This window comes from Pelosinus sp. sgz500959 (genome assembly GCF_042610375.1).
GTDB lineage: Bacteria > Bacillota > Negativicutes > DSM-13327 > DSM-13327 > CTSoil-075.
The window spans coordinates 173,015-403,700 of record NZ_JBGJZL010000001.1; the positions used below are offsets into that span (position 1 = coordinate 173,015).

At 38.7% G+C, this 230,686-nt stretch carries 213 protein-coding genes (2 of these 213 cut by a window edge); 18 read left to right on the forward strand and 195 right to left on the reverse strand.

What is annotated here, in order from left to right:
- The 46 genes from ACAN52_RS00725 to ACAN52_RS00950 all read right to left on the reverse strand — a co-directional run.
- A protein-coding gene (locus tag ACAN52_RS00725; RefSeq protein ID WP_378950716.1) for a hypothetical protein crosses the window boundary here: on the reverse strand, positions 1-332 show its 5' portion. 145 nt of this gene lie to the left of the window's left edge; only the first 332 of its 477 coding nucleotides appear in the window; its start codon is at positions 330-332; its stop codon lies beyond the left edge, outside the window.
- Between the two features lie 63 nt (positions 333-395).
- On the reverse strand, positions 396-1,067 hold the full coding sequence (locus ACAN52_RS00730) for a response regulator (protein ID WP_378950719.1): 672 nt from the start codon (positions 1,065-1,067) through the stop codon (positions 396-398).
- 97 nt (positions 1,068-1,164) lie between these two features.
- Positions 1,165-2,637 carry a glucose-6-phosphate isomerase gene (locus tag ACAN52_RS00735; protein ID WP_378950722.1) on the reverse strand — a complete coding sequence of 491 codons (1,473 nt, stop codon included), beginning with the start codon at positions 2,635-2,637 and terminating at the stop codon, positions 1,165-1,167.
- A gap of 18 nt (positions 2,638-2,655) precedes the next feature.
- Complete coding sequence (gene galE / locus ACAN52_RS00740; RefSeq protein WP_378950725.1) at positions 2,656-3,645, reverse strand: UDP-glucose 4-epimerase GalE; 990 nt, start codon at positions 3,643-3,645, stop codon at positions 2,656-2,658.
- Between the two features lie 13 nt (positions 3,646-3,658).
- Entirely contained in the window at positions 3,659-4,576 is a 918-nt protein-coding gene (gene galU, locus ACAN52_RS00745) for a UTP--glucose-1-phosphate uridylyltransferase GalU (protein ID WP_378950728.1), read from the reverse strand.
- 169 nt (positions 4,577-4,745) lie between these two features.
- A complete protein-coding gene (locus ACAN52_RS00750; protein ID WP_378950731.1) occupies positions 4,746-5,972 on the reverse strand; it encodes a glycosyltransferase family 4 protein in 1,227 nt (408 codons plus the stop codon).
- Between the two features lie 3 nt (positions 5,973-5,975).
- Entirely contained in the window at positions 5,976-9,269 is a 3,294-nt protein-coding gene (locus ACAN52_RS00755; protein ID WP_378950733.1) for a glycosyltransferase, read from the reverse strand.
- Positions 9,270-9,298: 29 nt separating this feature from the next.
- Complete coding sequence (locus ACAN52_RS00760; protein WP_378950736.1) at positions 9,299-10,099, reverse strand: glycosyltransferase family 2 protein; 801 nt, start codon at positions 10,097-10,099, stop codon at positions 9,299-9,301.
- 224 nt (positions 10,100-10,323) lie between these two features.
- Positions 10,324-17,061: a hypothetical protein gene (locus tag ACAN52_RS00765; protein ID WP_378950738.1), complete on the reverse strand. Its 6,738-nt coding sequence runs from the start codon at positions 17,059-17,061 to the stop codon at positions 10,324-10,326.
- Between the two features lie 194 nt (positions 17,062-17,255).
- Positions 17,256-19,409, reverse strand: a complete 2,154-nt coding sequence (locus ACAN52_RS00770) for a peptidase domain-containing ABC transporter (protein ID WP_378950741.1) — start codon at positions 19,407-19,409, stop codon at positions 17,256-17,258.
- A 2-nt stretch (positions 19,410-19,411) separates the two neighbouring features.
- Complete coding sequence (locus ACAN52_RS00775) at positions 19,412-20,770, reverse strand: HlyD family type I secretion periplasmic adaptor subunit (RefSeq protein WP_378950744.1); 1,359 nt, start codon at positions 20,768-20,770, stop codon at positions 19,412-19,414.
- Between the two features lie 2 nt (positions 20,771-20,772).
- Complete coding sequence (locus tag ACAN52_RS00780; protein WP_378950747.1) at positions 20,773-22,932, reverse strand: peptidase domain-containing ABC transporter; 2,160 nt, start codon at positions 22,930-22,932, stop codon at positions 20,773-20,775.
- 171 nt (positions 22,933-23,103) lie between these two features.
- Positions 23,104-24,492 carry a phosphomannomutase gene (locus ACAN52_RS00785; RefSeq protein ID WP_378951789.1) on the reverse strand — a complete coding sequence of 463 codons (1,389 nt, stop codon included), beginning with the start codon at positions 24,490-24,492 and terminating at the stop codon, positions 23,104-23,106.
- 3 nt (positions 24,493-24,495) lie between these two features.
- Entirely contained in the window at positions 24,496-25,878 is a 1,383-nt protein-coding gene (locus ACAN52_RS00790) for a mannose-1-phosphate guanylyltransferase/mannose-6-phosphate isomerase (RefSeq protein ID WP_378950750.1), read from the reverse strand.
- Positions 25,879-25,895: 17 nt separating this feature from the next.
- Positions 25,896-26,825 (reverse strand): GDP-L-fucose synthase family protein, encoded by a 930-nt coding sequence (locus ACAN52_RS00795; RefSeq protein WP_378950753.1) that lies wholly within the window; start codon positions 26,823-26,825, stop codon positions 25,896-25,898.
- Between the two features lie 39 nt (positions 26,826-26,864).
- Complete coding sequence (gene gmd / locus ACAN52_RS00800) at positions 26,865-27,971, reverse strand: GDP-mannose 4,6-dehydratase (RefSeq protein WP_378950756.1); 1,107 nt, start codon at positions 27,969-27,971, stop codon at positions 26,865-26,867.
- A 49-nt stretch (positions 27,972-28,020) separates the two neighbouring features.
- A complete protein-coding gene (locus tag ACAN52_RS00805; RefSeq protein WP_378950759.1) occupies positions 28,021-29,187 on the reverse strand; it encodes a nucleotide sugar dehydrogenase in 1,167 nt (388 codons plus the stop codon).
- A 285-nt stretch (positions 29,188-29,472) separates the two neighbouring features.
- Positions 29,473-30,480 carry an acyltransferase family protein gene (locus tag ACAN52_RS00810; protein WP_378950762.1) on the reverse strand — a complete coding sequence of 336 codons (1,008 nt, stop codon included), beginning with the start codon at positions 30,478-30,480 and terminating at the stop codon, positions 29,473-29,475.
- An 84-nt stretch (positions 30,481-30,564) separates the two neighbouring features.
- On the reverse strand, positions 30,565-31,647 hold the full coding sequence (locus ACAN52_RS00815; RefSeq protein ID WP_378950765.1) for an acyltransferase family protein: 1,083 nt from the start codon (positions 31,645-31,647) through the stop codon (positions 30,565-30,567).
- A gap of 212 nt (positions 31,648-31,859) precedes the next feature.
- Positions 31,860-33,380 carry an oligosaccharide flippase family protein gene (locus ACAN52_RS00820; protein WP_378950768.1) on the reverse strand — a complete coding sequence of 507 codons (1,521 nt, stop codon included), beginning with the start codon at positions 33,378-33,380 and terminating at the stop codon, positions 31,860-31,862.
- Between the two features lie 267 nt (positions 33,381-33,647).
- Positions 33,648-34,178, reverse strand: coding sequence for a serine acetyltransferase (locus tag ACAN52_RS00825; RefSeq protein WP_378950771.1), 531 nt, complete (start codon positions 34,176-34,178; stop codon positions 33,648-33,650).
- Between the two features lie 452 nt (positions 34,179-34,630).
- A complete protein-coding gene (locus ACAN52_RS00830) occupies positions 34,631-35,509 on the reverse strand; it encodes a hypothetical protein (protein ID WP_378950774.1) in 879 nt (292 codons plus the stop codon).
- Between the two features lie 29 nt (positions 35,510-35,538).
- The gene (locus tag ACAN52_RS00835; RefSeq protein ID WP_378950777.1) at positions 35,539-36,432 is read right to left on the reverse strand and encodes an NAD-dependent epimerase/dehydratase family protein; all 894 of its coding nucleotides are present in this window, start codon (positions 36,430-36,432) and stop codon (positions 35,539-35,541) included.
- A 9-nt stretch (positions 36,433-36,441) separates the two neighbouring features.
- On the reverse strand, positions 36,442-37,479 hold the full coding sequence (gene rfbB, locus ACAN52_RS00840; protein ID WP_378950780.1) for a dTDP-glucose 4,6-dehydratase: 1,038 nt from the start codon (positions 37,477-37,479) through the stop codon (positions 36,442-36,444).
- Between the two features lie 30 nt (positions 37,480-37,509).
- The gene (gene rfbA, locus ACAN52_RS00845; protein ID WP_378950783.1) at positions 37,510-38,406 is read right to left on the reverse strand and encodes a glucose-1-phosphate thymidylyltransferase RfbA; all 897 of its coding nucleotides are present in this window, start codon (positions 38,404-38,406) and stop codon (positions 37,510-37,512) included.
- Positions 38,406-38,819 carry a sugar 3,4-ketoisomerase gene (locus ACAN52_RS00850; RefSeq protein ID WP_378950786.1) on the reverse strand — a complete coding sequence of 138 codons (414 nt, stop codon included), beginning with the start codon at positions 38,817-38,819 and terminating at the stop codon, positions 38,406-38,408. Before ACAN52_RS00850 ends, rfbA (ACAN52_RS00845) begins: the two co-directional genes overlap by 1 nt.
- 17 nt (positions 38,820-38,836) lie before the next feature.
- A complete protein-coding gene (locus ACAN52_RS00855) occupies positions 38,837-39,865 on the reverse strand; it encodes a Gfo/Idh/MocA family protein (RefSeq protein ID WP_378950789.1) in 1,029 nt (342 codons plus the stop codon).
- Positions 39,866-39,893: 28 nt separating this feature from the next.
- Positions 39,894-41,282, reverse strand: coding sequence for an NDP-hexose 2,3-dehydratase family protein (locus ACAN52_RS00860; RefSeq protein WP_378950792.1), 1,389 nt, complete (start codon positions 41,280-41,282; stop codon positions 39,894-39,896).
- A 31-nt stretch (positions 41,283-41,313) separates the two neighbouring features.
- Positions 41,314-42,375 carry a glycosyltransferase family 4 protein gene (locus tag ACAN52_RS00865; protein WP_378950795.1) on the reverse strand — a complete coding sequence of 354 codons (1,062 nt, stop codon included), beginning with the start codon at positions 42,373-42,375 and terminating at the stop codon, positions 41,314-41,316.
- Complete coding sequence (locus ACAN52_RS00870) at positions 42,372-43,628, reverse strand: hypothetical protein (protein ID WP_378950798.1); 1,257 nt, start codon at positions 43,626-43,628, stop codon at positions 42,372-42,374. Before ACAN52_RS00870 ends, ACAN52_RS00865 begins: the two co-directional genes overlap by 4 nt.
- Positions 43,629-44,073: 445 nt before the next feature.
- Positions 44,074-45,003, reverse strand: coding sequence for a hypothetical protein (locus tag ACAN52_RS00875; RefSeq protein ID WP_378950801.1), 930 nt, complete (start codon positions 45,001-45,003; stop codon positions 44,074-44,076).
- Between the two features lie 13 nt (positions 45,004-45,016).
- Positions 45,017-46,177, reverse strand: coding sequence for a glycosyltransferase (locus ACAN52_RS00880; RefSeq protein ID WP_378950804.1), 1,161 nt, complete (start codon positions 46,175-46,177; stop codon positions 45,017-45,019).
- A 1-nt stretch (position 46,178) separates the two neighbouring features.
- On the reverse strand, positions 46,179-47,396 hold the full coding sequence (locus tag ACAN52_RS00885) for a glycosyltransferase (RefSeq protein ID WP_378950807.1): 1,218 nt from the start codon (positions 47,394-47,396) through the stop codon (positions 46,179-46,181).
- A gap of 87 nt (positions 47,397-47,483) precedes the next feature.
- Complete coding sequence (locus tag ACAN52_RS00890) at positions 47,484-48,788, reverse strand: glycosyltransferase family 4 protein (protein ID WP_378950810.1); 1,305 nt, start codon at positions 48,786-48,788, stop codon at positions 47,484-47,486.
- 28 nt (positions 48,789-48,816) lie between these two features.
- Positions 48,817-50,301 carry an undecaprenyl-phosphate galactose phosphotransferase WbaP gene (gene wbaP / locus ACAN52_RS00895; protein ID WP_378950813.1) on the reverse strand — a complete coding sequence of 495 codons (1,485 nt, stop codon included), beginning with the start codon at positions 50,299-50,301 and terminating at the stop codon, positions 48,817-48,819.
- 14 nt (positions 50,302-50,315) lie between these two features.
- Positions 50,316-51,014: a CpsD/CapB family tyrosine-protein kinase gene (locus ACAN52_RS00900; protein WP_378950816.1), complete on the reverse strand. Its 699-nt coding sequence runs from the start codon at positions 51,012-51,014 to the stop codon at positions 50,316-50,318.
- Complete coding sequence (locus ACAN52_RS00905; RefSeq protein ID WP_378950819.1) at positions 51,011-52,474, reverse strand: GumC family protein; 1,464 nt, start codon at positions 52,472-52,474, stop codon at positions 51,011-51,013. Before ACAN52_RS00905 ends, ACAN52_RS00900 begins: the two co-directional genes overlap by 4 nt.
- 43 nt (positions 52,475-52,517) lie before the next feature.
- Positions 52,518-53,150: a polysaccharide biosynthesis/export family protein gene (locus ACAN52_RS00910; RefSeq protein WP_378950822.1), complete on the reverse strand. Its 633-nt coding sequence runs from the start codon at positions 53,148-53,150 to the stop codon at positions 52,518-52,520.
- 204 nt (positions 53,151-53,354) lie between these two features.
- Positions 53,355-54,149 carry a tyrosine-protein phosphatase gene (locus ACAN52_RS00915; protein ID WP_378950825.1) on the reverse strand — a complete coding sequence of 265 codons (795 nt, stop codon included), beginning with the start codon at positions 54,147-54,149 and terminating at the stop codon, positions 53,355-53,357.
- Positions 54,150-54,596 (reverse strand): VanZ family protein, encoded by a 447-nt coding sequence (locus ACAN52_RS00920; RefSeq protein ID WP_378950828.1) that lies wholly within the window; start codon positions 54,594-54,596, stop codon positions 54,150-54,152.
- 540 nt (positions 54,597-55,136) lie between these two features.
- Positions 55,137-55,970 carry a dTDP-4-dehydrorhamnose reductase gene (gene rfbD / locus ACAN52_RS00925; protein ID WP_378950831.1) on the reverse strand — a complete coding sequence of 278 codons (834 nt, stop codon included), beginning with the start codon at positions 55,968-55,970 and terminating at the stop codon, positions 55,137-55,139.
- A gap of 24 nt (positions 55,971-55,994) precedes the next feature.
- Positions 55,995-56,555, reverse strand: coding sequence for a dTDP-4-dehydrorhamnose 3,5-epimerase (rfbC, locus tag ACAN52_RS00930; RefSeq protein WP_378950834.1), 561 nt, complete (start codon positions 56,553-56,555; stop codon positions 55,995-55,997).
- A gap of 30 nt (positions 56,556-56,585) precedes the next feature.
- On the reverse strand, positions 56,586-57,464 hold the full coding sequence (gene rfbA / locus ACAN52_RS00935) for a glucose-1-phosphate thymidylyltransferase RfbA (RefSeq protein ID WP_378950837.1): 879 nt from the start codon (positions 57,462-57,464) through the stop codon (positions 56,586-56,588).
- Positions 57,465-57,477: 13 nt separating this feature from the next.
- Complete coding sequence (gene rfbB / locus ACAN52_RS00940) at positions 57,478-58,536, reverse strand: dTDP-glucose 4,6-dehydratase (protein ID WP_378950840.1); 1,059 nt, start codon at positions 58,534-58,536, stop codon at positions 57,478-57,480.
- Positions 58,537-58,574: 38 nt separating this feature from the next.
- On the reverse strand, positions 58,575-59,696 hold the full coding sequence (gene glf / locus ACAN52_RS00945) for a UDP-galactopyranose mutase (RefSeq protein WP_378950843.1): 1,122 nt from the start codon (positions 59,694-59,696) through the stop codon (positions 58,575-58,577).
- Between the two features lie 43 nt (positions 59,697-59,739).
- Entirely contained in the window at positions 59,740-60,555 is an 816-nt protein-coding gene (locus ACAN52_RS00950) for a DUF4422 domain-containing protein (RefSeq protein WP_378950846.1), read from the reverse strand.
- Between the two features lie 173 nt (positions 60,556-60,728).
- Here ACAN52_RS00950 and ACAN52_RS00955 point away from each other — a divergent pair, with 173 nt between their 5' ends.
- Positions 60,729-61,718 carry a glycosyltransferase family 8 protein gene (locus tag ACAN52_RS00955; RefSeq protein ID WP_378950849.1) on the forward strand — a complete coding sequence of 330 codons (990 nt, stop codon included), beginning with the start codon at positions 60,729-60,731 and terminating at the stop codon, positions 61,716-61,718.
- A 19-nt stretch (positions 61,719-61,737) separates the two neighbouring features.
- Here the strand turns inward: ACAN52_RS00955 and waaF (ACAN52_RS00960) are convergent, their stop codons facing one another.
- The 65 genes from waaF (ACAN52_RS00960) to ACAN52_RS01280 all read right to left on the reverse strand — a co-directional run bounded on the left by waaF (ACAN52_RS00960) (position 61,738) and on the right by ACAN52_RS01280 (position 134,918).
- Positions 61,738-62,811 carry a lipopolysaccharide heptosyltransferase II gene (gene waaF / locus ACAN52_RS00960; RefSeq protein ID WP_378950852.1) on the reverse strand — a complete coding sequence of 358 codons (1,074 nt, stop codon included), beginning with the start codon at positions 62,809-62,811 and terminating at the stop codon, positions 61,738-61,740.
- 91 nt (positions 62,812-62,902) lie between these two features.
- Complete coding sequence (locus tag ACAN52_RS00965) at positions 62,903-63,928, reverse strand: glycosyltransferase (protein ID WP_378950855.1); 1,026 nt, start codon at positions 63,926-63,928, stop codon at positions 62,903-62,905.
- Between the two features lie 24 nt (positions 63,929-63,952).
- Entirely contained in the window at positions 63,953-64,954 is a 1,002-nt protein-coding gene (locus tag ACAN52_RS00970; RefSeq protein WP_378950858.1) for a glycosyltransferase family 8 protein, read from the reverse strand.
- A gap of 25 nt (positions 64,955-64,979) precedes the next feature.
- The gene (locus tag ACAN52_RS00975; protein WP_378950861.1) at positions 64,980-65,957 is read right to left on the reverse strand and encodes a glycosyltransferase family 9 protein; all 978 of its coding nucleotides are present in this window, start codon (positions 65,955-65,957) and stop codon (positions 64,980-64,982) included.
- Positions 65,958-65,963: 6 nt separating this feature from the next.
- Positions 65,964-67,058, reverse strand: a complete 1,095-nt coding sequence (locus tag ACAN52_RS00980) for a glycosyltransferase family 4 protein (protein WP_378950864.1) — start codon at positions 67,056-67,058, stop codon at positions 65,964-65,966.
- 31 nt (positions 67,059-67,089) lie between these two features.
- The gene (gene waaF, locus ACAN52_RS00985) at positions 67,090-68,115 is read right to left on the reverse strand and encodes a lipopolysaccharide heptosyltransferase II (RefSeq protein ID WP_378950867.1); all 1,026 of its coding nucleotides are present in this window, start codon (positions 68,113-68,115) and stop codon (positions 67,090-67,092) included.
- A 19-nt stretch (positions 68,116-68,134) separates the two neighbouring features.
- On the reverse strand, positions 68,135-68,599 hold the full coding sequence (gene rfaE2, locus ACAN52_RS00990; RefSeq protein ID WP_378950870.1) for a D-glycero-beta-D-manno-heptose 1-phosphate adenylyltransferase: 465 nt from the start codon (positions 68,597-68,599) through the stop codon (positions 68,135-68,137).
- 39 nt (positions 68,600-68,638) lie between these two features.
- Complete coding sequence (locus ACAN52_RS00995) at positions 68,639-69,640, reverse strand: bifunctional heptose 7-phosphate kinase/heptose 1-phosphate adenyltransferase (RefSeq protein ID WP_378950872.1); 1,002 nt, start codon at positions 69,638-69,640, stop codon at positions 68,639-68,641.
- A 20-nt stretch (positions 69,641-69,660) separates the two neighbouring features.
- Complete coding sequence (locus tag ACAN52_RS01000) at positions 69,661-71,046, reverse strand: LPS-assembly protein LptD (RefSeq protein ID WP_378950875.1); 1,386 nt, start codon at positions 71,044-71,046, stop codon at positions 69,661-69,663.
- 141 nt (positions 71,047-71,187) lie between these two features.
- A complete protein-coding gene (locus ACAN52_RS01005) occupies positions 71,188-72,102 on the reverse strand; it encodes a hypothetical protein (RefSeq protein ID WP_378950878.1) in 915 nt (304 codons plus the stop codon).
- A 131-nt stretch (positions 72,103-72,233) separates the two neighbouring features.
- Positions 72,234-73,172, reverse strand: a complete 939-nt coding sequence (locus tag ACAN52_RS01010) for a hypothetical protein (protein ID WP_378950881.1) — start codon at positions 73,170-73,172, stop codon at positions 72,234-72,236.
- A 433-nt stretch (positions 73,173-73,605) separates the two neighbouring features.
- Positions 73,606-74,868, reverse strand: a complete 1,263-nt coding sequence (locus tag ACAN52_RS01015; protein ID WP_378950884.1) for an S-layer homology domain-containing protein — start codon at positions 74,866-74,868, stop codon at positions 73,606-73,608.
- Positions 74,869-75,142: 274 nt separating this feature from the next.
- Positions 75,143-76,453 carry an S-layer homology domain-containing protein gene (locus ACAN52_RS01020; protein WP_378950887.1) on the reverse strand — a complete coding sequence of 437 codons (1,311 nt, stop codon included), beginning with the start codon at positions 76,451-76,453 and terminating at the stop codon, positions 75,143-75,145.
- Positions 76,454-76,661: 208 nt separating this feature from the next.
- Entirely contained in the window at positions 76,662-77,078 is a 417-nt protein-coding gene (locus ACAN52_RS01025) for a pre-16S rRNA-processing nuclease YqgF (RefSeq protein WP_378950890.1), read from the reverse strand.
- Between the two features lie 105 nt (positions 77,079-77,183).
- Positions 77,184-78,344, reverse strand: coding sequence for an S-layer homology domain-containing protein (locus ACAN52_RS01030; protein WP_378950893.1), 1,161 nt, complete (start codon positions 78,342-78,344; stop codon positions 77,184-77,186).
- Between the two features lie 400 nt (positions 78,345-78,744).
- Complete coding sequence (locus ACAN52_RS01035; protein ID WP_378950896.1) at positions 78,745-79,995, reverse strand: DUF3084 domain-containing protein; 1,251 nt, start codon at positions 79,993-79,995, stop codon at positions 78,745-78,747.
- 53 nt (positions 79,996-80,048) lie between these two features.
- Positions 80,049-81,137: an LptF/LptG family permease gene (locus ACAN52_RS01040; RefSeq protein WP_378950899.1), complete on the reverse strand. Its 1,089-nt coding sequence runs from the start codon at positions 81,135-81,137 to the stop codon at positions 80,049-80,051.
- A gap of 14 nt (positions 81,138-81,151) precedes the next feature.
- Positions 81,152-81,871: an LPS export ABC transporter ATP-binding protein gene (gene lptB, locus ACAN52_RS01045; RefSeq protein WP_378950902.1), complete on the reverse strand. Its 720-nt coding sequence runs from the start codon at positions 81,869-81,871 to the stop codon at positions 81,152-81,154.
- A gap of 37 nt (positions 81,872-81,908) precedes the next feature.
- Positions 81,909-82,625: an LptA/OstA family protein gene (locus ACAN52_RS01050; protein WP_378950905.1), complete on the reverse strand. Its 717-nt coding sequence runs from the start codon at positions 82,623-82,625 to the stop codon at positions 81,909-81,911.
- The gene (gene lptC / locus ACAN52_RS01055; RefSeq protein WP_378950908.1) at positions 82,622-83,182 is read right to left on the reverse strand and encodes an LPS export ABC transporter periplasmic protein LptC; all 561 of its coding nucleotides are present in this window, start codon (positions 83,180-83,182) and stop codon (positions 82,622-82,624) included. The genes ACAN52_RS01050 and lptC overlap by 4 nt, the downstream gene beginning before the upstream one ends.
- A complete protein-coding gene (locus ACAN52_RS01060) occupies positions 83,179-84,078 on the reverse strand; it encodes a lysophospholipid acyltransferase family protein (RefSeq protein ID WP_378950911.1) in 900 nt (299 codons plus the stop codon). Before ACAN52_RS01060 ends, lptC begins: the two co-directional genes overlap by 4 nt.
- A gap of 13 nt (positions 84,079-84,091) precedes the next feature.
- Positions 84,092-84,637, reverse strand: coding sequence for a KdsC family phosphatase (locus ACAN52_RS01065; RefSeq protein ID WP_378950914.1), 546 nt, complete (start codon positions 84,635-84,637; stop codon positions 84,092-84,094).
- A 64-nt stretch (positions 84,638-84,701) separates the two neighbouring features.
- Complete coding sequence (gene kdsA / locus ACAN52_RS01070) at positions 84,702-85,526, reverse strand: 3-deoxy-8-phosphooctulonate synthase (RefSeq protein ID WP_378950917.1); 825 nt, start codon at positions 85,524-85,526, stop codon at positions 84,702-84,704.
- Between the two features lie 19 nt (positions 85,527-85,545).
- Positions 85,546-86,271, reverse strand: coding sequence for a 3-deoxy-manno-octulosonate cytidylyltransferase (kdsB, locus tag ACAN52_RS01075; RefSeq protein WP_378950920.1), 726 nt, complete (start codon positions 86,269-86,271; stop codon positions 85,546-85,548).
- A 17-nt stretch (positions 86,272-86,288) separates the two neighbouring features.
- Positions 86,289-87,443 carry a tetraacyldisaccharide 4'-kinase gene (gene lpxK, locus ACAN52_RS01080; protein ID WP_378950923.1) on the reverse strand — a complete coding sequence of 385 codons (1,155 nt, stop codon included), beginning with the start codon at positions 87,441-87,443 and terminating at the stop codon, positions 86,289-86,291.
- Positions 87,444-87,471: 28 nt separating this feature from the next.
- Positions 87,472-88,758 (reverse strand): 3-deoxy-D-manno-octulosonic acid transferase, encoded by a 1,287-nt coding sequence (locus tag ACAN52_RS01085; RefSeq protein ID WP_378950926.1) that lies wholly within the window; start codon positions 88,756-88,758, stop codon positions 87,472-87,474.
- Positions 88,759-88,787: 29 nt separating this feature from the next.
- On the reverse strand, positions 88,788-90,512 hold the full coding sequence (gene msbA, locus ACAN52_RS01090; protein WP_378950929.1) for a lipid A export permease/ATP-binding protein MsbA: 1,725 nt from the start codon (positions 90,510-90,512) through the stop codon (positions 88,788-88,790).
- Entirely contained in the window at positions 90,509-91,660 is a 1,152-nt protein-coding gene (gene lpxB / locus ACAN52_RS01095; protein WP_378950932.1) for a lipid-A-disaccharide synthase, read from the reverse strand. Before lpxB ends, msbA begins: the two co-directional genes overlap by 4 nt.
- A 21-nt stretch (positions 91,661-91,681) precedes the next feature.
- The gene (locus tag ACAN52_RS01100; protein WP_378950935.1) at positions 91,682-92,485 is read right to left on the reverse strand and encodes an LpxI family protein; all 804 of its coding nucleotides are present in this window, start codon (positions 92,483-92,485) and stop codon (positions 91,682-91,684) included.
- Positions 92,486-92,497: 12 nt separating this feature from the next.
- On the reverse strand, positions 92,498-93,316 hold the full coding sequence (lpxA, locus tag ACAN52_RS01105; RefSeq protein WP_378950938.1) for an acyl-ACP--UDP-N-acetylglucosamine O-acyltransferase: 819 nt from the start codon (positions 93,314-93,316) through the stop codon (positions 92,498-92,500).
- A gap of 182 nt (positions 93,317-93,498) precedes the next feature.
- Positions 93,499-93,927 (reverse strand): 3-hydroxyacyl-ACP dehydratase FabZ, encoded by a 429-nt coding sequence (fabZ, locus tag ACAN52_RS01110; protein WP_378950941.1) that lies wholly within the window; start codon positions 93,925-93,927, stop codon positions 93,499-93,501.
- Between the two features lie 75 nt (positions 93,928-94,002).
- Positions 94,003-94,827: a UDP-3-O-acyl-N-acetylglucosamine deacetylase gene (lpxC, locus tag ACAN52_RS01115; protein WP_378950943.1), complete on the reverse strand. Its 825-nt coding sequence runs from the start codon at positions 94,825-94,827 to the stop codon at positions 94,003-94,005.
- 116 nt (positions 94,828-94,943) lie between these two features.
- Entirely contained in the window at positions 94,944-95,717 is a 774-nt protein-coding gene (locus ACAN52_RS01120) for an amino acid ABC transporter ATP-binding protein (RefSeq protein WP_378950946.1), read from the reverse strand.
- A gap of 18 nt (positions 95,718-95,735) precedes the next feature.
- On the reverse strand, positions 95,736-98,066 hold the full coding sequence (locus ACAN52_RS01125) for a hypothetical protein (protein WP_378950949.1): 2,331 nt from the start codon (positions 98,064-98,066) through the stop codon (positions 95,736-95,738).
- A 211-nt stretch (positions 98,067-98,277) separates the two neighbouring features.
- Positions 98,278-99,144 carry a lysophospholipid acyltransferase family protein gene (locus ACAN52_RS01130; RefSeq protein ID WP_378950952.1) on the reverse strand — a complete coding sequence of 289 codons (867 nt, stop codon included), beginning with the start codon at positions 99,142-99,144 and terminating at the stop codon, positions 98,278-98,280.
- A gap of 69 nt (positions 99,145-99,213) precedes the next feature.
- The gene (locus ACAN52_RS01135) at positions 99,214-99,840 is read right to left on the reverse strand and encodes a YjbH domain-containing protein (protein ID WP_378950955.1); all 627 of its coding nucleotides are present in this window, start codon (positions 99,838-99,840) and stop codon (positions 99,214-99,216) included.
- A gap of 222 nt (positions 99,841-100,062) precedes the next feature.
- Positions 100,063-101,085, reverse strand: coding sequence for a UDP-3-O-(3-hydroxymyristoyl)glucosamine N-acyltransferase (gene lpxD, locus ACAN52_RS01140; protein ID WP_378950958.1), 1,023 nt, complete (start codon positions 101,083-101,085; stop codon positions 100,063-100,065).
- A 20-nt stretch (positions 101,086-101,105) separates the two neighbouring features.
- Positions 101,106-101,525, reverse strand: a complete 420-nt coding sequence (locus ACAN52_RS01145; RefSeq protein ID WP_378950961.1) for an OmpH family outer membrane protein — start codon at positions 101,523-101,525, stop codon at positions 101,106-101,108.
- A gap of 63 nt (positions 101,526-101,588) precedes the next feature.
- On the reverse strand, positions 101,589-102,497 hold the full coding sequence (locus tag ACAN52_RS01150) for a molecular chaperone Skp (RefSeq protein ID WP_378950964.1): 909 nt from the start codon (positions 102,495-102,497) through the stop codon (positions 101,589-101,591).
- An 84-nt stretch (positions 102,498-102,581) separates the two neighbouring features.
- Entirely contained in the window at positions 102,582-103,052 is a 471-nt protein-coding gene (locus tag ACAN52_RS01155; RefSeq protein WP_378950967.1) for an OmpH family outer membrane protein, read from the reverse strand.
- Positions 103,053-103,138: 86 nt separating this feature from the next.
- The gene (locus ACAN52_RS01160) at positions 103,139-104,428 is read right to left on the reverse strand and encodes a hypothetical protein (protein ID WP_378950970.1); all 1,290 of its coding nucleotides are present in this window, start codon (positions 104,426-104,428) and stop codon (positions 103,139-103,141) included.
- A 56-nt stretch (positions 104,429-104,484) separates the two neighbouring features.
- A complete protein-coding gene (locus tag ACAN52_RS01165; protein WP_378950972.1) occupies positions 104,485-106,245 on the reverse strand; it encodes an outer membrane protein assembly factor in 1,761 nt (586 codons plus the stop codon).
- A gap of 20 nt (positions 106,246-106,265) precedes the next feature.
- A complete protein-coding gene (locus tag ACAN52_RS01170) occupies positions 106,266-106,838 on the reverse strand; it encodes a hypothetical protein (RefSeq protein ID WP_378950974.1) in 573 nt (190 codons plus the stop codon).
- A gap of 156 nt (positions 106,839-106,994) precedes the next feature.
- The gene (locus ACAN52_RS01175) at positions 106,995-107,633 is read right to left on the reverse strand and encodes a sigma-70 family RNA polymerase sigma factor (RefSeq protein ID WP_378950976.1); all 639 of its coding nucleotides are present in this window, start codon (positions 107,631-107,633) and stop codon (positions 106,995-106,997) included.
- A gap of 46 nt (positions 107,634-107,679) precedes the next feature.
- Positions 107,680-111,984, reverse strand: coding sequence for a translocation/assembly module TamB domain-containing protein (locus ACAN52_RS01180; protein WP_378950978.1), 4,305 nt, complete (start codon positions 111,982-111,984; stop codon positions 107,680-107,682).
- 202 nt (positions 111,985-112,186) lie between these two features.
- Complete coding sequence (locus tag ACAN52_RS01185; protein WP_378950980.1) at positions 112,187-113,473, reverse strand: TolC family protein; 1,287 nt, start codon at positions 113,471-113,473, stop codon at positions 112,187-112,189.
- Positions 113,474-113,605: 132 nt separating this feature from the next.
- A complete protein-coding gene (locus tag ACAN52_RS01190; RefSeq protein WP_378950982.1) occupies positions 113,606-114,883 on the reverse strand; it encodes an MlaD family protein in 1,278 nt (425 codons plus the stop codon).
- A complete protein-coding gene (locus ACAN52_RS01195; protein ID WP_378950984.1) occupies positions 114,880-115,644 on the reverse strand; it encodes an ABC transporter ATP-binding protein in 765 nt (254 codons plus the stop codon). The genes ACAN52_RS01190 and ACAN52_RS01195 overlap by 4 nt, the downstream gene beginning before the upstream one ends.
- 126 nt (positions 115,645-115,770) lie before the next feature.
- Positions 115,771-116,544 carry an MlaE family ABC transporter permease gene (locus ACAN52_RS01200; RefSeq protein ID WP_378950986.1) on the reverse strand — a complete coding sequence of 258 codons (774 nt, stop codon included), beginning with the start codon at positions 116,542-116,544 and terminating at the stop codon, positions 115,771-115,773.
- A gap of 218 nt (positions 116,545-116,762) precedes the next feature.
- The gene (locus tag ACAN52_RS01205) at positions 116,763-119,822 is read right to left on the reverse strand and encodes an efflux RND transporter permease subunit (protein ID WP_378950988.1); all 3,060 of its coding nucleotides are present in this window, start codon (positions 119,820-119,822) and stop codon (positions 116,763-116,765) included.
- The gene (locus ACAN52_RS01210; RefSeq protein ID WP_378950990.1) at positions 119,819-120,928 is read right to left on the reverse strand and encodes an efflux RND transporter periplasmic adaptor subunit; all 1,110 of its coding nucleotides are present in this window, start codon (positions 120,926-120,928) and stop codon (positions 119,819-119,821) included. Before ACAN52_RS01210 ends, ACAN52_RS01205 begins: the two co-directional genes overlap by 4 nt.
- A gap of 66 nt (positions 120,929-120,994) precedes the next feature.
- On the reverse strand, positions 120,995-121,621 hold the full coding sequence (locus tag ACAN52_RS01215; protein ID WP_378950992.1) for a TetR family transcriptional regulator: 627 nt from the start codon (positions 121,619-121,621) through the stop codon (positions 120,995-120,997).
- Positions 121,622-121,734: 113 nt separating this feature from the next.
- A complete protein-coding gene (locus ACAN52_RS01220) occupies positions 121,735-123,501 on the reverse strand; it encodes a SpoIVB peptidase S55 domain-containing protein (RefSeq protein ID WP_378951792.1) in 1,767 nt (588 codons plus the stop codon).
- Between the two features lie 24 nt (positions 123,502-123,525).
- Positions 123,526-123,828, reverse strand: coding sequence for a biotin/lipoyl-containing protein (locus ACAN52_RS01225; RefSeq protein ID WP_378950994.1), 303 nt, complete (start codon positions 123,826-123,828; stop codon positions 123,526-123,528).
- A gap of 218 nt (positions 123,829-124,046) precedes the next feature.
- Positions 124,047-125,468 carry a phosphodiester glycosidase family protein gene (locus ACAN52_RS01230; protein WP_378950996.1) on the reverse strand — a complete coding sequence of 474 codons (1,422 nt, stop codon included), beginning with the start codon at positions 125,466-125,468 and terminating at the stop codon, positions 124,047-124,049.
- Positions 125,469-125,517: 49 nt separating this feature from the next.
- Complete coding sequence (locus ACAN52_RS01235; protein ID WP_378950998.1) at positions 125,518-125,892, reverse strand: rod-binding protein; 375 nt, start codon at positions 125,890-125,892, stop codon at positions 125,518-125,520.
- A gap of 12 nt (positions 125,893-125,904) precedes the next feature.
- Positions 125,905-127,017, reverse strand: a complete 1,113-nt coding sequence (locus ACAN52_RS01240; protein ID WP_378951001.1) for a flagellar basal body P-ring protein FlgI — start codon at positions 127,015-127,017, stop codon at positions 125,905-125,907.
- Between the two features lie 14 nt (positions 127,018-127,031).
- A complete protein-coding gene (locus ACAN52_RS01245; protein ID WP_378951004.1) occupies positions 127,032-127,634 on the reverse strand; it encodes a flagellar basal body L-ring protein FlgH in 603 nt (200 codons plus the stop codon).
- A 55-nt stretch (positions 127,635-127,689) separates the two neighbouring features.
- A complete protein-coding gene (gene flgA, locus ACAN52_RS01250) occupies positions 127,690-128,625 on the reverse strand; it encodes a flagellar basal body P-ring formation chaperone FlgA (RefSeq protein WP_378951007.1) in 936 nt (311 codons plus the stop codon).
- 57 nt (positions 128,626-128,682) lie between these two features.
- Positions 128,683-129,471: a flagellar basal-body rod protein FlgG gene (gene flgG, locus ACAN52_RS01255; RefSeq protein WP_378951010.1), complete on the reverse strand. Its 789-nt coding sequence runs from the start codon at positions 129,469-129,471 to the stop codon at positions 128,683-128,685.
- A 138-nt stretch (positions 129,472-129,609) separates the two neighbouring features.
- Complete coding sequence (gene flgF, locus ACAN52_RS01260) at positions 129,610-130,353, reverse strand: flagellar basal-body rod protein FlgF (RefSeq protein ID WP_378951013.1); 744 nt, start codon at positions 130,351-130,353, stop codon at positions 129,610-129,612.
- A 16-nt stretch (positions 130,354-130,369) separates the two neighbouring features.
- Complete coding sequence (locus tag ACAN52_RS01265; RefSeq protein ID WP_378951016.1) at positions 130,370-131,398, reverse strand: rod shape-determining protein; 1,029 nt, start codon at positions 131,396-131,398, stop codon at positions 130,370-130,372.
- A gap of 124 nt (positions 131,399-131,522) precedes the next feature.
- Positions 131,523-131,783 (reverse strand): sporulation transcriptional regulator SpoIIID, encoded by a 261-nt coding sequence (spoIIID, locus tag ACAN52_RS01270; RefSeq protein ID WP_378951019.1) that lies wholly within the window; start codon positions 131,781-131,783, stop codon positions 131,523-131,525.
- Between the two features lie 325 nt (positions 131,784-132,108).
- Positions 132,109-133,386: a methyl-accepting chemotaxis protein gene (locus tag ACAN52_RS01275; protein WP_378951022.1), complete on the reverse strand. Its 1,278-nt coding sequence runs from the start codon at positions 133,384-133,386 to the stop codon at positions 132,109-132,111.
- 347 nt (positions 133,387-133,733) lie between these two features.
- Positions 133,734-134,918 (reverse strand): MFS transporter, encoded by a 1,185-nt coding sequence (locus tag ACAN52_RS01280; RefSeq protein WP_378951025.1) that lies wholly within the window; start codon positions 134,916-134,918, stop codon positions 133,734-133,736.
- 391 nt (positions 134,919-135,309) lie between these two features.
- On the opposite strand from ACAN52_RS01280, the gene ACAN52_RS01285 reads away from it, so the two are divergent.
- From ACAN52_RS01285 to ACAN52_RS01300, 4 genes are all read left to right on the forward strand, one after another.
- Entirely contained in the window at positions 135,310-137,226 is a 1,917-nt protein-coding gene (locus ACAN52_RS01285; protein ID WP_378951028.1) for a TonB-dependent receptor plug domain-containing protein, read from the forward strand.
- Positions 137,227-137,395: 169 nt separating this feature from the next.
- Positions 137,396-138,496, forward strand: a complete 1,101-nt coding sequence (locus ACAN52_RS01290) for a FecCD family ABC transporter permease (protein WP_378951031.1) — start codon at positions 137,396-137,398, stop codon at positions 138,494-138,496.
- Positions 138,497-138,507: 11 nt separating this feature from the next.
- A complete protein-coding gene (locus ACAN52_RS01295; protein ID WP_378951034.1) occupies positions 138,508-139,542 on the forward strand; it encodes an ABC transporter substrate-binding protein in 1,035 nt (344 codons plus the stop codon).
- A gap of 127 nt (positions 139,543-139,669) precedes the next feature.
- The gene (locus ACAN52_RS01300) at positions 139,670-140,323 is read left to right on the forward strand and encodes a TetR/AcrR family transcriptional regulator (RefSeq protein ID WP_378951037.1); all 654 of its coding nucleotides are present in this window, start codon (positions 139,670-139,672) and stop codon (positions 140,321-140,323) included.
- Between the two features lie 105 nt (positions 140,324-140,428).
- Here the strand turns inward: ACAN52_RS01300 and ACAN52_RS01305 are convergent, their stop codons facing one another.
- From ACAN52_RS01305 to ACAN52_RS01390, 18 genes are all read right to left on the reverse strand, one after another.
- Entirely contained in the window at positions 140,429-142,471 is a 2,043-nt protein-coding gene (locus tag ACAN52_RS01305) for an ATP-binding protein (RefSeq protein ID WP_378951040.1), read from the reverse strand.
- A 336-nt stretch (positions 142,472-142,807) separates the two neighbouring features.
- A complete protein-coding gene (locus ACAN52_RS01310) occupies positions 142,808-143,500 on the reverse strand; it encodes a M23 family metallopeptidase (RefSeq protein ID WP_378951043.1) in 693 nt (230 codons plus the stop codon).
- Between the two features lie 87 nt (positions 143,501-143,587).
- Positions 143,588-144,604, reverse strand: a complete 1,017-nt coding sequence (spoIID, locus tag ACAN52_RS01315; RefSeq protein ID WP_378951045.1) for a stage II sporulation protein D — start codon at positions 144,602-144,604, stop codon at positions 143,588-143,590.
- Positions 144,605-144,771: 167 nt separating this feature from the next.
- On the reverse strand, positions 144,772-146,052 hold the full coding sequence (gene murA / locus ACAN52_RS01320) for a UDP-N-acetylglucosamine 1-carboxyvinyltransferase (RefSeq protein WP_378951048.1): 1,281 nt from the start codon (positions 146,050-146,052) through the stop codon (positions 144,772-144,774).
- Between the two features lie 67 nt (positions 146,053-146,119).
- The gene (locus tag ACAN52_RS01325; RefSeq protein ID WP_378951051.1) at positions 146,120-146,923 is read right to left on the reverse strand and encodes a YwmB family TATA-box binding protein; all 804 of its coding nucleotides are present in this window, start codon (positions 146,921-146,923) and stop codon (positions 146,120-146,122) included.
- A 126-nt stretch (positions 146,924-147,049) separates the two neighbouring features.
- Positions 147,050-147,460, reverse strand: coding sequence for a F0F1 ATP synthase subunit epsilon (locus ACAN52_RS01330; protein ID WP_378951054.1), 411 nt, complete (start codon positions 147,458-147,460; stop codon positions 147,050-147,052).
- Positions 147,461-147,463: 3 nt separating this feature from the next.
- Positions 147,464-148,873, reverse strand: a complete 1,410-nt coding sequence (gene atpD / locus ACAN52_RS01335) for a F0F1 ATP synthase subunit beta (protein ID WP_378951056.1) — start codon at positions 148,871-148,873, stop codon at positions 147,464-147,466.
- 27 nt (positions 148,874-148,900) lie between these two features.
- Positions 148,901-149,746 carry an ATP synthase F1 subunit gamma gene (gene atpG, locus ACAN52_RS01340; protein WP_378951059.1) on the reverse strand — a complete coding sequence of 282 codons (846 nt, stop codon included), beginning with the start codon at positions 149,744-149,746 and terminating at the stop codon, positions 148,901-148,903.
- Positions 149,747-149,751: 5 nt separating this feature from the next.
- On the reverse strand, positions 149,752-151,278 hold the full coding sequence (gene atpA / locus ACAN52_RS01345) for a F0F1 ATP synthase subunit alpha (RefSeq protein ID WP_378951062.1): 1,527 nt from the start codon (positions 151,276-151,278) through the stop codon (positions 149,752-149,754).
- Complete coding sequence (atpH, locus tag ACAN52_RS01350) at positions 151,275-151,847, reverse strand: ATP synthase F1 subunit delta (RefSeq protein WP_378951065.1); 573 nt, start codon at positions 151,845-151,847, stop codon at positions 151,275-151,277. Before atpH ends, atpA begins: the two co-directional genes overlap by 4 nt.
- Complete coding sequence (atpF, locus tag ACAN52_RS01355) at positions 151,841-152,344, reverse strand: F0F1 ATP synthase subunit B (protein WP_378951068.1); 504 nt, start codon at positions 152,342-152,344, stop codon at positions 151,841-151,843. The genes atpH and atpF overlap by 7 nt, the downstream gene beginning before the upstream one ends.
- A 73-nt stretch (positions 152,345-152,417) precedes the next feature.
- Positions 152,418-152,669, reverse strand: coding sequence for a F0F1 ATP synthase subunit C (gene atpE, locus ACAN52_RS01360; protein WP_378951071.1), 252 nt, complete (start codon positions 152,667-152,669; stop codon positions 152,418-152,420).
- 65 nt (positions 152,670-152,734) lie between these two features.
- Positions 152,735-153,415: a F0F1 ATP synthase subunit A gene (atpB, locus tag ACAN52_RS01365; RefSeq protein ID WP_378951074.1), complete on the reverse strand. Its 681-nt coding sequence runs from the start codon at positions 153,413-153,415 to the stop codon at positions 152,735-152,737.
- A 66-nt stretch (positions 153,416-153,481) separates the two neighbouring features.
- Positions 153,482-153,868, reverse strand: coding sequence for an ATP synthase subunit I (locus tag ACAN52_RS01370; RefSeq protein ID WP_378951077.1), 387 nt, complete (start codon positions 153,866-153,868; stop codon positions 153,482-153,484).
- A gap of 26 nt (positions 153,869-153,894) precedes the next feature.
- A complete protein-coding gene (locus ACAN52_RS01375; RefSeq protein ID WP_378951080.1) occupies positions 153,895-154,107 on the reverse strand; it encodes an AtpZ/AtpI family protein in 213 nt (70 codons plus the stop codon).
- A gap of 610 nt (positions 154,108-154,717) precedes the next feature.
- Positions 154,718-155,881 carry a non-hydrolyzing UDP-N-acetylglucosamine 2-epimerase gene (wecB, locus tag ACAN52_RS01380; protein WP_378951083.1) on the reverse strand — a complete coding sequence of 388 codons (1,164 nt, stop codon included), beginning with the start codon at positions 155,879-155,881 and terminating at the stop codon, positions 154,718-154,720.
- 109 nt (positions 155,882-155,990) lie between these two features.
- Positions 155,991-157,019 carry a glycosyltransferase family 4 protein gene (locus tag ACAN52_RS01385; protein WP_378951086.1) on the reverse strand — a complete coding sequence of 343 codons (1,029 nt, stop codon included), beginning with the start codon at positions 157,017-157,019 and terminating at the stop codon, positions 155,991-155,993.
- A 70-nt stretch (positions 157,020-157,089) separates the two neighbouring features.
- Positions 157,090-157,515: a deoxycytidylate deaminase gene (locus tag ACAN52_RS01390; protein ID WP_378951089.1), complete on the reverse strand. Its 426-nt coding sequence runs from the start codon at positions 157,513-157,515 to the stop codon at positions 157,090-157,092.
- A 150-nt stretch (positions 157,516-157,665) separates the two neighbouring features.
- On the opposite strand from ACAN52_RS01390, the gene ACAN52_RS01395 reads away from it, so the two are divergent.
- A complete protein-coding gene (locus ACAN52_RS01395; RefSeq protein WP_378951092.1) occupies positions 157,666-158,145 on the forward strand; it encodes an Lrp/AsnC family transcriptional regulator in 480 nt (159 codons plus the stop codon).
- Complete coding sequence (locus ACAN52_RS01400) at positions 158,142-159,314, forward strand: aminotransferase class I/II-fold pyridoxal phosphate-dependent enzyme (RefSeq protein ID WP_378951095.1); 1,173 nt, start codon at positions 158,142-158,144, stop codon at positions 159,312-159,314. Before ACAN52_RS01395 ends, ACAN52_RS01400 begins: the two co-directional genes overlap by 4 nt.
- 45 nt (positions 159,315-159,359) lie before the next feature.
- Here ACAN52_RS01400 and ilvB read toward each other — a convergent pair whose 3' ends face one another.
- From ilvB to rpmE, 14 genes are all read right to left on the reverse strand, one after another.
- Positions 159,360-161,027, reverse strand: a complete 1,668-nt coding sequence (gene ilvB, locus ACAN52_RS01405) for a biosynthetic-type acetolactate synthase large subunit (protein WP_378951098.1) — start codon at positions 161,025-161,027, stop codon at positions 159,360-159,362.
- 28 nt (positions 161,028-161,055) lie between these two features.
- The gene (gene leuB / locus ACAN52_RS01410) at positions 161,056-162,129 is read right to left on the reverse strand and encodes a 3-isopropylmalate dehydrogenase (protein ID WP_378951101.1); all 1,074 of its coding nucleotides are present in this window, start codon (positions 162,127-162,129) and stop codon (positions 161,056-161,058) included.
- Between the two features lie 251 nt (positions 162,130-162,380).
- Complete coding sequence (ilvC, locus tag ACAN52_RS01415; protein WP_378951104.1) at positions 162,381-163,373, reverse strand: ketol-acid reductoisomerase; 993 nt, start codon at positions 163,371-163,373, stop codon at positions 162,381-162,383.
- A gap of 140 nt (positions 163,374-163,513) precedes the next feature.
- Positions 163,514-164,056 (reverse strand): acetolactate synthase small subunit, encoded by a 543-nt coding sequence (ilvN, locus tag ACAN52_RS01420; RefSeq protein WP_378951107.1) that lies wholly within the window; start codon positions 164,054-164,056, stop codon positions 163,514-163,516.
- Between the two features lie 254 nt (positions 164,057-164,310).
- The gene (upp, locus tag ACAN52_RS01425; protein WP_378951110.1) at positions 164,311-164,937 is read right to left on the reverse strand and encodes a uracil phosphoribosyltransferase; all 627 of its coding nucleotides are present in this window, start codon (positions 164,935-164,937) and stop codon (positions 164,311-164,313) included.
- A 43-nt stretch (positions 164,938-164,980) separates the two neighbouring features.
- Positions 164,981-166,216 (reverse strand): serine hydroxymethyltransferase, encoded by a 1,236-nt coding sequence (gene glyA / locus ACAN52_RS01430; RefSeq protein ID WP_378951112.1) that lies wholly within the window; start codon positions 166,214-166,216, stop codon positions 164,981-164,983.
- A gap of 23 nt (positions 166,217-166,239) precedes the next feature.
- Entirely contained in the window at positions 166,240-166,791 is a 552-nt protein-coding gene (locus ACAN52_RS01435; RefSeq protein WP_378951115.1) for a TIGR01440 family protein, read from the reverse strand.
- Positions 166,792-166,803: 12 nt separating this feature from the next.
- A complete protein-coding gene (gene rpiB, locus ACAN52_RS01440; protein ID WP_378951118.1) occupies positions 166,804-167,241 on the reverse strand; it encodes a ribose 5-phosphate isomerase B in 438 nt (145 codons plus the stop codon).
- Between the two features lie 206 nt (positions 167,242-167,447).
- A complete protein-coding gene (locus ACAN52_RS01445; RefSeq protein WP_378951795.1) occupies positions 167,448-168,035 on the reverse strand; it encodes a manganese efflux pump MntP family protein in 588 nt (195 codons plus the stop codon).
- Between the two features lie 57 nt (positions 168,036-168,092).
- Entirely contained in the window at positions 168,093-169,142 is a 1,050-nt protein-coding gene (locus ACAN52_RS01450; RefSeq protein ID WP_378951121.1) for an L-threonylcarbamoyladenylate synthase, read from the reverse strand.
- Between the two features lie 60 nt (positions 169,143-169,202).
- Positions 169,203-170,069: a peptide chain release factor N(5)-glutamine methyltransferase gene (prmC, locus tag ACAN52_RS01455; protein ID WP_378951124.1), complete on the reverse strand. Its 867-nt coding sequence runs from the start codon at positions 170,067-170,069 to the stop codon at positions 169,203-169,205.
- A gap of 1 nt (position 170,070) precedes the next feature.
- Positions 170,071-171,138, reverse strand: a complete 1,068-nt coding sequence (gene prfA / locus ACAN52_RS01460; RefSeq protein ID WP_378951127.1) for a peptide chain release factor 1 — start codon at positions 171,136-171,138, stop codon at positions 170,071-170,073.
- A gap of 99 nt (positions 171,139-171,237) precedes the next feature.
- Positions 171,238-172,098: a DUF1385 domain-containing protein gene (locus tag ACAN52_RS01465; RefSeq protein WP_378951130.1), complete on the reverse strand. Its 861-nt coding sequence runs from the start codon at positions 172,096-172,098 to the stop codon at positions 171,238-171,240.
- A 122-nt stretch (positions 172,099-172,220) separates the two neighbouring features.
- Positions 172,221-172,424: a 50S ribosomal protein L31 gene (rpmE, locus tag ACAN52_RS01470; protein ID WP_378951133.1), complete on the reverse strand. Its 204-nt coding sequence runs from the start codon at positions 172,422-172,424 to the stop codon at positions 172,221-172,223.
- A 277-nt stretch (positions 172,425-172,701) separates the two neighbouring features.
- Between rpmE and ACAN52_RS01475 the strand changes: the two genes are divergently transcribed.
- The 4 genes from ACAN52_RS01475 to ACAN52_RS01490 are packed head-to-tail and all read left to right on the forward strand — an operon-like array spanning position 172,702 to position 176,281.
- On the forward strand, positions 172,702-173,457 hold the full coding sequence (locus ACAN52_RS01475) for a DeoR/GlpR family DNA-binding transcription regulator (RefSeq protein ID WP_378951136.1): 756 nt from the start codon (positions 172,702-172,704) through the stop codon (positions 173,455-173,457).
- Positions 173,458-173,478: 21 nt separating this feature from the next.
- Positions 173,479-174,432 (forward strand): 1-phosphofructokinase, encoded by a 954-nt coding sequence (gene pfkB / locus ACAN52_RS01480; protein ID WP_378951138.1) that lies wholly within the window; start codon positions 173,479-173,481, stop codon positions 174,430-174,432.
- A 7-nt stretch (positions 174,433-174,439) separates the two neighbouring features.
- Positions 174,440-174,883, forward strand: a complete 444-nt coding sequence (locus tag ACAN52_RS01485; protein WP_378951140.1) for a PTS sugar transporter subunit IIA — start codon at positions 174,440-174,442, stop codon at positions 174,881-174,883.
- A gap of 27 nt (positions 174,884-174,910) precedes the next feature.
- Complete coding sequence (locus tag ACAN52_RS01490) at positions 174,911-176,281, forward strand: PTS fructose transporter subunit IIC (RefSeq protein WP_378951143.1); 1,371 nt, start codon at positions 174,911-174,913, stop codon at positions 176,279-176,281.
- A gap of 82 nt (positions 176,282-176,363) precedes the next feature.
- On the opposite strand, the gene pth is transcribed toward ACAN52_RS01490, so the two are convergent.
- The 10 genes from pth to ACAN52_RS01540 form a co-directional block, all read right to left on the reverse strand.
- Positions 176,364-176,921 (reverse strand): aminoacyl-tRNA hydrolase, encoded by a 558-nt coding sequence (gene pth / locus ACAN52_RS01495; RefSeq protein WP_378951146.1) that lies wholly within the window; start codon positions 176,919-176,921, stop codon positions 176,364-176,366.
- A complete protein-coding gene (locus ACAN52_RS01500) occupies positions 176,918-177,745 on the reverse strand; it encodes a polysaccharide deacetylase family protein (protein ID WP_378951149.1) in 828 nt (275 codons plus the stop codon). Before ACAN52_RS01500 ends, pth begins: the two co-directional genes overlap by 4 nt.
- Entirely contained in the window at positions 177,738-178,409 is a 672-nt protein-coding gene (locus ACAN52_RS01505; RefSeq protein WP_378951152.1) for a GNAT family N-acetyltransferase, read from the reverse strand. Before ACAN52_RS01505 ends, ACAN52_RS01500 begins: the two co-directional genes overlap by 8 nt.
- A 108-nt stretch (positions 178,410-178,517) precedes the next feature.
- Positions 178,518-179,465 carry a ribose-phosphate diphosphokinase gene (locus tag ACAN52_RS01510; RefSeq protein ID WP_378951155.1) on the reverse strand — a complete coding sequence of 316 codons (948 nt, stop codon included), beginning with the start codon at positions 179,463-179,465 and terminating at the stop codon, positions 178,518-178,520.
- A 64-nt stretch (positions 179,466-179,529) separates the two neighbouring features.
- Positions 179,530-180,891 carry a bifunctional UDP-N-acetylglucosamine diphosphorylase/glucosamine-1-phosphate N-acetyltransferase GlmU gene (glmU, locus tag ACAN52_RS01515; protein WP_378951158.1) on the reverse strand — a complete coding sequence of 454 codons (1,362 nt, stop codon included), beginning with the start codon at positions 180,889-180,891 and terminating at the stop codon, positions 179,530-179,532.
- Between the two features lie 247 nt (positions 180,892-181,138).
- A complete protein-coding gene (purR, locus tag ACAN52_RS01520; protein WP_378951161.1) occupies positions 181,139-181,948 on the reverse strand; it encodes a pur operon repressor in 810 nt (269 codons plus the stop codon).
- A 167-nt stretch (positions 181,949-182,115) separates the two neighbouring features.
- The gene (locus tag ACAN52_RS01525; protein ID WP_378951164.1) at positions 182,116-182,904 is read right to left on the reverse strand and encodes a nucleotidyltransferase family protein; all 789 of its coding nucleotides are present in this window, start codon (positions 182,902-182,904) and stop codon (positions 182,116-182,118) included.
- Between the two features lie 79 nt (positions 182,905-182,983).
- Entirely contained in the window at positions 182,984-183,679 is a 696-nt protein-coding gene (locus tag ACAN52_RS01530; protein WP_378951798.1) for a GntR family transcriptional regulator, read from the reverse strand.
- A complete protein-coding gene (gene ispE, locus ACAN52_RS01535) occupies positions 183,654-184,547 on the reverse strand; it encodes a 4-(cytidine 5'-diphospho)-2-C-methyl-D-erythritol kinase (RefSeq protein WP_378951801.1) in 894 nt (297 codons plus the stop codon). The genes ACAN52_RS01530 and ispE overlap by 26 nt, the downstream gene beginning before the upstream one ends.
- Positions 184,548-184,553: 6 nt before the next feature.
- Positions 184,554-185,024, reverse strand: coding sequence for a chemotaxis protein CheW (locus tag ACAN52_RS01540; RefSeq protein WP_378951167.1), 471 nt, complete (start codon positions 185,022-185,024; stop codon positions 184,554-184,556).
- 172 nt (positions 185,025-185,196) lie between these two features.
- Here ACAN52_RS01540 and ACAN52_RS01545 point away from each other — a divergent pair, with 172 nt between their 5' ends.
- Positions 185,197-185,829, forward strand: coding sequence for a L,D-transpeptidase family protein (locus ACAN52_RS01545; protein WP_378951170.1), 633 nt, complete (start codon positions 185,197-185,199; stop codon positions 185,827-185,829).
- Here the strand turns inward: ACAN52_RS01545 and ACAN52_RS01550 are convergent.
- The 18 genes from ACAN52_RS01550 to ACAN52_RS01635 all read right to left on the reverse strand — a co-directional run bounded on the left by ACAN52_RS01550 (position 185,782) and on the right by ACAN52_RS01635 (position 202,481).
- Complete coding sequence (locus tag ACAN52_RS01550; RefSeq protein WP_378951173.1) at positions 185,782-186,582, reverse strand: HipA family kinase; 801 nt, start codon at positions 186,580-186,582, stop codon at positions 185,782-185,784. The genes ACAN52_RS01545 and ACAN52_RS01550 overlap by 48 nt on opposite strands.
- Before the next feature lie 142 nt (positions 186,583-186,724).
- Positions 186,725-187,687 carry an SPOCS domain-containing protein gene (locus tag ACAN52_RS01555; protein WP_378951176.1) on the reverse strand — a complete coding sequence of 321 codons (963 nt, stop codon included), beginning with the start codon at positions 187,685-187,687 and terminating at the stop codon, positions 186,725-186,727.
- A gap of 36 nt (positions 187,688-187,723) precedes the next feature.
- Positions 187,724-188,422 (reverse strand): DUF3794 domain-containing protein, encoded by a 699-nt coding sequence (locus ACAN52_RS01560; protein ID WP_378951179.1) that lies wholly within the window; start codon positions 188,420-188,422, stop codon positions 187,724-187,726.
- Positions 188,423-188,997: 575 nt separating this feature from the next.
- A complete protein-coding gene (locus ACAN52_RS01565) occupies positions 188,998-189,690 on the reverse strand; it encodes a CAP domain-containing protein (RefSeq protein WP_378951182.1) in 693 nt (230 codons plus the stop codon).
- Positions 189,691-190,006: 316 nt separating this feature from the next.
- Positions 190,007-190,267, reverse strand: coding sequence for a hypothetical protein (locus tag ACAN52_RS01570; protein WP_378951185.1), 261 nt, complete (start codon positions 190,265-190,267; stop codon positions 190,007-190,009).
- A gap of 114 nt (positions 190,268-190,381) precedes the next feature.
- Positions 190,382-191,221: an HAD family hydrolase gene (locus tag ACAN52_RS01575; RefSeq protein WP_378951188.1), complete on the reverse strand. Its 840-nt coding sequence runs from the start codon at positions 191,219-191,221 to the stop codon at positions 190,382-190,384.
- The gene (locus tag ACAN52_RS01580) at positions 191,218-193,722 is read right to left on the reverse strand and encodes a phosphoribosyltransferase (RefSeq protein ID WP_378951191.1); all 2,505 of its coding nucleotides are present in this window, start codon (positions 193,720-193,722) and stop codon (positions 191,218-191,220) included. The genes ACAN52_RS01575 and ACAN52_RS01580 overlap by 4 nt, the downstream gene beginning before the upstream one ends.
- The gene (locus ACAN52_RS01585) at positions 193,688-194,857 is read right to left on the reverse strand and encodes an HpcH/HpaI aldolase/citrate lyase family protein (protein WP_378951194.1); all 1,170 of its coding nucleotides are present in this window, start codon (positions 194,855-194,857) and stop codon (positions 193,688-193,690) included. Before ACAN52_RS01585 ends, ACAN52_RS01580 begins: the two co-directional genes overlap by 35 nt.
- Positions 194,857-195,579 (reverse strand): TerC family protein, encoded by a 723-nt coding sequence (locus ACAN52_RS01590; RefSeq protein ID WP_378951197.1) that lies wholly within the window; start codon positions 195,577-195,579, stop codon positions 194,857-194,859. Before ACAN52_RS01590 ends, ACAN52_RS01585 begins: the two co-directional genes overlap by 1 nt.
- A 24-nt stretch (positions 195,580-195,603) precedes the next feature.
- Positions 195,604-196,284, reverse strand: a complete 681-nt coding sequence (locus ACAN52_RS01595) for a TIGR00266 family protein (RefSeq protein WP_378951200.1) — start codon at positions 196,282-196,284, stop codon at positions 195,604-195,606.
- Between the two features lie 138 nt (positions 196,285-196,422).
- Positions 196,423-196,998, reverse strand: coding sequence for a TerD family protein (locus ACAN52_RS01600; RefSeq protein ID WP_378951203.1), 576 nt, complete (start codon positions 196,996-196,998; stop codon positions 196,423-196,425).
- Between the two features lie 37 nt (positions 196,999-197,035).
- Positions 197,036-197,617 (reverse strand): TerD family protein, encoded by a 582-nt coding sequence (locus ACAN52_RS01605; RefSeq protein WP_378951206.1) that lies wholly within the window; start codon positions 197,615-197,617, stop codon positions 197,036-197,038.
- A gap of 34 nt (positions 197,618-197,651) precedes the next feature.
- Positions 197,652-198,257, reverse strand: a complete 606-nt coding sequence (locus ACAN52_RS01610) for a TerD family protein (protein ID WP_378951209.1) — start codon at positions 198,255-198,257, stop codon at positions 197,652-197,654.
- A gap of 319 nt (positions 198,258-198,576) precedes the next feature.
- Entirely contained in the window at positions 198,577-199,008 is a 432-nt protein-coding gene (locus ACAN52_RS01615; protein ID WP_378951212.1) for a VOC family protein, read from the reverse strand.
- A 596-nt stretch (positions 199,009-199,604) separates the two neighbouring features.
- Entirely contained in the window at positions 199,605-199,781 is a 177-nt protein-coding gene (locus ACAN52_RS01620) for a sporulation peptidase YabG (protein ID WP_378951804.1), read from the reverse strand.
- A 927-nt stretch (positions 199,782-200,708) separates the two neighbouring features.
- Positions 200,709-201,146: a hypothetical protein gene (locus ACAN52_RS01625; protein WP_378951215.1), complete on the reverse strand. Its 438-nt coding sequence runs from the start codon at positions 201,144-201,146 to the stop codon at positions 200,709-200,711.
- Between the two features lie 413 nt (positions 201,147-201,559).
- Positions 201,560-202,015, reverse strand: coding sequence for a hypothetical protein (locus ACAN52_RS01630; protein ID WP_378951218.1), 456 nt, complete (start codon positions 202,013-202,015; stop codon positions 201,560-201,562).
- A gap of 226 nt (positions 202,016-202,241) precedes the next feature.
- Complete coding sequence (locus tag ACAN52_RS01635) at positions 202,242-202,481, reverse strand: hypothetical protein (protein WP_378951221.1); 240 nt, start codon at positions 202,479-202,481, stop codon at positions 202,242-202,244.
- Positions 202,482-202,559: 78 nt separating this feature from the next.
- On the opposite strand from ACAN52_RS01635, the gene ACAN52_RS01640 reads away from it, so the two are divergent.
- Entirely contained in the window at positions 202,560-202,913 is a 354-nt protein-coding gene (locus ACAN52_RS01640) for a transposase (protein WP_378951807.1), read from the forward strand.
- Positions 202,914-203,097: 184 nt separating this feature from the next.
- Here ACAN52_RS01640 and ACAN52_RS01645 read toward each other — a convergent pair whose 3' ends face one another.
- From ACAN52_RS01645 to ACAN52_RS01655, 3 genes are all read right to left on the reverse strand, one after another.
- Complete coding sequence (locus ACAN52_RS01645; RefSeq protein ID WP_378951223.1) at positions 203,098-204,678, reverse strand: type I restriction enzyme HsdR N-terminal domain-containing protein; 1,581 nt, start codon at positions 204,676-204,678, stop codon at positions 203,098-203,100.
- A 21-nt stretch (positions 204,679-204,699) separates the two neighbouring features.
- The gene (locus ACAN52_RS01650; RefSeq protein ID WP_378951226.1) at positions 204,700-205,038 is read right to left on the reverse strand and encodes a hypothetical protein; all 339 of its coding nucleotides are present in this window, start codon (positions 205,036-205,038) and stop codon (positions 204,700-204,702) included.
- 95 nt (positions 205,039-205,133) lie between these two features.
- Positions 205,134-205,628 (reverse strand): helix-turn-helix domain-containing protein, encoded by a 495-nt coding sequence (locus ACAN52_RS01655; RefSeq protein WP_378951229.1) that lies wholly within the window; start codon positions 205,626-205,628, stop codon positions 205,134-205,136.
- Positions 205,629-206,208: 580 nt separating this feature from the next.
- Here ACAN52_RS01655 and ACAN52_RS01660 point away from each other — a divergent pair.
- A complete protein-coding gene (locus ACAN52_RS01660; protein ID WP_378951810.1) occupies positions 206,209-206,508 on the forward strand; it encodes a transposase in 300 nt (99 codons plus the stop codon).
- A gap of 451 nt (positions 206,509-206,959) precedes the next feature.
- On the opposite strand, the gene yabG is transcribed toward ACAN52_RS01660, so the two are convergent.
- Positions 206,960-207,835 carry a sporulation peptidase YabG gene (gene yabG / locus ACAN52_RS01665; protein WP_378951232.1) on the reverse strand — a complete coding sequence of 292 codons (876 nt, stop codon included), beginning with the start codon at positions 207,833-207,835 and terminating at the stop codon, positions 206,960-206,962.
- Between the two features lie 212 nt (positions 207,836-208,047).
- On the opposite strand from yabG, the gene ACAN52_RS01670 reads away from it, so the two are divergent.
- A complete protein-coding gene (locus tag ACAN52_RS01670) occupies positions 208,048-208,848 on the forward strand; it encodes a glycosyltransferase family 2 protein (RefSeq protein ID WP_378951235.1) in 801 nt (266 codons plus the stop codon).
- Positions 208,849-208,872: 24 nt separating this feature from the next.
- Here ACAN52_RS01670 and rsmA read toward each other — a convergent pair whose 3' ends face one another.
- The 5 genes from rsmA to metG form a co-directional block, all read right to left on the reverse strand.
- Entirely contained in the window at positions 208,873-209,715 is an 843-nt protein-coding gene (gene rsmA / locus ACAN52_RS01675; RefSeq protein WP_378951238.1) for a 16S rRNA (adenine(1518)-N(6)/adenine(1519)-N(6))-dimethyltransferase RsmA, read from the reverse strand.
- 21 nt (positions 209,716-209,736) lie between these two features.
- Positions 209,737-210,279, reverse strand: coding sequence for a ribonuclease M5 (gene rnmV, locus ACAN52_RS01680; RefSeq protein ID WP_378951241.1), 543 nt, complete (start codon positions 210,277-210,279; stop codon positions 209,737-209,739).
- Positions 210,280-210,370: 91 nt separating this feature from the next.
- Positions 210,371-211,357, reverse strand: coding sequence for a 3D domain-containing protein (locus ACAN52_RS01685; protein ID WP_378951244.1), 987 nt, complete (start codon positions 211,355-211,357; stop codon positions 210,371-210,373).
- Between the two features lie 240 nt (positions 211,358-211,597).
- On the reverse strand, positions 211,598-212,365 hold the full coding sequence (locus tag ACAN52_RS01690) for a TatD family hydrolase (RefSeq protein ID WP_378951247.1): 768 nt from the start codon (positions 212,363-212,365) through the stop codon (positions 211,598-211,600).
- A gap of 1 nt (position 212,366) precedes the next feature.
- Positions 212,367-214,304 carry a methionine--tRNA ligase gene (metG, locus tag ACAN52_RS01695; RefSeq protein WP_378951250.1) on the reverse strand — a complete coding sequence of 646 codons (1,938 nt, stop codon included), beginning with the start codon at positions 214,302-214,304 and terminating at the stop codon, positions 212,367-212,369.
- A 289-nt stretch (positions 214,305-214,593) separates the two neighbouring features.
- Between metG and ACAN52_RS01700 the strand changes: the two genes are divergently transcribed.
- Entirely contained in the window at positions 214,594-214,848 is a 255-nt protein-coding gene (locus tag ACAN52_RS01700) for an AbrB/MazE/SpoVT family DNA-binding domain-containing protein (protein WP_378951253.1), read from the forward strand.
- Positions 214,849-214,887: 39 nt separating this feature from the next.
- Here the strand turns inward: ACAN52_RS01700 and rsmI are convergent, their stop codons facing one another.
- From rsmI to ACAN52_RS01730, 6 genes are all read right to left on the reverse strand, one after another.
- Positions 214,888-215,748 carry a 16S rRNA (cytidine(1402)-2'-O)-methyltransferase gene (gene rsmI / locus ACAN52_RS01705; RefSeq protein WP_378951256.1) on the reverse strand — a complete coding sequence of 287 codons (861 nt, stop codon included), beginning with the start codon at positions 215,746-215,748 and terminating at the stop codon, positions 214,888-214,890.
- A gap of 79 nt (positions 215,749-215,827) precedes the next feature.
- Complete coding sequence (locus tag ACAN52_RS01710) at positions 215,828-216,574, reverse strand: tRNA1(Val) (adenine(37)-N6)-methyltransferase (protein WP_378951259.1); 747 nt, start codon at positions 216,572-216,574, stop codon at positions 215,828-215,830.
- Entirely contained in the window at positions 216,567-217,382 is an 816-nt protein-coding gene (locus ACAN52_RS01715) for a stage 0 sporulation family protein (protein WP_378951262.1), read from the reverse strand. Before ACAN52_RS01715 ends, ACAN52_RS01710 begins: the two co-directional genes overlap by 8 nt.
- Before the next feature lie 2 nt (positions 217,383-217,384).
- Positions 217,385-218,374: a DNA polymerase III subunit delta' gene (holB, locus tag ACAN52_RS01720; protein ID WP_378951265.1), complete on the reverse strand. Its 990-nt coding sequence runs from the start codon at positions 218,372-218,374 to the stop codon at positions 217,385-217,387.
- A gap of 9 nt (positions 218,375-218,383) precedes the next feature.
- Positions 218,384-218,830, reverse strand: coding sequence for a YaaR family protein (locus tag ACAN52_RS01725; RefSeq protein ID WP_378951268.1), 447 nt, complete (start codon positions 218,828-218,830; stop codon positions 218,384-218,386).
- Between the two features lie 137 nt (positions 218,831-218,967).
- The gene (locus tag ACAN52_RS01730; RefSeq protein WP_378951271.1) at positions 218,968-220,311 is read right to left on the reverse strand and encodes an MATE family efflux transporter; all 1,344 of its coding nucleotides are present in this window, start codon (positions 220,309-220,311) and stop codon (positions 218,968-218,970) included.
- 283 nt (positions 220,312-220,594) lie between these two features.
- On the opposite strand from ACAN52_RS01730, the gene ACAN52_RS01735 reads away from it, so the two are divergent.
- The gene (locus tag ACAN52_RS01735) at positions 220,595-221,467 is read left to right on the forward strand and encodes a LysR family transcriptional regulator (RefSeq protein ID WP_378951273.1); all 873 of its coding nucleotides are present in this window, start codon (positions 220,595-220,597) and stop codon (positions 221,465-221,467) included.
- A 28-nt stretch (positions 221,468-221,495) separates the two neighbouring features.
- Positions 221,496-221,660: a hypothetical protein gene (locus ACAN52_RS01740; RefSeq protein WP_378951276.1), complete on the forward strand. Its 165-nt coding sequence runs from the start codon at positions 221,496-221,498 to the stop codon at positions 221,658-221,660.
- Between the two features lie 114 nt (positions 221,661-221,774).
- Here the strand turns inward: ACAN52_RS01740 and ACAN52_RS01745 are convergent, their stop codons facing one another.
- The 9 genes from ACAN52_RS01745 to ACAN52_RS01785 all read right to left on the reverse strand — a co-directional run.
- Positions 221,775-222,206 (reverse strand): RbsD/FucU family protein, encoded by a 432-nt coding sequence (locus tag ACAN52_RS01745; protein ID WP_378951279.1) that lies wholly within the window; start codon positions 222,204-222,206, stop codon positions 221,775-221,777.
- An 11-nt stretch (positions 222,207-222,217) separates the two neighbouring features.
- Positions 222,218-223,282, reverse strand: coding sequence for an ABC transporter permease (locus ACAN52_RS01750; protein ID WP_378951282.1), 1,065 nt, complete (start codon positions 223,280-223,282; stop codon positions 222,218-222,220).
- Positions 223,283-223,304: 22 nt separating this feature from the next.
- Entirely contained in the window at positions 223,305-224,843 is a 1,539-nt protein-coding gene (locus ACAN52_RS01755) for a sugar ABC transporter ATP-binding protein (RefSeq protein ID WP_378951285.1), read from the reverse strand.
- Positions 224,840-225,553, reverse strand: a complete 714-nt coding sequence (locus ACAN52_RS01760) for a DUF2291 family protein (RefSeq protein ID WP_378951288.1) — start codon at positions 225,551-225,553, stop codon at positions 224,840-224,842. The genes ACAN52_RS01755 and ACAN52_RS01760 overlap by 4 nt, the downstream gene beginning before the upstream one ends.
- A gap of 98 nt (positions 225,554-225,651) precedes the next feature.
- A complete protein-coding gene (locus ACAN52_RS01765; RefSeq protein ID WP_378951291.1) occupies positions 225,652-226,635 on the reverse strand; it encodes a D-ribose ABC transporter substrate-binding protein in 984 nt (327 codons plus the stop codon).
- Between the two features lie 67 nt (positions 226,636-226,702).
- Positions 226,703-228,199, reverse strand: coding sequence for a glycerol kinase GlpK (glpK, locus tag ACAN52_RS01770; protein ID WP_378951294.1), 1,497 nt, complete (start codon positions 228,197-228,199; stop codon positions 226,703-226,705).
- 15 nt (positions 228,200-228,214) lie between these two features.
- Positions 228,215-229,147: a transketolase family protein gene (locus ACAN52_RS01775; RefSeq protein WP_378951297.1), complete on the reverse strand. Its 933-nt coding sequence runs from the start codon at positions 229,145-229,147 to the stop codon at positions 228,215-228,217.
- The gene (locus tag ACAN52_RS01780) at positions 229,140-229,973 is read right to left on the reverse strand and encodes a transketolase (RefSeq protein WP_378951300.1); all 834 of its coding nucleotides are present in this window, start codon (positions 229,971-229,973) and stop codon (positions 229,140-229,142) included. Before ACAN52_RS01780 ends, ACAN52_RS01775 begins: the two co-directional genes overlap by 8 nt.
- 22 nt (positions 229,974-229,995) lie before the next feature.
- A protein-coding gene (locus ACAN52_RS01785; RefSeq protein ID WP_378951303.1) for an L-fucose/L-arabinose isomerase family protein crosses the window boundary here: on the reverse strand, positions 229,996-230,686 show its end. The gene runs 740 nt beyond the window's last position; 691 of the gene's 1,431 nt are visible here — the last part of the coding sequence; its start codon lies beyond the right edge, outside the window; it ends in the stop codon at positions 229,996-229,998.

Consider the following 230,686-nt stretch of genomic DNA (forward strand, 5'->3'; position numbering starts at 1 on the left):
AGTACCCGCTGCCCCGCAGGTACGACCACGACTGATAAAATATCACTTTCATTCGCTAAGCGTTCTAAAATAGCAGTTGTAAAATCATTGGAACTCATATCAAGAACCACAACATCACAATCAATGTCTGAATTTTCAATTTTCCATAGTAAATAACGAAATAAATCCTCAACATCTTCGTCTAAGTTGCGGACAACTACAAGAAAGCTACAGCTAGGCACAGGAACTAATCGAGGTTCTAGCCACCATTTCCAAGCATCATGAAGAAAACACCAAAAACCATACATGGAGAGTGATAATAAAATAACACTCATAGTATAGGAAAAAAACAAAATATCCTACCCCCTTTGTCATGGGATAGGATATTTTATGCAACATTCTATAAAATGTCACTCCTAATCAATTAATACAATCTTATTTTTTATCGCATACAATACAGCTTGCGTACGATCCGTCACACCAATTTTACGAAAAATATTCGTTAAATGATTTTTTACGGTTTTCTCACTTAAGAATAGGCTTTTGGCAACTTCTTGATTATTCATTCCTTTACATACCATTTCTAAAACTTCAAGCTCGCGATAACTCAATCGATCTTCTTTAGATCGTTCAATCACTTTTGCATTTTCTAAAGCCTTCATATGTTGGCGGTTAATCTCAAAAAACAATTTTTTTGCTAAAGAAGGATAAATAAAAGATTCGCCTTCATAAACCGTTCGAATGGCCTTCACTAATAACCCTGGTTCAATATCTTTTAAAAGATAACCAAGAGCTCCTGCTTTTACCACTTCAATTACATAATTTTCATCATCATGCATGGTGAGCACAATAATTTTAACCTGTTTTTGTTCTTCAGCCATTTTACGAATGACTTCTAGCCCATTCATTTTAGGCATATTTATATCCAATAAGAGAATATCTGGTGCTAGTTCTATCGCCAGCTCCACAGCTTGTTCCCCATCACCAGCTTCACCAATCACTTGCAAATCTTGTTCTAATTCTAACACATTTCGTATGCCTTGCCTCAATAGGACATGGTCATCAGCAATTATAATTTTAATCGGCACTACATCCACCTCAATGGTCTAATTCTACATAAAGTGACAAAATCCTGTTATAAAAAACAGGATTTTGTCAGATATTTTATGAACTTTTAAAAATTGACTACTTACTAAGTGCTGTTAATCGTGGTCCCATCAATCGTTTATAGGCTTCTACACCCGGTTGGTCAAAAGCATCTACATTAGCAAGTTCCCCTTCATAAGCAATGGATAAAGCTAACAAATAAAGCAACTCACCCAAATGATAAGCATTGAGTTTAGGTATAATGAAATTTGCATTAAAACGTTGATCACTCATGAGAGCATCTGCATTAGCAACTCGCGCCACTTCAAGAGCCTGGCTTAAATATAAGGAAGATATTTCCGCGAGCTTAGGCGCTGAAGGAAATACATTAGGAATGACAGCATCTTTCTCCCACTCTGCCACTTGTACAAACTGAACGACTTTATTGCGTTTACCATCTTGGTGTTGTTGAGTTTGAGCATGCATATCTGTCGTGCCTACAGCTACAATCGGAGTGCGACCATAAAATACCTCATTGCCTTCTCGATCAGTCCGTTTACCAAGAGATTCAGCAAGCAGTTGAACATACCATTCAGCCACTGATTTTAGATAATCGGCATAAGGCATAAAGACTTCAATATCGCGACCATATTTTTCCGCAGCAATAAATTTGAGCGTTGCATTCAGCATAGCTGGATTCTTATCCATATCAGGACTTTGGCATACAACATCCATATCCCGGGCACCAGCCAAAAAGCTATCAATATCCATTCCAACGCAAGCGGCTGTCACTAGGCCGACTTCAGAAAAAATACTGAACCGACCACCAACTCCATCAGGAACACTAAACGTTGGCCATCCTTGTTCATCAGCGAGTTTTTTCAGTAAGGTGGATTTTTCGCCCTCCGCTGGATCAGTCACAGCTACGACCTCGACTTCAAGAAGAGGCGCTTGTTTACGCAAAGCATCATAGATCACCATAAAAGTAGACATGGTATCAAGAGTACCACCTGATTTAGAAATAACAACCAAAGCCACTTTATAAGGTTCAGTTTGCCCATGAAGAGCTTTTAAACGTGCTTCAGCTAGCAAATGTTCTAACATGTCAGCAGTACGGCGCGCATCAATATTATTACCATTAAAATAAAGTTTAGGATATCCATCCCGCTCAGCTTGTGTCTTAGAATTCCAGAACTCACCACAATGAACATCAAAAAGTACTTTGTTACCTAAAAAAGAGCCACCAATGCCAAAAGATACGACCGTATCCACCCGGTTACGCAGCGACTGCCCAAAAGCTTTCAGCTTACCAATGGACTCTGGACTATTGAGATTACCTGCTTCTACATAAGGCAACTGACTAAAGAGGACTTTTTCGGGTGTACCATCTTTAGATAAATGTCCCCGAATTTCACCCGTAGAACGCATATGAACGACAGCCTTATGGGCTGCTGTGATCTGCTCACGTAAAGTTTCAATATCATGATCAGTCACTTTACCTTCACCGTAGAGATTGCCATATTCAAAACTAAAACCCGATGGAAGTGTAATGGAAGATTTGTTATTACTCATATCATCATACCCCTCTTTTCACTTATCATACCCATTAGGATGAGACTTATGCCACTGCCATGCACTGGCAATAATCCCTCTTAAGTCACTTTGCCTAGGTATCCAACCTAGCTCAGAGCGAATCTTAGCTGAAGATGCGATGAGTACACCTGGATCACCTGCTCGACGTCCATCCTCAACCACAGCAAAATCAACACCTGTGACATTCTTAGTCTCCTCAATAACCTGACGAACACTAAAACCATTCTCTGATCCTAAGTTGTAAACCCGCGACTGACCACCAGTAGTCAAATGTCCAAGAGCCTTCACATGAGCATCCGCCAAATCAATCACATGAATATAATCGCGAATGCAAGTACCATCTTCTGTATCATAATCAGTACCGTAAATACGAATGTCTGACCGCTGACCTAAGGCTGTTTGTAAAATCAATGGTAATAAATGACTTTCTGGTGCATGATCCTCACCGATCTGTCCTCCAACCAAAGCTCCTGCCGCATTGAAATAACGCAAAGACACGTACTTAAGGCCATAAGCCATCGAAAAGTCTGCTAACATACCTTCAATGACTAATTTTGTCCGTCCATACACATTAGTGGGCCTAGTCGGCATATCTTCACGAATGGGACACTCTTCAGGTTGGCCATATACAGCTGCCGTAGAGGAAAAGACAATTTTATCAACTTTGCATTCTCTCATGGTATCGAGAAGAGATAAAGTCGCCACCACATTATTATGATAATATTTGCTCGGCTGGGTCATAGATTCTCCGACTAAACTATCAGCAGCAAAATGTACAACAGCTTCAATATGATGACTTTGAAGTACCTCTGCTAGCAAAGTACCATCCCGTAAGTCCCCCTGAATAAACAAAGCCTGATCAGACACCGCTGCCCTATGCCCTTTGGATAAATTATCATACACCACCACATCATGTCCATCTTCAATGAGTTGGTGTACCGTATGAGATCCAATATAGCCTGCGCCACCAGTAACTAATATCTTCATGTTATTACTCCTTTTATTCACACTGTTTTTTTACGTCTTTACCATTAATCAAAGGTCGTAAAGTCTTTAACAGATAAGGTAAAAATTCATCGCGAAGTTCTGGGCGCTTTAAGGCAAACTCTACTGTGGCTTCTAGATACCCTTGTTTATCACCTACATCATAACGACGACCATGAAAATTATAAGCATAAACGGATTTTTTTTCTACAGCCAACGTCCGTATAGCATCCGTCAGCTGAATTTCCCCACCTTTTCCAGGTGAAGTATTTTCCAGTATGTCAAAAATGTCTGGTTGAAGAATATAACGTCCAAGAACAGCTAGACGTGAAGGAGCATCAGCAACAGTCGGCTTTTCTACCAAATCTATAGCCTGCCATAGATTATGTTTCACAGCCTTGGGATCAACAATACCATAGTTACACACTTTATCTTGAGCAACTTCTTGCACGCCCAAAATTGTTCCTGGAGAATCTTCATATACACTCATCATTTGCTTAAGACAAGGCACATCAGCATCAATAATATCATCACCGAGGAGTACAGCAAAAGGTTCATTACCGACAAACTGCTTAGCACAGAGTACAGCATGGCCTAGCCCTTTCGCTTCTTTTTGCCGTACATAATGAATGGTCACATCAGAGATTTCTTCTACTAAATTGAGAAGATCATATTTTCCTTGAGCCTTCAGGGATAGTTCGAGCTCTACAGCTCGATCAAAATGATCTTCAATAGCCCGTTTATTACGTCCTGTAATAATCAGAATTTCTTCAATCCCTGACTGAATGGCCTCTTCAATAATATATTGAATCGCCGGTTTATCTACAATCGGCAACATTTCTTTGGGTTGAGCCTTAGTGGCTGGCAAAAAACGGGTCCCGAGCCCGGCTGCTGGAATGACAGCTTTACGAACAGTGCGAATACTTTTGGGCATCTGAGTATCATCCTTTCTTCTTTAAACTCTTTTTATCTTACTATCTTTCGTCAATCTGTAAAATTAATCCTGCTAAACGGCAAAAGAAAAATGTCCTGCCAATTCAGACATGGCAAAAATATTAGAATACTCAATGATATAACATTGATAAAGATCTCGTAGCAATAGATTATCGATTGCAGTAACTCCTAGCCAATTTTGATAACATTTCTACTTGCTGAGACAACATTTTTTTTAAGTCATATCTCTCTATAATCGTTTTTCTAGCCATCGAACGTAGTGTAACCACATCCTTTGGATTATTAAGCACATCTTCAATCCGTCCAGCAATTTTTTCAGAATCAAAAAAATCTACCAATAGTCCATTCACACCATCTTCAATGACTTCTGTAACAGGTTGATTATTCGACCCTAACAGCAAGCATCCTACGGACATGGCTTCTAGCATAGACCAAGATAAAACAAACGGACGAGTAAGATAAACATGTACAGATGATGCCTGCAGAACTTGCAGATACTGATGATAAGGTAATAAACCAGTGAAATGCACTCGTGACATATCTAAAGTAAGTTTTTCCAACATGGCTTCTTTATAAGTTTGACCATTTGACAATGGACGGCCATAGGCAACCCGATCTGCCCCTACAATTACTACGTGACAATTAGGACGGCGCTCAAGAACCAAGGCCACAGCCTCCATAAATTGAGGAAAACCTCTATAGGGCTCCATTCCACGCGCTACGTAAGTAATCAACTCATCTACATGAGATAAATCAAGCTGTTGCTCTGGCAAAACTAATCGGCTACCAAGTTTAGGCTGAAAGTAGGACGTATCAATACCATCGTGTAAGACAGTAATTTTATTTCTATATTCTTTTGGAAACTGTTGATACTGCCAAAAAGTTGGTGTAATTCCCCAATCTGAACTATATAGATCAATGAGAATAGGCGCATTATTAATCCTCAACTTGGTTATATCATCTGAACTTGAAGGAGTTGATGTATCAAAGTCTGCATCCGATCCATGAGCGTTGTAAAACCACTCAAAATAGCCCATAAAAGGGGTCTTAGGAAATACATCTTTCATAAACAAAGTAGGGCCCCAACCAGAGTGTCCGAAAATGACATCAGGAGTAAATCCCTGTTGTTTAAGTTGATCTGCCATGCGATAAGCACCTTGCGCTTGAATAACAGCTCCTTCTAACGGTCGAACATACCGATGAGTATCATTACTGACGTCTCTGTGGGTAGTATACACCGCCTTCTGTACACCCTGCATATTGCCTTCCTGCTTCATCGTTCCAAAAATCACTTGATTTTCAGGATTACTAGCTAAATTAGCTGCCAAGTGCCTAAACTGTGCGGGAAAATTGGGGTGTAAAAATAATACGCGCATAATCTAGTCCTCCTCTGATTGCCCTATAATAGTATTGGTAATTTGAAATAATACTTGTTCATAGGCAAATTGAGCCTTACGTCCATCAAACAGTATCTCTTTTGCACGTTCTTTAATTTGTTGACTGACTTTGCACCGCAACTCCCCATCTTCAGCTAGCTGTACTGCCCAATCCACATAAGCATTCTCATCTTTAGCAATTCCTGCTTCAATTTCTAGTGCCCGTAACAAATGTGACCCCCAACGAGTACGAGCTTGGGAACCTTCTTGAGTAATAATAGGTAATCCAGCATATAATGCATCCATATTCGTTGTCCATCCCCCATAAGGATAGGTATCTAGCTGAATATCTGCTATTGTTAACAAACCAATGACATCACCAGTCTTGGCGAGTGGTGGCAAAATAATAAGCCGTTTCTCTACACCAGCTTTACGCGCTGCTAAGACGAGGCGGCGCGTTACACTATGATCGACTGTGATAGGATTTTGAAATGGTTTAAGAATAATCCATGCCTTTGAAGCTTTTTGTAAAATCTTCATCAACAATTGATCTCTGTCTGGACCATGTTTAATACCATTCGCACATGAAATAAATACTACCGCATCTTCCGGAATATTTAATTTTTTGCGAGTTGGAATATTCGTTGGATTTTCTGGTGGATATTGTGCTGCCCCTAAATTAGGTAACCGTATCAATTTTTCACGATAATGACTGTCTGCTTCTGGTGCTTCAAAGTCACCACTAATATAATATTGAATAGTTGGTAAGCCAGTGGTAGTACCATGACCGACTAAAGCACACTGAACAGGTGCTAATTGTAAACCTGCTAGCATGTAGGTGACTGAATCCATGCCAATATCCGTATATATTAATAAATCAAGTTCACTTTCCGAAACCTGCTGAGCAATAGCACCGATATCATTCAAATCAGGAATTGTATAAAAATGTTCACTATTTTCGATAATACTATCTGTCATTTCATCTTTTCGCTCACCAAGTGCAAAAATAAACAGTTCAAATTGATTACGGTCGTGATGAAGGATTCTATTGACCATATAATAACTTACTGCCTGACTACAAAAGTTGCGAGAAATATAACCAACACGGATTTTTTTAGAACTTCTACTCTTGTTGCGATGCCCTCTTATATTAGAAAAGTGAGGATAGATCTGCTGCATAGAATGGCTAATAAAATCACCAAAACTAGAAAGAGCCTGGACATGATTCCCACCTAAATAAGATACACGCCAAAATCCAGCCATAATATCTTCCGTTAACGTGTTAAAAAAGGCTTTTGGGAGGGGCTGTGGCAATGCAAGAGCTACTTTACTCAGTTTTTCTCCATAATATAAAAGTTTTAAGCGTTGTCTTTCTGTGCCATTAAAATAAGGAGTAGCGACCATCCAAAAAGCTAAACTGGCTTTTAGAGTACTCGGTATAGGAGCATGGAGAACTTTCTCAACATTGATCGGATATTTATCTGCTGAATAAGGCTGATACATACTGGCTAATAGCAGCTTAGGGTACCACCCTTCTGATTTTTCAAGAAATTCTTCTATCTCCTCACAGTTTTCTGGTTTTATATTAAAATTACCTGTCAAATGTAGCGGTGAAAAGGCATTTAAAAATACCTGCCGCCATAATTGCAATAAGATTATTTGCCCATTTCCTGGTATTTGAACAAAACTCTCTAAAGATGTTTTTATAAAATATTGACGTAATTTTTCACGTAAACATCTGCAAAAATATAATATAACTCGAAACTCGGTCTTAGGCATTCCCCCACAACGCGGTGGCATATTTCTACTCTTTAACCACAAATCAATCACTTCAATCAACAATAAGCTCTGGGTTTCCACATCAACGATTCGCAAACAATAACTTAAATATAAATCAACATATAGGCCTCGTTGAAATGTCTTATCTTCTCTACGACCATAAAGCTTATTCTTGAATTCCTTAAAGATATTACCCCAACCCCGACTCTTAGCAATTTCTATTGTCTGAGGAATTTGATATGTCTCTAGCAATTCCTGATACTCATCCGCTGGTTTTTCCTTAGGCATACTTTTGACACGTTGGCCAATTAACTCTTGATAGAGATTTAGATACTGGTCTGTCATCCGACTCGCATCAAACTGATCAACGATATACTTTCGTGCCAATTGACTAGTACGCAAAATAAGTTCCGGATTATCTAAATAATGTTGGATTCCTGCCGCTAAACTGCTACTACTGCCTCGTTGTGCAAGATAGCCAGTCTTTAAATGCTCAATAATCTCTCCATTTCCTCCAATGTCAAAAGCTACAACAGGCGTTCCACATGCCATTGCCTCACAAATCGCAAGACTTAAGTTCTCTACCGTTGATGACTGTACGAATAAATCGGCAGCTCCATAGTATTTTGCCATAATCTTCGGATCCCCAATATAAGAGATATTTTTAGTCTCTATCGGTAAGGAATCTATTATAGACTGATCATAAGTTCCAATATTAAGCAACAGTAAGTCGGGATACTGAATATGAAGTTGTTGCAGAGCTTCTATTAAGTAACTCCCACCTTTGATACGACTATTAAAACCACCATGGGCTGCAAACATAATAATTTTTCGTTGTAAGGGAAGCCCTAACTGATTTCGCAGTTGAATTGAATTACCAGGATGAAAGATATTTATATCAATCCCATTATAAATTAACCGCATATCATGTCCTTGCAAGATACTATTTTGCGCTTGTTGATGAATCCATTGAGAGGGGTTAACAACCACAAAATCTGCTACTTGATAAATATTTTCTTTTAACTGTTGCATGAATTGTCGATTCGGCCCCTTATGTGGTTGATCTAGAGAACAGTCGCTACATCCTTGTTTCCACCCATTGCATGTATCTGTCTGCAAACATCCTGCCGTAAATGCCAAGGGATCATGCATAGTCCAAACTAAAGGTTTCGCGGCTAAAAAAGGAAGAAGAAGATAAGAAAAATATCCTCCATTAATACAGTGCAGATGTACAACATCAGCTTCTATAAAGGCTGGGTGTTGAAAAACTCCAAGGAGTGCAGCTGAATATAAATCAAATATTCCTTGACTCTGCTGTTTCGCGAGCAACGTTCCTTGCCAGGAAATATTTGGAATAGAAATAGGAATAACTCTCACATCGTTAGTCACTTTGCGATGGGCAAAGATATGGTTCTGGTGCCCTAAAGCAGCCAGATTTTCCATGATCGTCCAAGCAATACGTGCAGCCCCTCCCTGATAATCAAATAAATTAATATGTACAATTTTAATTGTATTCATTTTTTCCTTCTCCACCTAGCCTTATATTGCTACCAAAAAATGTCTAACTCTTCTAATTGCTGTAGTTTCTGAATCGCCCTGTTATATTGCGCTCGTGCTTCCGTTATATATTTTTCTGAAATTTTTGCACTTACAGACCAATACAGAAAGTTTCGAAATAATACTTTTCGTTCTTCCCAAACACTCCGATTTACCAACCCTCTAACACTATGCTGAGCATCGTCTTGATAAATAACTAAAGGCTTAAAAACAAAAGCAATCTCCGTCTGCGTTGCAATACGAAGCCAAAAAGCATAATCTTCGCACACTTTTAAATCAGGTTCCTCTGGAAACCCAAGGACAATATCAAGTAAGGAATGATGTAAAAGTGCAGAGCTACATATAACCGAATTTTGATCGAGCATATCCTTAAAGGAAAGCTTCGCTCTCTCGATTCCAAGCATGGTTCCTACAATGCCTCTTTCTGGAAACAATCGATAGGCATTTGTCGATACGGCTTTACATCCTGTTTTTTTTGCCCTACTCAACTGCTGATCTAGCTTATTCGGCAACCATTCATCATCACTATCTAAAAAAGCCAACCATTGTCCCTGGCTTTCTCTAATGCCACGATTCCGCGGAATAGCAGGACGCCCACTTCGAACCCCAGGTATCCACTTTAGACGAGGATCAGGTATTGATTCCACAATTTGTTGGGTATAATCCGTCGAACCATCATCACATACCAGTACTTCCACTTTGGAATAAGTTTGATTAAGAGCACTCATAATAGCCTTTTGAATCACTTCACTCCGATTCCATGTCGGTATAATTACAGAAATTAACTCCACAAGATAGACTTCCTTTCACTGCGCTTTTACCGTAGCTTTTATCTTTAGACCTTGCATCACAATTTTTATATTTAATTTGCTAGTCATTTCTTTATCTCGACTTATAAAAATTCGCTATCCTTCCCCTATTTCCTGTTATTTTTAAGAATATACCTATTTTTAATAATAGATAAAAAAAGGCGGCAAAGTTAAAAAAATTTGCCGCCTTTTCTATATTATTTACCTCAAACTCCCCAAGTCGGATTTCCCGCGTTCCATTTCACAGTACTATAAGTGTCATTGGAATAGAAATGGAAATTTGGATCATAGCTGGTACTCACACCAAAATTATTAATGGTCAACGTATCACCAGTACCGTAACTAATCAATAAATTACTGCCACTGGCTGATAAAGTAGGCCGCGTTGCAAGATTTCCCGAAAAATTAATAGTGTCTTGACTATTATATATGTTACTACCAATTGTATCATTACCATCCCCTGGTGAGAACCAATATTGATCATTTCCGCTATCACCATATAATAAGTCATTCCCTGCATTGCTATATAAGACATCGTTACCATAATTGCCATAGAGGCTATCATTACCGATTCCACCATAGATTAAATCATTACTATATCCACCATTGATATAATCATCGCCGGAATCACCGTATAAGGTATAGTTGGCATTGTAAGATCCATAGATCATATCATTGTCATTACCACCATGAATGATAGCACTAAGGTTTGTGCCATAATAGTTATACCCAGCTTGCAGATAGTCGTTACCATTACCACCATCAATATAATCATTGCCGCCATTACCGTAAATCGTATCACTTCCTCCCAGGCCATATATGACATCGCCATAATAAGAGCCCGTAAGATTGTTGGCAATATCGTTTCCATACACATTGTGTATAAAAGTATTACCACTGATAGTAAATGGCGAACCAACCGTATCACCGAAATAGAAGTTCGATGGCCCATTATGAACCCAATCTTGAATGGTAACAGAATCATTATTATCACTGCGAATCACCAAATCATTACCAGATCTGACTGCTGTTAGGCTTGTAGGATTAATTCCAGAAAACAGTATGCTATCATTTACATTATCAGAATTTGTAGCAATAATATCATTGCCAAATCCACTAGAACTAAAGACATAAGTATCGTTACCTTGACCACCTGTGAGCAGATCATTCCCAGCTCCGCCATCCATATAGTCATTGCCAGCATCACTATACAAGGTATCGTTACCATAACTGCCATAGAGACTATCATTACCGATTCCACCATAAATTAAGTCATTGTTAAATCCGCCATTGATATAATCATTGCCAGCATCACCATATAAAGCATTATTGATATTGTACGCTCCATAGATCGTATCATTATCATTACCACCATGAATCGCCGTAGTAACATTTGTGCCATAATAGTCATAACCTGCTTGCAGATAGTCATTGCCATTACCACCATCAATGTAATCATTGCCACCATTACCATTAATGGTATCATTTCCGCCAAGGCCATATAGCATATCATCATAATAAGAACCGATCAGATTGTTGGCAGTTTCATTTCCATACACATTGTGTACGAACTTGTTACCACTGATAGTAAATGGTGAACCAACCGTATCACCAAAATAGAAGTTCGATGGCCCATTATGAACCCAATCTTGAATGGTAACAGAATCATTATTACCACTGCGGATCACCAAATCATTACCAGATCTGACTGCTGTTAGGCTTGTAGGATTAATTCCAGAAAACAGTATGCTATCATTTACATTATCAGAATTTGCAGCAATAATATCGTTACCAAATCCACTAGAACCAAAGACATAAGTATCGTTGCCTTGACCACCTGTGAGCAGATCATTCCCAACTCCGCCATCCATATAGTCATTACCAGCATCACTATACAAGGTATCGTTACCATAACTGCCATAGAGACTATCATTACCGATTCCACCATAAATTAAGTCATTGTTAGATCCGCCATTGATATAATCATTGCCAGCATCACCATATAAAGCATTATTGATATTGTACGCTCCATAGATCGTATCATTATCATTACCACCATGAATCGCCGTAGTAACATTTGTGCCATAATAGTCATAACCTGCTTGCAGATAGTCATTGCCATTACCGCCATCAATGTAGTCACTGCCGCCATTACCAGTAATGGTATCATTTCCGCCTAGACCATATATGATATCTCCATAATAAGAGCCCGCAAGATTGTTGGCAATATCGTTTCCATACACATTGTGTACAAAAGTATTACCGCTAATAGTAAATGGTGAACCAGTCGTATCACCAAAATAGAAGTTCGATGGCCCATTATGAACCCAGTCTTGAATGGTAATAGAATCATTATTACCACTGCGAATCACCAAATCATTACCAGACCTGACTGCTGTTAGATTCGTAGGGTTAAGTCCTAAAAACAATATGCTATCATTTACATTATCAGAATTTGCAGCAATAATATCGTTACCAAATCCACTAGAACTAAAGACATAAGTGTCGTTGCCCTGACCACCTATGAGCAGATCATTCCCAGCTCCGCCATCCATATAGTCATTACCAGCATCACTATACAAGGTATCGTTACCATAACTGCCATAGAGACTATCATTACCGATTCCACCATAAATTAAGTCATTGTTAGATCCGCCATTGATATAATCATTGCCAGCATCACCATATAAAGCATTATTGATACTGTACGCTCCATAGATCGTATCATTATCATTACCACCATGAATCGCCGTAGTAACATTTGTGCCATAATAGTTATAACCTGCTTGCAGATAGTCATTGCCATTACCACCATCAATGTAATCATTGCCACCATTACCAGTAATGGTATCATTTCCGCCAAGGCCATATAGCATATCATCATAATAAGAACCCATCAGATTGTTGGCAGTTTCATTTCCATATACATTGTGTACGAACTTTTTACCACTGATAGTAAAAGGTGAACCAATTGTATTACCAAAATAGAAGTTCGATGGCCCATTATGAACCCAATCTTGAATGGTGACGGAATCATGATTACTATTACGAATAATCAAATCATTACCAAGGGTTGAGATCGTTAGAGTACTTGGATCAATACCATTGAATAAAATACTATCCCCCATGTTACTGCTATTGGCTACAATACTATCATTACCAAATCCACCATAACTAAAGATATAAGTATCATTACCTAGGCCGCCATACAGCAAGTCATTACCAGAGTTACCGCTAATAACATCATTGCCAGCATCTCCATAAAGGGTATCATTTCCATATCCGCCAGTGATGGAGTCATTACCATTACCACCATTAATCAAAGTGGTCGCATACCCCATCAATGTATCATTGCCATCACCACCCGAAAGTGTGTCATAACCTCCTCCGCTCATAATGCTATCATTACCCGCTGAACCGAGTAAATTATCATTTCCATTTGAACCATAGATCTCTTTCCCTATCGTTGTAGTTCGTTCCAAATGATTGTTGACGATATTGTAAGACCCTTGTGTCGAAGCAAAATAGAATTTATTAATTTGAGATCCGCCACCAACATACCACTGTTTCAGAGTTACAGAATCACGAGCATTACTATAATAATATCCATACTGTATCACTAAATCATTCCCATTACGGGATAATGATAAATCTACAGGATAAATATCATTGCCAAACACAACTGTATCATTGCCATTATCAGTTGCCGCCGCAATGATATCTTGACCATAGGAGGTACCATCGGAAGAGAAAGGAGTATTACCACCAAACCAATATGTATCGTTGCCAGCTCCTCCAATGAGATAATCTGAACCAGCCCCACCATCTAGTAAGTCATTTCCGATACCACCATCAAGATAATCCATCCCACCATAACCACGTAAAGTATCGTTGCCACCAAGGCCAATTAATTGTTGTTGATTATCATTACCTTGTAGTAAATCACTAGCAATACCACCGTTCACCACTGATATGCGCACTAAATTATTGACTGCTGCCGCACTTAGACTAAAACCATCAGAAAAAGAGAAACTCGATACTTGTCGCTCAGTCCCATTAAACCAGCCAAGAATTCGCGTCACTTCTTGCCCACTTATGTAACTATTAGTATTATAAGTGCTTGTTACAACCAAATCATTACTACAGAAATCTTTAGAGAATGTAAAATTACTAACTGTGGCATTAAATTTGACAATGTCATTTCCATGGTCAGTGCCAGCCCCTGTATAGTTATCAATAATGGCGGAACCAGCGGAGCCAGAATAACCATATCCACTATCGAAGGAATAAGTGTCATTCCCCATACCGCCTATTAATTTACTAGATCCACTTTCTGCAATTAAAGAGTCATTACCAGAACCACCATCGGCAACCGTTAGAGGACTAGAACCCGAATTCCCATAGGAATAATAACCACCAACTTCAAGTACATCATTGCCAGCACCACCGAGTAATGTATCATTACCCCCACTATAGTCCTGAAGATAATCATTACCATTGCCGCCATCTAGTAAATTGCCACTGCCAACATAGATCTCTAAGGTATCATTATCATTACCACCATATAAATAACTTGCTCCTATACTGAATGAACTTGAACTAGAGTCATAACCACCATCTACGCAGAGGTTATCATTACCGTCACCGCCATACATAATGCTATTGCTATTTCGGTCACTGAGACTATCATTACCAGCATCACCATACATAACGTCATTACCGCTATCGCCTTCTATATCATCGTTACCAATACCACCGTAAATGGTATCATTACCAGCACCACCCCAAAGCATATCATCACCAGCATAGCCATAAAGTACATCATTCCCACTCAGTCCATCAAGAATTTCATTTACAACCTGAGTTTGATTTCCACGTAAAATTTCACTACCAGCAGTACCTGCTATATAGTCTTGAATGATCATAACATCATTGCTATTATCGCCAATAAAACGAGTTATTTTCCCACCAGCATTTCCATTGAACCAGCCTTGCAAAGTCAAATTATCGACAATTCCTGTAGCATTTCCAGTATATTCATCCATTTCGCTAAAAGACATTACCAAATCAGTACCTACTTTTCTGATTGTCGGATGTCCACCACTCGACAAATCAAAAACAATCGAATCGCCTCCATTAGCAGAGTCAGCAACAATGGTATCATTACCAAATCCAGCTCCGAAGTAATAAGTGTCATTCCCCGCTCCACCACTTAATAAATCATTACCAGCTTTACCTTTGAAAAAATCATTACCATCTCCACCATATAAAGTATCAGCACCTGCTCCCCCATTCAGAGTATCATTACCGCTATTTCCGTACAGCAGGTCATTACCATTACCACCATATAGCTTATCATTACCATTACCACCTTGAGCGCTATCGTTACCATCACCACCATATAACCAGTCACTGCCACTTCCGCCCATTATACTATCGTTGCCATTTAGTCCAAAATACAAAATATTATCTGAATTACCGCTATAGTTCACATTATCATTGGATAGATCACCAGCATACAAACTGAAATATGCATTATCATTGCCATATTTATTTCTATAACTATGAATTTGATTGTTCGTACCGTTGTACCAACCTTGAATAGTGAATGAAGATTGGGTAGAACTTGAATCATTACTAGCAACAAAGTATAATACTAAATCATTCCCAACCCGTTGAGCATGATCTGGAGTATCCCAATTACGGGCAAAAATAGAGTCGCCCACATTATCATTCATCGCCATAATGGTATCATTACCAAACTCTTGATTATAAACAGAGCCGCTACCAATGCGGTATACATCAGCCCCCGCTCCGCCGGATAGAATATCGTTCCCCATATCACCTTTCAGGTAATCGCTACCAGCATTACCGGCTAAGGAATCGTTACCCGAACCACCATACAATTCATCAGATCCATCTCCACCATATAACATATCATCGCTACCAGCCCCCTGAAGGATATCATTGCCGATTCCTCCATAGAGAGTATCTCGCCCTGAATTACTTCCGAATAAGAAATCTGAGCCCGACCCGCCAGTAATAAAATCATTACCATTGGCGCCCAAATATAGAATGTTATTCGTATTTCCAGTAAAGTTTCTTATATCATTGCCATAACTTCCTGTATATGGTTTATAAGTAACAGGTGAGCTATTAAAATAATAGTATTTAGAGCTATTACTCATAGTTATATTTCCAATTTGGGTACCAGCACCGTCTAACCACCCTTCAAGAGTTACATTAGACCAATGACCAGCACTATCCGAAACAGATAAAGAAAGATTACTCCCATTCAATTGATATTTATCAATATTGTCGACAATAAGAGTATCGCCGGCATTATTAGTATCATTCATGATCATATCATTACCAAATATTACATCTGAAAATTTATAGGTATCATTGCCAGATCCACCACAAAATTGATCATCGCCAGTTCCGCTAAAGAAAAGATCATTCCCTGCTAAACCATATATAACATTCCGATTTAGGCCGCTACTGGTAAGAGTATCATTGCCCGTTGTACCTACATTGAGAATAAAATTATCAGTCCCCTCTGAATCAATCACACTCACATGATTAGGCCGATATTGGCTCCCATCATACCACCCTTGTAATGTGAGCTTGTTCCCACCACCAAAATCAAGAACTAAATCATTACCAGTTTTAGAAAACGTAGGTCCATGATCATTGCTTCCAATATCGCCAATAAATTGTAAGGTATCGAGATAGTTATTAGCATCTTTCGTAATAAGGTCGGATCCCATTCCCGTTCTAAAGATATAGGTGTCAGCTCCAAGTCCCCCTGTTAACGTATCGTTGCCTGCACCACTGTCGATTAGGTCATTGCCTTCTCCACCATAAATACTATCTGTCCCAGCTCCTCCATTCAGCGTATCATTACCAGACCCGCCAATTTTCGTAACAATCGTAGATGACATTCTTATCCCTCCTTGATAAAATTAGGTAATTAAACTTATCCTCTTAACTAATATTTTTTGTTAGAAATTTATAGTTATTATTTATTTCTCCTTAATCTATATTTTACCTTTATTAAGGGTAAAGTAAATCTATATTTTACCTTTAATGGATAAAAAAGCAGCGATGAGCCCTAAGCTCATCGCTACTTTTCTCTTTACATTTCCGCTTGCTGACAATGTAAATTATAATAAAAACCCTGACGTTTGAGCAATTCATCATGATTACCCATTTCTACAATATTGCCACTCTCCATGACAATAATCATATCACATCTCCTAACCGTCGATAAACGGTGAGCAATCATAATCATTGTCCGTCCTTGAGCCATACTGTCGAGATTATCCATGATAATACGCTCCGATTCATAGTCTAAAGCACTCGTAGCCTCATCAAAAATCAATATACGTGGATCAGGCAAGAGAGCTCTAGCAATTGCAATCCGCTGACGTTGACCACCCGATAGAGATGTCCCTCTTTCTCCTACATTAGTATCATACCCTTTCGAAAGTTCTTTGATGAACTCATAAGCCCCAGATATATGAGCCATTTTTTGTATTTCCTCTAGGGTCGCTTCTGGGCGAGCTGTTGCAATATTTTGGCCAATAGTGCCATTAAATAGATAGTTCTCCTGTAGTACCACACCAATCTGGCGACGTAGCCAAGCTGGTTCCACCTGTACAAGATCGACGCCATCAATGAGAACTCGACCAGATTCTGGTACATACAGTCGTTGGATAATTTTGGTCAATGTACTTTTACCTGATCCAGAGCGTCCAACGATCCCCACCCGCATGCCAGGTTTTATGTGCAAACTAACTTGCCTAAGTACCTCGCTCGTATCACTCCGATAACGAAAAGTCACCTTATCAAAGAGAATCTCACCACGAATATAAGGCAATGTGGTACGGTTTGGATTAAATGTCGGTTCATTACTTTCATTAAGAATATCCCCTAGCCGATCTACAGAAACAAGGGTCTGTTGAAAATACTGCCACATATTTACCAACCTCAGTATCGGGGCAATAACTTGTCCTGCTAACATTTGAAAAGCAACTAATTCACCTACCGTCATTTTATTGTCCATCACAGCATGGGCCCCAATCCACAATATAGCCAAATTAAAAAGTTGTTGAATAAAGGAGCCGATATTCCCTGCAATATTTGCCAAGTTGGCAGTAGCAAAAGCTGCTTTAGCATAATGGGCTAATAGTTGATCCCATTTTTGTATAAATTGATATTCGACTGCCAAAGATTTTATTGTTTGAATACCAGTAACAGACTCAATTAGAAAGGCTTGATTTTCTGTACCAGCCTTAAATCTTTCATTTAAACGTTGACGAAAAATTGGCGTTACCGAAACATTGAGTAGAATATAAAGAGGTAAAGCGACCAATGCGATTAGACTCAATGTGTTACTATATATAAACATTACAGCAATATATACAACGGCAAATACAATATCCAACACAACGGTTAAAGACGAACCAGTAATAAATTGACGTACAGTTTCTAATTCCCGTACCCGTGAAATAACATCACCAACCTGCCAAGTTTCAAAATATTTAATTGGCAAAGCCGTAATATGACGAAAAAGTTTAGAACTTAATATTACATCCACTTTATTGCTGGTATTCGTAAAGAGATAACTGCGTACTGCTGTCATCCAAACCTGGAAAATAGCTACAACCACCATAGCAAGTACTAAAATATCTAAGGTGTTGAGACTACGATGTACTAGTACCTTATCAATAATGGTTTGGGTAAATAAAGGTGTTGCCAACCCAAATAGTTGCAATATAAATGATACAAGCAATACCTCGCCTAGGATTTTTTTATAGCGCAAAACAACGGGTATAAACCAACTCAGATTAAATTTTTTTACGGTTTCGACCAAGCCGACCCGTTTCGTAATCAAAATAACCTGCTGACTCCAAACATTAAATAGGTTGGTGATTGGAATACTAAAAGGCTTTGGATTATAGGGGTCACTCATAATTACTCGATCACCCTCTACTCGAACAACTACCGCATAATTACCACCTTTCAATCGAACTACGACTGGTAATGGCAACTGAAGAAATTTTTCTGGTTCAGCGATAATTAGCCTTGCTTTGATCCCTAAATCTCTGGCAGCCCGGATAAAAGTAATATCGTCCATACCACCCGTACCCACTACATAGGCACGGCGCATTTGTACAACATCTGCAGGAATCCCCAACATTTTTGCCACTGTAACTAGACAAAGCAGAGCCGTATCCATCTGACGTGGTTTTTGGCTTGTTTTTTCGTTATGTTCTTGTGTGCTCATTCTTACCTCTCCCTTAATGCCTCACTCTGATACCTACGGAAGGGATCAAGGAAGAATTCAATAATGTGTTTTTGTCTTATTTTAATCTCAGCACTCGCAGTCATGCCAGGTCCAAAAAATACTTGCTTATCACCTACTTGGATTTGATTCTTGCTCAATTTGAGCATCACACGATAAACCCGTCCTTTTTCTTTGTCCTCAATAGCATCAGGACTAACTTCGGACACAATCGCATCAACAGTACCATATTTTTGAAAACTAAAAGTTTCGATTTTCACTTCTGCCTCTTGGCCTTCATGAATAAAACCAATATCTTTATTTGCAACCCAAGACTCAACAGCCAAGGTAACATCTTCAGGTACAATCACCATAAGAGCTTGAGCAGCTGTAACCACTCCACCTATAGTATGGATTGCCGATTGAGTCACCCGACCATCTACTGGTGCTGTAATATGAGATAGGCGTTCTTTTTCTGCTGCTTTTTTTAATTCTTCACTATATGCCGCCACCTGTTTACGATCTTCTACGAGTTTGGTATCAATATCACGATCATGTTCAGCAACAACGCCAGCTAAGTTTTCTTGACTCTGAATTATAGCTGATTTTAGGCGATCAATATCAATGATTTGTGATGCTAAGTTTTGTTGCAATTCTAAACGTTTGGACCGATAATCCAATAATGTAAATTCAGCAACAGCATTTTCTTTCACCAATTTGTCAACCCGTTCTTCCCGATCTTTGGCAATATCATACATAGACTGCAACTTATCTTGATTCACTTGTGCAACCTCTAAACTCACTTGATTTTGCCGGACGCTAGCTTCCGCTGCTGCTAATTTAGCACGAAATTCACTTTGACGACTCTGATACACATTAAATTGAAAATTAACATCTTTCATATCAAGATCAGTCGTGATTTGCGGCGCAAAGGTTATACCAAGTTTTTCAGCTTGTAGTCGCTCCATCTCCAAATTATAATACATAAGCTGCTTCTTTATAGTCGCCAGGTCAGCAGCTGATACGGTAGTATCTAGTTCTAATAATATCTGTCCCTGAGTTACTTTCTCACCATCTTGTACACGTATGGCTTTGACAACCCCTTTATCTTCAGCCTGCACCACTTTGACAGCTCCTACTGGTATCAATTTGCCAGGTGCTACTGCCACTTCGTCTACATGACCTAGGATTGACCATAAGATGATTAAAACAATCAATATGAAAATTGTCCACATCACAATACGTCCAGCTGGTGATGGTGGTTTTTCTATCACTTCTAGCACCGCTGGCAAAAATTCTTTTTCGCTAGGTGACAAGCATCCTTTAACGTCTATATCAAAATATGTTTTTAATGTTTTTAGCATATTTATACCTCTTGTTGTAATGTATGTAGATTATAATACAATCCTTTTTTTACCAGGAGTTGATTATGTGTGCCCTGCTCAACGATATGTCCGTGATCAACAACTACTATCAAGTCGCACCGTCGCACTGTCGATAAACGATGGGCTATAATGAGCGCCGTACGTCCTGCTGCAATTTTATCCATATTTTTCATAATAATTCGTTCAGATTGATAATCAAGAGCACTCGTTGCTTCATCAAAAATCAAAATTCGCGGATTAGCAAGTATAGCTCTAGCAATAGCAATACGTTGTCGTTGGCCCCCTGACAGAGCCATCCCTCGTTCACCGACTCTAGTATCATAACCTTCTGATAACTCCAAAATAAATTCATGAGCTCCAGCAACCTCAGCTACCTGAATGACCTCTTCCATGGATGCCCCTGGACGAGCAGTAGCAATATTCTCTCGCACACTACCATTGAACAAAAAGTTTTCTTGTAATACCACACCAATCTGGCGTCGTAGCCAAGATGGATCCATGTGCGCCACATCTACTTTGTCAATAATAATACGACCGCTTTCAGGTAAATACAATCGTTGTACCAGTTTCGTCAGGGTACTTTTCCCTGAACCAGAACGACCAACAATACCAATCTTCATACCCGCTTTAACATGTAAATCAATGTGTTGTAATATAAGTGGTCCCTCGGGTGTATAGCGAAAGGCTACCTTTTCAAAAGTAATACTGCCTTCTAGGGCTTTTAAATCTACTTGTACCTCAGGCTTCGTAGAGGCTTTCTCCTGTGGGGTGGTGATAATATCTCCTAATCTTTCAACGGATAATGCTGCTTGTTGAAACTGTTGCCACATTCCCATCAATCTTTGCAATGGTTCTCCAGCTTGACCTGCCAACATTTGAAATGCAATCAACTGACCAATAGTCATTTGGCCTTCAATAACCATATGCCCACCAAACCATAATAATGCAAAACCGGATAAACGTTGAATCAAGGAAGTACTATTACCCAATATAATACCAAATATTGCACTGTCAAACGTTGTTTTAACATAACGCGACAACAACTGTTCCCAACGATGATTAAACTGCGGTTCAACAGCTAGGGACTTTATCGTGTGTATACCTGTCACTGTTTCGACCAAGAAGGCGTTGTTCTCTGCCCCAGCAGCCCATACAGCTTCTAATCGTCTTTGATAAATAGGAATAGAAATCAAATTTTGAAGGAATAATAATGGTATTGTTGCCAAGGAGATCCAAGTGAGAAAAGGACTATAATAAAACATCACAGCAATAAACACTACAGAAAAAAATGTGTCGATCATTGCTGTTAAGGCACTACCAGTCATAAATTCTCTAATACTATTTAAGGCTGATACACGCATCAGTGTATCACCAACCCGGCGCAATTCAAAATATCTAAGAGGCAGGGCTGTAATATGACGAAATAACTTAGATCCTAAAATCACATCTACTTTATTCGTTGTATGAGCAAATACATAGGTACGTAAAATACTCAAAACCATTTGTAATAATCCAGCTACCAATAATACAATTGCCAATACATCCAAGGTAGAAGTACCATTATAAGGCAAAACTTTATCCACAATGACCTGAGTGATTAATGGGGTCACAAGACCAAACAACTGTAGAAAAAACGTTGCCACCATGGTTTCAGCAAAAAATTTCTTATATAATAATAAAGCAGGTGCGAACCAATTAACATTAAAACGACGTCTAAGTTGTCCTAGACTCCAAGGCTGGCTCAGAATAATCAATTGTCCGCTCCACTGTTTTACGAACTCTTCAACTGCTGCAGTCTGACTAAGCCTCGCCTTAGGGTCAAATAGAATAATTTTCCTATCTTCACAACGTCCTATGACCATATAACTTCCATCTTGCATGAGAACAATTGCTGGTATTGGTTGATTGCTTAGCTCTTCCGGCTTTACAAATCGCTGATAAGCTTTTAATTTTAGAGATTTAGCTGTCTGTAGTAAATCCTTAGAGTCCATTATTTTATCACTATGATTATAAGTACGGCGCACAGTCTCTTCATCTACCATTACTCCTAAGGCCCGTGCGACAACTACCAAACATACTAGGCCAGTATCCACTGGCTGATGACCTATAACATATTCTTGTTGCTTTACCATTTCTGTCATAATTCTGTTATACCTCGACAAAATTGTTTATTCATTTAAAATGTCTAACTAGTTTTATTCGACAACGACTATAACTTACCTTTACAAAATTCACCTATTTTTACAACATAATAAAAAACTTAAAATTAAACAGCTGTAGCATGATGCTACAGCTGTAATTTATAAAAGCCCTCAAACCATCTTGTAGGATTCAATGACTGTGAGTAATTCTCGAGTCTTCTCTTCCATAACGATAATATCTCCCCGACTTTCTACATTGAGGCGAAGCAGTGGTTCGGTATTGGAAATGCGTACATTAAATCGCCAAGTTGAAAACTCTATACTGAGTCCATCAGTACGATCCACTACAGCACCATCAACTACAAATAATTCTTCGATTTTTGCTAAGATCTGTTTACCATCACTGACGGTGCGATTGATTTCTCCACTGACGGGAAACCTTTCAATTCTAGCTGCTACAAGTTCTGACAAAGGTTTGCCAGCGATGCTCATATTTTCTAGAACCAATAACCAAGGAATCATGCCACTATCACAATAAGCAAAGTCCCTAAAATAATGATGGGCTGACATTTCTCCACCATACACGGCATCTTCCTTACGCATACGTTCTTTAATAAAGGCATGACCGGTTTTACATAATATAGGAACTCCTCCAGCTTCATTGACCATTTCAATCGTATTCCACGTCAGACGAGGGTCATGAATAATTTTTGCGCCGGCGTAACGGCGCAAAAAAGCCTCTGCCAAAAAGCCTACGATATAATACCCTTCAATAAATTCCCCTTGTTCATCAAACAAGAAACAACGATCAAAATCACCATCCCAGGCAATACCAAAATCTGCACCATTTTCCCGTATAGCAGCAGAAGTGGCTGCTCGGTTTTCAACGAGTAAAGGATTGGGAATACCATGGGGAAAAGTACCATCAGGTTCATGATGAATCTTGATAAATTCAATAGGCAATACTTTTTCTAGGGCATCAATGGTTGGCCCTGCACAACCATTCCCAGCATTCACGACCACCTTGAGAGGCTTTATATTGGCAACATCCACATAAGTCAAAAGATGCTGAGTATACTCTGACATAATATCATAGTCTTCAACATTCCCTCTGGTGTTCTTCTCAGCTAGTTCAGTTGAGAAACTTCCTGTAACCACTAAATCCTCCAAGGCTCTCAGCCCACTGTCCCCACTAATCGGCCTTGCTCCTTTGCCCACCAATTTCATCCCATTGTAATCCATAGGATTATGACTGGCCGTCACCATAATACCGCCATCAACACCAAGATGAAATGTAGAAAAATAGATCATTTCCGTACCACATAAACCAATATCCACAACATCACAGCCCATATCCGTCAACCCGCGCACTAAAGCCTTAGTCAAACTCTCACTAGACAGTCGTATATCTCTACCAACTACGACACGACGCGCCGCAAAAAGTTCAACAAAACCTCGTCCAATGCGATATGCCACTTCTTCATTGAGTTCATCAGGCACGCGACCGCGAATATCATAGGCTTTAAAAGCCTCTCTTTTAAAAATCTCTTGTTGTCCCATCATTTATACTCTCCCATATACATCATCAAATCGTACGATATCATCTTCTTCTAGATATTTACCGTTCTGAACCTCGATAATTTCGAGAGGTATACGACCTGGATTTTCTAAACGATGTTTAGTGGATAGAGGAATAAAGATACTTTCATTTTCATGAACTAGCTTTACTTCATCACCAAGAGTTACTTGAGCTGTACCACCCGTCACAATCCAATGTTCACTGCGATGATAATGCATTTGCAGACTCAGCTGATGTCCTGGATTAACCATAATCTTCTTCATCTTGTAACCGGGACCTTCTCCAAGGACAGTATAACTCCCCCACGGTCGATACATAGTCGTATGCTCATCAGCCTCGCGCCGACCGCGTTTTTTTATTTCACCGACCAAGTCTTTCACCTTTTGGGATTCACCTTTCTTGGCTACTACAATAACGTCATCCGTTTCCACAACCAATAAATCCTCAAGACCAATGCCCGCAATTAAACGGCTACGACCGAGCATCAACGTATTAGTACAATCAATGGTCATGCAGTCACCTTTTACTGCATTGCCATCGGCATCTTTATCCAGTACATCATAAATGGCATCCCAAGAACCGATATCATTCCAGTAAGCTGTCAAAGGAATCATCACTACTTTTTTAGACTTTTCAGCAATGGCATAGTCGATGGAAATATTGGGCATAGTCTCAAAGTTCTCTAAAGCACTAGCATAACCACTGCCTACCAGTTCATAAATTTCAGGCTGATAGGTACTGAGTTCCTGCATGAAGTGACCAATAGTGAAAGCAAACATACCAGAGTTCCAAAAATAAGAACCCGATGCTACATACTGCTCAGCCGTCTCTTGGTCTGGTTTCTCCTTGAAAGACTGAACCGTATAACCTGCACCACAAGCAGTACCCGCTTCAATATAGCCATATCCAATTTCAGGCTTATCAGGCTTAATACCAAAAGTAACAACACTCTCTTGCCGCGCCATTGCTTCTGCTTGACGCACAGCATATATAAAAAGCTCTGATTGTTTGATAATATGGTCAGAAGGAGTAATAAAGAGAACGTCCTCCTTAGCCGCACCTAATTCATCTATACAATACTGAGTTGCTAAAGCAATAGCTGGCGCCGTATTACGTCCTACTGGCTCCAATACAACATGAGCGTCTTCCGCCCCACAAGCTGCCAGTTCAGCCTTGACATGATGAATGTATTCTTTATTGGTTACAATCACCATATCCGTAGCCTTGGCCACAGGCATAAATCGCAGTACCGTCTGAGCGAGTAGCGACTGATCGCCACCGATTTTCATAAATTGTTTAGGAAAACAAGTGCGAGATAACGGGAATAACCGAGTACCACCACCACCTGCTAGAATAATAATTTTCAAAGCGCCACTCCCTTTTCTTAGCAATAATGCTCTTTAAACCAATTATAAGTCTGCTCAATACCATTTTGAAGTGAAGTTTGAGCCTGCCAACCCAATCCACTCAGTTTACTCACATCAAGACGTTTTACTGGTGTACCATCTGGTTTACTCGCATCATATACAATTTCACCTTTGAATCCAGTAACATCAGCCATCATAGCTGACAATTCAGCAATCGTCACATCACTGCCTGTACCAATATTTACAATCTCACGATCACTATAATTCTTCATCAAGAAATAACATGCATCTGCCATATCATCTACATACAAGAACTCACGCCGTGGCTTACCACTACCCCACACAGTAACCGTCGTACTACCTGTTTCTTTTGCCTCATGAAACTTACGAAGTAGTGCAGGCAGAACATGTGAATTTGCCAAATCAAAATTATCATTAATACCATATAAATTAGTTGGCATAACAGAAATAAAATCATCACCATATTGTTGCCGGTAAGCCTGGCACATCTTAATCCCTGCAATCTTAGCAATAGCGTAGGATTCATTAGTCGGTTCTAGTTCACCAGTCAATAGATATTCTTCTTTTAATGGCTGCATGGCAAACTTTGGATAAATGCATGAACTACCCAAAAACATCAATTTACGTGCACCATACTGATGCGCTCCTTGGATAACATTATTTTGAATCAGCAGATTCTCATAAATAAACTCAGCAGGATACGTATTATTAGCATGAATCCCGCCCACTTTAGCTGCTGCTAAAAAAATATATTGTGGACGCTCTGTACGAAAAAACTCATCCACCAACACCTGATTCCGCAAGTCAAGTTCTTGACTTGTTCGCTGAAGAATATTACTATACCCTTCAGCTTGTAGCTTACGTACAATAGCAGAACCCACCAATCCTCGGCTACCTGCTACATAAATTTTAGCATTGATATCCATGACTATCCCTCCTAGCATTAAAAAATCAGATCCTTCACATTACTCATTAAAAGAATTTACACGATAACCATGATCTTGACACAATACATCGCGCTCAGCTGATTTTAAATCTTCCTCTACCATCATACTAACAAGTTCTTTTAATGTCGTCTTTGGAGCCCAACCTAATTTTTCTTTTGCCTTAGTCGGATCACCCAATAATAAATCCACTTCTGTCGGACGGAAATAACGAGGATCAACCTGTACTAACACATTACCTGTAGCCACGTCGATTCCCTTTTCATCAACCCCTGTCCCCTGCCATGTAACATCAATACCAGCATGCTTAAAGGCAAATTCCACAAATTCTCGTACTGTATGCATTTCACCTGTAGCAATTACAAAATCCTCTGCTTGTTCTTGTTGCAACATCAACCACATTGCTTTCACATAATCGCCAGCATAACCCCAGTCTCTTTTTGAGTCCAAATTGCCCAAATATAAATTTTTCTGTAAACCGAGCTTGATACGAGCTACTGCCCGAGTAATTTTGCGGGTAACAAAAGTTTCACCACGGATCGGTGACTCATGATTAAATAAAATACCATTACACGCATATATTCCATAAGCTTCACGATAGTTGACAGTAATCCAATATCCATACATTTTAGCTACTGCATATGGACTACGTGGATAAAAAGGAGTAGTTTCTTTTTGTGGTGTTTCTTGCACCAAACCATACAATTCGCTAGTTGATGCTTGATAAAACCTAGTCTTTTTCTCTAAACCTAAAATACGAATCGCTTCTAAAATCCGTAGCGTTCCGATACCGTCAGCATTCGCTGTATATTCAGGCGTATCAAAGGAAACCTGTACATGACTCATTGCAGCTAGATTATAAATTTCATCTGGTTGTACTTGCTGGATAATACGGATTAAATTTGTAGAGTCAGTAAGATCACCATAATGCAAGAAAAAATTAACATCCTTTTCATGTACGTCTTGATATAAATGATCAATCCTATTTGTATTAAAAAGAGAACTACGGCGTTTAATACCGTGTACAATATAACCTTTTTTTAATAAAAATTCTGCTAAATAGGCCCCATCCTGACCTGTAATACCGGTAATTAAGGCTACCTTGTTCACTCTATCATTGGATTTCATCGAATCTCACTCCTATTTTTATTTGATATATATATATTCTAGGATTTTATCAATCTCTACAATATAAATCTCTCGTATAGATTTTATCTACCACATCTTTCATATCATCTGACATCCTGTTTACGATAATCACATCTGATATTTTTTTGAATTCCACTAAATCTCTAATGACTCTTGAATTATAAAAATCATCCTCATTTAATGCGGGTTCATAAACGACGACTTCAATCCCTTTGGCCTTAATACGCTTCATGACTCCTTGAATGGATGATTGTCTAAAATTATCCGAATCTGTTTTCATGGTTAATCGATAAATGCCAACGATTTTTGGGGTCCTGGCTACTATCATATCTGCGATATGGTCTTTTCGCGTTCTATTGGCATCGACAATCGCAGCCATGATATTATTGGGCACATCCGCATAGTTTGCTAATAGTTGTTTCGTATCTTTTGGTAAGCAATATCCACCATAACCAAAGGATGGATTGTTATAATGGCTTCCAATACGAGGGTCCAGACATACTCCTTCTATGATTTGCTGCGCATTTAATCCCCTTACCTCTGCATAAGTATCCAGTTCATTAAAGTACGCCACTCTCATCGCTAGATAGGTATTAGCAAACAGTTTGATTGCTTCGGCTTCTGTGGAATTAGTAAATAATACAGGAATATCTTCTTTAATGGCTCCTTGCACTAACAAGTTCGCAAAAGTCTTTGCTCGTTCCGATTGTTCGCCTACAATAATGCGGGAAGGATATAAATTATCATATAAAGCCTTACCTTCTCTTAAGAACTCCGGTGAAAAAATAATGTTATCGGTTTCAAACATCTTTCTTACTTTCTCAGTATAACCTACTGGAACTGTTGATTTGATGACCATCACTGCGTCCGGATTAATTGATAATACATTGGCGATAACAGCTTCCACAGTCCTCGTATTAAAATAATTCTTATCTGCATCGTAATTGGTCGGAGTGGCGATAATAACATAATCTGCATCTTTATAAGCTGTATAAACATCCGTTGTTGCCGTTAAATTTAAATCCCTTGTTGCTAAATACTCTTCAAGTTCTTTGTCACAGATCGGTGATTTGCGTTTATTAATCATATCCACTTTTTCTTGAATAATATCAAGCGCTATCACTTCGTTATGTTGTGCTAATAATACAACATTGGATAAACCAACATAACCTGATCCAGCTATTGTAATTTTCATTCTACAGCCCCTTTCATGTCTGTTCTTTCTTGGGAAAAATAATTAACAACTGCTTACTGATTAAGTAATTTTAGCGTCTTTTTTCATGAAACTGTCTCATTTTTATTCATTATACTTCTGAACATCAAGGCCGTTGTCTTCGCAAAGGATCCCTCTCTTAGCATTCTGTAAATCCTCCTGTACCATCATGAGTTGAAGAAAAGTCGTGCCCCCCTGCCCTGACATCACTACAGTGTGGGATAGAGTACGGAGAATGCCAAGCTAGAATACGCCTTTACGCTTCCTTCATTCGAACTCCTTCGGTACTAGACGGTATTGCTTATTCATACCTAATAAGAATGGTATGTACATCGTCACATAATTTACCGTAGGCACCAATAGTGCAATAACTACACCAAGTTTTATACTCCAATTTGATATGCCAATAACTTGCAATGCCTTCCCAGCAAAATACAATATTTCCAAATGTATCGGAAAAATGGCTAATGAATTATTACCAAGCCAAAGGAAAAAAGATTTGAGCCCAGTACTTCTATACAATATTCTGTACAGAAAGTTTAATCCACAAAGTGCTGCAATAACTCCCGCAATTGCGCCCGTGATTGCCAACAGATAATTTCCGTATTGATCTATATACATATAAAATGGAATACTATTGAGTTTAGTACAAATACCTGTAATCGCCACTCCACTGACCATCACAACGAGTTTAACTATTATATTCTTTTCACTTATCATCCACTTTATCAGTCTAGCACCAAAATAGCCCAGACAAATAAATGCAGTTGCCATTATCGAGATATCCAAAGTGAATGGAAGTCTTTCAAATGATACCATACTATGCAGCCATGATAATATGAACAAAATAATTGATACACAAATGCCTAAAACTTCCTGATATTTGCCTGTTTCATCTATTAGTTTATTTATTCCATAAAAAAATATATTGCTGACAAACATACACGGCAAAAACCATAGCCGCAAGGATACTCCGGGATAATCAACAGTGTTAAGACATGTTAGAATGCTGACTATTGCTTTTGCTAAATCAATATGATTATGTTTCAACGGAATCACTGCATATGACAAGATTAGATTAACCATTTCAAAAGCAAAGTACGGCACAATTAATCGCACAAACCGTCCTTTTGAAAAGTCAGAAAAGTTCCTTTTTGATACTGATTGGTTTATGCTATACAAATAGCCTGATATCACAAAGAACAACGGCATATGAAATGCCAGTATGTAATTACCGCCCCCGTATCCACAATGATGCAAAAGTACTAATAGCACTGCCCCTCCTAGAACGAATTCAAGAACTTCAATGCGAGATTTGTGGGAGCTTGGAAACTAAGTATTTGTTTCAACCACGTCATGTCATCGACCTCCCAAAAACAACTTTCTTGTTATACTAAATTTTTCAATCAAAACAGTTACAAAAAAACTGACTGCAAGTATAACCACTGTTTCGGCAAGCGTGAACAAATAATTAAGCTCTAAACTCTTGGTAATTCTAGGTACTACATATGCAAACAAATATCCACTGAAAATATAGATTCCCAATGACTTTTGACCAATTTTAGCTATATATTCCCACATTTTTTCAAATTTTAACCATGACAGCAACTTCATAACGACAATGAAAATACTGGCACTTCCTGCCAATCCAATTATCCACCGGTACATATCTATAAGAAGTTGTCTTTCAATATTCTTGCCCCAAATTGTAATTCCAGTAGTATAGACATAGCTGTCTCGCTTATACAGAAGCAAAAGACCAACAAATATTAGTATGATAATATAAACTGCCACAGTTCTTTTCCTCTGCGCTATCATCTGGATCCGATCCCATAAGTTTTCGCTGTTCCATAAATAAGAAATGATAAAATAGGGAAACATATATTTATATAGATGCGCATTAAAATTGTCTGGAATCAACAATGATATGATACAAATGCCAACGTAAGCCATTATACTTCCTTTCAAAGTTCTTTCAACCACGACGACAACTACTGAACACCAGAATATTGCCCACAAAAACCATAACGAGTATAGGTACTGTTTCACAAGAATAATTAGTAGAGATGATAAGCTAGGAACAGATCCTATTATCAATTTCACTGTCAACAGCCCAACCTCAATTAAGGTCGTCCAGATAAATAATGGTAAAATTACTTTTGTTAACCTACTCTTCATCACTTCTTTTGCGGAATATTTTTTCATCGTATAATAGAATAAGTAACCACTTACCAGCATAAAAAGCGGCATATGAAAACTATAAATGATTTTAAATAATGGATTTTCAAAATACTGTGCGTTTAAGTAGTAATCTCCTCCACTTCCATATTGAATGCAGTGTCCCAAAACCATCAAGATTATCGTAATTCCTTTGATTGTGTCTATATACTGATTACGATTAGAGATTATTGACAATTCTCTGCCTTGTGAAGCCCCTCCCATACAACTACCTCCTTACTACCATCTCCAGCGAGTCGTTACAATTGGTTAAAAAAATATTTACAAAAATTCAAATGTTTCTGTTCAATTTGAATCGCAATATGCATCTTCAGTGCGGTACAAGACAGGAAAAACCACAGTAATCATGTCTATGTAGCACGATTGCAAAAAACTGCCGATTTTGCCTTTCAAGACTCATAAGTTCATAGCATTTGTCACCACCTTTTCAATATACTCAAGATTGTTTTAGGTCCAAACATTCCAATTGCAAAAACTATTAATGCTATCCCACCCGCTAAAATAGCAATCATAAAAAACGTAGTCCACAAATTAATTATAAAGTAGTTTTTAATTAAAATTGTACCAATAATAGAAAATATAGCACAAATGACAGCTCGCGCAATTGGCGGATAGAATGTGCTCCACTTTACCTCAAGGTTATGACATGCATACAACGGTATAAAAACGCCGACCCATATTATCTGCAATACTGAACTTATGATTGGTAGCGATACCAGATCTGGTTTAAACAGAAAATAAGTTATGACAGCGCATAATACATTTACTGTCCCAGTACACAAAATATATATAGATGGTATTTTTACTTTATTCATTGCGATATTCAGGTTAGATAATGACCACACGCATGCAATTATAAAATGCGGCATAATTGTTACGATTGACAATTTTTGCAGATATTGCGCATCTTCTCCAGGTATCCAAAGTGTAAAAAATTCTGTTCCCAAAGCTATAAACACGGATATCACAGCACAGGTAAACATCCCTATAATCTTCTGCGATTTTTTTATCTCTTCAATCAAGCTTTTTTTATCATTCTGTGCATATTTATATATAATGACTGGATAAAAGACTCCTGCAAGCATTGTGATTATCCCGCTAATTAAATTTGGAACAGTTTGTACAATTGAATACGAGCCCGATGCCTCAGCCCCATACAGCAAATTCGCTAACACAAGTGACATCCCCGCCAAAAGTATATTTCCCAATGTATTTATTGAATTCCATACACTTGATGAAATCAGTTCCTTTGTGTGTGAAAATGAAAAGTTCTTTCTTGAAATATGTATTTCAGGCAACAACATCTTCGTATATATTCTCTGAAATACAACGTTTATTAGCGCAATAATAAGAGTTACAACACCGACATATACAATCGAAGGGGAGAAAAACTTATAAAACACATAAAATAAAACAAGTTTAAGTATCCCAGTAATAAATTCCTGCATCGATCTTAAATCTATTCTATTTTTTGCGAAAGTTGCAATTCCGTAGACAGATGACATAATGTTAACCATCATTGCTGCAAACACCAACGCAAACAACTGCTTAATTGTTGCAACAGAGCTTAGTGGTATATCAAGGAATTTATCTAAGAATGCCACTATGATGACTACAGGTACAAATAGCAATGAGTCCATTATTGCGTTTGAGATAAACACTGAAGAGTAGTACTTGTTTGCGTTTTCTTCATCGCCTTTAACTAAGAATACAGTAATAAAACGACTTGCCATGGAACTCATACCATTCATCAGTACACTCATACAACCCACGAAAGTATTTGCCATAGGATAGAAACTATATGCCTCTTTGCTAAGTACAGTGATTAAGAATGGTGTCAATACAAATGCTATTATAATATTGGATGTATATGAAACAATATTTGCAATCATATTTAAGGCTACTCGCTTGTTGCTTGTCGCGTTTAATTTTTTCAATTTATATTTTTCTCCCCCCCCTACTAAATAGCCATATATCAGAATAGGCTGTTCTACCTGCGATAATAGGAATAATAACACTCGTCTTTGTAGAGGAGGCAGCAAAGGGCTGTGCTTGAAGGCAACCAACTAAGCTAAAAAACGGGGTTAAAATCACAAAAACAACTCCAACTTTGCACCTATCATATCAATAATAGTTGCATAAAGGGCTTAAGAAAGAAACAACTATTTTCAGGTATGGGTTATGATTATTTTTGATTATAGTAGCTATAAATAATCTTGAGAAGGGTTCTCTTTGTATCTTATTATTGCGGGATTTCCTATGACAATAGAATTGTCTGGAACATCAAAATTAATGAAAGCATTAGCAGCAATCAAAACATTGTTTCCTATACGAATTCCACCACATACAAATGCATTTGTACATATCGTCACATTATCTCCTATGGTTGGAACACCCGCTCTTTTTCCACTACGAATACTCCCAATTGTACATCCCTTAAATAACGTTGCATTTTTCCCTATTACTGAACCAGCATTAACTGTTATATTAAAAGGGTGTATTAAATTAATGCCTTCTCCAATATTAGTAAACTCAATTTCAAGCCCATATTTTTGCCCTAATTGTCTTTTGGCAATATTAAACAATATAGCTGTCGTCTTTACTTTACACCCCGATGCGATTCTTCCATAGAAGCAAAAGCGCAAATGAGGTCGAAACAAAAGACGTATTGCCCCCTCTATCCAATTCCAAGTCAACCCACTCATTCGTTTATAGTCCGCTTGCCATTTATTCATCTATAAACTCATTCCTCTCGTCTAGCTCGAAACTAAAACGCAATTTTTTTGTATGAGTAATATTTTGTATTCTACCCTGACAAAGATACTAGTTGCTTCAAATTACGCAAAGATTAGTATGCTACCTTAAGTACAAGTTGAGCGCATACATATACATGTATGTATGCGCCTTACTAAAGCAAAGGATAATTTTCAACGTTTTTACCAAAGTTTCAACTTCTGAAAAAAGCAAAATCTGCTACCGTAAAAGAAAAGTGCTAGTCAGTAGGAAGAACTGATGAAAAAAGTTCTCCCTGAAGTATCCGTCGAATACCATTTAAGCAAAAATTAGCAAGTATTTTCCGCATTTTTATGTCTTCTGAATCTTACGACATAATGCAGATTTCATCTTTTCTCGCTATGAATATTCAAATTCTAATATTGCCAGATTGTTTAATCCAGTCCAGCAATGATCACTGGCATTTATTACAACAACCATACGCTTCTTCATTTCTTTCCTTTCTGATTTGGTTTACTGGTTTAGACATCAAACCAACCAACCACAACGGAAGCCATGAACACAGCCATTGATTCAACACCACTTTTTTATCCACATTTTTGGTTCTATGAAGAATAATCAGCGTAGAATACTCTTTATTGTGTTCAGATTTATTAAATATACGGTATTTTGCATAATATTTTTCAGGAATACGCCCATATTGTGTTGGATCAAGATGTGGATGTAATCCATACTTTTTGCTTAAAAGACTGAGAATCGACTGATCAGATCTGTGTCCCATAAACTGAAATCCATCGACAGAAACGTTTTCTTCTGGCACTATGCAAGCAGGTTGTTTACAATAATTCAGCCACTCTTTTACAAACCTCATAGAAACTTCAGATTTTCGCACTGCAATAAAATTAGCTTGAATTTGGTTCGTTTCTTTATATTCATCGGAATCACAGTTCATAATCCGAAACAAAGACGGGTTCGTAAATTGCTTTTCAATCAGCGGAATATCCGATACCCAAATATCCTCGTTGCTCATGCTGTCAATAATATACTTTGAACTTTTAATAAAGAATGAGCCCGCATCGCAGTAAACCAAAACATCGCCATTTTCGATGGTGCATAGTATTTTGTGTATAAAATATGGTTTCCAAAGCCAAAGACCATTTCCGTTACGGACACTCAAAATCACACTATTTTCAGTTGTGAATTTCGGATCAATATCTTCAGGAGTGAAGCGAATGACTTCATCAAATCTACCCATTTTTCTCGCCATCTTCAAACAAAATTCACGTGTTTCACTATATAATTCGTTTGAGTATGTGATAAAGTATTTTTTCATACCACTATTTCTCCCTCAATAGAATAACATTAATCAGATATCCAATTAGCAAATTTTTTTGTATATATTACTGAATCTAACATATCTAATCTTTCTGAATCAAACACCGTATCGCCAGATTCAATCTTTTCCGCAACTGCAGGCCATGGAATATAGTCAATGTCTACATCATACTTGGTAGCAATCAGCTCCGCCATCTCTTTCAGACTGTAATTCTCACCACCAATATTAAACACATCATTGATACATCTATTCGACAGTGCCCCCGCAATTAAAACATTGCAAAGATCACCCATGTAAGTCAGCGTTCGTCTGACACCACCGTCGCCGTACAGTGTAATATTTTCTCCTTTTGTCGCTTTGCTTAGCATAAACTCAGCAGTACCATATGCAGAAGCGTCCGGAATTAAAGTTCCATAAGGGATACAGATACGGAAAATGCAGTACTGTACGTCATAAACCCGGTGGAACATCCCGAGATACTGTTCACAGGCAAACTTGTTGATGGCATATATTGTATTAAATTCCTTCTCAGCATCTTCTTTCAGCTTTCCTGGCTTTCCTTTATACACAAGCCGCGTGGACGGGAAGATGATCTTCGCACTGGACTTCTGAGCAATATATTCATTCAGCAAATTGAGAAGTGCCCGTTCATTGATGTCAATAAACAAATCGTAATCAGTAAACCCATTTGCACTACCAGTCTTGCCCACAAACATGAACACAATATCACAGTCAAATTCGATGTTCTTCACTGATTCCTTCGACAAAATATTGATGCTCATATAATTTGAATGACCATCGATATGAACATCGTTATAGTCATATAGCTTGATTTCGTATTTAACCGGACTCTGATTTAGCACATAAACAACATTTCTCGCTATATAGCTATTTGCTCCGATAACTGCTATCTTCTTCATTTCATCCACCTAATCTATTATTATACATTTTTTATGGTCGTTCTGATATTCGCCATCAAGAATGTTTTCCCACCATTCTTGATTGTCCAAATACCACTGGATGGTCTTCCGAATACCATCTGCAAACATTGTTTCCGGCAGCCAGCCAAGCTCATTGTGAATCTTTGTAGGATCAATCGCATAGCGCATATCGTGTCCTTTGCGGTCTGTTACATATGTAATCAAGCTTTCCGGCTTGCCAAGGTTCTTGCAGATGATTTTGACAATATCAATATTTCTCATCTCGTTGTGACCGCCGATGTTATAAACATCTCCAACACGACCATTGTGTATGATAAGGTCAATTGCCTTGCAGTGGTCCTCAACATACAGCCAGTCACGGACATTCTCCCCCTTACCGTATACTGGCAGAGGTTTGTCGTTCAAAGCATTGACAATCATCAGCGGAATCAGTTTCTCTGGAAAGTGATACGGACCATAGTTATTGGAGCAACGGCTGATGGTCATAGGTAGACCAAATGTACGATGATAAGCATGTACGAGAAGGTCAGCACTTGCCTTGGATGCACTGTACGGACTGCTGGTATGAAGAGGTGTCTCCTCCATAAAAAACAAATCTGGGCGATCTAGTGGTAAATCTCCGTATACCTCATCCGTAGAAACCTGATGATAACGAGTGATACCATACTTGCAGCAGGCATCCATCAGCACCTGTGTTCCAAAGATGTTCGTCTGTAAGAATGCCTCTGGGTTTTCGATAGAGCGATCAACATGAGATTCTGCTGCAAAATTCACAACAATATCCGGTTTTTCCTTTTCAAACAGTTGATAAATCGCTGCACGATCACAGATATCAATCTTATAAAACCAAAAATTTTTACTGTACTTCGGACTATTTTTATCCATAATCGGCGCAAGCGTAGAAAGATTACCAGCATAAGTTAGGCAATCAACACAAATAATATGATAGTCTGGATACCTTTCTAGCATGTAATACACAAAATTTGAACCTATAAATCCAGCACCGCCGGTAACAATAATTTTCATATCAGATCTACTCCTATATTTGAATATTTATTATTTAACCGTGCTGAACAATCTTCCTTCTGCAACAGACTTCAAATGCTGACCATATGGGCTCTTGCCGTATTTATCAGCCGATTCCATTAGCTTTTCCTTGTCTATCCAGCCATAGCGGTATGCAATCTCTTCCGGGGCTGAAATTTTAATCCCTTGCCGTTTCTCAATCATTCGAACGAACTCTGCAGCATCCACAAGGCTGTCCATCGTTCCCGTATCAAGCCATGCAAACCCACGTCCAAGCAGCTTGACATTCAATCGCTCCTCGGTTAAATACATTTCATTGAGATTTGTAATTTCAAGTTCTCCTCTGGCAGACGGTTTAACAGCATTCGCTTTTGTAGAAACACCTGCCGGATAAAAATAAAGCCCTGTAATTGCGTAGTTTGACTTCGGTTTAACAGGTTTCTCCTCAACGCTGATTACCTTACCGTTTCCATCAAACTCAACTATGCCGAAACGCTGTGGATCATTTACATAGTAACCAAACACGGTAGCTCTATTGTTTTTTTCAGCATTATCAACGGCATCCTTGAGATATGTAGAAAAATCGCTACCATAAAAGATGTTATCACCTAACACCATAGCACAGGTATCATTGCCGATGAACTCTTCGCCAATAATGAAGGCTTGCGCAAGTCCATCGGGACTTGGCTGCACTTTGTATTGCAACTTAATACCAAACTCACTGCCATCCCCAAGCAACGCTTTGAAGCTTGGTGTGTCAGTCGGTGTGGAAATAATAAGGATATCCTTTATTCCTGCCAACATAAGCGTGGACAGTGGATAATAAATCATCGGCTTATCATACACGGGTAGAAGTTGCTTCGATGTAACCATGGTGAGCGGATAAAGTCTTGTTCCGGCTCCACCGGCGAGAATAATACCCTTCATTATCTTACCCCTTTTTGTTCTCGTGCTATTAATTTGAATTCCTCGTAGTTCTCGTAATACTGATTTTTCTCATATGGACTGTTGGCAAGAACAAGCAACACGCAATCAGTAGAAAAATCATATGTTTTCATCCATGTCAGTTGTGGAATGTATAAACCTTTATTCGGGCTATTCAACGATACATTCATCTGCTCATGACCGTCATCCACTGAAACTTTGCAGTAGCCGTGAACACATATTAGAGCAAAGTCTGTACTCTTATTTGCGTGATTGGCTCTTGTTGCATCTTCGGGCGTATTAAAAATATAAAAAATCCTTTTAATTTCAAATGGTATTTCCTTTAAGGATTCCATGTAAACCAGACTGCCATCCAGCTCATCGACTTTTTTGAATTCAATCTCTCTGCATTTCATCAATCTAACTCCATCCTTTAGCTTCCTGCCAGTTTCTTAAACTGGTCTATCAGTTCAGCTTGCTTTGAAATCAAGCTATAATTTTCTTTTCTTATAGTTTCATTTTCAATGCATTCCTTGAATCTCAATATTGACTTTAAGAACGCGTCATCCGCAGGCAGATCTCTAAATTCATCTTCATTGCCTTTGCGGATCATCATCTGCGAAACGAATCCTGCAGGAGCTGTCAATACACGGTTGGTAGTAAGGCTACCTTTGCTGCCCCACACCTCAAGCTCACATTTATAATTGTTATCCATGCCGAAGGCAAGCTGTACAGTTACCCCAGCGTCGTTCACCATGGTTGCCGAACCATAGATATCAACGTCAAATTCATCCGTATAATTCATCTGTGCGCAGGCAATGCGAGCTGTTTTTCCAAGAAGCTTTGTAGCATACTTTATGGTATATCCCCCCGCGTCAATCAAAGCCCCCCCGCCAAGAGCTTTATTATAGCGGAAGTCATTTGCTGCCCGTTGCGGAAATCCGAATTTTATATTGTACAGGCGAACATCTCCGATTTCACCGCTTACAACTAGCTCATTGATCGCTTTTAGCTGGTCATGAAATATAAACATATAATTCTCGTGCAGTGCTAGACTACTCTTTTTTGCCAGTCCAACGAGGGCTTTGGTATCGGCGAAGGCAATTGTAGAAGGTTTCTCAATAAGTACATGTTTGCCATGTTCTAATGCGATCTTTGCCCAGTGGAAATGAAGTGCTGGAGGGAGTGGAATATACAGAGCATCTATTTCATCAGAAGATGCGATTTCTCTATAACTCTTATAAATTTTTCCGCCGTAAACATCAACAAAGCTCTGTGCCTTCTCATTTTCCTGTTTTAGCACTGCATCGACAATCTCTGCTGAAGGTAACTTATCGCCAAACCGTTCGGTTGCATTGCACACACCAAGGCCTACAAAATCAAAGCCTTCAGCCTTGGCAAGCGCCGGCATAAAACGGCGAAATGCTATTTCTGACGGGCAGATAACTCCAATTTTTATCATATTCTAACCTCCAAATTATCCTTGTAACTCAGATTTTTAACAAGGATAGTAGATTTCTTAATTGTATGTTGAGACAGTTATTCACCTGTACCAAATAATTTAGTGTACTATAATCCGTCCAAATATACCCATCTGGTAGGCTCTTCAGCTCATCTTTGTCAATCTTCACAATCACATTTCGGTTCTGTTCGTGATAGAAACGACCACCTTCTTCAGAAAGCATCACGTCAAGAATAATTCCCTTTCTGCTTTCCAGATGCTGATAAAATAGTTTCTCCACTTCGTTTCCGCTTTCGACCTCATGCGTCGCTTCCAGTTGTACACTCGGAGCCAACTCAATATTGTCAAAAGTTCCGATTTCAGGTTTAGCAGAGACAAGATACTTTGTAACACCCTCCACCTCGCTGGTAATCAGTCCAAATATCGCTTCGCCGATCGCTTTGAACAGAGGCTGTGTCCATTGCCGAACTTCACGTCCTTCAATGGCAATATCATAGTATCTCACCATAAAGTTGGCTGGTTTTCGACACGTGATCCCGTACTCGTCCACCTTCCAGTCTACGAGTTGGTCCAACGGAATTGTAGCAACAGTGATATCCTGAAACATCTTGTAGTTATTTATATACTGATAAATCTGTGGCAGTGTATCTGCAGGGTTTGTCCTGAAGATGGAGCGGAAAAACGCTTTATCCGTGAACATCGTTTCTATATAAGCTAATTCAGTTTCAGTAAAATGTGTTGTAAGCAGAGGTATACCAGATAATACAGTCCTTGTGTCCATATTCACAAGATTGTCGATCTCCATCATATGTTTGAGTTGTCCCAGCGTCATCCAGCGGAAGTTGGGATGTATTGGAATATCCTCATCTACTTCCATGATCATATTGCGATTCCGCTTTTTATAGAAACGAGATGCCTGCTCGGATTGAATCTGGTCATAGATAACGTTATACTTCGAAGAACTTTCAAAATACTCAAAGTATAGTGGTAGGGTTCCACCATGCGCTCTAGTGAAATTACTCTTTGTTGCCTGAATCGTTGGTGAGATCTGAACACAATTGACATTGCCTGGTTCAATCTTTGCCTGCATAAGAAAGTTCAGAACCCCATTTATTTCTTTACAAATAATTCCAAGATATCCAATTTCAGGTTGGATAATTACCGGTTGTTCTCCCATAAACTCATCGTTCCTGAACAGACGCACACCCTTAATAGAAAAAAAACTGCGTTTACGGTTGAGCACTTCCCCATTGTAATCGTCATAGAACCAGAAGGAACTGACATTAATACTACATTCTTTGATATTCACATATGTTGTTTCATTCAGAGTATTAATCCAGTTGAGAAGATCAGCGGTAGAGTTCATATTCCCCTCTGTATTAGACCAGGATTCTAAAATTTTAGCACATATATTCATCTATTGTTCATCCTTTATCTTTAACAAATTTTTAATTATAGAGTTTACTATGTGCTTCAATAAATGTCTTCGGATCCAGACATTTTTGGTATGCTCTATATGTTTCATCTGGAATAAAAGACTTGTTCAAAGCATCACAAATCGTCTTAGCTAAGGAATCTACATCCTCAGTTTTGAAAATATATCCTAAATGATAATTCTTAATTGTCTGCCCAATACTTCCATGTTCTGGGCCAATGACAATCTTTCCACGTGCTACACCTTCTATCAAAGGACCGCTTGCTCCATCAAACCCCCGGCGATAGGGCAATACTATAAAATCTGCTGCTAAAATACATCGTTCAAACTCTTCGTCTGACAAAAATTTAAGAATCATCGTTGTCTGGCTAATATATGACCCCAAATTAGTTTCGATATATTTTCTATCAAAATCATTTTCTTGACCTGCAATCAGCAGATGAAATGGTATTGTTATCTGTTTAAGAGCATCAAGCAGAATATCCAAACCTTTGTCTTTTCTTGTTCCACCTAATGCAAGCAATACTTTACGACCGTCTGCGGTAAAGCGAAGTGTAGATTGTGCTTCTGCTTGACTTTCCTTAATCTGTAAACCCATATGGGGGTATTTAATATGTTCAATATTCTTTATTCCTATTTGTTGCATATCGTAATACAAAGAATCTGTGTGCACAACTCCATTTGATATTAACTTAAAAATTCTTTTTAGGCTAATATCTCGAAAATAACTTCTTCTTATATGGTGAAAAGTCATAATGATTTTGTACTTTTTCAACCAAGAAAGACCGATACCAAAGTATCGATAAAAAAAATCCCCATATATAAAATGAACCACATCAGGATTCTCTTCTTCAATAATTCTCTTTATTTTATTCATCCAATATATATATCGAATAAAATAAAAGCCTGTTATTGAATCTCCTTTATTTTCGAATGGTATTACATACGTTTTAACTCCCGATAGCGTTGACGGCAATATCGCTAACATTTCGTGATTTAAATTTTGAAGAGTTAGTATTTCCAAGTAAGATTTGTGATGACCTCGTAAAATAGTATCAATATATATAATTTTCATAACCCGTCACTCCTGCACAACCAATTCCTTTTTTTAGCTCTAATACAGAGATAATATATCAACACAATATACATATACCTTGCAATGCCATATGGTGTACCAGAATAGAAATTATTCATGTAACCTAATATTGCAAAATATAGAGCAAACTTGTCAGCCTCATTTAAAGAGAAATGTTTACACCTTAATAAATTGATGATTCCAGACGTCTGGAGAAAGAAATACATAATAGCGCTAATAATACCCATATCATAGATCGCCTGCAAAAACGGAAAATCTATCCATTTTGTATTATATCCTATTCCAAACAGCCACTCAATAAGCGTAAATTTTTCTATCTCTTCAAGCATATCATTTCTGCTACTAACTCTTTCCATACCTGACATATCATCATAACCTAAGCCCAAAAAAGTTACTACTGCATTATTTATAGAGTTAAAGAACCGGTCAAATTCACTATTAACAAATTCGTTATTCAGATACAATATAAAACATATCAAAATAGCTAATATACTCATACCCCATGCTTTAGGTTTGACTCTAATTCGGGTTATTCCACCATTGCTCTTTATAGCAAGTACTAAATGTATACAAGCAATGACAATGACTGCAATCATCATGCCACGCCTTGATGTACTAATAATGTTGAAGGAAACAGGAATCATAAAGATGTATTTAAATATTACATATATTTTCTTTTTTATTTTATCCATCAATGTCGCAATGACATATGCATATGCACCAAGCGCCAATGTAGCCCTATCAGCAATCATTTCTCCACTCTCATTTAAATAGTTCGTAAAATATATCATGTCTGAAGAATTTTGCATAAAATATATAAATAAAACTGTGTTGAGTACGCCTAATACAATTGTAAATCTACTTGCCAAAAAATTTCCATCTATCTCTTTATTGTTACTGCTGAAGGCAATGATTAATGCAATAACGAATAACGTATATATAATTCCGTTGTTTGATTGAAACACTTCAATATCAGCCAATAGAGCAATGATAACAATATAGATTTGATATATAAATAGCAAGCCAAAGTAAATATCAAATGTAGGCAACTTCAGTCTAAAAATGTACTTCCAATCAATTATCAACATAATTGCAACAAACAATATAATCTTGGTCAGTTCAAAGTCTATATTCAAAACCAATTTTGAAATTTGTGATATTTGGGCTGCAACGTAGAGTAATATCAATCCCCATTCCAGCGTATGTTTTTGCTTGTTGTAAATAACTTTCATATCAAGTTTAATTCCTTTCGCTATGTGCCATGGTACACTTATAATTGGGGAAGCAAATGCAACTACAGAGCATAGGGATAAGCGGAAATAACCGCTGTACAGGGATTATATAAATGATCACAAAAAATAGTAGATAGAACTCAAAAACCATAAATATCCTACATCAGTAGTTAATATATAGCTTTTTAAAATTCCAACTATACCTCCATCAAAATATAATATCTTAAATACCGCTAGGCCTCATAACATGCGCATAACTTTAATTAATAAGAAACTACGCTTACGGTTTAGAACTTCACCACTAAATTATCATAAAACGCGACAGTGCTAGTTTAATATTCACATAGATTTTTTCTGGGTCTTTTAATCCATTTCAGAAGATCGGATGTATTATTAACATTGCCTTCAGTATTAAACCCAGAATCAAAATTTTTAACCAACATATTTATTTCCTAGAAAAGTTCTTCTTTCTATTTACAATAACTTTTCGAATTACTCGTATTATTACATCAACTATTCTATTTTTAACTGCAAAAGCAAAATTTTGTTTATATATATTGTTAATCAGCGCTTTTGCCATACCAGAACAATGTAATACATTTGCTTTCACGAGTTCTCCTGTTTTTAGTTTCAAATACGGTATACCTTCATTATATTTCAATTTCTTTATCCCAAGAATTCGGCTAAATTCGTATTCATCAAAAACATAATTATTTGATGAACCAATATTATTATCGAACACCGAATATTCCATAACCTTACAAGTATTAAACACATCATTACGCTGGTTGGCCCACAAGTAGAGAAGTGTCATATCACATACTCCACCTTTTATCCTGTTTTTCTTATGATAATCCCACTTAGCCACCAATTGCTGATAATATTGATTTTTTATCCTATAAACTTCAATAACAAAATGGAGAAAATTAAGAAGTGCTTCTCTTTTCCAATATGAGCAATGCGCACAGTATGACCATCTAAAGTTGTCTTGATAATCAGTCATTGATAGTGCTGCCCCACATTCATGCCTGTGAAAAAATTCAGTAACATCAACATATAGTAACGCGTCACTGTCTAAAAATACAATTTCATCAATCTGATTTCTTAACATATATTCATGCATGATAAAAAATCGCTTAAAACAAATAGTATCAAAATCATATGAATAAGTGGACATCTGTTCAAAGTTATCAAGAAAATCACTATACAAATCTGGTATATATTCTTCACAATTAAACCAATTTTCACAAACTGTACTATTGCTCGCATCACCAGCCAAAATAACTGAGTTATTAAACCTCGTAGCACATTTAATTACCGTTTTAAGATATATTGGATTGCCTTTATGGAAAACAAATACTGGTATATCTTTCATTTTTTTACTCCATCTAAGAAATACTTCTTCGTGCGATCTCATAATATGAAAAAGCCTTCATTCCTTGGGCACTAGCAATTTTTTTCATGTTGATATACTTGCTTTCATCTTCAATAACTGCAGTAAGAATTTTATATATTTCATCAACAGAATCTTCATATAGAAATTTAACATTCCCGTTTAAATCTACATGCGTTGTTCCATTCCAATGTTTAACAATCATAGGAATTCCTTGCCCTGTTACTTGTTCCCAGAAAATCGAATGTCGCCCCGGAAATACTACTAAATTAGAAGCAGCAAAATAATTATATGATTGATTCGCCTGCACCCATCCGATATACTGGATTTTATCCCCATCACAAAAAGTTAACATTTTCTCTTTTAAAACGTCTTCCACTGAACCAAAGACAATAAGTTTAACTTTAGTATTTGCTATTTTTTCAACAGCTTCCATCAGTAACAATGTTTGAGTTTTCCAAGAATCAATTTTTCCGCCTGTCATAATTAAAAAATCATCAGTAGCAATATTAAATTTCTCTCTAATATTTTTTATATTTATACTACTATTCGCTTTTATCACCAATTCATCATCAGCGCCCATTAGCAACAATTCACATTTGTTTTTGGGGAGATTATACATATCAATAAGGAAATCAACTCGTGCAGGAAGCACACCATAAAACTTCGTCACATAAGGCTCAATTTTTTTTATATAATGTTTCCATATAATTTTATGAAGAATATTCTTAGAAAGCCAATTCGTTGCACTATTTGAAAAATCATTATGACTGTCAGCAAATACTCTAATACCTGGCCTTTGTTTTAAATATTTTACAATAATTTTAATGTCAACAAAAGTTATATTATGAATAAACAAAATATCTGGCTTTTCTTTTTCAAGAGTCGTATAAAGCCCCCTATAACTCTTAAATTTATGAGAGAAGTCGTCCTTCCCTTTCAAAGGTAGGCGAATCATCTTGACGCCATCACTATTTCCATATTCTGTTCGAGTATCTTTTTGTAATTTTCCGCTTGTCCCAAAAACCCATTGTGATGTAATCATAGATACTTCGTATCCAAGTTTCACATGGTATTTTGGTAAAATATTATCTTGATAATTCCACTCATCCGTTACAGGTCCACACAATGCAATATGAACTATTTTGGTTTTCATTTTATCTTTCAACTACCTTATCAATATGTTTTCCTGCTTCATATAGGTGTAGCAGGAAATCTTGTCTTCTAAATCTCTTTAAAGCATACTCTCTACATTTTGTAGAATCAAGATTATTTTTTCTGCCACATGCAATTATTAGTTTTTTCATCATTGTCAAATCATCATATGCCGCCAAATTTACATTTGGACTCAAACCTAAATAAGACATTCCCGATTTATCAAATGCCACTATCGGGGTTCCGCAACCCATGGCTTCTAAACACGCGTTCGACATCGCCTCACCAGAACTTGTAGTGACATAAACATCAGCCAAAGAGTAATACTCGGCCATTTCATTCAAATCGGCAACATATTTGATTGGGATAAAATTAGATGGAAGATCTTCAGTAACATCCTTATCATAGCCTATATTTATAAAAACTGTATTAACATCAAACATTCTTGAAAGTTCAACAAATTTGCTAATACCTTTTCTTTTGTCCGATGAAAAACCGACTGTTAGCACTACTGTACAATTTTCACGTATCATCAATTTTTTTCGAACTAAAGCTGTTTCTCTCGGATAATATAGGTCATCTAAATCAACCCCCATATCAAATGCTATAAAGGGTATATTTCTGGCTAACGCTGATATCATTGCTTTTTTTTGAATATATTCCACGCCAGTAAACACTAAATTTGTCCACCCCATATATACTTGCTTTTTTTTATTAAAAATTAATTCACTCCTATCAAAATAAAGAGAGGACGGGTAGTCTCTTACTTTGGGGCAATTAGAACATTTGATTTCAAACTTTCGGCAATCTTCTGAAAAGCAACATTTCCCTAAGTAAGGATATTCATCAAAAAGCATGTACACTGTTTTTTGATTTTTTAAGTTCAAGTATTCTAATAATTTAAATTCATTGATATAATAACCATGCAAATTAAACAGATAAACATAGTCCGGCTCAAACGAATCAATAAAATTAATCAACTTATTAGTTTCATGATTTGAAAAAAAGCCTTGTAATCCTGTTACTCTAGCTAGACCAGCATGAACTTTCACCGCATTCTTGGAAGTCAATCGTATTATATTTTTATCATCTTGCGCACTCTCTCTACCGTGGAAGAAATACACATCATGCCCTTGTTGAATTAAGTATTGATAAAAATCGTAAACGATATTACCTGTACTCCCTTTTTTGCACCAAGAATTTATTAATATGTACTTCATCTGTTTCCCCCGCCATTGTTAAGCAATATCTCAATCATGTATTTTGTAATAATTGCTATTCATTGAAATTCATCTTCTAGCTAGTTCTTAATTTCCCAGTTTCTGTTCATTGACTTCAAAGTGATCACCACAGCTCAGAATTTCCTCTATATACTTTTTAACTGACACATCTTTCGCCAGATTTTTTTCCAGAAATTCCCGACCTCTTCTACCCATAGTACTTATTTCTTCATCATCTGCATGGTTAATAAACCAACGGATATTTCTATCCACCTGCTCATAGTCACCCGGCTCACAGACAAGACCGCATTGGGTTTCTTCCATAATTAGGCGGGCTTCTGCCCCATTTTCTAAAACACCAAGCACTGGCTTACCTGTGGCAATTTCTCCATACAGTTTCGATGGAACCGACACTCCCTTGATCCCCTTTGCACTTACACACCAGTGAACATCAGCAGCATTAAGACTATAGCTAAGATCAGCTTTATCTTGATATGGAATAAAAATCACATTCTCCATATGATTTTTGTCTTTATATAGAACTAGCTTGTCACGAATACTTCCGTCGCCTACAAATGCAAACACAACGTCTCGTTCATCTGCGGTCTTTGTTTCCTGTGGGAATTTCTTGATTACTCGCATCAAATTTTCAAGATCGTAATATAAGCCAAGATTTCCACTATACATGAAAATGAATTTGTTTTCTAATCCATACTTCTTTCGGAATGCAGTTACATGAAAATCTGTCAATTCCAAGGGATAGATTGCTTTCTCATCTATCCAATTATTCACAAATGCGTATTTGGGGATATCTTTCCCCTCAAACCTTCTTTTCAGTGTTTCCACCATATCCCGACCAACAACAATAACCTTGTTGGTGTGTTTACAACTGAATTTATCAAACCACAGCATCAAATTCAGAATCATTTGGTTTTTGCTGTAACCTGTGGCTATTATCTGCTCTGGATTAAAATCCTGTATGTTATATATATACTTGGCATGCTTCATCCATTTGCCCCACACACCAAGCAATCCACCAAGGATCGGCGGCTGTGAAATGCTGTAAACATAGTCAACTTCTTTTACCTTTCTGGTTGCCCACATAGCACGAAAGAAGTAAGTAAGTATATTCTTTACCCTGCTGTTTTTTCTGGTTTTATCAAACTCTGGTACACGAACACGGATTACATCTACACCGTTGATGTTTTCAAAGTAATATTTTTCACCTTGATATTGGGGAGCAATTACTCCGCTATAAGATGGCACCACGCAAATAACAGTTATACGAAAATTACTCAACATACCTTCCGCCAGTTCCTTGAGAATCTGCCCTGTGGAAGCCACATCTGGATGATAGTAGTGCGCATAAATAAGAAGATGTTTGTTTTTCACCCTGCAGTTTCTCCTTCACAAATTCAAATTAATAGGCACCTTTTTTCCCAAAAACTACATTTATAGTTTTAATCAATAACACCATATCATGCCACACCGACCAATTACGTACATACCATGAATCTAATTGCAAACGCCCTTCAAACGCAATTTCATTTCGCCCACTCACTTGCCACAAACCAGTAATACCTGGTACCGTATATAAAATAGTATTGGCGAAATAACCCATCCTAGCTTTTTCACGTGGCAAATAAGGTCGGGGCCCCACTAAACTCATGTTACCTTTTAACACATTTATAATCTGTGGCAACTCGTCCAAACTATACTTCCTTAGGAATTTTCCAACATGAGTAACACGGGGATCACCATTTTTCAATTTTGCAAATTTATCCCACTCTTCTTTAGCTTCAGGATTCTGAGCAAAATATGTTTCAAGCAAACTATCAGCACCTACATGCATTGTCCTAAATTTATAGCATGAAAACTCTTGTCCTCCTTTGCCTAACCTTTTAGCTGTATGCAAAGGAGATCCTTTTGAATCATATTGTATGATAAGGTAAATCCCTAATAATATGGGTAATATAAGAATAAAAACAATCATTCCAAATACAATATCAAATACTCTTTTAATAAAACGATTTCTAAATAGGGATAGATTGTTGCGTGCCTTTAACATAACCGTCTTTTCATTATATAAGGTTTCCACTTCCATGTTACTCAACGGAATACCAAATAAATCGGGTACAATAGTTAAATTTCTCACATAAGGCTGAATTCGATAAACCAAATCTAGCATTTCTTCTCGTTCAAGCCCTGGAGTAGCAATAATGACTTCCTGTACACCACTGTCAATCACAGCTTGTTCAACATCTGCAAACAGTCCAATATGTGGATATCGATTAAGTAATGAGCACTCAATATGATTATCCTCAACGAGTCCCACAATTTTATAACCTAAATTAGGTTCATCCTCAAAACTTTTTGCTAATAATTCTGCCGTCTTTCCGGCACCCACAATCACGACTGGTTTTTTCCATAAACCAGTCGCCACTAAAATACGCTTGGTGATATGCCGGGCAGATATTAGATAAAGAAAACTAAATAGCCATGTAAATACCACAAATGCACGAGATATATTTTCTGCCTTACCTGTAAAATACATAACAACAATCGCCAACGTGCTTACAAAAATACAAATTTTAAATATGATTTCTACGTTCTTCCAAAATGGTAATCGTTTTGTATACATCCCTTCATATGACAAAAAAAGAAAATATGTAAATGGATAAATAAAGTAAACATATGTATTATGAACATGAAAGGGATGTAGCATTAAAAAATATTCAGGTAATATAATAGTACGTAAATACCATGCTGTTAACACTGCAAAAATTACTGTTATATAATCAACAGCAGCCAAAATCAAAGGTGCTACATATTGCCCAATGCGCGAAAAACTGCTAATAGAACTTATCGATTGTTTGATAGCTATCGTTCTTGCAGGAGGAGTCAATTCATCATCCCCTCTTATTTCGTTATTTTCTTATTATCACTGCCATAGTAATAATAGTAGTAAGCATGTTCTTCCTCAATCTCCACGCGATTGAGGATTACTCCCAGCAAATGTCCATTGGCTTTCACTAACAAATCTTTGGCCTTTTGCGCCATTTCAGGCCTAATGGACCCCGAACTGACTACTAACGTAATTCCATCCACTTTCGTCGCTAATACGCAAGCATCAGTTACTGCAATAACAGGAGGAGCATCAATGATCAGATAATCGCACTGCTCCTTCAGAGTATTAATCAATTCCTCCATTTTACGAGTGCTTAGTAATTCTGAAGGATTTGGAGGAATGGGACCACTGGTTAACACTCGCAGATTCTCAACTTGCGTATCTTGTATAAAATCTTCTGCTAACAATTCTTCTACTAAAATATTTGTAACGCCGCGATTTTTCTTGCCAAAAATTTTATGTTGTACTGGTTTTCGTAGATCGCAGTCCATGAGAATGACTTTTTTTCCTGACTGAGCCAAAGCTACTGCAGTATTGGCAATAGTAGTGGATTTTCCTTCACCAGGACCAGAGCTCGTAAACATAATGGTCTTAAGTTCACCATCCGCTTTTGAAAACTGAATATTCGTCCGTAGAGTACGATAAGCTTCAGCAATAGGAGATTTAGCTTGTTCATGAACAATCAGCCGACGTTTATTAGTGGTATTCATACTTTTTCCCCTTTCTTGCTTATTCTTAAGTTTTGAATTTTAGACCAGAAATTCCTTGGTTCTCTCAAGGTCATTTTACTATCAAAGTCTGGAATACTCCCAATAACGGGTAAATCCAAATAACGTTGAACATCATCGGCTGTTCGTACAGTTTTATTCATATATTCCAACATAAAGGCAAGACCCAAACCAACAAATAAGCCTAAGAAAACTGCAATGATCACGTTCAAGGTTTTCTTAGGACTGATGGGCTTCTTTGGTTCAATCGCCACATCAATAACTTGTACATCCGTAGGTTGCATAACCTCACTAATTCGTGCTTCTTCGTGCCGTTTTGCTAACATAATATAGATTTCTTGATTAACGGAAGCATCACGCATGACTTTGGCAAGTCCTTGTTCTTTGGCAGGAAGTTTGCTGAGTTCTTGTTCATTCATGCTGATAATGCTTTGTATGGCTTGTTTTTGTGCTGTACGTGCTGAAATTTCAGTTTCAGATTCAATCTGACTTTGGAGTAAACCTTGGTGGATAGGATTCATCGAAGGGGCATTGGCACTAATCACGGATGAAATTTCACGACTCAACTTTCCATTGGTTTCAGTAATCGCAGCTCGCGTAGCCACTACTTCAGGATGCTTATCAGTGTAATTCGCAGATAAAGTAACTAACTTCACTTCTAGCTCTGCAAGTTTCCCTTTATATTGTTGGATGAACGGACTATCTGCTACAAATCCCGGTTTTTCCTTCGACAATTGTTGGTTTGTAGTACCCAGTCGAGCCTGAGCTGCTGCAGTGGCAACGGAGTTTTCCGCTGCTAATTGATCAATTGTAGCGAATTTATCGATCATCGCCTTAGTTTCAGCCTCTGGCGCTACGATTTTTTCTTCCCGTTTGTATTTTTCTAATAGCGTTTCCGCCTGTTCTAATTCTTTTTTGGCTTCTATCAAGCGTTCACCAATAAATTTGCGAATGTTGGTTTGCTCCGAGCGTACTAAATAAGTCATGCGCTCGTTAAAGGTATTCACCAATAAGTTAGTGACGATTTGAGCCTCTTCTGCTGAGGGAGCTGTCACTTTAACTTTGAGTATCTCCGTATCTTTTACAGATTGCGTTGTAATTCGCTTGAGCATGTCCTCATAAGTAGGTACTTTTTCCTTGTCAGACTGAGTGGCATCAATGACCACTTGTACTACCGTACGGCTTTTTAAGATTTCAGCATACGTAGACATAAGTTGTTTGGTTGCGCCTGAATTTCCCATAGGTAAATCACCCAAGAGAGAATCAGCTAACCCCTTAGGTTGTTTAATCCTTAAAGTAGTTTCCGCTTCATAGGTCGGTGGAATAAGGAAACTGATAATGATAGCTAATATAACGGATGTACCGAAAATACTAGCAATGAGTTTACGACGTTTTTTTATGGTTTTCATTATATCTTTTAGATCTATCGTTGTTTCTTCCACTTTTATCCTCCAATTTGTTGATTAATCACTAAGATTTCCTGTTTTAATCATTTATTCTTACAATCTGATAGGTTGCCGAAATCCACGGAAGAATATCCGTTGCAAAATTGATTTTACCATTATCAGTAAGATAGACCACATCCCCTTCGCCAAGAACATAGTTCTGAGTCATATCTCCTTTTTGCAAGATATTTAATAAGTTCGCTTTAATCGGTGCATCCATTTTACCTTTGTGCAAAATCATAACCTGCTTTTTAGCCGCATTTTTAGTATAACCACCAGCAATGCCAATAGCATCAAGTAAGTTATGATCTCTTTCAATTTCATACATGCCTGGTTTGACAACCTCACCAAGGACATAAACTCGTGTTGTGTGAAATTTAAGCACATTGACTGTGACTTTAGGATCTTTGACATAACCACTCAAACCTTGAGTTAGATTCTCTGTCAATGTTCCCGCAGAAGTTCCAGCAGCTTTCACCTCTCCTACAAGAGGAAAAGCAATATTCCCATCAGGTCTAACAATCAACTCTTTAACCTGTAGATCTTCATAACCCCATACTGTTACATTGAGCACATCTCCTGGCCCTAGGCGATATTCTTCCGCATTAACAACCCCTATTGCCATGCTGACTAGTAGCATAGCTAAGATTAATACCGTCCTTAATCTTTTCACCCAAAACCCTCCTGTGTAATATCATGATTTATTATACTTAGTATTCTCCACTAATCGACAGAAACCCTTGTCAAAGGATTAAAGCATAATTGGAAAATGATGTTTTAATCTATACTTCTACATTTAGAAATGATTTAATTATTATAACTCTTGAAAAACATAAGGTAAAGGGAAATAAACTGCCCTTTTTCGACATTTATTGCATCATTTCCATAATTTATATAACCACCCCATCATTCCTTGATTTTGTTTTTGCTGATTGAAATTCCCGATTTCAGGAATCTCAATATCCCGACTATGAATAATATCGCTAGGATTAGTGACCATAAGTTGCTGAGTCCTCTCAGTGCCAATCATCATGGTGATTTTATCGATGGCGGATGTCAAATTCGTATTGCGATTGCGTATGCCATGCGCATCTGAACCGATAACATGAATCATATTATTCCTTAGAAAGAATTCTGCCGTTTCCATCACTCGCGTTCCCATAAGTCCAGTTATACTCGTCCCATTCATTTGGGTCAAGACCCCAGTTCGAATCCACTCCGCTAAAATTTCTGGTTTCTTTGCAAGTTCGGGATATCGTTCAGGATGAGCTAAAATTGGAGTAATGCCCCGCGTTTGTAAGGTGAAGAAGAAGTCATCGGTAAAGCTAGGAATTTCTGATGATGGCAATTCGACGAGCATATACCGACCACCATTAATACAATATGGACCTGGACCTTTGAGTATCTTTAGAATATCAAGATAAAGTGCTACTTCTCCTCCAGGGAAAATATTAATTTCAATCCCGGCTTTCTGGGCTTTTTTTTGCAATCCTGCACATTCTTTGAGAATGCGATCCCAAGTTGGTAGCCACTCACCTTCAATAACATGGGGAGTGGCTACAATATCCGTTGTGCCATTTTGAATTGCTATTTGTAACATGGTAAGAGAGGTTTCCATATTTTTCGAGCCATCATCAATACCAGGTATGATATGGCTGTGTAAGTCAAACATTCAGTCTATACTCCTTTTTCGTTGATTTAAATATTTCATAATCCCTATGAAAACAATAGCAGCTAGGGTGTCAAGAATCACATCGCCAAATCGACCACTGCGACCTGGCACAAAAGATTGATGCCATTCATCTAACGTCGCTAATACTGCGTTCAAGGTAATTGCCCAAATGACTGAATAACTCATTGCCCAATAAATAGCGACCCCCAATGTGCCAAAAGCTATAATATGCCCAATTTTATGAAGAATATAGTCAGGATGAAGAGAGATTGTATAAGAAAAATAACCTGTTGTACCAAATTTAATGGTATACCGCCCAATCAACTTCTTAAACCAGAGTGGTATTGTACTTTCTGGAATGATATGAAGATTTGGGATATTCGATAAAGCGTAAATGATCATAATGAGCCCAGTCACAAGTAACCAGCGCCATAACTTTTTATTCATACGTTTTGAGTCTACCTTTTGTTGTTAAAATTAAACAAAGTTCAAACTTTATTTATGAGCAGATATTTACCATTCCCCCATACGTTGCATAAAATTTAGAATTTATCTCCCTCGCTTTTCCTTCCGATAAAATGAGACACACTTTTGGATTATCCCTATTGACATTATAGCAAAGATAGCTCTTTAAAAAAACAGTCGTAGCCAAAACTACGACTAAATACGCTAGTTTATTTTGCGCCCTAAAGGTTCAGGACGAACTGCGAAACTACCAACATGTGTTTCGAAATGTATATGACCTAGGTTCTTGCGGTAAAACAGGTAGTTGCCAGTAGTTGGCTACCGCCTTTCCCATCAAAATGAGGATGAAAACCACTCAAGGTATCCCGCTCTCGATTTGAGCGCACGACTGTATGCCACCGCATGCCTGATGCAAGATCTAGATCTCCTCTTAGCTGGAGATTACGCGCATGAAAGGTGCCACTCTAGACAAAAATCCCCACACTGTCAAAAAAGATGTACTCGGAACTCATTTATAATGTTTCAATCAATTCTAGCGACATAATCTCTTAATGCTTCCTGCCACGTTCTCATGGGATCACCAATTGTCATACGCAGCATATAGTTATCTAAGACAGAATGAGCTGGACGTTTGGCAGGTCTTATAAATTCTGCCGTCGTCACTGGCACAACATTCACTTTTTTCCCCGCTTGCTGAAAAATTTCGCATGCAAATTCATACCAAGAACACTGTCCTTGACAAGTAGCATGATAAGTACCATAAGCATCACTTGACAGCAATTTGAAAATCACCCAGGTAAGATCAACGGTTGAAGTTGGCGTACCCACTTGATCATCAACAACACGTAGTGTATCATCTTTTTTCGCAAGTGTCAGCATAGTCCGTACAAAATTATTGCCATCACCATATAGCCAAGCAGTTCTCACAATATAATGCCGCCCTAAAATTTGCCTTACCATTTGTTCACCTTGGAATTTTGTATGCCCATATACGCTTTGAGGATTGACTTGTTCAAATTCACGATAAGCTTCTTGCTTCTCACCATCAAAAACATAATCCGTGCTTACATATACCATACGCGCACCTGCTTCCAGGCAAGCTGCAGCAATATTTTGCGTACCAACTACATTCAATCGGAATGCTCCATCTGCATCCGATTCAGCCCCATCTACATTTGTATAAGCAGCGCAATGAATAACGGCCTGTGGTTTTATTTCATTAAAATAAGATTTCACATTTCTTTCATCTGTTATATCTAAAATATCAGAATTCGTCAGTATCAACTCATGATTACTACCCTGTTTTGCAATTTCTTTGCCAAGTTGTCCAGAAGCTCCAGTCACTACTATTCTCATGCTCCCACTCTTCCTCTATAAAATTCAAAGATCATTCATCTGTGGCAACCGTTCAACTTTAATATCTCTAAGCTTTGGATACACTTGATCTTTATCGGATAATACAATGTCTGTCAACGGCCACTGAATACCGATATCTGGGTCACTCCAAATCATCCCGCCCTCAGCGTGGGGTGCATACACATCTGTACACTTATAGGTAAAATATGCAGCATTACTCAATACACAAAATCCATGAGCAAAACCAGGCGGCACCCATAATTGACGATGATTCTCCGAGGATAATATGATACCTGTCCACTTTCCAAAATTCGGTGATCCTACACGAATATCAACAGCCACATCAAAAACTTCCCCCTGTACCACAGCTATTAATTTTCCTTGGCTATTAGGTTGTTGATAATGAAGCCCTCTGAGTACACCACGTGTGGAAAAGGATAGATTATCTTGCACAAACCGTTGCTTAATACCTATTGCCGCATACTTATCTTGACTCCAAGTCTCCTGAAAAAAACCTCGTGCATCACCAAATACCTTAGGTTCAATAATCAATATCCCTGGCAAATTGCTCTCTATAACCTTCACTCGATTCACTCCCATAAGATAAGTCTTTATTTATGATTCTCTTACCAATTGTAAGAGATATTGACCATATCCATTTTTCTTCATAACGTTACCTAATGTTACCAAATTACTGTGAGAGATGTACCCCATACGATAAGCTATTTCTTCAGGGCACGCTACCATCAAACCCTGTCGTTCTTGTATTGTTGCAATGTAGTTGGATGCTTGTAACAGGCTATCATGAGTACCCGTATCGAGCCATGCATACCCACGCCCTAAAGTCTCTACCCGCAGTGCATCTTGCTTTAAATATAAACAATTTAAATCAGTAATTTCTAATTCTCCTCTAGATGATGGTTTTAAAGACTTGGCAAATTCCACAACACGTTGATCATAGAAATATAAGCCCGTAACCGCATAACTGGATTTTGGTCTTTCAGGCTTTTCTTCTAGACTTACAGCCTGCCCATTTTCATCAAACTCCACCACTCCGTAACGTTCAGGATCTTTTACCCAATAAGCAAAGGCTGTAGCCCCTTTGTCTTGCTGAGCAGCAAACTGTAATTTCTGACTAAAACCATAACCATAAAAAATATTGTCCCCAAGTATCAGCGCACAAGGATCATGATCAATAAACTTTTCGCCAATTAAGAAGGCTTGTGCCAATCCATCTGGACTGGGCTGAACTGCATAAGATAAATTGATCCCCCACTGTTCACCAGTGCCTAATAAACTACGAAAACTATCCTGTTCATGAGGTGTAGTAATAACCAATATATCACGAATCCCAGCAAGCATCAAAGTTGTTAAGGGATAGTAAATCATGGGTTTATCATAGACTGGTACTAATTGTTTACTAATGGATTTAGTGATGGGGTAGAGACGTGTTCCTGAACCACCTGCCAGAATAATTCCTTTGGTTATTGACATTTTCCTTTCCCCCTTACGACTCTCCACTTCCCAAACGTTCTCTTCGATAGCTACCATCAGTAACTCGACTGCACCAGTCTCCATGACCTAGATACCATTCTACGGTTTTGATAATCCCTGTCTCAAAAGTTTCTACTGGATACCATCCTAATTCTCGCTCAATTTTGGATGCATCAATGGCATAACGCAAGTCGTGCCCGGGACGATCTTTAACAAATAAGATTTGCTCACGATAAGACAATCCATCTTTACGAGGACTCTTACGGTCAAGCACATCACATAATGTATGTACAATACTCAGGTTGGTTTTTTCATTATGCCCACCAATATTATATTTTTCACCTACAACCCCTTTTTGAAGCACTTTTAAGATTGCCTGGCAGTGATCCTCTACATAAAGCCAGTCACGCACATTCTGTCCTGTTCCATATACAGGCAAAGGTTTACCCTCTAAAGCATTCAAGATCATTAGTGGAATTAATTTTTCTGGAAATTGATATGGACCATAGTTATTAGAACAATTTGTCATCAAAACAGGCAATCCATAGGTGTGATGATAAGCACGAACTAAATGATCGGAAGATGCTTTGGAAGCTGAGTAGGGTGAATTCGGTACATAAGGCGTTTCTTCCGTAAAATAACCTGTCGCACCGAGAGAACCATATACCTCATCAGTTGAAACATGTAGAAAACGAAATTTTTCCTTTAGATCACATTGCAAATTATTCCAATATTTCCTTGTTCCTTCCAAAAGTACGAAGGTTCCATTTATATTCGTTTGAATAAAAGATAGGGGTCCATCAATCGAGCGGTCCACATGAGACTCTGCGGCAAAATGCACGACGACATCAGGCTGATAATCAACAAATATTTGATCAACAGTGACCTGGTCGCAAATATCACCATGAACAAATGTATAACGAGAGTGATGTTCTATCGAACATAACGAATCTAGATTCCCTGCGTATGTCAATTTATCTAAATTAAGAATATGTATATCTTGATTTTTCAATGCAATCTGAATAAAATTACTCCCAATAAAACCAGCCCCGCCCGTAACAAGTACGTTCATGGTATCTCCTCCATGCTAAAATACATAAATTAAATCAACTACTCATTAAAAGAGAAAACTTCTTTCTCTACAGCTTCTAAAGCCTTTTCAATCACCTTATCCATATCATAATAGCGATATTCCCCTAAACGTCCGCCAAAAATAATTTCTGGGGTTGTTTTAGATAATGCAAAATATTGTTCATATAATTTATTGTTTCGTTCATTGTTTATTGGATAGAACGGTTCTTGCCCACGGATCCAAGCTTTGGGAAATTCTTTTGTGATCACACTGTATGGCTCATTACTGCCTACAAAATGTTTATGTTCAATAATACGAGTATATGGGATTTCTCTTTCTGTATAATTAACAACTGCATTACCTTGAAAATTGTTTACATCTAATAATTCATCTTCAAAAGCAAGACTACGATAATCCAATGTACCAAAACATTCATTAAACCATTCATCGATCCGACCTGTAAATACAATTTTCTTTGCTTTTTTCCCCCATTCTTCTCTTACCTTCAAGAAATCAACTCCCAACATAATAGGAACATTCTCGAGCAGGCGATCAATCATTGCATTATACCCTTCAATAGGTATACCTTGAAAAGTATCCTGAAAATAATTATTGTCAAAAGTAAAACGAACAGGTAGTCTTTTAATGATGAAAGCTGGAAGTTCTTTCGCAGAACACCCCCATTGTTTTTCTGTATAACCTTTAATTAATTTATTATAAAGATCATCTCCTACCAATTGAAGAGCCTGTTCTTCTAAATTATGAGGTTTAATGTTAATGTATTGACTTCGTTGGTTATCCAATTTTCCTTTAGCTTCTTCGGGAGTTATTACACCCCATATTTGATAAAAAGTGTTCATATTAAAAGGTAAATTATATAATTTATCTTTATACCGTGCTAAGGGCGAGTTAATAAATGGATAAAATTGCACAAGACTATTAACATAGTCCCAAACCTTCCTATTACTTGTATGGAAAATATGCGCTCCATAGCGATGAACCTTGATACCTTGAACATCTGTACAGTAAAGATTTCCGCCAGAATGAGATCGTTTCTCCATTATAAGACACTTTTTTCCCCTTTGAGTCATTTGATGAGCAAAAACACTACCAAATAATCCAGATCCAACAATTATATAATCATAGTTACATTCTCCCAAACCTACACCCCCACAATCAAACTATTATTCATAGCGGTACACTTCACCATCTTCTGATATCCCTTAGGATAAATTTAAAAAGTTTCTTTTTATATTTCAAAGACTCTTGCTGCTCATCAATAAAAATAATAGGTATTTCTTTTACCTTGAAACTATGGTGATAGACATATACATTGAGTAATCGCTCTGCTAAAAAACCAAATACTCTTCTTTGATAAATATCTTGACTAATGTTTATTCTTTTTTCAACTTCATCTAGGATAGAAAAAAGCCAGGGCATATATTCGTCAAATATTTTTCTGTGCATAATAAACATGTTATAAGGATAAAACCATTTATCTGCAAAAACTTTTTCCATTGAAGATGAATATTCAGGGAAAAGAAGATTTAATACCTCTTTCATTATATTCCAATCTTCGGGAATATGATTTTCTTGGTAATATTCTTCTATACCAATTGGAAAACATCGAGGTGTAGGTAATATCATATCGTATTTACTCAAATACAAATCTAACTTGGCAGGATTAATCATCTTATCAAGATATGAAGTAAAATCTCTACCCGCAATAATCTCACGCGACCCAGGAAAGATACCTCTTCCAGGTTCTTGAAAAGCAAAATAGCGTCGATAATGACAAAGGCCTATAACATCACTGGTTCTGTCATTTTTCCAAATCCAAAAAAGCCCTGTGAGTTCACAATAATTGCTATTTTTTTCAGAAATAGACTCTCCTTCGTCATCACGAAATCCTGGCAACTTAGTATCAGAAGTAGTAGCTCCTACATGGAGAACTTGATAATCAGGATGTACTGGAGTCCAATAAGGTTTATGACAAGCAATATAAAAAGTTGATTTCATCGGTTTATACCTCGATCTCTAAAAAATTCGATTCAGACCTTTCTCTTATAAAAAAGGAATCTATCATAAAAATAGCTAATTAAATAAGAAAGCAAGTTTTTCTAACAGTTCTCTCATGTGATTAGCTTTTAATGTGGTGATAAGTTACTCTATTTACTAAGGAGTGTTTACTAATGAAATTTTCTCGTGGTTTGTTCGACTCTGTTAAGGAACGTATTTTTTTTAAAGGACAATTAGCAACAACGGATCAAACAAAATTTAATATTGGTTTTGGCATTAATGCTGCCTATGCCCGTTACATGGGGGTCGCAATAACATCAATTGCTATAAACAATCCCAATTTAGCCCTTACTTTTCATGTTTTTGCAAATTCAATCGAAAAAATCGATATCGATCGACTGAAGCTTTTATCAAAGCAATGTTGCATAGATATTATACTTTACCTTATTGATGACAAGCCCTTTGAAGGCTTACCCACAAAAAGATATCTTCCGATTCCCACCTACTTTAGGTTCATACTTCCTAAGGTGGTCAATGCCGATCGAGTACTTTATTTGGATTCCGATATCGTCTGTTTAAAAAGCATTATGCCATTAGTAGAACTTGATCTGGAAGATAATATCACAGCAACAGTTACTGATATAAGATATACAGCTACAACAAGATCTAAGGCATTACGTACTGCTCGATATTTTAATGCTGGCGTATTGTTAATCGATATCAAAAAATGGAATTTCAATAACATTAGTGAACAAGCTCTCGACATGCTTTTTGAAACTCCTGACCACTTTGAATTTTTAGATCAAGATGCTCTCAATGTATTATTAGATGGTAAGTCAAAATTCCTCAATAAAAATTGGAATTATATTTTATCTGAGAAAACACGCAGTGGTTCTCAAGATGCAATATTGCTGCATTTTGCTGCAAACCCTAAACCTTGGACAGCTTTATATGACCAAAATATAAAAAGTGCCTATTTCGATTACGAAAAGATCTCCCCCTGGAATGGATTACCTCTCCAACTACCTAATCATTATCACGACATGAGGCCTTATTCCAAGAAACTATGGAAAGAAGGTAACTATATAGAAAGTATCGTTTGGCTTGGCAAATATATAAAGAACAAAAGCATGAAAACGCTTGGTTTAAATGACCAAAAATGACGAAAACTCTCTATGCTTTCTAGTTTAGCTTATCTAATTGGCTACAAACAGCCCGATATACCTCTTCAACGGATAGATCTCTCATACAAATATGTTGTGGACACTTCTCTACATTCATACAATTACAAGGGCTGCAATCAGTCCTATTCCATAATATAGCAGCATTTTCACTTACGGGTTTCCATTTTTCTGGGGAAAAAGGTCCAAAAAGAGCGACTAATGGTATCTCTAAAGCAGCTGCAATATGCATACTCGCTGTATCAACCGTAATAAATAAGTCGGTTCTTCTAAGCATGGAAACTAATTCTCGAATATTCGTTTTACCACAAAAATTGCATAAAGGAACTGCTGTCAGACTTGCCAATTCTTCTACAAATGAGCTATCTTCTTTTGTTCCAACTATAAAAAAATTCACAGAGTACTTTTGATTTATACGATTAATTAATTCTGCAGTACTTGCATTCGGCCAACTTTTTAATTTATTTCGGCCGGCTAAGCAAAGTCCAATGCGAAGCCTTTTAGGTTCTGTAATTGCGGCGAATCTTAGTTCTGCATCTTCTGCTTCTTTAGTCAATTCACACCCTACGAATGGCCTTCCAGTATCGGTTACCTCTAATCCCAAAAAGCCACGAATGATCGTTAAAAAGAATTCAGATACAGGTAGCTCTTGTACATTGTCAATATTTACAATTTCATTGTACAAACGGCTAACGATCTTACTAGGTGCAAGAGATACACCCCTGTAACCAATTCTTTTGGGTATTTGGGCAAAGTAAGTAAGAATAGCAGCTTTTGCCTTTTGATCCATAGCAATTGAAATGTCAAACTTTTTATTCTTTATTCTTCTAATCAGTTGTATATAATACAACCAAGATGTTTTTAAACGTTTATAATCTAATTCTAATACATCATCAATCAACAAACTATTCCAGAGTATTGGAGCAAAATTTGACCGAACCATCATAGTAATATGTGCATTGGGAAATTTTTTTTTATAAAGAGCGATCGCACTCGTTGAAATGATCATATCTCCTAATGTATCTCCAGTATAATAAAATAAAACTTTATTAAATGGCTTGTCAGAAAAAATCATTAATCCTCCACCTTAGAAAGTATAATAGCTTTTAAGCTATTTTTTCATCATTAAATTTAATGGTATTTATTCTCATATATTATATCAAATGTTAATCCAGTATTTTTTTGTATTCTTGACACATTTTCATAATCGTAAATTCTTGATTTACCTTAAGGAATGCATGATTAATAATGTGATCTATGACCGGTTCATTTTTATTATTAAAACAAAACTCAATTTGTTCCGCTAATTTTAAATGATCTTGGTGTGGTACTAAATAGCCATCTACACCATGTTCAATAATTTCATCGACACCTGGAACATTTGTTGCGATGGTTGGAATTTTAGATGCCATAGCTTCACATAATACGAGGGGTAGCCCTTCATAGTGAGTTGCTAAGATAAACAAGTCCAATTTAGGAGCTAATTCCAGAAATTTTCCTGTCTCAAATTTGATCGCCTGTTCCAAATTGTGTTTTTTTACATATTCGATACAGTTGGACTTTTTCTTGCCATCCCCTTGAAAAATCAATTGTATTGGTAATTTTTTCTTATGAATGATATATTCCATTGCTTTGATTAATGTCATTTGATCTTTTTGGGTAACAAATCGAGCAATCATACCAATGGTATATGTTTCTTGAGGCTCTTTTTGCACCTTAAATTTTTCAATATCGATACCATTGTATATCACATTTACTTTTTTAGCATCTGCTCCTTGTTTGATCAGGTGTTTTGCCACACCATTGGACACGCAAATATAAGATAATGTATATTGATCTGTTATTTTGAGTAGCCAACGCCTAAAAGGAGTGTATTTTTCCACATTATGTTCAACATGGATTAAGGGTATTTTTCTGAATGCAGCTGCAAATTTTGTCCACAGATGTGTACTGTAGCCATGTACAATAATCATGGAAGGCCTTGTCACATTCAATTGTCGCGCTAATCGCCAAATATAATCAAGAGCCAAAATATCCTTTACAACAATTGCATTTTTGATTCCAGCTTTGTTATATTTTCTAAGTACAACTTCTGAATCATAAAACTGACTAAAATAATCAGCGAGCATCATTGCCACATTTAGGCAACCAGAAGGTGCTCCTGATACAATGGTAAGTACTTTTTTGATCATGCTTGCCTCCTCAACAATTTTGTATTACTTCTTCTTCTCGAATCGTAGTTTCGCCTTTTCTTGTGCGTATTTAAAATACCAATATAAAGAACCTAAAAAATCCTTTTCATGGAATAGAGCGCGACCAAGCATTTTCATTTCTTTATAGCTACGCGGCTGACTATCTAAGGGAACATCACGCCAAAGAGATTCTTTTGCATAGTGGGTAAAAGTAGTTGCTAGAGGATGTATACACCACCGATGCCAGGGTTTCTCGCGCGACGTATAATGAATCAGAACCGTGTCAGAGGGTATTTCTTTGATCTTTTTTTCTAGATTGCACATGAAGTCCCATTTGCTACTTACAAATTTGACCTTACCATCTAAAATTACATTCAAAGCATCTTGATCTAGCAGATTAAAGACTCCGTAATTTTCAACCAGAAGTTTCATCGCTTGATTGGAAACATCATTTTCCTGCCATTTATTAATATCGATGCAAAGAACACCTGCATTAAAATATTTTCCATTTCGCAATTTCAATTTTTCAATTTGATTTTGAATAAATGGAGTGTTTTCTTCTTGCACGACTGCAATGACAGAGTCACCCATCTTTATATCCATAAGTTCTCTTATATTCCCTACACATACAATATCTGCATCAAGATATAAGACCCGATCTGCTATTCCATATAACACTTTTGCTAGAAGAAAACGATTATAAGTAGCATGTGAATATTGCCAAGTTGTCGGTAGCTGATCAAAAGCTCTTTTATCAATATGATAGAGATGAATTGTCGTTTTATATATCTTAACTAGTTCTTCTAAGCGGCTAATATCAATCTCATGAATCGAATTAACAAAAATATGAAATATGATGTTTTCATTTTGATTATTCATCAGCAACGAGGTAATTGTAACCCCCATCGGTCTCACAAAATTAGCATCAACACCAAAAGCAATATGTATCTGATCTTTGAGGTGATTTTCACGATTGTCACCTGCAAAAACTTCCTGCCTCGCGATTGCATTTTTTAAGATATCCAATTACATCGCTCCTTACTGTAACATTTTATTTTAACCAACCTTCCTTTTCCATCACATCGATGACTTGCTGTGGATGAATATTCTTCATGCACTGCTTATATACGGAATTCCTACAGTCAAGACGTTCACAAGGTACACAAGACAAGTCAGCCTTTAGCACAGAAGCATGGCAAGGCGCCCACCTCTCTGGGGATGTGGGACCATACAAAGCAATGATGGGAATTTGGGCTGTTGCAACAAGATGCATAACCCCTGTACACAACGAAATACAACCTGCAGCATATTGAGCTAAAACGGCGACCTCACGTAAGGTAAAATATCCAGCAGCACTATATTTTTCACCTGCAATACTAGCAATATATTGTTCATCATTTTTTGATCCTAAATAAACTGGTATAATTCCCTGTTTATTGAAATAAACGTTTAGCTCGGCAAAATATTCTGGCGGCCAATTTTTATTTTCTGATAATCCTCTAGCCGCAATCAAGATTAGTTTGTTTCTTGCAAAATCATTTTCTTGCAGCCAGGTATTGATTTTATCAAGACTTCCATCCTCAACAGAACCAACAATAGGTTGAATAGTAGGGATACTGATCGTGCTATCCAAATATTTTAGGTAACTTGTATAATCTAATATTGCATTTTCAGCAAGTTTTTTCCGAATAAAGATTCGATACTTACCAATTGTGACTTCAAATCCCTTATTACCCAATCGGCATCCTGCTTGAAAAGCAAGGATGGTCGATGTAATCCGTTCATCAAGAATGAGTGCTTGTTCATAATTTTTACTGCGTATCTGTGCTAATATTTCTTTTTTCGTTGAACGTTGATATCCAAAAACCTCATCGATATAAGGGTGATTTGTCACAACGTCAACAGCTTTCTGAGAAACTAGAATTCCGATCTGCGCTGTTGGAATATGCTCTTTAATGGCCTGAGCTAAAGGCGTAGTAAGTACTACGTCACCAATTCCCAGTCGATTGATAATGAGTATTTTTTTCATATACACCTACACCAAACTTGCATAAAGATTTTCAACTTTAGCAATCAGACTTTTTAGAGTAAATTTTTCAAGAACAATCTGTTCTCCTCTAGTCCCCATTTTTTTTCCTAATTCTTCGTCTAACAAAATGGTCGAGATATAGTTTGCCAGCTGATCCACATCCCCTGGTTCAATCATAAATCCATTTTCACCATGTGTAATCATTTCTGGAACTCCAGCAATGTTCGTTGCGATCACAGGTTTTCTCATTAACATCGCCTCGAGCATATTGATCGGAAATCCTTCCATGTCCGAGGGTCTTACAACAATATCTGATATGGCAATGAGTTCTGGAATATCTTCACGATAGCCAGTAAAGATAACAAATTTATCTAAACCGTCCTCAGCAACTTGTTTTCTAAATCGCTCTTCATGTTCACCGCTACCTACTAAAAGTATTTTTACATTTGGGCATTTTTGCGCTACAGCTTTGGTGGCTGCAATCAAATATTGCTGCCCTTTTGATTCATATAAACGAGCAATTAAACTGACTACTTGTTCGTTTGCTTTTATGCCAAACCCTTCACGCAACTGATTGAGTTGATCTTTAGGATATTTGTCTACATTATAGCGTTCACTATCGGCTCCGTTATAAATGGTATGGACCTTATCAGGGCTAAAGCCAAAATCTGCAATGAATCGCTTTTTTAAAAATTCACTCACGGTAATAATATGATCAAATATTTTTCCGTAATAAGATTTAAACACCGCTCTATTCCAAGGATCATGAATCGTTACCACAAAGGGTATGCCAATCATCCTCTTAATATAAGACGCAAGATAGCCTGCTGTACGCTGATGACTATGTATAATGTCAATTTTCTTATCTTTGATCAATTTCGCAAGTTCTTTGCTTACGATTACATATTGAAATGGATTGGCCGAACGAAAATTAAAAGACCACTGTTCTTTAACTAGTTCATCCATTTTTTTTGATTTTTCTCCATGCACTGCTAGATATACATTGTGGCCTTTTGCTGTAAGACCTTTAATTAAATCAGTCACATGGGTTTCTGCGCCACCAACCCGCCACGGCTGAGAAAACAAGATCAGAATATTCACACTCTTCCTCCATTACTTCTATACTTTATGATTAAAAGGATAGTACACTCTTTATACTTTCAAATACCCTGTCAGGATGAATGGTCGACATACAATCTTCATCTTTAGGGCATACTTTTTTCCAACATCCTTGACATGGCACTGGTGCCAATACTATTTGATGCCCCTTGCCATAAGGACCATTCCGTTTAGGATCCGTCGGTCCAAATAGAGTAACGACTTTCGCGCCTACTGCTACTGCTAGATGCATTGGCCCAGTATCACCACCTATAAAGGTCTGTGATCCTTTTATCAGATAAGCCAATTGTTTCATCGTCGTCTTACCCGTCAAATCAATAGGTGGCACCTTAGTGTTAGCAATGATTTCTTGAGCTAATCTTTGATCATTCGGTCCGCCGACAATCACAGGAATCAGATTGCAATCATACAATTTATCTACTAATTCAGCGAAATGAGTTGTTGGCCAGCATTTCGATGGCCAGTTAGTCCCAGGGGCTAAAACAATGTATGGGTTCTCCAATCTGAGTCCAGCATGATTAGCAATCATTACTGTTTTTTTTGCTTCTAATTCTGTAATATATAAGGGAAAAACAACTTCATCGATTTTACAGTTGAGGTGCCGGGCTACATCAAGATATCGTTCTACCACATGCCCTTGTTCATGCTCACCACAAATACGCTGACCTATGAAGTGACTCAATTCTCGCGCATTACAGTAGACCAAACGCTGCGTGGCACCACTTAAATAGGATATAGCCGCACTTTTGAATAATCCCTGGAGATCAATCGCCAGATCAAATTGGCACGCCTTTAGTTCTTTGGCAAATGTATAACCATTGGTTAGTAAACCTGCGATAGATTTAAATTTCGGCTTATCAAAAATTATAATTTCATCAATATCAGGATTATTGGTCAATAAATCATATGCAGGTTTCTCTACTACCCAAGTGATACGAGAATTAGGATATTTTTTTTTAAGAGCATGAGCAACTGGCAACGCATGTATCACATCACCAATTGCACTCAGCTTAACAATAAGGATATTTTTATAGTTCATCAAAATACCTCATATGCATTTATTTTTGCATCTTTTTAATCACATTACTTGTTGAACGCCCTGGAACTTCTGGAATTAGAATGGTTTGACCACCATACTTCGCAGCAATAACAGCCTCAGGGAGATCCTTTATATCATAATCTCCACCTTTGACATAGATGTCTGGTTTAATATGAGCGACTAGTTTTTCTGCTGTAACTTCTTCAAAGATCACTACATAATCAACAGCAGAAAGAGCCGATATGACTTCGGCTCGGTCTTCTTGAGTGTTTATTGGACGCGATGGTCCTTTAAGAGCTCGCACTGATTGATCACTATTAAGACCCAGAATGAGGCAATCGCCAAGGTCCCTAGCCGCTTTTAAGTATCGTACATGACCTGCATGTAGAATATCAAAACAACCGTTAGTGAAAACAATTCTTTTTCCATCCGCTTTAAACTTTTCCGCGATACTCTTTATTTCATGTTCATCAATTATTTTCATAATGCACCTACTTTAAAATGTTCTCTATATGCCTGCCTATTAAGCAAAATGTTCTCCAATCCCACGGCGAAGTTCATCTTGTGTAGTCGTTGCTGTACCTGGTTTCTTTACGACAATACCAGCAGCGAAATTCGATAGGCGAGCAGCTTCTTCATAGGATGCTCCAGCTGCCAATGCAAGAATCATCGTTGCCACTACTGTATCGCCTGCACCTGTTACATCGTAGACTTCACTCTTATTTGTGACAGCAATCTGCGTAAATTTTCCTGTTTTTTCAAACAGTCCCATTCCATCCGGACCAAGAGTAATGAGTACAGCCTCAGCATCTAATTTCTCAAGAATTTCATTACCAGCCCTTATCAGTGAGGCTTGATCAACAATTTCATACCCTACTGCTGCTGCGGCTTCCGATTCGTTTTGTTTGACCACCGTCACCCCATGATAAGACATAACATTATACCGCGAATCGACAATACAAGGAATATGATTTTTCTGGCAAGCATCAATCACACTTCTTATAATATTGGGCGTCACAGTATTGCTGCCATAGTCACTAAGCACGACACCATGCATGTCCCTAATATGCTCCTGAATATAATCATTGACTCTTTGCTCAATTTCAACATCCAAAGGTCGCTTATTCTCTTTGTCAATCCGTACTACTTGTTGACGTACTGTTGCCTGCCCACCTGCCATAACTCGCGTTTTTGTGATGGTGGGACGACGATGGTCCTCAATCAATCCAGCAGTGTCTACTGTTTTATTGTGCAAAATTCTACTCAGTTCCTGGCCTGCAAAATCATTGCCGACTACACCAATCGCATACACATGTCCACTTAATGTTGCAGCATTATGCACGACATTAGAAGCGCCACCCGGGACAACATTTTCTGCGGCATGCTCCAGTATAAGGACAGGCGCTTCTCTTGAAATACGAGATATTTTGCCCTCAAGATATACATCTGCAACCATATCTCCAATGACCATAATTTTATATTTTTGTAGTTTATTAATAATTTTCAGCAGTGAGTTGTATAGCATAACTAAGCCCCTTTATCATTTTACCATTCTACGGTAGATAATTTCAAATTCCACTGACCTCGTTTAGCTCGATATGTGAGATCAGCATCTATGCAATGCAAGTTATGTCGCCATGTATAATCCATATCCTTGATTTTACTCGCATCTAGATAGTAATCCATTTTGACACTTGCACTATTCCTTGCATCAATATGATACGTCAAACCAGCAAAAAGTTCACGACTCGTATCAAGTCGATCATAATCATATGGAGATGTCCCACTTTGATTATTATAAGCATAAGTCATCCATGTTTCAAACCGTTCATTCGGCTTTACTGTTACCGTAGTATCGATGCTCCAAATATTATTGGTTGATTTATCATATCCATAATTTATGTTTTCGAAACCAGAGCCAACCACTAGAGTTGTTTTATCGTTTAGCTGAATTGGATCACGGCTGAAATACAATTTATAACTTTGTCGCCATCCCGTAATCGCCCCTTCGCTCCACTTACCACTGGTCGCAGTAAAATCGCCTATCACTTTGCCAAAACGCTTAGAATTCATTTTTAGCATTAACTCTGGTTCGCGTTCAACCCACTCATCATCACCATTTTTTTCTTTCCCTTGATAAAGTTTGATCGTATAGTCATTTTGCCGGCTAGCAAAACCATAAGTGGGCATGAAACCTTGCTTAGAGTAATAATCCGCATCAATAAACGCTGTTAGTCGATCAGCAAGTGGGTATTCAAAATATTGAGAAATACTTAAACCTGTGGAAGAGTCATATCCGATCCGGGGAAAAGCACTTTTTTGCTGACCTGGAACCAATGATGTTTCGTATGTCGCCATTGAATAAATCATCATCTTACCGATCCAAAATTTAGCATTATGGACAATCATCTTTTCACCGGGCCAAATTTCAACTTTCTCCGCACTAATATGGTAATCAGGAACAACCGCAGGACACCGCGTCACTGTACCATCAAAGGCCACCATTTTTTCAGGAGAAAAGTCTACATTCGTACCTGAAAGATATTCTTTACCTACTTTACCTTTCACTTCATGCATATTCCCGATACGACTGGTATAATTATAGTGAGTCCCTGTACCAACAAGCGTGGTATCTGCTTCTTTCAATATCGCTTTACCGTCTATCCAAATTTCTGTCTGCTTCGTATTACCTCGCACCTCTTCAGTTGAAATCACTTGAACATTTTTGGTCAAAACCACATTGCCTTTTGCAAATAAATCACCTGTCAAATCACTAAAAGATAGTTCATCCGCTTCAACCACAACTGGTAATTTAACGGCATTAACATCCGTTGATTTATTTTCCTGTTTATCAGCAGCCTGCCCTGTCATGACAATAGATGTAATGAGCATACAGAGGGATGCAGAGAACATAAATTTCTTAATTTGCATATTTTTCTCCTATCGAAAATTGTATACTTTCTTATCTAACATTCTACAATTATACACCTTTTCCTGCATAACTTCACTGGACAATATATAGAAAAAGCCGTCCTGCGACGGCTTTTTCTATATTATATACCATTTGTGACTTTATATACCATACAAGGTAACTTGCTCTTTGATTTGAACATAGACCTCTGCTCCAGCTGGAATTTCAACATCCTTGCCATGGACAAAGGCACCTCCAACAATGCCAACAGGGCCAAGAATCATCATACCAGCAACAGAAGCACCTGCAGCAGTCGCCAATGATTTGTTCTCAGCTTTGGCTTTTTCACCAAGTATCGTATGAATTATTGAACCATCAATCGCATCTACACTATCAAAGCTAATCTCCAGTTGAGCATCACGACCAAAGTTTTTGGATTCTTCCACCTTGCTTACTTTACCTGTTCCTTGGGCACCTTTCGCAATGATCAAACTTCCGTCGACATATATATCATCTGCAACTTGAAACACAACGACATCGCCCGTGCGACTCACCTTAGTATTAAGCGGGGTAACCAGCTTAATCTTTAATAAGTTATCTTTATTAACAGTTACATTATGAACAACTAATTTTCCATTAGCATATGCAAATTTAAGCAATTGATTTAAACGATCATCAAAGGGTCCTGCCGTTGCATTGCCCAAAAGAACACGTTCAAGATTTTCAATGCGTACCTTAACTGGTTGGACTGTAACCATATGAGTCAATGACCATTCAGCTGCATTCATTTTTATTAAAAACGAAGGAGCATTATCAAAATTGATGCGACAATAAGAATAAATTTTATCAACGCGGCTGACTAAGGAGCCCGTATTTTCTTTACCCCAAATATCTTTTTCCAATTTGCTAATACGCTCTACTAGAGGTCCCGATTGTTCCGAGCCATCAAAAAACTTTTCTACAACAATCACTTTATCTAATACTGCCATATCTGGCATCGCCTCAGCAAAAACCAATCCCATATTTGAACATATAAACAATGTAAGTACCAATACGCTGATCATTTTACGCAACATATAACACAGATCCTCCTCGTAATTTTTATACATAATTCGTGATAAAGTTAATAATATCCTGCTTTCTAAAATATAAAAAGCGAAACTACCATTGGCAGTTTCGCTTTTTATAAAAATCTAATTCGATAAAATTAGAAGTTGTAACTAACAGTTGCGCGGAAAGACGTATCTTTCACATTATCTGCTAATTTTTGTCTATCTGTATAGAAGATGTGAAAAGCAGTATCTTTGGTAAAGCTATGGTCGGCACCATAATAGAAACCTTTTTTACCAGAATCAAAAGTAGTCATGTGAGCAATATCAGCATTTGCTTGTACTTTATAATTATAAACCCATACCGTATTTTTAGAATCTGGTGCATAGGATAAACCTACAGCATACCCTTTGTTGTTATCATTTGCATCTGATTTAGCATATTCACCCATATAAGTAGCTTTACCATCAGCATAGCTCGCATCAGCACCATAATAATTTGTATTTTCAGCAGCTTTATATTGAGCAAGGGTTGCACCTAAAGTCAACGCTTTCGTTGGATTGTAAGAAGCGCGTACTGAATAGATTTTGTTATCAACAGCACCTTTATTGTTTTCTTGAACAGCAAGGAAATCAAGTGACGTTACGCCGCTCTTTCCTTTAATATTGATACCGTCAGCAACACCCATATCTTGTTTGCCAAGGTAACCGCTTGCATCATAAAATAAGCCAAGTCCACCGATGACAGGTGCTTGTTGACCTAATTTATAAGTAAACCCTGCGTTATTGTACAACAAACCGAATTGGTCAATCTCACCAATAAAGCTTTTACCACCAGAAAAATCAGGACCCACATTAGGATCGCTAAGACCTTCAGCTGCAAAACGAGCATACACACTCAAATTTTTAGCAACTTGGCTTTTCGCATTCAAAGTAAAGCGAGTAATGCTACCGTTTTTTTCATTAGCACCATTAGAGCTGTCTGCACGATAACGGTAGGATACGGAACCATCGATATCTACTGGGTTTGCCATTACTACACCTGTAGTTAATGTGATCATGGCAGCAACAGCCGCTGTAAGAACTTTCTTTTTCATGTTATTGTCCTCCTCAGAACCTTCTTTTATTTTTCCAAGGTCCTATCGTCCGCATCCCATTCCAATAAGTGTCCATGTTTCCTTACTTTCCTAGTCAACTTTCAATATCACTTGGTTATATAAAATATCTGATGTTGATCAGATATTTTTATAACATTAGGGGGATCTTATGTAAAATTCGAGATTTCTGATTATAATGGTTATAATGATTATTCTAAAATTATAAAAAAATAACCTTTCGCATGTATTATGCAAAGGCTACATTGCCTTACTGTATTTAGTTACATTCATTGTACCATGTTATGTCCATATTGTAAACACAAAAGTATTGAAAATAAAAATTACTTTGGCTAAAACCACTTTCTACAATGTCGTTAGAAAATGAAGAAACTGCTGACAGAATGAAATCTGTCAGCAGTTTCTTATGCCATAATTAGAAGGAAAGTTCTACTTGTGCACGGAATGTTTTAACATTAACATCGTTTACACCTGTAGCAGTTTTACCAGTTTGGTACCAAGTAGCAAACTTAGCATTTTTCATTGGTACATAGTCGTAACCGATACGTACGCCTTTAAAACCTTTATATTCAGTTTCATCGTTATTCAACCAGTCACCAGTTGCTTTTATTGTAGCGTTTGGTTGGTATTTACGGTAGCCAACATAAAAATCATTGGAACCAACAACATTAAGATCAGCGGCCTTATATTGAACTTGAGCATAAGCTGCTTTGTTCAAAGTATCGAGGTCGGATTTAGCATATGCTGCTTGGAAAGCAAAATCTTTGCTAAGTTGTTTATCAAAACCAGCTTCATAATATTTAACAGAGTGATCAGCTGTATCAGTCCCTTTTATGTAGTTGGCTTTAATATTAGTATCTTTATTGTATGCCCATACAAAGTCAACAGCTTCGATTTTTGAATCAGGACGAGTAGCGCCATTAACAAAAACGTCATCAGTTTTACCAACATTCAATGTAGTTTTTAATACGTTACCAAAGGCAACTTGCGCACCACTAATTTTTCCATCAAACAATACGCCATAAGTAGGTAAATAGCTGAATTTACCAGCTTTAATTTTAGTGCCAGCAATAGGACCAGTTACGTATAACTGTTCGAATTCATCGTTATTACCAGAATTCAAGCGACTATGTCTCAAATCTCTATTATATTCGCTTTCACCTTGAATTGACCAATCTTGATTTACTTTATAACCGTAGAAAAGGTCAAGATTGATATTTTGGTTTTGAACGCCATTTTTAGCTGATGCGGTATTGTCATTTTTGATATGGTCATAACGAATACGAGCAGTACCACTGATGTCAAATTTATCAACTTTGTTTTCTACTTTTGTTACACGAACATTCAAACCCTCAAGTTCGCTAGCGAACTCTACAGAAAGTTGATCGATGATTGCTTTTTGAGCTGCATCAGCTTTGTCAGAACGAGCCATTGCTTTAGCAACGATTTGAGCCATTTCATAACGGCTGATCATTTTGTCGCCTAAGTATGTACCATCGCCATAACCATCAACAATACCAGCTTGTGCTAATTTTGCTACAGAAGCATATGCCCAATGTTTTGCAGGAACATCTACGAAAGGATTTGCTGCTGCGAAGGAAGTACCAGCCACACCAAGTACCATAGCTGCTGCTAAGGATGCTACTAATTTCTTTTTCATAATAAAATCTCTCCTCATGTTTTATTTTTCACATGGCAATTAATCCACATGAAATCGACCTAAGGAGAGAGTTATATTGAGTATCCACGTTTCCTCAATACCTCCTTATAACCTTTTTGCATGCCAATCATTACCTTGTTAACTAGTATATTCTACATTCACTTTATAATTCCTTCTTTTTTGTTAAATTTTTGTTATTTTTAGAAAATATCTAATTAATTACTCATCTCTTTATGTAATTAATAGAAAGAAGCTCGCATTAATAAAAATGCGAGCTTCTTGAAGAGTCAAATTAGAACATGTAGTTAACTTGTACTCTATCATATGTTTTGCTAACGCCATCTACACCAGTTTTAGCATCTTTGATGTTGAATTGGTGAAGAGCATTGAAAGTAATGTTTTTAGCTAATGTATAGTCAACTTGAGCTACCCATGATTTCAAACCATCAGCAGCAAGTCCAACATCAGCGCCGCTCATTCTGTGGAATGGACCTTGGAAAGCATATGGAAGTGCATTACCTTCGAATTTATTGTTTTCAAGGAAGAAACCAAAAGAACCAGGATTAGCAGCACTTGCGCCTTTATATTGTACGCGAGCAACTGTCGCTGTAGGTGCAGAACCACCATACAATGTTTTAGCATCTTTAGCTGTATTTTTGTAGTATTCGCCGATTACTTTAACGTTTTTGTCAAAGGTATATACAAGGCTACCACCAGCAATGTTGTATGCATCTTTAACAGTACTTCCATTACCATCAGAAGATCCTACATCAATATTTTTGAAGTAGTCTGCAGCTACTTTAGCTTTACCAAATTGGTGTGTTGCTTCAGCAAATGCAATGTTTTTAATGTTTAAGCCATTTACGATAAGGGAACCAGGTGCTGTATTTCTTGCTTGCGCATAACCAAGCATTACAGTAGTATTACCGTACTTACTGTTTGTCATGATACCATCTAAGTCACCAGTTGTTCCAGAAAGGGAAGTAGTTGGTCCCATGTTCAACGTATAACGACCAACTGTGATATCAGTATTTTTGATCAAGTTTTTAGTCGTTAACGCCATATCTGTTAATCTTTGATTTGTATCTTGATTGAATTTATCATCTTGGAATACAAAACGAGCATACAAAGAAGTATTGTCATTGATTTGGGAAGTCATGTTTAAACGGAAACGATCTTTGAATTGTGCAGCATTTGCTCTATCTGCAGTGTTATTCCAACGAACACGTAGATCGCCAGTGAATTTAAGATTGGATTGTTTTGCTTCCAATTTAGTTACACGAACGCCTAGTTTGTCCAATTCATCGGAAAACTCAGCTTCTAGTTTGTCAAGTTCAGCTTTTTGAGCTGCATCAGCTTTGTCAGCTTTAGCCATTGCTTTAGCAACGATTTGAGCCATTTCATAACGGCTGATCATTTTGTCGCCTGCGAATTGGCCATCGCTATAACCATCAACAATACCAGCTTGTGCTAATTTTGTTACGGAAGCATATGCCCAATGTTTTGCAGGAACATCTACGAAAGGATTTGCCGCTGCGAAGGAAGTACCAGCTACACCAAGTACCATAGCTGCTGCTAAGGATGCTACTAATTTCTTTTTCATGTAAAAATCTCTCCTTAAGTTTTATTTTTGCAAGGCAAGATTTCTACAATAAGCCTAAGAAGAGTCAATCATTGAGTGTCCATGTTCCCTCAATATGGTCTTATCAGGATCTTACTATGTTAATCATTACCTTACTGTCTTAGTATATTCCCCATTAATTTCATTATTCCTGCTAGTTTTTTTATTTTTATCAAATTTTTCTCTCTATTTACAATATCTTAACAAAGTATCGCTCCGCCAGTATCAGTGCCACATAATCATCAACAGGTCGAGGAGGAACTTGCATAGTAACAGGAATCAATCGTTTTAACCCTCGCGGAGGATTTTCGCTCCAATAACGTCGACGGGCTTCATCTGTAGAATTCCTTTCATCAATCAGGATTATGGCTAGCCCTTGATGATTCATTTTAATTTTTTCTAAGGATTGTTTGGCCTCTCGACTAGACGTTCCATCACCAATTACAATCAGGCTAACACTATACTCAGTGATGAATTTTTCGATTTTAGCTGTTAGTTCATCCGTCTGAATGACGGACTTTATCAATATACCTTTTTCTTTGTGAACAATGGCAATCCCGCATTTTTCTCGCCCTGGATCAATCGCAATAATGATTTCATCCATCATATAACTCTCCTATCCCTTTTATCATTTCTTCGCTATGACTACCATTATTCCTGCATAGAAAAAAGCGCCCACAAGGGGCGCTTTAGAAAAAATTTTATTTTAAAATTAGAATTTTACGTTGACAGCTGCGGAAGTACGAGTATCCATGTTATCAAAGTCTTGGTATTTAACATTAAGTGCTGCATTTTTACCAAGGTTTCTGTCATATTGATATTCCATACCTTTAATTGCTACATCAGTTGGTAATGCAAGAACATCAGAACTGGAATAAGCATTATATACACCAGCATCTGCATCTCTATGAGTTACGCTAAGACCAAGGTTGTTGAACTTCACACCAAAAGCAGTAGCGGCTGCATTATTGGTATCGTTTTTAACGTAGTCAGCATTAGCAGTCACATTGCGTGTAAGAGGAGCAGATCCGTTGATTGCGTACGCTTTGTAATCACCTTGTTTCATGTAGTCAGCAGTTACTGCTGCTCCAAGAAGATTACCACCGTATTCAACACCATACATACGCTCAGCAACATTAGCAGTTCCTGTACCAGTTGCAACAGTTGGTGTAACACCACCAGTTGTTTTACCAGCGTAGATTTTAAGAGCACCAGCTTGAGTTGCAAGACCATTTAATGTGTCATCAAACAGAACACCTGAACCTAGTTTAACATCTTGGCGACCAACAGTATTTGTCAAACCAAGAGCATTGAAAGTTACATTAGCAGTATCTAATTTGGCTACAACGTCATTATTGTTAGTACTGTTAGGATCAAAAGAACCACTTAAACGTGCATTAAATTTAAGATCATCATTGATTTTACCATCGAAAGCAACCCGAGCACGAAGATCTGATTTATCACCAAACACATCACCTGCATCAGTATAACGAACGCGAGCATCGCCAGAGATTTTTACCATATTGTCAATTTGATTTTGTAATCCTTCAACTTTTACACCCATCGTATTTAACTCAGTTGCAAATTCTTTGGATAATTGATCAACCATTGCTTTTTGATCAGCATTTAGAGATTTAGTCATTGCTTTTGCTACAATTTGCGCCATTTCATAACGAGTTACAGTTTTATCACCTTTGAAAGTTCCATCGCTGTAACCATCGATAACACCTGCTTGAGCTAATTTGCTTACTGCATCATAAGACCAGTGTTTTACAGGTACATCAGTGAAAGGATTAGCAAATGCCGGTACAGTGAACGCCACTGTCAGAGCAGAAACCACAGCCACTTTTAACATTCTTTGATTCATTTTCATTTGAGAAATCCCCCTTAAGGTTTTTTTATTTGCGGGTGTTACCACCAACATGAGAGAAGTTCTCCACTGAAAGAAATATCAAATGAGTATCCATGTTCCCTCATCGTATACTTTCTTTGCAGTAAGATCACGATCATGTCCCTACCGCTTGTTGCAGGTCTTGTTTACATAATTCTATATTTCTTTCAAAATTCCTGCTAACATAGTGAGTGTAATTTTTGGTATTTCCTTTTAAATCAAATACTGACTATATAGTCATTTATTTTTAAAAAAAATATTAATTTTACATAACAAGTTTATATTATACTATTTCGCCATAAAAGCAAAGAATCCTGCTTTTAAGACAGGATTCTTTGCTGGTATATTATGTGAATCTTAGAGTTGATTGTTGCATCAGAAATTAGGGCGATCCTTGGATGTGTATTTCAATTTTGAGAGGCCCTGCCGTATAGGTCTCATTTTTAGCCGTAGCAACAAGGGTCACCTTCCCATTATAACGTTTAAGAGTATTAACGGCATCATAGAATTCAGTACCGCTAATGGCGCCCACTGTCCCCTGTAGAGGATCAGGAAGTATGCCTTGCTTAATCGCCGCAACATTTACTTTTTGCAAAAAGAGCATCACACTTTCTTCTGGCGACATGGCATTTCGCCCCATATCAACAATCTCCATATGAACAGTTTGACCTGGACGATAGATATAATGATTGGGGAAAATACTAATATTCCCTATGACAGGTTCACCATACACTGTATTACCGCCTGCTGAAATGCGAACAATGACATCTTGATGAGTGGTTGTGACTTCAGATATGACTTTGTCAAAATCAGATTGAGCAATCCATAGAATTTCAAGATTTTTATCCTTAATATCCAATTTATCAATAATAGTTTGATTGGTATTATAGATAATATCTGACAAAGCTTTCACCGTATCATTATGATTTTCACTACCAGGCAATACTGTGGTTGTTAATATCTCTCCAGCGCGATAGATGATAGACCCTTCACGAACAACCTGTAGCCCTTGTTTTAATTTGCTTGTTAATTCTGTTAGATTATTGATGTCGAGCTGCAAGTTACTTTTTGCTTCCGTTAGGTCTTTAACACGCATATCAAGTTCATTTTTAGTGTTTTGCAGACGATTGATCGATTGCTGGGCAGCATTGATTTCTCCACGAGCTACCGCATAATCACGCTCAGTCTGCTCAAGCTGAAGAGCACTCTGATCCCGTTGCGCCATAACAGCAGATAGTTCACTCGCAATAGCCGCAAGCTGATTCGTGGTCTCTTGCACTTTATTGGTCAACGTTGCATATTCAAGGTTTTTTGCCGCAAGAGCATTACGACTTCGGTCAAGTTCACCGTTTTGGGTCGTCACTTCTTGTGAAAGAGTACTCAGTTCATTTTTTAGGGCTTCCATGCCAAATAAAGCTGTACGCACATCACGTGATACCAAGGTTAAAATCCCAATGGTGGATATGGTAATGAGAATGCCTGTAATAATGGTTACAACAATAGAAGTATGCTTGGGGCGCAACCCAAAAATCGTAAGCTTTTTTTTACCGACCTTTGTACCCAATTTATCGCCAATATAGGCAATCATCCCTCCCGTAATGGCAAGAACAGCAATAAGGGCTATACCAAACATGATGAACTGACACCTCCTTTCCTCAAACAGAATCACCCTCGACTATGAAAAAATTATCGTGAGGCTTTACGGACGAGAAGAAAACCGACGAGAATACCAGCAATATCTGGTATCCAAGCTGCCAAAGCCGGAGGAATGGCACCACCTTGTCCAAGGGCAGTGGTAATGGTCATAATCGTATAATAAATAAAGATAATAATGATGCTAATACCAAGGCCTATGGAAGAACTTGACCGATTTGGTTGAAGTCCTAGTGGAGTGCCAATCAGGGCAAAGACGAAACTTGCCATGGGAATGGCGATTCGTTGCTGCAATTCCACTTCATAGATATTTGATTTAACATATTCTCTCTTCAGCACCTTAATATGCTGCTTTAACTCTACAATTGTCATTTCATCTGGTTTCTTCTGTTCACTAGAAATAGAACTTGGCGCTTTAGTAATTGGCATGATTTGTTGATCAAAGTGTAGAGTCCGATCTATCTTACCCTCTGTCGTCAAATCATGGATAGTACCATTATACATAATCCAACGATTATCTTGCCATACTGCCCGATCGGCATTTTCCATTCTAACTAAATGCTCATTCTCAAACTCCTGTATGGATACAGCGTACATTGTATTGCTGCTTTGTTCAAATTTACGCGCATAAGTCAGCCGTTCCAATACCCCGCCTTTCACATCTTTAATAATAATATGATCTTGAGATTTTGGTGCTGTATTTTTCTGAATTTCATTACGCACAATATTATTGTAGGCTGCATTGGATTGAGGTACAACAAGTTCCGCAAAAGCCACAGCAAAGATGCTCACAAAAAAAGCAACAATAAATACAGGTGTCGCTAAGCGATAAAAACTAATACCACCAGAACGCATGGCCGTAATTTCACTTGATCCTGATAGGCGGCCAAAGGCTAAGAGAGCCGCAAGAAGCATGGACATAGGGAAAGTCAATACGATAATGCTTGGCAGGCTATAAATGAATAGCTTGATAACCGAATTCATAGATGCACCATATTGGGTTACATACTGAGCAATTCTTAGCATCGTACCAGTACCAATAAAAACACTGGAGAATGAAGCAATGCCGAAAATAAAAGGCCCTAGTAATTCCTTAATAATATATTTGTCAAGTATGCGCATGATTTTCTCCCTATTTAAAGACTAAAATTCTCGCCCAGATAGAATTTTTTTGCAATATCACTATTGGCAATGGTATCGGTATTACCTTCAATCAAGATTTTTCCTTCGTTGAGAATATAAGCTCTATCCACAATACTTAATGTCTCTCTGACATTATGATCGGTAATAAGGACTCCAATTCCTCGCTTTTTTAAGTAACTAATAACGTCTTGTATCTCTGCTACGGCAATAGGATCAACACCAGCAAAAGGTTCATCAAGAAGGATAAACGCAGGATCCGTGGACAAAGCCCGGGCAATTTCGACTCGGCGTCGTTCTCCTCCTGATAACTGAGAACCCATTCGTTTACGAACATGACCAAGATTAAATTCGCCCAGTAAGCTTTCCGTTTTCTCTAAACGCTGACTTTTATTGAGTGCAGTTGTTTCCAAGATAGCCATTAAATTATCTTCCACTGATAATTTCCGAAAAACAGAAGCTTCTTGAGGCAAATAGCCAACACCAAAACCAGCACGGCGATACATGGCCATGTCTGTTACATCTTCATCATTAATGACAATCGTGCCTTCATTGGGGCGTTCTAAGCCAACAATCATATAAAACGTCGTTGTCTTACCCGCCCCATTAGGCCCAAGCAGCCCTACAACCTCGCCCTTATCGACTCGCAAACTAACACCATCTACCACATTACGACCTTTATAGGTTTTTATCAGATTTGTTGTTTCAATATACATATTGTACTCCTTGCTTTAGGACTAAATACTGAAGATTCTATGATTGAGGAATAATGATAAGTTTACTGCGACCTTGGACGTCAATCGTTTTTTTATCAAGATAAAGAGTCATCGTATTGCCGGTCAATACATTACCCTCTTGTACAGCTCTTACATTTCCTGTAAGGATCGTTTTGCCTTGTTCTCCTTGTGTTCCATAATAGACAGCTTGTTCAGATGTAGCATCAAGATTTCTCGCCGAGCTGACAAGGTGTACATTGCCTTGAGCAACAACGCGATTATCAAGAAAAAATGACTCAATTTGATTGGCTGTCATAATACTATCATCCATAGCTAAATTGGCCCAACCTGTTACAATGGCATATTGTTTAACTGAATCATAATCAATCGATGGTCCCATTAGTTTGCTATTACCTTTTGTGAGAATTGGATCACCGTTTGCCACAATGCGGGTATTACCATAAGAATTTATTTGCCTTGCAACTAAGATAGTATCATCTTTGACAATCCGAGCATTACCATTTACATACGTTTCATTTGCTTTACTATTGTATTCAGCGTAATCGCCACTCATGGTGGCATTTTCTTGCACAATCTGAATATTACCCTGAGCAATCATAATGCCTTTCGTGGAATCATATTCAATGGTATCTGCTGATAATTCAATGGCCTTATTGGGAGCAGCTTGCAGATTAGCCACAGCACTACATGAAAGCAGCAAGACAAGGGCAACGCGAATTAAAGCATTTTTCACTTTTGGAGCCCTCCTTTTACGATGTTAGCATGACCAGACACTTTTATTTTGTTCATATCTCCATCGCCTTCTATATGATCCCCTGTCATCACAATGTCATTTTGAGTTAGCAACACACTACCTGATCCATAAAAACGTTTTTCTAGACTAGACCAGCGAATTTCTTGAGCAACAACAGTAGTTCCATCACTGGCAAGTGCCTGAACTTTCCCTACCATTACAATCTCTTTTGTCTTGCTATCGACGACTGCTTCTGGGGCTGTAATGTCAATTTTACCACCATTATCCTGATAGAAGACACCTTTAACATTTTTGAATTTCATATTTTTAGTAATGGTATCAATCTCAATTGTTTCAGAACTGAGTTCCCATAGACGTTTACCATCTTGTTCTTCAGTAATAGAATTGCCTACATAGGATAATTTTGAGTCTGGTTCACTTGCTGCCACCTGCACTGGTTCTTTTGACGCTAATGGTTCATCCTTTAAAAAATAATACAAGCAACCAGCTAACAGTAGCGCGATACAGGCGATGATTAGGTATGTATTTTTTTTCATGCCTGCTCACCGTTCCTCTGCTGAGTTGGGCTAGTATTCCAACGTTTTTGAAACCATAGCCATTCATCAGGATATTTTCGAATGGTCTGTTCAATGGCGTTGTTGGTTTCTTTGCTAAATTGATAAAGATCTTCATCACTCTTACCTGTATCCCGATAATAAAGTGGCTCATGGATGATGACTTTATGACCGCCTTCTGGCTTACGTACAATAAAGGCTGGTACAACAGGAGATTTAAATTTTTTCGCAAAAACAGCTGATCCAGTTGGAGTAGATGCCATCTTGCCCAAAAAATCAATAAACACACCATTAGGACCTGCATCTTGGTCCGCTAATAAACCAAGGATCTTTCCCTGTTTGAGAGCTCTGGCAGCACCCAGTATTTCTGAAGTACCACGCGCAAAGATTTCGATTCCTACCATTTCTCGGTATTCGTTGAGAATTCGAGTATGTTCATCATTGGGTTGACGTTTGATGACACTCGTTAGGGGAAAACCAGTCATTGCTAAAGTTGCCCCTAGCCATTCCCAGTTTCCAATATGAGCGGTCAGCAGTACAACGCCCCTACCATGAGTCAATGCCTCATCAAGATAGTGTCGATTTTCAATCGTGATATACTTCTCTATCTTTTCAGGTGTAAGAGTCGGCATATACATGACTTCAAAAAAAGTTTTTCCTAGGTTTCCAAATAAACGTATAATGGTTTCCTCAGCGACCTTTGCAGGAAGACCTAAACAGTCTTGAATTTGACTGATGGCCCGTTTACGCTGCCGACCAGCAATACGATAATAGATTTTTCCCATCTGATTGCCTAACGATAAAACCCAAGGATAGGGTAATACGCAAACGATGCGACTAATGGTTTTCAATGCCGAATATTGCCAAGAATTAGACATAAAGGGCCTCCTTTCATTGTTTGGCATCCATCACTTGATCTTGTAGATAGCCCTTAATAATTTCTTCCCATTTTCCTTGAATTTTTAGGATGTGTTCAATCACTTCCCGCACGGCACCATTCCCGCCTGGACGCTGCGTGACAAAATAAGCATGTTCTTTTACTTCAGAAACAGCATTCGCAACAGCGCATGGTAAACCGACACGAATTAGAACTGGTAAATCATTAAGATCATCACCAACATAGGCGATTTCTTCTAATGTTAGATCATATTTAGTCATCAGATCGTCAAGAGCCTCAACTTTGCTGATTTTCCCTTGATATACATCTGCAATATTTAGTTCAGCGCTACGGATTTCCACCATCTGGCTTCTACGGCCTGTAATGATTGCAGTCTTCAGCCCAACATTATGAGCCAATGCAATGCCCAATCCATCTTGAGCATGGAATTTTTTCATGAGTTCGCCCTCTGTGCCAAAAATAAGTTGTCCGTTCGTGAGTACGCCATCGACGTCAAGCACGATTAACTTTATTTTTTGCTCACGGATTTCATTATCCATTATACCACTCCTCAAGGTAATAAGTCAGCAAGGTGGATAATACCAATTAATCATTGACTACACCTTACTTATGCTTTCTTACTACATGATCAATGGCTTGTACATCTTTTAATAAAGCCTCCAATTGATCAAGGTACATCATATTAGGACCATCTGATAAGGCTTCTGCAGGGTTGTCATGGACTTCCATAAACAGCATATCAATACCCGTCGCAACAGCTGCCCGAGTCAAATAAGGTACAAATTCACGTTGCCCACTGGAAGTCGCACCTGCACCACCTGGCAATTGAACACTATGAGTGGCGTCAAAAACGATTGGATAACCAAAAGAACGCATAATTGCTAAGGAACGCATGTCTGTCACCAGGTTATTATAGCCAAAACTTGCTCCTCGTTCTGTTAATAAAATATTTTCATTCCCTGCTTCGCGCATTTTTGCAATGACATGCTGCATATCATTAGGAGCAAGAAACTGACCTTTTTTTACATTGATAACTTTACCGGTAGTTGCTGCTTGATATAATAAATCAGTCTGCCTGCATAGAAAAGCTGGTATTTGTAAAATATCCAGCACCTCAGCTGCTGGTTCAATTTGAGTCACACAATGAATATCACTCACAACAGGTACGCCTAATTCTTGCTTGATCTGGTTGATGATGTTAAGCCCTTCTGTAAGTCCTGGACCGCGGAAAGAAGAATATGAGGATCGATTTGCTTTATCAAAAGACGCCTTAAAAATATAAGGGATACCAAGGCGATCCGTAATTTCCTTAATGCCGCGACCAATCTTTAGAGTACGTTCCAGACCTTCAATGACGCAAGGCCCTGCAATAAGAGCAATAGGATTTTGTCCGCCTACGGTAATGGAACCAATATTAACAGTATTCATAGAAAACCCTCCTGATTTTTTATTGTTTTTTCAGTATCTGATTGACTTTTTCTAGATCTTCCATAGTATCCACACCAATTGATTTAAAATTTGTTTGGAGGACTTTGATCCGATAGCCATGTTCTAAGGCTCGTAACTGTTCTAAGGATTCTGTCTGTTCAAGAGGTGTTGGGGTTAAATTGGCGTAGGTTAATAAAAAATCCCGACGATAAGCATAAATACCGATATGTTTATAGATCGGCACACCTACATCGTTACGGGGAAAAGGAATCACTGAACGAGAAAAATAAAGTGCATAACCTTGTAGATCGGTCACGACTTTCACAGCACCTGGAGTATTATATTCACTTTCATCCATCTCAGTCATCAAAGTTGCCATCTGCAGATCTTGGTTATCATCAAAGGCATTTGCCAACTGATCAATGATTTCCGGTGGAATCAAAGGTTCATCGCCTTGGACATTAATAATTAAATCAATTTCGGGGAAGTTTTCTGCGACTTCGGCTAAACGGTCAGTGCCTGTTAGATGGTCAGGTGAAGTCATCATCGCTTTTCCGCCAAAGTTTTCAATGCTCTCATAGACTAATTGATGATCCGTTGCTACAATCACTTGCTTTGGTCTCTTAGCAAGGCTCGCTCTTTCATAGACATGCTGGATCATAGGTTTGCCAGCAATCTCTGCCAGAGGTTTCCCTGGTAATCGCGTCGAGGAATATCGGGCTGGAATGACACATAGAATATTCATCAAAATACCTCCATTCACTATCGATTCGTTTCTTCCGCTACTTTTTTAATGAGTTCCATTAAATCTTCATATCCTTCTGTAAAATGCACAGCAATGCTCAGAACATAGAGGGGAAGTTGCCGATCAGAATGAATAAATTCAGCTGGAATTTTGACAGCATCTTTTTCCGTGGTAATAAGGGCATAAGCGTGTTCTTCTACTCCCCGCTGCATAATTTCTTGCATTTCTGCCATTGTATAATCATGATGGTCAGCATAACGCACACCACAAACCTCTGCTACTCCAATATCCAGTATTGTTTGCTCAAAAGAAGAAGGATTTCCAATGGCTGATAGAGCCATAACTTTTTTGTTACGAATGGTTTCTAAGGCTACATTTGTAATACGCAGTCCTTTATACCATTCTTCGATTTCAACAAAACACTTGGGTTGATGGATACTTTCGACAACCAGAGCTTTGTCATTATAACGAGCCAAGGTACTGTGAATCAAATCTCGAGCACCATCATTGGACTGGTCAACCTTCGTTAATAAGAAAGCCTGGGCCCGCGCTAAGTTGGACAATGGCTCCCGCAAGGTCCCTCGCGGTAACAAGAAATTGTTCCCAAACATATTTAAGGCGTCAATTAAAACAATATCCAAGTCTCTTGCTAGTTGCCAATGCTGGTAACCATCATCTAAGATAATAACCTCAGCTTTCAATTGATTGACAGCATACTCGCCAGTAATAATGCGATTTCTCCCAATCACGACTGGTATACCCGGTAAACTCTTAGCGAGCAAATAGGCTTCATCTCCGGCCTCAGTCACAGTCATATAGATTTTATTTCCATCAGAGACCAGACCGACTTGCCCATCCCAACCAGCACGATAACCGCGATTAAGGATCACGACACGATATCCCATATCCCGGATAATGGTTGCTAAGCGTTGGGCGGTGGGAGTTTTACCAGTACCACCCACCGTAATATTGCCTAAACTAATCACTTGACAATTTAGTTTATGTTGTTTTAACACACCATATCTATATAAATAAAGTTTAACCCTGACACCTAGGCCATATATCACTGAGAAAATGCGCAATAATCCCAGCAGAAATACTGCTAGGATGCCAGGTTCTTCACCATGTACTAATTTGTATAAATAAATTTGAAATGTTTCACTTTGGCGCATAGTTGTTCCGCCTTTTATTAGATTTACATTATTGTAGAATTTCTTGTAAATAAATCATACTATTTCGCGCAGCCCCACCATTTTCTTCAATAATTTTCAGTGTTTCTCGCGACATCTGAAGGCGTACTTCTTCATGATCTAAAATATATACAATTTTCTCTGTTAACGTCGTTTCATCAGTCACGGTCATACAAGCTTCCCGTTTCGAAAACAAAGCATAGGTATCTTTAAAATTAAACATGTGAGGTCCAACTAAAATAGGTTTACCATGAGCTGCTGGTTCAAGAATATTGTGCCCTCCATGAGCAACCAGACTGCCACCTACATAAACAATCGTTCCTACACTATAGATTTTTCCGAGTTCACCAATGGTATCTAGTAGAACAATATCATGGTTGTTATTGTTAATTTTCAGTAATTCTGTACGGCGAAGAGCCAGAAAACCAAAGCTACTCGCTAATTCAATTAGTTCATCGACTCGCATGATATCTCGAGGTGCAATGATTACTTTAGTGTTTGGAAAACGTTTCTTTATTTTTTTCAATGCAGTCAATAAAATTTCTTCTTCCCCTTTATGAGTGCTGCCAGCAACTAATACTGGGAAAGTTTCTGCAAAGCCCATCTGCTTAAACAAAATATTTTTTTCCTCGACTGTGACACTTGTATAATTTTGATCAAATTTAGTATTACCAGTCACGACAACCCGATTAGGATTAGCTCCTAGACGAATCACATACTGGGCATCAATTGTTGACTGCATACAAAATTTATCGACTGTGTCTAGCATTCCTTTAAGTATACTGCCTAAATAGCGATAACGCTCCACGCTTTTATCACTAATTCTACCATTGACCATCATCACTGGAATAGAAAAATGAGACATCGCTCGTAAAAAGTTAGGCCATAGTTCTGTTTCTACCATTAAGAATACACTAGGACGAATCCGTTTGACTACACCATAACTGATCAAAGGCAAATCAAGGGGAAAGAAAATAATGCTATCAGCATCCGTAATAATTCTTTTCGCCATGGCATATCCAGTTGCAGTGACAACAGATACTAACACTGGTTTATTGGGGAACGTTCGGCGCATTTCTTTTATAATTGGACTTGCAGCAACAATTTCGCCAACTGAAGCAGCGTGTAACCAAATACAATCTTTCTTAGCGACTAGTTCCACATCTTCATTAGGTAGAAAACCAAAACTCTGCGCTAAGCGTTGACCAAAACCTTTCTCCCGAATCAAGCGCATAATAAAAGCTGGAGTAGCTAGCACAACAAGTATTACTGCTAATATGTTGTAAAGAACATGCATATCAGATACCCCTTTTTTTAACTTTCCCCTTACTTACTTTGAAACTGAACTTGATATAACTTACTATATAAGCCCGCAGATGCGATTAGTTCATCATGTGTACCTTGCTCTACAATTTTCCCTCGCTCCATCACAACGATCATATCAGCTCGTTTGACAGTAGATAATCGATGGGCAATGACAAAAGAAGTTCGACCAATCATTAACTTATCTACGGCTTGTTGAACCAATTTTTCACTTTCTGCATCTAATGCAGAAGTCGCCTCATCAAGAATCAAGATTCTTGGATTTTTCAAAATAGCTCTCGCTATGGAAATACGTTGCCGCTGACCGCCAGAAAGTTTTGAACCACGTTCACCAATTTGTGTGTCATAGCCATCAGGCATATCCATGATAAATTGATGGGCATTTGCAGCTTTCGCAGCAGCAATAATTTCATCTCGGCCGGCCTCTAAATTACCATACAAAATATTATTATAAACACTACCATTAAATAATACTGTTTCTTGAGGAACAATACCAACTTGTTCACGCAAAGATTTTAGAGTAATTGTTTTGATATCAATGCCATCAATGGTAATATTCCCCGCAATCGGATCATAGAATCTTGGAATGAGATTGGCAATGGTTGTTTTTCCTGCCCCACTCGGTCCAACGATCGCTACGACCTGTCCTGGCTTGACTTCTAGTTGAATTTGGTTTAAAGCTGGTTCACCTGGTTTATATTCAAAGGTAAGCTGGTTAAATGTTACATAACCATCAATTTGTTCTAATACTTTGGCACCAGGCATATCTTGAATTTCTGGTTGGGTATCGAGAACATCAAATACCCGTTGAGCGGCTGCTAAGGCTTTTTGTATATTTCCATACACGCGACTCAAACGTTTAATAGGATTGGATAAATTGACAGCATACACTAAAAAAGCAATCAAAGAACCAGCTGTCAAATTATTATTAATGACTTCTCGTCCACCATACCAGATAATCATGGTAATTCCAATCGCAGCCACAAACTCAATAATGGGCGTAAGCGTCGCCATAATTTGAGAGTTTTTCATTTGGGCACGAAAATTTTGATGATTTTCTTTTTTAAAACGTTCAATTTCATATTCTTCGCGGGCAAAGGATTTAATCACTCGCACCGATGAAATACTTTCTTGTAAAACGGATGTAATATCAGCCGCACGTTCTTGTATCAACGCACTGGATTTGCGCAGTTTTTTCCCAAAGATATTCATAGTTTGTCCAACTAAAGGAGCTGTTACCAACGTCAAAAGAGATAACTGCCAATGAAGATAGAACATAGCGCCTAATGAACCAATTAAAGTCATGCCTTCCGTAACCAGTTCAATCATGCTTTCAACGAGAGCACCTTGAACAGCCGCCACGTCATTTGTAATATAACTCATCAGCTGACCAGTCTGACGTTTTTCATAATAAGATAAGGATAATCGTTGTAAATGCCGATACACAGCTTCGCGAATATCAATAATAACCTTTTGTCCAATATAAGACATCAAATAAGTTTGTCCGAAAAAAAAGATTCCTCGCAAGAAAAATACAACAACAATCCCACTTGCAATGGTATTAAGCATCGACATATCTTTGCTTGCCAATACTTGGTCAATAATATCCCGTAAGATCCACGGTACATATAGATTGGCACTAGCTGCAAGGATAATACAGATAATCGCCACTACCATACGCTGTAAATAAGGTTTGATATATTTCAAGAGGCGCATATAGATTGTCATTTACTACCTCCTACTGGGCTACGAGCAACTGCCAAAATTTCATGCGCTACCCGTTCGACGGCACCTGGACTACCTAACTTCTCTCGCATCTCAGCTAAGTCTTGAAGGATGGTATTACGCACATTGGAATCAACTAGAATTGGCATTGTCTCCTTAGCAATATTGTCCGCATTGACGGCATATTGCAATAGCTCAGGTACAATTTTTCGACCTGCAACAATATTAGGCAAACTAATATGAGGAATTTTAATTACAATCTTACCTAAAAAATAACTTAGGGCTGCTACTTTATAAATAACAACTGTAGGTAGATTTAAAATGGCGGCTTCAAGAGTAACAGTTCCAGATGCAGCAATCGCAACATCAGCTATATTCATTAAGTCATATGTGTTATCGTGTGTTAAAATAACTGGAACATGATACTGATTTATCATATCTTGAATCATTTCCCGGGAAATTGTCGAAGCAACAGGTAAGAAAAATTGACAATTCGGTACTTGTTTCACTATTTTTTCAGCTGTTTCAAGCATCACAGGTAACAAATTCACAATTTCTTGTTGACGACTGCCAGGCAACAGAAGTACGACAGGTTCTTTTGGACGTGCCCCAAAATAGTGATAGGCCTCATCCTTGTCCATCGTAGTCTTGACAATATCAAGTAGTGGATGACCTACAAAAGTTACCTTCGCGCCCGCTTCACGATACACATCAACTTCAAAAGGAAAAATGGCCGCCACTTTCTCTACTGTTTCGGCCACCTCTTTTGCTCTCCCCCGTCCCCATGCCCATACTTTGGGACAGATATAGGATATGACTGGAATTCCTTTTTGTTTCGCAATTTTAGCCAGGCGTATATTAAAGCCATGATAATCAATAATTACAAGTACGTCAGGGCGTTCACGTTCCATCAGCTCGCCTAAAGTATCGCGTAATCTAAATAACTTAGGTAAGTTTTTCACTATTTCAACAAACCCAATCACACCTAAATCAGCAATATCATATACGATATCTACACCAGCCGCCCTCATAGCTTTCCCACCCATACCAAATATCTTACTATCTGGTTGTATGTTTTTTAAAGCACGGGCTACACTTGCCCCATGTAGGTCGCCTGATGCTTCACCTACTGAAATCATGATTTTACACATAAGCAGCCTCCATCACTCTTTTCACATTGCAACAATTGTTATATCATGATCATTGGCCATTTGCACGACCTTTTCACGGTCAATAATGAGTGTTTTACCGGCTTCAACGACTAGAGCCGTCGCACCAGCAGCACACATAGACTGCAATGTACTCATACCCACTGCTGGTACATCAAAGCGCAGGTCTTGACTGGGTTTGGAAACTTTGGCAACGGTTACGCCTCCTCGACCAAGTTCTCCGCCACGACGAATACAAACATCAGTACCTTCAATGGCTTCTACAGCCATAACAGCACATTTTTTGACTACAACAGTTTGTCCAATATCTAAACGCCCCATCTCTTTGGCCATAGTAAAACCAAAGTCCATATCAGCACGTTCATCTACTGTTGGCGCGCGGCTTGTCAGTATGCCAGCGCTAGGCATAAGGCTTCTAATCAAAGCAGTTTGATCAAGAATTGTAAAGCCTTCGCCTGCAAATTCTCGAACAAAAGCTAACATAATCGTATCATCACTGTTATCAGTCAGACTTGCTAATACCTTTTGAATGCGGCTATCAAGGGCTACAGTCCCTGTAAACATGAGTTCTTTCGTAACTTTGCCTAACATGGTGACTTGCGTAATGCCTTCATTTTTGAGCGTCGTCAATATTTCTTGTAATTGACCAACACTAATATGATATGTTTTATCAGCGACCTGTTCCAATTCTGGATCTACACCAGGAACCACACCAATAGCAATCACGCTAAAGCCCATGCCGCGAGCGGCACGGGCAAATTGCACCGGCAATCCTCCGACACCGGCTAATAAACCTATACTTTTCATCCCTTTGCGCTCCTATTCCCCATCTCTACGACCACGGCAGACACCTCGTTCTACATTCCGTAGAAAACGTAGGAAATGCTCAACTTCAGGGTAAGATTCTAATTCTTGCTCCATCATTTCAATTGCTTGAGCCAAACTTAATCCTGAGCGATATAATATTTTATACGCTTTTTTGATATTTTTTCTAGCTTCGATGCCAATACCTGCTCGTGCCATACCTACATTATTGAGACCTGATACACGTGCTGGATGACCATCAGCAATGACAAATGGCGGAATATCTTGTACAACTTTCGATGCACCACCGATCATAGCATTCATTCCAATTTTTACAAACTGATGAACACCTGCCAACCCACCAATAATCGCACGATCCTCAACCACTACATGACCAGCTAACGTAGCAGCATTGGACATGACCACATGATTTCCAACTACGCAGTTATGGGCAACATGGGTATAAGCCATTAATAAACAGTCAGAACCAACCCGCGTTTCTTCACCTTCACCAGTCGCGCGGTTCACAGTAGCAAATTCTCTAATTTTAGTATTATCACCAATGAACACATAACTTTTTTCACCACAAAATTTTAAATCTTGGGGTTCTGAGCCAATCGATGCACTTGGAAATATTGTACAATTTTTCCCAATGCTAGTCCAACCATCAATTACTACATGGGCGCCGATTTTTGTCCCCTCACCAATGACTACATTTTCACCAATAACTGCATAGGGGCCAATCTCAACATCCTTGCCAATGCGAGACCCTGGATGAACAACTGCTGTCTCATGTATTTTACGCAGAGATATAACAACTTTTTCTGGTTTCATCTGCACATCAACTCCTTCTCTAGTAAGTACCTTCGACTTACCGTTTTACTTGCTGTCTTTATAATCCGACTGATTAGTCTGATTGTGACAAGTTAAATTCGGTCAAAATAAGTCATTTGCGGTAAAATCTATTTATTACCTGAATTTATAGACCGAACTTCACTACTTTTCTTCTTTTTTCTTTACTTTTGTGCCAAAGCAAATAAAAATTCACCTTCAGCGACAAGCTGTTCGTCAACAAAAGACTGTACCCATAGTTTTCCCATGCCGCTCCGCACCTTAATAATTTCAGCGACCATCCGTAATTGATCACCTGGTACTACAGGTTTTCTAAATTTAACACGATCCATACCAGCAAAGAAGGCCAATTTCCCCCGATTTTCATCAGGATAGAGCATTGCAACTCCACCGACTTGAGCCATAGCTTCTAATATCAAAACTCCAGGCATTACAGGATGCCCTGGAAAATGTCCTTGAAAAAACTGTTCATTGATCGTGACGTTCTTAATGCCAACAGCTCTTTTCATTGGTTCAAGTTCAATAATACGATCTACTAATAAAAATGGGTAACGATGGGGAATGACTTTTTGTATTTCAGTTGCAGACAACATTTACTTTCAGCTCCCTCTATAATATATGTTTTTATCGCCAAAATGCTAACACATTGTCTCGTTAGCAATTGAGTTTTATTTACTACAAGATTCAATAATTTTTTTAGCCAGTGCAGTATTAATGGCATGACTGGATTTAACGGCAATGACATGACCTTTAATACGACCAACAAGAGCTAAATCTCCAACAACATCTAAAATTTTATGACGTACCAGCTCATCGGAAAATCGCAGTGGTGTCAATACTGTTTCATCATCATATACCACGACATTTTCTAAACTACCACCCAAAGCGAGGCCCTGATCCTGCAGTAATTTAACTTCATGCATAAAACCAATAGTACGTGCTGACGCAATTTCTTTCACAAATGTTTCTGTGTTGATTTCATAATCGCCAAATTGTACTCCAAGCATGGGGTGAGGATTAATCGACGTAAAAGTAATTCGAAAACCATCATAAGGTACGATCGTAATAAAGCTATCATTTACTCGTATTGTTTGCGCTTCTTTTACATCAATGATGTTGCGTAATGCCTCTTGCTCTACACTGCCAGCTTCTTCAAGCAGACGTACAAAGGGTAATGAACTACCATCTGCTACAGGCGGTTCTACTGAATTAATTTCTATTAAACAATTATCGATTCCCATGGCATAAAAAGCGGCCAAGAGATGTTCCACTGTAAAAACTTTAGCAACTCCGCTTTCAAGAGTCGTCGCTCGCATGGCATTTGTAACATTGCCAGCAACGGCTGCTACCTGGGGTATCCCTGGTAAATCAGTCCGAGCAAAGATGATGCCTGAATTTATAGGTGCCGGATGAAGAGTTATCGTTACACTTTTCCCTGAATGTAGCCCTATACCCGTATATGTTACAGTTTTCGCTACTGTTGTTTGCTGCATAATACCCTCCTGATATGATAACCTTTATACATTCTATAGAATATTTCACTTCCCTGCAAGAGCTTTCTACAGAAATTATTTGAAATTGAGGAAAAATCACGATATCTCTTCACCTTTTATACAATGATTTTGCTATTTAGAGTCCGTGCATTCGTCATTTGCTGATATTCAATCAACTCTTTATACTGTCGTCCAATATGAGACTGAGGCTGCCCAAATACGATTTCAGGCACACCCTCTTCGACAATACTTCCTTTATCCATGAGTACAATTCGATCAGCGACATGAATCGCAAATGATATTTCATGAGTAACTACTAGCATAGTACTTGCACGATATTTTGCTAATTCTTCCATAATCACTAATACTTCTCTTACTAAAATAGGATCAAGAGAAGCCGTTGGCTCATCCCATAGCATAAGTTCTGGTTCAAAGGCGAGTGCGCGGGCAATCCCTATCCGCTGTTGCTGCCCACCTGACATTTCAACAGGTTTATGATCTGGTCGATCTTCTAGTCCAACCTTACCCAATGCCTCCATTGCCTTGTCATAGGCCACTTCTTTCGGTACACCATCCATGACAAGTCCCAGCATGACATTTTCGACTGCTGTCAAACGACCAATCAAATTAAACTGTTGGAATACAAATCCAATACGTTTACGAATATTTTTTAATTCCTCAGCAGACAAGTCAGTCATCTCAGTACCAGCAAAGCATATAGAACCGCTATCAGGATTAATCAAACGATTAATCGTGCGAATAGTCGTTGATTTACCACAACCAGATGGCCCCATCAGTACGACTGTCTCACCGCGCTTGACATGCAAGTTCAGATTATTCACTGCTACCACGCTGCCAAATTTTTTATAAAGATTTTCAATCGTCAGCATGCTGCTACCTCCTCTCTGTTATTTAAATTTTACATGACGTTGATTTAATTTTTGCAGCAAACCAGGACGTCCGCTTGGAATGACAATTTCTCGCATGATTTCATCCATTGATAACCCCAAGGACTGTCCAGCCATAATTTCTTCTCCTGAAACAGGGCTGATCTTTTCAGTATAGCTCGCGACAATAAGGCCTAGTACTGCGCCGATGATCGGTACGCATACCCAAGGCAGATAAGGAATACCAGCGCGTGTTAGGATAAAGGTAACCGTTAAGATGACTGCGCCTACTGCCATACCATAACAACGTTCTGGAGTCGCTAAAGCTGTGAGAATCTTACCTTTTTTAATAACCCGTCTGCGCCGTATAACGGTCATCACTGCCGTATGATCAAGAGCTAAGAATAACAAAGTTAACACGCTTGCTGTCATCGCAGCTAAAATAGCCCGTACTTCATTCAATACTCCATATAACTCACCACGAGGATTGGGTTCGATCACTCCCAAGTCCGTAGAATATAAGGAGACATTATGATGTCCGACTTGATTATACACAACAGGTGTTATGGCATCAATACTCATATTGCTTGTCGTAAGAATTTGAATTCGTTCACCAGGAATGACTTGTCCAGCGATAAACTTATCTAATAAATTGACCGAATGGTTAATTTCATCATCTTTCAAATTTGGTACGGACGCTGACATATATTGAAGCTGAGTCGTCATAAGAGGAATGTTAAGTTGTCCAAGTTGTGCCAACCGATTCGTCACACTGGCCAGGTTATTTTGCGTACCATTCACATCGAAAGCCTGCAATGTTCCAATTGCGTTGTGCCCATTCACAACAATATTATCAATGGCTCCTTTAGCCTTTCGCGCATCAGCGGCAACATGATCAAGAGCACCTAAACCAGATTTTAATGTCCCTATATTTCTTTGCGCACTCGATAACGTATCAAGGGTAGCCCCAACATCTCCATTCAGCAATTTAAAGACCTGTAAAGTATTCACTAAGCCCCCCATTGCCCTTGATGAACTATCCAACTGACCTTGTAATGCACTTGTATCAATATTGGCTAAACCAGCTGTAGCTGACTGAATCGTATTTCCAGCCGATTCTAAACTATCTAAAGTTTGATTGACAACTTTTATACTGGCACCATAGTTATTTAATGTCGTAGTCGCAATGCTACTTAAATTTTGTACATCACTGGCAAAACCAGGGATCTGGCTAACAACCTTAGAAGTTTCAGCAAGAGCGCCACTCAGCTCCTGCCTTGGATTACGAATTGTAGCTGTCCCTATAGAAGAACCAATCATATTATTTGTTACTTTATAACCCTGGGGATTCATGAGAGCAGCCGCATCATTTTGAGTAATCTTACCTTCTACTGATCCGTCAGGACGTACCCCAGTGATTTCGACTATGATATTATTTTTACTTATAGGTTCACCAAGGGCTAAAGGCGTTGGCGAACTAGAAAAAGCTACAAAATCTCCCTTCGACACTTTTTCATTACCATTGACTGCAATAACAACTTGACTTGCATAGGCCTGAAGGAAGCGTTTAAGTTCCATCATGGTACTGACCATATATGTCATGTCATCATTTTTTCCATCAATCGATACATTTTGTGCATATTCCAGTTGTAATTGAGTTTGCATAGCGTTTGCAATCCCTTCACCCATACGAATAGGATTTTGCGGTTCACTACCAACTGGGAAACTGATTTCAATAACCTGATACTTTTTGAGTAATTCTTTAATCGCCCCATTGACTGCTGTTGATTGATCAAGAGACGTCAATACGACACCTAGGGATGCACCATCATGAAAAGCAAAGCGCACGCCAGGCATTTGACTAATTTTTTCAATCAACATATTTTTGGCACCTTCAGGTACACCACGTAGAGTGAGGCGCGGTTCTGTGAGCACTCCGACACCAGCACCACCAGGAATTCCACCAAATATTTTTCCTAAATCTTCATAGGTATTTTTAGTTTTATATTCTTCAGGCACAGCTATAAAAAAAGAAGTCTTACCAGTAATGGTCGGACCTTCTTTCATCCTCGCCCCTGGAAAAACTTCATCAATGATTTTCTGAATATGAACGGCTGTATCCTCTTTCATCTCTTCTCGAGATTGAATAATAAAATCATATTCACCATAATCACCGACTAAATTAGCGAGGGTTTTCGAAAAATAAGAATTAGCAGCCAAAGATACCGTTCCAGCCAAAAGTGAACCAATCACAATACTGACTAGGATAAGAATTAAGATATCTCGCTTAAATGAATTCTTGATTACGCTAGTAATCATTATGTTTTTATTTTTTTTCACCATAGTAGACATGATATAGTCACCTCTTTCCTTCAAGGATCAATTATATCACGTATATCACTTTATAGTCTATAAGTATATACTTTTATCGCTAAATGTATATATTGGAATTTATGTAATAGAGTTTTCCTCCTCATGTTGAAGAAAATGCAAAGCAATGCACTTTATATAAAAAAGCATAAAAAAAGTTACTTTTTATTAGAAAGCAACCTTTTTACATTCTTTATTTAATTTGTGGAGTATTTTTCCAACGATTATGCAACCAAAACCATTCATGAGGATGTTGGCGTACGTGATGCTCAATCGTCCTTGTTAATTCTTGAGTCGTCTTACGAATATCTTCCTCCCGACTATCGGTCCGTTCAACCCACACAGCAGGATGCAATACAACATTGTGAGTACCATCAGTATTTTCAGTGATAAATGCTGGAACAATCGGTGAATCTTTCATTCGAGCCAAGGCTGCCGCTCCTTGAGGTGTGGAAGCTAAGCGACCAAAAAATTCAACCATCACACCATCGCTATGAGCATCCTGATCCATAATGAGACCAATCACTCGCCCTTCTCCTAGCATCTTAACCATTTCTCGTACACCAGTTTTATAGGTAATATGCATACCTGACATTCTACGATATTCATTAATAAATTTATCCATCTCTGCATTCGTCTGTTTTTGAGCCACACCGATCAAAGGAAAACCATACATGGCCAAAGCGGCACCAAGGAGCTCCCAATTACCACTATGAGCGGTAGCCAATATCGCTCCTTTCCCATGTTTCAGAGCCTCATCTAGATATTCACAGCCTTGGTAATGTACATAATCTTTCATATGATTGGCTTTAAAGTTTGGCATATTCAGTACTTCCATGAACATTTTACCAAAACGTGTGGTACTCCGTTTAGCAATCTCAGTCGCCTGATACGGATCAAGAGACAGACTAATCATAATATTTTCCTTAGCCATTTTTTTCCTTTTAGTAGGCACAATCAGCCAACAAAAAGCACCTAGCATTTTTCCGATCCTTTGCCAGATAGGGGGTGGTAACATACAGACGATACGACTGACTATTTTTACTAATTGATAAACCATAGCTTCTCCTTTCTTAAAAAGGACAAAGACACAAAGACAATCTATGCTTTGCGTCTTTGCCTTTTTTGTTTAATTGGTAAAACTAATCCCAATATAGCCATCATGATTACGTACGCCTGCATCAAGTTTAAGTCCTGGTACGATTGATAAACGAGCACCATAATTCATCACTTTGCCATCATATTCAGCAATCAAAGTCGTTGCTGGAAAGGCATTGTTACCGGTGAGAACACTCAGGGGATTAATGGTTTTCTCAATACCCCCAAATACACCGTTAAATCGTCCATTCCCTGTACCTGCATGTATTCTAAAACCAAAAGGTAAGGCTTTACTTGCTACAGCATAGAGAGAACGTTGACCACGATTCGCCATATCTTCGACACCTATGGATAAACCAGGAGTCATTATCGTTTCTGGAACTAAACCAAATTTAGCATTTACATAACTTTCGTTTTTCTGTCCATCATAACGGAATGCAGCCACACCGATTTCTAGATTAGGTGCTATATTGGTATTAAAGGTACCAACTCCGCCATCTTTCAGGTGGTAATACCCCACTGAAACTTGTCCACCTCTAAGTACATCTGCTGTCGGAGTGTTAATGAGACCTGTTGATCCATTCACTGAAGGTGCAGCTAATACAGGCATTGTTGTCATGAGTAAGGAACAAGTTAGCCCCACCATTATTTTTTTCATCACTGTTACTCCTTAAAAATAAATAATCTTAACAACGTTATAGAATCCATTTAACTTTATAAAGGCAATCGTCAGTCTGTTCCAACTATCATTTCTAACAGACTATCACTCCCTTGAGAAAATTCCTAATGGATTCTATATATATTCAGCACGAATAAATAAGTTCCTGCTTACCTAGCTGGGTTAATATATGGTAAAAAAAATAGAGGCAATGATTGCTCTCTATTTTTCACTCTCCATTGTGGCTAAGCGTTTTTCCAAATCCCGAACTTTTTTAATCAAGTCAGGTATTTTATTTGCACTGGCTTCAGTACGCAACCATGCTTTATGAGGGCGAGCTGGAAAACCAGCATAGAATGAACCTGCCGGCACATCGCTAATGGGTGCTGACCGAGCAGCGAATACACAATTATCACCAATCGTTAAATGTCCCGCACAGCCAGACTGTCCAGCAAAGGTAACATTATTACCAACTTTTACACTACCAGCAATACCAGTCTGAGCTACTAAGAAACAATTTTCACCAATCACAACATTATGGGCTAAATGAACTAAATTATCAATTTTAGTTCCACGTTTAACAATTGTACTACCAGTCGTTGCTCGATCAATGCCCACATTGGCACCGATTTCCACGTCGTCTTCTATGAGTACATTACCCACTTGCGGTACTTTTTGATGACGACCATCAATCGTAATAAAGCCAAAACCATCGCTACCAATAACGGCTCCACTATGAATAATCGCTCGATTACCAATCTGGCACCCTGCTCCAATTGTTACATTTGGGTAAATTAAACTATCGCTACCAAGGATTGCCCCATGACCAATATAGGTATGAGGATATACAACAGTATTATCTCCAATAACCACATCATCTGCAATGACAGCATAGGCCATAATGGATACATTTTCGCCTATGCTAACATGATCACCAACCACAGCTGTAGAATGAACTCCAGATGCTACAGCAATCTGTGGTGTAAATATTTTCAACAGGCTGACAAAAGCCATTCTCGGATTTTCAACCCGGATGGCCGGTTTGGCAAATTCAGTGATGGTTTCAGGAATAATAACAGCAGCGGCACAAGACAGTGCAGCCTTATCAAGGTGAGGTGCTACTGCAAAAGAAATATCTGTGCTTGTAGCATCTCCAATATTTGTAACACCTGTTATCTCAATATCACCATCACCTAATAATATTCCATTTACTAAGTCAGCAATTTCCCTTAACGTCTTTTTCAATCAAGCAGCCTCCTGGATGATTATTGTAATTTTTTAATGACTTCATCAGTAATATCCATTCCACCTTGGGCCACACCATTTTTATATAAGATAACACTTAATTTTTTATCTTTTGAAATTTGTTCTAAGGTTTGTTTAATACTGGTATCTACTTGAGTTTCCATCTCTTGCTTTGTTTTCATGAAATCACCATATACAGTTTCTTGGCGTTTCTGAAAATCAGCAGGACTTAACGTTGCTTTTTCTTTTTCTAATTGATCACTCAATTCTTTGCCTTTTACATTCAATTGTTCTTGAAATTGTTTTACTTGCGGACTCTCAGTCATGACTTTATTTACATCAACTACACCAATTGTTGCACCACTTGCACCACAACCACCTAGTAGAGCAGTCATAAATACTAGCATGAGTAGTAAAACCATTTTTCTTGTTTGTAGCATGATAAATCCCCCAATATCGTTTATTTTTTTCCAAATTATCTAGTACTATTATATACAGTTTGATTATTTATTACACTCAGTAATCACCTTAGTTGTTATATCGACACCACTGACATTGACTGCAACATTTGTTAATACAACATCGTAGTGACCTTCAGTGCCTACTGCAGCTGTTTTTTCTGTAATATTAGCAAGCATAAACTCTTGCAATGCCTCAATTTCTTTCTTTTTCATAACCAACTGTTGCTGCAATTCACTTAAACCTTGATCCGATTGAACAGCCAATTGCTGCTTTTGATTACTTCTAGCAGCTATTTCAGCTTGCTTGACACCTGCCTGTTTTGCAAGATCTTCATTAAGCTGTTTTGCATAGACCCCAAGTTCTTGCTCAACTGCATTCTTCTCGACTGACACTAATTCATCCATCCGAGCCACTAATTCTTTCTGCTTTGCAGCAAGAGCTTCAGAACGCTGAGCCTGAAGTTTTTCCAAATCAGCTTGTAATGCTGCGGTTTCCTCTTTTGTTGACTGCACTGTTTTGAGTTTAAGCTGCAGATTGAGAATTTGAGGATCATATTCTTTCTCAATTTGATCATTATAGGCGTCCATTTCTGCCGACAGAGTTTGGCGAACATAATCAGCTTTAGCGTTAATCCGTGGACTCAATTCCTCTTGTTTCGCTGACATTTTAGAATTAAATTCTTGTTCAAGAACTTTACTTAATTCCTCCATCTCGCTTTGAGATATTTCTGGACTCAATTGTACCTGCTGCATAGCAGCAAGTTGTTGAGCTTCAAGCTGGCCTGCTATTGTATCCGCTTGCTTGGTGAGATCCATAAGCTGATTATATTTAGGATGACCTTTAATTGCTTTTGTCATATCAATTATACCGACTTGTGGGGTTTGCACCTTCGTATCTTGAGTTGGTTTGGCACCACAACCAGCTGTAAATAAAGCTAACACTAGCATCATGATCAGAAACCTCATGTAGGACACCAAATCACCCACTTTCTAATAAAGAGCCGAGCGGGTCTTACCTGCTCGGCCGCAATTGTTTTATTTACCAGTAATTTTTTTGCCTACTTCTTCTGTAATATCTTGACCACCGTACACAACATTACTTTTATCCATAACAACGGATAAACCTTTGGCATCAGCTACAGTTTTGATCGCAGCTTCAACTTTGTCAAAAACTGGTCCTGTCAATTCCTGTTGTTTTAAACTTAAACGTTGTTGCACTTGTGCATAATAATCTTGTTTTTCCTTGTCATTCATTGTTGCTGATTTTGTTTCAAAATCTTTTTTTGCTTGTTCTACTTCAGCTTGCATGGCTTCCTGTGCTTTCGCCATATCAGGATGCTGGGAAATTAGAACCTGATAGTTCACAACTCCAATATTGGATGAACCGCTAGCAGATGCTACTGACTTGCCACTTTGGGATAAGGCCATTCCAATTACACCCAGCATAAAGAATACTGCAATAGTCAATGACACAATTTTAACTTGCTTTTTTCCGAATTTAAGCACGAATAAACCCCTTCTCTCTGCCTATTGGCATCAAATTTACCTTTTCATTATAACAGGGTACTTAGACATATTCAAGACGTTGATTTTTATAAGTGACTAATTAGTCTAAGCCATTGTTCTTCTTTCGTAACGATATATTCTGCACTTAAAAAATCATGCATTTTATATCTGATACCAAATTCATTTTTACCGTTTCTTGGTGCACGTTCAAAACGTACACTCATATTCTGATTCACATCATGCTCAAGCCAGAGAATATTATACTGATCAGAAATATTATATTTCATCCCCGCTGTAGTACCTTTACTGATTGTATGTCCCCAACCCGGCATGAAATTCCAAGAAACAGTACTAGGAATAAAATCCACTTCGAGGAAAGCTTCATCCTCTTTACCAATAAATTTGCCTGCATGAAGTCTAAATGAAGTATTTTCTGTAGGACGTCCCACGTCCATATAACCTTCAAGAGACACTTTATATCGCTTCGTCTCAGCATCTAATGTAATTTCAGTGTCCACTCCTGGATTAATTGATGGAATGATTTGCAATCCATAGTTTTTAGCAATCGAATGTTGCATGGCTGCTGTTTCAAGTTTGGTTGTAAAATAGGCACGATGACGTTCTATAAATGCAACGGGCAAACCAACTAAACTCTGAACAGACTGTTCTGCTGTGGGGCGTACAGTAAATAGCAGAAGATTAGGAATGGTACGTGAGCGCAATAAGATGTGTACATCTTGTACCGTTGGCCCTAAAGGTGTTAGGGATAATTTCATAACAGTATGGGTTCCTGGAACAATATCAAAATTGCCATTAAACTCTGGCAACGCCGTCGCTAATGCTTCACGAATGACAAGTTTCGATACACCACCTGCCCAGTCAATCGCATCAATGGGTAAACCAACTAAAACCTCATTGACCCGCTCTTCTAGATTCCCCATATCATTCTTTACCAGTTCCGCTAATTCTGGAGAGAGATTACCAACATCGACTTCTAAGGCCACGTCACGAACGACTTCTCCCCATGGCGTGATCTTAACTTGAATGTCAACAGTCGATCCTACATTCAGACGAACAAATTCCACGGAATAACCTACCAGTACTCTATCAAATATTTCTTGTATCAATTTTTCGTAGGAAGTTTTGCCGATTTGAACATCACCTACACTACGCCCAACTAGCATTTGATCGCCTACTGTCGCTACACTTGCAGACATTCTTTTCATAATACGGTTTGGCGGTGTTTGATCCCCTGTAATAGTAACCGTTACTTTTTCAATGACCTGCTCCGAGGCATTAGCCACATGAGGAAGAAAAAGTAAGCATATTAGAAAAAAGTTACAAAAGATGCGGAAAATCCGAATTGAAATAATCATACACCTCCGATAGACTACAGAGTCAGGTCATAGACCTGACTCTGTCATTGTAGGAGTTAAAATTGTCCACCAAAGCTAAAGTGAGTTCTAGCACCTTGTCCACCTTTGGCGTAATCAAGACGAATCGGACCAATCGGAGTGGAAACACGAATCCCCACACCAACGCTGGCTTCTAAGTCATTTAATTTATATCCTTCACCAGTCCATGCTTTACCAATATCGGTAAAGAATACACCTTCGACTTTACTCGCGACTGGGAAACGATATTCCGCTGAAGCCGCCAGCATTTTATCACCTTTAAACTGATCATCACGATAACCTCTAAGGGTATCGGAACCACCCACTGCAAAACGTCCGCTGTCAGGAATCTTACCATCAGCATAGCCAAGGGTTCCACGAAGAGCAACAACTTGAGCATGACCAACTTTTAGGTAATTACGACTTTCAGCAGTATATTTATTATAGCTAAAATCGCCTCCTAAGGATCTTCCTGCAAATTCAGCAGTTAACGCAACACGATTACCTTCTGTAGGGCTAAATACATTGTCGCGTGAATCATAAACACGCATCAAACTAACACTGCGCGTAAGACCAAAATTATCTTTAAGATACTCTTGATTATAAGCTGAATTATAATTCGTACCACCAACTGGTGCTAAATAATCGATCCCAGATACCCAACTGACATAATTATCTTGACGATTTTTCAGTGAAATATAGTTCTGGACATATTCACCTTGGGGACGACCAAGAGTGATATCCCAACCCTTACGTTTTTTGTCATAAGTGGAACGGGAATTGCCATTATCATAATAGTCGGTATACTCATTGGTCATGTCATAAAAACTAAAACCAAGAGATGTTTGCTTATCATCAAGCCACGGGCGGTTATAGCTCACTTCATAATTTCGGTTACTGGCTTTACCGCCAAATTCCCAATGAAGTTTGACTTTATCCCCTGTACCGTGAAAGTTGTCATCACCAACTTCAATGATACCAACCATGCCATCTGATTTACTATAACCACCACCAATAGAAAATCTACCGGTTTTTTGTTCTACAACAGTGGTTTCAAAAACAATGGCATTGGGTTCTTTACCCGGATTTAGTTTCATATTCACATCTTCAAAATAACCAAGGTTGTACACTTTTTGCATACTTCGTTTGGCATCTTTCACATTAAAAGGCTCATTGGGTTTTAATTTCATTTCACGGGTAATGACATAATCTTTGGTTTTCTCATTCCCTTTGATTTGAATCGCTTCTACCATACCTTCGTTAATGGTCAATGTGAGCGTTCCATTGGGATTCATTGAAACATCACTTACCTTGGTCAAGATATATCCTTGATCATGGTAATATTGCTCAATCGCCCGCACATTATCATTGAGTATTTTAGAGTTCAAAACACTCCCTTTAGTCACAGTAAGTAGACTATTCAACTTATCCGTCGTTACTTTGGTATTGCCTTTGATAACAATATCTTGCAGTGCGGGATTTTCCATGACAGTATAGATCACTTGGACCCCTTCAGGAACTTCATTAAAATTAGATACAATATCAAAAAAGTATCCTAATTCGTAGATGGACTGCATATCTTGTTTAATTTTGTCAGCTGCGACTACATCACCAGGTTTCACCTTAACAACTTCCATAATAGCCTTTTGAGTTACAACTGAGTTACCAGTTACAGAGACTGATGTCACAATTTTACCCGTTGGATCAGCAGCAAACACAGGGGTCAAATTAGCCAGAACAATACTGAGACTAAAAATAGCTGCAAGCAGTATATGTCCATATGATTTTTGAGTTTTCATGCATTACCTCCTTTTTTATCTTACTGGCCGCGTAGAGATTTTCCGGCGGCCCGCACTAATTTTTGCTTTTCATCAGCTGATACAACAACAACTGACTCTGGCTGATAGGGGGCCTGTTCAGGTTTTCGAAATTCCTCTACTTTACTTGGCGAGGGATTTACAGCAACTTTTTCAACTTGCTGTGTTGGTACACTTTTCTCATCTGGCATTTTGGGGGGCACAACCTGAGTTTCGGTTTTCGCCACAACTTCTACTGGCAAATGAACCTGTCCTGCTAGTGGAACAGGTACGAGCAGTGCAGGTTTATGAGTCCACCAATAAACACCACCCACAGCAACCGCCATAAACATAGCAAGAACTAACGCTACACCATGGCGAAACACTATATATTTATAGCGCCACTGCTGGGAACGATTGGCTTCTTTCGCGTGTTGTAATTCAGCTTGAGCCAGCATCAGATCGAGTTCAGCACGAACATCATGCTCTTTATCAAAAGCTTCTTCAGCTTTTGTTAGCCACTCTTTCGCTGAACGCAGATGCTGATACATATGTTGTTTTAATGGAGCCATATGCATCACCTCTATTATAAACATATACTACAATCCTCGAAAGTCATTTTTTTTTCATCATGGATTACAGGGCAAACTGGGCTAAATATCGCAATTAGCTGTGTTTTATATAAAATTACACCTTATATGTGCCCCTTTGCACACTATTGCACAAAAGAAACTGCAAAAAAATAAGTTTTATTACCAATTCTGCATAAATTTCGACAACATACCACGAACTCGCCTAATTCCTTGTTTTTGTAGTCGATAAATATGCGAAAGACTCATGTCTAGGCTTTCAGCTAATTGCTTAGGTTCACGATCTTCTAGAAATACACCGCTTAAGACAGCATGTTCATTCGTAGGCAAACGGTCCATGGCATTTTTTACCTGTTCTACAAGATAATTACGTTCAGCTTGGCTCGCTACCTCAGCTTGTCGATCAATCAATAAGTCCCTGAAGGTGCTATCTTGCCCATCAGACAAAGCGCCATCGATGGAAAGCAAACCGAGTTTACCTTCCCGTTCCATATAATTGAGCATACGCCCACGAATACGATGCATTGCATATAGGCTAAAAGCCACACCACGTTGATGATCATACTTTTCCACAGCTTCAATGAGTCCTACAGTGCCTTCTTGAATCATATCCATGACAACGGCATCATCAAAACGCCAACTGGTAGTTGCTTTAAACACTAATGGTTGATAATGTTCAATAATTTTACTGCGACAATTCAAATCATGATTTTCTTTATAACCAATCCATAAAGTTTCTTCCTCCTCGCGGGAGAGTAAATTAATTTTTTTTAATTCTTTTAAATATTGATTTAGAATCACGTTAATCATCCTTCATCTGAAAAGCAGCAACACTACTTTCCGGTTTTTAGAACTTAAATCGAGTCTCAAAACCAAACCATGTCCGATTTTTTTCATCAATTGATGCATTTAAACTTGTTCGTTTGCTTAAAGAGTAACTTAAGTCTAAATCACTCTTATCATGATCAAGCCCCATGGTATAGGTCAACAGTAATTTATCTGTCAAATATTTACTCATTTCTATATTATAAACTTCTTGGGATACCGTGGTCGCCGTCTCACTATTACTATAACTTTTTTTAACAATCGTCGATGTCGTATCTTGGACTAACTTAAATTCATCTAAACCTAAGGCGCTACGGAAATTGCCCTCAATTTCACTAACGAACTGCATTTGCAGTCCAGCACCTAATATACTAACTACCTCATCACGTCCAATCCCCCCAGAATTACCACTGTTTTGTTTATCAGCGTAATGGCTGCGTAAGGTCAAAAGAGAGAGGATTTCCTGTTGTCGCATGGCTGGCTCTGATGTCAAACTAAACTGCATGGCATTGATCGGTCCATTTACATTTAAACTGACAGTAACCTGTTGTAGAGTCGTTTGAGCATCGAGCTTAATAATAGGGTCAAAGGAAGCAAATTGCTTAAATTCAACACTAGCTTCATTGATTTTAAATTGTGTACGCAAATAATTAACCGTACCACGAAGACCTACAATGCGACCCGAAAAATCTGGTTCACGCGTGCTGCCAGCAAATTTCACGCGACCTTCAGCAAAGATATCATACAAGTAAGGATTATAAAATCTGACCTTTTTGCCCACAGCAACTTCAACATCAAGGCCAATATCTAAATTAGATGTTACCATATCGGGGATCATTGGAATATTAATAATGTCATTCTCAAATACCAAATTACCTGATAGTTTAGGACGACTACCTATGTTAGTCAGGTTTAAATTCCCTTCAAGATCTCCTGTAAAATACTTACTCTTTATCTCGGGTTTAGTTAAGATTAAGGCTAAATCATAATTTGATAAGGCCATTCCTTGAAGCTTGGCTGTACCCGTTAAACTGTACGAACCTTTCCCCATGTAGCCATCAAATCTCTTTAGACTTATTGTATCACCTTCAAAACGAATATCAACCCCCACTTTTTGGATGGGATTTGAGATAGCAGCTAACTTGATTACACCATTATTAACACTAATCCCACCTGTTATGCGTGGATGGGCTAAGGTGCCTGTCAAATTAATTTCACCTTGTGTTTGACCTTCAGCCCATGCAACTTCCTTTGTAAGAAATGGTAATATGCTTAAATTGGCCTTATCTAGCCGTACTTTTAAATCCATTTGATCAATCACATCAGCTTGCTCACGACCAATTGGATCAAGGGCGGCTACGGGAATAACGCCATATGCACTAGCCTGATAAGCGCCTTTCTTTAATAAGACTTGATTGACATGTATCATTTTTTTATCCACGATTACCAGACCATATAATGAATCAAAAGTTGAGCTGCCGATACCACCATTGGCAATGTCTAAAGAGATAGCAGCATGAGGATCATTGGTTGTTCCTGTTATTTGAGCGGCAAAATTCATGTTCCCTTTAGGCTCTACTTTTGCATTGAATAAAGTTGCCACTAAGCCGGCATCAATATCACGACCACCAATTTCCATCGCAATCAATCCATTCAAATCGGCTGTTCCTTGAGCAACTAAGACTCCTTTACCTTGGGTAGCAGATAATTCGCGAATCGTAATGAGATGATTATCAAGTCCAACATCAACCTTGACAGATTCCACAGGATATTGCCCGATATGACCTTCTTTTAAAATACCTGTCAACCAAATATTCGGTTGATCCAACGTTCCATTGAATGTCATCTCCCCATTAACAATTCCTTTAATATCCTTATTCGAAATATTTAAGATTGTTAATGCGGGACTTAATTCCGCATTTTCGACCGCAAGATTACCATATATTTCACGAGTTTCAATACCAAACCCACCTGAAAAATTAAATGTTCCTCCCCCTTGAGTAAAGCGGACTGACGGCACCTCAATGTCCGTATCGTGAACAGCAATCTCACCATTTACACCTGTCACTTCTTGACCATTTAATGTCAATTTATCTGCTGATAACTCACCTTTAAATGCAGGAGAACTAAGGGTTCCAGTGAGTTTTCCATTAAATTCAGCGCGTCCGCTCGCGACATAAGGTAACTTTAAATTTAACCGTTGCAAATTAATATTTTTGGCTATAATATCAAAATTCAATTCATTTTGGGGTGAGATGCTCCCTGACAGTTGAATTCGGGTATTAAGAGAATGGATACTCATTTCACTGATTGTCGTTACGCCTTGTACTCGCTTGTAGGAACCTTGCGCTTTGGCAATCAACTGACCACGAAAACTACCATCCGTCAAAAGGATTTTCCCTTCTGCGTTCAAATTTTCTAATGGTCCTGTCAATACCAGCTCATTATCCACATTACCCGTCAATTGCTCATTAGGCATTAATAGTTGTACGAGATTTTCGGCACGAGCTTGGTGAGAACGTACTGCTATATTGACTTCATGTTGACCAGTAAGGGCTAATGTTCCTTGTATTTCATGCTTCGTCACTCCATGAATCAGTTCGGTATCATCCAGTCGAACTTGTTGTTGATTGACCTTTATATTACCTTTCAGTTGAGCAAATGGTTGGTTAACAACCTGACCATTCATTGCTGTGAATCGACCAGTAAATTCAGGTTGGGATAAAACACCAGTGATCTGACCAGAAAAATTTCCATTCCCGCTGATCATCCCTGTTTTTTGAAAATTTAATTGTTCGAGTGGCAAATTTTCCCCATACACAGCCAATTGGATCACCTGTTGATTAATTTGTCCTTGGGCTGTTATCAAACCTTGACCTAGATTCACTCTCGCATAATCAATGACAATATTTTCGCCATGAAGATAAAAGCCCGCACCGAAGGAAGTAAAGGCGACTCCTGCCACTTGCCCCTGTCCCATGCTAACTGTTCCCTGGATATCAGCTTCTGCAAAGTTTTTTATACCCTTTACCCCGATATTTACATCTCCATATCCCTGACTACCTGGTATTAAGTCCGCAACATACCCCATATCAATTTGCTGACCTTTAAGTTGTAATTGATAGCGCTGGTCTGCAAGTTCAAGCACCCCTGTGGCGGTCACATGACCTCCGAATAGATCAGCACTCGATTGATTCATAATTATTTTTTTATTCATCATTTGAATCGCCGCTTGCCCATTTTGAATTTGATAACCAGCGATTTGTCCTAATGGCAAATCCACCTTCCCATTAATGATCGGATTGGTAGATATACCCGTGATATCAGCCTTAAATGCCAGATCCCCACTAATAGGAATATCCTTTGCCATAACCCTTGGATCAAAAGAATCAGAAGCGACCGTCAAATTCAGTATCGGTTGATTGGTATCGATACGAATACTCCCCCGCACATTAATTGGTTGCTCAAAGACCGTCCCCTTGGTAAATAGATATATATTCTTGTTAGAGAAAGTCATATTACCTTCAACTTGACGTAAGGGTATACCATCGATATCTACATCGATGCCCGCTAAGCTAGCTTCACCAGCCCACTCAATATTCCCCTGTTGCTGACTCACTGCTACCTGCAAATTTTTCAAACTGCCATCTATCAAATTCAGTGGTCCTTCTGATAAAAATAATTGATAGTCTGTTATCAATAATTCGCTCGCTTCAATACGCAAGTTACTTCTTTTTTGATTATTAATTGATCCTTCAGCTTTAACCACGGCTCCTTTGTGAAGGGCCTGTAATTGAAGATCAATCGTCGGTTTATGGGCAAAATCCACACTACCATTCAGTTCTTCTACTGCCCACGTTTTATCAGAAATAGTTAATATCCCACTACCATTTACTACGTTTACTTTACCACCAAAAGAAGATTGGGCTGCAGTCTCTTGCTGCAATAAATCTTGTATATTCCAGTGTCCATCATTTATTTTGGTGAGCCGCAGTGTAGGGTTTTCAACTACCACATGAGAAATCGCCTCAACAACAGCCTGTCCACGTAAAATAATAAGCGGACTATAGGTAACAGTTATTTTTTCACTAGCAAGTAATAGCTCAGCTTGTTTATCATAAATAACCGTATTATGTATTGTGATGGTATTGTATGAAGTCAGTTCTATTTCCCCTACAGTCACTAAACTTCCTAGGGCATTGGACAGTTCCGTCCGTAATATGCTCTGTGCCCCTGTCATAACCTGCTGACTTTTACTGAGTCCCCATATTCCACTCACAGTAATGATGATCAATAGCAACAGTAATAGGATTATTCTTTTTTTCATTTGAAGCCTCCTGTGTACTATCCAAAGACGTACTCTATCAGGATCTTACTTCTACATGTATCGACTGAGTTCCTGTGTTATTTTTTTCAAATTATATTATATCATCTGGCAAATAAAGACTTTTATTCAGAAAAGTGATTCATTTCCTAATTTTAGAAAAGCCGGGGTATCCCCCGGCTTTTTGTCGATTATAGCTAGTTCTTTAATTAACAGCAATTCCCATTGCTTTATCTAAGTTAGCTTTGCTTGTATTATAATCATACAAGGCTTGGATATAATTATTTTTAGCTTGTGTCAAGGCAACTTGAGCGTCAATTACATCAATATTTGTTCCCACACCAGCACTATAGCGAACTCCTGAAATTTTGAAATCTTCTTCGGCCTTGTCGACTGCAACTTGAGTCGTATTAATTCGTTTGTCAGCTTCATTTATATTCAAATAAGCTTGGCGAACCTCCAATTGAATGCTATCTTTAGTTTGTTGCGCTTGTTGCAACGCTTTCGTTACTGCCAAATCAGATTGTTTAATTTTAGAATCTGTCACACCTGAGTCAAAAGCGGTCCAAGTAGCCGATAAGCCAATTGACCATGTATTATTATCAGTACCTGGAAAAGTTGTATCACTCCAACCTGTTGCAGCACTTGCAGCTACTGTTGGTAATTTTCCACTTTGCGCGATTTTAACCGACTTCTTAGCGATTTCAACAGCATAATCAGCTTGGATATTTTCAGGACGATGAGACATAGCATATGTAATACTGTCATTCAGAGATAATTGATATTTTACATGTTGAAGTTCATCTTTAACTCTTACTTCGGTTTCTAGGGGTAAACCAAGTACATTATTAAATTTTGAAACTGCTAAATCATAATTGTTCTGCGCTACAATCAATGTTTGTTGATAATTAGCAAGTTCAACTTCCGAACGAAGTACATCGGATTTTGCAACAACACCGACCCCATACTGTGCTTGAACATTTTTCAAATGCGCGTTCATCATATCAACAGATTCTTGACTCACTTTGAGTGCATTAATACTTTGTAAAATCGTATAATATCCGTTGGTCGCATTTAGTTTAATTTGTTGCCGTGATTGCTGAACATCAAGATCACTAATTTTATAATTGAGTTCAGCTTGTTCAATACCAGCTTCAATTTTACCTCCTGTATAGAGTGGCAGGTTCAATGCAATTTGGTTGCTAAAACTATTAGCAGATGCACTATATGAGTATGTTTTAGCCCGTTTATCAGCATGAGTTAGATTGACAGTAAGCTTCTTTGCGCCTTTTGCTTCGCTGATGGCCCACTGCGCTTTTTCCCGATCGGCGTCTGCCATCTTAATCGTTGGATTATTTTGCAGTGCCATTGCAATGCTATCATCTAGAGATAACTCTATAGGTGCAGCCAGCACAACTGCTGCATTTAACACTAGAAATCCACTGGTTAGCGCTACCGCTAATCGCTTTTTCCAATGAGTTTGTTTTATCATTTTTAAAATCCCCCTCTATTTTGAAAACCCGCATTTGACTATCTAGTCAATATCTTTCTATTATAGGTCTAAATATAATAAGTGTCAATAAAAACCAGCCACTACCTTCTTGACTACAGGATTCTGTTATTTCTAAAAAGTTTGACGAACGCCAATATACGTATTTTTTTCAGATGATTTGTTTAAATTATCTGTTTGTCCAACGAGAAAGGTATCTGGCGCTAGTTGATATTGAGTCCGTAATTTCACTCGGACATCATTAGGATCATATACATCAAGGGATAGTTTGAGTTGTTTGCCGAGCTGGGTATCAACGCCCATACCAACTTTACTTTCAATCACTCCGACTCGACCAGCAAATTCTTCGCTCCCTTTACCAATTTGAAAGTTTCCTTTACTTCCATCACCAATACCTGTCACACCAATGACAGCAAAATCTTGTGGCGAAGTATTAATTCTAAGATCGGCATTACTACGATATTTACCTGTGTTATTATCATGTAATACTTCAAATCCCCCCTTGACACTAATGGAGTCAACTTTCGTCAGCATCTTATTGGCTTTTTCACTCACTGAACGAGCATTTCTGAGTGTTTCCTTAATATTGGTGACCGTTTCAGGATCTGTGACCACTCCATCTAAAGCAGCCGCCATTTTCTCGATACGTTGGCTAGTACTTCTAATATTCTGGATGGTTTCGCGCAAATCACGAACCGTCTGTCCATCGTTATCTACTCCAGCCATCATGACATCCACACGTCCTGCTACGTCCCGCAAACTTCCAGACATGATGCTCAGATTGTTAATCATCGTATGAACATCACCCTCGTTATTTTGCGCCATACGTGCCAAAGATGCACTCATGGCATTGAGATTATTAGTAAGTTCTTTGGCATTTAAAATCGTTTCTTTCATGGCCGCTTTTACTTTGTCATCACCAAGTATTTCATTTAATGATTTAACTAGATCATGGACCTCTGCCAGCACTCGATCTGATGAGGCAATGAGCTGATCAAGACCGACAATGTCTTCCCCTCTTACAATAGCATTAGGACCCAAGAAACCATTACTTTGGTTGGGTGGAGAAATATTAATATGTTTTTCTCCTACAAGCCCATCCGATCCAATCCGAAAGATTGATCCTTCTGGGATCTTAACCCCTGGGCGAATCACAAAAGTTACTTTAACGCCTTCAGGTAGTACTTCGACAGATTTCACCTGCCCTACATCCACACCCGCATAGCGTAAAATATTACCTTGTTTCAAACCGTTGACTTGACCAAATACAGCTTGTACTTGGTATCCTTTATCACCAAAGGTAAAATTGCCTAAATGCACAATCATATAGGCCAATAATAAGAATGCAATTACACTCATCGAACCAACTTTGGCCTCTGTACTCAACTTCATACTAAATTCGACCTCCTTCGTACATATGCGCCAGGTGTTTTCAAACCATGAATAAATTGTTGAACCAATGGATTTTCCGATTGCTTAATTTCCTCTACAGTGCCCACCTCAATAATACTGCCATTATGAATCATCGCAATGCGATCTGCAACGGTAAAAGCACTGGACATATGATGGGTCACTACAACTGACGTCACACCAAGCATTCGTTTCGTATTCATGATCAGACGATCAATGGTCCCTGACATAATGGGATCAAGACCTGCTGTTGGTTCATCATAAAGCATAATTTCGGGTTTCATCGCAATTGCCCTTGCTAAACTCACCCTTTTTTTCATACCACCTGATAATTCATTAGGCATTCGATCTTGCTGATCTGTAAGTCCTACCATACGTAGGTTCCGAGATACAATTTTACTTATTTCTTTTTCTGACATGGCGGTATGTTCCCGTAGACCAAATGCCACATTTTCTCCCACTGTCATGGAATCAAATAAGGCAGAGTACTGAAATACCATTCCCATATCTAGCCGAACCTTATTGAGCTGATCTTCAGAAAGACAAGATATTTCTTGTTCTTTGATCATAATGTTACCTATGGTTGGTTTAAGCAGTCCGATAATCAAGCGTAAGATTGTACTTTTCCCTGAACCGCTTGGTCCAATAATGACCATGGTCTCCCCTTTGGCGACCTCAAGATTTATATCATGCAAGATTTGTTTCCCATTAAACTCCATATTAATATTGGTTAATTTGATCATTCACTCACCACCTTTGCCCTACAATGATTGATCACATATTATAAATAGTAATCGTTAAAGATCTCTTATATCTTTATTTTCAACAAAGCAATATGATCAATATTTTTTTATTCATGCTATCTATTTCTAGCGATAGAGTATCATGGATAAAAAATAGTTACTCACAAAGATTATAATAATAGAACTCACAACAGATGCTGTGGTGGCACGCCCTACACCTTCAGCACCTTGCTCTGCTGTCAACCCCTTATAACAACCAATAATAGCAATGGTGCCACCAAAAAACATGGCTTTGACTAATCCGCCAATGGTATCATGAATCACAGCAAAAATCTTGATGGAATTAAAATAAGTAAATGAACCAATTCCAGAATATAAGGTGGCGACCAAATATCCTCCCAAAATACCAATCACATCCGCAAAAATAACTAATATGGGAACCATCATGATGCAAGCTAAAAATCTTGGTACAACCAAATATCGAATAGGATCAACTGCCATGACCCTCAATGCATCAATTTGTTCTGTGACTTTCATTGACCCAATTTCAGCAGCAATGGCTGCTCCTACCCGCCCTGCAACGACCACACCCGTCAAAACGGGTGATAATTCTCGGAACATAGCAATGGCTACAATGCCACCAACAGAAGATTGAGCTCCATATTTAATAAATTCATTTGCCGTTTGCAAGGTAATAACCATACCCGTAAATAAAATAGTGAGTAAAACAATCGGCAATGAATCTACGCCTAAATGAACCATTTGTTGCAATATATGCCGCATTTTTGGTTGTTGGCGCAAATAAGACAGGGTCTGGGTAAAAAGTATGACAATGCGCCCTGTACTTTCTACAGAAACAACGACCTGCCGTCCGATACTTTCTAACATATGTACAAGCATAGTTAATCCCTCACATTTTCAAACAATATTACACCACTTTATAAGAATTTATATTACACATTAAGTACTTTATGAATATATTCAATATAAAAATTGAATCCCCTGCGTTTTTTCACAGTTTTTGTTGAGAATTGAATAAAATAAAGCTAAAGGACACTAAAGATGCTCTCTATTACAAATAATAAGAGCGCACTCTTTAGTGCCTTTTAGAGACTTTATTAACTGTTTTCTTGACGATCGACTTTATACCAAGCTACATACATCGTTGGTAATACTAATAGTGTCAAAATCGTTGCACCAAATAAACCAGCAGCAATAGCTACTGCCATGGGTCCCCAGAATATGCTTGAAAACAGAGGAATCATTGCCAAGATTGCCGCTGCCGCCGTTAATAAGATAGGACGACAACGAATGATTGTCGCATCAATCACTGCATTCCATATTGATTGTCCATTTGAAACGAGTTGTTCAATTTGGTCTATCAAAATTACAGAATTACGCATAATAATCCCAGATAAAGCTAAAATTCCTAATTGAACGACAAAACCGATTGGATTGCCCGTTACTAAAAGCCCCACAACTACACCAATAATGCCAAGGGGTGCCGTTAATAACGTCAATACCATTTTGGCTATATTTTGCAGCTGAATCATTAGCAAAATCATAATGGCTCCCACCATCAGAGGTATGGGTTCAGACATAAATTTACCAGCTTTTATACTATCTTCTAGTGATCCATCTAATTCAATTGTATAGCCAAAAGGTAAATTTCCACGTAACTCTTTAAGACTTTCATATACTTGTTGTGTAACATCATTGCCCATAAATTCAGGATTTGTTTCAGCTTGGATAATAACCATAGACTTCAAGCCTCGCCGCCACAAAAGCCCCTCTTCTGCATCATAACTTATTTTTGCAATTTGATCTACGGGAATGTATTTTCCATTACCAATATGAATATTTAAATCTTTCATGCGTGAAATGTCATTTCGATCTTGCGGGGCACCTCGAAATAACATGCTGATCGTTCTATCTTGTACGCGAAAATCTGCGATCGTTGCACCAGTTAATTGGCCTTGTAGAGACGATGCTAATGAGGCAGTATCAACTCCTAGCATCCTTGCCTTATTCTGATCAACCTCAAAATGTATGACTTTACTCTTTTCATCCCAGTTCATATTTACATTTTTTGCACCTGGATGTGCAACTAAGGAATCTTGTACTTTTTGAGCAATTTGTTTAACTTTTGCAGGATCATATCCTCGAACGCGTAACATAATCGGATATTCTGCCGAAGGACCATTAGGAATCACTTTCGTATGCCCTCTTACGCTGCTAAATTCTTCATTTAAGAGCTGAGAGATTTTTTTTTGTAACCCATCACGAACCTTTGCATCTTTAGCAACAATAATAAACTCAGTAAAATTTGGTTTATTAAAAGTCGGTTCAAAACTTAAAACAAAGCGCGGAGCTCCTTCACCGATATGATAAGTGAAGTAATCAATATCAGGATCATTTTCTATACGTTTTGCAAAGGTTTTTGCGACTTCTTCTGTCGCTTTTAAGGAAGCTCCTTCGGGCAATTTCATTTGCACAATGAGCTCAGGCCGAGTCGATGCAGGAAAAAATTCCTGTTTTACTAAACCCATTGATAAAACAGCAGAAACAAAACATGCCATTGTTCCGAGTAACACTTGTTTCTTATGAGTTAAGCACCAAATTAGAACACCTTTAAATAGTCGATAAAATTTAGTATCGTATACGTCATGTTCTTCACCTTTAGCGCCAGCCGACTCTACTTTTATAAATAGATACCCTAATAAAGGCGTAACTGTTCCAGCAGTAATCCAAGATAGGAGTAATGCGATCACCACTACGGTAAAAATGCTACCACAATACTCAGCAGCAGTTCCCTTTGCAAAACCAATAGGAATAAATCCTGCACAAGTTACTAAGGCGCCCGTCAAACGAGGATAGGCTGTTGCGGTATAAGCATAGCAAGCAGCATTAAATCGTGTCCAGCCTTGTTCCATTTTTACGGCCATCATCTCAATCGTAATGATGGCATCATCAACTAAAAGTCCCAAAGCAATAATGAGAGCACCCAGGGATATTTTATGCAGATCAATCCCCATAAAATTCATGAAGGTAAACACAGCTGCAATGACTAAAGGGATACAAAGAGCCACGATGACACCTGAACGCATCCCTAGACTAAGAAAGCTTACAATCAATACAATAACAACAGCTTCTCCTAAGGATTCTACGAATTCATCAATCGATGTTTCTACAACCTTCGGCTGATTGACAGTTTGATTGAGTTCTAATCCTACTGGCAATTCTTTTTTAACTTGTTCAATGGTAGTCTCCAAATTTTCGCCAAGGGTCAGTATATTTCCCCCTGGTTCCATTGCCAAGGAAATTCCTATAGCAGGCTGTCCATTATAAAACATTTTAGGATCAGTAGGTTCAGTATAACCACGGCTTACTTTAGCTATATCTCCCAAACGAACAGTATTACCATTACCCTTAATCGGTACACTACGAATATCCTCTACATCTTCAAACATGCCTGTGACGCGTAAATAAACATTGTCAGAAGCAGTCTCAAACATTCCCGAAGCGGTCATCGCATTTTGTGCTTGCAGAGTAGAAATAATCGTATTTGGATCAATGCCCAGTTTAGACAGTTTGCTATTTTCAACCTCAATATATATCTTTTCCGTTTGCACTCCAAGAAGTTTAACCTTTTTTACACTAGGAACATCGAGGAGTAGGCGACGAATTTTTTCTGCCTTTTCTCGCATCTCCTCATAAGTGTATCCATCACCTGTAAGTGTGTACACTACCCCATATACCTCATCAAACCGATCATCAAAATTGGGAGGCAAAGCACCTTCAGGGAGAGTGCTCTTCATATCATTAATCATATTGCGAGCTTCCATCCATGTTGACCGAACATCTTTCTTGAGAACAGTGTCTTTTAAAACTACGTAAGTAATTGTTTGCCCCGGAGTAGAATAACTTTTTACATAGTCAAGTCCAGGTAAATCTTGCAGTTTTTTTTCGATTTTATCCGTGACCTGTTCTTCCATTTGCCGAGCAGTAGCTCCTGGCCAACTAACCTGGACAATCATCTGTTTGATCGTAAAGTCAGGATCTTCCATACGCCCTAGTTTATTATAGGAGACAACCCCCATAATAAAAAATAATATAATAAAGAAATAGATAAATTGCTTATGATTTAGAGACCATTCAGTAAGATTCAAATTTTTCATAAAGTATCACCAATAATACGTACTTTTTGTCCTTCTCTTAACTTATGTACTCCAGCTGTCACAATCACATCGCCATTTTGAAGTCCTTCCAGAACTTGAACTTTTCCATCAACAAAAGTACCAATTTTGATAGAACGAAGCGTCACAGTCTCATCGTTAATAACCCAAACTCCAGGAGTATTGCTCGGTTGATAAATCGCGGCAAGGGGAATATAAGCTGCCGTTTTCTGCTCTCCCATATTGGCTACCATTACCGTAGACGTCATTCCGAGTTTTACTTCTTGAGGCGGCTTCAGCAAACTCACGCGTACTTTATAAGTCCGAGATATAGCATCTGCCATAGGGGCAATTTCTCTAATGACAGCATCTACACTCACAGTAGGTAACGCCCAAAAAGTAACTTTGAGCTCTTTAACTTTGCGTAATTCGTCAATACGATTTTCAGGAACATTAATCTCAACTTCTCGCTCTCCATCTTGCACGATCGTAATCACAGATTGTCCTGCTGAAACCACTTGCCCTGCTTCTGCCGTAATACTTGAAACAATACCTCCTTTGTCCGCATATAACAGGCTATAATCCAATTGATTAGCGCCTTGAGTATATTGAGCTGATGCCTGACGTACATTGGATTTAGCTACCTCATAGGCATTTTCATACTGATCTAAGGTAGAGCGGCTCACTGCATTTCCTTCATATAACTGACGATAACGATTCAGATTACTCTCTGCTAATCGCAGTCCAGATGCTGCTGAATCAACTTGAGCCAAATTATTATTTACCGTTTGGCGAACATCTTTCGGATCGATTTGCATTAATATATCCCCTGAATTTACAGTACTACCTAATTGCACATTCCTCTTGATAATTTTGCCACCGACTTGAAATGCTAATTGACTCTCATATCTGCCATGTACATCCCCTGAATAGGTAAAGTTCTGTCCTGCTCCTGCCATACTGACAACAGCCGTACGCACGGCTAGAATTTCCTCTGTAGTCACTTTTGTCTGAGCTTGCCCTTTCCACATGACTCCACCGATAAGACTTACCAATACTAAACCTGCGACGATACCAGCGTATATTTTTTTCTTGGGTAAATTTTTCATTTTTCCACTCCTTTTTAATTAAACGTTTATTTAATATAAAATAAAAAAATAAGCACCTGGCATTTCTTATTTTAAAAGATCCCGTGGTGCTAAAACTCCATGTAGGTAGGTTTCGATGGCTTGAGCAATATAATACTCAGCCTGGTCAGCTCGAGATGGTAAAGTCCCTTTAGATAAGTGCTGAGTAAAAAAATAAAAATGTATGATACTTGTCAAAGTAAACGCTGCATAGGTCGGCTCTAAATCAGAACGAAATTCTCCTATGGCAACAGCTTGAGAGATGCACTCACTAAGAAAGTGATGTAATTCAAAGATTTCTTTTTTTACAATGTTATCAAAGGACACGGTAGGATTAATAATTTCTCCATAGACTAGATAACTTGTATATGGGCATTGTTTATGGATTTTCACTGACATTGCACCAAAATGACGGATTTTATCACTAGAAGAAACATCTTCCTTACGAAGAATATCAATGAGTTCTGAGATACTAGCGAATTGATCTTTTAGTATACTCACATATAAATTTTCTTTTCCGCCAAAATAGTAAGAAATTAAAGCGACATTTACATCAGCGGCTTGGGCTAATTCTTTAACGGATACAGCCGCATAACCTTTCATCGCAAACAAGGGAATAGCAGCATCAATAATTCGATCCATCGTTGATTTGTCTTGAGATTTTTCTTTTTTCAAGTATATTCCTCCTTTACAATATTTTAAACGTTTATTTAATTATATTGAACTTTTATAAATTTGTCTACAAATAATTAAGACTTGGCTTATGCCAAGTCTTAATTATTTCTTAGTTATTTATTTTTTTCTACGTTGATCACGATTTGTGTATCCCCACTAATAAGATAGTCCGTAGCAAGACTGTTCTTACGTTTTACTTTTGTATCTTTCTTTACACTTGTATCACTTTTTTTATCAGCATTGTTGTCTTGTTTTTTGTTTTCATTCGTATGTTTTTTGGGCTGTTTCGTTGCATCACCAATGATATCAGCGATATCCATATCGAATATTTCAACGACAATATCATTATTCCGATCACGAGCAAGAAAATCTGAAACAACATCTGCAAACTTTTTGTTTTTGTCTTTAGATTTATTTAACGTAATTAATTCTTCATCAATCACTTGATTTTTGGCTAGTAATTGTAGAACGGGTACCATACCCCCGCCTCTTACTTCTAAAGTAAGAGAGCCTTCAGGTTGATCCACAGGAATCTTAAAAGGAACTACACGGGTAATAGTCTCGCCACGAAATGGTTTTAAATTGACAGAGATATCAATCGTTTCTCCTGGTTTTGCCGTAATATTTTTGGTATGAGCTTCCACAATATCAGCCGTCCGTCGTTCATCATCAACACTTACATTCACCTTAACGTCCATAATGTCAACAGGGTTATACTGATTACTAGCAAGCATACTCATTGCGTCAAAAAACTCTGCAACTGCAGCTTCACCAATATTGGCTGGACTATAAAACATATTATCGCGTTTAATGACCTCGCCTGGCATATTGCGCGCTGAAATTTCAAAACTCACCTTGGCTGTACCTGAGCCCGTACGGTCTATGGTTTTGTCAATCACGTTAAATAAAGTGGTCGCTGATAGGGCAGGAAATAGCTGTTCGTCCTGTACCACCTGCACAGCAGCTTCCTGTTTTTTCCCAGTTCCTTTGTCTTCGACTTCCATCGAGATGGGAACAACAGCTGGATATTGATCTACTTTGCCAGCAATTCCCGATCCACGATCTTGATTAATGATGCCAACGGCCTCTCCAACTGTCCCCACCTTAAATGAATTTTCCAATCCATTTATTGTTGTAAAAATATAGGCATTGGTCATAAAATAACCTACATTTCCTTTTTTAAGAAAAGGGTGTCCAAAGGCTAACACTTTATCCCCTTCTATATATGTTACAGTTCCTAATGCTCCTACACTTACATCACCACGAACTAATTCTACACCAACCGCACTACCAGGTTCGAGGGGATCAAATTTTATCGTTGATGGAGATTCTCCTACCCCATAAGGTGCTAAGTTAAGTGGTTTTAATTTATCCTGTAACATCGTTAATGCATGTTCACTAAAGCCAGAGACCATGATGGGTGTCGCCAGTTCTTCAAAACCAGGAACTGGTGTCTTTTCTACTGTACTTGAATTATAACGATCAGGCATATCCCACAATTTTAGCATATCCCCAATAGGCGTTACCATACCAATCTTATGATCCGTTAATGCCCAGCCATAAGCAACGGCACCTATTAATTTGTTATTGATATACACTGGGCTGCCACTCATACCTTGAGCAATCCCTCCTGTACGATCAATCACATCACCATAAGTTCGTACTAGAATCAAATCACCAGTAGCCCCTTTGTTTTCCATGATCCCTAAAATTTCTACGCCAAATTCTTCTAGCTTGGTTCCCGAGACTACAGTTTTACCAATTCCTTGCATTCCTGGTTTAATCTCATCTACAGGCATAAATTCTGTTGCTGCCTGGCCTAGAGACACTGGTAATACTAATAAAAAAACAAGCAGTGCCAGACGACACTGCCTGAACATTTTTTTCAAACAGATCACCCTTTCCTATTTACTTTCTCGAATCCGTGCAACGACATCACCAATTTTAATTGAATCACCTGATTTGACTAATACTTCTGCAACCACTCCATTTGTTGTCGCTCTGGCTGCTGTCACTGGACCTGTCAGTGTATCCACCTTGACTAAAATATCACCTTCTCGCACAGCAGTACCTGGTGCTAGTAAATAGATTACTTTTCCGGATAGGACCCCTATTTGATCAACTGCAGCATTCGCTGTTACCATCAAGCTACTGGCGATAAGCACTAACACCACTGTTGCAATTATGACAAGTTTTTTACTAAACATAAAAAACACCTCCTTTATAATTTAATTATACAGCATTGCCTTCTATAAAGCATTAGGTATCTGAAAGAAAATAAATAGTCCAAGATTTTCAAAATATTTTGCACCAGTCAAATAATTAAAACCCGCGCATAATAAGCTATGCAAGGGTTTTAATTATGAGCATCGGGCAAAATAAACTCGAAAATGACTCGTTATTTTTTCAAAGATGCCGTAATTACTTATTGATCTTTAGGAACGATGACTAGAGCATCTCCGACTAAACGTTCGCGTCCATCCGATGGTTTATTAAGAACCATTCCATTTATAACCATTTCACTAGAACCGCCACCATCTAAATTCATGGCATCAACAGCACCCCACTCTTGCATGAAAAGTGCTAATTCGAGCAAGGTCATGCCAATACTGGACTGTTGACGACCATCGACAGTAACGAGAATCACGTGTTTATCTTTAGTAAGACCAACTGCTGTCCGTGGTGCACGCCCCGTTGTGATATCACTAGGGAATTCTTCTACTTTACTCGTCAAGAATACACTCCCATTTTTTACAAGCCTCGGTCCTGCACCAATAACATACTTTGTTTTATCCCATGTCTCACCCATGGTTTGCGTTATTTTTACAGTATCGCCCACTTTTAGATCAAGTAAGGCTTTTTCCATAGCACCATGGGCAGATAAGACAACTCCGCCAGGAGGAATGGCAGCATTCCCATGAGCAATCCCTATTATTTTTCCATTATTGATAATATAATCACTACCAAATTGATTGGTTCCTGTCATACTATCATAATAGTTATTGTATAAAATTAAATCGTCTTGTCCTCGTTCATGATTAACACCCGTAATCGCCACAATTCGCCCATCGGGTAAAGTGATACTGCCACTAGAATCAACTGAATCCATAATCACTTTACCATCAGATAACACACCAAAAGCAGTGCGTACTACATCTGATGTACTTACAATTTCACCATCCATTTTCAACAATCCTATAATTTCACCATTTAGCCCAAAGTATGAAGCATTGACCGCTACGATCGCTTTATTTCGCTCCGCCATAGACTGAAGTCTTTCCAAGCCAGAAATTGCGTCATTGGATAATACAGGTTTTATGATATAATCTCCACCAAGAGTAAAATCAACAATATGAGCACTAATCGCTCCGGCTGCTGTATCACGAATGAGGGAGATATGCTTTACTCCAGGTACAATAGGTTCTTCGATTTTTTGATCAAGACCTTTGTTGATGTCAATGACGACCCGATTGGGGTTCGCCAGAGTAAATACTTTATAAGAAACGGATTTTTTTAAATTTATGATTGCCCGTTGCTTACCTGGATCAACTGTTGACAGTTGCAAACTACTAACAACGGGATCATTAAATATCATGTCTGGTACACTAATTTGACTGGCAGCATCATCAAAATTAACAATCAATTGATCTGGGTTTTCCGTCAAATTCGTTGTAAAGTTGGGTAAAGTTGTTACATCAAAAACAATTCTTAGAATTTGAGGCGTCTGACTATACCTTATTTTTTGCAAAATAGGTTGAGGGCTCTTAGCCGCTGCTGCCCATCCTACTTGTGCGATTAAAATAATTAAAACCATGATTACACTAATACGTCTACATCTTTGAAACATACAAAATCCTCCTGTTTTTCTAGTTAAATCAAGAAAAAAATCCAGGCACTTAAAGTGCCTGGGGCTTTTTTACGGCGCTGGCATCAATACGAAGCTGACGATAAAGCATGTCAGCCAGTCCCATACCACCAGCACTCGCCATATTTTTAGTCATTTCAGTGTCGAGCATTGAAGTCATCATATCTTCCGTGGAAGTATCTACCAATTTTGATTTTTGCACAGTTTTACGCATGTCTGTCATCATCATATTGAGAAACATTGCTTCCATGTCCTTACATGTTGCTTTCAATTTCGCATCATCTTTAGACTGCTCAGCTTTTTCAGTAGCACTTGCTAAGTGTTCAGCAAAGTTACCTGTATCTTTGGTCTGTATTGAATTTATAGTATTGATCATACTCACTGAATCAACTTTTGGTATCTGCATTCGTACACCACCTTAAATGATCTGTAAATCAGCATGCAATGCACCAGCGGCTTTCATTGCTTGCAGTATAGAAATAATATCCCTTGGCGTAGCACCAATCGCATTGAGAGCATTGACTACATCGCCTACATTTGCCGTCGCAGGTAATACCATAACATTTGCCTTATCTTCTTTTACATCAACAGTTGTATTATTAGTAGGAGTTGTGACTCCACCTGATAGGGGAGGTGGCTGAGATACATTTTGAGTATTTGAAATACGGACGCTAAGTCCCCCTTGAGCAACCGCCACTTCATCAATAGACACATTAGATCCCATTACAATCGTCCCTGTACGTTCATTAATCACAATTTTAGCAATCTGATCAGGATTTATATACAATTCTTCAAGAGCAGCGATAAATGCTACTAAGTTACCGTTATACTGAGTCGGTACAGTCACTACAATCGTCCCAGGATCACGAGCAAGAGATATACTCCCAAACTGATTATCGATCGCTGCACTCACACGATTAGCCGTCGTAAAATCAGGTTGATTTAATGATAATGTAATGGAACCATTATTCACAAGTTGGACAGGTACATCACGTTCTACAATTGCTCCATTGGTCGTCATGCCCACAGTAGGAAAATTTTTCGACTGACTGCTACCACCGCCACCTGCGGAAAAACCACCTGTCGAAACAGGACCTTGTCCTACAGCATACACTTGTCCATTACCTGCACGAAGAGGTGTTTGTAATAGCACTCCTCCTTGTAGACTTTTAGCATCACCCATGGATGAAATCGTCATATCGATTTTATCACCAGGTTTAACAAATGCAGGAAGCTCTGCAGTCACCATAACAGCGGCGACATTTTTGGCCTGCATTTGAGCTGCACTCACTGTCACGCCAAAAGTCTTGAGCATACTGGCCAAAGATTGCATAGTTTGAAAGGTTTTATTAGAATCTCCAGTACCATTAAGCCCCATCACTAATCCATATCCTACCAATTGATTAGATCGTACGCCCTGTACTTTTGCCACATCTTTAATCCGCGTCACCGAACTAGATGCCGCAAACACAGTTGACATGATCGTTATAAGACAGAAAACAATGGCAAAGATCATTGATAATTTACGCATGATATGCCTCCATTTTAAAACAAAAAGTTAAATAGCTGGCCCAAAATTCCTTGGCGCTGTTTGTTGGCAATTGGACCGCTACCATCAACTTTAATTTTAGCATCACCGATGGAAGAGGATAAGACAGTATTGTCCGTTGTAATATCTTCGGCACGTACAATGCCTGAAACTGTTATCTTTTGTTCTTCACCATTTTGCTTAATACTTTGAGTCCCAGAGATCATTAAACTGCCATTTTCTTTGACTTCAATGACTTGTGCCGTCATTCGTGCAGTCACAGTATTGGTGTTGTTAATTGAACCATTGGCACTAAATGAATCCGTATTGGCAGAACTAGCACTTGCAATTCCATGAAAAATTCCTGTACCCGCGCTCATGTCAGTTTTAGAGGTTTTAGTATTAGCAGCTTTGCCAACACGATTCGCTGTTGACGTTTCATTAATAATGACTGTAATAGTGTCTCCCACAGCATGAGCTTTACGATCACTATACATATTGATCGTTGCCCCTCCTGCATCACTCCATAAAGACATGGCTGAGGCAGAAGGAATGCCTGGCACTACTAAATATAGGAAACCTAACACCATACATAAAAAAACTTTTGTTAGGTTAGACATCTTTGACACCTTCACTTTCGGATAAAGTTTGTTTGAAAATGGCTTTCAATCAGCCTTACTTACTACTATAAGTTAATACCTGCACGGTACCTTCGTCCAAAACTTTCGCTGAAATAAACTTATTAGAATTGACATTTTGTATCCGAATGAGTTGACCTTCATAACCGTCTTGCATAGCCTTCCCAGCAACAGCGATTTCCATACCATTCATCCGAGCAATGATCGTAACCAGACTGCCACGTTTAATCAATATGGGTTTATTGACCATTAGATCAGTCAAAACCATGCCTGGTGTTAACGGTCGTCGCGTTTCCAATCCTATGACTTTGCTTATATCTGTCAAATATCCTTTTGCTAAACGACCTGTATCCATTCGTTCATAACGTAATTTTTCACTGGTAAGAATTTCACCTTGCCTTACCTGGCTAGCGACTACTGCCACTTGTCGATATAAACTTACATCAAATCGCAGACTCATTGCAGTAAAAATCTGTCCATTCACGTTCACAGCCATTCGTACGCTCGTGGGAGTATTATACCGAATACCATAAGGCAAGGAACTTATGAGTACACAATCACCGACAGGGGCTATAATATCCTGTACATTGCCAATTGAACGTATACTTACATCATCATTGCTAATGCTCGGTCCAATCTGTTCCCTTATAGTCTTTATCCCTTTATCAATAACAACTTGTCCATGGATGGTCTGAAAATTTGTTGTGATTGTAACCGTTTCAGGAATATTATAGGTAATATGGCTTACATCAAAACCTGTCGCCGCTAAACGCATTTCTAGAAGTTCTCGCGTTAAAACCATATGACTACCAGGCGATGGCGCACTCCCTATTTTGAGTTGTCCCAGACGGTTCATCCGTTCACCGTCATCCCCTTTAATATCAGCAATTTCTGCAAGGGTCATGAGGGGTCCATTAACCTTTACCTCAGCCGGTATGGTCATAGTGATCCCTTCAGCAAATGCATACCCCATAAGTAAGCCTAATTGTAAAAAAAAGAGTAAACAGACTCGATTCAACATCGCTTTCATCTAACGTTTCAAATTAGCAGCCGTTTCTAACATTGTATCTGATGTCGTAATGGCTTTTGAATTGATTTCATAAGCTCGTTGCGCCACGATCATATTCACCATTTCTTCAACAACTTGAACATTAGACATTTCAAGATATTTTTGTTGAATGGTCCCTGCACCATCTGTACCTGGGTTGGTAACAACGGCCGCACCTGATGCCGCTGTCTCTTTTAATAAATTGCGTCCCATATTATCAAGACCAGATGGATTTACAAAACGAGCAATTTGCAATTGACCTAATTCTTGTGGTTCAGTCTGTCCTGGAATGGTTGCCGTCACCAAACCACTAGCAGAGATTGTCAGATCTGTTGCAGTTGCTGGAATGGTAATAGCAGGTTCTAAAGGGTAGCCTTCCGAGGTCACAATTCGCCCCTGTGAATCTTTTTTAAATGCACCATCTCGGGTATAAGAAAAAGTACCATCTGGCATGCTAATTTGAAAAAATCCATCATTTTCAATCGCCATATCTAAGGTATTACCTGTTGATTGAAAACTTCCCTCTGTATAAATCTTTTGTGTCGCTACTTGGCGTACACCACTTCCAATTTGTATGCCTGTTGGTATTTGATTGTCACCGCCAGTCGCTGCGCCCGCTTGACGCATATTCTGATACATCAAATCCTGAAAATCAGTACGACTTTTTTTATAACCTGTTGTATTGGCATTCGCCATATTATTGGAAATAACGTCAATATTAGCCTGCTGAGCAACCATTCCAGATGCAGCTGTCCATAATGATCTCATCATAATAAACTTTTCCCCCTATATGTATAAATTAAAACCGTCGTTATACAATCATCGATTGTCACTAAAAATTTCAAGATTATCATGCTTATCTATACTTATCGTAATAACAGGTGACTAAAATAAGTGGAAAATGAAGGATTATAATTTTCCGACTTCATTCACAGCCTTATCTAATAATTGATCATTTGATTGTACGACTTTACCATTCACTTCATAAGCTCGATAATTGGAAATCAAATTAACCATCTCACTGATTACATTTACATTAGACATTTCTAAGAATCCTTGACGGACACCACTTGCGCTTGCTTTTCCTTGTTGCGTTGGTGTTGCAGAGTATAAGCTCGCCCCTTCTTTTGTTAATTGCTTTTCATTATCAAATTCTAAAATTTGAAGTTTCCCCACAAGCTGGTTATCAACTGATATGCGGCCTTCATTATCAACTGCCATCTTGCCACCGGTTATCGTGATCGGACCATTTTCACCAAGTACACGATCACCATCTTGGGTAACAAGTTGATTTCTTGCATTTTTTGCAAAGGTACCATTTCGGGTATAACGAATACCTCGAGGAGTTTCTACGGCAAAAAATCCTTTCCCCTCAATTGCTAGATCAAAATCATTTCCAGTTGTTCTCACAGGTCCCATAGAATGGATCGTCGCGACTTCATCTACTTCAGCCCCTACACCAAGACTACCAATGACTGGCGCCTCTGCGCCATCATTAATACGTGTAATCAGCATACTAGCAAAATCTTTCATCACAGCAACATCTTTTTTAAATCCAGCCGTATTAGCATTCGCTAAATTATTAGAAATAACATCTGTACGCATGGATTCCGCCAACATTCCTGATGCCCCTGTATAAAGACCACGAATCATAAACTCACCCCTTTAATTAGGCTAAGGTGCCTCGTTTTAGAGTTGTTAAACTATCTTCAATCGTTCCTAATGAGTCTAATGCTTTACCTGTACCTAGGGCTACACAAGATAGAGGATCTTCAGCCAAATAGGTTGGAATACCTGTTTCCAATTGAATCAGCTTGTCCAATCCATGGAGCATGGCACCACCACCAGTCATGACAATCCCTCTGTCCATAATATCTGATGATAATTCAGGCGGAGTCGTTTCCAATACTGATTTTACTCGTTGTATAATCAAAGAAACGGATTCACTCAACGCATCAAAAGTCTCACTCGACGTAATCCTCAAGGATTTTGGCAAACCAGACAACAAATCACGGCCACGAATTTCCATGCTTTCATTGCGCCCCGCTTCTAATGCTGTACCAATGTTGACTTTAATTGTTTCTGCTGTCCGTTCACCAATAATCACATTGTATTCTTTTTTAACATAACGTACTAAGGCTTCATCGAATTTATCTCCGCCAATTTTTAGTGATTCACTCACAACAATACCGCCTAAGCTAAGTACTGCTACATCAGTAGTACCACCACCAATATCAACGACCATGGAACCAAATGGCTCAGAAATATCTAAGCCAGCACCAAGAGCTGCTGCCAAAGGTTCTTCAATTAAATAAGTTTTCTTTGCACCAGCTTGCATAGCTGCTTCGAGTACAGCTCTTTTCTCTACAGTTGTTACACCAGAAGGTATGCATACCATGATCCGTGGCTTAAAGAAAACACTCTTACCAGCCACTTTCAAAATAAAATGACGCAACATACTTTCAGTTGTATCATAGTCAGCAATCACTCCGTCACGTAAAGGACGAATCGCAACAATATTACCAGGTGTACGCCCGATCATTGCGCGAGCTTCTTCACCAATTGCTAACACTTTATTGGTATCGCGGTCAATCGCCACGACTGACGGCTCACGCAGTACAATACCTTGACCTTTTATGTATACTAATACGTTAGCTGTTCCCAAATCGACTCCAATGTCCATTGACATTCCAAACATGTATAATCCCCTCTCGTATCTACTATATATTTATCAATATGCATTATTGCATTTAAACGACAAAATCACAAAGAAACACATATATAGTTCCATTTCTTCTACATCATTTCATAAAATCCTCTATTTAATTTTGTTCCTTTACATCTTTATATTTTTTGCGTGTCGCCTCTCCACCGCGAATATGACGCTCAGCTTTATTCTGCTCTAATACGACTCTTACCATATTGGCTAATTTTTTATTGATTAAAGGCAATCGCTCGATCATATCTTTATGGACTGTACTTTTACTAACACCAAAAACACTGGCTGCTTGTCGTACTGTATGTTTGCTATCTAAAATATGTTGGCAAATGTCTAATACTCGTTTACGAATGTAATCTTTCATATACTCTGTGCCCCCTACCCTTACTTTCCTAACATATATATGCGGACAAAGTAAAAAAAAGCACTCGAGTGCCCTTTAAGTAGCTAGATTTTAACTTTTAATCTTCTCTATTCATTGACACTTTTGATTGGTTTAGAACTTAGAACTTGCTCAGCTTTAAATATAAATGTTGGTCTGCTAAGAATGGGATAATGCCTTACATCCCATTCCTAGCAGACCAACATTATAAATGAAAATTTTCTATGTATCTTTATGCGTCCTTCTTTATAGATCTACACTTCAGACAATCCTAACCTAATATATTGCTATTATCTTTCAATAGTATTTACCGTTCTACCATAGCTGTTAGATCGGTCGCAGCTCGCGCCACTTCATCTGATGCTTTCTCGATCTCCTGAGAAGTAGCAGCCAGGCTGGTAACAGCAACAGCAATATTTTCAACTTGTTCAAAATTAACAGTGATTGCTTTTACGATTTGTGTCATTTGTGAAGAGGTCTCCTCCACAGCCTGGCTTACACTACTCATCACTGTAGCTTGCTCAGTCATACTGCTTACAACCTCTTTAGTCGAAGCTGTATTAGCACCAATGAGTTGAGAAATTTCATTGGTCGCCATTCGGCTTTGCTCTGCGAGTTTACGAACTTCATCAGCTACCACGGCAAAACCACGACCTGCCTCACCAGCCCTTGCTGCTTCAATGGCAGCGTTAAGAGCCAAAAGATTCGTCTGATTGGCAATTTCATTGATTGTCTGAACAATATGCACAACTGAACCAGAAGTCGTTTCAAGAGAATTAACTTTGGACTGGGCCTCCTTGTTAGCTCCTATCATAGCAGAAACTTGCTTCAATGTATTCTGAGTGGATTTTTCTCCATCCATCGCTGTAATTCTTGCAGAATTGGCTTCTCCTTTGGCAAGAGTCGATGCTTTTTCAATTTTTAGAGCTGACTGAGCCATTTGAGACGCTGAAGCAGAAGTCTCTTCTGCAGTCGCCGCTAGCATCTGGCTAGCTTCCTGCACTTTTAGCACCAATGCAGACTGCTCACCGATCATCGTTTCTAACTCATCTTTTTTATCCACTTCTTTCGCATAAGCATCAATAAAAGCTTGGTTGACCTCAGCCTCTATGAGTTGCATAACCTTATTAAAGGCACGAAAAATTTCTGTCATATGATGCAAATCTGAACCATATGCCTCAATAATATAGGGCGAAAATGTATCTTTCAAAGCACCGACAGCCAAAATAAACCACTCGGCTGGTAACTTAATTCGATTATGTACTTCACCAATCCGTATTTTATCTGCCAAATATTTTTCATCAATCGTCGTTATACACAAGGTTTTTAAAAAACTACGTAACGTTTGTTTCAATCTTTCAATAGAAGAATGGTGGCGAATAAATGAATCGACTTCTGGTACCTCCGTCAGCCGAGCATAAAAATCATTAGTGATATTATCCAAATTAGCCTCAATTACTGGACAAAGTTCGCTTAAGTATCCTAACGACTGGTTATCAATTTTTAGGAATGCTTTTGCTACGGGTTCATGGGCTGAATAGATACCAGGTTTAGGTTGTGCGAATTTTTTGTTTTTTCCAAACATTATGCAACCTCCTATTTTATCTTCCAATTTGTAAAACACCACAATTAATTAGCAAATCTAACAATATCTGATAAGAAAAGACTTGCCTTGTGCCAAGTCCTTAGACGCAGGCAGAAGACTTAGTCGTTCTTACTTGTAATCGAGAAAGTGCTATACTTTCTGATTACGTAAAGAAAACTTGACTTCGGTCAAGCCCCAGCGCAGACCGAAGTCTTAGTTGCCCTTACTTGTAATCGAGAAAGTGTCCTACTTTCTGATTACGTAAATAAATCATAACATGAATTTTAAGATAAAAATAGAGTAATTCCCTCTTTCCTTACTGTCTATATACTTTTTGAATGCAACCTTTATTTTTTACTTTTATTCCCCCATAGTTGTATAGCTAAACTCATCAGAATGAGCAATACTCCGAATAAGTAAGGTAAATCAATATGAATATCAAAAAGAATACCTGCGATGGATGGACCGATAATAATACCAAGACTCGTATAAGCATTATTCATACCGGCGACAAAACCTTGTTCTTTCCCTGCCATTTTTGATAACAGCGTATTGAGAGCTGGACGCAAAATAGATGTAAAAGAGATGAAGAGAGTTGTCACAATTAATACATACCAAAAGGATCCTGAAAGTAACATGAGTGCCAAAGATCCTGCTGATAAGAAAAGGCTTATCGTAATGACTGGTTTCTCCCCAAATTTTCGCAACAGCCAATCAATCAAGAGTGCTTGAATGACAACACCCATTAGCGCACCAACTGTAAAGAGGATAGCGATATCTTTGGGCGTAAATCCATATTTTACATTTGCATATAAACCAAAAACTACTTCAACGCTCACGAGTCCAAAAGTCAAAATAAAAATAAGCATTAATAGATACAAGTAGGGAGATTTAAAAGATAAGATAATTTGCGCAAAAATATGTTCTTTTTTCTTTTGCGAATGTCTGCCTTCCAATTGTTTCTCTCTTGATAACGTTTCCGGTAATATAACTAGTGCAGCCAGCATGGCTAATGCCGATGTAGCCGCTGCTACATAAAAAGGAATACGTAAGCCATATTCAGCAAGAAATCCACCCATCCCTGGTCCGATCACAATACCAAATGACATGGCTGCACCTACCCATCCAAGTCCCTTACCCCGATTTTCTTCGGTGGTACTATCTGCGATATATGCCATGATAGCTGGCGTTGTAAATGCAATGCCAATTCCACCAATTAACCTCGATACATAAAGCATCCATAATTCCTGTGCAGAACCGAAAATATATTGAGAGATACTAAACATACCAATGCCAAAAACAATGATTTTTTTACGTCCATACTGATCAGACCATTCACCTGCGATTGGCGAGAATAAAAATTGCGTTAAACCCATTGCCGATACTAAATAACCAAGAGTAGAACCACTGACTCCAAGTTCTTGGATAAAATTAGGTAGAATGGGAATAATGAGCCCAACCCCAAGTTGAACAATAAACATTGTCATAATTAAGATCAGAATTGGTGCATGTTGTTTACTTAGTTGTATCATGTGTGAGAAATCCTACTTTCATAAGGTTAAAATTAAATACATCATTAGTTACAGAATTTTAATCGACATGAGCGATTTTTATAGTCAATGGAATATTAACTAAAAGTATTGACTTACTTTTTTGGATCAGCTATAATCTTACTTGATCGCGATAATGATAATCATACTCAACTGCACTTGTTATTTATTTGTTTTGACTATTGTCAGTCATAATGATTGAATCGACTATGAACTGACCTGCTCATTATTATAATCGACTGACTGTTGTCAGTCAAATACTTGTAAAATAATTTTCTTACCAATGTTTCTACAGATATTCCATATTTTTATTCCTAATTCAAGGATTCGTGAAGATGCGCGGTTGTAAACTAAAAATGAGGAGAGATTATTTATGAATCTAAAACAAAAAAAATTATTATGCTCACTAATCGGTGGTACTTTGTTATTCAGCATGTCAGGAGTCGGTTCTGCAGCAGAGGCACCAGAGGAAAATTTCAATTTTGATGAGTACGTCGTAACCGCTAGCCGTATGCCAGTAAAAATGTCAGAAGTGGCCGCTAATGTTACAGTTGTTACTCATGACGAAATCGAAAAAGGCAATTTTATTAATGTTCCTGATATTTTGAGAAAAGCCAATGTTACCGTAGAAGATGGGAGTAGTGGTTCTATCCCGTTCTTAAATGGTGATAACCGAGTACTCGTCTTAGTTGACGGCCGCAGAATGAATTGGGATCAAATTGTAACAAGCGCAAGTAAAGGCGGGGTTAATCTTAATAATATCGCCGTTAACAATATTGAACGCATCGAAATCGTCCGCGGCCCATCATCCTCATTGTATGGAAGTGATGCAGTCGGTGGCGTGATCAATATCATTACACGTAAAGCAACAAAAGAAAGTACATCTATTGCTACAGAAGCTGGCAGTTGGGGAATGCGCAGATACAATTTTACAACAGAAAATAAGCTCGAAAATGGTTTTGGTTATATGATCACAGCCGAACATAAAAAACAAGATAATATTGAATATAAAAATGCGCGTACAGGTCAGGTTACTACTCTGCCCCAAAGTTATTTAGAACAAGATAGCATGACCATGCGTCTGGACAAAGACTTAAGTAATGGTCGTTCACTTTCTCTTCAAGTAGAACATACTGATAAAGATTTTGGCTTTGGCGGTACGGCTCCAGGTCAAGCAGCATGGCATTATGAAAATGGTTCTGGAAACTCTAAAGATGATAACATGGCACTCACATATAATCTGGGAGCAGATAATTTCTTCCGCGTCTATCGTAATCACTCTACGGAGAAAGTCTCCTATGACGGATTGACAACAGGATATGATGTTGAGCGGAATGCGACTGGTGCGGAATGGCAACAAAGCAAACAGTTAAATGCTCATCACACGTTAGTCACCGGTGCCGATTGGCGTCAAACTGATTTTAAATATGTGAGCCAGGTCATCGATAATACATATACTACGAAAGCTTTCTTCCTAGAAGATCATTGGCAGCTCCCTAGTAATTGGACGCTTACTCTAGGATCTCGCTATGATAATCATAGTATTATCGGCGACCACATTACTTCACGTTTGACAGCAAATCGTAAAATGAATGATAAAACAAATGTCTTTGCATCATGGGGACAATTTGTAAAATCACCTCAAGTAGAAGATCTGTTCAGTAATACACAATGGTTTATGGGTAATCCTAACCTTCGCCCAGAGACAGGTGAAACAGTAACCATTGGTATCAACACTGAAATAAAAGATGGTACTAAAGTTCAGGCTAGTGTCTTTAGCAGCCGTGTGAAAGATGCCATCGACTATATGTATCCTGCCAATTCTAGAGGATTTGCCTATAACATTGCCAATCAAAAACGACAAGGCTTTGATCTTAACTTGTCACATCAATTTTCTTCTCAGTGGAGTGCTTCAGCAGGTTACTCTTATGTACAAATTAAAAACATGGGTGCAGGTGCAACGGATTATTCCCTCGACCTCAGCAATAGCCAGCCAAACGGTTATCACCTCGGTGTTCAGTATGACCAAGATAAATGGAATGCAGGACTCACTTTGCGCGCAGCAAGTGGACGTAGCCTACAACAATTTACATCTAGTTCCTACATCACTCTTGATATGGTAGCCAACTATAAGATCAATTCTGATACCCGCATATACCTAAAAGGCTATAACTTAACAAACAGAGCCTACGAACTAAAGAGCTTAAGTACTTTCAATGCTTATCTCACTCCTGGTGCCTATCCTATGGCTGCACGCAGCTTCTATATGGGCGTAGAGCATCGCATGTAAGACAAAATAATCGATTAAAAATTTAAAAGGCACCCCTTAGCATAAGTATTGAGAATTTTTTCTACTACTTACGTTAAGGGGTGCAAACTGCTATCATCTTCTATTCTTTCTTCATCCTCAAAGAATTCTATAGAGCTCATCAAAATTTTTCAAGGAGATTCACATTAAAATGACGCAATTAAAAATAGGTGAAATTTTTCAATATGATACTTTTATCAGGAAAAGAAGAAATTTTTTAATTTTAATCCTTGCCCTAACTGCAATGGCCCTACTATCAATTTTGCTGGCTGTTTGCTTAGGAACAGTAAAAATCTCACCTGAGGAATCTTATCAAATCATACTATATAAACTATTTAGCCTAAATATAGGTGATATGATCAATCAAGTATCGCCTTCTCACATGGATATCATCTGGGAGATACGCCTGCCACGGGTGTTAATGTCTGCTATCATCGGATCTGGTCTTGCCATGTGCGGAACAGTCATGCAAGCCTCTGTACAAAATCCTCTAGCTGAGCCTTCTATCCTTGGTATCTCAGCTGGCGCTGCCTTAGGTGCTACTTTTTCAATTTTACTTGGTGGTTCCTCAAAGATATTTTTCGGATTAGGAACGCCCTTTTGGTCTTTCATCGGTGCCTTAGGAGCTTCTTTCTTTGTTTTATTGCTATCTAATATTGGCGGGCGAATGTCTACGGTCAAAATGGTCTTATCTGGCGCGATTGCCAGTGCTCTCTTTATTGCTCTCTCCAATTTTATCGTTTATATTTCCAATAATGCAGAAGGTATACGCAGCGTTACTTTTTGGACAATGGGATCACTCGCCGCTGCTAAATGGGAGAATCTAACTCTACCAGCGGTAGGTATTAGCCTATCCTGCCTATTTTTCCTTTTTCAATCACGTATTCTTAATACCCTACTGTTGGGTGAAGAAGCAGCGATCACTTTGGGTATTGATTTAACTAAAATTCGCCGAATCTATCTCATCATCACAGCTTTAATCACCGGTCTTATTGTTGCTTCTTGTGGCAGTTTCGGTTTTGTTGGACTTGTGATCCCCCATGTCGTACGCGGTTTAGTCGGATCTGATCATAGACGATTATTGCCCGGCAGCATCTTAGTCGGAGCTATTTTTCTAATCTGGGCTGATGTATTGACTCGAGTGATTTTAAAAAGTGGCGAATTACCCATTGGTATTATCACAGCTCTCATTGGGGCACCATTTTTTATCTATATTCTTTTCAAAAACTCTTTTGAGTTTGGGAATAAATAGGATGTGATGTAATGAAAAGATCAAAACTCACGATAATTTTTTTATTGTTTATATTTCTTCTATCCCTAGCAGGCTGCGGGCAACAGACCGTTTCCCTTCCAACTCTGCCTCAACCTTCCAACACCCAGTCTACTATGGCCTATCCCCTCACCATTACGAATTATGATCAGCAAGAAAATTTAGTTTCATATACCTATCAGAAAGCTCCAGAGAGGGTCGTCGTGACTCATCCTGGTGCAACAGAACTTTTATTAGAATTAGGTCTTAAAGATCGCATTTTATCCACAGTAGCTCCTTATGGCGCTCCTCTTGATCGATTAGCAGATCAATATGCTAAGCTTACGATTACGAAAGCTCTGTACGACCCTTCCCAGGAAGAACTGTTAGAAATGCAACCTCATATGATTATGGGTTGGTCCCATCAGTTTAGTTCCCATGCCATTGGCGAGGTAAAAACTTGGCAGGAAAGAGGCGTTGCGACTTACATCATGCCGAGCACCTTAACCAAGACTAACCCCACATTGGAGACTGTTGTCTATGCCTCTATTTCTGATCTTGGCAAAATCTTTAATATCCAAAGTAAAACCGACACTTATATTCAACATGCAAAAGATCGAGTATCTTATGTAGAAAAAAAAGTTAAAGATGTGCCACAAAAGAAAACTGTCTTAGTGTTACAAGACCATTATAATGGAACTTTTTCTTTATATGACAGCCATTATCTCATTAGCCATCTGATCGATATTGCTGGCGGTAAAAATCTCTGCGAAAATCCAGCTTCCTTCGTGGGGGCAGAAAAAGTATTAGCCTTTGACCCTGATGTTATTATATTTGTAACATCGAACCTAAATGATAGTACGAAAGACCTTACAGATAAGGAGGCTATCGACAATTTGCAGGCAATCAAAGAACTGCAGAGCATGAGAGCGATCCGTAAGGGTGACATCATCAATCTTCCTTTCTTTACAGTTAATAATGGTGGAATACGGGCCATTGATGGCATTGAGACAATTGCAAAATCCCTTTATCCTGAACGATTTAAATAAACAGTTTTAAAGGCTAGTAAGCAATCAATGTTTTTTATACTCGATCAATTAAAATTTAGAACATATTGACAACAGAAGTAATCTTATTTAAACTTATAACTGACTTCAGTCAGTTATATAAAGTGAGGTGTTTGATATTTCCAGAATTACTAAAGATCCAGAAGTACGGCAGGCTGAGTTGATGGACGCAGCAGAAGAACTATTTATTTCACTCGGATATCAACAAACGACTGTAAGTACGATTGTAAAAAAAATTGGTGTCGCTCAAGGAACGTTTTATTATTATTTTCCTTCTAAAGAAGGAATTTTAGAAGCCCTTTTTGCCCGTCATGTAAAAAACATGTTGATTGAAGTTCAGTCTTTTTATCTCGATCGCACTACAGTTCTAGAAAAATTACAATTGTTTATCAATCTTTTTTATAAACTGTGTTATCATGATAAGCCTGGATTAATCGCCAACATTTTATACAAAGAAAAACAAGGGGAGTTAATTAATAGACTCTGGAGACAAATGCTCATCACTACGACTCCGATTCTAAAACGTATCATAGAGCAAGGAAACCATGAAGAGGTGACTCATGTCATACATATGGATGAAACCTTTTCTTTTTTTGCCAGTATTATGGCAGCCTTACTCGAAGCAAGTTCACCCTTAGAATTTGGACATGAAGCTGATCCTCAAATTGTAAGAAATAAAATGGACATTGCCGAAAAAATGATTGAAAGTTTATTAGGGGCACCTGCTAACAGTATTCACTTAACTTATCCTGGAATTAGCTAGAAAAGCGAGCTCACCAGAGAGAATATCAACCTTATTAAATAGTAAAAATCCAGCCAAAATTCCTTTTCCTAAGGTGTTTGGCTGGATTTTTTTATAACTACCTTATCACGATTCTATAACTGGAATAGAAATAATTACTGTTGTCCCTTTTCCGATCTCACTATTTATCCTTATTTCACCTTCATGTTTTTTAATGATGTCATAAGTGACACTTAATCCAAGTCCAGTTCCCTTACCTACTGCTTTCGTCGTAAAAAAAGGTTCAAAGATGCGATTCACTATTTCAGGCGGAATGCCTACCCCTGTATCCGCAATAGAGACAAAGATGCGCTTTTCCTGAAACCATGTTTTTACAGATATTTCACCCTGAACCTCAATAGCCTGAGCTGCATTCACTAGTATATTCATAAAAACTTGGTTCAGTTGTCCAAGATTACATTTTGTTAGTGGAATCTCACCAAACTCTTTTTTAAGTGTAGCCTTATATTTTATTTCATTCCATATGATGTTAATCGTACTTGTTATACCTTCATTGATATTGACGATACTCTGTTCATTATCCAATCGGGCAAACCCTTTTAAGTCTTGCACAATGACCTTTACTCGATCCGCACCATGTAAGCTTTCTTTAATTAAATCCTCTGCATCCTGTATGATATATTCAATTTTCATCTTTCGCCGAAAATCTGCCAAATTCTTAACTAGTATAGCTTTATCTTCACCCTCATTTACTTCTGTTTCTCCCTTGACAAGTTTACCCACAACTTCTTCTTGTGTACTTATAAACTGAATCAGTTTTCCAACATAGCTTCGTAAGGATGATAAGTTACTGATGATAAAGGCCATTGGATTATTGATTTCATGAGCCACTCCTGCAGCAAGCTGACCAATAGAAGCCATTTTTTCCTGCTGAATCACTTGAGACTGAGCACCTTTTAAGTCGATATAAGCTTTTTCCAGTTCTACGTTTTTTTCCCCCAGCTGCCCTTCCGTTCGCTTACGTTCAATCACCTCGTTCAGAAGTTCTTCATTGATAGAAATCAATTCTTCATTCATAGCGAATAGTTCCTGGGTTCTTTCTTCTACCTTAGTCTCCATATGCTCATAAGCTATTTTCAACGCTTCTTCAGCATTTTTTTGCTGTCTAATCGTTCTCAGTAACATGATGACAAAAATAATGATCACAGCAGTAATGATTTCGGCCAACATATAATATATGGTAATCCGTTGATTTAAAAACTCTAACACTTCTTCTTTATCTATCCCGACTACCACTACGAGTGGATATTCTTTCAAAGCTTGATAGCTATGAATCCGTTCGATATCATCTACTGGACTTTTCTCAATATAATATCCAACGTCACCGGTTACTAAATTCTCCATTAACGTCATATTTTTCAATTCTTGCCCAATACTCGTATTCTCTCCAGATTGCCTAACCCGTATAATACCATCACGTCCGACTAATTCGATGGACGAATTTTTCACCAAATGAACTTTCTTATAAAATTCATTAAAATAGAAGGGATCTAGTGAAACAACAACAACTCCGCCAAATGATCCATCTGGCTTATTAATACGGCGTGTCATCTGAATTGACCACTTCCCAGAAGATCTGCCTAGTACTGGTTTACTGATATATAGCTGCTTGCTGTCAATATTTTTATGAACCAAAAAATGTTCACGATCCTTTATATTGGACGCTACAAATGGGACTTGACTACTCGCTACTAAATCTCCATTTTCATTTATTATACTCAATAATACAAAAGGCTGGCTTGTAAGCGTCCCTTCACGTATATACTGAGGAATATCAATCATGCTCCCTCCGTTTTCATATTGATACTTTAAAAATAATACGGTTTGATCCATACTTTTAATAATACTTGCTGTATGTTCTTCAAAAGCACGAGAAAAACTAGCGGTATCTTTAATAGCTCCACTAATTTCCATTTCCCGTTCATCTTGAATTTTATAATTAAGTCCTCCCCAGATAAAACAAAGTAAGACGATCGCAAATAACAAACTCCCGATACTGATCTTACGTAACGCTGGTGAATTACCAATAAATGCTTCGATCATAGCCATATTTTTCAACAAATCATCCCCTATCTCATCGATCTTATTCTTAACTTTCAAGTGCAACATTTCAAAAAAACTCCAAATCAATTTCATTCCTTCGATTTGAAGTGATGTCAAGTTTATCTCACAGATAGGTAGATTATTTTAGCTCTAATAGTTACATTTCATTTCGTCATTCTTATACATTTATCCTCTATTGATTCATGAGCAATAAAGGATTTTATAATCAGTGTATTTTCATCAATCGACATGGAAATATCCTTTTATAGAATATACTCACAAAACAACGAGAACTTGGCCTATGCCAAGTTCCCGTTGCTTTGCTTATAATCAAAAAAGCAATATACTGTTGATTCAATTCCGTAATAAAGAACATTCAAATGTACTTTATTGCAGAATCTATTAATTTGTAGCCATCTCTTCATTCTTGGCACTAATAACTAATTTAGGATCAATATATTGCTCATCTTTTTTGATTGTTAAATGTAAATGAGGATAGGGCTCAGCATCACAGCTACCAATTGCACCAATGATCTGCCCAGGACGAATATAACTATCTTTACTAACCGCTATTGTTGATAGTGAACCATAATAGATTGTCCATCTATCATTTTTTATCACGACAGTCAAACCACTCTGAGGATCTCGAATGATGTCCACAACCTGTCCCTTATCAATAGCTTCAACAGCCTGACCAATTGGGGCGTTGATATCAATACCAGTGTGATAACGCCAGTCATGATAGACTTGGTGAAATTGCCAACCAAAATCAACTGCAATTGGCCCTTTCATTGATTTAGAAATTACTAAGGCAGTCTTTTCAGGTATAGGATCAGGTTGCACTGGTGCAATAACATTCTCTTTTGGTACTAGAGCAGAGACTTGCTGTTCAATCTGTTGTTCTGATTGCATCACTGTTCCAGGGTCAGACTTCATACTGACAATAATAATAATCAAGAGTATACATGATAACATGAGCAGTCCAGAGGCAACATAGATCCCTAACCTTGGTCTCGAAACTGCTCCAACAATACGACCACGAAACTTCAAACATAGCGGTATAATCGCTAGTCTTGCAAACTTTAACTTAGGCATACAACCACCTCAAGGTTAGTATACCCATCTTCAGTCTATTCTATATCAGTTAAATTGAATATTACAAATGACAGATTAGCTCTTTTTTCAATGGTGATAGCCTAATAATCCAAGGTCTGACTGTATATTTTTGATGGCAACACCAGTGTAATAGGTTGTGATAATTTGTCGATAATCGTGACCTGCTTTTGCCATGCCATTAGCACCATATTGGCATAGACCAACACCATGACCGTAACCTACAGTATCAAAAATCATTTTTCCATCTTTTATAGCAACATTAAAACGAGTTGAATGTAAATTTAATTTTTCTCGAACAGTAAGTCCTGACACTATTTTATTACCAATACGAATTTGACCGACTCGCCCTGATGGAGTTGTATCAATAATTTGCGTAACACCACTACCATTTTGCATCGCTGCCATTACTTGAGTCTCTGCTCCTAAAAGTTGCTCGATTTCCGTTAATGCAAATTCTTTTCGTTCACGATACCGTGGTGATTTTTCATCCCATGAACACGGAACACTGATTAGATAAGGATAATCGAACCCCCATACTTCTTTGGCGCTCGCCGTACGTTCTCCACTCGTAGAATGAAATACAGCATTAATAAATTCTCCATTGTAAGTCACAACCTCGCCCCTTGTCTCTTCGACTGCTCGATTTATTTTACTCCAATACCGTTCATATTCAGTACCCCACCGTTCCTTTAACTTTTCTGAACTTAGCCAAGCTTGACTTTGCTGATAGTCAGTACTCACATCAGCACCTGGTTTGTCAGCGAGGCCACTACCACCAAACAGTACCATATTTTTCACAGCATAGGTACGAGCTGCAACGGCTTGGGATTTGAGAGCTTCCAATTCAAATTCTCCAGGCATTTCGGCAGCCACTACACCAGCTACATAAGTCTCGAGATTCATCTCAAGGATAGTGCCTTTTTCATGCATATAAACTCTTATGGATACATCTTCACCCTTTCCCGTTTGATGACTTTGTTGCGGATTAAAATGTATTTTTTTCATACTACCGATAATAAGAGCTGGAATTAAAATAACGATCACCACAATCAACAAAACATTATATGCTAGTACTTTGTTCACACACGCCTTCCCTCCTATAGCATTACATAACCACTACATTTTATGCAGGAGAGAAGAGCCCTATGACTAGAATACAAAATTTCATTTCAAAAAATTAAACACAAAGAGCGTGGGGAAAAGAAACTTTAAGATCTTCCTTTCCTCACGCTCTCTATACAGTTCATTGTTTAACTCTTTTTACTTTCTTTTTTGCCGACGCGTCTAATATCCGCACCGATACCGCATAATTTATTGACGAAATCATCATAACCACGATCAATATGATGAAGATAGCCAACTTCTGTTTCTCCGTTCGCTACCAGACCTGCCAAAACCAACGCTGCACCAGCTCGAAGGTCAGTCGCTTTTACTTGGCAGCCAGTTAGCGTTGATAAACCTTCTACCACTGCACTACGCCCGTCAATCTTAATATTGGCACCCATACGTTTTAGTTCATCAACATGCATAAAGCGATTTTCAAATACAGTCTCACTAACGACACTTGTACCATGAGATACTGTAGTCATAGCCATAAACTGAGCCTGCATGTCCGTAGGAAAACCAGGATATGGTAAAGTTTTAATATCAATTGCCTTTAATACACCATTACTCTTTACCCGTATTCCATTCGTATCTTCTTCAATTGTGACCCCAGCTTCTTTGAGTTTGGCAATAACCGGCTTTAAATGCTCCGATAATGCATTTTCAACATATAAATTTCCACCAGTCATGGCAGCTGCTACCATAAATGTGCCTGCTTCAATACGGTCAGGAATAACCTCATAGGTTTTTCCTGTTAACTCAGGGACACCTTCGATTCTAATGACATCTGTACCAGCCCCTCGGATATTAGCACCCATGGTGTTCAAATAATTTGCTAAGTCAACAATCTCAGGTTCATGAGCTGCATTTTCTAAAATCGTTTGTCCTTTAGCCATACTAGCAGCCATCATGATATTTTCCGTCGCTCCTACGCTTGGGAAATCAAGATAAATTCGAGCCCCTGTCAAACCATTGGGTGCTGTGGCTTCAATATAGCCGTGACCAATGTCAATTTTAGCACCTAAGGCTTCAAAACCTTTTAAATGTAAATCAATCGGACGGGTACCAATTGCGCAACCGCCGGGTAATGAAATTTTTGAATGACCATAACGCGCTAATAATGGACCCATAATCAAAAAAGATGCTCGCATTTTACGTACTAATTCATAAGGAGCTTCGCAACTGCTAATGCTGGTACTATCCACAAATAACATATGATCTGCTTTATTATACTGAACTGCTACACCTAAGTGTTTGAGTACTTCCGCAAAAGTGCGTACATCTTCAAGGTCAGGCACTTCTTCAAGTGTACTCGGGGACTTACCAAGTAATGTTGCTGCAATCAAAGGCAGAACTGCATTTTTTGCTCCACTTATTTTTACAGTACCCACTAACTGATTGCCACCGCGGATAACTAATTTCTCCATCAGGTTATATCCTCCCACAAACTCTACTATCTATGCCTAACAAAAAGGCGTTGTTATTTACTACTAGTTAATATTCCCTTGTAATCATCGGAGAACCAATTGTTACATATGTACGATGATCATATTGGCTATAGTGCATTGCAATATTCAAATTGATGCGTTTATCACCAATTTGTAAATACTCAGCAATCTCTGGAGTGAAACCAGTATAACTAGCAAAATCTTCGGTCTCAAGTTGATCTATATTCTTTGCATGAGTGATTTCAATGGCATTTTGCAAAGAATGACGCCACTCTCCGTCCCTTAGTTTACCATCAAGCCAGCCTATCAAGCAAGTGTTAATCTGTGGTGAATGACCATTTTTTTTAGTAATACTCGCAATTTTTTCTTGTATGTGTTTGACTGAAATATTTTCATCATCTTTAGCTTCAATATTAATTACAAGATATCCTTCTGATCCTCCTGCCAGAGATCCTGAAGAAAGAATTTGAGCAACCGCTAAAACGTGAACCATAGGATCGATCATCTCTGCTTGGACAATATGATGTTTTTTTCCTTGTTGATGAGTTACTTGATATTGCAAGGTATTAATCCCTAATTCTTTCATTACCTCGTGCACAATATCCTCCAGTTGATCATCATTAAGCTGCTCATTCGGCAATTTAACCCACGCATGTATACTCCATTCTTCTACCTTTGCTCCTGTCGCTAGCATGGCTGCATGCAAGGGTTCATAAGAGCTAGCTGCAGGTACATGCTTCACTGGAGCTAATAAAAAAATAAATGAACATACAATTGCAATTATCATTTTATAAAGAAAACTTTGCTTACGCCAAACCTTAGTCCAAGCAAAAGCTTTAAATTTTACCATTTTTCCATCCCCTACGTAAGAATAATATGATAGTTATAAAATTATTCTTACCAATTATTAGGGACGGTATACAATGGAAAATAGAGTAAAAAGCAGCAAACTGACTTGTTCAGTTTGCTGCTTCTTTTATTTTTGATGTTTATTTCCAACGGTTAAACGGGTTATAGCGCGTTTGAGAGCCGCTTCGGCTCTGGCCACATCGATTTTTTCCCGATCTCCACGCAAGAGACTTTCGGCACGTTCTTTAGCTGATGCCGCTCGTGCAATATCAATTTCATCAGGCAATTCAGCACAATTGGCTAAGATCGTGATTTTCTCAGGTTGCACCTCAATAAACCCATTGCAAACAGAAATTTGCATTTCCCCGCTATCAGTGATAATTCGCAATGGCCAAATCACTAATGCAGCAACGAGAGCAGCATGCCCTGGTAAAATACCAATGTCACCAGAGGTTGTGCGAGCAATAACCATATTCACATCTTCGGAATAAACCAATTTCTCGGGGGTAACAATATCAAGCCTAATCGTTTTAGCCATTTATTATTCTCCCTTCATTGTCCGGGCCTTTTCAACCACTTCATCAATGGAACCAGCCATATAGAAGGCAGCTTCTGGCAGTTCATCATGTTTACCATTTAGAATTTCTTTAAAACCACGAATGGTTTCCTTCAGCGGTACATATTTACCAGGAGTTCCAGTGAAGGCTTCAGCCACGAAGAATGGCTGACTTAAGAAACGCTGCATTTTACGCGCTCTTGATACAGTCAGCTTGTCTTCATCAGACAATTCTTCCATACCCAAGATGGCAATAATATCTTGCAATTCTTTGTAACGTTGCAGTACTTCTTGTACACCCCGCGCTACTTGATAATGTTCTTCACCGATAATGTTAGGGTCAACAATTCTGGAAGTAGAATCAAGAGGGTCAACGGCTGGATAAATACCAAGCTCAGCAATTTGACGCGACAATACGGTTGTTGCATCAAGATGAGCAAAGGTTGCTGCAGGAGCTGGATCTGTCAAGTCATCGGCAGGTACATATACGGCCTGTACGGAAGTGATCGATCCTTTTTTCGTAGAAGTAATACGTTCCTGCAATGCCCCAACATCTGTTGCAAGTGTAGGTTGATAACCAACGGCTGAAGGCATACGTCCTAGAAGTGCAGACACTTCAGAACCAGCTTGAATAAAGCGGAAAATGTTATCAACGAAGAAAAGTACGTCTTGTCCACCCACATCGCGGAAGTATTCAGCCATGGTAAGACCCGTCAAAGCAACACGCATACGAGCACCAGGCGGTTCATTCATCTGACCATAAACTAGAGCAGTTTTTTCGATAACACCAGATTCCTTCATTTCCATCCACAAGTCATTACCTTCCCGCGTACGCTCACCAACGCCAGCGAATACGGAATAGCCGCCATGTTCAGTCGCAATATTACGGATTAGTTCCATGATGAGTACAGTTTTACCTACACCAGCGCCACCAAACAAGCCTATTTTACCACCTCGAGAATAAGGTGCAATCAAATCAACAACTTTAATGCCAGTCTCTAAGATTTGAGTTGCCGTCTCTTGTTCTTCAAAGGACGGTGCAGGGCGATGGATTGGCCAATGATCTTCAGCTTCAACTTTAGCCTCATTCAGATCAACAGGATTACCCAGTACATTAAATACCCGGCCTAATGTACCTTTCCCTACGGGAACTTTAATGGGAGCCCCGGTATCTACAGCCTGCATACCTCGCGTCAAACCATCAGTGGAGGACATGGCTACGCAACGAACGACATTGTCGCCAAGATGTTGCATAACTTCTACGATGAGACTAATCTCTACCTCAGTGGATTTATCGGCAATCTTGACGGAATTATAAATGGCAGGTAGTTGTTCCGGGGGGAATTCAATATCAACCACAGGTCCAATTACCTGTATTACTTTGCCTGTATTCAAAGGGTTCCCCCTCCTTGTTCTAGTATTTTACTTGAGCGCCTCGGCGCCGCCCACAATTTCAGAAATTTCCCGAGTAATGGTGGCCTGACGAATCTTATTGTAATTGAGAATCAATTTAGCAATTAATTCTTCCGCATTTTCTGTAGCCGCACCCATCGCAGTCATTCGTGCACCTAGTTCACTGGCTGCTGATTGCAGTAAAGCTCCATAAATAATGCTTTGTAAATATTGAGGCAAAAGAAACTTGAGTACTTCTTCTGCAGAAGGTTCAAAAATGTATTCTTGATGTTCTTTGGTCGTTGATATATTTCCAATTGGCAAAAGCTTTACACTTGTTGGCGTCTGGGTCAGTGCTGAATGAAATTTGGTATACACCAAATGAATTTCATCATAGACGCCTGCCGTAAATCCTTCAGCTAAAGAATTCGCAATTGCAATCGCATGCTGATAAGCAGGTTTTTCAGAAAAACCTGTATATTCTTCCGCTACAGTATAGCCACGCCGCTTGAAATAATCTCTGGACTTACGTCCAACAGTAATCAAACTTACATTTTCTTTGCCTGCAATTTGCGTTATTACTTCTTTAATGACATTTGAAGAGTAAGCTCCAGCCAAACCTTTATCAGCACTCATCACCAAATAAGCAACACGTTTAACCTCTCTGACTTCAAGCAATGGATGAGCAGCATCCGGCGCACCATTTGCTACACTCGACAACACTTGCAGAATTTTTTCAGTATAAGGCTGACTGGTGATTGCTTTTTCTTGGGCTTTACGCAGACGAGCAGCAGCAACCATTTTCATGGCTTTTGTGATTTGTTCAATACTCTTTACGCTTTTTATGCGACGGCGTATATCCTGTGCATTAGGCATCTATATCACCTCGCCGTTTTATCAGATGTAATAAAGGTATCTTTAAACTCTTTAATGGCTTTCTTTAACACATCTTCAGTCTCTTTACTGAGCACTTTTGTATCTCTGATGGCCTGACCAATCTCAGCATAGTTCGTCCGCACAAATTTGATAAAATCACTTTCAAATTTAGCCACATCTCCAAGTTCAATATCATCTAGGAAACCATTAATGGCTGTATAGATGACAATGACTTGTTCATCAACGATCATAGGTGAATACTGAGGTTGCTTTAACACTTCCATCGTACGCTGACCACGATCAAGAGATGCTTTTGTGGCTTTATCAAGATCTGAACCAAACTGAGCAAATGCCGCCAATTCTCGGTACTGAGCCAAGTCAAGACGAAGACGTCCAGCAACTTGTTTCATCGCTTTAATTTGCGCCGAACCACCTACCCGAGATACTGAAAGCCCTGCATTAATTGCCGGACGAATCCCAGAATAGAACATTTCACTTTCTAGGAAAATCTGACCGTCTGTAATAGAAATTACATTGGTCGGAATATAAGCGGATACGTCACCAGCGAGGGTTTCAATAATCGGCAGTGCCGTAATGGAGCCACTCCCCAGTTCCTTGGATAGTTTTGCTGCACGTTCCAATAAACGAGAATGTAGATAAAATACATCCCCAGGATAAGCTTCGCGACCTGGTGGGCGACGAAGAAGAAGGGACATCGCACGATAAGCTACTGCATGTTTCGATAAATCATCATATACGCACAGTACATGGCCACCTTTATACATAAAGTATTCGGCCATGGATACACCAGCATAAGGAGCCAAATATTGGAGTGGCGCACTGTCTGAGGCAGCAGCAACAACAACAATGGAATATTCCATTGCACCATTTTCTTCAAGGGTATGTACAACTCGGGCTACTGTAGATGCTTTTTGACCAATGGCAACATAAACGCAAATCACGCCTTGTCCCTTTTGGTTCAAAATGGTATCAACAGCAATTGCAGTCTTACCAGTACCACGGTCACCAATAATAAGTTCACGCTGTCCGCGGCCAATTGGAACCATGGAATCAATTGCTTTTAAGCCTGTTTGCATTGGTTCATGAACCGATTGACGGTCAGCAATGCCTGGCGCTGGGTATTCAACTGGACGAAATTCAGTAGTAAGGATTGGGCCTTTGCCATCAATCGGTTGCCCTAGAGCATTGACAACACGGCCAACCATGGCTTCGCCAACTGGCACTTGCATGATGCGGCCAGTACGACGCACTGTATCGCCTTCCTTGATGAGCGTTTCCCCACCAAGAAGTACCGCACCGACATTATCTTCTTCTAAATTGAGTACCATACCATATACTTCGTGAGGAAATTCTAAAAGTTCTCCCGCCATAGCTTTTTCTAAGCCATGAATACGGGCAATTCCATCTCCCACTTCAATAACAGTACCAACGTCATCAACATTCAGATCAACTTGATAGTTTTCGATCTGTGCTTTGATGATCGCCGTTATTTCTTCTGGTTTCATTTTCATAGACAGTCCGTCACCTCAATTCCTGTCACTTCAGTATTTAAGAGGGTATTTTTTAGTGTTTCTAATTGGCGCACTACGCTGCCATCAATTAATTTGTCACCGATCTTAACAATGACTCCACCAATGATGGTTTTGTCGATCTGGGTTTTTAAGATGATTTTTTTGCCTGTAACCAAACCCAGTTTATTAATAAGAGCAGTCTGTTGGTCAGATTCAAGCGGCATGGCTGTCGTCACCTGGGCCTCCACAATATTGCGTGCAACATTGGCCAGCTTTACATATTCACGAATAATGCCTGGCAAAATAGTTTCCCGCCGTTTATCAACAAGAAGCATCAAAAATTTAAGAACAAAATCTACAACCTCTTGCCCAAAAATTTTACTTATTGTTTCTTTTTTAGCTTGTGCCAAGACTCGTGGATGATAGATCAGGGTAGATAAGTCACTGTATGTATTAATCTGACTCTCTATCATTGTTAATTCAGTCTCTACTTGATCCAATAAGTTTTTCTCGGCAGCCAGTTCAAAAATGGCCTGAGCATATTTGATAGCTAACTGATTTGCTAGCATGGCAGGCCACCGATTTTTTGACCGTCAAGTTGTTCTATAAAATTAGAAACTAAACTTGCATTGGTTTCAGTATCAATATTTTTGTCAATAATTTTAGCAGCGGCTGCCATAGAAAGCATTACCACTTCAGTTTTAATTTCAGCTAACGCACGTTCACGTTCTCGAGCAACTTCTGCTTGTACATTTTTCAAAATGCGCGAACTTTCTAAACGTGCCTCTTTTAATATTTCTTCCTTCGTCTCTTCTGCCAATTTCTCAGCTTTCTCAACGATAGCCTGAGCCTGGGCACGAGCGTCTGATAATTGTTGCTGATAGCTAAGCTTTAACTTTTCAGCTTCCTGTCTCTCACGTTCTGCCGAGTCAATGCTATCTGCAATTTTATTTTGACGATCTTCCAAGGCTTTCATTAATGGCTTATAGGCAAATTTAGTTAAAATTCCAACTAAAATCAGAAAGTTTACAATCTGCGCTATAAGTGTCCCATTCAATTCAACCAATGACGGCACCTCCTTTTTGCAGCGAATAAGACAGTTACTGGCATTTTCTTCTGCCAGCAACCTGAGTAAACCATTATTTCAAAAATGGATTTGCAAATACGAGCACGATGGCGATAACGGCCGCAATAATTGGAATCGACTCAATCAAACCTACGGAAATAAGCATATTAACCAAAATAGTACCTTTAGCCTCAGGTTGTCTAGCCATCCCCTCAATTGCTTTTGCAGTGACAGCACCGTCACCAATACCAGCACCAATTGCAGCCAAACCAATGGCCAAGCCTGCCCCAATCACAGAGGCAGCAATAATAATTGCGTGTTCCACAGTAAAATCCTCCTTAAAAATTAAATTTTATTAGAATGCCTAAGGTTTTGTATCCAAACTAATTCCTAGTGATGACCATCAGCAAGTGAATTAGAAAGATATGATATTGATAGCATCGTAAATATGAACGCCTGCACAACACCGACAAACACACTAAATGCCAACCAGGCTGTCGGTACTACATACGGTACTAACATGCCAAGGATCAGTAACAAGATTTCGCCAGCTAGAATATTACCAAATAAACGGAAAGATAAGGTAATGGGCTTAGCGACTTCTTCAATGATGTTAATAATGACAAATGGTATGTATGGTTCAAAAAAATGTTTGAAATACCTTACAGGCCCTTTATTCATTATGCCTAAGACATGTACAATGATTACAACCATTAAGGCTAGTCCTAATGTGGTATTGAGATCAGCCGTTGGTGATGTCATACCTGGTATCAACCCCAGCTCATTTCCCACTGCTAAAAACAAAAACAAGGTAATGACTAGCGGTGCTAGCTTTCTGCCTTTAGGTCCCATATTTGCATCAATTTGTTCCAGTAATGCATCCATAACCATTTCCAGAAAATTTTGCCAGCCTTGTGGTCTTAGTTGTAATTTTCGCGTTGCAAGCACTGCCAATACAATGATGATTGCCATGGTAATCCAAGTCATTATCAATGTATCAAGATGAAATGTCATACCTGCAAAATGAGCTAATTTGTGAGATCCAATCTCATGCCCCCCACCGTGTTCCATATTATCCCCCTCCTTCCTGCTATATTCTTATGACAAAATGTCTGTAAACAGGCATTTATATCTATATTATCGGCTAGAAATAAAAAAACTTTTTATAATAAGCAGGCTAGCATTTAATATGCCGACGACCTGCAATGAAAACAATCCAATAACAGCTGATAAAAAATCAAGGGATGGTATTTTGATTGATAAGAATAACATAAGAACTACAAAAGCAAGGCGCATCAACCAACCTATTCGCATGTACGATATGGCTTTAGGAACAGACATAGTTGCACTTTTATTGATGCGATAACACATGAGTAAGAAATAGATCATACTCGTCATAATACCCATTATTAATCCTGGAATTCTCCAATCTTGATTTAAAAAATAAGCCCCACTACAGATGAGCGCGCCCCATAGGAGGATGTGTAGCAATGTTCGCTTAATCTCAATGACATACTCCTGCATATGCGTAATAGAAAGTGGCTCCCTCTCTATTTTCCTCCCATTATTTTTTTATATGTGGTATAAAGGCCTGTAATCATACCCAGTACAATACCGCCAATCGTAGCCCACGGTTGACTACCAAAATATCCATCAATTAATCTACCCAAAAAAATACCTGCTATGATTGAGGATACCATATAAAAACCAACTGTTGTTGCTGTCTGTAAGCCATCAAACAATTCTTTATAATCCTTCTGCATGTGTTTACCTCAAAATAATATACACGGCATATTATTACTGGAATATTTCGAGAATTACTTTTAACTTATTATTCCTATTTTTTTTAATATTATTTAATGTTACATGAAAAATGAAGGCAAGTAATGCCAATTTATAAAGAGCATCATACAACAACTTCCTATTTGTTTTCGCCAAATAATAGGAAATTCCTGCAATATCCCCCTAGAGGGCTCTAGAATATTTATACCGTTATCAACTAAAAAAAGCTAACTATTTTCCCCCTCAATCAAAACTATTTTATTCCCAATGAAGCAATAATGTCGGACTCTGATTTTTATCAAAAGAGTTCTTATGTAAAGATACTCTAAGATTTCTGTATACACTGTGATCTATATCAATTTTTATAAAAAAACGGCCTTTAATTTTTATTAATAAGCTATTTTTTCTTAAAAATCGATCTCTAGATAATAATGATTTTATATAAAAAACAGCCTTTCTACCATTTTGTGTAATTAAAAACAGCAATTTGTACTTAAAGTAATTACAATTTTTTCTTAAAAAGCAATAAGTTGTAGAAAAACCCCTTAAATAGATTGGTTATTCACCACACCTACTTAAGGGGTTCTCAATTTATATTTTACAGTGTCCAAACTGATCAGGTTTTTCTTTTAAAAAACCATATTTCCACAGAATGGTCTCTACAATACGCCGTGCAGCTTGTCCATCACCATAAGGATTGCAGGCATTTGCCATGCGATCATATTCACTTCGATCAGCAAGAAGTAACTGAGCTTCATGATAGACTCGCTCTTTATCAGTACCAATCAATTTGACAGTACCAGCTTCAATCGCTTCAGGCCGTTCAGTGGTATCTCGTAATACTAATACTGGTTTACCAAGAGCCGGCGCTTCTTCCTGTACACCACCAGAATCCGTCAGCACTAAATAAGAACGGGCCAATAAATTGGCAAAAGGTTCATACTCCAGGGGATCAATTAATCTAACTCGTTCTATACCACCCAGTTCACTCTCCACGACTTCACGAACAAGAGGGTTCCTATGTACGGGAAAGACAATTTCTACATCTTCAAATTCTGTAACGAGCTGCCTAAGAGCTTGATACACATGGCGCATAGGTTCACCAATGTTTTCCCGGCGATGAGTTGTAACGAGTATAATCCTTTTCTCATCATAATTAATGTTTTCCAACATTTCATCAGCAAAGGTATAGTCCTTATTAACAGTCGCTAAGAGAGCATCAATGACTGTATTGCCTGTAATAAACGTCGTTTCCTTTGGGACAGCCTCAGTCAGTAAATTTTCCTGGGCTGTTGGAGTCGGAGCAAAATGCAAATCTGTCAACGATCCTGTTAATTTGCGATTCATTTCTTCTGGATATGGCGAATGTTTATCATGTGTCCGTAGTCCAGCCTCAACATGACCAACTGTTGTTTGATGGTAAAAAGCGGCCAATGCCCCAGCAAAAGTAGTCGTAGTATCTCCATGTACTAACACAATGTCAGGTTTTTCTATAGTAAGCACTTCGTTCAGACCTTGCATCGCCCGACAAGTAATATCAAATAAAGTCTGCCCCTTAGACATAATATCCAAATCATAATTAGGCACAATATTAAATAAATTAAGAACCTGATCAAGCATTTCTCGATGTTGGGCGGTAACAGCTACGATCGGCTCGATATACTCAGGATATTTACTCAGTTCTAAGACAACAGGTGCCATTTTAATAGCTTCTGGACGTGTTCCAAATACTGTCATTACTTTTATACGTGACATGTCGATACTCCCCTTCAATTCACTTTAAAGTGTACAAAATACAAGAAAGTGTTATGCTTTCTGATTACGCTAAAAATAGGCGAGCATAGCGCCCGCCCATCACTTACATTCAATGACTTTCAACCGACTTCGTCGCTTTGAGTACACCAATTTTTCTAGCACCGATACAGGCAATACTGAGCAAAACAACAACAATCAGTATACCAAAGGATTTATTAACCTCCGTCAACGCGATCGCACTAAGTCCAAGGCAACCACTTATGACGTACATGAGCAACACTGCTTGTTTTTGTGTTAAACCCATTTCTAATAATCGATGATGCAAATGTCCTTTGTCTGGTTTAAAAATAGGACGTCCACTCATATAACGTCGGATAATAGCAAAGGCAGTGTCTAGGATTGGCAATCCTAAGGCCACAATTGGCACAATGAGGGCAATTGTCGCCGCACTTTTCACAGCACCAAGAATGGATATCGCAGCTAACATATAGCCTAAGAACATGCTGCCCGTATCACCCATGAAAATTTTTGCTGGGTTAAAATTATGTTGCAAAAATCCGAGTGCACTACCAGCGAGTGCAGCTGTTAAAATTGCAACCGTCCAAAAATTCTGTTGCAACGCTACTAACAAAATAGTTACGGCCGCGATTGTCGATACCCCTGCCGCTAACCCATCAAGGCCATCAATCAAATTCACAGTATTGGTCAAGCTGACTACCCATAAAATGGTCAAGGGAATGGCAAAATAATCTACATATAACATATCTCCAAAAGGATTCGTTAACCAATCAATTCGAATATCAAACATTACCAATACAACTGCTGCCACAATTTGACCTAATAACTTGACTTTAGCAGGCAATGGTTTTAAATCATCAATAATACCAACGATGAGAATGACCGTACCACCTACTAATAAACCCATAATTTCACGACTAATATACATACTCGCGAGTATGGACAAAACAAATCCCGCATAAATTGCAAGACCTCCCATACGTGGGATGGGTTTAGTATGCACCTTGCGGTCATCAGGTGCATCTAACGCACCTATTTTAGTCGCCAAATCTTTTACCTGCGGTGTTACAAAGTAAGCAACCGCTAAAGCAATCGTAAACGCTACAATATATGTCTGCATAATTCAGCACCTCATTTCTACACAACAAACTCATTTTACCTCATGGTAACACGCCTGTCAAACGGATTATTTATGCCTCTTCATCCTTTTTAGGCATGTGTACAACTTCCATATCAGTCGCTAATGAAAACCAGTCGGTATGGGCATGATAATCCCTAGAATATACCACTTTTTTTATACCAGAAGTGATAATGAGTTTTTGACATTCTGGACAAGGCTTGTCCGTACAGTACAAAGTCGCACCTTGCCGTTCATCTGGCGTACACTCTAATATGGCATTGGGTTCGGCATGAATACAACGAATGCAATGTCCTTCGAGCATGGCACATCCTTCATCAAGACAGTGAGGCAACCCAGCTGGACTTCCATTATACCCCGTCCCCTTAATTCTCTTGTCTTTGACAACGACCGCTCCAACCGCCCGGCGCAAACAAGTACTGCGGCCAGCCACTTCATGAGCAATATCTAGAAAATATAAATCCCAATTTTTTCGCATCCTTATCTCCTCAGTAATTATTTCATATTTTTTGTAAATAGATGTACCTTTTTTTTATTATATGTGATATTCTAAAAAATACAATAATTTAAACTATCTAATCTCTATACTATCTAAATTTTACTATTTTCATCAGGAGGAATCAACTATATGAAAGAATTATTAGACCTTTTAGAAAAAGATTATAGGCAATCGCCTGAAGAAATGGCGCTTATGCTCAATCGACCTGCAACAGAAATCAGTGCCCTCATCGAAAAATTTCAAGATGAGCAAATCATCGTCAAATATCAAACTATCATTGACTGGGAAAAAGCTGGCGTTGATCGAGTGACCGCTGTTATTGAAGTAAAAATCACTCCTCAAAGAGAAGTTGGATTCGATGCCATTGCTGAACGTATCTATCGCTATCCTGAAGTACGCAGTGTTTATCTGATGTCTGGTTCTTATGACCTTTCAGTTGCTGTAGAAGGAACGAGTTTAAGAGAAGTTGCTGACTTTGTTTCAACAAAGCTCTCAACAATTGACGGTGTTGTCAGTACAACTACGAACTTTATGTTAAAAAAATATAAATATGCTGGCGTCATCATTAATGATCAAGAAGAAGAGCATCGGTTGGTGGTGTCACCATGACTTGGTCTGACCGTATATCACCAGCTGTAAAATCAATCCCCCCCTCAGGTATCAGACGTTTTTTTGATATTGCAGCCGAAATGAAAGGGGTTATCTCTCTAGGAGTCGGCGAACCTGATTTTGTTACGCCATGGCATATTCGCGAAAGTTGTATCTATGGACTCAACCGCGGCTACACCTCCTATTCATCCAATGCTGGTCTCCTCGAACTTCGAGAAGAAATTTGTAAATCTTTATATCAAGATTATCAAGTTACCTATAATCCTCGCACAGAAGTATTAGTGACTGTCGGAGTCAGCGAGGGTCTTGATTTGGCCATGCGTGCCCTCTTAAGCCCTGGAGATGAAGTCTTAATCCCAGAACCCTGCTATGTATCTTATAAGTCCTGTGTTACGCTAGCAGGCGGTGTTGCTGTTCCTGTCGCCACTACTATGGAAAATGAATTTCGTATTACAGCCGGGGAGTTAGAGGCTTTTGTGACCCCTCATACAAAAATTCTCCTGATTGGTTATCCTAATAATCCGACTGGCGCGATTATGAGTCGCGATGACTTAGCCGAGATTGCTCTTTTTGCTAAGAAGCATGATCTGATTGTCATCTCCGATGAAATATATGCCAAACTAACCTATGATGGTACACACACCTGTTTTGCAAGTTTACCGGATATGGCAGAACGCACCATTGTACTCAATGGTTTTTCTAAGGCCTATGCCATGACAGGTTGGCGTATTGGCTATGCAGCATCGAACCCAGACTTCATTGCTGCCATGACAAAGATCCATCAGTATACTATGCTCTGTACTCCGATTACAGCGCAGGTTGCTGCCATAGAGGCTCTCAAACGGGGAGAAAAAAATGTAGAGCAAATGACAGCTGAATATAATCAGCGCCGTCGTCTAATACTAGAAGGTTTCCGCAAAATGGGTCTAGATTGTTTCGAACCCAAAGGAGCTTTTTATCTATTTCCATCAATAAAAAATACCGGACTCACATCACTACAATTTGCTGAACAACTTCTTCAAGCAGAAAAAGTAGCTTTGGTGCCAGGCGATGCCTTCGGCGAAAGCGGTGAAGGTTTCATCCGCTGTTCATACGCTACATCTACTGCTAATATTAAAGAAGCTCTCTTACGTATTGGGCGCTTTGTTGAAAGTATCAAACATCGCTGATGATAGCAAAAAAGACCTGACAATGTCAGGTCTTTTTTGCTATCATCAAATATCGATAAATGTATCCAAAGGTGCATTTGGCATGAGCATTGGCGTTACTAAGTCTTCGTGAGGAATTTTAACGACAATCACGCTTGCTTTATCACTAGCAAGAGCTACAGATAAAACCTGAATGAATTCTTCCTGAGTCGTAGCCAAATGACCTTCAATGCCAAAAGCTTTGGCAAAGTAAACAAAATTCACTTCTGCCGGTGCCAGCGTAGCACTATAACGTTGATTATAGAATACGTGCTGCAGTTGGCGAACCATTCCTAAACAACTATTATCGACAATAATTGTAATAAGCGGCAAATTTTCACTTGCAACAGTAAATAACTCACAACCCGTCATCTTAATTCCAGCATCACCTACAATGCAAATGACTCGTTTATCAGGAGCAGCCAATTGGGCACCAACGGCTGCTGGCAAACCAAATCCCATGGTCCCCAAACCTCCTGAGGTAATCCAAGAGCGAGGTGTCTTGAGACTTAAATTTTGCGCCGCCCACATTTGATGCTGTCCTACATCAGTAGTAAAAATAAAAGGTTGACCAGCCGTCGCCTCCGACAATGTCCTAAGCATCCATGGCGCAGTCAAAATTTCAGTGTGATGATCGATTTTAAATTGCTCTTGCCATTCTTTAATCATCTGCCACCACTGAGTTGCAGTTCCCTCCTGAACACGTTCATTCAAAATAGGTAACAACTCTTCTAAATTACCAGACAAACCAATATGAGATGCAATATTCTTATCAAGTTCAGCAGGGTCAACATCAATATGAATGACCCTTTTTCCTTCAGCATAAATTAATTTGTTATTGGTAACCCGATCACTAAATCGACTGCCAATGGCAATGACGACATCAGCGCCATGGATAGCATGATTGGCAACCTTACTCCCATGCATACCTGTCATTCCTAAAAATTGCGGATGATCCGAAGGAAAAACTCCAAGTCCCATGAGTGTACTGACGACAGGAACACCCAGTTTTTCAGCCAAGCGAATCACTTCGTCTGGGATTGCCTCAGAAACTGCACCCCCACCTACAATCAAGACTGGCTGTTTGGCTGCACCAATAACAGTCACTGCTTTATCAATCAAAGTACGACCAAGATCTGATAATTCTCTTTTGATTTTTGGGGCAGTTTTTTCATTCTGAGGTACAAACTCAATGATAGCTGTTTGAATATCACTTGGTATATCAATTAACACTGGCCCTGGCCGTCCAGAACGAGCGATAGAAAATGCAGATCGTATAATTTCTGGCAAAGCATCAGCCTCTTTGACCAAAAAATTATGTTTCGTAATCGGCATAGTGATCCCATAGATATCCACTTCTTGAAAAGCATCTGCACCAATTAAATTTGTGGGAACCTGACCAGTGATGACCACAAGAGGAATGGAATCCAAATAAGCATTTGCCAAGCCAGTGACCAAATTCGTTGCTCCTGGCCCACTCGTCGCAATACATACACCGGTCTGCCCATTGGCCCGTGCATAACCATCAGCCGCATGTATAGCTCCTTGTTCATGAGCTGTTCTAATATGACGTAGAGGACTATCATAAAGAGCATCATAAAATGGCAAAATGCGTCCACCTGGATAACCAAAAACAGTATCTACTCCTTCTTCTAGTAAACATTGTATAATCACATTGGCACCCGATATTTTCATACTAAACACCTCCTTGAATCATAAGATGCTAACCTAATTGGGCTTCGATTAATCCCGCCATTTCATCAGTGCTGACTTTAGTTGCACCAGATTTATATAAGTCAGCTGTACGATACCCTTCAGCAAGAACTTTATCTACGGCTTGTTCAATTTGTTCTGCAAGCTCAGGCGCTCCGAGAGAATAACGAAGAAGCATAGCAGCAGACAAAATAGTCCCCACTGGATTAGCCAGACCTAGACCTGCAATGTCAGGAGCTGATCCGTGTATGGGTTCATAGAGTCCAGTTCCATTACCAAGACTTGCTGACGGCAACATTCCAATGGATCCAGTTAAAACGGCAGCTTCATCACTCAAAATATCACCAAACAGATTATTCGTCACAATGACATCAAACTGTTTAGGTGCCAACACTAACTGCATTGCACAGTTATCAACATACATATGTTTAAGCTGAATATCAGCATATTCACTAGCGACTTGATTGACTGTTCTTCGCCATAATCTTGATGTTGCCAGTACATTGGCTTTATCCACTGATAATACTTGTTTTTTCCGCAATTGAGCTGCTTGGCAAGCTAAGTGCATAATACGACTGACTTCAGGTACGGTATAAACTTCAACATCTGAAGCTTGTTCAATGCCGTCAATGATTTCCGACTCACATTTTTGTCCATAATAAATGCCGCTGCTCAACTCTCTTACTAACAAAATATCAACCCCATAAATGGCTTCTGCTTTAAGGGGAGAATATTCAATCAATGCTGGCGACACTCGAACAGGGCGTAGATTGGCATATAAGCCTAATTCTTTACGCAATCCCAAAATAGCCTTTTCTGCCCTAATTTCTGGCGGAACATGATCCCATTTTGGACCACCAACAGCTCCTAGTAGTACGGCATCAGCTTGTTTTGCAGCCCGAATGACCGAATCCGGTAGCGGAACTCCATATTGATCAATGGCAGCACCACCAGCTAACTGTTTTTCATAAGTTAAGGTTAAACCAGCCTTATTTGTTACTCTCTCCAATACCCTTATAGCAGCGGAGGTTATTTCTTCACCGATCCCATCACCTGGGATGATTACAATATGTTTTTTACTCATGTTCATTCCCCTTTTGCGTACTGAATCAAATGTCTACCAGGACTGAAGATTCCTATTTAGTTTGACGTTCTATATTGATCACTCTAATTTATTTACTAATAGTAGTTTTGAGGACGGTTCCTGTTTTTGGAAATAGTTTTTGACTTGAATTCATATGAATTCAAGTCAAAAACTTTCCCTTAGTTACTCACAAGAACCGTCCCTTAGTTACTCATTATAAACATAAAGAAATAGTTTATTTACAGTTAACTTTATTTTTTCAGCCAACTCATCATGCCACGTAATTCTTTACCGACTGTTTCAATTTGATGCTCAGCTTCGCGACGGCGAGTTGCCAAGAATTGCGGACGATTAGCTTGATTTTCCAAGATCCAATTTCTTGCAAATACACCTGTTTGAATTTCAGTCAATACTTTTTTCATTTCTACTTTTGTTGCATCTGTCACGATACGGTTACCAATCATATAGTCACCATATTCAGCTGTATCACTGATCGAATAACGCATTTGGGCCATACCGCCTTCATACATTAAATCTACAATCAATTTCAATTCATGCAAACATTCAAAATAAGCAATTTCTGGTTGGTAGCCAGCTTCTACTAATGTTTCAAAACCTGCTTTTACTAAAGCTGTCGCACCGCCACAAAGTACTGCTTGCTCACCGAACAAATCTGTTTCTGTTTCTTCTTGGAAGCTTGTTGTCAATACGCCTGCACGAGTTCCGCCAACACCCCACGCATAAGCAAGGGATAAAGCCTCTGCTTGGCCACTTGCATCTTGGTATACAGCTTTCAAGCAAGGTACTCCGCCACCTTCAACAAATACACGACGGACTAAATGTCCTGGTCCTTTAGGCGCAACCATGAATACGTCAGCATCAGCTGGTGGAATGATTTGATTGAAATGTATATTGAATCCATGAGCAAAAGCAAGAGCTGCTCCTGGTTTTAAGTTAGGTGCAATTTGTTCATTGTAAATTTTAGCTTGTTTTTCATCTGGAAGAAGAATCATGACGATATCAGCCGCTGCTACAGCTTGAGCAACTTCCATAACTTCTAAACCATCTTTTTGAGCTTTTTCCCAAGACTTACTGCCTTTATATAAACCAACAGTGACTTTCACACCATTATCATGCAAATTCAGGGCATGAGCATGACCTTGGCTACCATAACCAATGATGGCCACCGCTTTATCTTTAATTAATTCTACCTTAGCATCTGTGTCATAATACATTTTACTCATAGTAATAATCTCTCCTCATATCCATTTAAATTTTTTATTTTAACTGCCCCTGTTTTTGCTACCTTCACCATTCTGCCCCAAAAAGCCGATTGGTATGACTCACGATAAGGAGCGGCTTACCGCTTTTTTAACAACCACAACTAGAGAATCTTCTGGTAATCGCCAAATAAGGCACCAGCTTCATTTTTCTCTTTTTGATAAATACTGTTGCTTCCTCGTTGTAGACCAACAACACCAGTACGGATCATTTCGAGTATCCCATAAGATGTAAGGGCATGAATCAACGCTTCCGTATTACTTTCGCCACTTGTGATTTCAACAATGAGAGCTTCCTCTGATATATCTACAATTTTTGCTCCAAAGGTTTCGGACAATTGCAATACTTCAAGTTGCTCTGCTCTGCTGGCTTTAACTTTTATCATGGCCGTATCCCTTACGACCGCAGCATTACCAGGCAAAAATTCCACTGCACGCACTTCAATCAATTTTTCCAATTGCTTAGCAACCTGCGTGACCATGGATTCGCTCCCCTTCATAACCGCAGTAATACGAGAATATTCCGGGACATGAGTAGCACCAACTGCCAAACTCTCAATATTAAAACCACGTCTAGCAAACATCCCAGCCACTCGCACCAACACACCTGGCTGATTAAGCACTAAAATTGATAATGTATGCTCCACCGTGATTCCACCCCCTATTCATGATTATCGTTCTACGACCCCGGCGAAAATTCTATTGTAACGTTGTAACATTTTCAACCTATTCCATTGTACACGAACAAAACCATCTTTTGCAACTACATTCGGTAACATTTTAGGTCATTATACCAATCAAACGCAAATAATTGCAAGATAATTTTACTACTGCATCATTTTTTCAGTAAAAAAAAGAAACACTAAATAGTTAGTGCTTCTTTTTTATGAATCTTTATCTTTTACTTTGTACCAAAAATTCGATCACCAGCATCACCAAGGCCTGGAATAATATACCCATGATCATTCAAATATCCATCAACGGCTGCCGTATAAATCACTACATCAGGATGCTCTTCATTTACAAGGCGTACACCTTCAGGTGCAGCAACTAAACACATCAGTTTTATGTATTTTACCCCTTTACTTTTGAGTAAAGTAATGGCGCTAGCAGCCGAACCGCCAGTGGCAAGCATCGGATCAATCAAGATAAAATGCCGTTCCGCTACATCATTTGGAAGTTTACAGTAATATTCTACAGGCAGCAATGTTTCAGGATCACGGTATAAACCAATATGTCCAACTTTTGCTGTTGGAATGATTCGAATGATACCGTTGACCATCCCAAGTCCCGCCCGTAAAATCGGCACAATTCCTAATTTTTCACCTGCTAATACATTACATTTCGCTTTAACCAGAGGCGTTTCAATTTCAACCTCCATAAGAGGTAAGTCACGAGTAATCTCAAATGCCATCAGCATGGAAATTTCCTCTAATAATTCACGAAATTCTTTTGTACCTGTATTCACATCACGGATGATGGATAGTTTATGTTGAATTAAAGGATGATCAATCACTTTTATTTCCACGATATGATCAACTGCCTTTCTTTACTGCTTTAAAATCGATGGCTCAAGCGTATAAAGGATGTTTTTTGCATAAATCCGCAATCATGTTAACGGCCTGCTCTTGAACCTCACTATCCGTTGGATGATTGAGAACCATTCCAATAATATCACCGACAATCTCCATATCAGCATCCTTCATTCCACGACTGGTAAGAGCTGCCGTCCCAAGACGAATACCACTTGTAACAAATGGACTTGCCGGATCGAAAGGAATGGAATTTTTATTAACTGTCACACCTATTTTATCGAGTAGTTTTTCAGCATCTTTACCCGTAATATTTTGCGAACGTAAATCCACTAAGATCAGATGATTATCTGTACCACCTGAGACTAAGGTAAAGCCATTTTTCACTAATTGTTTTGCAAGAGTATCAGCATTTTTTACAATTTGCTTTTGATACATCGCAAATTCCTCTGTAAGAGCTTCTTTGAAAGATACAGCTTTCGCAGCAATCACATGCATTAATGGACCGCCTTGCATACCAGGAAAAACGGCTTTATCAACAATAGGAGCCAGCTCAGCGCGACACATAATGACGCCACCGCGAGGTCCACGCAGCGTTTTATGAGTCGTTGTTGTAACAATATCAGCATGTTCAATTGGAGAAGGATGAAGACCTGCTGCTACAAGCCCTGCAATATGAGCCATATCAACCATAAATAAAGCTCCAACTTCTCGAGCGATTTCACCCATGCGGGCAAAATCAATTATGCGCGGATAAGCACTCGCACCAGCTACAATCATTTTAGGACGATGCTCTCTTGCCAGTCTAGCAACTTCATCATAATTGATCAAATGAGTCTTTTCATCTACACCATAAGGCACAATATTAAATAATTTACCTGATACATTGACAGGGCTACCATGAGTCAAATGTCCGCCATGAGCCAAGTTCATGCCAAGGATGGTATCGCCTGGTTTTAAAAAGGCAAAATAAACTGCAGTATTGGCTTGAGCACCTGAATGCGGCTGTACATTCGCATGCTCAGCACCAAAAATCTTTTTCACACGGTCAATCGCAAGTTGCTCAACAACATCTACATGCTCACAACCACCATAATAACGACGTCCTGGATAACCTTCTGCATACTTATTCGTCAAAACAGATCCTTGCGCTTCCATAACAGCTTCACTGACAAAGTTTTCAGATGCAATTAACTCCAATTTATTTTGCTGTCTGTGCAGTTCTAGTTTAATCGCTTCAGCGATTTCCGGATCAAAATTAGCAAGTTTAGTCATGTATGATTTCCTCCATATACCTTTTAATTATTATATACAGCCCGCGGTCCACCAATGAGTTTAGGCCGAGTACGAGCTGCTATCACAAATGCTTGTCCAATCATTTTGTGCGTTAAACGCAAGGGTACAGCCACAGCTTTAAGATGCATGCCAATCATCGTGCCACCAATATCGAGCCCAGCATGTGCGCAGATATTCTCTACAACGACAGGTTGATTGAAATCACTCATTGCTTGGGCACCTAGAGCACCACCTGCTTTTGGAATCGGCACGACCATCACTTGGTCCAAATGATAAGTACGAGCGGCTTCCTCTTCAATCACCAAAGCTCGATTTAAGTGTTCACAACACTGTACAGCTAGATATATATCATTTTGACTACATACCTGTCGCAAGCTATCTAAAATAACCTCAGCTACACTCGTAGAGCCTGCTGAACCAATCGTAGCACCAATGACTTCACTTGTACTACATCCTACAACGAGAATCTGACCCGGACTCATTTTGGCCATCTCCAATAATTCCGTTGCGATATGGGTTGTTTGATTTTTTAGCAAGGTCAGGTCAACATTCATCAGATTACCTCCTTATGCTTCAAGCTGGGAGATTTTATCTACTCTGCGCCCATGACGACCGCCAGCAAATTCAGTTTCTAACCAAGTTGAAACAATCATGCAAGCCAAACCTGGGCCAATGACTCTCTCGCCCATTGTTAAAATATTGGCATCATTATGTTCTCTTGACATTTGGGCCGAAAATACATCATGACAAAGAGCAGCACGAATACCTTTTATTTTATTGGCCGCAATACTCACACCAATGCCTGTCCCACAAATAATAATGCCACGGGTGCATTCCTTGTTCACGACTGCTTGTGCGACTTTTTGAGCAATTTCAGGATAGTCGATTGATTCTGCCGAATAGGTACCAAAATCCTGAAACTGGATATTTTGTTCAGTAAACATTTTTTTTATTTCTTCTTTTAAATTAAAACCACCATGGTCACTACCAATTGCAATTAACATCTTTATCCTCCAACTACTTTATTGGTTATTTATTGGTCATTTTTCGCTATTTAATTCTCTTTTCCTGCAAAAACTATAATTTTCCTAATGAAATTCCACTATTTTTTTATCATTTTTACAATTAATAACAAAAAGTCCCTTATTAGAATGACATTCTTCTTTTTCTCCGTCAGCAACGGACAGACGACCGCCTCACTCAGCCACAATTACATCATACTCCAAAATAGATGCAATCCTAAGAAAATGAGTACAATTCCTCCCATCAGTTCAGCACGCTTACCAATATAACGACCAGCACGATGCCCTAATGTTAGACCTAGCACAGCAATCACAAAAATGACAATTCCTAATATAAAACTTAATTTAACCAAATTTACATCAAGCATCCCCATGCTAAAACCAGCAGCTAACGCATCAATACTGACACTTGTCGCCAATAACAACAGGGAAACGCCCTGCAAAGGATGAGGTTTATTTTCATCAGGCTGGGAATCAGCCAAATTTTCTTTAATCATATGTATACCCAAACCAGTTAATACAAGGGCTCCTAATACATTAGCCCAATTTTGCATCGCCATCATAGGGTATTGAACATGATCAACCCCCACCTGCTCAACGACTGCCCCAAGAAAATGCCCTATATTATAACCTGCTAAGATAAGTACAATATGAAATATTGAAAAGGTAATCGCTGCGCGAAAAACAAGGGAAAATCTCATGGGATTCATACCAATGGGAATGGCCACTGAAAATAAATCTGTCCCTAAAGCGATACTTAAAACCACTAATTCCATATTACTCACTACCCCACCTCCACAGCTCATATATATGTGGAGAGAATAGGAGATATGTTAAACTTTGATAATTTTATAGCCACTTGCCTTACGCAAGCGATTCATGACAGCGAGTCCCAAACCTTGTTCATCAATGCCTTCGGCATAAATGACATCAACCGAATAATCATCAAAACTACGTAGGGCTGTATATAAATTCGCAGCAATTTCAGCGGTTTGCCCACGTTGGCCGTAGATAGCCACAATAAGATTTTCAGGCAGACGTTGAGCGGTCTCTGCAGAAACAATCGCACCGACTGTTTTGCCCATCTCTAATGCTCTTTGGATCTCTTCTAACATAAAGTCCTCAATCCTAGAATATCTACCTTCAAATAAGACCATGGGAGCGCTAGGAGCATAATGAGTATATTTCATACCTGGCGACTTTGGCGCACACTCTACGCTACCACCGAGAGTAGGGTCAATTTCAATTTCTCCTAAAGTTTCTATGAGCATTTCCACGGTAATTCCACCAGGTCTCAGTAAGGTGGGTACAGGAGTCGTGCAATCTACAACTGTTGACTCCACGCCAATATAACAATCCCCCCCGTCAACCACTCCATCAATACGTCCTTCAAGATCAGAGAGAACCGCTTGGGCACTGGTTGGACTTGGGCGTCCTGAAGTATTGGCACTGGGCGCAGCAATAGGTACACCAGCTAAAGAAATCAGCTGACGAGCTACTTTACTCCCAGGCAAACGTACAGCAACAGTATCGAGACCTCCTGAGATAATATCAGGCACAAGCCTAGACCTCTCAAGTACTACTGTAAGAGGTCCAGGCCAATATGTATCCATTAATACTTGGGCGTTTGCTGGAATACTAGTAACGAGCGGCACTAATTCCTCTTGATTTGCAATATGTAAAATCAAAGGATTATCAGAAGGTCTGCCCTTAGCTTTATAAATTTTCGCAACTGCTTCGCTATCAAGGCCATTCGCTCCTAGCCCATATACGGTTTCTGTAGGAAAAGCTACTAAGCCACCTTGTTTCAGTAGTCTAGCAGCTTCTTCCATCATTTTTAGATCAGGTTCATCTTTATCCACAACGAAATATTTCGTTTGCATAGTTAATCCTCACTTTGTAACTCAATCCGTTGAATTAAGCATTATTGTTGACAACACTCTTTACTTTTGAGTCAATACAACAACTCTTTCAATCCCGCCATAATCCTTCACAATCTCACTGACAGTGAAAAAACCACCTTCTTCAGCAAGATTTGCAACTTGCTCTGCCTGTCCAATCCCAACTTCCAGCGCAATAAAACCACCAGTTGCCAAATAAGTTGGTCCTTCATGAATGATACGTCGATAAAAATCAAGCCCGTCCTTACCACCGACTAAAGCCAAATTAGGTTCTTGTCTAACTTCAGGAGTCAAACTTACCATATCATCTTCTGGAATGTAGGGCGGATTGGATAAAATAGCATGAAAGATTTGCCCCTTCACAGGAGCAAATAGATCTCCCTGGCAGAAAGTAAGGCGCTCAGTCACTCCATGTTTTTCAGCATTGCCTCTTGCAACCATGATAGCTTCTGGAGAAATATCAACAGTAACAGCCTTAGCCGACTGTAAGTTTGCTAGCATGCTGATGCAAATTGCGCCGCTTCCTGTCCCAAGGTCTAATAGTTGAGGACTGTCAACTGTTGCTAACATTTTCAGCGCCGTCTCCACTAAAATCTCCGTGTCAGGTCTTGGAATCAAGACAGCAGGCGTGACTTCAAAATCTAGTCCCATAAACTCTCTTATACCTGTAATATAGGCTACAGGCAAACGAGCAGCTCGCTTTTTGACAGCTGCACGAAAAGCTGCTAATTCTCCACTTTCTAAGGGTTGATCAAAATGTACATATAAATAGATACGATCTTTTCTTAAAATATGGGAAAGCAGTACTTCGGCATCAAGACGTGGATTTTCCACGCCTTTTTCACCGAAGTACTGCCGAGTCCAATTTAAAATTGTATCAATTCGCCACACTTCTTTATTGTTTTTCATCTTAGTCAACCTGCTGCATACGTTTACTTTGATTTGTAGCAATCAAAGCATTAATAATTTCATCGAGATCGCCATTGAGTACAAAATCCAGTTTATGCAAGGTTAAACCAATGCGATGATCAGTCACACGTCCTTGAGGGAAATTGTAGGTGCGAATTCGTTCACTACGATCACCTGTCCCGACCTGACTTTTGCGTTCTTCAGCTTGCTCAGCTTGCTGTGCTTCTTGTGCCATTTCTAACACCTTAGATCTCAAAACGCGCATACACTTGTCTTTATTCTTCATTTGGGATTTTTCATCTTGGCATTGAACAACAATCCCTGTAGGTAAATGAACAATTCTGACTGCTGACTCGGTTTTATTAACATGCTGTCCGCCAGCACCACTCGCACAATAAGTGTCAATCCTAAGATCATTTTGATTAATCACTACATCGACTTCTTCTGCTTCAACAAGTACAGCAACAGTCACCGTAGAGGTATGGATTCGTCCGCTTGATTCAGTGGTCGGTACACGTTGTACACGATGAACACCACTCTCATATTTCAAGCGGCTATAAGCACCATCACCATCAATTACAAAGACAACTTCTTTAAAACCTCCTGAATCAGGAGCATTGGCATCAAGTAATTCTGTACGCCAACCATGGTCATCAGCATAACGAGTATACATACGAAATAAATCCCCAGCAAATAAGGCAGCTTCATCACCACCTGCTCCACCACGAATCTCAACAATCACACTTTTTTCATCATTAGGATCTTTGGGTAATAACAAGATCCGCAATTCTTCATTAATAATTTCAGCTTTCGCTTTTAGTTCTGATAACTCAGCCGTAACCATTTGCCGAAAGTCATTTTCTAGCTTCTCACCAAGCATTTCAAGAGCATCTGCAATACCTTGGTTGACTTCTTTTTGCTCACGAAATTTGGCTACGATCGGTGTTAATTTCGAATGAGCTTTCGTATGTTTTTGCCATTCTACCATATTCGCCAGAACAGAAGGATCACTAATGAGATTTTCTAGCTCAGTATGTCTATCTTCAATGGCTTGTAATTTATCGAGCATGATTATTACTCCTCTAAAAGAGTCTGTCAGAAAAAGGTTCATATAGCACCTGTCTTATCTATGAACCTTTTTCTTCAGCCTCTAACATTTTGTTTATTTTTATTGTACAGGACGAGCTGCTTCTAAAGCTTTAATCGCCACTTCGATTTGATCATCACTAGGTTCTCGTGTCGTTAACTTTTGCAATAATAGCCCTGGGCCAATTGCAAACTGAACCCATGCGGCCTCACTCTTGCCCGCAAAACGAATGATTTCATAGGCAAGGCCTGCCACGACTGGCATGAGTACAATACGAGATACAATACGAACCCATAACTCTGGCCAACCTAAAAAAGCAAATATAATAATACTAACAATCATCACAATGAGTAAGAAATTGGTACCGCAGCGTGGATGCAAAGTGCTATAGGTACGCACATGCTCAACATCTAGAGGTACACCAGCCTCATAAGCGTGAATGGTTTTGTGTTCAGCGCCATGATATTCAAAAACTCGATGAATATCTTTCATCTTAGAAATTGCCATAATATACGCTAAAAAAATAGCAAATCTAAGTACACCCTCCAGTAAATTGAGGAGCCGAGGATCTGTCACAGCGCTATGAATATATTTTGCCGTATAAGTCGGGATAATAACAAACAACAGAATCGCGAGTCCCAACGAAAACATCATTGTAAGAGCAATTTCTTTATTGGATAACTCTTCCCCTTCTTCACCAGCTGCTTGAGCTGAAAAGGACAAGGCTCTAAGTCCCTGTACTAAGGACTCAACCAAAGCAACGACTCCTCTTATCATTGGTTTTTTCAAAATAGGATACCGATTACTAATCGGTGTGAAAGACTCTGTTTTAACTAGAATTTCACCTGATGGTTCTCGAACGGCTGTAGCAATAACACCTGGGCCCCGCATCATAACACCTTCGATCACTGCTTGCCCGCCAATGCTCACTTTAGGTTTCACGGTATCCCCTCCTTTTATATAGCAAACAAACGTGCGCCTTCTGGCTTCATTAAAAGCATATTTTAACCCCATTGCTAGCGGATATAAATGTAGCAGAGCATTTCTGCTCTGCTACCGGGTTTTTAGGCCTGTGTACCATAACGTTTATTGAATTTCTCAACACGTCCGCCAGCAGTAATATTACGTTGCTGACCAGTAAAGAACGGATGACATTTGGAACACACATCGATACGTAGTTCTTTTTTAACAGAACCAGTTAGGAAAGTGTTACCACAACCACACGTTACTTTTGATTCACCATAATTAGGATGAATTTTGTCTTTCATTTATTGCACCTCTCTCTAAAGCCACTTGTGTTTTTACCAGACAATTGTAGCATACCTGTTTCCCATACGCAACACTATTTCAGTCACAGAGAGGATAATTATTTATAAAGAGAAAATATAAATCAATATTCTCAATAAATCTCATTTTTTTATTCGTTTGTGATTATTTTTGTTCATTTATGATTGACTTTAAACTATAAAAATCTTATAATAAACACAAGCGAACATTATTGAATAATCAAAATAATCGGTTTGCTTGAGGAGAAATTAAAATAATATGTTTGCCGAAGAACGTCGTAATAAAATCATTCAATTAATAAAATCAGGACATCCTGTCAAAGTTGTTTCACTTAGCATATTATTTAGCGTTTCAGAAGCCACGATACGCCGTGATTTGCAAGAATTAGAAAATATCGGTTTATTACAAAGAACACATGGCGGCGCTGTCTCGCCTCAACTTGATTCAGAGCTCAGTTTCCACGATCGGGAAGTGTTTCTTCTTGATGAAAAACGGCAAATTGCCCTTGCAGCAGCCAACTTGGTTCAAGACGGAGAAACGATATTGCTCGATGCAGGTACAACCAGTCGAGAAATCGCTCGAGCCCTCTGTGGTAAACGATTAACAATCGCCACAAATAGTATGGATGTCGCTTGCATCTTCGCCGAAGAACCGGATATCGAAGTTTTACTACTCGGTGGCGCATGGCGTAAATCCATTAATTCTCTTGTCGGCCCTTTGACAAATGCCATGCTTAAACTCTTTTGTTTTGATAAGGCATTTGTTGCTGCCAATGCTGTAGATTGTATGCTCGGTGCCTCAACGCACAATTTAGCAGAAGCCGAAACCAAAGGTCTCATGCTACAGTCAGCTCGACAATCCATCTTAGTCGTAGATCATTCCAAGTTTGAACAAAAAACCTTTTGCAAAATTTGCAATCTAAATGAATTATCAATGATTATTACTGATAGCGGCACCCCAAAGGACACTCTTGATTGTCTAAGAACTCATACGCAAGTACTTGTCGCTGAATAAAAATAAAAGGAGTCGATATGATTGGATAAACAAACTGAAATACCGATTGTGACTGTCACATTAAATCCTGCCATTGATCGTACACTCCATCTGCCAACTTTCCTTTTAGGACAAGTCAATCGTGTAGCCAGTGAGCGTACTGATCCTGGAGGTAAAGGTATTAATGTAGCAAAAGTCATAAAAGCCCTCGAACACCCTGTTTTAGTAACAGGATTTTTAGGAACTAATAATGCCTCTGTATTTGAAAACTATTTTAAAAAAGAAGAAATTCATAATCAATTCGTAGAAACATCTGGGGAAAACCGCGTTAATATTAAAATCGTCGATACGAGTAAGGATATGGTTAGCGAATTAAACTTTCCTGGTGTTACACCAACGCCTTTAGATCTCGACCATTTATTCTCGACCTTACGCCAACTAGCGATCACTCATAAATGGTTTGTACTCTCAGGAAGTTTACCTCCAACAATTCCAACAGACATCTACGCTCAATTCATTACCATGCTTCACCAATATAATTGTAAAGTCATCTTAGATACGAGCGGACCGGCTTTAGCCGCTGGCATCGCGGCCCGTCCATTTGCCGTCAAACCCAATTTACCTGAACTGAGCCAATTGCTCAATTCACCACTGGAATCGGATGAAGAAATTCTTAAAGCAATCAAACAATTAGTCAACCAGGGAATCGAGAAAGTTGCTATTTCCCTTGGAGAAAAAGGTTCTTTGGTGGCCGACTCTCATCAAATTCTTAGAGCCAAAGCGCCGACTGTCCCTGTTTGCAGTACTGTCGGTGCCGGGGATGCTTTCGTAGCTGGTTTTAGCGTCGGCCAAGCCCGTAACCTATCACTTGCAGAGAGTGTTCGTCTAGCCTCAGCTTCAGCTGGTGCAGCAGTTGCCCTTCCTGGTACACAAGCCGCCTCTTTAAAACAAGTAAATGAATTAATCAATAAAGTTCAAATAAATGAGTGGAGGTAATTTAAAAATGAACATTCAAGACTTATTATCAGCATCCCGGGTGAATTTTGATCTACAGGCAACAACAAAATTAGAGGTTATCGACGAACTCATCGACATCCTTGATGCCGACGGCAAACTTTCTGACAAAGAACAATATAAAATCGCCGTATTACATCGAGAAAAAGAATTTTCCACTGGCATTGGTATGGGAATTGCCATTCCTCACGCAAAAGATAGCAGCGTAAAAGAAGCGGCTTTAACCTTAGGTATCTCTAAGAAAGGGATTGACTATGAATCACTCGATGAAACTCTCGCACACATCCTATTTTTGATTGCCGTTCCTGCAGACTCAAATGATGTTCATCTTAAAGTCTTATCTTTTATCTCTCGTAAGCTGATGCACCAAGAAGTTAGAGATCGTCTCATGTCTGCCAAAACCTACGAGGACGTATTAGATGCATTTCAATAATAAAAAAATAAAGGGAGGTTCTTGATCATGAAACTTTTAGGTATCACATCCTGCCCTAACGGAATTGCTCATACTTATATGGCGGCTGAATCCCTACAAATGGCTGCCAAAGCAGCCGGTCATGAAATGAAAGTCGAAACCAGAGGATCTGTAGGCGTCGAAAACGAACTGACCGACGAGGATATCAAAGGCGCTCATGCGATTATCATTGCTGCCGATACCAACGTTGATCGAGAACGATTCCAAGGAATAACGATCATTGACGCAACTGTCCAAGAGGCCATAAAAAATCCTAAAGGCCTTATTGAAAAAGCCGTCAGTTCAAAGAAAAGTACAGTTTCTGTCAGTGCTACAGCTGCCCAACAAACAAATCGATCAGCTAGAACAGGTGTGTACAAACATCTAATGAATGGTGTTTCTCATATGATCCCACTGGTTGCAGCGGGCGGTTTAATCATTGCTCTTTCTTTCGTTTTCGGTATTGAAGCTTTTAAAGAAAAAGGAACCCTGGCCGCCGCCTTAATGGATATCGGTGGCGGTGCAGCCTTCGCAATGCTCGTACCAATCCTCTCCGGCTTTATCGCCTATTCCATTGCAGATCGTCCTGGACTTGTTCCTGGTCTCGTTGGCGGAATGCTGGCTTCTAAAATTGGTTCCGGATTTCTCGGCGGTATTATCGCTGGTTTCTGCGCTGGTTATATTGCCCTTTGGATCAAAAATGCTGTTCAATTACCAAAAAGTCTAGAAGGCCTCAAACCGATGCTGATTATCCCTCTTTTCTCCACATTAGCCATTGGTCTTTTAATGATTTATGTCATCGGCACTCCTGTCAAAGCAATTATGGATATTATGACTGAAACATTAAAAGGTATGTCTTCTGCCAATGCAGGTCTGCTTGGTCTTCTCCTCGGTGCAATGATGGCCTTTGATATGGGAGGTCCAGTTAATAAAGTTGCCTATACCTTTGGTGTTGGTTTACTCGGCAGCAATGTATTTGAACCAATGGCAGCGATCATGGCCGCAGGTATGACTCCACCTTTAGGTCTAGCACTAGCAACTTATATCGCTAAGAAGAAATTCACTCCTGAAGAACAAGAAGCAGGCAAAGCAGCTTCTGTAATGGGTATTTCTTTTATTACAGAAGGCGCCATCCCCTTTGCCGCTGCTGACCCAGTACGTGTTATTCCGTCTATTGTAATCGGTTCAGCTGTAACAGGTGCATTATCCATGATCTTCAATTGTACATTGCGAGCACCTCATGGTGGTATTTTCGTACTCCTGATTCCTAATGCTGTGGGCAATCTTGGAATGTACGTTGTATCCATCCTTGCCGGAACAGTCGTTACAGCAATCCTGCTATCAATTTTCAAAAAAAATATTAATCCGACTAACGAATAAAAGGATGATGCTCCATCAAAAAAATCCTACTGCTCAATTGGCTTAAAAACCAATGAAGCAGTAGGATTTTTTTAAAGACATTCTACTTATTATGTATATTCATCGCCTTATTCATACCTTGCTTAACAATGCATTCTACTGCCTCCGCAGCTTTATCGATGGCACTTTCTAGTAAAGGTTGTTCTTCTTTTGTAAAGCGACTCAGTACATAATCCACTACTTGCCAACCTGTTGGCGGTCGATCAATACCAATACGCACGCGATTAAAGGTATCTTTAGATAACTGATTCAACAAAGATTCTATCCCTCGATGTCCACCTGATCCGCCTTTCATCCGCAAACGCAGCCGTCCAATGGGTAAATCCATATCATCAAAAATAACAATCACATCTTCAACAGGAACTTTATACCAACGGGCTAATTCTCCCACGGCGATACCACTCAAATTCATATATGTCTGCGGCTTAACAAGCAAGATTGATTCATCGCCACGATATTCAGCAACCAATGCCTGATTACGTTTTTTCCACGAATGGATTCCCAAACGACGCGCTATTTCATCGACAGCCATAAAACCTACATTATGCCGAGTGTCACGATATTCATCCCCCGGATTGCCCAATCCTACAACAATTTTCACGACTTATTTTCCTCCGTTTTAGCTAAAATTTCATCGACAGTCACGAATTGATATCCTTGAGCAGTCAGAGTTTGAATAATACGCCGAGTCGCTTCAACACTTTGAATCCGAGAAGCTCTCGAGTCAATACCATCTCCATCATGAAGGAGAATAATAGAACCATTTTTAACTTTTGCAACAGTCCGATCAACAATAACATCGACTCCAGGATTGGTCCAGTCCCGACTCATAATTGACCATTCGACGACTTTCAAGCCACGAACAGCCATGATTTCCATAACTACAGGATCACGAAAACCGTGAGGTGGGCGCACAACATGAGGAGTCGTACCAACAGCCGCCTTTATCACTCGATTTGTATGATCAATTTCTTCTTCAATGGTTTTTCGATCGCTTTTTAATAAATCAACATGATGATAAGTATGATTACCTAATTGATGACCTTCATTCACAATACGCTGCACCAATTCAGGATATTTTTCAACATTTTGCCCAACAACAAAAAAAGTCGCTGGCACCTGATATTCTTTGAGCACATCAAGAACTTGCTCAGTATAAGGAGAATAAGGACCATCATCAAAAGTAAGGGCAACGACTTTTTTGTTTGTTTGTGATTCAAAGAATACCTGCCCAAATACATGATTTTCTGGCAACACAGCACATAAGGTCAAGAAGGCACCGGCAGCAATACCGACAAGAGCCAGACCAATTCCTATGCGCATAGGCCTTCTCAGCATATGACGATAATCAAGAATAAGCCCGCCCAATACAATGACTGTCAACAATCCTAACATACTCACTAGGCGTATTTTTATATCAAACATGAGAATGCTCCATTTCTTTAAACATAATTAACCATTTCCCTTGGGAATCCATCGTATAACCATCAACAATAAACCCCCACTTTTCATAGACCCTAAGGGCTGCAAGATTGTCAGGTCGCACTTCAAGACGCACTCTCGTCACCCCTTGAAGAGTAAAGTAGTCTACCGCTGCCCCAATCAGTTGGCTAGCAATACCTCGCCCTCGCGCCTTCGGCAATACCGCAATTGATAAAATACGAGCATTGGCTGTTTGAGTTGGCTCAATCGACGACTGTAAAAATGCCAGTTTATTCATTACAATGATTTTTATTGGATGAAAGCCAAAACCATATTGTCCTGTTAGCCAACGCCAAGTCCATTTCAGCAAATGACCTTCCCATAAAGCCCTGAGCCATAACCCCGATAAGCGAGTCGGAGCCAAACAATAACCAATATACTCTCCACTGCTGCCATCACGCGCTAACAAGGTCGCCTCAGGTTCTGCCTGATAAACTAAAGCAAAGACATCCTCCATAGCACGCGGACTCGGCAAATTCCCACCACAGTGATGCAATACGCTTTCTTTAAAACATTCAGTAAACAATGCCGCAATAACAGGGATATGAGTGATTTTTCCTTGTTCGATGATTGCCCCTGATTTATCATTGAACGATTGTTGTATCATCACCATCACCAACCTTAATGGGATTATACCATATGATAGACTATGCGCAATAGTAAATAGGGGTTTGACTTATTTCCAATAAGCCAAACCCCTATTCGAATCTATTTGTTATTCTTCAAACATTTTACTAACAGGCAGTTCGCTAAAAATCCTAAGAATAGCTTCACCCAAAAGAGGTGCCATAGACAATACTTTAATTTTTTCGCTTTCTTTTTCTGGTGGCAATGGAATGGTATTGGTAATCACCAATTCTTTGATCACTGACCCATTAATACGAGAGATCGCAGGATCACTCAATACACCATGAGTACAGCAAGCATAGACTTCTTTTGCGCCATATTTCATTAGAGCATTCGCACCCTCTGTCAGAGAGCCAGCAGTATCGACAATGTCATCAATCATAACAGCCGTTCTTCCTGATACATTACCAATCAAATTCATAACCTCAGCCACACCAGGCATCGGGCGACGTTTTTCAATGATGGCAATCGGCGCATGAAGGCGATCCGCCAGTTGTCGAGCACGAGTTACCCCACCTAAATCTGGTGATACAACGATAAGGTCATCCAAATTCTTGGAACGAATATAGTCAGCAAGTAATGGCACACCAGGTAAATGATCCACAGGAATATCAAAAAATCCCTGGATTTGTCCAGCATGCAAATCAACTGTAATAACACGGCTAACTCCAGCTGTTGTTAATAAATTAGCAATTAATTTCGCAGAAATAGGTTCCCGACCACGAGTTTTTCGATCTTGCCGAGCATAAGCATAATAAGGAATGACCGCTGTAATGGTTCTTGCAGAAGCGCGCTTGGCAGCATCTACCATGATTAAAAGCTCCATCATGCTGTCATTTACAGGATTACAAGTTGGTTGCACAATAAATACATCTTTACCGCGCACACTTTCGTCAATAATAACTTGCGTTTCTCCGTTATTGAAATGCCCAACAAAAGCATTCCCCATCGTAAGCCCTAAATGGCTCGCAATTTCCTTAGCCAAACACGGATTGGAATTACCGGAAAAAATCCGCAATCTCTTAATATCTTCCAAAATATAAAATACCTCCTGAGTATGCTTTTTCTTACTTTATAAAATTACTGGCAAAATCTTAGCCTTACTTTTTATTAACCCAACCATCAATATTATTTTGACGCGCTCTGGCCACACCCAAAGCTTTTGATGGCACATCTTTAGTAATTGTTGATCCAGCAGCTACATAAGCTCCTTTACCAACGGTCACAGGAGCAACCAGATTGGTATTACAACCGATGAAGACTCCATCTTCAAGAGTCGTACGATGTTTATTTTTACCATCATAATTGACAGTGATGGTACCCGAACCAATATTCACTTTTTCGCCCATATCAGTGTCACCAATATAGCTCAAATGTGGAATTTTACTTCCCTTGCCAATTTGAGAATTCTTGACTTCTACGAAATTACCAATTTTAACCCCATCAGCAATCGTAGTATTAGGGCGCAAGTGAACATAGGGACCAACTGTTACATGATTACCAATCTGACAATCATGAGCGTATATGAAATGCAATATAGCATTATCACCAATGCTGGAATTTTGAATACGGCTACTCGGTCCTATTTCACAACCCTTACCAATCGTCGTAGCACCCTCAATCCAGGTAAAAGGATAAATAACAGTATCAGGCTCAATACAAACCTCTTCATCAATAAAAGTACTGTCAAGATCCATGATGGTAACACCATTATCCATCAAACTGGCTAATTTACGTCTTCGTAGTATTTTTTCTGCTTCAGCCAACTGTATGCGTGAATTAATTCCTAAGGTTTCCTGATAATCATCAACCTGTACTGCCCACACCTTAGCCTGACCTTGTGCTAAAATACCAATTACATCGGTCAAATAGTACTCCCCTTGCATATTATTGCAAGTAATGCCATTCAACGCTTCAAATAAAGCCGCACGTTCAAAACAGTAAATCCCTGTATTCACTTCATTGACAGCAAGTTCCCGACTGTTCGCATCTTTTTGCTCTACAATCTTTAATACTTGACCACTCTCATCTCGAATGACTCGACCATAACCAGTAGGGTTAGGCATACAAGCAGTCAGTACTGTAGCACTTGCTTTCGCCGCCTGATGCTCAGCAAACAGCTTAGCCAAGGTTTGTCCTTGAAGCAATGGCGTATCGCCACACAGCACCATTACAGTCCCTTCAAATCCTTGTAGAATTTCAGCAGCCTGCATCACAGCATGTCCTGTACCCAATTGTTCTTCTTGAACAACATATTCTGCTTGCTCACCTAAAGCAGTCTCTACGCTTTGGGCCCCGAAACCAACAATCACTACCTTGCGTTTCGCACCTGCTAGATCCGCTGCATTAATGACCTGCTCTATCATTGATTTGCCGCCAATGCGATGTAGCACTTTAGGTAATGCTGACTTCATGCGTGTACCTTTACCTGCCGCCAAAATTACCGCCAGTAAATCCGACATACCTTTCCTCCATTCACTTTAAAACCATTTTTTACTAATTAGATTCTTCTTTAGCAAAACACCAAACTTTTATTTTTTTCGACACCAATTCTGACATTCCTGCACATTTTTTTAAAAACTAGAGAAATTTCTAAAGCATCTACTCATTATATTTGTTTTCTTAAACTTTTAACAATATTTTTTTCATATATTAGCGTTACCAGTTTCTAGATTACTCCTTGCAGAACCTTACTTCAGCATAAAAATCTTAAAATACGGGTCTAATATCAATCTTCTTAGTATGTGAATCTACGTCATGTAACATAAGTAATGCCAAGTATTCATCAACTAATTTTTTTTCAGGTTCATTTGTTGCAATGAGTACTCCTGTACCAACCACCTTGGCACCTACCTCATTCGCTAGATCAATCATTCCGCGTGCCGTTCCACCAGCCTTCATAAAGTCGTCAATCACGAGTACCTTTGAACCCGATACAAGAGCGCGACGAGGCAGGGACATGGTTTGAATCCGCTTTGCCGAACCAGTAACATAGTTAATACTGACAGATGGTCCCTCTGTTACTTTACCACCCTGGCGCACAATAACCAAGGGCAAACCAAAAGCCCTTGCCGTCGTAAACGCTAAAGGAATACCTTTGGTTTCGACTGTCATAATATAGTCAGGCGCCAAATGAGCAAATCGAGTGCGAAAAATTTCGCCAACTTGTACCATCAAATCAGGCATAAATAAAATATCAGACATATATAAAAAGCCACCTGGAATCACTCGCTCAGGTTCAGCTAACCGCATGGCCATTCCAGTCAAAAATGTATTCATTCGTTCTTCTGAGTGGCATGGTACATAACGCACACCACCAGCAGCTCCAGATACTGTTTCAACTGTCCCCAATCCAAACTGCTCGATGGCTTGTTTTATTGTCACCATGTCCTCACTCAAGGTAGATTTCGCTGCGCCAAATATATTACTAAAATGTCCCAAAGAAAATAAATACCCAGGCATGTCCATTAACATTTTGCTCAGAGCGACCACTCTTTCAACTCTTCGTACTTTAGTCATTGATTCTTTTCCTCCATCACAGAAATGCCGAATGTTTTTTCATTTTTAAGTATTATTATTCAGTTTCCCCATAAAATTGCAAAATCCCTGCAGAGTTAGATTTTTTATTTTTTTCTGATTGCACACAAAGAGCGCGATAACTATTATCGCGCTCGTAGACCGTATAGTTATATACGAAAAGAAAAGGTAGTACGTACTAATTCTAGATCACTTGGCTTATCAACGTCAATCCCCAATTCTGGATAAGAAGATTTAATGACAGTACCAGTAACACCTAGAAGACTAGCCACCCGTTCCTTCACTTTGCTCAAACTTAATGTGCCGATTAAAAAATTCAGCACAAACCCCCAACCAAGTAAACAACATAATTTAAACGGGTTCTTACGATTATCGATCAATTCTTTGGCTACTGCTAAACATTGAGGAACAATGACTGGATTGACTAAAAAAATATTACCACCTGTATAAGTTCCATCCTTAAATCGCACATAGGTGCGTTTATTTCCAGGATAATGTTGATTATTGATTTCACGGCTCACAATTGGATAATATAAATCCACTTCAGTTTTAGAACATTGCGTTAAAAAATCATTAATTGCTGTCGGTGTTAATAGGGGTATATCAGCCGTCACTACCAATACCTTATTTTTGTGACCAAGAGAATTCATGCCCAATTGAATGGTCTCAGTAATGGTTCTGCCACCCTCAACAAGTATTACATTCTCAGGAAAACTACATTGGGCTAATTGTTTAACCGGACCCATTACAAAAATCCTCGCCACCTGGGGAGCTGCTGCCAATGCATCTGCCACAAAGGTTACCATAGGTTTACCGGCTATTTCAATCATCGCCTCATACGGCTGAGATGAAAAATGACTCAAACACTTACTATTTTCACCGCCAGCCAGTATTATGGCATCATACATATAACCAATACCTCCCCTATGATCGATCATACAAATCTACCACCTAAAAACGTATAAGCTCAGTTTCTAGGGAATTTTCTATTTATATTATCTCACAAAAAATCAAATACTATTCATCTTTAGATGATTCTCCACGTTCGACCATATTTTTTAATAAGGTTTGCTCAGCATTTGCCATATGCTCACCTGCTAAACGTTTGGCTAACGCGACATTGCGCAGTCCAAGAGATTCAACGAGCCGAGTATGTTCACCAAGCATTTCTTTGAGTCGTCCAGGATAAGACATAGATAAAGATCTAAACCGTGTCAATTGCTCTCGCAAGTTATTGATGATCCCTACAAGACGACTGTTGCGGCTAGCACTATATAAAAGATCATGAAATTGACTATCAGCTTCTACAATTTTGTCCATATCATCGGTCTCAATGTGTTCACCAAGTTCTACTAATAATCGTTCCATTTGTTCAAGTTCATCGTCTGTAATGCGTTCAGCGGCCATCCCTGCAGCCAACACATCAAGAGCCGTTCGAACTTCAAATACTTCATTAATATCTTTAATTGACAGATCTGATACATAAGTACCACGCCGAGGTATCATCACAACGAAGCCTTCTAACTCAAGCTTTCGGATTGCTTCTCTTACTGGCGTACGGCTTACACCCAATTCTTCAGATACTTGAATCTCCATTAACCGTTCTCCAGGCTTTAATATACCTTGAATAATAGCATTACGCAATGTTTCGCATACCACTTCTCTTAGTGGTTGATAACTATCTAATTTAATCGGTAATAATCGCCTTTCCATCATATCCCCCATTTTCTACTACTGTTTTCGTTATAATAATTTCAGCATCATTTTGTCGTCGAAGCTGATCTGCAATATATTCTGCTTTAACCTTATCTTCAACCAGACCAAAAACTGTAGGACCGCTACCTGACATTAAACTAGCGATAGCACCATACTGCAACATATTTTCTTTCAGTTTTCTAATTAAAGAATACTCTGCCATGGTAACACTTTCTAGTACATTATTTAAACGTCCTGCCACTTCTAGTAAATCACCTTGCCCAAGAGCAGATATCACACCAGCAGTATCAGGATGGGATTGCACAGTATTTCCTCGGTATTTACCATATACCCAAGCGGTTGAAACACCAAATCTCGGTTTAGCTAATACCACATAACAAGGAGGCATGGAAGGTAATTTTTCAAGAAGTTCGCCTCGACCTGTTGCGAGCATCGTACCACCTTGCAAACAAAAAGGAACATCCGAACCAAGTTTTGCTCCTAATTGAGATAATTCGGGCAACGACAATCCTAAATTCCATAAACGATTAAGCCCTAAAAGTACACCTGCGGCATCAGTACTTCCACCAGCCAAGCCTGCCGACATAGGAATATTTTTTTCCAGAAAAATATGTACACCTGTTCTCACATGACAGGTTTCTCTGATCAGCATAGCGGCTTGATAAGCTAAATTTCTCTGATCACAGGGCAAATGGGCCACATTAGCCGTTATACTAATGTCACCACTCTGATTTTCCTCTAATTTTAATATATCCGCAAGTTCTATGGCTTGCATAATCATTTCGACTTGATGGAATCCATCTGTACGTTTATGAAGAACGTCAAGTGTTAAATTAATTTTCGCATTTGCTCGTATTGTTAACATCATCAATTAACCACTTATTTTTTTGACAGTCAATTCTTCTTGATCTGTTAAAATTTTATCAATATCTAAGAGAATAATGAGTCGATCATTAATTTTACCAACACCGTCAATATATTTTGAATCCAAAGCAACCGTTGCAGGCGGCGGTTCGATATTAGCAGTATGCAAACTAATGACTTCTGTAACTGCATCAACTGTTACACCAACGACTTGACCGTTAATTTCTACAATAATAATGCGTGTATCATCATCATGATCACTGATGACCATTTCAAATCTTTTTCGTAAATCAATGACAGGAATAATGCGTCCTCGCAGATTAATAATGCCTTCCATAAAATTTGGTGTTTGAGGCAACTTAGTTACTGGGACAAGACGATTAATTTCCTGGACTTTAGTAATCGGAAGTCCATATTCTTCACTAGCCAGACGAAAAGTCACTAATTGAATTTCTTGTTCTGACGTTGTATGTTCCATATGGCAAACCCCCTCCATAAAATATTGTTGGTATTATATTCGATATGATAGCGGTGTTTGCCTGCAAAGGCTAGAAATTTTTTTGTTATATACTTTACTGTTTTGTCTGCTGTGCACCAATAAAACTTATCTTACATAGAATAACTAAAGATTTTTCAAGGAGGTCGATATTATGAATCTTCGCATGCTCTATTTACCCCACCCCTTATCAGACGTTGTAATTAGGGAAGATATGGAACATCCTATTGTTGGGAAAATACAAGAACTCTTAACTAAACACCATTTCTATCATGCCCAGATTAACAATAAATATGATACATCCACAAGCCAAGCTGTGACCTCATTTCAAGAAGAACAGCATTTGCCTGCAACAGGCATCATAGACGGGGTTACCTACTGTCGCCTTCAGGAGGCAACAGTTAGCGAAATCACTCCTTTGCCAGCGATAAAACGAGCTGATTCTACACTGCCGCGAGCTAATATTTTGATTAGTACCTCTTCTCTTGGACTGACTCTTTTTAATGGCAATGATCCTATACGACAATATCCCATCGGTATTGGTAAATTAAGTACACCTACCCCTTTAGGCAACTATGCCATTGCTCTAAAATTCATGAATCCTGGTGGCGCCTTAGGAACTCGGTGGTTAGGTCTTAATTATGATTCCTACGGTATTCATGGCACGAATCAGCCCTGGTTAATCGGAACTTTAGTATCCCATGGTTGTATCCGCATGCACAATAGTAATGTGGAAGAATTATTTTCTTTGGTTAAAGTAGGAACCCCTGTCTACATCAGGAATTAACCGATACAATGCAGCCATAATATCATCAATAAGATTGCACCTTATCATCATATATTCACGTAGTGCCTCACGTTCACTCGGCAGGGGTAACCATTCCTCCGGAATACTTGCAATAAGAAAATCTAAGTCTTCATCCTTAATACTTTTCACTTTTGCAACATAAGGAGAAAAATCTTCCGCTACCAAAAAATGATTCAGTAACCATCCATAAGCTCGCCATTGATTAATCACAATGCGCTCTGATAATTTTTTTAAAGACTGAATACTCCACCTCCCACGTATAAACAAATGGGAATTATCAATCGCATACAATACATTATTTGCTTCTTCTCGGCAAACTAAGAGATTTTTTCGATTTTTACTACGGTCGATATTATGAAACATAACATCAAACAACATCACACCAGCCATCGCTTGTTTATTTGCCGCATTTTGCAGCTCAGATTTTCCAACATATCGATTTTTATGCAAGTATTGACTAGCAAAATGGAGCCGATGACTTATCTTTGCCAATCTGAGCTTTCGATTATTGCGCAATATCTGTTCATCAATTTTAATTAAACCACTTGGCGGAAAACAAAGTCCCATATATTGACCAAACCACCATGCCACATACTCATTTACAAGTATCTTTGTACCTAGACGATTATTTTGCAGCTTAACAACATAGAGCTTACCATCGTTAGCACGAAACAGCTGGGGTGATGTAACTCCGATTCCCACCGAACCGAGATATTCGAGCGCAATTAACACTCTTATCAATCTCCCTCCCTAAAGCAACGTCTTATCTCTTCCACTCGATTACATTACACTATATGCCTCTACCATACACATTAGATGTAAAAACACCGCACAAGTTACTTAAAGTAAGCAGCTTGTGCGGTGCTTTATTCTTTTATCCTTTGGGTACACCAGTATTGCCGTTAATCAACCAGCTGGCAACCCATCCTGTGGTACCATCTGAGAGAGCAATTTTATACCAACCGAAAGCCTGTTCTTTTATCGTCACAGTCGTATCTTTATTAACCTTCGTCACAATAGGGAAATTCGTACCTGGCCCTGTACGGATATTTACTGAAGTCCCATTTATAGTACCTGTGCCGCTGATACCCATCATGGTTCCAGCCGTTGGAGTGATTCCTGGACCTGTTATTAGCATATTTTCAGAACCATAAGCCGCAATGTCTCCGCCCCCTGTCTGGGATGCAGAAGTAGCTTCACCGCCAAATAGACCAGTGGAATAACCATTTTCTAATGCATTAGCACTGGTATATTCCACTTGACCAACCTCAGTAATAGGACTCAAGGCATAAACATCCATTTCCGTAGTTGTAATCACCCGTGCCCAGAATTTAAGTACAATGGTAATATGGACTTTGCGTTTATCATGATGCCGATGAAAATCATAATCTACATACTCAACGGTTACATCCGCACTCGCATCCATATCTCGTTCTGCGCCTTCAACTTCAATATCTCGGGTAAAACGAACATGCTTTCGTTCAAAGGCATGAACTGGTTCATTCTCTAAATCAGCTACATACATGACCTTGACCTCTAGATCACCACGAATAATCACTTTATTAGGAATGACATCAACACTATTAATTTCAACATCTTTCACATAGACATCAATGACTTGTTTAATATCTGGTTTTTGTGACGGCACAAACATGTCAAATTCTACAACTTTTTGTGACATTTCTGCACCAAGAACCTGCTCTACTTGAATGGTCTCCGGACCTGGCTCAGGGCATCCGCAAATTAATTCTGCATTATCAGTCGTTCCAGTACCTGTAAAACTTGCGCCTGAATTATAGGTCGTTGAACCAGAACTTTGTCGCAAATCATCCTTCATTAAATTCCCCCCCTTTGGTAAAACATTACTGTAAGCTTAACCTTTCGGTTTTGTAGGCATTGTACCCATACCAATTTGTACTTCTCGATCGGTCATAACTTTGGCAATGATCTTGAGGACTATTGATATGTCAAAGTCTCGAGTGCATTTGTGGTGGTGATGGTGATGATGGTGGTTATGTCCGCCGCCGCAGCCATGGTGATGATCGTCATCGCATTCATCATCACATTCATCATCATCGTGATCATGGTCATCATCATCATCACATTCGTCATCATCATCATCGTTTTCCATATCTTCATATTTGTATTTATAAGCACGAGTGCATTCATCGACATCGTAGTCTACGAACTCAACAATGACACTAGCATCTGCATCCATACCTTTACGTGCACCAGGCATATCAATATCTTGTGTCCATTTATAGTGTTTGATTTCTATGGCATGCACAGGATTATCAGGCAAACAAGCTACATAAACGGTCTTAATTTCAAATTCTCCACGTACAATGACCTTATCAGTGATTACATCAACACAATTAATTTCAAGATCCTTTACAAAAACATCAACAATCTGCTCAATCGCCGGTTTTTTGGCAGGCACCACAACATGAATATCAAGGACTTTTTGTTTTTCTTCTTCCGCAATTACCTGACGTACGATAATGGTTTGCGGTCCGGTCTCAGCCCCTAATGTACACGGATCATATTTTTGGCGTATATCTTTATCATCCACACATATTCCCCCCTTTTTTGTATGTTCTATTTATATATATGCGAAGATGATCTTTTATGTGTCTCAATACGAAAAGCACTCACTCATCCTTGTATAAGAAGAAAAATATCTCTATGGTCAACTCGCCATAACACTTTAACTTTCATCCGCATAGAATATAACACCTCCCTTACCAAAGGGGATGTAGGAAAAATACAAGGAGGATCGTGAGGAATGAATTACCATAAATGTGATGGACACCCTTACAAACAGGAATACTGCCACATGAAAGATGAATGCCACGAAGAAGAAATGCCTTATATGAAAGAAAAAATGACTGAAGATTGTTATTCTGAAATGTGTACTGACATGTCTCAAATGAAATGTAAGATGGAAAAAGAATGTGTGAAAACTTACAAGTGCTACTATAAACTGTATAAGGTCTGTCAATACCGTCTATATAAGATCTGCCCCTGCTGCGGCCATGAATTTGACTATCACAGACATCGGGGCATGTGCCCTAAATGCGGGGTCTCTATGTAAAACAAAGGATCCTGTAGCCAAAAGCCACAGGATCCTTTTTCAATGGTAAAATTTTATTTTCCAATAAACTCTTGCACGACATAAGCGGAACCTTTGGCATCATAACGAACGCCAATACCAACTTCAGTATAACCCGTATTTAAAATATTAGCTCGATGTCCCGAACTATTCATAAAAGCTTTTTCAGCAGCCGTTACGTTGCTATTAATCGCTATATTTTCTCCCGCAGAATTATAACTAATACCAGCTTGCTGCATTCTGTCAAAAGGGGATTGACCTTCTGGATTAGTATGAGCGAAAAAGTTACGGTTAATCATATCCTGAGCATACTTTTCCCCTAAATTTGTCAGCTGTGAATTAAATTTTAATGCTTTCAAACCATTGCTTGCTCTATCAGCATTTAAAAGATCAAATGCAAGTTTTTCATCTGCAGCAAGATTAGAATTTGATGCAGCCGGTGTAGTCGTTGTACCCGTGGAATTACCACTTGTAGATGTTGTTGTAGAAGTCTTTGCTGGTACAGTACCAGCTTTATCTCCACCATGGTTTGATAGCAAACTGATCAAGCCTATAGCAGCAATTCCCGCTACCAATCCTTTATTATCATCATTCTTTACTTCTTGGCTACTCACTTCAGGTGTAGCTGCCAAAGCAGCTGTAGCAAACGCCCCTCCAAATGATGTCGTAATCAATGACACCGTCAAAAAACTCAGTGCAACTAAACTAGAACATTTACTATATCGCAATAACATAACCACCTTTCTATTTTACATAATTTTTTTACCACTGGATGTGTCTCTCTATTATTCTTATCTTGATAGGAATTTAGAAAGACTAAATTTTTGGATAAAAAGGACTTAAACTCGAATATATCTTGATAAACAGTGAAATTAAGTCTTTTTATTCTTCGACTACCTTTACACATATTCTACTTTACATAATAAATATCCTGTTTTTTTCACATGGCAATGTTTACATAATAAAAACTTTAGCCCTTCTTACTTGTAACCCTAGAAAGTGTTCTACTTTCTGATTACGTAACAAAAAGCAACCAGTCTATGACTACTGGTTGCTTTTTTTATAGGTCTTATAGAGTTGGTGAACCTTACTCTTTCTTAATTCTAAAAATCCTTGCCATCCATTTATAATGGCAAAACTCCCCGCGCCTACAAGGGCTAAACCATTGATGACTTCACTTTGCGTACAAATGATTACAATTCCTCCAATGCCAGCCAACAACCCAAGTACGATATGAATACCAAAATGAAAACTCCAAAATGGCCAATATCGATTCAAGTTTAATCGATGAGTAAACTCTTTCATGAATATCACCTCTTTGCACTATTGTATGATTCAATAGTCAAAAGGGTCATAGTAACAAGATTTTTTATTAATTAATCAGAAAATAGATTTCTTCTTGATTACAAGCAAGGGCACCTAAGCCCTTTTTCCACAAATCGAGTTATTCTTTGACTGTCCATCCACATAATTCAAAATATCATTGGATGCTAAAATGCCAGCTTGATTGGTAAATTTTATCTCCTGCCCTATTAATTCACCGCGAGAATAACGATCCCATAATTCTCCATGACATGGGGCAATTCCATAGTCTGCCTGCTTGAGCATACACAAATCAAGAAGCGAATCACCAGCAGCGACGACTATTTCCTCCTGCAAAAGTTCTCGTATATGAGCAACTCCAGCCCATTTATTAACAACTTGCGGCACAATATAAAGTTTTCGCCCCTGCAGTGATACATTCCAGTTTTGTGCCTGAGCCCATAAGGAAAAACTTTCAAGCTCACTAATAGGAACTTTATCTCGTTCTACAACACAATAATAAAACAAATCATCCGCCATTCGTATTGGTCCAGCCCATGAAGCATGGCAAAATTCCTTAAAACTAGTCAACATATCTTCTGCACACAAACACAGTTGTATGATCTTCCTAGCCATGTTTTTTTGCCAATCAGTATCCACGTTACCATTAATGATCAGATTTCCCCCATTGCTCACCACCACATAGGCAGGCTTTATTTTGTTATGAAATAAAGAAATCCGTCGATATTGATCAATGGTCCGCGTAGTAGCGGGTACAAAAAAACTATGGTTTACAATTGCCTGCAACTTAGCGATTGCATCATCAGCCATAAATGAGATCTCTCGCCCTTCATAAAGTTCAATCGAAGTGATCGCTGGCGCGAGTTCCTCTGCTAACAGTCGAAATGATTTGGGAGAATAAATGAGAGTCTGGTCAAGATCACTCGCAAAAATCATAAATCGCTCCCTATTGTTTTAATTAACCCACAACATGAATAGGCCATATCTGGAAATTCTTCTACCTCAACACCCCGTTCGTGAGCCAATAATAATATATGCTGCAAATTAGGATTCGATCGGCAATCAACAAGTATTTTCCAAGGAATACGCCTGAGTAAAACTCGTGTTGTTTCTCCGACACCAGGTTTTATCATATTAATCGTAGGAATTTCAAAAAGGGTTTGCAACTTTTTAATACTTTGTAATCCTGCCCATGTCGGAGCTGTTTGCTCAACCAAACGTTCTTCAACAACCCTCATCGCCTCCTGAGCAATCACTGGAAAGTGACCAACGATGGTATCAATAAAAAGTTGAGAAACATCTTCTTCTAGCCATTCTTTATAAAATTTAGTACCATGAAATTCAAATTGACCAATCAAATCATTTCTGTGCACTGTGCGGCTAATTAGACCAGATACTGTGGAATTGAGACACGCACTGGGAATACAAAAATCCTCACGCGTCCCATACAATGATACACAAGATCCCGGATCAGCAAGAACAGCCAGATCAGGTTCGATTTCCACACCATACCGTTTATTAAAAACCTGACAAGCCTCAATTAATTCAGTTGTGATGGCTCCTTTACCTGTCCACCCATCAATAAATTGTATCGCACAATCAGGATGCTGTTGCTTGATATATAAGATAGCATTTTCATCAATTCCCTTGCCACGAATGATTGAGATGCTGTAATGGGGCAATTCAATCTTATACTTTTGCGCTAAATAGCGTTTAATCAAAATACCAATTGGCGTACCCGCCCTTGCCAGGGATACTAAAACAACAGATTGACCCCTTCGTTTTAGAATTTGCTCTGCAACAACGGCAGTAGCCAAGGCAATCTTTTGCCCTGTATTTTGAAGTATTTCATGAAATAATGCAAGATAGTCTGCTGTAGGCTGATATTCAACCGGCAGCATTTCTGAATAATGAGTCCCTCCCTGTATGGCCTCTTCCCGCTTCTGATTATCAATTTCCGGAACTAAGCCATCAATATTTTTCAGTAAAAAAACAACATCTTGGGGGCTATAACTTCCGATTGGCTGGGGGGCGGGAATGATAGGAGTGTTAACACAAATTACACAATATATTTTAGGAATTTGCAAAGGTGCAAAGGCTTCCAATAAAGGCTGAAGTTCTTGTGCATTCACTGTTCTTTCGAAGAAAATAAACACTTCATCATAATACCCTGTAGGAATATTATAAACATAGTTGGTAATCCCAGGGTCATTGGGCGCGGCAAAAGAAATTGCCTCTTGTACAGCATAGCCAGCATGCTTTGCTGGATGAATCGGACTGCGGGTGGTAGATTGAGCACTTACGCCTTCCCCCATATAACTAGCAATTTTAAAGGGAAGATACATAAATTCCCCAGTTCCAAGACACAATGTCTTTTCCCCTTGTCTTTTTTGTTTCAGCAAAGTGCCTACTTCAGAAAACTTGTTTTCTATATCGATCTGTTCCTTACTACTCATGCCAAAACGTCCAGTGGAATATAAGTAAGGCAAGGGATTTCTTTTTCCGTCCATAGTTAGTGATGAAAAGTTGAGTAACGATCCTAGCTTATGATCAAGAACGAGGGTTTCTACAACTGTTTCCATTGTTTCTAAGGAACTATGTCGATCCCTAGATTCTTCTTGATAGGCAAGAACTGGTTTTCCCGTGACAGTAATACATCCTGACACGAGGGATACGGTATAAATACAAATTCCTAGTTCCTTTTCTATATCCACAAATCTTTGCCTTTCACTCTCAGAACGCCAATCCAAAAGAGAAACAACTCCATATCTCTTTCTTGGATATCGACTTTGAATGGCTCTGATAAAATTGAGGGCTGATTTTCCTGTGGTAATTTCATCATCAACCAAGACAATCATATCTTCATTTTCGAACAAAGTCGGATCAATGGCATAGCAATAATGTTCCATCGCATGACTATGTTCTTCTGCAAAATTTAAAACATTATCAATTCCTAAGATGTTTTCTCTAGTGGTATGAATATAAGAAGCATTCTCAGAAAAAGAGCTAAATACACTATGTCCTAAAGCCGTTGCCGTTTCTGCAAAGCCAATAAACAATGTTTTTTCTGGTAATGACAATAAATTTTCCCTTGTGTATGACCAAGTCTTTTCTAACGTTTCTTGATGAACAAAAGCTTGAGCAAAATCACATTTTTCCTCAAATCCCTTTTCATTATGAATCAAACTGGCATAACGTGCCGCCAACGCAGCGCCACCAACAAAAGGAATGAAAGGATGTACAGGAATATGCTTACCCAAGATCTTACTCACAAATAAAAAACCGCGTTTAGTATTTTTTCTGGCTGCCATTAAAAACAATGCATCTATGGGAATTTGATAAACATTACGTTCAACAAGAATTTCAACCTTTAATTGTTCCAAAATATCATAGGAATAATAATTAGGTAAGCAAGCTGGTAAAGTTATGTTGTTCATTAAATACTCCATAAATTTTCGATTTTTTCATTATTTTTTCTGCCCAACGCATATGTGGCTTTACTTCATTCATCTTATTGGCATATTGACTCGCGATGACACCAATATCCCCAGTCGCATTTGAAAGAATACTCGTAGCATCCATATATTCTTCATGAGTCACGACACACAATGCCTGAACGGGCTTTATGTGGCTTGGGTGAATAATGGTTTTACCAATTAAACCATTGGCTTTATCTAAGATAATTTCATGAATGAGTCCATCCATATAACGGCAAATAAGATTCTCCCTCATTTGCATGCCTGTATCTCCCAAATGATCAGCAAAAAGGCTGCGACGCAATTGCGGTTTGAATACCCGATCGCTAGAAAAAAATTCCCATACAGGGCCTGGTATTACATAATTAGAATCAGGTCTTGCAAACACATTAATAATATCACTCATACAACCACCAATGACTTTAATATCATAAATCGTCATATCTGGGCTACGCCTAAGACCAAATAAACCTGAAAAGTCCGTAGCACCAATTCGAACATTTAAAATAAGGGACCGATATTGATCTAAGAGGTCTTTGATGTTAAGTAAGTTATTATATCGACTTTCAATATAAATCACTTCTGAAGATTCTAATATGGGCATTCCATATATGGGTTGCTGCTGATACTTACTCATTGTCTCTAAGGCTTCAAGATATCGATAGCCATTATCCACTGTGAATTTTGGAAAAACAAAGCCTGTTAATAGTCTTCTATTGTCTGCCAAGCTTTCTGCAATTCGCCACATTTGCTCTACATTACGTATTCTCACAAAAATAAGGGGAAGATCTTCCAAAGAAATAATTCCTTGAGTCACAGCCAGTGCCAATTGTCCAAGATGGTCAACCACTGATTGCTCAGCGCTACTGACCTCACGATCACCAATCGCATCTTCTAGACATAAAACCATGGACATTAAACCTGTTAGCTTACCATCAATAATATCCTGCGCAATCGTTTTGCGTGTTGCAGGCATATATAAGGTCGCCCCTAAGGCATACTCTAACAAAGATTTATCCTGAGTAGTAATCGATTGAGGCGGCAGAAAAAATAAAGACTGCTGTTCTTCATTTGAGAGATAATTAAAGTAACGCATTATGCTTCACGCTTACGCAAGTGATGAATGACAAAAGTACTTAGAAAAATTAAGACTAAAGTAGAAAAGAATACAACATCAGTCACATGAATATCAAATACAGAGGCCATCATTTTTGCCCCAATAATGCCAATCAACACATAAGCCGTCGTTTCAAGCTCTGGGTAATGTTCAATCAGAGTTAAGAAAACCTGTGCAACGCCTCGCATCATCATAACGCCAAAGATCCCTCCCAAATAGAGTACCCAAACTTGATCACTCACTCCAAAAGCAGCGAGCACACTATCAATACTAAAAGCAATATCCATCATCTCAACGGTCAGTACCGTGCGCCAAAAACCAGCTGGTACAGTAGTAATTTCTTCTTCCTCTTCTTCTTTTTTCTTTAAAAAGAATTGAAGAGCCATCCATAATAAATAAAGGGCTCCAGCAGCCTTAATCCACCAAATTTTTATTAAATAGGTGCCTAAACCAATGGCAACAAATCGAAATAGATAGGCACCTAATATGCCATAAAACAGTGCTTTTTTCTGTTGTTTTTTTGGTAAATGCCTTACCATAATGGCTAATACTAGGGCATTATCCGCAGACAAAAGACCTTCTAATACAATTAAGCTACCAATAACCGCCCAATTTACTGGATTATAAACAACACTCAGAAAAGCATTCATGTTAAAAAATTGGGAATAGTTAACTATAATCCCACTAATAAATTCACTCATTTATAAGCCTCCAACCATGATACACTATTTATTTCCTGGTAAAAGTTCTTTTACCCAATCAGCAAAACCTTGGGGATTTCGAGTCTGAATCAGCACTACCCCCGGTCCTTTAAAACGACAAACCAACATTTCCCCTGATGTAAAACTAGAAATCCAACCTGAAGATGCTTTTTCAATTTTGTAATCCATATAATCAGGCCATGCAACAAGATGGCTATTATCAATAATTCGTTCTTCCCCAGCCTCTAGATTAATCGCATGAATACCACCATAGGAATTCAGAAATACCGTGCCTTTGCCACTGACCTTCAATGTGAAAAAACCTTCACCTGAAAATAGACCTTGCATCAAATTTTGCATTTTGCTCGATACTTCGACGCCCATAGAACCAGCTAAAAATCCATCTTTTTGTACGACGAGCCCATAGCTACCATCTAGCTCCACGTCAACAATATCTCCAGGTATGGACGGCGCAAGTAATACTTCACCAGGCCCTCGACGCGCATTGAGAGTTTGAAAGAAAAACTTTTCTCCTGCCAACATCCGTCCAATACCACCCAATAATCCGCCTTCCATTTTACCTTCCACATCAATCGTCGTCGCCATGGATACCATAGCATCTGATTCAGCTTTGAGAGTCTCCCCTTGCGCTAATTGAACCTTTAATAACGGGAAAGCACCTGGGTATAAAATTTCGTAATCCATAAAAACCTCCACTTATTCAACATTACTAAAATTAAAAGACACAAAGAGTCACAAAAGAGGCACTTTATACCCTTTGTGTTCTTTGTGTCCGCAACTGCAATCGAGTGCCTTTATCTTTATCTTTTTAACTTTTGGCCTTTAACCAGCAAAATAACGGTCTACAAAACCTTGCAGCCCTGAATTATAGCCTTGTCCAACTGCCTGGAATCTCCACTGACCATCTCTCTTGTATAATTTACCAAACTCAATGGCCGTTTCTTTTGAAAAATCTTCATCAAGTTCATACTTAGCAACTTCTTTATTGCTCTCTTGATCATAAAGACGAATAAAAGCATTACGAACTTGACCAAAGTTCTGTTTGCGTTTTTCCGCTTCATGGATCGTCACAACAAAAACTAATTCATTGATGGCTGTGTCCACTTTCGCCAATTCAACCAGAATGGTTTCATCATCCCCATCACCATCGCCAGTCAGATTATCACCTGTATGTTTCACACCGCCATCAGGAGATGTTAAATTATTATAAAATACGAAGTTCTTTTCAGTCGGTATTTTTCCATTTGCACCTAGCATAAATACAGAGGCATCTAGATCAAAAGCAGCACCTGTATCCGTACTATTCGTATCCCAACCTAAACCTACACCTACTTTTTTCAAGCTTGGTGCTTCTTTGGATAAATTAATTCTTTCACCTTTACCTAAATTAATTCCCATGTTCAAGACCTCCCACTATTTTTTTAACAAATGATGTTTAGGCAATACTTAGGCCAAAATTAGTACAAAGAGCACCTAAGCCACCTTTAAAACCACTGCCAATTGCATTAAATTTCCACTCAGCACCATTACGATAGAGTTCAGCAACAACGATCGCTGTCTCAATCGAAAAATCTTCACCCAAATCATAGCGAATGAGCTCCGTTCCTCCATCTTCATTGAAAACACGCACATAAGAGTTAGCAACTTGTCCAAAACTTTGTTTACGTGCATCTGCGTCATGAATGGTGATCGTAATGGCTATCTTTTCAACGCCAGCAGGAATCTGAGACAGATCGATTTTAATTTGCTCATCATCACCATCACCTACACCGCTCCGATTGTCACCAGTATGAACGACGGCACCATCTGCGCCTTTAGGATTATTGTAAAAAACAAAATCTTTTTCATCTTTTACTTTACCTGAACCAGCTAGTATAAAGGCAGATGCATCAAGATCAAAATCATGACCACCATCATATTTATTTGTATCCCAACCTAAACCGATCACAATTTTTTTAAGACCAGGGTTGGTTTTCGTTAAGTCTACCTTTTGACCTTTACTTAAACTAACGGCCATGTGAATTCCTCCTATTTTTTTATGAGTTTACTCATCAAACATAACGTCCAACCACTGCATTAATTGAAGTGTCTTGGGTACTTTGCCCAAGAGCGCCAAATTTCCACTCTCCTTGGCGACGATATACTTCACCAACAATAAGCGCCGTTTTACCGGCATAATTATCCGTTAAATTATACCGAGTGATTTCTTCCATATTTCCTTTATTGACCACACGGATAAATGCATTTTTGATCATGCCAAAATCTTGTTTACGTTTCTGACAATCATAAATATTCACTACAAAAACTATTTTATGTACATTGTCCGGTACTTTATTTAATTGGATTATAATTTGTTCATCATCACCGTCGCCCCCACCAGTAAGATTATCTCCCAAATGAGTGACACTACCGCAAGGACTTTTTAGGTTATTAAAAAAAATCACATGTTCTTTGCGAGTAAATTTGTCGTTGACATCAAGCAATATTGCTGATGCGTCGCAGTCAAATTCGGCTTTCTTATTACCGAATAAGCCACTCAAAAACCCACCGCCTGATTGCTCTACAGGATCCCAACCCAAACCAACAATTAGTTCTGAAAGCCCAGCATTACCTTTAGTTAAATCAATCTTTTGACCTTTTTGTAAACTGATCGCCATAACTGACTCCCTTCACATGTAACAAATAATACTTACCTTTGTCTATTCGATTCAATGTTCTTTAAATCCTCCATTTTTTTATAGATTTCATATTGATTATATAAATTATTCCATTTTTAATCCCATTATATTCCTATAGTAAAATAATAAATGAATGCTAACTGTGCAACATTACCATTGCACAATTAGCATTCATCAAGTGAAATTTAAATTCATCTTTCTCAAACTGCTGTTGACAATAAGCTCAGCCCCGGCACAAACAAATTACTTTATCGCGCCGGGGCTGAGTTTATTTGGAGTTATCCTTACAGTGATTTCTTTATAACACAAGCATATCATTCGCGTCGAATGACCAGTGCGGATTATATGCGACTTCCCAATAATAGCCGTTCGGGTCGGTAAAATATCCGCTGTACCCGCCCCAGAAAACCTTCTGCGGTTCTTTGGCAATAACAGCTCCCGCTTTTTTCGCAAGTTCCATGATGTCATGCACTTCGGCTTCGCTTTTCACATTGTAGGCCAGCGTGATTCCAGCGAATCCTGCGGCAATCTTTGGCGGGGTTTTCTCGTTAATATCCTCTGCTAGAAGCGCCAATGGATACAGTTCAAATTTTGTGCCAGTAGTGTTAAAGAAAACCACCTTGGGAGTATCTTCTTTTTCATCGGTGGCAAAGCCAAGCCCATCGCGATAAAAGCGGATAGATTCAGCCATATCCTTTACGCCGAGGCAAATAATGCTGATTCTGTTCATGATGAATTTCTCCTTTCATCTTTTCAATGCTCGCAGTAGGAAGACTCGCTGTGGGGGACGGTTTCAGCTAAATTAAGTAAAAAACCTTCATTTTTGTCTTGAAAAACACATGGTAACTTTGGGTTTGGACGTGTCCAGATTGTCTCTTTTTCCACCTCAATTACCATTCCGATTTGTTCCTGACTTAATAGGGACCCTCCCCTTGATTCATATAGTTTTTTAATACTTTGGTTTACATTAAGAATTAATTTTATATATTTCATTCATAAAAAATAATTCTTTTATAGTTATGTTTTCCTGTTTTAATAGCAAAATCCTGCACAACGCATCATACGCAATGCAAGATTTTTCATCATTTTCCTTAGATTATCGCATTTTTCAAAGCCAGAAGGGACGTCAGACTGTGCGAAGGTTTACTAGAAAACAAACTAAAGCGAATTCAGGCAAAATCGTGTTTAATAATAACCCCTATGTCTTGCACGGGAATACTGAATTGAATTACCGCTACTTATCGTCTAGTGGTAAATAACAAAGATACAATGTCGCCATTGCGCCTTTATTATTCACCAAGAATTAATTTTAAAATAAGCATAGACTCAATAAGGCGTCTTCGGTAAGCCTAACCTGAATTTCCCCCTTGTTTCAATTCCCCCTACACCTTCAATCCCTGTGACCGTTGCTGTAATGGCATCATTAATATCTAAGGTTTTATTGATGGGTGTAAAAGCCACTTTTTCAGCAATAAATACTGGATCATACGCATGAATAAAAATACGCGCTTAGATTTTACACTTACGTTTACCACTAAGTATTTCTAAAATGAGTTCATGAAAAAACCGATGAAGTCGATCTAATGCTGCTTCTGAGGGTTTACCAATATGTATTACTGGCATACTTTTCACCTCCGTTGCTACATTATATTCATTGGTTTATGAAATTTAACTTCTATTTTTTACTCAAAATTTAATTCATCTATCTCAAGCTGCTGTTGATAATAAACCCAGCCCCAGAACAAGCAAATTGTTTTATCGTGCTGGGGCTGAGTTCGTTTAGATTTTTCTTACAGTAATTTCTTTACAACACAAACATAATTACTCAGCATTTTCCCGTTCAAATTCTGCAATAGCATTTTCATAAAGGGTCAAGTAGAATTCTACGTAACGAAATTGTAGTTTCCGATATATTGTATGGATGCATATCGTATGTCGATAAAAAAATTCGTGATACCATCGCAGAATCCATGTTCAAGCTAAACATATGATTTCTGCTCACATTGAGCCCTAGTGAATATTCTTGTGCAACAGTACCAGCATTCCGGCGTTATGATACCACATTGTTTTTGCTCGATTAATATTCTTTGGAAACATGTATATTTGTCAAAACCTTGCCGCAACTGCAGTACGTAGCAACCTTTACAGGTATACATGTTTACGGTATCCTCCACAAAAGCAAAAAGAATACAACTTACAGCTAGTATCCAATGGCCGGACAGGTGGTACAATGTGCTCCGGAATACTCACCTAGCAGAAAAGTTCGTTAAAAAAGGAACGAACATCCACCTAAACGTTCTTACAAATACTGAATCTGAAGTTAAGGATAAAACTAAAATTACTGAGAAAAAATGTATCAGAGTGGAGTTTATAACATTTTCATTAAAAGAACCAATTATATTATCGTCGATGCAATTAGGTCCTTTCTACTTACTTAGTTACAGTGGCATATTCAATTAGTCCTTTTTGGTACAAATTGCGCACACCAGCGCGAATACATCCCCTTGAGCCGATGTAGTCTACTTGATATTTTTTTGCCAATTCTAATATATCAGTATCAGATGCTTTTTCAATCCTTAATGCTTCAGCAGTAAGGAACCAGCCTCGTTCTGGCTCGGTTTTTAAATTTTTAAGCAATGTGCTATTGACCACTGGCACAACAACTTTAGAATTTTTTATTTTAATTGTCCCCTGTTTTAATAGATCCAGCATCGTCTTTATACAGCCAGCAGTGTCCTCATTTATTATATTTTTGCTACGCTTAGTAATTTCTTCAATAATATTTTCTCGACTTACATTAGGATCATTCTGAAAAAGTTCAATAGTTATTTCCATGCGATGACCATTTCTCCCCTTACTGTAATCCATCTTATACCCCTCACAATTTTTTAGTTTTATGTAAATAAATCATATAATTTATTCTAAAAATGATATGGCAACGATTCGTGCAAAATACTATAGCATGAGTAACTCAACGCCCCTTCACTTCAGTCTTAACGGACTGTATCGCTTAAGTCTAAGATCACCACTTTGAATTCAAAGCAGAGTAACCTTACCAAACAGGATTCTCACCTGCTTTATAGCTAGCATCTTCTGGGTACATCCTCCCCTACTTTCGGAATGATAAGGGACGGTGAAGCGTCTTTATACTTCATTTAGTTTTTTATTCCAAGATACTTTACCGTCCCCTGTTCTCTCCTGTCATAAGTATTCTACTACCTAATAGTTGAATGTTACTGCTTGATTATTGCAGTAACAGGGAATGTAATTAATTTTTATATTTACCTAATCTTATATTTTTGATCTAACAAACAAGGAACTTCACTAGCCCTACTTAGGTCATATATTTTTTTTGCCTCTTTAATTGCATCCATATTATAATTTTTTGATACAGCCAGACCTGTTTGTTTTGACGCGTATAGCAAATTTTGATTTTGCAAAACTTCATTTGACAAATCCTTTGAAAGAAACATCTCTTCCGAATACAAAAAAATAATGTAGTTAATTATAGATAATTGTTCTTTCAAAGATAATGTATTAAATTTTTTATAGAAACTCCTATATCGTTTATCCGTTGAGTCAATAAACATCATAACAATAGTGCTATTTTCCAACGGAAATACACAAATATGAAGTTCTTCTACTTTATATTTAGGATCTTGGCAATATATATCATTAATAAGCTTTCCATCTAAATCTACAACTAAAGCGACCATAGATTGAAAAGTTATCGGCACAACATAATTCAATTTTGCATAATAAAATAAATAATATTCGCTACTCTCTTTTTTCCGACTAAGTCTTTTGGCTTTATCATATAGCTTTTTAGACAGTGGGGACGTTCCTATTTTGTCAACATCTTGCTACTATACCTTGTGATATCCCTGTTGCCATTTCAATTTATCGTATCGATAATCCTTCCTTTTTTAACTGCCGAATTACAGTCTCATGCTCTCACTTCGGTCAAGATGCCATTTCATATGATTTTCTGCCATCAATAATAAACTGGATTTTTCGACGTATTTGCTCATCATTCATAGGAATTTTTATCGATACTCCAATTTTTTCTTGAAAAATATTATGCAGGCATATCCATTCATTTCTTCTTACCATAGCTAAGGAAAATATTGTATCTGCTACATTTGCACCGTTAAGATATTCTCTATATCTACTATGCCTATAGCCTTCCATCTTTGCTACCATACCTGCTTTCACAGCATGTTGTATAACATTTTAATGACAAAAAAAGGAACGTCCCCATCGTCATAAGGACGACAAATAATACATGGAGAATATCACGAAGTAATGGCTCGCACGGATGAGCGACTAGCTAATCATCTAAATCTTTATAAACGAAAGCAGATGATAGTTGAGCATCCATTTGGTACAATAAAGCGTACTTTAGGATATTCTTACTTCTTGTTGCGCGGAATTGAAAAAGTGAAAGGCGAGGCGGTTATGTATTGTTTGATGTATAACCGAAAACGCGTGCTCAATATTTTAGGAACTGACAGATTAATTGCGGCTATTAGGAAGTTCTCAGGGCTTTCTTTGGCCTTTACCTCTATTTTTATTGAATATCGGCAATTGAAGCTAATATCTACACAAATTTTTGAGTGTTTTCGCACAGCCTGACGTCCCCATCGTCCAAATGCTACGTATCATCTCTAACGGCGAAAACCATTTTAAATTTAATAAGTCATATTATGTATGATATATTGACAACATTATATTCTATTGGGACAAATAACCTCTTCTCATCTCCCTCAATGATTCTTCAATACTTCAACAGCTCCCACTATATCCTTTTCGTTAGCAATCAATATTCATTTTTTGTAATTTCAAGATATACTGCAAACTCTATATTCCCACCTGCATCACTGACTAACGCACTCTTCTTAAACTCTTCTTGTGAGCATCCAATTAATTCCTCAATATTATCAGGATCATTAAGGACTACCATTATTATTCGATTGGAAACCCATACTACTGCACATTCAGTTAATAACCCCTCATCCCGATTCTCTTTCAGCAAAATACGAACAGGATACCGTTGGCCCATCGCCACCATATTTTTCAATTCTTCAAAGGTGATCCCCTCTTGCTTAATAAATATTCTATTTTCCCTATCCATATAAGTTTTGGAAAATTCTGTAGGCACTACTTTTTTCATTTTTTCTTTTTTAAGTAAATCTTTATCTATGATAAAAACCTCCTCTTTATGCATCATTCTAACTTTGTCCCTCACGTTTCCGTAAACAAACAGTTTTAATAAAAAATCCTTCGCATCATTCCAAGAAATAGTCCTGCCAACAGGAAGCATGCCTAAGTGAACAAGTTTATCACAAATTAAAAAAGGAGCGTATTTTTTTACATTATCTATAACTACTTGATTCTTAACAGATCCCCCTTTGCCTGCTGCCATTCTACCACTATGAGTTATAACAAATACATCATCATTAATTTTAGCAGAAGTATCAAAGCAAAGCCCCAATGTTGTATGTGGAGCCAAGTCAAAATCATCGATCGCTAAAAACAACGTGGTAGTTGCTTTTCGATTACCCCATTTAGGGTGATTTTGTGTTTTTTGCTCAGCTTTAATTGCAAGGCGATATATTTGATCGTTACCATCAATATCCTGAATAACGAAGCTTCTGAAAAAGGCTCTCACTGAACTGCCTGCGGCGTTACCATAATTACGGTGACTGATCCCGATATCCTCTTTTATCGTCAATCCCCCATAGCTGATCGGAAGATATGGAGCGATTGGTTCGCTGAGTAGAAAGTTATTAAATTCAGCAATTAATCCTTGCATCACCTTCGGTGTTTCTAACCCTAAAATACATTCTTCAAAGATTAAAGATTCCAGATATTGTGGATTCGTAACTTCCATATAAGACATTCTTTCAGCCCAAACAGAATCATCTAGAAATTCAAGCTCTGTTTCATTCAAAATCTGTTCATACGTCGGGAATTCTTCTAATAACATCCAATTTCCGTCATTACTCATATGGTAAACTTTTGCATTAAATAGATCGCAGCTATTACATATTGCAACAAATTTACAACTAAGGATTTTTTGATAGTCAAGTACTTGCTCTTTAACCTCATCTGTTAATGGAACATCTGGTGCTTTAATTTCAATTACAAAAACAGGTCTTCCCTGTTCTTCTTCTGCATCATATCCCCAAACTACTATATCAGCTCTTCTACGCGACCTAGGATCGATATGATATAACGGATATTCTGTAGATATAACTTGAATTGGATAGTCATATTTTTCTACAAGATTCTGAACAAATTCTTGACGCACCCTTTCTTCAGGACCATCTAGAACAAAAATTTTTCTCGATTGATCAAACAACGCTTGTTTCCCTAACCGATAGTACTTTTTTAGCATAAAAATACCACCTTAAAATAATTACTTAGCATTAGCTGTTCCATTTAGTTCATACTCCTCATAATAAACCCTGGTAAACAAATCGTCATATAATTCCTGGAGCTTGGTGATCAGTTCCCCTAATCGCTCTTGCCGAAAAGTAACCCCATTATGAGTTTGCCGATAAGGACACTCCTCAATCTGCATTCCTAGTGTTTTTTCTTCTCTGGTTCTAAACCTAGCAAATTCTCGTAGACATATATGCACCTCATCACTATCCTCCATGCACGCTGCTGTAATGTATATATTTGTATTTTGAGTACGTTTAACTTCTTTTACCTCTGACACATTTACCCATGTAATCTCTTTTGATAATTTCATACTTATTCCTTCCTCTTTATTTTTTATCATTTAACTGAATCATTGCTCTAGAAATTACCTGTGAATTTTATAAGAAAATTATTTCAATATTCAATTTATTTACCATGTAACTTCACGTTACCAAATGGGTTATGAAGAGTGGATTTATGCCTATTTACATATGCTTCGACCTCTGTCTGTTGAAATCTCCACATACCGTTACTATCTAATTTTTTACCGCTCAATTCTCCATTTCTAGCCCATGTCTTTACCGTTCCAACCGCTACATTTAATACTTCTGCTATTTCTTTAGATTTCAATAGTCGTATAGTAGGGTCTGGTGACTTTTTTTTCATATTACCAAATGGGTTATGTATTTTCGAGTTAGCGAAAGAATAATGATGTTCTGGTTCTGGCCACTTGAATGGTCGTGCAATTGATATTTGATCGTCCCCTATTAGATAGGATTCAATATCTACTTGTTCAAATCTCCACATTCCATTTTCACCTAATTGTATACCAATCAACTTTCTATTTCTAGCCCATATTTTCACAGTTCCAACTGTCACACCTAACTTTTTTGCTACTTCATCGACTTTTAACAATTTCATATTAATACCTCTCTTTTTTTGTGCTATCTGTATTATATCATATATAATTTTCCAAATGTCTGTATGTTTCTATACGATTATAAAGTTATCCAATTGTAAAAACAAAGGAGGACAGTGGGGACGTTCCGAGGACAGAAGGAGGACAGTGGGGACGTTCCTATTTTGTCAACATCTTGCTACTATACCTTGTGATATCCCTGTTGCCCTTTCAATTTATCGTATCGATAATCCTTCCTGTTTTAACTGCCAAATTACAGTCTCATGCTCTGACTTCGGTCAAAATGCCATTTCATATGATTTTCTGCCATCAATAATAAACTGGATTTTTCGAAGTATTTACTCATCATTCATAGGAATTTTTATCGATACTCCAATTTTTTCTTGAAAAATATTATGCAGGCATATCCATTCATTTCTTCTTACCATAGCTAAGGAAAATATTGTATTTGCTACATTTGCACCGTTAAGACATTCTCTATATCTACTATGCCTATAGCCTTCCATATTCGCTACCATACCTGCTTTCACAGCATGTTGTATAACATTTTAAAGACAAAAAAGGAACGTCCCCATCGTCATAATACATAAAGATGAGTGTACGAAAAACAAACGTGGCCGGCAAATAATACATGGGGAATATCACGAAGTGATGTCGCGTACGGATGAGCGGCTAGCGAATAATTTGAAACTTTACAAACAGCGACAAATGATAGTTGAACATCCTTTTGGTACAATAAAACGTACTTTTGGATATACGTATTTCTTGTTGCGTGGTATAGAAAAAGTGAGAGGTGAGGCGGTTATGCATTGTTTAATGTATAACCTAAAACGTGTGCTCAATATTATGGGAGCCAAGCAATTGATAGCGGCAATCAGATAGCTTAAATGCTACTATTTGATTATAGCCGTTATTTTTATGATAAATTGACCTTTGGAGATTAATTTTGAGGCTGAAAGTTAAGCGTTTTCGCACAGCCTAACGTCCCCATCGTCACTCAGAAGGGACGTCAAACTCACTAGACTTAACGAACATACAAGAGTATGCGGATTATAGATATTCTAGTGAGTTCTTAGATAGACCTGTTCTAGAACGCCTGAGAGACGATATAAGAGACAAAATTATTAGAGAGGTCTTGTCGAAGGTTCATCAGAGGATAAACGAACTAAAGCGAGTTCAGGCAAAATCGTGCTTAATAATAACCCCTATGTCTTGCACGGGAATACTGAATTGAATTACCGCTACTTATCGTCTAGTGGTAAATAACAAAGACACAATGTCGCCATTGCGCCTTTATTATTCATTCAGAATTAATTTAAAAATAAGCATAGACTCAATAAGGCGTCTTCGGTAAGCCTAACCTGAATTTCCCCCTTGTTTCAATTCCCCCTACACCTTCAATCCCTGTGACCGTTGCTGTAATGGCATCATTAATATCTAAGGTTTTATTGATGGGTGTAAAAGCCACTTTTTCAGCAATGAATACTGGATCATACGCATGAATAAAAACACGCATCGGTGCACTGGCAAAATTAGCACCTGCAGCCAAAATGGCTTCAAAACAAGATTGGCAAGCCCCGGCAAAAATCACTAAATCATCTCGAGCTGGTTCAAAAATTCTGGCATTTTTCACAGCTTCAATAAAATGTTTAGAATTACGGTAGTTCTTCACATCGCTTAAATCTTTTTTCCCACCACTGAGTAATGCATCATGACCAGTTAAAACCAAAATATCGGGACGATATTCATCAATCAGAGCAATCACATGTTCTGCTTGTTCAGATTCATCAATACAGCGACCGACAGCTTCAATATTAAGTTGCTGATATGTCTTTAAACACATTTTAAGATATTCTTCATCCCCGTCAAGATGCAAAACTTTACCAGGAATATCGAAAAAATCAAACTTTTTTAAGGCTTCAGAACGATTCATTTCTGTCTTCTCTCGCTCTGCACCACGACGATTCATAATTCTTTTCAAACCGTCGTTGTGAACAAATTCTAAATCCACAATTTCTTTACACAGTTTAGCTACACCAACAAGTTCAAGATCTGCCATTGGTGCATCGGCCATCAAACGCAAATACATTCCTTTTAGCACACAATGCAATTCTCCGTTATCATTTTCAACTATATCTGTTACTTTAAATACAATGTCACCACCGTGAGATTTACGAATCACTAAATCCCCTATTTCTACATTAGGCATTCTAATTCCCCTCCTCTCTCACTTACTACATACTATGTAGCGTAAGAAGGAACTGCCACATCCTATGTGAACTCCAAGGAAGAAAGGAATACAAATATTTTGTCTCTTCTACTTTATATGTAGCAAAAATCACTATCTGCCAATATACTGTATTAAACCAGTGGCCACAAAGGTCACATGCATCGCGCTCAAAATATTCGAGGTGATGGCGCATGATCACTGTGGTTGTTCCAGCAAAAAATGAGGCTGGTCGCATTGCAACAGTACTACAAAATCTTAGCACACTACCCATCGATCATATTATTGTAGTAGCAAATGGCTCAAATGATAACACAATGCAAGAAGTCTTAGGTCTGGGCATCCCCAAACTACAAATTCTCTTTTTTCAGGAACGTTTAGGTATTGATATCCCCCGGGCGATCGGCGCGAAGGTGGCCTTCGCCCTCGGTAGTGACGTGGTGGCCTTTGTCGATGGCGACATGGTGGGAACATTTGCTGATAACCTATTACAACTCATTGATCAAGTCCTGCTCAAACATTCAGATCTTGCCTTAACCAACTGCTATCCGTCTCCTCCAAGACACATCGAACGTTACAATCCGACCTTTCAATGGCGTTTGAACCTTAATAAAGAATTGGGTCTCGATAAGAAAATAAATTTATCAACACCATCTCATGGTCCCCATGCCGTTTCACGTCATTTTTTAGAAACTATTCCCATTCGAGAACTAGCGATTCCTCCTGTATCCTTAGCACTAGCGAGGATCAACAAGTTAAAAATTGATGTCGCGACAACCATTCCTCATTATCAATTGGGGTCATCCCTCAAAACTCATGTACACAGTACGAAAATCATTGAAACCATTGTCGGCGACTGCTTAGAAGCAATCAGCGTTTTTCAGAATACACCTCGCACTCGCCAATGGCAAAATAAAACCTATCTTGGCTATCATAGCGAGCGACGTTTTGATTTATTAGACAAATTTTTTAATGAAAAACCCTGCTCTACATAAGAGCAGGGTTTCGTTATTTATAAGTTATTGTATCCACACGTTCGAAAGGGCAGCAAATTCATCTAGAGATAATGTTTCTCCACGGCGAGCGCCATCAATCCCAGTTTTTTCCAAAATTATCTTTAGGGTTTCAATTGGTACACCTGTGGTTTTGAGGGTATTAAGTAGCGTCTTACGTCGTTGAGCAAAAGCAGCCCTCACGACTCTGAAAAAGATCTTTTCATTAACCTGCACAGGTGGTTTCTCACGGACTGTGCAACGAATAACTGCTGAATCTACAGATGGCGGCGGAATGAAAGAATCAGGTTTTACGACAAACATAATCTCCGCCTTCGTGTAATACTGAACTGCAACAGATAAAGCTCCATAGTCTTTAGTACCAGGAGAAGCGACCATACGCTCGGCTACTTCCTTTTGCACCATGGTTACCAGTACATCAATCGGCATCCGTGCTTCAAGCAAACCCATAATAATCGGTGTCGTAATATAGTAAGGCAAGTTAGCAACAACTTTATACTGAGGTGCCCCCACTGTCTCTGCAATATTAATACGCAAAATATCCCCATGTACGACACGGACATTTTCATAACCTTCTAACGTCTTGCTCAGTACCTCTAGCAGGCGTCGATCAATTTCTACGGCAGTCACTTGAGCACCAGCTTCAGCGAGACCTTGGGTTAACGTTCCAATACCAGGACCGATTTCCAGCACTGCATCACCCGGTTTAATATCCGCAGCATCGACAATACTCTTGACTACATGTTCATCAATTAGAAAATTTTGCCCTAATTTTTTGCTCATGCGTATCCCAAATCGTTTTAAGATATGCAATGTGACTTCTTTTTGTGCAATCGTCGGCTGTGTCATTTCATGGCCTCCAAATTTTTTTTAAATTGAATCACTGAGTTCTTGCAATGCTTGCTCAAATTCAGTACGAGTTACTCCATAATTATTTAAACGCTGCAAAAAGGTTTTGGCATTAGCATAACCAATTCCTAGTTTAGCTCCTACTAAAGCTCGTCTCGTTGAAGAATCATGACTGCCATTTAATCCTGAGTTCATAATATCAAATAAGCCAAACTCATGACCAGGCTGAAAATCCAGATAACGCACCTTCGATAAAGCTGCGCGAATGGCCTCACCAGAGGCTTGCTCAATACCAACATCATTTTTTGCAGTTGCATCTTCTTTTGGAACAAAAGCATGTTTTGCTTCAGGAAAGCGTTGACTCAAAAAACTCCGAATACGTTCACCTGCGCTATCAGGATCTGTCAAAATAATAATGCCACGTTTATCATAAGCTTGTTGAATTTTAGCTAAGCTATACGAAGAGAGGCCAAAGCCTCCTGTTGTAAGGCAATCGGCATCAACTGCTCTCTTTACAGCATGTACATCATTCTTACCCTCAACGACTATTACTTCTTTTATCATATTTTTACCACTCTTTATCTTCTTTTCAATATAATATCAAAAAAAGAACAGGGAGTATACCCCCTGTTAGAACCGGCTCTAAAAGCTTGTATTAATTAAGAACATATACTTTTACTGATCGCCTGCCAAATCGCATGGCTTCGCTATAGTCTTCAATACATAGATCAATCCGATTACCTACGATGGCACCACCAACATCAGCGGCCAAAGCTACACCATAGCCCTGTACATAGACCTCTGTTCCCAAAGGAATCACATTAGGATCAACGGCTACGATTCCATGACGTGCTGATATTCCAGTAGCAGTAAGACCAGCAGCTGAACCATCTGTAGGCAAGTAAGCACTCGCCTCCATCATTTCCACTCGACTAAATCTCATAGCTCCCCGAGAAGTTTCCACCGTATCACGTGTGCCAACATGGATGATCCGCGGTTTTGGTTGTTCTGTAATGACTTCACTGATCGGTTGAGCACTGACTTCGACTCCATCGGCAAATTGCAAACGTGAAGTCACTTTTTTAGTTCCATCTTCACCTTCTGCTACGATTCTTTCTACACCCTTTTCCAAGGTAGAATCAGGTTGATGAATAATGGTAAATCGCTCAGGCACCTGACTTTCAACTACTTTTTCCGTAAGCGTAACAACTTGGATGTGCATATTCGGTTCAACTTTTGCCTGTTCACTCGGTATGAGTTTCAGATCAGGCTTATTGACACCCAAACTTTCCGCGAGTTCACCAACTGTACGTTTTGCAGTAAGCACGACTTCAGTCTTACCTTGATAAGCAATCGTAACTGGTACAGCTCTTTGTACTGAAATAACAGTATCGTTTACCAACTTAGCTGTTGATAGACGATATTCATCCTTAGGACCTAATTTTACCCCGGCTTGTACCAAAACATCTTCCGGTTTGCTATGTAATGTGCTAATAACCATAGTAGAGTCGTCAACCGCAATGTGTACCTTTTTGTTGGCAAACATAAAGCCTGTTGCTAAGAGCAAAACAACGACGAGTACTAGAATTAGGGGTAGCAACTTCTTTCGAAAAAATAGCTTTTTTAGCTCATTCTTACCCATGCAATCCCTCCTTTTTAAACGTTTGCACATTATACCACAAGTATTATTTTTTGTCTAATCATTTTTTTACTTTTATTAAATTATTTGCCATAACCTCCTACTTTATGCATCTGATAAAAACATGAATTCATCCCTTTAGATAAGAGTATAGAAGCAGCGTAGATCAGGAAGAATCTGATCTCTTCTAACTCATAAAAAAGAGTGAATATCTTTTATCAAGATATTCACTCAGTCAATTAATTATTCTTTTATTCTAAAGAGCCTTTTCGTATTAGCATCCGTCGCCTTTGCCAAATCTACGAAGTCCATTCCACGTAACTGTGCGACTTGCTCAGCTACTATTTTTACATAAGCAGGTTCATTACGTTTGCCACGATGAGGATGGGGCGTTAAATAAGGACAATCAGTTTCTACCAATAGTCTCTCTAGAGGAACAGTTGCTACAATTTCCGGCAGCTTCGCTGCATTTTTAAAAGTAACAGGTCCAGCGATGGAAATATATAAACCTAATTTTATTACTTCTTTCGCCATCTCTAAACTGCCTGAAAAACAGTGCAATACACCCTTTAGACCTTTGGCCTCTTTTTTTAAAATTTCTAGAATATCACCATGAGCATCACGATCATGAATAATAAAAGGCATATCCATTTGACGAGCGACATCAAGTTGCCGTATAAATACAGTACGTTGGAGATCACGAGGCGAAAAATCATAGTAATAATCCAAACCAATTTCACCAATGGCTACAACTTTGGTTAGCTTACTCCATGCTGCTAACTGTTCATAGTCCGTTTCCTGAACAGACTTAGCATCATGAGGATGAATCCCCACCGCAGCATAAATGCTATCATATTTTTCTGCCAGCTCCACTGATCGAGCTGAAGACGCCATGCATGCTCCCGCATTAATCATACCTGTTACACCGTTTTCTAAGGCTCTTGCAATAACCTCATCACGATCTACATCAAATTTTTCATCATCAATGTGTGCATGAGAATCAAATAACATCTTACTTCACCCGACTGCCTGGCAACATATCGGTTGCCGTGACGAGTGTTAATTTTTCACCGCATGAAGCAGCTAATACCATCCCTCGTGATTCAATACCACGAATTTTTGCTGGTTTTAGATTAATAATCATCACTACATCTTTGCCAACAAGTTCTTCTGGCGCATAATGCTTAGCAATACCTGAAATAATTGTACGTTGTTCGCACCCTAAATCAACAGTTAATTTCAGCAATTTATCAGCCTTGGCGACTTTTTCAGCAGCGAGCACTTTAACTACGCGCAAATCCATTTTTGCAAAATCTTCGATTGTAATTTCTGGTGTATCAAGGGCAGGTTGAGCTACTATTTCAGTTTTTACTGGAGCCGAAACGGGTTCTGCTACACTAGGGGCTTCCACTGGCTTGTCTTCAATTCGCGGAAAAATCGGCGCAGGCTTACCAACTGTTGTTCCAGCAGGTAATTTACCCCATCCCTTTACATCATCCAAAGATACAGTACCAAAGTCTTGCGCGATACCCAATTGCGCCCAAATCTTCGGACCTGTGATCGGCATTAATGGATAAATTAAAATGGAGATGATCCGCAGTGTTTCAGCTAAATTATAGAGTACAGTATTGAGCCGTCCTCTTTTGGCTTCATCTTTCGCCAATGCCCATGGACCTGTTTCGTCAATATATTTATTGGTGCGGCTAATTAATGCCCATATGACCTTAATTGCTGCATTAATATCCATCTCATCCATCGATTTTTCATATTGCGCAACAGTTTGCTCAGCTAATTGAAGAAGTTCTCGATCAAGATCCTCGCTATCAGTTCCAGCAATAATCATACCGTTATTAAAACGCCCAATCATACTCAAGGTTCTATGCAGTAAATTACCCAAATCGTTGGCTAAATCCGCATTAATACGGTTAATAAGAGCTTCTCTAGAAAAATTCCCATCCATGCCTAAAGTAATCTCTCTGAGCAGAAAATAGCGAATGGCATCAGGTCCAAATTCGTCAATTAAAACAAGAGGATCAATGACGTTGCCTTTGGATTTGGACATTTTGTCCCCTTCCATAATGAGCCAGCCATGTCCGTACACTTTCTTAGGAATTTCAATATTAAGAGCCATCAAAATAACAGGCCAAATAATACTATGAAAACGCACAATTTCCTTACCTACCAAGTGTATATCGGCAGGCCAAAATTGTTCAAATTTTTCTCGATTATCTAGATACCCCGCAGCTGTAATATAGTTCGTTAACGCATCAAACCATACATAAACAACATGCTTAGGATCAAAAGGTACAGGAATTCCCCAATCAAAAGTCGTCCGAGAAACACATAAATCTTCTAGACCGCCTTTAATAAAATTAATCATCTCATTTCGACGAGAAACCGGTTGAATAAAATCAGGATTTTCTTCAATATAGGTCAATAAGCGGTCTTGATATTTGGACATGCGAAAAAAATAACTTTCCTCTTGGACTATTTCTACATTCCGACCACAATCAGGACATTTATCATCAACTAATTGACGTTCAACCCAAAAAGTTTCACACGGCGTGCAGTAGCGACCTTCATAAGCGGCTTTGTAAATGTCGCCTTGATCATAAATTTTTTGAAAAATATCTTGTACAACTTTATGATGACGTTTTTCTGTCGTACGAATAAAATCATCATTGGAAATATTAAGTTTTTCCCATAAATGCTGGAATGAAGCTACAATTTTATCAACATATTCAATGGGAGTAATTTGCTTTTCCGCAGCTTTACGCTGAATCTTTTGTCCATGCTCATCGGAACCCGTCAAAAAGAGTACATCATAACCAGATAAGCGTTTATATCTGGCCATTGTGTCTGCAATCGTCGTTGTATAGGCATGACCGATGTGCAAATTATCACTTGGATAATAGATAGGTGTTGTGATATAAAATGATTTTTTTTCCATTGTTAGATAAGCCTCCTCATACTATATAACCTTTTGTTTAAGCCTTGCACCAATAACAAAAAATTTCTATTCTTTCATCATTATTCCTATAATACAAAAAATATACACGTCTGTCGAACCTATTCTGCCCATAAATCCGTAATTCGACCTTTTTTGACAAAATATCCGACAATTGGGACATTATATTACTGTTATGGAAAAAATAGGTTGACTTCTTTCATAACATTTGGTATTATTTAGTTAGATAGTTTTTGTCGAAAAATGTTGAAAAAATAGGAGGTTTTTTATTATGAAATCAACAGGTATTGTGCGGAAAGTGGACGAGCTAGGTAGGGTTGTTATTCCAATTGAACTACGTCGTACCTTGGCAATTGCTGAAAAAGATGCTTTAGAAATTTATGTAGATAGTGATCGTATCATTTTGCGCAAATATGAACCAGCATGTTCTTGCGTCTTCTGCGGTAACGCTGATGAAGTGATCGTTTTCAAAAATAAAAATGTTTGTAGCGAATGTTTAGAGTCAATGACAGATAAATCCATCTAAGAGGTTGAAAAACCTCTTTTTTTTTCGTCCTCATGAACTTTACATCTCTGAAGAATCTTTTTCTAATACAGCCTGATAGACTTCTCGCTTAGGCAATCCCCGCTGCTGAGCAATCGTCTTAATTGCATCTTTTTTAGTAATACCAGTCGCTATGAGTGCTGCGACCCCATCAAGTACCGACAATTGGGCTTCAGGAACTAATTCAGTCTTTTGACATTCACTCTGTCCACCTACAATAAGAGTGAATTCCCCTCTTGGATCATTTTGGGAAAAATGAGTCCCTAGACTTTCTAAGGTACCACGAATAAATTCTTCAAATTTTTTGGTTAATTCTCGCGCCGCCACGGCTGGACGTTCTCCCAAAGCATTGCTAAGTTCAGATAAGGTTGTTTTGATGTGGTGAGGTGATTCATAAAATACCATGGTATAGGGATTGTTTACCAAACTAGCAATTAATTCTCGGCGTTTCTTTTTACCTTTCGGCAAAAAACCAATAAAGGTAAACAAAGTCGTATCAAGACCAGAGCATACTAAGGCTGACAATGCAGCATTAGCACCCGGCAAAGGGATGACAGTAATGCCAGCCTCAATAGCCAAGACTACCAAATCAGAACCAGGATCGGAAATACCAGGCAAACCAGCATCACTGACAACGGCTACATCTTCTCCTGCTAATAATCGCTCAATGATTTCAGGTCCCCGTTCTATTTTATTATGTTCATGATAACTAATAAGACGAGTGTGAATATCAAAATGGCTTAACAGTTTTCGCGTGTGCCTAGTATCTTCAGCCGCAATAAGCCCAACCTCACCAAGCACCCGTACTGCCCGGTATGTCATATCTTCAAGATTACCGATGGGAGTAGCACACAAATATAATATGCCGAGTTTTTCAATCAAAAAATTTCACTTCCTCATAAATGAATGAGTAACGAGTAATGGGTAAAATAAATTGCACCCTTTACTCGTTACTTTTTCTTTACCTAAATTCTTTATAATATTTTTGAATCTCATCACTGTAACTGCCATCAGACTGATAAACAATCAGAGGAGGTAACACCTCAAGGCCAGGTTTTCCACCTCGGATTCCTTCCACTAGTAGCATCTTAGGCTTTTTATCCACTGTAGAATGAACCAATTGCAGACGTTTGGGCTCAATTCCAGCTTGGCTCATGGCAACTAAAATTTCAGCCATACGTTCAGGCAAATGCACCATAGCAAAACGTCCTCTGGTTTTTACCAGATGCCGCGCTCCATTGACTACATCTTGCAAGGTGGCAGTCACTTCATGCTTAGCCATAGCCACCCGATCATTAGGGCTGATATATCCACCACCAACAGGACGATAGGGCGGATTAGAAACCACCAAATCATATTGTCCTGCTGGAAATAATTCTTTTACATTACATAAATCACCTTGAATAATTTCCACTTTATCTTCTAGATTGTTTAATATCACACTGCGTTTTGCCATGGCAGCCATAGATTCACTAAGCTCTAGCCCCTGAATACGTCCAGCTCCCCTTGCCGTCAGCAAAAAAGCAATGACACCTGTACCAGTTCCTAAATCCACAGCACGATCGCCTTGTCTGACTGTCACAAAATGAGCTAATAAGACAGCATCTAAGGAAAAACAAAATTCAGTCTCACTTTGAATGACCTTAAGTTGTCCAATCAGCAAATCATCGATGCGTTCCCCATGACTAAGATTATTTAAATCAAACATTATTATCCTTTTCCACTACTTCTTCCCAAGGAATGACAACAATATTATTATTTTTTAGAAGCACGGCAGCTGTTCTTTTGGCTTGATTAACGGAAGTGACTTTACCATCACCATCAATCGTAACAACTTCACGCCCAACAATGGGAGCTGTTATCTTCTTGCAGCAAGGACTATAAGAATCATTTTCATATTTTAAGCAACACATCAATCTTCCACAAATTCCTGAAATTTTAGTAGGATTCAAGGATAAATTCTGATCTTTGGCCATTCGAATGGATACAGGTTCAAAATCCCCTAGAAAAGTCGAACAACATAAGGACCGCCCACAACAACCGACGCCCCCCATCATTTTTGCTTCATCACGTACACCAATTTGACGGAGTTCAATGCGAGTACGAAATACAGCTGCGAGATCTTTTACCAGTTCGCGAAAATCGATACGACCTTCTGCTGTGAAGTAAAAAATGATTTTATTTACATCAAAAGTATATTCGACATCAACTAGTTTCATATTTAAGTCATGAGCCTTAATCTTTTGTTCACAAATGGAAAAAGCATCTTTTTCTTTGGCTCTGTTTTCATTTACTTTTTTATCATCTTCAGGTGTAGCCTGACGTTGTACCGTCTTTAAGGGTGCAACAATATTTTCATCTGCAACTTCTCGCGGTCCAATGACGACTTCGCCATATTCCAGCCCTCTAGCGGTTTCAACAATTACAAAATTTCCAGCTACTAGTACAAACTCACCTGGTGCAAAATAATATATTTTGCCAGCTTTTTTAAAACGCACTCCTACTACTGTCTGCAAGTTCAAACCTCCTTAACCAAATCATATATTTTTATCAATAGAGCTTCGCTCGTAAGCCTGGCATTGGCATTAGCATGTAAAGCTTGTCTAGCTGTTTCCACTATTTTTAAAGCTTTTAACAGTTTTTTTTCACTCCATCCATAGGCTTGTCTATTTAACCAATCGACTAAATCTATATTAAATAAAAGTTCTCTATCTTGTCCGGTGACAATCATTAATAAATCCCGTAATAAATATGTACAATAACTGACAATCTGCAAAATGTCTTTACGTTCCATTTTCTCTAACTGAGTCGCCATATCCCAAAGAGTCGTCATACTGGCTTTGGATGCTCCATCGAAAATATCAATCGCCTGATTGCGAAAGATAAGCCCATCAGGTTCAAGCATAGCAAGAGCCTTTCCCATACGACCTCCACTCAGCCTTGCTGCCACTTCTGACGATTCAGCTAAAAATCCTCTATCACACAAAGCCTCAGCTAATACAGCAGGAATAAGTGGCTGAAACACCAACATCATACACCGAGAAATAATCGTGGTAAGTAATAATTGGCGATTGGCTGACAATAGGATAAATACAATATCACCTATGGGCTCTTCCAGTGTTTTCAAGATACTATTAGCTGCCTGTGTTGTCATAAGCTCGGCACCATCAATGATACACACTCGCTTTAGACTTACATAAGGGGCTAAAGCAACTTCGTGCTGTAACGCTCTAATCTGCTCAATTTTAATGGTTGTACCATCAGGACGAATGGTTAAAAAATCAGGATGTGTGCCCCGAGACATATGTACACAAGACTGACAACTGCCACAAGGCCTCGACTCTGAGGACATGCATAAAAGAGCAGTAGCAAGAACGCTCCCAACCATAAATTTACCGATGCCACTTGGACCAGTCAATAATAAGGCATGAGGCACTCGCCCGCTACTTTCCATCTGGCGCAGCATTTTTATATTTTCAACATGACCAACAATATCGATCCACTTCATGCTCCACCTCTACATAAACAAGTCCACCAACATCCCGCGAAGGGCATCATGTTTAGCAATAATATTTAAATTACGCTCCTGTCCTTGACGTACATCTTCGCTGAGACTTTCCAACGTCGCATCAACTTTTTTTATAATGGTATAAACCTTTTGACGACCACTACGATCCCATCCCTGCTGAGAGCTCAAACTATACATCCGCCCTACGGCTTCACCAACAAATTGCCGTACGACTTCACGATATTGCTTAAGTTCAGAATAAGTTGGTGTTTCGCCTAATTGTTTACCATGATAATCGATTGCTTTCAGCAGTTCCGTCATCCGTTCCCGAGATTGTCCATCTTGATTTTTGAGTAAGTCTGACGCAAAATGCCCCAAGGATTTATCAGTTCTAGCACCGACTTCACGTTCTGGAAGATTGGGCAACTGGGCAGTCCCCAGAGTATTAATTTTCATAAAGGTCACTGCCTTTCAAACTATATTCAACCGTACCTTTCATTATAAACCTTATCATCATTAGATGACATCTAAATTATAGTTGTTTTAAGAAAAATAATCAATTTATGCTTTTCAAAAGTCCATGATCAGAACCATTATTTCTGCATGATACCCAATTTGCCAATTTCTTTGCTTAAAAAAAGTCCTGTTAATAGTGCAGAGACTAAGTCAGCGATCGGACTTGCTAACCATGCACCATTTAAACCCAATATCCCTGGGAGAATGAGGATGAGAGGAATCAATAAAATTAATTGCCTTGACATACTAAGGACAATCGCATAACCGGCTTTTCCTACAGCCTGAAAATAATTTGCCCCAATAACCTGGAAACCAATAACCGGTAACATACATAAATAAATCCGCATACCGTGAGCTCCAATACCTATCAATTCAGGATTATCATTAAAAAGCATCATGATCTGCTGATCGAAAATCTCGATCAGCAAAAATCCAATCGTTGAAAAGATTGTTGCAGCATAGATGGCCATTTTCAAGGCCTTTTTGACTCGCCCATAATTTTTGGCTCCATAATTATAGCCAATAATCGGCTGAAGACCTTGACTAAGGCCAAAAATAGGCATCAGCATTAACATGGCGATCCGATTAATAATCCCAATGGAGGCTACTGCAAATTCACCGCCATATTGCAATAAACTATAATTAAATAATACAGTGACCACACTGGCGGCAATCTGCATGAGAAAAGGGGACATACCAATTTTAAAAATACTTTTAACAATCTCTTTATCTAAGGCAAGATTACCTAAACGTAATTTCAGTAAACTATTTTTACTAAAAAAATAAATCAATACCCACACTGCTGATACCCCTTGAGATAACACTGTCGCCAAAGCAGAACCACTAATCCCTAAGTGAAATATAAAAATAAATAATGGATTTAGTAAAATATTAAGACCTGCTGAAATCAAGATAGTGGCCATCGCCATTTTCGGATTACCTTCAGCCCGCATAATGCTGTTTAAACCAAAACCTATGTACATAAAAATGCTACCGATCAGTATTATTTTTGTAAAATCTCTAGCATAAGGTAAAATAGCTTCTTGGGCACCTAAACTGATTAAAATTGGATCTAAAAATAAAAGTATTCCCATTGTTAATGAAAGGGATAATAATACTGCAAGAGTCAACGCATTGCCTAAAATTTTCTCAGCCTCATGTTGTTTGTGTTCGCCCAAGCGTAAGGACACTACGGCCGATGCTCCTACACCTACCAACATTCCAAAACCCATTAACACAATCATAATCGGAAAGGCAATGGTAACGGCTGCGAGTCCAATTTCACCTACGCCATGTCCTACAAAAATACTATCAACAACATTATATAAAGCATTGACAACCATACCAGTAATTGCTGGTATGGAAAATTTCCAGAGCAATGCTGAAATTTTCTCTTCGCCTAACGCTTTAGAACGCTCCATATTTACCCTCCCTATTCACCGTTTTTAACATTCCATTATATCACTAAATCATTTTTATCATTAGCTTTCCCATTAATTTAATAAGCATAACCTTCTCATCGATGATTTTCCTATGGACTCGAATTGTTTATGACCCTTATCCATAAACCCTATGGATAGTATGTATTTTACGTATTTTCTTTTGTGAAGTAAAATACAAGTAAGGATCAGTGTTTTACTCTTTTAGCGCTGTTGACAAAATTGAATATTGGGTTGGTGATTTGTTATCGATATTATTCATTTAGTGTATTTTGCCGAAGTAGCGCGTCAAGGGAGTTTCACAAAAGCTTCTGAAGTGTTATATGTTTCACAATCTACAATCAGTAAATTGATTAAAAACTTAGAAACAGAATTAGGGGTTTCCTTATTCCATCGTGCTCCCAAAAAAATAATTCTTACGGATGCTGGTATATTATTGTTTGACAAGGCTCTCATTATTTTAGATACCTTGAATAGCATCAATACGGAATTATACAATTTAGCCGGTACGCCTCGCGGTCATTTGAAGATAGGAATTCCCCCTATGGTGCAAACTCTATTCTCGAAAGCTATCGCTGAATTTAACGCCCTATACCCCCAAATCACAATTGATTTGGCAGAGGATGGCTCTAGAAAAGTTGAGCAGCAAATCCATGATGGCACCCTTGATGTAGGGATCGTTGTTTTACCGACTAAAACCACTGTAGAGCTGGAAACTATTCCTTTTTTAAAAGAGCCCTTAATGCTTATCGTTCACGCAAATCATCCTTTAGCAACTCAATCTGTTGTTGATATGAGGGATTTAAGTGATGAATCTTTTGTTTTGTATCGAGATGACTTCGCTCTACGCGATCACATTCTCGACAAATGCAAAGAAATAGGCTTCACACCTAAAATTGTGTGCGAAACTGCTCAATGGGACTTTATCGTTGATATCGTTGCTTCAAAATTGGCGATTGCTTTTCTTCCTCAACGATTATGTACTAAACTCGATATGGAGTTAATTCGTTATTTACCCCTAAAAAATGAGATTAAACCTTGGCATTTAGCAATTGCATGGAAAAAAAATACGTATCTATCCTACGCAACACGAGCATGGTTGGAATATAGCTTCAAGCTATTTGGTCTATCAAAATAAGTGTATTACAGAGAAGGGAGGGATAATAATGGCTACAAGTAGACACATAACACTCCAGGACACTGAACTTTTCTCACAACATGATGAAACAACACAAAGTGATAAAGTCGCCTATACTATGGGAGCCTTCAGTATTGTACTCCTATTCATTGTCGGTTTAGTCTTATCAACTCTTCATTATTTCTTCTCCTAGTTTATTGATTGAGTAACTTTGCTGCATAAAAAGAAAAAAGTTGGGTTGAAACTTACGTTTCAACCCAACTTTTTAGTCTTCAAGACTACTTCTATCCGTACCCATCATCGTAATTTATTTTATAACACCTTTTTTGATAATCATACAGCCATAAAGTTTCCGTTCCGTTGTGGCGACGATTGCATAGGCTTTTCGCGTCCTCTCATAAAAGCTAAATCGTTCGAGAGATTCAATTAATTTTTCACCTTGTTCTTCATACTTTGTAATAACCTTTTTTATTTCATCTTGAATTTCGGGAATAGTGGGATCACCTGGTACCACTTGCATTAAGGAAACAGGGTAATCTACATAGCGATCTAAAGGAAATAGTTGTAAAATGGCATCAAGTAGTTCAGGAACACCATGTCCATCTGAGCGAATTAATCGCTGGGCGTTGCTCGCGGCAGGATAATTGGCGTCTCCAAGAACTAAATCATCACCATGTCCCATTTCATGTAATACTTTCAAAAGTTCAGGTGAAATGATATCTGGAATACCTTTTAACATATAAGATCCTCCTAACCATTTTTCCGTTCAAGAGCCAGTTTATTTTCCATATTTCGTTGAAATTGATCGACAATGACCGCAACGACAATCACTAACCCCTTAATAACCATTTGCCAGAATTCCGAAACACCAATCATGACCATGCCATCACTGAGCACCCCGATTACAAAGGCTCCGATCAAAGTGCCACCAATTGTTCCGATGCCGCCAGCCATGGAAGTGCCACCTAATACAGCTGCAGCGATCGCATTCATTTCCCATGAGTTACCTGTCGCAGGATGAGCTGCTACGAGTTGGGAGGAAACAATTAGCCCTACCAAGGCAGCACAGAAACCGGAAATCATATACACTAGCATTTTAACGCGATCAATTCGAATGCCAGAAAGTTTAGCCGCCTTTTCATTACCACCTACAGCAAAGATATGCCAACCCCAAGGCGTTTTTTTCAGAAGATAAGCCATCGCAATCCCAACAAGGATCATAAGCCAAATGGAAATGGGTATTCCTAGCACATTACCAGCACCTAATATAGGAAAACCTTCATTGCCCAAATTAGCATTACCTACTAAATTAGGAAAGGTTTCGCCATTCGAACGGATGAGGGCAAATCCTCGCGCAGCATACATAGTGCCTAAGGTTGCAATAAATGGGGCAACATTAAATCGGGTAATCAAAAGTCCGTTGATGGCACCTACACCAGTTCCTATTAATAATGCAAACAACATCACAATGCCTACATTAAAATAAATCGTAACCCCAAACATGGGCAGACGCAATCCTTCATGAATGAGGCCTCCCGCAATCATTCCTGCAAGGCCAACAATCGAACCAACGGACAAATCAATACCACCACTAATAATGACAAGGGTCATACCAATCCCTAGTAACGCATATAAGGCAACATGCTTAGCGATGAGGATTAGACTGTTAGCAGACATAAAAGTTGGTGTCAGAAAGCTAAATATGGCCACCAAAAGAATTAATGCAATAAAAGTTCTAGCTTTTAATAGTATCATTCCAAGTGATATCTGATTCGCAGGCTGCACGTTTGTTACTTGGCTCATTATTTTGCTCATCGTAAACGGTCTCCTTTTATCTCTAAGAAATTTTTTTATCTATTGATGCATGATGACCGGCCCCAGAGGCCTTTACAAGTGCCTCTTCTGTAATGGTATCTCCGCTTAATTCCCCAGTTAATTTCCCATTTGATAAAACAATAATTCGGTCAGCGATTGCAATAATTTCTTTTAGTTCAGAGGCGACCATCATAATTCCCATGCCTTGAAGTGCAAATTTATTGATCATCTTAAATACATCAGCTTTTGCACCGATATCGATCCCCCTTGTGGGTTCATCTAATAATATCACTTTAGGAGAAGTCAATATTCCTTTGCTGATCACGACTTTTTGTTGGTTTCCTCCACTCAAAGAAAGAATGGGTAACTCTTTATCCGCTACTTTAATTTCCAACTCTTTAATTGCTTTTTTGATACTTTCATCTTCTCTTTCGGGAATGAGATGAATACTCTTCGTATAATTCCATAAACTCGCCAAGGTCATATTTTTACCGATGGAAAGGGTCTGCACCAGACCTTCTCGTTGTCGATCTTCTGGTATATGGGCAAAGCCTTTTTGAATTTGTTCCCAGATTGACTTGGGTTTGATTTTTTTTCCCTCTAAGTAAATATCACCTGTGGATTCAGGGTGCATCCCCATTAAGCATTCAATAATTTCCGTACGTCCAGCACCCAAAAGACCATATATCCCTACTATTTCTCCTGCTCGCAAGGAAAAAGAAACATTTTCTAGAGCGTAACCGCCACCCTTACGCGGTAAGGTCAAGGATTTAACGCACAAAACTTCATCACCAATTGGTTTTTCCTGTTTATAATCCATTTTCGTCTCACTATGACCAACCATGGTTCTAACTATCCAAGGAATATCAATCTCTTTAACCTGACTTTCTCCAACTAGTTTGCCATCACGAAGCACGGTAATATAATCACCAATACGCATAATTTCTTCCAATCTATGAGATATATAGATGATCGCAATACCTTTTTCTTTTAGCTCTTTAATTAATCGAAATAAAACATCCACTTCAGCTGTACTGAGCGATGAAGTCGGCTCATCCATAATGAGAACATGTAAGTCCTGTTGGGCCATTGTTTTAGCAATTTCAACAATTTGTTGTTGCCCCACCCTAAGATCACTAACAGGTGTATCCGGATGAATGGGATGTTCCAATCTTTCTAATAACATTTTTGTCTTCTCAATGTGCTTTTGATGATCGAGAACCACTCCATAATGAGTATTTTCTCGCCCCATGAAAATATTCTGAGCCACTGTAAGATTGGGGAATAAATTTAATTCTTGGTGAATAATCCCAATTCCCTTAGCTGATGCATCCCGTGTATCTTGAAGATGTATTTCCTCTCCGTTAAGAGAAATCACTCCTTCTGATGGTTGCTCAATGCCAGCGATAATCTTCATTAATGTGGATTTTCCAGCTCCATTTTCTCCAATCAAGACATTGACTTTACCGCGATATACATCAAAATTCACTTTATCCAAGGCGAGTGTCCCTGGATATATTTTACTGATGCCACGGGCTGTTATGCATAATTCATCCTTCATGATTTATCACCGTCCTTAAACTCCATTGAGATAGGCGTGACGAGAATTTCCTGAGACGGCATAAAGGTGAACACACCAATAAAGTTAACCTCTTTTCCTTTATTCCCTAGGAAGTCAGTTTTAGCTAAAAGATTAGATGCTATTTTTTTATGAAAAGCATTGGATAGTTCTGCAAAAACCATTTGGTTTTTAAAATCATCATATTTAATAAAATCAAATGAGTCACGAACAGCAGTCCCTTTTATAACCGGTCCTATTTGTATTTTAAAGTCTGCCTTACCATCATAAGGAGCAAGATCGATGTCAATTGTCCCCGCCCTAGATTCTGTATTAACATTCAATACTCTCCCTTTTCCTTTGACAATAAAATTCCATGGACTCCCTTCTTGCGCACTTCTAATTCCATATTTTTTCCCAGCTTCATCCACATCAGTTTTTGTTGCTTGAATGACGATACTCATATCAGATGCTTTTTGATTGATGGCTGGAATAACCTTACTATCCCATACTGAATCGACAAATTGATTGGCATCAAAATTTTCATCCTGAAAATAAAAGACTGTTCCTTGTTGACTATCTTTCGTTTTATCATTGGGAACCACGGTATAAAGCTTGCAACCAGAAAATAAGATCGCTGAAAACAAACATAAGACAATGAATAAAGTCCTATTGACTTTTCTAATACAAATAGGTTCAATCATTTTATTCATACTATTCTCCTCATCAAGTTGTCAGATGATTATTTAGCTTACTCTATATACCAGGATGGTTTACTAATCCATCCTGGTATATAGCAATCTCATGAACTTTATTTCACAGCAAAAGTTTCTAGTTTTTTAGCATTATCGCCATTAATCAAAACACAATCAATTAATTGTTTTTCTTTTTCACCAGTTGCACCTGTTTTTATAAATTTATCAGCTTGTTCTACTGCCATCTGAGCAATGCGAAATGCAGGTTGTAATACAGTAGCTTTTATATCTCCACCAATAATTGAATCACGTACATCATTACTTCCATCAAAACCAACTACAATCACATTTTTTAAACCAGCAGCTTTAATGGCAGCCATTGCCCCCATAGCCATGGTATCATTACCGCAAATTACACCCTTGATATCTTTATTGGCTTGAATAATGGATTCCATCTTGGAATAGGCTTCCGTCTGGCTCCAGTTAGCACTTTGACGCGCAACAGATTTCAATCCAGGATATTGATCAATTACGTCATGATAGCCTTTTGAGCGAATACCTGCATTTGTATCAGATTCTTTACCCACCAATTCAACATAATTCCCTTTTTCGCCCATTAATTTAACAAATTCTTCGCCGCCGAGCTTCGCACCCTGGAAGTTATTCGATACGATTTGTGATACTGCGCTACCAGTTACATTAATTTCACGATCAATGAGGAAAGTAGGAATTCCAGCATCTTTAGCTTTTTTCACAGCAGCCACTGTTGCATCAGCACCTGCGTTATCACAGATAATGGCTGCAGCTTTACGTGCAATTGCAGTATCAAACATTTCATTTTGTTTGCTTGCATCATCATCATGAACAAGTGTCAGCACTTCATAGCCTAGTTCTTTTGCTTTTGCTTCTGCACCAGTTGCTTCTGATTTAAAGAATGGATTACTATGAGATGGAGTAATGATAACCATCAATTTAGATTTAGGAGTTTCCTTTTCAGCTGCTTTCGTCGTCTCCTTCTGCCCGCCGCATCCTGCAACCAATAGACCGATCATACTGACAATTAAGAGCCCCATGAACATCGATTTACCTATCTTCTTCATGTTTTATCCCCCTATTGTTTTTTATTTACACTCTTTTTCCTTAGAAAAAGAACATAGACCTTGGTCGCTATCGTGATTTGTATAAAACTTTTCCCACTGCTTCCTCCCAGCCGCGCTGATACTCTTCTCTCACATGGTCTTCCATCGACGGCAAGTAGATGCGCTCTACCTGTCTTAGTTTATCTAGCTCCCTCTGACTCCACATTCCAATGCCAAGGCCCGCCATATAAGCTGATCCCATGATCGATAACTCAGCAGCTTTCGTAGTCGCAACATTAATCTTGAGCATATCAGCTTGAAATTGCATTAAAAAGGAATTTTTGGTTGGTCCACCATCAACACGGAGCTCTTTTACGATGATCCCTGATTGTCTCTCCATAGTTTCAATCGCATCTTTGATTTGATAAACAATGGATTCTAAGGCGGCTCTAACAATATGCGCTTTTCCTGTCCCCCGTGACATTCCAAGAAGAGCGGCCCTCGCATCAGCATCCCAGTGTGGTATGCCAAGTCCAACAAATGCAGGCACCATGTAGACACCTTCATTACTGCTAATACTTTCAGCAAGACTTTGGACACAAGCAAAATCATTAAATAACCCTAAATTATCCTTGAGCCACTTCAATGAATCTCCTGTACAATGTACAATCCCTTCCAACACATAGAAGGCTTTTCCATGCATCACCCAAGCAATGGATGTTACGAGACCACTGCTAACCTGGCGATATTCCGCTCCAATATTCATCATGACTGAGGAACCCGTTCCATAAGTTGCTTTTACCATACCAGGTTCAAAACAATTCTGTCCAAACAAGGCTGCCTGGGAATCACCCATGACTCCTGATATAGGAATGCTATTTACAAAGAGTTCACCAGCTTCTGTATAACCAAAAATATCATTGGAAGATTTTATATCAGCAAGCATATATTTGGGAATATTGAAAATACTAAGGAGATCATCATCCCATTGCAACTCTTTTATATTAAACAAAAGAGTCCTGCTGGCATTTGTATAATCGGTAGCATGAACTTTTCCGCCTGTCAATTTCCAAATTAACCATGTGTCAATTGTACCCATTAGCAACTTGCCAGTCTTTGCTTTTACTAGGAAATCCGGCGCTCCATTTTCTAAAATCCATTTTACCTTTGTCGCAGAAAAATAAGGGTCAAGTAAGAGACCAGTCCGCTCTGTTACTATATTCTCCAACCCTTGTTCTTTGAGCTGCAAACATATTTCACTTGTTCGGCGGCACTGCCACACAATTGCATTGTAAATAGGAAGTCCTGTATCTTTATCCCATACCACGACAGTCTCACGTTGATTCGTAATGGATAAAACATCAATCTCACTTGATTCAAGTTTTGCCATCTTTAGTACGCTCTTCAGAATACATTTGACATTTTCATATATTTCCATAGGATCATGTTCCACCCAACCTGGTTTTGGATAATATTGTTTATGTTCCAATGCCGTTTGGGTAACAATGATCCCTTCTTGATTGATAATCATGGCCTTTGAGGCTGATGTACTTTGATCGAGGGCAAGTATATAGCCATTTTTCATTCTTTTTTCCTCGCTTTACTTCAGTAATTGTAAAGCTATTTCTTTGACATGTGCGCAGCAGAGACCATAATGAGCAAAGACTTCTTGTGATTTTCCAGGTATAGCCGGTTCGTCGGGAACACCTAGTATCTTTACAGGTACAGGATGATTTTCCACGACGACTTCGGCAACCGCCGAGCCGAGTCCTCCAAATATACTGTGTTCCTCGATCGTAATGATTTTCCCTGTTTCTCGCGCAGCTTTAATGATCACTGTTTCATCGAGAGGTTTAATCGTGTGCATGTTAATGACCCTACAAGAAATCCCTACGCTTTTAAGTTCAGCAGCACTATCGATAGCCACTTTTACCATTTCTCCCGTGGCAATGATTGTGAGATCATTGCCCTCTACGAGAGTCACTGCTTTGCCGATCTGAAAGTCATACTCTTCCGTTTCATATACATCTTCTACTGCATTACGACCAATTCTCACATAAGCAGGTCCTTTATGATTTAGTAATGCTTTGATGGCGTGCTTCGTTTCAAACCTGTCAGCTGGAAGTATAATATCGATTCCTGGTATGGCACGCATCACAGCAATATCTTGCAAAGAATGGTGAGACATACCAAGTGCGCCATAGCTTAAACCGCCACTGATACCGATTAGTTTTACATTGGTTTGTGAATATGCAACATCAACCTTTACTTGCTCAATGCCACGCATAGATAAGAAACAAGCTGGTGAAGCGACAAAAGTTTTTTTACCTGCCGCAGCAAGACCGGCGGCAATACCAACTATATTCTGTTCAGCGATACCAACTTCAATAAGTTGATTCGGCAATTCTTTGGCAAAATTAGACATTGATGCAGATCCTCTTGAATCACTGGTCAAAACTAAAATATTTTTATCAATTTTTCCAAATTCAATTAAGGTATCACATATAATTTGTCGATTTGGTATTTTATTCATGATTGCACCCCTCTATATTGGTTAGCTCACAGAGTGCTTGTTTGTATTCTTCGGCTGTCGGCACACCATGATGCCAATGGGGTACATTTTCCATGTAAGATATTCCTTTGCCTTTTGTTGTATAACACATGACCAAGATAGGTTTCCCCTTAGTGATAGGAAGTTCCTCGAATATTTGTCTCATTTTTTCAATATCATGCCCATCTACCGAAACAACGTCCCAGCCAAAAGCTTTCCATTTTTCTTCTAAAGGTTCTAATCCCATTACAAAATCCGTAGTACCAGATATTTGTAATTTATTACGGTCAATAATTCCAACTAGATTATCCAATTGATAATGAGCTGCTGCCATAGCGGCTTCCCATATTGACCCTTCCGCCTGTTCCCCATCACCCATCAATGTAAATACACGATAGGATTTTTGATCCTTCTTACCAGCAAGAGCCATCCCCACAGATATGGAAAGTCCATGCCCTAATGCACCTGTATTCATCTCGACTCCAGGTACTTTATTATTGGGGTGTCCAATCAATCGACTACCAAATTGACTGAACGTCTCCAGTTCTTCCTTTGGGAAGAAACCTTTATCGCCAAGAATGGCATAATAAGATTCAACGGCATGCCCCTTACTGAGTATAAAACGATCTCTATTTTCTAATTCTGGATTTTTAGGATCAACATTCATAATACTATAATATAAAGTCGTCAAAATGTCTGTATTGGAAAGAGATGAACCAGTATGACCTGTTTTGGCTCGATAAACCATTTCCAAAACATTTTTGCGTATTTGCCTTGCTTTTTCTTCTAAGCATTCTGTCGTAATCACTCAATAATCCCCCCTCTAGTCATTATTTTTTGCCACGTAAAAAAGCTTCAATTTCTGCTTTCGTTGGATCTACGGGGTCAGGATTGAGGCCAGGTATATATTTGCATGCTTCATATAGAGCCGGAATAACGTCATGATGTATTCCTACACAATGATGGACATAAGGTCCTGTCACCAGTTTTTCTTCCCATAAAGGCCAATCATTGACTTCTATCCATAAGTAAGTTCCCCGCGTAAATGCTCCTTTGATACCAGTGGCTTTACCCAAGAATAATGAATATTCGCCATGATCACCATCAAATCGAACGATGGATACGTCCCCACCTTTAATTTCACTTTCATGGGTGCCCGGCGCATGCTCATCGAATAAGAAATGATGTCTAAATTTCGGTGTAGAATCCTCCGCCACCAAGGAGATCGGGAAATTCCCGCAATGAAATAATAGTTCGCCGTTATCATTTTTATCATCACGGACAGTTACATCTGCAAAAAATGGTGCTGTTGTATTCATAGCTGCTGCTTGAGTCATAACAGCTGTAATGGCGCCATGTATATCCGTTTCACACACTGCCGGTATTCCTTCATCCGTTAAGAGAGCATTAGCCAGACAAGGCATGACACCAATACTTTTTTGCAAAGCCGTCCAACATTGAATCGCCATGGCAGAGCATCCATGATCCTTTATTAATTTTGATAAGGCCACTTTCAAGGCC

Excerpts from the sequence above, each read along its gene's own strand:
- atpG (WP_378951059.1), bottom strand. The coding sequence starts at position 149,746 with ATGCCTAATGCACAGGATATACGCCGTCGCATAAAAAGCGTAAAGAGT.
- murA (WP_378951048.1), bottom strand. The coding sequence starts at position 146,052 with ATGGAGAAATTAGTTATCCGCGGTGGCAATCAGTTAGTGGGTACTGTA.
- ACAN52_RS01180 (WP_378950978.1), bottom strand. The coding sequence starts at position 111,984 with ATGAAAAAAAGAATAATCCTATTACTGTTGCTATTGATCATCATTACT.
- yabG (WP_378951232.1), bottom strand. The coding sequence starts at position 207,835 with ATGCCTAATGTAGAAATAGGGGATTTAGTGATTCGTAAATCTCACGGT.
- lpxA (WP_378950938.1), bottom strand. The coding sequence starts at position 93,316 with ATGAAACCAGAAAAAGTTGTTATATCTCTGCGTAAAATACATGAGACA.
- ACAN52_RS01035 (WP_378950896.1), bottom strand. The coding sequence starts at position 79,995 with ATGTTTGGTATAGCCCTTATTGCTGTTCTTGCCATTACGGGAGGGATG.
- ACAN52_RS00850 (WP_378950786.1), bottom strand. The coding sequence starts at position 38,819 with ATGAAATGCAGAGAGATTGAATTCAAAAAAGTCGATGAGCTGGATGGC.
- ACAN52_RS00900 (WP_378950816.1), bottom strand. The coding sequence starts at position 51,014 with ATGAATACCACTAATAAACGTCGGCTGATTGTTCATGAACAAGCTAAA.
- ACAN52_RS01285 (WP_378951028.1), top strand. The coding sequence starts at position 135,310 with ATGAATCTAAAACAAAAAAAATTATTATGCTCACTAATCGGTGGTACT.
- ACAN52_RS01025 (WP_378950890.1), bottom strand. The coding sequence starts at position 77,078 with ATGATGGATGAAATCATTATTGCGATTGATCCAGGGCGAGAAAAATGC.
- ACAN52_RS00805 (WP_378950759.1), bottom strand. The coding sequence starts at position 29,187 with ATGAAAATTACAATAGCTGGATCAGGTTATGTTGGTTTATCCAATGTT.
- ACAN52_RS01385 (WP_378951086.1), bottom strand. The coding sequence starts at position 157,019 with ATGCAGACATATATTGTAGCGTTTACGATTGCTTTAGCGGTTGCTTAC.
- ACAN52_RS01650 (WP_378951226.1), bottom strand. The coding sequence starts at position 205,038 with ATGAAATTATCAAAAGAGATTACATGGGTAAATGTGTCAGAGGTAAAA.
- leuB (WP_378951101.1), bottom strand. The coding sequence starts at position 162,129 with ATGAGTAAAAAACATATTGTAATCATCCCAGGTGATGGGATCGGTGAA.
- ispE (WP_378951801.1), bottom strand. The coding sequence starts at position 184,547 with ATGTTAACAATACGAGCAAATGCGAAAATTAATTTAACACTTGACGTT.
- ACAN52_RS01530 (WP_378951798.1), bottom strand. The coding sequence starts at position 183,679 with ATGGAAAGGCGATTATTACCGATTAAATTAGATAGTTATCAACCACTA.
- ACAN52_RS01500 (WP_378951149.1), bottom strand. The coding sequence starts at position 177,745 with ATGTTTGATATAAAAATACGCCTAGTGAGTATGTTAGGATTGTTGACA.
- ACAN52_RS01020 (WP_378950887.1), bottom strand. The coding sequence starts at position 76,453 with ATGAAAAAGAAATTAGTAGCATCCTTAGCAGCAGCTATGGTACTTGGT.
- rfbA (WP_378950837.1), bottom strand. The coding sequence starts at position 57,464 with ATGTCAATAACCAAAGGAATTATTCTGGCAGGTGGTTCAGGAACACGT.
- ACAN52_RS01740 (WP_378951276.1), top strand. The coding sequence starts at position 221,496 with ATGGCTACAAGTAGACACATAACACTCCAGGACACTGAACTTTTCTCA.
- ACAN52_RS01000 (WP_378950875.1), bottom strand. The coding sequence starts at position 71,046 with ATGCAAATTAAGAAATTTATGTTCTCTGCATCCCTCTGTATGCTCATT.
- ACAN52_RS00880 (WP_378950804.1), bottom strand. The coding sequence starts at position 46,177 with ATGAAAACCAAAATAGTTCATATTGCATTGTGTGGACCTGTAACGGAT.
- ACAN52_RS01395 (WP_378951092.1), top strand. The coding sequence starts at position 157,666 with ATGAAAGAATTATTAGACCTTTTAGAAAAAGATTATAGGCAATCGCCT.
- ACAN52_RS01575 (WP_378951188.1), bottom strand. The coding sequence starts at position 191,221 with ATGATTTTTGCGAGTGATCTTGACCAGACTCTCATTTATTCTCCCAAA.
- ACAN52_RS01210 (WP_378950990.1), bottom strand. The coding sequence starts at position 120,928 with ATGAAAAATTTACCCAAGAAAAAAATATACGCTGGTATCGTCGCAGGT.
- ACAN52_RS01015 (WP_378950884.1), bottom strand. The coding sequence starts at position 74,868 with ATGAGGAGAGATTTTATTATGAAAAAGAAATTAGTAGCATCCTTAGCA.
- flgG (WP_378951010.1), bottom strand. The coding sequence starts at position 129,471 with ATGATGAGATCATTATGGACAGCTGCATCTGGAATGGTTGCTCAGCAG.
- ACAN52_RS01730 (WP_378951271.1), bottom strand. The coding sequence starts at position 220,311 with ATGGAGCGTTCTAAAGCGTTAGGCGAAGAGAAAATTTCAGCATTGCTC.
- ACAN52_RS00830 (WP_378950774.1), bottom strand. The coding sequence starts at position 35,509 with ATGAAAAAATACTTTATCACATACTCAAACGAATTATATAGTGAAACA.
- ACAN52_RS01305 (WP_378951040.1), bottom strand. The coding sequence starts at position 142,471 with ATGTTGCACTTGAAAGTTAAGAATAAGATCGATGAGATAGGGGATGAT.
- ACAN52_RS01685 (WP_378951244.1), bottom strand. The coding sequence starts at position 211,357 with ATGGGTAAGAATGAGCTAAAAAAGCTATTTTTTCGAAAGAAGTTGCTA.
- ACAN52_RS00815 (WP_378950765.1), bottom strand. The coding sequence starts at position 31,647 with ATGGGAGGGGCTTCACAAGGCAGAGAATTGTCAATAATCTCTAATCGT.
- ACAN52_RS01570 (WP_378951185.1), bottom strand. The coding sequence starts at position 190,267 with ATGAAAGAGTTTACTCATCGATTAAACTTGAATCGATATTGGCCATTT.
- ACAN52_RS01670 (WP_378951235.1), top strand. The coding sequence starts at position 208,048 with ATGATCACTGTGGTTGTTCCAGCAAAAAATGAGGCTGGTCGCATTGCA.
- ACAN52_RS01690 (WP_378951247.1), bottom strand. The coding sequence starts at position 212,365 with ATGTTATTTGATTCTCATGCACACATTGATGATGAAAAATTTGATGTA.
- galE (WP_378950725.1), bottom strand. The coding sequence starts at position 3,645 with ATGAAGATATTAGTTACTGGTGGCGCAGGCTATATTGGATCTCATACG.
- rpiB (WP_378951118.1), bottom strand. The coding sequence starts at position 167,241 with ATGTTAATTGCAATTGGTAGTGACCATGGTGGTTTTAATTTAAAAGAA.
- ACAN52_RS01160 (WP_378950970.1), bottom strand. The coding sequence starts at position 104,428 with ATGATTATTTCAATTCGGATTTTCCGCATCTTTTGTAACTTTTTTCTA.
- rfbD (WP_378950831.1), bottom strand. The coding sequence starts at position 55,970 with ATGAGAATAGTAGTGACTGGAGCTTCTGGACAACTTGGCAAAGAAATT.
- ACAN52_RS01615 (WP_378951212.1), bottom strand. The coding sequence starts at position 199,008 with ATGAACAGAATCAGCATTATTTGCCTCGGCGTAAAGGATATGGCTGAA.
- ACAN52_RS01545 (WP_378951170.1), top strand. The coding sequence starts at position 185,197 with ATGAATCTTCGCATGCTCTATTTACCCCACCCCTTATCAGACGTTGTA.
- lpxC (WP_378950943.1), bottom strand. The coding sequence starts at position 94,827 with ATGCAGCAAACAACAGTAGCGAAAACTGTAACATATACGGGTATAGGG.
- ACAN52_RS01265 (WP_378951016.1), bottom strand. The coding sequence starts at position 131,398 with ATGTTTGGAATGTCAATGGACATTGGAGTCGATTTGGGAACAGCTAAC.
- gmd (WP_378950756.1), bottom strand. The coding sequence starts at position 27,971 with ATGAAATCCAATGATAGAGTGAACAAGGTAGCCTTAATTACCGGTATT.
- flgA (WP_378951007.1), bottom strand. The coding sequence starts at position 128,625 with ATGGGGTATGCATTTGCTGAAGGGATCACTATGACCATACCGGCTGAG.
- ACAN52_RS01170 (WP_378950974.1), bottom strand. The coding sequence starts at position 106,838 with ATGTTTATAATAGAGGTGATGCATATGGCTCCATTAAAACAACATATG.
- ACAN52_RS01165 (WP_378950972.1), bottom strand. The coding sequence starts at position 106,245 with ATGAAAACTCAAAAATCATATGGACATATACTGCTTGCAGCTATTTTT.
- waaF (WP_378950852.1), bottom strand. The coding sequence starts at position 62,811 with ATGATTTTTTCTGACAAGCCATTTAATAAAGTTTTATTTTATTATACT.
- ACAN52_RS01230 (WP_378950996.1), bottom strand. The coding sequence starts at position 125,468 with ATGTTTCAAAGATGTAGACGTATTAGTGTAATCATGGTTTTAATTATT.
- kdsB (WP_378950920.1), bottom strand. The coding sequence starts at position 86,271 with ATGAATATTCTATGTGTCATTCCAGCCCGATATTCCTCGACGCGATTA.
- ACAN52_RS00855 (WP_378950789.1), bottom strand. The coding sequence starts at position 39,865 with ATGATAAAAATTGGAGTTATCTGCCCGTCAGAAATAGCATTTCGCCGT.
- ACAN52_RS00920 (WP_378950828.1), bottom strand. The coding sequence starts at position 54,596 with ATGAATAAAAAGTTATGGCGCTGGTTACTTGTGACTGGGCTCATTATG.
- ACAN52_RS01030 (WP_378950893.1), bottom strand. The coding sequence starts at position 78,344 with ATGAAAATGAATCAAAGAATGTTAAAAGTGGCTGTGGTTTCTGCTCTG.
- ACAN52_RS01085 (WP_378950926.1), bottom strand. The coding sequence starts at position 88,758 with ATGCATGTTCTTTACAACATATTAGCAGTAATACTTGTTGTGCTAGCT.
- ACAN52_RS00860 (WP_378950792.1), bottom strand. The coding sequence starts at position 41,282 with ATGAATATATGTGCTAAAATTTTAGAATCCTGGTCTAATACAGAGGGG.
- metG (WP_378951250.1), bottom strand. The coding sequence starts at position 214,304 with ATGGAAAAAAAATCATTTTATATCACAACACCTATCTATTATCCAAGT.
- glpK (WP_378951294.1), bottom strand. The coding sequence starts at position 228,199 with ATGAAAAATGGCTATATACTTGCCCTCGATCAAAGTACATCAGCCTCA.
- ACAN52_RS01330 (WP_378951054.1), bottom strand. The coding sequence starts at position 147,460 with ATGGCTAAAACGATTAGGCTTGATATTGTTACCCCCGAGAAATTGGTT.
- lpxB (WP_378950932.1), bottom strand. The coding sequence starts at position 91,660 with ATGTGTAAAATCATGATTTCAGTAGGTGAAGCATCAGGCGACCTACAT.
- waaF (WP_378950867.1), bottom strand. The coding sequence starts at position 68,115 with ATGAACTATAAAAATATCCTTATTGTTAAGCTGAGTGCAATTGGTGAT.
- ACAN52_RS01125 (WP_378950949.1), bottom strand. The coding sequence starts at position 98,066 with ATGTCTACTATGGTGAAAAAAAATAAAAACATAATGATTACTAGCGTA.
- ACAN52_RS01060 (WP_378950911.1), bottom strand. The coding sequence starts at position 84,078 with ATGTCTAATTCTTGGCAATATTCGGCATTGAAAACCATTAGTCGCATC.
- ACAN52_RS00965 (WP_378950855.1), bottom strand. The coding sequence starts at position 63,928 with ATGATCAAAAAAGTACTTACCATTGTATCAGGAGCACCTTCTGGTTGC.
- ACAN52_RS01400 (WP_378951095.1), top strand. The coding sequence starts at position 158,142 with ATGACTTGGTCTGACCGTATATCACCAGCTGTAAAATCAATCCCCCCC.
- ACAN52_RS01445 (WP_378951795.1), bottom strand. The coding sequence starts at position 168,035 with ATGGAATTAGTGGTTTTAAGTATCGCTTTAGGGACAGATTTATTTTCA.
- ACAN52_RS00825 (WP_378950771.1), bottom strand. The coding sequence starts at position 34,178 with ATGAATAAATGGCAAGCGGACTATAAACGAATGAGTGGGTTGACTTGG.
- ACAN52_RS01065 (WP_378950914.1), bottom strand. The coding sequence starts at position 84,637 with ATGGATAATGAAATCCGTGAGCAAAAAATAAAGTTAATCGTGCTTGAC.
- ACAN52_RS01220 (WP_378951792.1), bottom strand. The coding sequence starts at position 123,501 with ATGTTCAGGCAGTGTCGTCTGGCACTGCTTGTTTTTTTATTAGTATTA.
- ACAN52_RS01585 (WP_378951194.1), bottom strand. The coding sequence starts at position 194,857 with ATGCGTTACTTTAATTATCTCTCAAATGAAGAACAGCAGTCTTTATTT.
- rfbB (WP_378950840.1), bottom strand. The coding sequence starts at position 58,536 with ATGAACGTACTTGTTACGGGCGGGGCTGGTTTTATTGGGAGTAATTTT.
- wecB (WP_378951083.1), bottom strand. The coding sequence starts at position 155,881 with ATGTCACGTATAAAAGTAATGACAGTATTTGGAACACGTCCAGAAGCT.
- ACAN52_RS00995 (WP_378950872.1), bottom strand. The coding sequence starts at position 69,640 with ATGCTATACAACTCACTGCTGAAAATTATTAATAAACTACAAAAATAT.
- ACAN52_RS01435 (WP_378951115.1), bottom strand. The coding sequence starts at position 166,791 with ATGAATGTTGACCTGACCTTGCTAAAAAATCAAACAACCCATATCGCA.
- ACAN52_RS01120 (WP_378950946.1), bottom strand. The coding sequence starts at position 95,717 with ATGCTGACGATTGAAAATCTTTATAAAAAATTTGGCAGCGTGGTAGCA.
- ACAN52_RS01595 (WP_378951200.1), bottom strand. The coding sequence starts at position 196,284 with ATGGATTACGAAATTTTATACCCAGGTGCTTTCCCGTTATTAAAGGTT.
- ACAN52_RS01590 (WP_378951197.1), bottom strand. The coding sequence starts at position 195,579 with ATGAGTGAATTTATTAGTGGGATTATAGTTAACTATTCCCAATTTTTT.
- ACAN52_RS01765 (WP_378951291.1), bottom strand. The coding sequence starts at position 226,635 with ATGAAGAAGATAGGTAAATCGATGTTCATGGGGCTCTTAATTGTCAGT.
- lptC (WP_378950908.1), bottom strand. The coding sequence starts at position 83,182 with ATGAAAAAAAATACATACCTAATCATCGCCTGTATCGCGCTACTGTTA.
- prfA (WP_378951127.1), bottom strand. The coding sequence starts at position 171,138 with ATGCTCGATAAATTACAAGCCATTGAAGATAGACATACTGAGCTAGAA.
- atpA (WP_378951062.1), bottom strand. The coding sequence starts at position 151,278 with ATGAAAATGAAACCAGAAGAAATAACGGCGATCATCAAAGCACAGATC.
- ACAN52_RS01540 (WP_378951167.1), bottom strand. The coding sequence starts at position 185,024 with ATGGAACATACAACGTCAGAACAAGAAATTCAATTAGTGACTTTTCGT.
- rfaE2 (WP_378950870.1), bottom strand. The coding sequence starts at position 68,599 with ATGAAAATAATTGATGAACATGAAATAAAGAGTATCGCGGAAAAGTTT.
- ACAN52_RS00735 (WP_378950722.1), bottom strand. The coding sequence starts at position 2,637 with ATGAGTAATAACAAATCTTCCATTACACTTCCATCGGGTTTTAGTTTT.
- ACAN52_RS01310 (WP_378951043.1), bottom strand. The coding sequence starts at position 143,500 with ATGCCTAAGTTAAAGTTTGCAAGACTAGCGATTATACCGCTATGTTTG.
- ACAN52_RS01580 (WP_378951191.1), bottom strand. The coding sequence starts at position 193,722 with ATGAACAACATAACTTTACCAGCTTGCTTACCTAATTATTATTCCTAT.
- ACAN52_RS01505 (WP_378951152.1), bottom strand. The coding sequence starts at position 178,409 with ATGATACAACAATCGTTCAATGATAAATCAGGGGCAATCATCGAACAA.
- ACAN52_RS01185 (WP_378950980.1), bottom strand. The coding sequence starts at position 113,473 with ATGATAAAACAAACTCATTGGAAAAAGCGATTAGCGGTAGCGCTAACC.
- ACAN52_RS00835 (WP_378950777.1), bottom strand. The coding sequence starts at position 36,432 with ATGAAGAAGATAGCAGTTATCGGAGCAAATAGCTATATAGCGAGAAAT.
- ACAN52_RS01295 (WP_378951034.1), top strand. The coding sequence starts at position 138,508 with ATGAAAAGATCAAAACTCACGATAATTTTTTTATTGTTTATATTTCTT.
- ACAN52_RS01755 (WP_378951285.1), bottom strand. The coding sequence starts at position 224,843 with ATGAAGGATGAATTATGCATAACAGCCCGTGGCATCAGTAAAATATAT.
- prmC (WP_378951124.1), bottom strand. The coding sequence starts at position 170,069 with ATGAAAAACAATAAAGAAGTGTGGCGAATTGATACAATTTTAAATTGG.
- rnmV (WP_378951241.1), bottom strand. The coding sequence starts at position 210,279 with ATGATAAAAGAAGTAATAGTCGTTGAGGGTAAGAATGATGTACATGCT.
- ACAN52_RS01100 (WP_378950935.1), bottom strand. The coding sequence starts at position 92,485 with ATGAAAAGTATAGGTTTATTAGCCGGTGTCGGAGGATTGCCGGTGCAA.
- ACAN52_RS00875 (WP_378950801.1), bottom strand. The coding sequence starts at position 45,003 with ATGAAAGATATACCAGTATTTGTTTTCCATAAAGGCAATCCAATATAT.
- ACAN52_RS01555 (WP_378951176.1), bottom strand. The coding sequence starts at position 187,687 with ATGAAGGATGATTTGCGACAAAGTTCTGGTTCAACGACCTATAATTCA.
- kdsA (WP_378950917.1), bottom strand. The coding sequence starts at position 85,526 with ATGAATACTGTTAATATTGGTTCCATTACCGTAGGCGGACAAAATCCT.
- ACAN52_RS00870 (WP_378950798.1), bottom strand. The coding sequence starts at position 43,628 with ATGAAAGTTATTTACAACAAGCAAAAACATACGCTGGAATGGGGATTG.
- ACAN52_RS00785 (WP_378951789.1), bottom strand. The coding sequence starts at position 24,492 with ATGGGACAACAAGAGATTTTTAAAAGAGAGGCTTTTAAAGCCTATGAT.
- ACAN52_RS01010 (WP_378950881.1), bottom strand. The coding sequence starts at position 73,172 with ATGAAAAAGAAAGTTCTTACAGCGGCTGTTGCTGCCATGATCACATTA.
- rsmA (WP_378951238.1), bottom strand. The coding sequence starts at position 209,715 with ATGACACAGCCGACGATTGCACAAAAAGAAGTCACATTGCATATCTTA.
- ACAN52_RS01205 (WP_378950988.1), bottom strand. The coding sequence starts at position 119,822 with ATGAAAAATTTGAATCTTACTGAATGGTCTCTAAATCATAAGCAATTT.
- ACAN52_RS01490 (WP_378951143.1), top strand. The coding sequence starts at position 174,911 with ATGAAACTTTTAGGTATCACATCCTGCCCTAACGGAATTGCTCATACT.
- ACAN52_RS01375 (WP_378951080.1), bottom strand. The coding sequence starts at position 154,107 with ATGCAGAAGGATTATAAAGAATTGTTTGATGGCTTACAGACAGCAACA.
- ACAN52_RS01655 (WP_378951229.1), bottom strand. The coding sequence starts at position 205,628 with ATGAAATTGTTAAAAGTCGATGAAGTAGCAAAAAAGTTAGGTGTGACA.
- ACAN52_RS01525 (WP_378951164.1), bottom strand. The coding sequence starts at position 182,904 with ATGATCGATCATAGGGGAGGTATTGGTTATATGTATGATGCCATAATA.
- ACAN52_RS01225 (WP_378950994.1), bottom strand. The coding sequence starts at position 123,828 with ATGTTTAGTAAAAAACTTGTCATAATTGCAACAGTGGTGTTAGTGCTT.
- ACAN52_RS01240 (WP_378951001.1), bottom strand. The coding sequence starts at position 127,017 with ATGCGTAAATTATCAATGATCTTTGCCATTGTTTTCTGTCTTATAACG.
- purR (WP_378951161.1), bottom strand. The coding sequence starts at position 181,948 with ATGACTAAAGTACGAAGAGTTGAAAGAGTGGTCGCTCTGAGCAAAATG.
- ACAN52_RS00950 (WP_378950846.1), bottom strand. The coding sequence starts at position 60,555 with ATGAAATCAACTTTTTATATTGCTTGTCATAAACCTTATTGGACTCCA.
- fabZ (WP_378950941.1), bottom strand. The coding sequence starts at position 93,927 with ATGTTGTCTGCAACTGAAATACAAAAAGTCATTCCCCATCGTTACCCA.
- ACAN52_RS01245 (WP_378951004.1), bottom strand. The coding sequence starts at position 127,634 with ATGTCTAACCTAACAAAAGTTTTTTTATGTATGGTGTTAGGTTTCCTA.
- ACAN52_RS01750 (WP_378951282.1), bottom strand. The coding sequence starts at position 223,282 with ATGAGCAAAATAATGAGCCAAGTAACAAACGTGCAGCCTGCGAATCAG.
- ACAN52_RS01700 (WP_378951253.1), top strand. The coding sequence starts at position 214,594 with ATGAAATCAACAGGTATTGTGCGGAAAGTGGACGAGCTAGGTAGGGTT.
- ACAN52_RS01370 (WP_378951077.1), bottom strand. The coding sequence starts at position 153,868 with ATGCAGGAGTATGTCATTGAGATTAAGCGAACATTGCTACACATCCTC.
- flgF (WP_378951013.1), bottom strand. The coding sequence starts at position 130,353 with ATGATTCGTGGTCTTTATACAGGGGCATCAGGAATGTTGGCGGAATCC.
- ACAN52_RS00885 (WP_378950807.1), bottom strand. The coding sequence starts at position 47,396 with ATGAAGTACATATTAATAAATTCTTGGTGCAAAAAAGGGAGTACAGGT.
- ACAN52_RS01605 (WP_378951206.1), bottom strand. The coding sequence starts at position 197,617 with ATGGCCGTTAGTTTAAGTAAAGGTCAAAAGGTAGACTTAACGAAAACC.
- ACAN52_RS01710 (WP_378951259.1), bottom strand. The coding sequence starts at position 216,574 with ATGTTTGATTTAAATAATCTTAGTCATGGGGAACGCATCGATGATTTG.
- ACAN52_RS01325 (WP_378951051.1), bottom strand. The coding sequence starts at position 146,923 with ATGGTAAAATTTAAAGCTTTTGCTTGGACTAAGGTTTGGCGTAAGCAA.
- ACAN52_RS01275 (WP_378951022.1), bottom strand. The coding sequence starts at position 133,386 with ATGTTTGGAAAAAACAAAAAATTCGCACAACCTAAACCTGGTATCTAT.
- ilvC (WP_378951104.1), bottom strand. The coding sequence starts at position 163,373 with ATGAGTAAAATGTATTATGACACAGATGCTAAGGTAGAATTAATTAAA.
- ACAN52_RS01135 (WP_378950955.1), bottom strand. The coding sequence starts at position 99,840 with ATGAAAAAAATAATGGTGGGGCTAACTTGTTCCTTACTCATGACAACA.
- ACAN52_RS00795 (WP_378950753.1), bottom strand. The coding sequence starts at position 26,825 with ATGGATATCAATGCTAAAATTTATGTAGCAGGTAGCCGAGGATTGGTG.
- lptB (WP_378950902.1), bottom strand. The coding sequence starts at position 81,871 with ATGTATATTGAAACAACAAATCTGATAAAAACCTATAAAGGTCGTAAT.
- ACAN52_RS01635 (WP_378951221.1), bottom strand. The coding sequence starts at position 202,481 with ATGGTAGCAAAGATGGAAGGCTATAGGCATAGTAGATATAGAGAATAT.
- ACAN52_RS01190 (WP_378950982.1), bottom strand. The coding sequence starts at position 114,883 with ATGAAGTTGAGTACAGAGGCCAAAGTTGGTTCGATGAGTGTAATTGCA.
- ACAN52_RS00770 (WP_378950741.1), bottom strand. The coding sequence starts at position 19,409 with ATGAGCACACAAGAACATAACGAAAAAACAAGCCAAAAACCACGTCAG.
- ACAN52_RS01450 (WP_378951121.1), bottom strand. The coding sequence starts at position 169,142 with ATGCAAACGAAATATTTCGTTGTGGATAAAGATGAACCTGATCTAAAA.
- rfbA (WP_378950783.1), bottom strand. The coding sequence starts at position 38,406 with ATGAAGGGTATTATTCTCGCCGGTGGAGCCGGAACAAGACTTTATCCG.
- ACAN52_RS00975 (WP_378950861.1), bottom strand. The coding sequence starts at position 65,957 with ATGAAAAAAATACTCATTATCAATCGACTGGGAATTGGTGACGTAGTA.
- atpH (WP_378951065.1), bottom strand. The coding sequence starts at position 151,847 with ATGCTAGCAAATCAGTTAGCTATCAAATATGCTCAGGCCATTTTTGAA.
- ACAN52_RS01130 (WP_378950952.1), bottom strand. The coding sequence starts at position 99,144 with ATGGTTTATCAATTAGTAAAAATAGTCAGTCGTATCGTCTGTATGTTA.
- ACAN52_RS01725 (WP_378951268.1), bottom strand. The coding sequence starts at position 218,830 with ATGAAAATTAATACTCTGGGGACTGCCCAGTTGCCCAATCTTCCAGAA.
- ACAN52_RS01280 (WP_378951025.1), bottom strand. The coding sequence starts at position 134,918 with ATGATACAACTAAGTAAACAACATGCACCAATTCTGATCTTAATTATG.
- ACAN52_RS00765 (WP_378950738.1), bottom strand. The coding sequence starts at position 17,061 with ATGTCATCTACGATTGTTACGAAAATTGGCGGGTCTGGTAATGATACG.
- ACAN52_RS01610 (WP_378951209.1), bottom strand. The coding sequence starts at position 198,257 with ATGGCGATCAGTTTACAAAAAGGTCAAAAGATTGATTTAACTAAAGGT.
- ACAN52_RS00780 (WP_378950747.1), bottom strand. The coding sequence starts at position 22,932 with ATGACAGAAATGGTAAAGCAACAAGAATATGTTATAGGTCATCAGCCA.
- ACAN52_RS01775 (WP_378951297.1), bottom strand. The coding sequence starts at position 229,147 with ATGAATAAAATACCAAATCGACAAATTATATGTGATACCTTAATTGAA.
- ACAN52_RS01475 (WP_378951136.1), top strand. The coding sequence starts at position 172,702 with ATGTTTGCCGAAGAACGTCGTAATAAAATCATTCAATTAATAAAATCA.
- ilvB (WP_378951098.1), bottom strand. The coding sequence starts at position 161,027 with ATGAAAATATCGGGTGCCAATGTGATTATACAATGTTTACTAGAAGAA.
- ACAN52_RS01200 (WP_378950986.1), bottom strand. The coding sequence starts at position 116,544 with ATGCTTGTACATATGTTAGAAAGTATCGGACGGCAGGTCGTTGTTTCT.
- ACAN52_RS00865 (WP_378950795.1), bottom strand. The coding sequence starts at position 42,375 with ATGAAAATTATATATATTGATACTATTTTACGAGGTCATCACAAATCT.
- ACAN52_RS01145 (WP_378950961.1), bottom strand. The coding sequence starts at position 101,525 with ATGCTACAAACAAGAAAAATGGTTTTACTACTCATGCTAGTATTTATG.
- ACAN52_RS01005 (WP_378950878.1), bottom strand. The coding sequence starts at position 72,102 with ATGTTGCGTAAAATGATCAGCGTATTGGTACTTACATTGTTTATATGT.
- ACAN52_RS01600 (WP_378951203.1), bottom strand. The coding sequence starts at position 196,998 with ATGGGAATTAATTTAGGTAAAGGTGAAAGAATTAATTTATCCAAAGAA.
- lpxK (WP_378950923.1), bottom strand. The coding sequence starts at position 87,443 with ATGCGCCAAAGTGAAACATTTCAAATTTATTTATACAAATTAGTACAT.
- ACAN52_RS00775 (WP_378950744.1), bottom strand. The coding sequence starts at position 20,770 with ATGCTAAAAACATTAAAAACATATTTTGATATAGACGTTAAAGGATGC.
- ACAN52_RS01040 (WP_378950899.1), bottom strand. The coding sequence starts at position 81,137 with ATGCGCATACTTGACAAATATATTATTAAGGAATTACTAGGGCCTTTT.
- ACAN52_RS01195 (WP_378950984.1), bottom strand. The coding sequence starts at position 115,644 with ATGATCAAATTAACCAATATTAATATGGAGTTTAATGGGAAACAAATC.
- ACAN52_RS01745 (WP_378951279.1), bottom strand. The coding sequence starts at position 222,206 with ATGTTAAAAGGTATTCCAGATATCATTTCACCTGAACTTTTGAAAGTA.
- ACAN52_RS01625 (WP_378951215.1), bottom strand. The coding sequence starts at position 201,146 with ATGGATTACAGTAAGGGGAGAAATGGTCATCGCATGGAAATAACTATT.
- ACAN52_RS00915 (WP_378950825.1), bottom strand. The coding sequence starts at position 54,149 with ATGTTTGACTTACACAGCCATATCATACCTGGTATTGATGATGGCTCG.
- rpmE (WP_378951133.1), bottom strand. The coding sequence starts at position 172,424 with ATGAAAGACAAAATTCATCCTAATTATGGTGAATCAAAAGTAACGTGT.
- ACAN52_RS01290 (WP_378951031.1), top strand. The coding sequence starts at position 137,396 with ATGACGCAATTAAAAATAGGTGAAATTTTTCAATATGATACTTTTATC.
- glmU (WP_378951158.1), bottom strand. The coding sequence starts at position 180,891 with ATGTCGGATTTACTGGCGGTAATTTTGGCGGCAGGTAAAGGTACACGC.
- ACAN52_RS00955 (WP_378950849.1), top strand. The coding sequence starts at position 60,729 with ATGAAATTTTCTCGTGGTTTGTTCGACTCTGTTAAGGAACGTATTTTT.
- ACAN52_RS01150 (WP_378950964.1), bottom strand. The coding sequence starts at position 102,497 with ATGATGCTAGTGTTAGCTTTATTTACAGCTGGTTGTGGTGCCAAACCA.
- rfbB (WP_378950780.1), bottom strand. The coding sequence starts at position 37,479 with ATGAAAATTATTGTTACCGGCGGTGCTGGATTTATAGGTTCAAATTTT.
- msbA (WP_378950929.1), bottom strand. The coding sequence starts at position 90,512 with ATGACAATCTATATGCGCCTCTTGAAATATATCAAACCTTATTTACAG.
- holB (WP_378951265.1), bottom strand. The coding sequence starts at position 218,374 with ATGAAGTGGATCGATATTGTTGGTCATGTTGAAAATATAAAAATGCTG.
- ACAN52_RS01760 (WP_378951288.1), bottom strand. The coding sequence starts at position 225,553 with ATGAATAAAATGATTGAACCTATTTGTATTAGAAAAGTCAATAGGACT.
- ACAN52_RS01485 (WP_378951140.1), top strand. The coding sequence starts at position 174,440 with ATGAACATTCAAGACTTATTATCAGCATCCCGGGTGAATTTTGATCTA.
- atpB (WP_378951074.1), bottom strand. The coding sequence starts at position 153,415 with ATGGAACACGGTGGGGGGCATGAGATTGGATCTCACAAATTAGCTCAT.
- ACAN52_RS00750 (WP_378950731.1), bottom strand. The coding sequence starts at position 5,972 with ATGCGCGTATTATTTTTACACCCCAATTTTCCCGCACAGTTTAGGCAC.
- galU (WP_378950728.1), bottom strand. The coding sequence starts at position 4,576 with ATGCCCAAAAGTATTCGCACTGTTCGTAAAGCTGTCATTCCAGCAGCC.
- spoIIID (WP_378951019.1), bottom strand. The coding sequence starts at position 131,783 with ATGAAAGATTACATTCGTAAACGAGTATTAGACATTTGCCAACATATT.
- glyA (WP_378951112.1), bottom strand. The coding sequence starts at position 166,216 with ATGACTAAACTTGCTAATTTTGATCCGGAAATCGCTGAAGCGATTAAA.
- ACAN52_RS01235 (WP_378950998.1), bottom strand. The coding sequence starts at position 125,892 with ATGCAGATACCAAAAGTTGATTCAGTGAGTATGATCAATACTATAAAT.
- ACAN52_RS01645 (WP_378951223.1), bottom strand. The coding sequence starts at position 204,678 with ATGCTAAAAAAGTACTATCGGTTAGGGAAACAAGCGTTGTTTGATCAA.
- ACAN52_RS00755 (WP_378950733.1), bottom strand. The coding sequence starts at position 9,269 with ATGAATACAATTAAAATTGTACATATTAATTTATTTGATTATCAGGGA.
- ACAN52_RS01390 (WP_378951089.1), bottom strand. The coding sequence starts at position 157,515 with ATGCGAAAAAATTGGGATTTATATTTTCTAGATATTGCTCATGAAGTG.